Origin of the sequence: Bradyrhizobium sp. CCGUVB23 (assembly GCF_024199885.1) — a bacterium.
Taxonomy (GTDB): domain Bacteria; phylum Pseudomonadota; class Alphaproteobacteria; order Rhizobiales; family Xanthobacteraceae; genus Bradyrhizobium.
On sequence record NZ_JANADQ010000001.1, the window covers coordinates 5,420,045 to 5,625,000 of the forward strand.

136 protein-coding genes, 2 tRNA genes, 1 rRNA gene, 20 pseudogenes and 1 riboswitch (2 of these 160 running past the window's edge) are annotated in these 204,956 nt (G+C 62.0%); of the genes and pseudogenes, 96 read left to right on the forward strand and 63 right to left on the reverse strand.

All coding sequences use genetic code 11. From position 1 onward, the window contains the following. From NLN62_RS25100 to NLN62_RS25140, 9 genes are all read left to right on the forward strand, one after another. A protein-coding gene (locus tag NLN62_RS25100) for an S-(hydroxymethyl)glutathione dehydrogenase/class III alcohol dehydrogenase (RefSeq protein WP_254113674.1) crosses the window boundary here: on the forward strand, positions 1 to 769 show its 3' portion. Its footprint begins 344 nt before the window's first position; 769 of the gene's 1,113 nt are visible here — the last part of the coding sequence; its start codon lies off the left edge, out of view; its stop codon occupies positions 767 to 769. 32 nt (positions 770 to 801) lie between these two features. Continuing rightward, positions 802 to 1,374, forward strand: a complete 573-nt coding sequence (gfa, locus tag NLN62_RS25105) for an S-(hydroxymethyl)glutathione synthase (RefSeq protein WP_254110600.1) — start codon at positions 802 to 804, stop codon at positions 1,372 to 1,374. An 878-nt stretch (positions 1,375 to 2,252) separates the two neighbouring features. Next, positions 2,253 to 3,146 carry an amino acid ABC transporter substrate-binding protein gene (locus tag NLN62_RS25110; protein ID WP_254110601.1) on the forward strand — a complete coding sequence of 298 codons (894 nt, stop codon included), beginning with the start codon at positions 2,253 to 2,255 and terminating at the stop codon, positions 3,144 to 3,146. A 157-nt stretch (positions 3,147 to 3,303) separates the two neighbouring features. Continuing rightward, on the forward strand, positions 3,304 to 4,626 hold the full coding sequence (locus tag NLN62_RS25115) for an amidohydrolase family protein (protein WP_254110602.1): 1,323 nt from the start codon (positions 3,304 to 3,306) through the stop codon (positions 4,624 to 4,626). A gap of 1,616 nt (positions 4,627 to 6,242) precedes the next feature. Further along, entirely contained in the window at positions 6,243 to 6,419 is a 177-nt protein-coding gene (locus tag NLN62_RS25120) for a hypothetical protein (RefSeq protein WP_254110603.1), read from the forward strand. Between the two features lie 121 nt (positions 6,420 to 6,540). Then, complete coding sequence (locus NLN62_RS25125) at positions 6,541 to 7,407, forward strand: transporter substrate-binding domain-containing protein (RefSeq protein ID WP_254110604.1); 867 nt, start codon at positions 6,541 to 6,543, stop codon at positions 7,405 to 7,407. Positions 7,408 to 7,471: 64 nt separating this feature from the next. Continuing rightward, positions 7,472 to 8,128 (forward strand): amino acid ABC transporter permease, encoded by a 657-nt coding sequence (locus tag NLN62_RS25130; RefSeq protein WP_254110605.1) that lies wholly within the window; start codon positions 7,472 to 7,474, stop codon positions 8,126 to 8,128. Between the two features lie 9 nt (positions 8,129 to 8,137). Next, complete coding sequence (locus NLN62_RS25135; RefSeq protein WP_254110606.1) at positions 8,138 to 8,779, forward strand: amino acid ABC transporter permease; 642 nt, start codon at positions 8,138 to 8,140, stop codon at positions 8,777 to 8,779. 46 nt (positions 8,780 to 8,825) lie between these two features. Continuing rightward, entirely contained in the window at positions 8,826 to 9,596 is a 771-nt protein-coding gene (locus tag NLN62_RS25140) for an amino acid ABC transporter ATP-binding protein (RefSeq protein ID WP_254110607.1), read from the forward strand. Between the two features lie 37 nt (positions 9,597 to 9,633). On the opposite strand, the gene NLN62_RS25145 is transcribed toward NLN62_RS25140, so the two are convergent. Continuing rightward, on the reverse strand, positions 9,634 to 10,428 hold the full coding sequence (locus NLN62_RS25145) for an IclR family transcriptional regulator (protein ID WP_371933020.1): 795 nt from the start codon (positions 10,426 to 10,428) through the stop codon (positions 9,634 to 9,636). 338 nt (positions 10,429 to 10,766) lie between these two features. Here NLN62_RS25145 and NLN62_RS25150 point away from each other — a divergent pair, with 338 nt between their 5' ends. The 6 genes and pseudogenes from NLN62_RS25150 to NLN62_RS25175 form a co-directional block, all read left to right on the forward strand. Next, positions 10,767 to 12,017, forward strand: a complete 1,251-nt coding sequence (locus NLN62_RS25150) for a sarcosine oxidase subunit beta family protein (protein ID WP_254113679.1) — start codon at positions 10,767 to 10,769, stop codon at positions 12,015 to 12,017. Position 12,018: 1 nt separating this feature from the next. Further along, complete coding sequence (locus NLN62_RS25155; protein ID WP_254113682.1) at positions 12,019 to 12,306, forward strand: sarcosine oxidase subunit delta; 288 nt, start codon at positions 12,019 to 12,021, stop codon at positions 12,304 to 12,306. Further along, a complete protein-coding gene (locus tag NLN62_RS25160; protein WP_371933021.1) occupies positions 12,303 to 15,275 on the forward strand; it encodes a sarcosine oxidase subunit alpha family protein in 2,973 nt (990 codons plus the stop codon). The genes NLN62_RS25155 and NLN62_RS25160 overlap by 4 nt, the downstream gene beginning before the upstream one ends. After that, a complete protein-coding gene (locus NLN62_RS25165; protein WP_254110608.1) occupies positions 15,265 to 15,870 on the forward strand; it encodes a sarcosine oxidase subunit gamma in 606 nt (201 codons plus the stop codon). The genes NLN62_RS25160 and NLN62_RS25165 overlap by 11 nt, the downstream gene beginning before the upstream one ends. A gap of 648 nt (positions 15,871 to 16,518) precedes the next feature. Beyond that, a pseudogene (locus NLN62_RS25170) lies at positions 16,519 to 16,740 on the forward strand (transposase); the annotation flags it as partial. After that, positions 16,731 to 16,901, forward strand: a pseudogene (locus NLN62_RS25175) (ribonucleotide-diphosphate reductase subunit beta); the annotation flags it as partial. The pseudogenes NLN62_RS25170 and NLN62_RS25175, both read left to right, overlap by 10 nt. Here NLN62_RS25175 and NLN62_RS25180 read toward each other — a convergent pair. From NLN62_RS25180 to NLN62_RS25200, 5 genes are all read right to left on the reverse strand, one after another. After that, complete coding sequence (locus NLN62_RS25180; protein WP_254113688.1) at positions 16,861 to 17,070, reverse strand: hypothetical protein; 210 nt, start codon at positions 17,068 to 17,070, stop codon at positions 16,861 to 16,863. The pseudogene NLN62_RS25175 and the gene NLN62_RS25180 overlap by 41 nt on opposite strands. 7 nt (positions 17,071 to 17,077) lie before the next feature. Continuing rightward, positions 17,078 to 18,283 (reverse strand): zinc metallochaperone GTPase ZigA, encoded by a 1,206-nt coding sequence (zigA, locus tag NLN62_RS25185; protein ID WP_254110609.1) that lies wholly within the window; start codon positions 18,281 to 18,283, stop codon positions 17,078 to 17,080. A gap of 427 nt (positions 18,284 to 18,710) precedes the next feature. After that, positions 18,711 to 20,225 (reverse strand): ISNCY family transposase, encoded by a 1,515-nt coding sequence (locus NLN62_RS25190; protein WP_254106657.1) that lies wholly within the window; start codon positions 20,223 to 20,225, stop codon positions 18,711 to 18,713. A gap of 306 nt (positions 20,226 to 20,531) precedes the next feature. Continuing rightward, positions 20,532 to 26,909 (reverse strand): XopAD/skwp family type III secretion system effector, encoded by a 6,378-nt coding sequence (xopAD, locus tag NLN62_RS25195; protein WP_254110610.1) that lies wholly within the window; start codon positions 26,907 to 26,909, stop codon positions 20,532 to 20,534. 1,120 nt (positions 26,910 to 28,029) lie between these two features. Next, complete coding sequence (locus NLN62_RS25200; protein ID WP_063621803.1) at positions 28,030 to 28,560, reverse strand: inner membrane-spanning protein YciB; 531 nt, start codon at positions 28,558 to 28,560, stop codon at positions 28,030 to 28,032. Positions 28,561 to 29,039: 479 nt separating this feature from the next. On the opposite strand from NLN62_RS25200, the pseudogene NLN62_RS25205 reads away from it, so the two are divergent. Together NLN62_RS25205 and xopAD (NLN62_RS25210) are read left to right on the forward strand one after the other, a co-directional pair. Further along, positions 29,040 to 29,802, forward strand: a pseudogene (locus NLN62_RS25205) (IS5 family transposase). Positions 29,803 to 31,212: 1,410 nt separating this feature from the next. Next, complete coding sequence (xopAD, locus tag NLN62_RS25210; protein ID WP_254110611.1) at positions 31,213 to 37,179, forward strand: XopAD/skwp family type III secretion system effector; 5,967 nt, start codon at positions 31,213 to 31,215, stop codon at positions 37,177 to 37,179. Between the two features lie 351 nt (positions 37,180 to 37,530). On the opposite strand, the gene NLN62_RS25215 is transcribed toward xopAD (NLN62_RS25210), so the two are convergent. Next, positions 37,531 to 38,190 (reverse strand): hypothetical protein, encoded by a 660-nt coding sequence (locus NLN62_RS25215; protein WP_254113690.1) that lies wholly within the window; start codon positions 38,188 to 38,190, stop codon positions 37,531 to 37,533. 701 nt (positions 38,191 to 38,891) lie between these two features. Next, positions 38,892 to 39,811: pseudogene (locus NLN62_RS25220) on the reverse strand (IS110 family transposase). A gap of 281 nt (positions 39,812 to 40,092) precedes the next feature. On the opposite strand from NLN62_RS25220, the gene NLN62_RS53575 reads away from it, so the two are divergent. The 4 genes and pseudogenes from NLN62_RS53575 to NLN62_RS25230 all read left to right on the forward strand — a co-directional run bounded on the left by NLN62_RS53575 (position 40,093) and on the right by NLN62_RS25230 (position 75,379). After that, positions 40,093 to 40,512 carry a 4'-phosphopantetheinyl transferase gene (locus tag NLN62_RS53575; RefSeq protein WP_371933137.1) on the forward strand — a complete coding sequence of 140 codons (420 nt, stop codon included), beginning with the start codon at positions 40,093 to 40,095 and terminating at the stop codon, positions 40,510 to 40,512. 1,322 nt (positions 40,513 to 41,834) lie between these two features. Further along, a pseudogene (locus tag NLN62_RS53580) lies at positions 41,835 to 42,239 on the forward strand (formyltransferase family protein); the annotation flags it as partial. 1,116 nt (positions 42,240 to 43,355) lie between these two features. Next, positions 43,356 to 58,316, forward strand: a pseudogene (locus NLN62_RS25225) (amino acid adenylation domain-containing protein); the annotation flags it as partial. A gap of 143 nt (positions 58,317 to 58,459) precedes the next feature. Beyond that, positions 58,460 to 75,379 carry a non-ribosomal peptide synthetase gene (locus NLN62_RS25230; RefSeq protein WP_254110613.1) on the forward strand — a complete coding sequence of 5,640 codons (16,920 nt, stop codon included), beginning with the start codon at positions 58,460 to 58,462 and terminating at the stop codon, positions 75,377 to 75,379. Between the two features lie 28 nt (positions 75,380 to 75,407). Here NLN62_RS25230 and NLN62_RS25235 read toward each other — a convergent pair whose 3' ends face one another. After that, entirely contained in the window at positions 75,408 to 76,520 is a 1,113-nt protein-coding gene (locus NLN62_RS25235) for an IS630 family transposase (protein ID WP_254107580.1), read from the reverse strand. Positions 76,521 to 76,669: 149 nt separating this feature from the next. Between NLN62_RS25235 and NLN62_RS25240 the strand changes: the two genes are divergently transcribed. From NLN62_RS25240 to NLN62_RS25295, 12 genes and pseudogenes are all read left to right on the forward strand, one after another. Beyond that, entirely contained in the window at positions 76,670 to 78,226 is a 1,557-nt protein-coding gene (locus NLN62_RS25240; protein ID WP_254110614.1) for a hypothetical protein, read from the forward strand. A 257-nt stretch (positions 78,227 to 78,483) separates the two neighbouring features. Continuing rightward, positions 78,484 to 79,008 (forward strand): annotated as a pseudogene (locus tag NLN62_RS25245) (tyrosine-type recombinase/integrase); the annotation flags it as partial. Between the two features lie 81 nt (positions 79,009 to 79,089). Further along, positions 79,090 to 79,611: a transposase gene (locus tag NLN62_RS25250; RefSeq protein WP_254110615.1), complete on the forward strand. Its 522-nt coding sequence runs from the start codon at positions 79,090 to 79,092 to the stop codon at positions 79,609 to 79,611. A 674-nt stretch (positions 79,612 to 80,285) separates the two neighbouring features. After that, positions 80,286 to 81,824 (forward strand): IS21 family transposase, encoded by a 1,539-nt coding sequence (gene istA, locus NLN62_RS25255; RefSeq protein ID WP_254108352.1) that lies wholly within the window; start codon positions 80,286 to 80,288, stop codon positions 81,822 to 81,824. Continuing rightward, positions 81,814 to 82,593, forward strand: a complete 780-nt coding sequence (gene istB / locus NLN62_RS25260) for an IS21-like element helper ATPase IstB (protein WP_254108353.1) — start codon at positions 81,814 to 81,816, stop codon at positions 82,591 to 82,593. The genes istA and istB overlap by 11 nt, the downstream gene beginning before the upstream one ends. After that, complete coding sequence (locus NLN62_RS25265) at positions 82,590 to 82,811, forward strand: hypothetical protein (RefSeq protein WP_254108354.1); 222 nt, start codon at positions 82,590 to 82,592, stop codon at positions 82,809 to 82,811. Before istB ends, NLN62_RS25265 begins: the two co-directional genes overlap by 4 nt. A gap of 158 nt (positions 82,812 to 82,969) precedes the next feature. Beyond that, complete coding sequence (tnpB, locus tag NLN62_RS25270) at positions 82,970 to 83,323, forward strand: IS66 family insertion sequence element accessory protein TnpB (protein ID WP_254108309.1); 354 nt, start codon at positions 82,970 to 82,972, stop codon at positions 83,321 to 83,323. A 100-nt stretch (positions 83,324 to 83,423) separates the two neighbouring features. Continuing rightward, positions 83,424 to 85,022, forward strand: a complete 1,599-nt coding sequence (locus NLN62_RS25275; protein ID WP_371932934.1) for an IS66 family transposase — start codon at positions 83,424 to 83,426, stop codon at positions 85,020 to 85,022. A 107-nt stretch (positions 85,023 to 85,129) separates the two neighbouring features. After that, a pseudogene (locus NLN62_RS25280) lies at positions 85,130 to 85,471 on the forward strand (tyrosine-type recombinase/integrase); the annotation flags it as partial. 9 nt (positions 85,472 to 85,480) lie between these two features. After that, a pseudogene (locus tag NLN62_RS25285) lies at positions 85,481 to 85,675 on the forward strand (transposase zinc-binding domain-containing protein); the annotation flags it as partial. Between the two features lie 146 nt (positions 85,676 to 85,821). Continuing rightward, positions 85,822 to 87,054, forward strand: a complete 1,233-nt coding sequence (locus tag NLN62_RS25290) for a tyrosine-type recombinase/integrase (protein WP_254110616.1) — start codon at positions 85,822 to 85,824, stop codon at positions 87,052 to 87,054. Continuing rightward, positions 87,054 to 87,836, forward strand: coding sequence for a tyrosine-type recombinase/integrase (locus NLN62_RS25295; protein WP_254110617.1), 783 nt, complete (start codon positions 87,054 to 87,056; stop codon positions 87,834 to 87,836). The genes NLN62_RS25290 and NLN62_RS25295 overlap by 1 nt, the downstream gene beginning before the upstream one ends. 20 nt (positions 87,837 to 87,856) lie before the next feature. Here the strand turns inward: NLN62_RS25295 and NLN62_RS25300 are convergent, their stop codons facing one another. From NLN62_RS25300 to NLN62_RS25310, 3 genes are read right to left on the reverse strand one after another with little or no spacing between them, the layout of a single operon-like run. Beyond that, complete coding sequence (locus tag NLN62_RS25300; RefSeq protein WP_254108750.1) at positions 87,857 to 88,855, reverse strand: tyrosine-type recombinase/integrase; 999 nt, start codon at positions 88,853 to 88,855, stop codon at positions 87,857 to 87,859. Beyond that, positions 88,852 to 89,787 (reverse strand): tyrosine-type recombinase/integrase, encoded by a 936-nt coding sequence (locus NLN62_RS25305; protein WP_254108751.1) that lies wholly within the window; start codon positions 89,785 to 89,787, stop codon positions 88,852 to 88,854. Before NLN62_RS25305 ends, NLN62_RS25300 begins: the two co-directional genes overlap by 4 nt. Continuing rightward, positions 89,784 to 91,019, reverse strand: a complete 1,236-nt coding sequence (locus NLN62_RS25310) for a site-specific integrase (RefSeq protein WP_254108752.1) — start codon at positions 91,017 to 91,019, stop codon at positions 89,784 to 89,786. The genes NLN62_RS25305 and NLN62_RS25310 overlap by 4 nt, the downstream gene beginning before the upstream one ends. Before the next feature lie 244 nt (positions 91,020 to 91,263). Here NLN62_RS25310 and NLN62_RS53005 point away from each other — a divergent pair, with 244 nt between their 5' ends. From NLN62_RS53005 to NLN62_RS25325, 4 genes and pseudogenes are all read left to right on the forward strand, one after another. After that, complete coding sequence (locus NLN62_RS53005; RefSeq protein ID WP_256575959.1) at positions 91,264 to 91,398, forward strand: hypothetical protein; 135 nt, start codon at positions 91,264 to 91,266, stop codon at positions 91,396 to 91,398. Then, entirely contained in the window at positions 91,395 to 92,384 is a 990-nt protein-coding gene (locus tag NLN62_RS25315) for a tyrosine-type recombinase/integrase (RefSeq protein ID WP_254110618.1), read from the forward strand. The genes NLN62_RS53005 and NLN62_RS25315 overlap by 4 nt, the downstream gene beginning before the upstream one ends. Positions 92,385 to 92,488: 104 nt before the next feature. Next, positions 92,489 to 93,478 (forward strand): annotated as a pseudogene (locus NLN62_RS25320) (IS91 family transposase); the annotation flags it as partial. Positions 93,479 to 93,892: 414 nt separating this feature from the next. Next, a protein-coding gene (locus NLN62_RS25325) for an IS630 family transposase (protein ID WP_254110619.1) occupies positions 93,893 to 94,835 on the forward strand; the annotation gives its coding sequence in 2 pieces (ribosomal slippage) (positions 93,893 to 94,228 and positions 94,230 to 94,835; 942 coding nt in all). 42 nt (positions 94,836 to 94,877) lie between these two features. Here the strand turns inward: NLN62_RS25325 and NLN62_RS25330 are convergent. Continuing rightward, a complete protein-coding gene (locus NLN62_RS25330) occupies positions 94,878 to 96,305 on the reverse strand; it encodes an MATE family efflux transporter (RefSeq protein WP_254110620.1) in 1,428 nt (475 codons plus the stop codon). A gap of 780 nt (positions 96,306 to 97,085) precedes the next feature. On the opposite strand from NLN62_RS25330, the pseudogene NLN62_RS25335 reads away from it, so the two are divergent. Continuing rightward, a pseudogene (locus NLN62_RS25335) lies at positions 97,086 to 97,235 on the forward strand (IS5/IS1182 family transposase); the annotation flags it as partial. 263 nt (positions 97,236 to 97,498) lie between these two features. Here NLN62_RS25335 and NLN62_RS53585 read toward each other — a convergent pair. From NLN62_RS53585 to NLN62_RS25350, 3 genes are read right to left on the reverse strand one after another with little or no spacing between them, the layout of a single operon-like run. Then, complete coding sequence (locus NLN62_RS53585) at positions 97,499 to 98,038, reverse strand: tyrosine-protein phosphatase (protein ID WP_371933022.1); 540 nt, start codon at positions 98,036 to 98,038, stop codon at positions 97,499 to 97,501. Beyond that, entirely contained in the window at positions 97,948 to 98,451 is a 504-nt protein-coding gene (locus NLN62_RS25345) for a hypothetical protein (RefSeq protein WP_371933023.1), read from the reverse strand. The genes NLN62_RS53585 and NLN62_RS25345 overlap by 91 nt, the downstream gene beginning before the upstream one ends. Before the next feature lie 56 nt (positions 98,452 to 98,507). After that, the gene (locus NLN62_RS25350) at positions 98,508 to 100,253 is read right to left on the reverse strand and encodes a Ulp1 family isopeptidase (protein WP_254110623.1); all 1,746 of its coding nucleotides are present in this window, start codon (positions 100,251 to 100,253) and stop codon (positions 98,508 to 98,510) included. 771 nt (positions 100,254 to 101,024) lie between these two features. Here NLN62_RS25350 and NLN62_RS25355 point away from each other — a divergent pair. Then, on the forward strand, positions 101,025 to 101,264 hold the full coding sequence (locus tag NLN62_RS25355; RefSeq protein ID WP_254110624.1) for a hypothetical protein: 240 nt from the start codon (positions 101,025 to 101,027) through the stop codon (positions 101,262 to 101,264). Between the two features lie 286 nt (positions 101,265 to 101,550). Here the strand turns inward: NLN62_RS25355 and NLN62_RS25360 are convergent, their stop codons facing one another. Next, complete coding sequence (locus NLN62_RS25360) at positions 101,551 to 103,314, reverse strand: tetratricopeptide repeat protein (protein ID WP_254110625.1); 1,764 nt, start codon at positions 103,312 to 103,314, stop codon at positions 101,551 to 101,553. A gap of 85 nt (positions 103,315 to 103,399) precedes the next feature. Beyond that, positions 103,400 to 103,687 (reverse strand): hypothetical protein, encoded by a 288-nt coding sequence (locus NLN62_RS25365; protein ID WP_254110626.1) that lies wholly within the window; start codon positions 103,685 to 103,687, stop codon positions 103,400 to 103,402. 601 nt (positions 103,688 to 104,288) lie between these two features. Between NLN62_RS25365 and NLN62_RS25370 the strand changes: the two genes are divergently transcribed. Beyond that, a complete protein-coding gene (locus NLN62_RS25370) occupies positions 104,289 to 104,450 on the forward strand; it encodes a hypothetical protein (protein WP_254110627.1) in 162 nt (53 codons plus the stop codon). Between the two features lie 25 nt (positions 104,451 to 104,475). Then, on the forward strand, positions 104,476 to 105,990 hold the full coding sequence (locus tag NLN62_RS25375) for a trehalose-6-phosphate synthase (RefSeq protein WP_254110628.1): 1,515 nt from the start codon (positions 104,476 to 104,478) through the stop codon (positions 105,988 to 105,990). Between the two features lie 683 nt (positions 105,991 to 106,673). Here the strand turns inward: NLN62_RS25375 and NLN62_RS25380 are convergent. Then, complete coding sequence (locus NLN62_RS25380; protein WP_254110629.1) at positions 106,674 to 107,450, reverse strand: nodulate formation efficiency C protein; 777 nt, start codon at positions 107,448 to 107,450, stop codon at positions 106,674 to 106,676. Between the two features lie 1,007 nt (positions 107,451 to 108,457). Beyond that, the gene (locus NLN62_RS25385) at positions 108,458 to 109,183 is read right to left on the reverse strand and encodes a Ulp1 family isopeptidase (RefSeq protein ID WP_254110630.1); all 726 of its coding nucleotides are present in this window, start codon (positions 109,181 to 109,183) and stop codon (positions 108,458 to 108,460) included. Between the two features lie 2,591 nt (positions 109,184 to 111,774). Between NLN62_RS25385 and NLN62_RS25390 the strand changes: the two genes are divergently transcribed. Together NLN62_RS25390 and NLN62_RS25395 are read left to right on the forward strand one after the other, a co-directional pair. Continuing rightward, on the forward strand, positions 111,775 to 112,311 hold the full coding sequence (locus NLN62_RS25390; protein ID WP_371933138.1) for a hypothetical protein: 537 nt from the start codon (positions 111,775 to 111,777) through the stop codon (positions 112,309 to 112,311). 587 nt (positions 112,312 to 112,898) lie between these two features. Beyond that, entirely contained in the window at positions 112,899 to 113,513 is a 615-nt protein-coding gene (locus tag NLN62_RS25395; RefSeq protein WP_254110632.1) for a hypothetical protein, read from the forward strand. A gap of 2 nt (positions 113,514 to 113,515) precedes the next feature. On the opposite strand, the pseudogene NLN62_RS53590 reads toward NLN62_RS25395, so the two are convergent. Beyond that, positions 113,516 to 115,056, reverse strand: a pseudogene (locus NLN62_RS53590) (type IV secretory system conjugative DNA transfer family protein). A 341-nt stretch (positions 115,057 to 115,397) separates the two neighbouring features. On the opposite strand from NLN62_RS53590, the gene NLN62_RS25410 reads away from it, so the two are divergent. The 4 genes from NLN62_RS25410 (at position 115,398) to NLN62_RS25425 (ending at position 118,022) form a co-directional block, all read left to right on the forward strand. Further along, positions 115,398 to 115,604, forward strand: a complete 207-nt coding sequence (locus NLN62_RS25410) for a hypothetical protein (protein ID WP_254110634.1) — start codon at positions 115,398 to 115,400, stop codon at positions 115,602 to 115,604. 70 nt (positions 115,605 to 115,674) lie between these two features. Further along, positions 115,675 to 115,884 carry a hypothetical protein gene (locus NLN62_RS25415; protein WP_254110635.1) on the forward strand — a complete coding sequence of 70 codons (210 nt, stop codon included), beginning with the start codon at positions 115,675 to 115,677 and terminating at the stop codon, positions 115,882 to 115,884. After that, the gene (locus tag NLN62_RS25420) at positions 115,850 to 116,449 is read left to right on the forward strand and encodes a transposase DNA-binding-containing protein (protein WP_254110636.1); all 600 of its coding nucleotides are present in this window, start codon (positions 115,850 to 115,852) and stop codon (positions 116,447 to 116,449) included. Before NLN62_RS25415 ends, NLN62_RS25420 begins: the two co-directional genes overlap by 35 nt. 460 nt (positions 116,450 to 116,909) lie before the next feature. Continuing rightward, the gene (locus NLN62_RS25425) at positions 116,910 to 118,022 is read left to right on the forward strand and encodes an asparaginase (RefSeq protein WP_254110637.1); all 1,113 of its coding nucleotides are present in this window, start codon (positions 116,910 to 116,912) and stop codon (positions 118,020 to 118,022) included. Between the two features lie 657 nt (positions 118,023 to 118,679). On the opposite strand, the pseudogene NLN62_RS25430 reads toward NLN62_RS25425, so the two are convergent. Continuing rightward, positions 118,680 to 119,606 (reverse strand): annotated as a pseudogene (locus tag NLN62_RS25430) (IS701 family transposase); the annotation flags it as partial. Positions 119,607 to 119,928: 322 nt separating this feature from the next. Here NLN62_RS25430 and NLN62_RS25435 point away from each other — a divergent pair. Further along, on the forward strand, positions 119,929 to 120,213 hold the full coding sequence (locus NLN62_RS25435) for a DUF3892 domain-containing protein (protein WP_254110638.1): 285 nt from the start codon (positions 119,929 to 119,931) through the stop codon (positions 120,211 to 120,213). A gap of 75 nt (positions 120,214 to 120,288) precedes the next feature. Here the strand turns inward: NLN62_RS25435 and NLN62_RS25440 are convergent, their stop codons facing one another. Then, entirely contained in the window at positions 120,289 to 121,530 is a 1,242-nt protein-coding gene (locus tag NLN62_RS25440) for a Fic family protein (RefSeq protein ID WP_254110639.1), read from the reverse strand. A 186-nt stretch (positions 121,531 to 121,716) separates the two neighbouring features. Here NLN62_RS25440 and NLN62_RS25445 point away from each other — a divergent pair, with 186 nt between their 5' ends. Continuing rightward, positions 121,717 to 122,790 (forward strand): hypothetical protein, encoded by a 1,074-nt coding sequence (locus NLN62_RS25445; protein WP_254110640.1) that lies wholly within the window; start codon positions 121,717 to 121,719, stop codon positions 122,788 to 122,790. Between the two features lie 136 nt (positions 122,791 to 122,926). On the opposite strand, the gene NLN62_RS25450 is transcribed toward NLN62_RS25445, so the two are convergent. Both NLN62_RS25450 and NLN62_RS53010 read right to left on the reverse strand, forming a co-directional pair. Then, positions 122,927 to 123,193 (reverse strand): hypothetical protein, encoded by a 267-nt coding sequence (locus NLN62_RS25450; RefSeq protein WP_254110641.1) that lies wholly within the window; start codon positions 123,191 to 123,193, stop codon positions 122,927 to 122,929. Positions 123,194 to 123,403: 210 nt separating this feature from the next. Next, positions 123,404 to 123,532: a hypothetical protein gene (locus NLN62_RS53010; RefSeq protein ID WP_256575960.1), complete on the reverse strand. Its 129-nt coding sequence runs from the start codon at positions 123,530 to 123,532 to the stop codon at positions 123,404 to 123,406. A 310-nt stretch (positions 123,533 to 123,842) separates the two neighbouring features. Here NLN62_RS53010 and NLN62_RS25455 point away from each other — a divergent pair, with 310 nt between their 5' ends. The 3 genes and pseudogenes from NLN62_RS25455 to NLN62_RS25465 all read left to right on the forward strand — a co-directional run. After that, positions 123,843 to 124,373, forward strand: coding sequence for a DUF4365 domain-containing protein (locus tag NLN62_RS25455; protein WP_254110642.1), 531 nt, complete (start codon positions 123,843 to 123,845; stop codon positions 124,371 to 124,373). After that, the gene (locus NLN62_RS25460) at positions 124,346 to 125,074 is read left to right on the forward strand and encodes a hypothetical protein (RefSeq protein ID WP_156944761.1); all 729 of its coding nucleotides are present in this window, start codon (positions 124,346 to 124,348) and stop codon (positions 125,072 to 125,074) included. Before NLN62_RS25455 ends, NLN62_RS25460 begins: the two co-directional genes overlap by 28 nt. A gap of 29 nt (positions 125,075 to 125,103) precedes the next feature. Continuing rightward, a pseudogene (locus NLN62_RS25465) lies at positions 125,104 to 125,457 on the forward strand (transposase); the annotation flags it as partial. Here the strand turns inward: NLN62_RS25465 and NLN62_RS25470 are convergent. From NLN62_RS25470 to NLN62_RS25480, 3 genes and pseudogenes are all read right to left on the reverse strand, one after another. Beyond that, positions 125,438 to 125,791 carry a transposase gene (locus tag NLN62_RS25470; protein WP_371933024.1) on the reverse strand — a complete coding sequence of 118 codons (354 nt, stop codon included), beginning with the start codon at positions 125,789 to 125,791 and terminating at the stop codon, positions 125,438 to 125,440. The pseudogene NLN62_RS25465 and the gene NLN62_RS25470 sit on opposite strands and share 20 nt — an antisense overlap. A gap of 383 nt (positions 125,792 to 126,174) precedes the next feature. Next, positions 126,175 to 126,783, reverse strand: a complete 609-nt coding sequence (locus NLN62_RS25475) for a hypothetical protein (RefSeq protein ID WP_254110643.1) — start codon at positions 126,781 to 126,783, stop codon at positions 126,175 to 126,177. Between the two features lie 811 nt (positions 126,784 to 127,594). Continuing rightward, positions 127,595 to 128,035: pseudogene (locus NLN62_RS25480) on the reverse strand (diaminopimelate epimerase); the annotation flags it as partial. A 240-nt stretch (positions 128,036 to 128,275) separates the two neighbouring features. Between NLN62_RS25480 and NLN62_RS25485 the strand changes: the two are divergent. Then, positions 128,276 to 128,539: pseudogene (locus tag NLN62_RS25485) on the forward strand (transposase); the annotation flags it as partial. A 239-nt stretch (positions 128,540 to 128,778) separates the two neighbouring features. Here the strand turns inward: NLN62_RS25485 and NLN62_RS25490 are convergent. Beyond that, the gene (locus NLN62_RS25490; RefSeq protein ID WP_254110644.1) at positions 128,779 to 129,831 is read right to left on the reverse strand and encodes an IS110 family transposase; all 1,053 of its coding nucleotides are present in this window, start codon (positions 129,829 to 129,831) and stop codon (positions 128,779 to 128,781) included. 306 nt (positions 129,832 to 130,137) lie between these two features. Here NLN62_RS25490 and NLN62_RS25495 point away from each other — a divergent pair. The 6 genes and pseudogenes from NLN62_RS25495 to NLN62_RS25520 all read left to right on the forward strand — a co-directional run. Continuing rightward, a pseudogene (locus tag NLN62_RS25495) lies at positions 130,138 to 130,369 on the forward strand (recombinase family protein); the annotation flags it as partial. Between the two features lie 336 nt (positions 130,370 to 130,705). Then, positions 130,706 to 130,816: pseudogene (locus NLN62_RS25500) on the forward strand (type II toxin-antitoxin system Phd/YefM family antitoxin); the annotation flags it as partial. 87 nt (positions 130,817 to 130,903) lie between these two features. Further along, positions 130,904 to 132,046 (forward strand): IS630 family transposase, encoded by a 1,143-nt coding sequence (locus NLN62_RS25505; protein WP_371933025.1) that lies wholly within the window; start codon positions 130,904 to 130,906, stop codon positions 132,044 to 132,046. A gap of 176 nt (positions 132,047 to 132,222) precedes the next feature. Beyond that, positions 132,223 to 132,606, forward strand: a complete 384-nt coding sequence (locus NLN62_RS25510) for a type II toxin-antitoxin system VapC family toxin (protein WP_254110645.1) — start codon at positions 132,223 to 132,225, stop codon at positions 132,604 to 132,606. A gap of 121 nt (positions 132,607 to 132,727) precedes the next feature. Then, positions 132,728 to 135,439, forward strand: a complete 2,712-nt coding sequence (locus NLN62_RS25515; protein WP_254110646.1) for a DEAD/DEAH box helicase — start codon at positions 132,728 to 132,730, stop codon at positions 135,437 to 135,439. Between the two features lie 2 nt (positions 135,440 to 135,441). Next, positions 135,442 to 136,383, forward strand: coding sequence for an SWIM zinc finger family protein (locus tag NLN62_RS25520; RefSeq protein ID WP_254110647.1), 942 nt, complete (start codon positions 135,442 to 135,444; stop codon positions 136,381 to 136,383). Positions 136,384 to 136,725: 342 nt separating this feature from the next. On the opposite strand, the gene NLN62_RS25525 is transcribed toward NLN62_RS25520, so the two are convergent. Together NLN62_RS25525 and NLN62_RS25530 are read right to left on the reverse strand one after the other, a co-directional pair. Further along, positions 136,726 to 138,096 (reverse strand): integrase arm-type DNA-binding domain-containing protein, encoded by a 1,371-nt coding sequence (locus NLN62_RS25525; protein ID WP_254110649.1) that lies wholly within the window; start codon positions 138,094 to 138,096, stop codon positions 136,726 to 136,728. A 212-nt stretch (positions 138,097 to 138,308) separates the two neighbouring features. Continuing rightward, positions 138,309 to 138,393: transfer RNA gene (locus NLN62_RS25530), tRNA-Leu, on the reverse strand. A gap of 154 nt (positions 138,394 to 138,547) precedes the next feature. On the opposite strand from NLN62_RS25530, the gene NLN62_RS25535 reads away from it, so the two are divergent. Continuing rightward, positions 138,548 to 139,087, forward strand: a complete 540-nt coding sequence (locus NLN62_RS25535) for a disulfide bond formation protein B (RefSeq protein WP_254110650.1) — start codon at positions 138,548 to 138,550, stop codon at positions 139,085 to 139,087. A 44-nt stretch (positions 139,088 to 139,131) separates the two neighbouring features. Here NLN62_RS25535 and NLN62_RS25540 read toward each other — a convergent pair whose 3' ends face one another. After that, entirely contained in the window at positions 139,132 to 140,217 is a 1,086-nt protein-coding gene (locus NLN62_RS25540) for an AbrB family transcriptional regulator (protein WP_254110651.1), read from the reverse strand. 86 nt (positions 140,218 to 140,303) lie between these two features. Next, complete coding sequence (locus NLN62_RS25545) at positions 140,304 to 140,573, reverse strand: PsiF family protein (protein ID WP_027522116.1); 270 nt, start codon at positions 140,571 to 140,573, stop codon at positions 140,304 to 140,306. 197 nt (positions 140,574 to 140,770) lie between these two features. Between NLN62_RS25545 and NLN62_RS25550 the strand changes: the two genes are divergently transcribed. Next, the gene (locus tag NLN62_RS25550; protein ID WP_027522117.1) at positions 140,771 to 141,265 is read left to right on the forward strand and encodes a hypothetical protein; all 495 of its coding nucleotides are present in this window, start codon (positions 140,771 to 140,773) and stop codon (positions 141,263 to 141,265) included. A 42-nt stretch (positions 141,266 to 141,307) separates the two neighbouring features. Here the strand turns inward: NLN62_RS25550 and NLN62_RS25555 are convergent, their stop codons facing one another. After that, a complete protein-coding gene (locus tag NLN62_RS25555; protein ID WP_027522118.1) occupies positions 141,308 to 141,862 on the reverse strand; it encodes a TetR/AcrR family transcriptional regulator in 555 nt (184 codons plus the stop codon). A 98-nt stretch (positions 141,863 to 141,960) separates the two neighbouring features. On the opposite strand from NLN62_RS25555, the gene NLN62_RS25560 reads away from it, so the two are divergent. The 3 genes from NLN62_RS25560 (at position 141,961) to NLN62_RS25570 (ending at position 143,654) form a co-directional block, all read left to right on the forward strand. Beyond that, a complete protein-coding gene (locus NLN62_RS25560) occupies positions 141,961 to 142,386 on the forward strand; it encodes a thioesterase family protein (RefSeq protein WP_027522119.1) in 426 nt (141 codons plus the stop codon). 4 nt (positions 142,387 to 142,390) lie between these two features. Then, the gene (locus tag NLN62_RS25565) at positions 142,391 to 142,858 is read left to right on the forward strand and encodes a PaaI family thioesterase (protein ID WP_254110652.1); all 468 of its coding nucleotides are present in this window, start codon (positions 142,391 to 142,393) and stop codon (positions 142,856 to 142,858) included. A 133-nt stretch (positions 142,859 to 142,991) separates the two neighbouring features. Continuing rightward, entirely contained in the window at positions 142,992 to 143,654 is a 663-nt protein-coding gene (locus NLN62_RS25570) for a DsbA family protein (RefSeq protein ID WP_254110653.1), read from the forward strand. A 75-nt stretch (positions 143,655 to 143,729) separates the two neighbouring features. Here the strand turns inward: NLN62_RS25570 and NLN62_RS25575 are convergent, their stop codons facing one another. The 3 genes from NLN62_RS25575 to NLN62_RS25585 all read right to left on the reverse strand — a co-directional run bounded on the left by NLN62_RS25575 (position 143,730) and on the right by NLN62_RS25585 (position 146,092). Further along, a complete protein-coding gene (locus NLN62_RS25575) occupies positions 143,730 to 143,930 on the reverse strand; it encodes a hypothetical protein (protein WP_254110654.1) in 201 nt (66 codons plus the stop codon). An 82-nt stretch (positions 143,931 to 144,012) separates the two neighbouring features. Further along, positions 144,013 to 145,083 carry a phospholipase gene (locus NLN62_RS25580; protein ID WP_254110655.1) on the reverse strand — a complete coding sequence of 357 codons (1,071 nt, stop codon included), beginning with the start codon at positions 145,081 to 145,083 and terminating at the stop codon, positions 144,013 to 144,015. Between the two features lie 37 nt (positions 145,084 to 145,120). Continuing rightward, on the reverse strand, positions 145,121 to 146,092 hold the full coding sequence (locus tag NLN62_RS25585) for a S1C family serine protease (RefSeq protein ID WP_027522124.1): 972 nt from the start codon (positions 146,090 to 146,092) through the stop codon (positions 145,121 to 145,123). A gap of 270 nt (positions 146,093 to 146,362) precedes the next feature. On the opposite strand from NLN62_RS25585, the gene NLN62_RS25590 reads away from it, so the two are divergent. From NLN62_RS25590 to NLN62_RS25620, 7 genes are all read left to right on the forward strand, one after another. After that, on the forward strand, positions 146,363 to 147,781 hold the full coding sequence (locus NLN62_RS25590) for a M20 family metallopeptidase (RefSeq protein ID WP_254110656.1): 1,419 nt from the start codon (positions 146,363 to 146,365) through the stop codon (positions 147,779 to 147,781). Between the two features lie 261 nt (positions 147,782 to 148,042). Further along, positions 148,043 to 149,836 (forward strand): peptide ABC transporter substrate-binding protein, encoded by a 1,794-nt coding sequence (locus NLN62_RS25595; RefSeq protein ID WP_254110657.1) that lies wholly within the window; start codon positions 148,043 to 148,045, stop codon positions 149,834 to 149,836. 28 nt (positions 149,837 to 149,864) lie between these two features. Beyond that, complete coding sequence (locus NLN62_RS25600) at positions 149,865 to 150,824, forward strand: ABC transporter permease (RefSeq protein WP_027522127.1); 960 nt, start codon at positions 149,865 to 149,867, stop codon at positions 150,822 to 150,824. Further along, positions 150,790 to 151,719: an ABC transporter permease gene (locus NLN62_RS25605; protein ID WP_027522128.1), complete on the forward strand. Its 930-nt coding sequence runs from the start codon at positions 150,790 to 150,792 to the stop codon at positions 151,717 to 151,719. The genes NLN62_RS25600 and NLN62_RS25605 overlap by 35 nt, the downstream gene beginning before the upstream one ends. Beyond that, on the forward strand, positions 151,719 to 152,699 hold the full coding sequence (locus NLN62_RS25610; protein WP_254110658.1) for an ABC transporter ATP-binding protein: 981 nt from the start codon (positions 151,719 to 151,721) through the stop codon (positions 152,697 to 152,699). The genes NLN62_RS25605 and NLN62_RS25610 overlap by 1 nt, the downstream gene beginning before the upstream one ends. Further along, complete coding sequence (locus tag NLN62_RS25615) at positions 152,696 to 153,664, forward strand: ABC transporter ATP-binding protein (protein WP_027522130.1); 969 nt, start codon at positions 152,696 to 152,698, stop codon at positions 153,662 to 153,664. Before NLN62_RS25610 ends, NLN62_RS25615 begins: the two co-directional genes overlap by 4 nt. A gap of 66 nt (positions 153,665 to 153,730) precedes the next feature. Continuing rightward, complete coding sequence (locus NLN62_RS25620; protein ID WP_254110659.1) at positions 153,731 to 154,636, forward strand: type VI immunity family protein; 906 nt, start codon at positions 153,731 to 153,733, stop codon at positions 154,634 to 154,636. Positions 154,637 to 154,791: 155 nt separating this feature from the next. Here the strand turns inward: NLN62_RS25620 and NLN62_RS25625 are convergent. The 12 genes and pseudogenes from NLN62_RS25625 to NLN62_RS25680 all read right to left on the reverse strand — a co-directional run. Continuing rightward, a pseudogene (locus tag NLN62_RS25625) lies at positions 154,792 to 155,028 on the reverse strand (HAD-IA family hydrolase); the annotation flags it as partial. Then, a pseudogene (locus NLN62_RS25630) lies at positions 155,012 to 155,959 on the reverse strand (cache domain-containing protein); the annotation flags it as partial. The pseudogenes NLN62_RS25625 and NLN62_RS25630, both read right to left, overlap by 17 nt. A 181-nt stretch (positions 155,960 to 156,140) precedes the next feature. Beyond that, on the reverse strand, positions 156,141 to 156,362 hold the full coding sequence (locus NLN62_RS25635; protein ID WP_027522131.1) for a dodecin: 222 nt from the start codon (positions 156,360 to 156,362) through the stop codon (positions 156,141 to 156,143). Between the two features lie 130 nt (positions 156,363 to 156,492). After that, the gene (locus NLN62_RS25640) at positions 156,493 to 157,785 is read right to left on the reverse strand and encodes a glycosyltransferase family 87 protein (protein ID WP_254110660.1); all 1,293 of its coding nucleotides are present in this window, start codon (positions 157,783 to 157,785) and stop codon (positions 156,493 to 156,495) included. A gap of 89 nt (positions 157,786 to 157,874) precedes the next feature. Continuing rightward, positions 157,875 to 158,069, reverse strand: a complete 195-nt coding sequence (locus tag NLN62_RS25645; protein ID WP_027522132.1) for a hypothetical protein — start codon at positions 158,067 to 158,069, stop codon at positions 157,875 to 157,877. Positions 158,070 to 158,124: 55 nt separating this feature from the next. Further along, positions 158,125 to 158,679 (reverse strand): hypothetical protein, encoded by a 555-nt coding sequence (locus tag NLN62_RS25650; protein ID WP_254110661.1) that lies wholly within the window; start codon positions 158,677 to 158,679, stop codon positions 158,125 to 158,127. Between the two features lie 31 nt (positions 158,680 to 158,710). Beyond that, the gene (locus tag NLN62_RS25655) at positions 158,711 to 159,268 is read right to left on the reverse strand and encodes an HNH endonuclease (RefSeq protein WP_027522133.1); all 558 of its coding nucleotides are present in this window, start codon (positions 159,266 to 159,268) and stop codon (positions 158,711 to 158,713) included. 327 nt (positions 159,269 to 159,595) lie between these two features. Next, entirely contained in the window at positions 159,596 to 160,567 is a 972-nt protein-coding gene (locus tag NLN62_RS25660) for a peptidyl-alpha-hydroxyglycine alpha-amidating lyase family protein (protein WP_254110662.1), read from the reverse strand. Between the two features lie 143 nt (positions 160,568 to 160,710). Then, on the reverse strand, positions 160,711 to 162,498 hold the full coding sequence (locus NLN62_RS25665) for an NAD(P)/FAD-dependent oxidoreductase (protein ID WP_027522135.1): 1,788 nt from the start codon (positions 162,496 to 162,498) through the stop codon (positions 160,711 to 160,713). A gap of 78 nt (positions 162,499 to 162,576) precedes the next feature. Beyond that, a complete protein-coding gene (locus NLN62_RS25670) occupies positions 162,577 to 163,662 on the reverse strand; it encodes a DUF2855 family protein (protein ID WP_254110663.1) in 1,086 nt (361 codons plus the stop codon). Continuing rightward, a complete protein-coding gene (locus tag NLN62_RS25675; protein ID WP_027522137.1) occupies positions 163,659 to 164,399 on the reverse strand; it encodes a DNA-3-methyladenine glycosylase in 741 nt (246 codons plus the stop codon). Before NLN62_RS25675 ends, NLN62_RS25670 begins: the two co-directional genes overlap by 4 nt. A 72-nt stretch (positions 164,400 to 164,471) precedes the next feature. After that, positions 164,472 to 164,693, reverse strand: a complete 222-nt coding sequence (locus NLN62_RS25680; protein ID WP_254113886.1) for a hypothetical protein — start codon at positions 164,691 to 164,693, stop codon at positions 164,472 to 164,474. Between NLN62_RS25680 and NLN62_RS25685 the strand changes: the two genes are divergently transcribed. From NLN62_RS25685 to NLN62_RS25695, 3 genes are all read left to right on the forward strand, one after another. After that, a complete protein-coding gene (locus NLN62_RS25685; RefSeq protein WP_254113699.1) occupies positions 164,592 to 165,350 on the forward strand; it encodes a nucleotidyltransferase domain-containing protein in 759 nt (252 codons plus the stop codon). The two genes, NLN62_RS25680 and NLN62_RS25685, sit on opposite strands and share 102 nt — an antisense overlap. Beyond that, positions 165,350 to 166,219 carry a tRNA glutamyl-Q(34) synthetase GluQRS gene (gene gluQRS, locus NLN62_RS25690; protein ID WP_027522139.1) on the forward strand — a complete coding sequence of 290 codons (870 nt, stop codon included), beginning with the start codon at positions 165,350 to 165,352 and terminating at the stop codon, positions 166,217 to 166,219. The genes NLN62_RS25685 and gluQRS overlap by 1 nt, the downstream gene beginning before the upstream one ends. A gap of 87 nt (positions 166,220 to 166,306) precedes the next feature. After that, positions 166,307 to 167,620, forward strand: coding sequence for an ATP-binding protein (locus NLN62_RS25695; protein WP_027522140.1), 1,314 nt, complete (start codon positions 166,307 to 166,309; stop codon positions 167,618 to 167,620). On the opposite strand, the gene NLN62_RS25700 is transcribed toward NLN62_RS25695, so the two are convergent. Beyond that, positions 167,547 to 168,407 (reverse strand): YihY/virulence factor BrkB family protein, encoded by an 861-nt coding sequence (locus tag NLN62_RS25700; RefSeq protein WP_371260480.1) that lies wholly within the window; start codon positions 168,405 to 168,407, stop codon positions 167,547 to 167,549. The two genes, NLN62_RS25695 and NLN62_RS25700, sit on opposite strands and share 74 nt — an antisense overlap. Before the next feature lie 199 nt (positions 168,408 to 168,606). Between NLN62_RS25700 and NLN62_RS25705 the strand changes: the two genes are divergently transcribed. The 6 genes from NLN62_RS25705 to NLN62_RS25730 all read left to right on the forward strand — a co-directional run bounded on the left by NLN62_RS25705 (position 168,607) and on the right by NLN62_RS25730 (position 172,704). Next, entirely contained in the window at positions 168,607 to 168,801 is a 195-nt protein-coding gene (locus NLN62_RS25705) for a twin transmembrane helix small protein (protein ID WP_027522142.1), read from the forward strand. A gap of 81 nt (positions 168,802 to 168,882) precedes the next feature. Beyond that, complete coding sequence (locus NLN62_RS25710) at positions 168,883 to 169,455, forward strand: cob(I)yrinic acid a,c-diamide adenosyltransferase (protein ID WP_027522143.1); 573 nt, start codon at positions 168,883 to 168,885, stop codon at positions 169,453 to 169,455. A 128-nt stretch (positions 169,456 to 169,583) separates the two neighbouring features. Then, entirely contained in the window at positions 169,584 to 170,333 is a 750-nt protein-coding gene (locus NLN62_RS25715; protein ID WP_027522144.1) for an electron transfer flavoprotein subunit beta/FixA family protein, read from the forward strand. Next, a complete protein-coding gene (locus NLN62_RS25720) occupies positions 170,333 to 171,277 on the forward strand; it encodes an electron transfer flavoprotein subunit alpha/FixB family protein (protein WP_027522145.1) in 945 nt (314 codons plus the stop codon). The genes NLN62_RS25715 and NLN62_RS25720 overlap by 1 nt, the downstream gene beginning before the upstream one ends. A 190-nt stretch (positions 171,278 to 171,467) precedes the next feature. Beyond that, positions 171,468 to 172,349: a 3-hydroxybutyryl-CoA dehydrogenase gene (locus NLN62_RS25725; RefSeq protein ID WP_254113702.1), complete on the forward strand. Its 882-nt coding sequence runs from the start codon at positions 171,468 to 171,470 to the stop codon at positions 172,347 to 172,349. A gap of 160 nt (positions 172,350 to 172,509) precedes the next feature. Further along, on the forward strand, positions 172,510 to 172,704 hold the full coding sequence (locus NLN62_RS25730) for a hypothetical protein (RefSeq protein ID WP_254110664.1): 195 nt from the start codon (positions 172,510 to 172,512) through the stop codon (positions 172,702 to 172,704). Here the strand turns inward: NLN62_RS25730 and NLN62_RS25735 are convergent. Further along, on the reverse strand, positions 172,701 to 173,372 hold the full coding sequence (locus NLN62_RS25735; protein ID WP_254113705.1) for a TlpA disulfide reductase family protein: 672 nt from the start codon (positions 173,370 to 173,372) through the stop codon (positions 172,701 to 172,703). The genes NLN62_RS25730 and NLN62_RS25735 overlap by 4 nt on opposite strands. A gap of 136 nt (positions 173,373 to 173,508) precedes the next feature. On the opposite strand from NLN62_RS25735, the gene argH reads away from it, so the two are divergent. The 3 genes from argH (at position 173,509) to lysA (ending at position 176,582) form a co-directional block, all read left to right on the forward strand. After that, complete coding sequence (gene argH, locus NLN62_RS25740; protein ID WP_027522149.1) at positions 173,509 to 174,906, forward strand: argininosuccinate lyase; 1,398 nt, start codon at positions 173,509 to 173,511, stop codon at positions 174,904 to 174,906. Positions 174,907 to 174,999: 93 nt separating this feature from the next. Beyond that, positions 175,000 to 175,293: a lipoprotein gene (locus NLN62_RS25745; protein WP_027522150.1), complete on the forward strand. Its 294-nt coding sequence runs from the start codon at positions 175,000 to 175,002 to the stop codon at positions 175,291 to 175,293. Between the two features lie 23 nt (positions 175,294 to 175,316). Further along, positions 175,317 to 176,582, forward strand: a complete 1,266-nt coding sequence (gene lysA / locus NLN62_RS25750; RefSeq protein ID WP_027522151.1) for a diaminopimelate decarboxylase — start codon at positions 175,317 to 175,319, stop codon at positions 176,580 to 176,582. A gap of 135 nt (positions 176,583 to 176,717) precedes the next feature. Here the strand turns inward: lysA and NLN62_RS25755 are convergent, their stop codons facing one another. Both NLN62_RS25755 and NLN62_RS25760 read right to left on the reverse strand, forming a co-directional pair. Next, positions 176,718 to 177,608, reverse strand: coding sequence for an NAD(P)-dependent oxidoreductase (locus NLN62_RS25755; RefSeq protein WP_254110665.1), 891 nt, complete (start codon positions 177,606 to 177,608; stop codon positions 176,718 to 176,720). Between the two features lie 223 nt (positions 177,609 to 177,831). Beyond that, positions 177,832 to 178,215 carry a carboxymuconolactone decarboxylase family protein gene (locus NLN62_RS25760; RefSeq protein WP_008567285.1) on the reverse strand — a complete coding sequence of 128 codons (384 nt, stop codon included), beginning with the start codon at positions 178,213 to 178,215 and terminating at the stop codon, positions 177,832 to 177,834. A 169-nt stretch (positions 178,216 to 178,384) separates the two neighbouring features. Here NLN62_RS25760 and NLN62_RS25765 point away from each other — a divergent pair, with 169 nt between their 5' ends. After that, positions 178,385 to 181,009 carry a TIGR02302 family protein gene (locus NLN62_RS25765; protein ID WP_254110666.1) on the forward strand — a complete coding sequence of 875 codons (2,625 nt, stop codon included), beginning with the start codon at positions 178,385 to 178,387 and terminating at the stop codon, positions 181,007 to 181,009. Positions 181,010 to 181,254: 245 nt separating this feature from the next. Here the strand turns inward: NLN62_RS25765 and NLN62_RS25770 are convergent, their stop codons facing one another. Together NLN62_RS25770 and NLN62_RS25775 are read right to left on the reverse strand one after the other, a co-directional pair. Beyond that, positions 181,255 to 181,629 carry a response regulator gene (locus tag NLN62_RS25770; protein WP_027522154.1) on the reverse strand — a complete coding sequence of 125 codons (375 nt, stop codon included), beginning with the start codon at positions 181,627 to 181,629 and terminating at the stop codon, positions 181,255 to 181,257. A gap of 34 nt (positions 181,630 to 181,663) precedes the next feature. Then, positions 181,664 to 182,521, reverse strand: coding sequence for an MJ0042-type zinc finger domain-containing protein (locus NLN62_RS25775; RefSeq protein ID WP_254110667.1), 858 nt, complete (start codon positions 182,519 to 182,521; stop codon positions 181,664 to 181,666). 163 nt (positions 182,522 to 182,684) lie between these two features. Here NLN62_RS25775 and ftsE point away from each other — a divergent pair, with 163 nt between their 5' ends. The 4 genes from ftsE (at position 182,685) to NLN62_RS25795 (ending at position 185,869) form a co-directional block, all read left to right on the forward strand. Next, entirely contained in the window at positions 182,685 to 183,344 is a 660-nt protein-coding gene (ftsE, locus tag NLN62_RS25780) for a cell division ATP-binding protein FtsE (RefSeq protein WP_027522156.1), read from the forward strand. Then, positions 183,337 to 184,305 carry an ABC transporter permease gene (locus NLN62_RS25785; protein ID WP_254110668.1) on the forward strand — a complete coding sequence of 323 codons (969 nt, stop codon included), beginning with the start codon at positions 183,337 to 183,339 and terminating at the stop codon, positions 184,303 to 184,305. Before ftsE ends, NLN62_RS25785 begins: the two co-directional genes overlap by 8 nt. A gap of 77 nt (positions 184,306 to 184,382) precedes the next feature. Then, a complete protein-coding gene (locus NLN62_RS25790; RefSeq protein ID WP_254110669.1) occupies positions 184,383 to 185,087 on the forward strand; it encodes a YdcF family protein in 705 nt (234 codons plus the stop codon). Positions 185,088 to 185,095: 8 nt separating this feature from the next. Continuing rightward, positions 185,096 to 185,869 carry a 1-acyl-sn-glycerol-3-phosphate acyltransferase gene (locus tag NLN62_RS25795; RefSeq protein ID WP_254110670.1) on the forward strand — a complete coding sequence of 258 codons (774 nt, stop codon included), beginning with the start codon at positions 185,096 to 185,098 and terminating at the stop codon, positions 185,867 to 185,869. Here NLN62_RS25795 and NLN62_RS25800 read toward each other — a convergent pair. Then, positions 185,866 to 186,477 (reverse strand): gamma-glutamylcyclotransferase, encoded by a 612-nt coding sequence (locus NLN62_RS25800; RefSeq protein ID WP_254110671.1) that lies wholly within the window; start codon positions 186,475 to 186,477, stop codon positions 185,866 to 185,868. The two genes, NLN62_RS25795 and NLN62_RS25800, sit on opposite strands and share 4 nt — an antisense overlap. A 110-nt stretch (positions 186,478 to 186,587) precedes the next feature. Here NLN62_RS25800 and NLN62_RS25805 point away from each other — a divergent pair, with 110 nt between their 5' ends. Then, on the forward strand, positions 186,588 to 187,772 hold the full coding sequence (locus NLN62_RS25805) for a DUF2125 domain-containing protein (RefSeq protein ID WP_254110672.1): 1,185 nt from the start codon (positions 186,588 to 186,590) through the stop codon (positions 187,770 to 187,772). Between the two features lie 144 nt (positions 187,773 to 187,916). Here NLN62_RS25805 and NLN62_RS25810 read toward each other — a convergent pair whose 3' ends face one another. Genes NLN62_RS25810 through NLN62_RS25820 form a run of 3 tightly spaced genes read right to left on the reverse strand, consistent with a single transcriptional unit; the run spans position 187,917 to position 190,834 of the window. Continuing rightward, positions 187,917 to 188,852, reverse strand: a complete 936-nt coding sequence (locus NLN62_RS25810) for a prephenate/arogenate dehydrogenase family protein (RefSeq protein WP_027522162.1) — start codon at positions 188,850 to 188,852, stop codon at positions 187,917 to 187,919. Further along, a complete protein-coding gene (gene hisC / locus NLN62_RS25815; RefSeq protein ID WP_254110673.1) occupies positions 188,849 to 189,946 on the reverse strand; it encodes a histidinol-phosphate transaminase in 1,098 nt (365 codons plus the stop codon). The genes NLN62_RS25810 and hisC overlap by 4 nt, the downstream gene beginning before the upstream one ends. A 30-nt stretch (positions 189,947 to 189,976) precedes the next feature. Continuing rightward, positions 189,977 to 190,834, reverse strand: coding sequence for a chorismate mutase (locus NLN62_RS25820; RefSeq protein WP_027522164.1), 858 nt, complete (start codon positions 190,832 to 190,834; stop codon positions 189,977 to 189,979). Positions 190,835 to 191,025: 191 nt separating this feature from the next. Further along, positions 191,026 to 191,105, forward strand: a riboswitch (SAM riboswitch). A gap of 90 nt (positions 191,106 to 191,195) precedes the next feature. On the opposite strand from NLN62_RS25820, the gene NLN62_RS25825 reads away from it, so the two are divergent. Continuing rightward, the gene (locus tag NLN62_RS25825) at positions 191,196 to 192,395 is read left to right on the forward strand and encodes a homoserine O-acetyltransferase (RefSeq protein WP_254110674.1); all 1,200 of its coding nucleotides are present in this window, start codon (positions 191,196 to 191,198) and stop codon (positions 192,393 to 192,395) included. Between the two features lie 2 nt (positions 192,396 to 192,397). After that, on the forward strand, positions 192,398 to 193,060 hold the full coding sequence (gene metW / locus NLN62_RS25830) for a methionine biosynthesis protein MetW (RefSeq protein WP_254110675.1): 663 nt from the start codon (positions 192,398 to 192,400) through the stop codon (positions 193,058 to 193,060). A gap of 232 nt (positions 193,061 to 193,292) precedes the next feature. Here the strand turns inward: metW and NLN62_RS25835 are convergent, their stop codons facing one another. After that, complete coding sequence (locus tag NLN62_RS25835) at positions 193,293 to 194,159, reverse strand: alpha/beta fold hydrolase (protein WP_254110676.1); 867 nt, start codon at positions 194,157 to 194,159, stop codon at positions 193,293 to 193,295. 236 nt (positions 194,160 to 194,395) lie between these two features. Between NLN62_RS25835 and NLN62_RS25840 the strand changes: the two genes are divergently transcribed. Beyond that, on the forward strand, positions 194,396 to 195,040 hold the full coding sequence (locus NLN62_RS25840) for a TIGR02594 family protein (RefSeq protein ID WP_027522168.1): 645 nt from the start codon (positions 194,396 to 194,398) through the stop codon (positions 195,038 to 195,040). A gap of 106 nt (positions 195,041 to 195,146) precedes the next feature. After that, complete coding sequence (locus tag NLN62_RS25845) at positions 195,147 to 195,785, forward strand: hypothetical protein (protein WP_254110677.1); 639 nt, start codon at positions 195,147 to 195,149, stop codon at positions 195,783 to 195,785. A 169-nt stretch (positions 195,786 to 195,954) separates the two neighbouring features. On the opposite strand, the gene NLN62_RS25850 is transcribed toward NLN62_RS25845, so the two are convergent. Beyond that, positions 195,955 to 196,743 carry an MOSC domain-containing protein gene (locus NLN62_RS25850; RefSeq protein WP_254110678.1) on the reverse strand — a complete coding sequence of 263 codons (789 nt, stop codon included), beginning with the start codon at positions 196,741 to 196,743 and terminating at the stop codon, positions 195,955 to 195,957. A gap of 256 nt (positions 196,744 to 196,999) precedes the next feature. Here NLN62_RS25850 and clpB point away from each other — a divergent pair, with 256 nt between their 5' ends. Further along, on the forward strand, positions 197,000 to 199,639 hold the full coding sequence (clpB, locus tag NLN62_RS25855) for an ATP-dependent chaperone ClpB (protein ID WP_254110679.1): 2,640 nt from the start codon (positions 197,000 to 197,002) through the stop codon (positions 199,637 to 199,639). Positions 199,640 to 199,720: 81 nt separating this feature from the next. Here the strand turns inward: clpB and NLN62_RS25860 are convergent, their stop codons facing one another. Then, positions 199,721 to 199,987 (reverse strand): hypothetical protein, encoded by a 267-nt coding sequence (locus NLN62_RS25860; RefSeq protein ID WP_254110680.1) that lies wholly within the window; start codon positions 199,985 to 199,987, stop codon positions 199,721 to 199,723. Between the two features lie 157 nt (positions 199,988 to 200,144). Next, positions 200,145 to 202,208, reverse strand: a complete 2,064-nt coding sequence (locus NLN62_RS25865; protein ID WP_254110681.1) for a M23 family metallopeptidase — start codon at positions 202,206 to 202,208, stop codon at positions 200,145 to 200,147. 1,004 nt (positions 202,209 to 203,212) lie between these two features. On the opposite strand from NLN62_RS25865, the gene NLN62_RS25870 reads away from it, so the two are divergent. Continuing rightward, positions 203,213 to 204,701 (forward strand): 16S ribosomal RNA (locus NLN62_RS25870). Between the two features lie 222 nt (positions 204,702 to 204,923). After that, positions 204,924 to 204,956, forward strand: a tRNA-Ile gene (locus NLN62_RS25875); it runs 44 nt beyond the window's last position.

Here is a 204,956-nt window from a genome sequence, read left to right on the forward strand (position 1 = left end):
AGGTCTTATGCCTGACAAGACAACCCGCTTCTCCTGCGACGGAGGCGAAGTCTTCCACTACATGGGTTGCTCGACCTTCTCGAATTTCACGGTGTTGCCGGAAATCGCTTTGGCGAAAGTCCGCGAAGACGCTCCCTTTGACAAGATCTGCTACATCGGATGCGGTGTGACGACCGGAATCGGCGCGGTGATCTACACCGCGAAGGTGCGTCCGGGATCGAACGTCGTGGTCTTTGGCCTCGGCGGCATCGGTCTAAACGTCATTCAAGGAGCGCGAATGGTGGGCGCCGACAAGATCGTTGGCGTCGACATCAATCCGGCCAAGGTCGAGATGGCCAAGAAGTTCGGTATGACGGATTTCATCAATCCTGCCGAAGTCGGTAATGACAAGGTCGTGCAGGCGATCCTGGATCTGACGGAAGGGGGCGCCGACTATTCCTTCGATGCGACGGGTAACGTCAACGTCATGCGACAAGCGCTCGAATGTTGTCATCGTGGTTGGGGTGAATCGATCATCATCGGTGTCGCGGAGGCGGGCAGGGAAATAGCGACCAGACCGTTCCAGCTCGTCACCGGCCGTGTGTGGAAAGGCACCGCGTTCGGCGGTGCGCGCGGTCGCACGGATGTGCCGAGGATCGTGGACTGGTACATGGAAGGTAAGATCAAGATCGACGATCTGATCACCCACACGATGCCTCTCGACAAGATAAATACAGCCTTCGATCTCATGCATGAAGGCAAGTCTATCCGATCGGTAATTGTCTATTGATAGCGACCAACGCGCTTTACTAGGAGGAGAGTATGACGAAAAGACTGTTACATCCGACGATTCAAGACGCTGGCACTCGCTCAGGAAGCGCCTCATTCGCGGGAGGCATTCTTGCCTGCCATTGCAAAGAACGCCCCGTCAAGGTCAGAGTCGCAGGCGCGATTGCGCACAATCACGCCTGCGGCTGTACGAAGTGCTGGAAGCCGCACAATGCCGCCTTCTCCGTCGTTGCTGTTGCGCCAACCGAGCAGGTCTCGGTGATCGAGAACGGTGACAAGCTGGTCGTAGTTGACCCCAGCGCGCTGATCCGACGCCACGCCTGCAAAGAATGCGGAGTTCATATGCACGGTCCGGTCGAGCGCGATCACGCTTTCAAGGGCCTCTCATTCATCCACCCGGAATTGTTCGAGGATGATGTTTGGCCGCGGCCGACCTTCGCCGCATTTGTATCCTCGATCATTGAAGGTGGGGTAGACCCGTCTGAAATGGACGGGATTCGGTCCGATCTCCGGTCCGTCGATCTGGAGCCATACGACTGTTTGTCGCCGCCTTTGATGGACTATCTCGCGACATGGACGGCAAAGAAGAGCGGTGTTCTCCGCTAAGGTTGAGCTAGCAAGATCATCCTGATCCCGAGTGAATAGGGGTGCCTCGAATAGAATTTCGACACGACCTGCCCGCGTTACACACATCGTGAGATGCCTGGGCCAAGCTTGCTGATCAGCATTTGCAGTTCCTCCCTGACTTGGCCACCGCGCACGCGGTGGCCATTCTTTTTCGGACCGGCGAGAGTTAGAGTTTGGGCGCGCATTGACTTTGCGAAAGTCGACCGGTCGTGACGCCGGCACTACCTTGAGCTCGGACCGTTGTGCACTCAACAGACGCCTCGAAGCGCCGACAGCGCCATCAAAAGCTTCGCCAGCTCCACAATCGGCTCGACCCGGACGTGTTCCCACTCGATCTCAACCATGCCGCAAGCTTGGTTGGCGCCGGGGGCCTCTGCAAACGCCTCCTCTGTGCTCAAGAAGATGCTCGAAGAGAACGTAGCCCTCGAAGACGACGTGGATTTCGAAGTACGAAATCACCTATTTGGCGAAAATAGGAAACCCGGTCGCTCGGACTTCGGCGTTCCCGATCGCATATGATCGCGCCTCACGCGCGGAACTTTCGATCTGGAGTCGTCAACTCTGAAAAAGAATTATCAATTTTCGGAATATATATACTCGCAAACTGATATTTTTGTCGCCTTGAAGGCGTCGCATAGCCTATCATTTGGCCACGACTGAGTGCTGCCCGGTTCGTGTGCGGTGCCGAAAATGAGCGGATCTTATGCTTCCCAAGTTCGAGGACTAAGGGCAGGGCAGTCTGCCGATTGCTGGAAGTCTTCAACTCTAGCGGGGCCTGAGCGTACAAGGGTCGCGCGGCAAAGCACACGTCACCCCAAGACCCATAAGGCGCGTCTCACCTGAGCGAGAGGAATCCCATGGCTAGAATGTTTACACTGCTTTCTGCGACGGTGATCACCGTGTTTACGGCCTCCATGGCCCAGGCGGGTCCGACCCTCGACAACATCAAATCGAAACGGGCGATCACCATTGGCTATCGCGAAGCTTCGATTCCGTTTTCGTATCTTGGTGTCGACCAGAAGCCTGTTGGCTTTTCCTTGGACCTATGTGCCCACGTCGTTGATCGTCTGAAAGCCGATCTCGGCACTCCAGACCTTCAAATAAAGCTCACGCCGGTCAACTCGTCCAACCGTATCCCGCTAATCCAGAACGGCACGATCGATATCGAGTGCGGCGGCACCGCTAGCAGCAAGCAGCGTCTGGAGCAGGTCTCATTCAGCGTTTCAACTTTCGCCAGTCAAACGGCGTGGCTCGCAAAGGCGTCGAGCGGACTCAAGGCGCCGAACGACTTGAAAGGAAAGACTATTGTCGTCACACAAGGCTCCGACGCGCTCGATATTGCGAAAAGCATTTCGCAGAAGGAGGGTCTCAACCTTACGATCGCGCAAGCCAAAGACCATGCGGAATCGTTGCTGCTATTGACCACCGGCCGTGCAGCGGCCTGGGTGGAGGCCGACATTCTCTTGGCCGGCATGAAGGCGGAGTATTCGAATCCTGCGGATCTCGCTTTCCTAAAGGCGAACTATGGCACTATTTACTATTACGGTCTGATGTTCTCGAAGAACGATTCCGATTTCAAGAAGATAGTCGACGACGTTCTTTCTAGGCTCATGGCTTCCGGCGAGTTCACGAAGATCTACGACAAATGGTTTATGGCTGCGATCCCGCCAAAGAACACCAATCTCGACTTCCCAATGACAGACGCGCTTAGAGAGCGCGTTGCCCACCCTAGTGATGTCGTCGACTATTGATCTTGCCGGCGGCGCCGCGAGGGTATCGACTCGATAAGATCGCGAACGCCGAGTGTACGATGTGATCCAATGCTTGCTGCGAATGCGGACGCAAGCAACTGTCTTTGTCCAAAAGGAGTCGAATATGACAAGTAGAGCTGCGATTGTCTGGGAGGCAATGACCGACTCTGATCGACAAATCGCCCAATGGGTGGAGGAGACGCCGTTTGTAGACACCCATGAGCATCTCATTGAAGAAAGTCAGCGCCTTTCCGGGGCGATCCATCCCCGAACGATGCCGTGCGACGACTGGGCCTACCTATTCAGGTCTTATGTTGCCGAGGATCTGGTGGTTGCTGGGCTGCCAGCAAATGACCTACAAAGGTTTCTCGGGCCGGAAGCTACAAGCCAGGAAAAATATCGGCTGGTAGCTCCCTATTGGAAAAAAATTCGCCACACTGGTTACGCACAGGCGCTGCGCCATACGTTTCGCGGCGTTTACGGTGAGAACGACCTGACTGATGAGAGCTTTCCCCGCATTGCCGAGAAATACCGCGAAACCATTCAACCCGGCTTTTACGCACGCCTCCTGCGCCTGGCGAACATTGAGGGCTGTCATGTCAATTCGCTGCAGCGAATCTTCATGGAGACCGAGCAGCCAAGGCTACTCCATCACGACATAAGCATTCTTCAATTTTGCCGATGCAGCGTTGCTGACTTTGCGTGGGTGGAAGCGGAGACCGGCAAACGCCCAACTACGCTGGAAGAGTGGCTCGAAGTCATCGACTTCTATTTCGCGACATACGGCGCTAAAGCCGTGGCTGTAAAATCGCAAATTGCCTATTCGCGCGCTCTCAATTTCGAACCGGTCACCAAAGCGCATGCGTCAAGGCTCTTTCCCCATCATGCAGACAGAGCAGGCTTATTTCACCCGCTCGGACCTGAGGATCTGAAGTCGCTGCAAGATTATCTGTTCCGCTATTGCGTCGGCAAGGCCGGCGAATACGGCCTGCCGGTCAAACTGCACACTGGCGTGGTGGCCGGCTACGGCCTGATGCAGCTCGCTCGTGTCCAGAACAATGCTGCAGATGTCTGCCGCCTGTTGCAGGACTTTCCGGGCACTCGATTCGTCCTGATGCATATCGGCTACCCATATGAGCATGAGTTCATCGCGCTCGCCAAACATTATCCTAACGCAGCTATCGACATGTGTTGGGCATGGATTATCAATCCCGTGGCATGCGTTCGTTTTCTGAAGGAGTTTCTGATGGCGGTTCCGTCCAATAAGATCTTCACATTCGGCGGCGACTATGTCGCTGTCGAGCCCATTTATGGCCATGCGCTCATAGCGCGCCGCGGAATCGCGCAGGCACTCTCGCAATTGGTCGCCGAAGGCTGGATCGCGCTAGAGGACACTCGTGACCTGATTGACCGGATCATGCGCGGCAACGCACTTCAGTTCTTTCGGAAAGGGCGTCGAGAGGATGCGACGCATCCTTGAACGGGACATGGACGCCGCGGCATTTGATTCCAACACGCGTTTGTGCAGAGCGAGCGGGACAGAGCGCAGGACCTATATCAGCGGCGCTCCGTTTTTGTCATTGCCGTCGCCACGGACTGTTAGTCATCTGTTCGAGTGGCGCGGCCGGAGGCTCCTGAATCGTTGGGCGTCACCGACGCAGGACCCCGGTTTATTGCGGCGTCGGTTGAACCGGAGCCGAAGAGGACGGAAGAACGGGGCGCGACGATGCTCGCTGAAATCAAACTTCCGGACGAATGGAATTGGGCTCGTTGGCGGCGTGGGGGTGATCACGGCGTTGATGTCGACCCCGCCGCTTCGTCGGCGCAAGAAGTCTTGAAGCGCGATATCCTCTATGTGAGGACGCCATCCCTGCAACGCACGACTTCGCGGTAATTGAGTGCTTTGCCGCCCACATAATGTCTTGATCATTCTCTCCATGGGACGCGATACTCCTCGACTTGCGAAGAAGCGCCCGCCTACTAGGCCTGCGCGGCCCTGACCATTCATGTTGTCGGTAGCGTTCGCTAAGGCTCGGCCGTGCCGGTAAGGTCGAGCTGGCTAACCAAGTGGAATGTGACGTGTGTCAGCCCTTTCTTTTGTTGGTGATAAAAATCGTCCTCCTGATGTAGGTGTGTATGATCGAGTCAGGCTCGGGGACGCAGGCGTTGGGACGCGATCGAGGCTCTTGTCGAGCATCTATTTGACGTTCTCACCTGCGAGCCTGGATATCAGTCGCGCGCAGCTTGGCCACCTCGTGGCGGCCGTCGCCAGCGCGTCTTGAGCCGGATGATAGCCCTGTTAGGGACGCGGCCGATGCCCGATGATCCAATTGACCAGCAATGCAACGTCGGGCCGATCCACCTTGCCTCGCTGCGGATCTTTGCCGGCATTCACTTAGCGTCGGTGGCTGAAAGGTACGTGGGTTGATCGTGTGCTGCCCGTTGCTACTGCGGCTCGTGCGCGCGGTAATTCGCCCGCCACGAAGATTTCAACCGGTCGCGCACGGAACCCGTCTATCTCTCGGCCGGCGCAGCGAGAGGGTTCTGCGAGCCGGCATCGGCGTAATACCGCGTGGACCCGCGGCTCGCGCGGAAGCGATTCAGGTTTGCCGTATCAATTTCCTCGAACAACCGGCGTTGTGTGCGACCATGCTGATGCAGCACCCGTCCGCCCCGGAGCTTGGTGCGTCTCTCGGCGATCGCCCCGTTAAGTTCGGCCAGGCTGTAAGACTTTTGATTGCGCGTTCGCCCAACAGTCAGCGCTCGATGATTCCGACCCAGGCCTCCGTGCCAGGATGCCGCCCATGCCGTACCGCTGCACCATATCGCTGTAGCTGCGGTCGACCATACGGTCTTAGCTGCCGAGACAGGGTAATCAAGGCTCGCGGAAGCGCGCGCCAAAGCCGCATCGGCATTTCTGCTCGCATTCTCCATCGCGCCTCCTCCTGCAGCGTTTTACGCAACCACCCCCCAAGGCTAGGTCTGCACAAGGCCACACGCTGGAGCGGGGGGGGGGTAATTCCAGTTGACTCTAGATGACACTTGTCTGAGAATGGAAAAAATAATCTCGAAATATGAGAATTTGAGGAAGCGCTGATGGATTTGGTCTCCCAGAACACGTCGCGGGTTCATTCGAACTTCAGTGAAGCGGTCGTCGAGGCGAGCAGTCGCTGTGCGACGAACTTCGAGCAAGAGCCAAGAGCGGAGCGCGCCGTCGATCGACTGATGGGCGTCTTCGTGCGTGGTTTGGCGTCGTTTGCCGTCGTGACCTGAACTGCCATGCCGGCTGCGCTGCAGCCCGTCTAAGGATCCGTCCGCTACCACTGGGTGCTCATATAGATGCGGACGAATGCGGCGCACCTAATCGGAAGAGTAACCAAAATGGAGGATTTAGATGAAGACGTTAAGAACCCCGACGCCTCGCATGGGCAAGGCTTTGCTGGCTTTCGTGCTCTTGGCATTTGCAGTTCTCGCCAGCCTTCCAACTCCCCTGCAGGCGCAAGAATCTCGGCTCGAGGCGGTTGTGAAGCGCGGGACGCTCGTCGTCGCGACCAATAATACAAATCCCCCGCACTGCTTCACTAACGAAAAGGGCGAGCTTGTCGGCTTCGATATCGACATCGCGAGGATCATAGCTAAAGCGCTGCTCGGCGACGAGAAAAAGGTTGAGTTCGTCCCGGTCACGAGCGAGGGGCGGTGGCCGGCGGTTCTGTCGGGGAAAGCCGATTTCGGTATCGCCGACACGACGATCTATCCGGATCGCGCTCTTCGCGTTGCGTTCACGCGGCCGTACGAGGATTCGAGCATCTCCGTGCTTGTGCGGAAGGATGCCAACGTCAATACCGTCTCGGAGCTGAACAATGAAAAGTTCACTCTGGCCAATCTGAGCAATCCCCAGATGCATGACCGTGCGAAGCGCTACCTGCCGAAGCTGAAGATCCTGACCTTTGACACTCCAAGCGCGATGTACCTTGCTGTGCAATCGGGCCAAGCTACCGCTATGCAGATGGATACGCAGCTTGCAGATTGGTACGCTCTTCAGAACAATGACCTGAAAGTGCTGCCAGACTTGCTCACCAACGTGCAGAACAATGCCATCTTCATGAAGCCTGGTGACTTTACGTGGTGGCTCTATCTGGACACGATCGTAGGGGAGCTTCGGACGGGGTCGCTGTACGATCAATATGCCGCAACCTTCCGCAAATGGTTCGGCAAAGATCCGCCGCCGTCTCGCTTCTACACGCAAGCAACTAAGGGGTAATTGGCGAGGCTGGCGAATAACTCGCCAGCCTCAATCCGATTGGTGCATACGGCGGGGATCTGACGTGTTCTTCGATTTGCGATTGATCTGGCAAAACCTGCCGGTATTTTTCGACGGCGCCATCACGACGTCTGAGCTCTCACTATTGGCAATGGCGTTTGCGCTCGTGTGGGGACTTGCAATTGCCCTCGCTCGCATGGCTCATTTCAGACCATTGTCCGCGGCAGCAGGTGCCTACATTGAGGTGGTCCGCAATACGCCGGTGCTGGTGCAGATGTATTTTATCTACTTTGGCTCGGGCTTGGCGGGTTTCCCCCTCTCAGGTTTCGTTGCGGGATTGATCGCCTTATCGCTTCAGAATGGCGGCTATCTCGCCGAAATCTATCGGGCAGGCATCCAGTCTATCAGCCCGAAGCAGGTAGAAGGCGCCAAGGCCCTAGGGATGACCCAATTGCTTGTCCTGCGTGTCGTGATTCTACCGCAGGCAATGCGTCGCATCATTCCACCGATTTCAAATCAATTCGTCACAATCATAAAGGATACGTCTCTTGTCTCGGCGATATCCGTCGCGGAACTCATGCATGCGGCAACGCTCATCACGGATCGCACTGCCGCAGCCTATGAGACGTTTGCCACGCTCGCCATCTTCTACCTAGTAATGACCTCGATTGTTGCTGGGCTGCTTCGCATCACCGAGCGACGGCTCGCTATCCCTCAATAGGGCGCAAAAATGATTCTGGCATCAAATCTCTCCTATCTGCTAGAGGCCGCCGTTGTCACCCTCGCCCTGTCGATTGCAAGCGCTATTCTCGCCGCCATTATCGGCGTAGCCATCGCGCTGCTGCAGATATTCGGGAATGTCGCCGCGCGCTCGCTTGCGCGGCTTTATCTATACGTTGTGCGTGGTGTCCCTCTCCTGGTTCTCCTATTCGCGATGTACTACATACTGCCTTACGCGGGCATAAATCTGTCTCCGTTACTCGGAGGCATCTTCGTCATCGCCATCTACTATGCGGCATTCATGGCCGAGGTGATCCGCGCAGCTATTATTGCGGTGCCGAGAGGCCAATGGGACGCGGCTCGTGCCGTCGGCATGCGGCCCTCGTTGATGCTGTTGACCGTGATATTCCCGCAAGCGGTTCGGCTCGCCGGACCACCCCTGATCAATACCTGCATCATGCTCATCAAGGGTACGTCACTCGTCTCGGTCATCGGAATCTGGGAACTCACAATGGCCGGGCGCCAAGTGGTGGAGCGCACGGCTTCGGTCTTCCAAATCTTCGGCGGCGTTGCGGCGATTTATTTCTTCATCTGCTATGGCCTGTCCCTCTACGGGCGGCACCTGGAAAGGCGGCTTCGCTATGAACACTGACATCTCAAAGGAACTCGATCTCCGATCCGAAGCGACAGGTCGAAAAATGGTCGAAATCCGGAGTGTCAGCAAATCCTACGCCAACTTGGCGGTACTTCGCGACGTCTCGCTGGCGGTCGATCGAAACAACGCGGTCGCGCTGATCGGACCGTCCGGATCTGGAAAGACCACGCTACTTCGATGCATCAACCTCCTCGAGGAATTCCAGGCCGGAGAGATCTTGGTGGACGGCGAAGCCATTGGATACCGGGTCACCCAGGATGGGGGGCGAATGAGGCGCTCGGAACGCGAAATCGCAGCGAGCCGCTCGCATATCGGCATGGCATTTCAGAGCTTCAATTTGTTTCCTCATATGACCGCGCTCGAAAACGTCGCCATTGCGCCCATCCGCGTGAAGCACATTCCCCGCAGCGAGGCAGAAGCCAAGGCCCGAATTCTCCTCGATCGCGTTGGCCTTGGGCACAAGCTCGATGCCTATCCGGCCCGCCTCTCGGGTGGGCAGCAGCAGCGAGTAGCGATAGCACGAGCGCTCGCAATGGAGCCGAAAGTTATGCTCTTCGACGAAGTGACGTCGGCGCTTGACCCGGAGCTTGTGGGTGAGGTCCTTGCCGTCATGAAGCAACTCGTGGACGAGGGGATGACAATGATCATTGTGACCCACGAAATGCAGTTTGCGCGTGACGTCGCTCACCACGTCGTCTTCATGGACAGTGGATCGATTGTCGAACAGGGCCCTCCTGGAGAGATATTCGGTTCACCGAAATCAGAGCGGCTGCAAGCTTTCCTTCGGCGATATCGCGATGCCTATCTCCTGTGAGAAAGGGCCGGACAATGCGCTGCTAGTCCAGGAGACTTCAAACGTCCTCAGAAAGCTCGTCATCGATGATAGCCGCCGAAAGCTCCGACGACGCGTCCTTGAGTATGGAAATAATGTCGTCGAGATCTTCAAAGGTGATTCGTGCAACCGGTGCCGAGATCCCTACGCAGGCGAGTAACATTTGATCCGGTCCAAATATAGGTACAGCGCACCCCACGACACCCTTAACGAATTCTTCATTCGATTTGGCCCAACCGCGCTCTCTCGTGCGCTCAACTATCTCCAAGAGATCGTCAGGATCAGTAATCGTCCGTTCCGTATAGGCGTGTAGCGTTAGCGATCGAATGAGCGTTTCGCGAGCGCGGCGGGCGAGTTGGCTTAGGTAGATCTTTCCAGTCGAAGTGCAGTGAATCGGCACGCTAGCTCCGGGATCAAACTGCAGCCCTGTGGATGGTTTCTTCCTGACGCTGTCTACGTAGCTAACAAGATTGTCGCGGACCACGCCGATCTCGCACTGCTCACCAATTTTCTCGGACACCCGTTGCAGAATCGCATGTCGAGTGGCCGTGCGAAGCCCGGCGCCAACTGCACTCGCTCCAAGAAGTAGCATCTTGTTGCCGATGAGGAGCCTCTTCGAAGTGAGGGAGCGTTGGAGAAGGCCCTGACGCTCCAAATTGCTCGTTATTCGGTGGGTGGTTGCGATCGGCAGGTCAAGTGCGTCTGCGACCTCCGCTATCGTGACGGCTCGATGCCGACTTGCAATGAATTCAATAACCGCCAATGCGCGGCCAAGCGGACCTTCGAGGGAGTCAGTGAGCATCAGCCGTTCCAAGTGGGAATCCAGGGGTGCAAGCGGGAGCCTAACGCGGAATAGTCAGAACGCTAGCGAAATCTCAAAAAACGGAATGGGGCAATGCGACCGACGGCAAGGGCAAAACTCGACGCAAGCAAAGACGGAGTGAATCCAAAGGGTTTCTAGCGACTTCGCACCAAGATGGTGCGTTGCAAGATAGCTAAGTACACTCAGGGAGAGTTTAGTCAATTCCCATTTTTTGAAAAGAAAATATCCGATTGTTGCGATTTCAGATTGCGTCTGGTGTGGAGGGCTCCATAATGTTCGTGAGGTCGCCGGGTTCGGCCCGGCGCAGATGCCAAGGCAGTATCAACGAGATGCGATATTCAGCGTTAAGCCTCGTCACACAAGCGCTGCGGGGAAACAAGCATTGGGCTCCCGTCTGGCGGGAGCCGGCCCCGAAAGCGGAGTATGATGTTGTTATTGTCGGAGGCGGCGGGCATGGACTTTCGACGGCTTATTATCTCGCGAAAGAGCACGGAATCACGAACGTCGCCGTCTTGGAGCGAAACTACCTAGGGTCGGGTAATGTAGGCCGTAATACGACCACCATCCGTTCTAACTATTTGCTTCCGGGAAACATTCCGTTTTTCGAGTGGTCGCTGAAACTATGGGAAGGCCTCGAGCAAGACATTAACTACAACGCGATGGTAAGCCAGCGCGGGGCCCTCGACATCCATCATTCAGTCGCGCAGCGGAATGTGCACGCTAGGCGTGGCAACGCGATGCGAATTCACGGAGTAGACTCGGAATTGCTTGATCGCGATCAACTGCGCGAGATGATTCCGTTTCTGAACTTTGATGATGCGCGTTTTCCAATTTACGGCGCCCTTCTGCAGCGTCGCGGCGGGACCGTGCGCCATGATGCCGTTGCGTGGGGCTATGCCCGTGCCGCCGACACCCGCGGAGTCGATCTGCTTCAGAAATGTGAGGTGACAGGCATCAGAATCGAAGGCGGCAGAGTCCGCGGAGTAGAGACCACCCGCGGATTCATTCGCGCGAAGAAGGTCGCGTTGGCCGTTGCGGGTAACACTTCCCGTGTCGCGAGTCTGGCCGGTCTACGTCTGCCAATCGAAAGTCACGTCCTGCAAGCATTCATAACCGAAGGTTTGAAGCCATTAATCCATCAACGAATTGCGTTTGGCGCGGGGCATTTCTACATGAGCCAAAGCGATAAGGGAGGGCTTATCTTCGGAGGTGATCTTGATGGCTATAACTCATACGCTTGGCGCGGCAATCTACCAGTGATTGAAAATGTTATGGAGTGCGCCATGGCACTCATGCCGATGCTGGGCCGTGTGCGGGTGCTTCGCCACTGGGGTGGGTTGATGGATATGACGATGGACGGCTCTCCGATCATCGACAAAACCTCTGTTGCTGGTCTCTACCTCAATTGTGGATGGTGCTACGGAGGCTTCAAGGCGACACCAGCTTCCGGGTACTGCTTCTCACACCTAATTGCGCGAGACGAGCCACATCCGCTCGCTGCGGCGTATCGACTAGATCGATTTTCAACAGGCCACCTGATCGATGAAAACGGTCAGGGTGCCGTACCCAACCTGCACTGACATGAGAATAAATTGTCCACACTGCGGAACACGCAGCATCAAAGAATTCGTTTACCTCGGCGACGCAACGAAGACGAGACCGGACGGCCTGGATGCAAGCCCCGACAGCATGTTTGAGTACGTCTATATCAGGGACAACCCAGCGGGCCCTCACGACGAGTATTGGTATCATGACGCGGGCTGTCACGCTTGGCTTGTAGTGACGCGCAACACGCGCACACATGAGATCCTCAACGTTCAGACTGCGCAGGAAGTTGCGCATGCACGGAAGCTTGGAGTCGATAAGTGAGCAGCCAGCTACATCGCCTTAAGATGGGTGGTCTTGTCGCGCGCGAACGACAGCTCCGTTTTAGATTTGACGGGAGAGAACTTACGGGGCTCGCGGGCGATACGTTGGCATCGGCGTTACTCGCAAACGGTATCAAGCTGGTGGGACGCTCGTTTAAGTACCATCGGCCTCGTGGGATTCTTTCGGCGGGCTCGGAAGAGCCGAACGCACTCGTAGAGTTACGAGCTGGCGCCAGACGTGAGCCAAATACTCGCGCGACGGTCACTGAGCTCTTCGACGGACTGGATGCGTCGAGTCAAAATAGATGGCCGTCGCTCAACTTTGATTTGCTCTCTGCAACGGCCCCCCTTTCGCCGCTTTTGCGGGCGGGTTTCTATTACAAGACATTCATGTGGCCCGCAAAATTCTGGGAAGCGGTCTATGAGCCGATGATCCGGCGCGCGGCGGGCCTCGGCAAGGTATCTGGTCTCCCTGATCCTGATCACTACGAAAGGGCTTATGCATACTGTGATGTTCTCGTCGTCGGAGGTGGGCCAGCCGGGATTTCTGCAGCGCTTGCTGCGGGGAGAGCGGGTGCGCGAGTCATTCTCTGTGACGAAGACTTCCGACTTGGAGGTCGGCTCCTTTCAGAGAAACGCGAGATCGACGGAAAGCCCGCGCAAGATTGGCTAAACTCGGCTGAAGCAGAGCTTGAAAGTCTCAGCGAAGTCCGAGTAATGCGTCGCACCACTGTCTTCGGTCAATATGACCATGGGACTTTCGGCGCTGTCGAGTGCGTGAGCGATCACTTGCCCGAGCCGATTGCCCATCAGCCCCGTCAGCGAGTGTGGCGGATTGTCGCGCAACGTGCCATACTGGCAGCTGGAGCTATAGAGCGTCCAATGCTGTTCAGTGGAAACGACCTGCCCGGCGTAATGTTGGCAGGGGCAGCTCGCAGCTATGTCAACCGCTTCGCTGTGTCCCCCGGACAAAGAGCCGTAATCGTAACATCCTCGGATGACGGCTGGCGAAGCGTAGCCGACTTTGTCTCAGCCGGAATTCATGTTGAAGCGATCGTAGATACGCGAGAATCTAAGTCTGGCGTCGGACAGGTCAGTGATGGTGTGAGGGTCATCCAGGGCGCCTCGATTGTTGCAGCCAAGGGATCAAAATCCGTAAGCGCAATAGATGTGTTAGACCAGTCGGGACGAAAAGTTAGGCTGAGTTGTGATCTTCTGGCCATGTCAAACGGTTGGGATCCCACTCTTCACCTTTCTAGCCACCTTAGCGACAGGCCTGTATGGGACGAAGAGCGATCAATATTTTTGCCGAGTTCAGACTCGAAGATGCTTTCGGCGGCGGGGGCGGCTAACGGCCGTTTTCTTCTGGAAGAGGCCCTTCGGGAGGGGGCGCGCCAAGGCGCGATGGCGGCCGAAGCATGTGGCTTTCGTGCTCCAGCCGTTGAAGAACACAAGGCAGACCCTGAATCCGCGAAAACCTCTCCCGTGTGGCAGGTGCCAAAGGATCCTACAAAATGCTTCGTCGACTATCAAAATGACGTAACCGCGTCAGACATCGTGTTAGCTCATCAAGAGGGCTTTAAAGCGGTCGAACACCTCAAACGCTACACCACGCTCGGTATGGCGACGGACCAAGGAAAGACGGGTAACGTTGCGGCTCTAGCGATAATGGGCCAGCTTCGAAGTCTGACCGTTCCGCAAGTCGGAACGACGGTATTTCGTCCTCCGTACACCCCGGTAGCGATAGGTGCGCTGGCGGGACACTATCGCGACAAAAGCTTCAGGCCGACCAGATATCCGCCCGGTCACAAATGGGCGGGCGAACAAGGAGCGGTGTTTGTAGAAGCTGGCCCTTGGATGCGAGCTCACTACTTCCCTCGATCGCGGATGGAGGGAATCACACAAAGTGCCACGCGCGAAGCGCTTAATGTACGTGAGCGGGTAGGCGTAGCCAATAGCTCGCCTCTTGGCCAGATCGATATTCAAGGAGCTGACGCCTCGGAGTTCTTAGATCGCCTATACTGTAACGACCTGACTGAGGTAGGCATCGGTCGTGTCTGTATCGGGGTGCTAATCCGCGAGGACGGCTTCGTCCTGGATGAAGGCCCTATCGCGCGGCTCGGCACCGCTCACTACATTGTCGGCACGACGACTGCGAATGCCGCCCGGGTAATGCAGCATCTGGAGTTTTACCACCAGGCGGTTTGGCCTTGGCTGGACGTGCAGATTACTTCCGTTGCCGAGCAATGGGCACGTTTCGTTGTGGCTGGTCCGCGCGCACGTGAAGTGATGCTCAGTGTAGTGGACAGCGGGCAAGCAGGCTCGGTGCAGCGTCTACAACACCACGCTATTTGCGAACTGAGCGTAGGCGGTGGAATTTCTGCCCGCCTGTCACGTCACTCTTTCTCGGGAGAGCTCTCGTTCGAACTATCAGTTCCGGCATCGGTCGGCGAGACGGCAATCCGTAAGATTATGAATGCAGGTGAACGATTTGGAATTGCGCCGTACGGAACCGAAGCAGTGGACCTGATGCGAATTGAAAAGGGATACATAACAGCCAACGAGATGACGGGGCAGACCACGGCATCGGATTTGGGGTTAGAGGAGCTAATCGCTAACAATAAGGACTATGTTGGTAGATTGATGAGTCAGCGCCATGCGTTGCGCGATCCGACCAGGCAGCGTCTCGTTGGGTTAAAGGCTCTAAATACAGCCGATCGTCTCAACGCTGGCGCACATCTTGTGAAGAGCGGAAACGCCGCAATAGCCAAGAATGACGAGGGATATGTAACCTCTGCTGGCTTCTCTCCCACCCTCGGACATTGGATCGGGCTTGGCCTCCTTCGAGGAGGTCCGAGTCGACTGGGAGAGCATGTCCGAGCCTTTGATTTTGTTCGGAATCACGAAGTCGAACTCGAAGTCTGCAGTCCGGTCTTCATCGATCCCAAAGGAGAGAAGCTTGGTCGCTAACAATCTTCACGAATGGTCTCGCCAAAGCGGCTGGGAGGGCATTATCACGCCAGGGAAGTACGGCGCAGAATCATCGAAGGTCGGCGTCGTTGTAGAGCAATTGGACAATGTAGTGCTTGCCATCGTCACGGCGCGTACTGGAAAGGAGCACGCTGTCCGAACCATTCTCGCGGAATATCTCGGGCTTGCCGTGCCGGCTACGTCGAAGGTTGCTCGGGGTATGACGGGAAGCGTGATCGGTCTGAAGCCAGGTAGCTGGATGATCGTTCTTCCGAAGTTGAGGTTGGATCCTGTTCTCGAGGAGAAGTTCAGCGGGATAGCGGCCGTGACCGAGCAAAGCGATTCCCGGGTACTGCTTCGCGTGAGGGGAAGGTACGTACGCGACGCGCTCGCGAAAGGTGTCACAATCGACCTTCATCCTCGTGCCATGTGTGTCGGCGATGCAGCTGTAACTGCGGTCGCGCAGATAGTTGTTCATATCTGGATGACGGACGAGGAGCCCATCTACGAGCTCGCAATCCCCCGCAGCATGGCCCGTAGCTTTTGGGATTGGTTCGCATGCTCGTCCGCCGAGTACGGATACGCCTGCACCTGAACCGTAAAGCAGAATAGTTCTTGATCCAAATGCGATGATCGTCCCCAATTTTGTGGCTCTCCCACGTCTTGCATGGATGAGATAATAGGCCTATCGGATCGCGGCGGCCCGGAAGCGCCAACGTCGCCAAATCTGATCGCGGGCGGCCTTCTGACCGAGGCCCTTGTCGCCCAGGTCGGGGTGACAAAATATGATGTGGCGCCTTCTACCGGCAGGACGCGATCTACGCACGTTACGGGATCTCGATCACTCGCTTGCGCCGCTCCTGCATAGAGACGACCGCGGAAAGCACCATGAGCCCGGCGGTGGATCATTCTTTGACGATCGGGGTTGACACCGTACCTGCGATTAAAGAACGAACGACTATCACGCTCGCCTCAGGCGCGTTGAGCATGCCATGCCATGGAGCGAAATCGTAGGCTCGTCGGTCGCCTTTTTCGGAACGTCTCCGCGATCATGTCCAGTACGGAAGTCCAGACGTCGGGGGGCCTGACTCGGAATATCATGATAACTGGCCCAGTAGTTAACGTACTGCTCCTCGCTCATGGGGATTGCGTCGGTGGTGGTGATCTGAGGCCGGCAAACTGGACCATTTTTGGTTAGAGTTTTCGCTGCCGAATCCCCTCGGCTGGGAGGAGCGTAACGACGATGAAGGCCTCACAATCTTCGGACGTCCAGAAGGCGTTCATCCTGAAGCAGGGCCGTGACGGGGGTGCGGTGGCGGAGATCTGCCGCAAGGCCGGGATCAGCCAGGCGACCTATTTCAACTGGAAAAAGAAGTACGACGGGTTGCTGCCGACCGAGATGCGGCGGTTGAAACAGCTCGAGGATGAGAACGCCAAGCTGAAGAAGCTGGTGGCCACTTCATCGCCAACCGCCGCTGCGCCCAGAGCGGGTTCACGCCGGTCTTTGCGGAAGTCGAGAACCCGTTCCCGTGGATGTCGGAGGCGATGGACCTGAAAAAGGAGAAGAACTTCTTCGAGACCCGCGTCATCGAGTATCAGAACGGCCGTGCGCTGAACTGGGATTGAGCAGAGAGTTGCTCGCAATGTCGGTGGTCGTCTGTTCGGAACGACCACCGTCGGGTTTATCGGCTGCAATGGCCCGCGGGAATATGCTGTCGTAGATCGCGCGCGCCTCGCGGATGAGGCGCTCGCGTTCGAGCTCGGATTTCGAGACGAAGCGAACCACGTTGTCCATGTGGCGTCTAGGCCGCTTCATTCGCGCGCCGCCAGACTGGGAACGGGTCTGCTAGCTTGGCCCATTCCGCGACGTCCATGGCGGGCTTTCCCGGAACGAGGCAGGCGTCGAGGCGGGCACAGAGCGTGGGCTCGTCCATGCCGGCGCCGATAAAGACGATTTCCTGACGGCGATCGCCGTAGATGTCGTTCCAGTTCGCGCGCAGCCGTTTCCGCCAGAACGGATCATCCGGCCAACGCTCTTTGGGTACGCTCGCCCACCAGAAGCCGAGGGCCTGGGTGCGCGTGATCGAGCCGGCCTGGCTGAGTTCGCCAAGCCATTGCGGGCGGGTCGCGAGCCAGAAATGTCCCTTGGCGCGAATGACGCCGGGCCAGGATTCCTTGACGAACGTGTCGAACCTGACGGGGTCGAACGGCCGGCGCGCGCGATAGACGAAGTTCGTCACGCCGTATTCCTCGGTCTCTGGCACATGATCCGCAAAGCCGTAGAGCTCCCTAAACCAGAGCGGATGCGCTTGCGCCTTCTCGAAGTCGAACCGGCCGGTGTCGAGAATGCGGTCGAAGGCGACCTGGCTGTGGTTGGCTTCGATGAGATCCGCTTCCGGATTGAGCGCTCGGATGATCTGTCGCGCCGCCTCGCGCTGCGCGGGCAGGGCGTCATCGACCTTGTTGAGAACGATCACGTCGGCGAACTCGATCTGCTCGACAAGCAGATCGACCAGCGTGCGCTTGTCGTTCGCCAGTGCTTCGCCGCGCTGATCGAGAAAATCCGTCGATGAATAATCCTTCAGCAAGTTCACGGCGTCGACAACGGTGACCATGGTGTCGAGACGCGCGACGTCGGACAGGCGTTCGCCGTCTTCGGAGTGGAAATCGAAGGTCGCCGCGACCGGCAGCGGCTCGGAGATGCCGGTGGATTCGATCAGCAGATAATCGAAGCGGCCGTGCTCGGCGAGCGCGCGCACCTCCTTCAGGAGGTCGTCGCGCAGCGTGCAGCAGATGCAGCCGTTCGTCATCTCGACGAGCCTCTCGTCAGTCCGCGACAGGTTCGCACCGCCATCGCGGACCAGATCCGCATCGATGTTCACCTCGCTCATGTCGTTTACGATCACCGCCACCTTCAGACCGTGCCGGTTGTTCAGGACGTGGTTCAGCAAAGTTGTCTTTCCAGCCCCGAGGAAGCCGGACAAGACGGTGACGGGGAGTTTCTGCATGGAGATCGAACAGCCTTTTCAACGGGATAGGGCGAGAACGACGCGAGGGCATGTTGGGGCGAGTCAATGTAATGTTATAACGTTACATTGAGGGGCCTTGGTTGGCCTGTCAAGCCGCCGGCTAGGTCCGTGAGAGAGGGGGCAAAACACCTGCGAGGCGGTCATCCGCGTTCGCGAAATATTCCCATTCACCGACATGACGTCAACGAGGAGTGAGATGTCTCGATTGCACTGGGTTGAGAGCCAGCCGCAGGGCGATGCGGCGCGGCGATCAAAGTGAGAGTGCGTATTGCCTCACATATCGATGCTCCCGAGTGCGATCGGTTGCCTCATTTAATTTGCTCCCGGCCAGGGTTGAGGAGGAGGCCGGGTGCGGAGATGGCCGGGGTTTCGGAGCGCCCGGCCTCCTCCTCTGGCATCTGGCACATCATTGGGTTGTTGTGCCCTCGCGCCCCAGCAGCGTTTTCTCCGCAGGAACGAACAATAACGCGTTCGCTTGCTCGCTGCGCCAGGATTTAAGCCGACGTTGAAGCGTTCGAAGAAGCTTGTTCGGATAGGCTCCAGGATATTCCACCTGCAACCGGGAGAGCAGTTCGCTACCAGTCCGCCAGGGCTCGGCTTCAAACCATTTTCGCAAATCTAGCGTTGCCCCGATGAGCGGGTCGGGACGACGCCGGCCTCTTTTCGGTTTCACGATTGGCCGATCCGTCGGCCGCATAGCTCCGTCCTTCCAGGCGGTTCGTAGGCTTGCCAGGAAGAGATCGATCGATTGCGATGCCGCAGCAGGATGGGCGATTGGCTGGGTATCCGCGAGCGCCGCGAGGCGTTCCTGCGCGCCGCGGATGTCGCGCAACAACGCGACCGGGTCGAGAGTGGCATAGATTTCTTGGAGATGGTGGCGAACCGCGTCGGGCGTGCGGGCGTCGGCGGCCAAGCGCTGGTGTGGCGTTGCCGGCGCGCTGTATGTCTTGCGCACACGAGCACCGTCGCGCTGCTTGGCTATCAATTTGAACGAGGGTTGGAAGAAGTTCACGAACAGTCGCGCCGATCGATAGAGTTCAGCCAGCAGCTTGGCCGCTTCCAGGCCCTCGAACCGACGATAGCCGACCATCCTGCGCACGACGGCGCCGTTCTTCTGCTCGACGAACGCCTGGTCGTTCTTCCGGTAGGGCCGGCAACGCGTGAAGACGATGTTGGCCGCATCGCAGTAGGCTTTCAGCGTCTCGTTCATGAACACGGTGTCATTGTCCGTATCGAGGCCGACCAGCGCAAAGGGCAATTGTTTGCGCAATTCCGTCAACACCGTGCTCAACAGCGTTTGTTCGCGCACGATCAGAGGAGCGCACTCCGTCCAGCCGGTAGCAATGTCGGTGAGCACGAGGGTCTGGATGAAGCTGCCGCGCGCCGATGAACCGCTATGCGCTACAAGGTCAGCCTCGACAAACCCCGGCGCCGGATCATTCCAATCTGCCGACGTCCGAATTGGAATACTGCGACGCAACGAGTGCGTCGCGTGCCGTCGGCGCTTGCGACCTAATCCTTCTCGGACCCGCGCCAATGCGCGGTCGATCGTCGCAGCGCTCATTGCCAAAAGTTTGTCGCGGATCTCGGGGGCAAGGCCGAGATGGCCGTGCCGTTCCATCGCCGCAATCAGCGCAGGCATTAACGCCTTCAGTCGCTTCCCGCAGATCCGGTCTGACGCCTCCCAAAGGAGCACGAGCGCGTTGTGTTCTGCCTCATTATAGACCCGGCGTCGCGCCCGCCGGCCTGGGCGTGCGTCTTCCTGACCTCGAAGAAGCCGCATCGCATGCTTGCGATGGAAGCCGGTGATGTCGACGAACTCGTCCAATATCCGCGCCTTCTTCGCGCGATCCGACGTCCGATAGCGCCCGCCTGCCGCCGCCGTCAGCTCCTTCCGCGTCGCCATGCTTAGCCACCCCATCTTCGCCCCCGCTCGTTTCCGATCCAAGGGAGCAATTTACGTGAGGCAACGGCTCAGCATCCGGCAACAATTAAGGCGAGGCAATGCGCACTCTCACTTTGATTGCCGCGCCGCACAGCAGGCGCAGCGCAGAATATCGACGTTGAATCGGAGGAGGACGGCTCTTTGATGCCCGGGTCAGCGCTGCGGCGGATCGGGCGTACTGACGGGGCGAGCCCGCGGCAGCCGTTGGATCATATCCGGCGCACCCAGAGCAATCACAGCCAGAAGGCCCAGCAAAACTGCAGCCGCCGTCAAGTAGGCTTTTTAGTGCCGAGGCCACAACGGCTGGAAATGCCCCGGCGTGTGCAGAATGTGCACCAGTCGACCTTCTTGGCCCAGGACAGGATGCACGGTCAGCCTGCCACTCGCATTTGCCTCGATGGCTTGAATGCGCAGGCCAAAATGGTTGGCCAGCAAGACCCCGACACCTGCAGCGCTGTAAAGGTCGATGTAGCCATGCGGATCGACCGCGCGGACTTGAACCAGGTTGTTCCGCAACAGCTGAGCCTGTTGCTGAAGCTGCCGAGTCTGCCGCGTTTCGTAGTCCTGACGCCTCGTGTTGTGGGCAAATTGAAGAACCGTGTCTAGCAGGCAATTCAGTCCTTGGCCGCTGGCCTGCCCCACGTCGGCATCGACGAGCCCCAAAAGCGCTTCGAGCGTGTACCCCAACGGTCCAACAGGCAAGTCAGCCAGCGATGCCCCCGCGAGTGCCTGTGCCGGCGCCTGGTGATGTGCGGCGAACGGTACGCCGAATCCGGCGGCGCTGTGCTCGTCGTAGCCGGAAGTGCTGGCGTGCTGCCACGGATCGCTTTCGTCGAAATGACGCTCCCCATAACCGATGGGCATCTCTGATGGTCCCGTGCTTTCGGCATGGCTGGTGCCACCCCAGCCCTGCGCGCCAGTCGGTCGCATGTCGCCGGTTTGGTAACCAGGCGCGTTCCACGATTCAGCGCCGTGTGCGTAGCTATGCTCCTGCCAATCATCGATCTCGTCGCATCCAGGCGGTATCGAGATGTTGCGGAAGGCTAGCCAAGCCTCGTGCGTGACCTTGCGTCGTAGCGCGAGCGGTGCGCCCTGCAGGAGCATCTCCTGAGCGCGCTTGTAAACATCGTGATAGCGCTCCTTCAGCTCAAAGGTCTCGGCCGTGTGGAACTGGATCTCCCACGGTGCACAAGCCGGGCTGCGGAGGGTGACGCTCACCGCGCTGAACGCTTCGTTCCTCTTGTTGAAGTGGTTGGTTAGCGCCGTCCTGGCATGCCCCAGCTGGTCCAGCGTCGCGAGAATACGGCGGCACCCCTCGGTGAAGTCCTGCGGCGCAAGCACCACGCTGTAGCGCAGGGCATCGTTGACAGCAGCAACGGCCTCTTCGAGGGTCTTGTTCCTGGCTGCCATCAGCGAATCGAGTTTTGCGCGCAGCGAGCCCTTGGATTTCTGCCGGTGTTTCAGGCCGGCGAGATCAGCCCGAAAGGTGGACACGACCTGCTTCAGCATTGGCGTGATTTCGCGTTCCATCTGCTGCGCACGTTCGAACAAAGCTCCTGCGGCTTGCGCGACCTGTGCTCGAGATGTTTTGCCAAGCCGCTCAACAGGTGCTGGCGGCGGGGTCAGCATGCCTGCTTGCTCAAGCAATTGCACGGCGTTATGCATGACGCCTGCAGCCATGGTTGGCATGCGTTGCAACACAGACTTGGCCTGGTCGGGATCGAAGCGGTTGAGGCGCATCGCACGGGCCGTCTCCTTGCCGTGAGGCACATTGCGTACACGATCAGGGAACCTGGTTTCCTGGCGTTCGCATGCCTCGATCACCTTGGAGAATAACGCCGTGCCGGTATCGGACTTCAGCGCGTCGGTGCCGACCTTGATTGCGATGGTGAAGAGGTTGCGCATCGTCAGTTCCGGCTCACCGGGGACCAACCCGGGCTGCCCATCGGGGAACTGCTCGTGCGACAGCCGGCACACCGGGTAGTTGTCCAGGATGGCGTGGATGCGTGCCGGAGTGTCGATGGCCCCGACGTAGGCTTGTGCCAAGTCCGGGAATCGTTGGGCTAGCGCTGCGGAAACTTCGGCAGGCCCCGATGCCATGGGCTGCCCCGAGGCCTGGTAATGCCGCAAGACCTCCCCATACAGCAGCATGGCCGCCTCGCGCGCCTCGGGCATGTGCGCGCGGCCGATCGCCTGGTACGCCTGCATCGCCAATGGATGCAGCGCCTGCGGGTCGGGCTGCGCGCTCTCGAGAACGGAGGTCAGGCTGTTTCGCAGCGACCGTTCGACGCCATCGTACGTGCCGAACATCATACTGTGCGCCATCGCCTCGCGCAGGTCGCCGGGCTGCGACAGGAAGCGCGTTGCCAGAGTGCTGGCCGTGCCCATCAGCTTGCGTCCGCGCTGCTCGGCCAAGATCTCGGACGCACGCCCCGGCCGGTAGTGCCCACTGTCAGCGTCGAATGCTGGCGTGGCCGTCTTCGGCGGCTTGAAGGAACGGGGCTGGCCGCGCCGCGCGGCGCGCTCGTCCATCACGCGCTCGATCAGCGTCGCCAGCTTCGGGTAGCCCGCATACACGAAGGCATCATCGCCGTCACAATCCATGTTGCGCTTGCGCAGTTCATCGATCGGCAACGCTCCCAGCCGACCGGGCTGCACGATCTCCTTGACGCGCAGGCTGCCGGTGCTGAGCATGTCGCTCGCGGTGGCAGCGCGGTCGCGCCCGTCGGTCCAGCGCGACAAGGTCTTCAGGTCCTCCTTCGAGCACACCAGGTCCATGTTCTCGTGCGCGGGCGACCAGCACCCCTTGGGTGGGATGATGAGCATGCCCTTGCTGTGCAGCATCTCGGCATCCTCGCCCGAGTGGTCGTTGAAGCCGGTGTAGCTGTACTGGATGGCAAAGCACCTCGATAGGAAGTGAGCTGTTGCATCCCCCTGGGCTGTGGTGGCGACTCGGTGCTCGGGCACCGGCAGCAGGTTCTCCTTGTCGTACGGCGGCTTGCCGAGCAGCAGCGCGCCGCCTGCCCCGTCGAAGGCGGCGCTGCGCTGGCTCGGCAGATGCAAATTGTTGTCGGCGGACGGCACGGCACGTATCTTCTGACCAGCATAGCCGCCGCTGACGGTCAGGTCATAGAGCATTACCGAATCGATGCCGAGGCCCGCCTGTCCGGCAGCAGAAGTTCCTGGCTGCCGGGCCAGGTTGTGCAGGCGGTGCTGCATTGCTTGATGCGCTTCCGCGATAGCTTCCACGTCGTATGGGAAGTGCTGCAGTGCCTGCGGTGCCAGCCTCTTGAGCTCGCTCTCTTCGGCCACGAGCTTGCGTTGCTCTTCGTCGGCATTGCCTCTGCGCACTGCCACCCACGCCTCGTAGTGCTTGCGGACCGCGGGAATGCGCATGGCCACCTCGAACTTGAGGAAGCCGCAGCCGTCATTGGGGCACAGGGCGATGTACTGGCCGCCTGGTCCGGCCAGCTTGAACGGGTGCTGCGGCCCTGGCACATCGTCGATGAAGCCCATGCGCAGCGTGCCCTCGACCACGTGGTCGCTCGGCACCATCTCCAGTAGCGCACGTTGCATCCGCGACCAGTCCTCGCGCTGCGGTGCGAGTTTTGCGGCAAGCTGCATCAGAGCGCTGCCGGGGGCCGTGTCGGCATAGCGAACCGCCGGCAGCATCGACGCCGCCGCCCTGTCGCCGGACAGGATACCGGACGCCCGTTGCTGGCCGCCTCGGCTCAAACGGCTGCCGCCGAACAGATCGAAGCGCCACGGCTCGCCCAGGAAATCGAAGGTGCGCGCCAGCATGAACGCGGACAGCGAACCGGGCAGTTGCACCTCCACCAGGGGCAGACCGGTCAGGCGCGCAAACAGCGAGTACGGCTTGCTCTCGTCCTCCATGTTGCTTTTCAGCATCTTTCCCTGCATGTCCACCACGACGTGCCTGGTGTCCCCTGCGCCAGGGGCCGGCGCCTGGGGTCGCCCGGGCCGCGTTCGCATGCTTTGATGCACGTCCTGCACGCTGAACTCGGTGGGCTCATGGATTTGCCTGAGCTGCTCGAAGTGCGTGAGCATGTGCAGGTCCAGCGCATTCAGCACTTCATCGCCGGCTTCGATCTGCGCGATCAGGTTCCAGCTCATTTGCCCGAGGTCCGACTCGATGGCCTCGCGTGTGCGCTCGAGCGTCTCTGTGACCCAGGCGGTCAGCTCCTCACGGTGAGCTCGCACGGCCGAGCGTTGCCCCTCGACATTGCGCGGCTTCCACTGCCTGCTCACCACTGCATAGGTCTTGAGCACCTGATAGAAGGTCAGTGCCGGGCAGCGTGTGGAGTGCTGCTCGCCGTCGGGCGCAGCGCTCGCAACAGTGGCTGGGTCATCGGTTTGCTGTCCCTGCAGAAAACGATCGATCTTGCGCGCGACGATCGGCTGCATCTGATCGAAGACAGACAGTGCCAGGCGGTGATGGCGCGAGAGTTCCTGGCTGCGTGCCAGGGGCAACAGGCCCAGGCACAGGTTACCCACCGATTCAAGGTCCGTCTCGCGCAAGTCCGTTTCGCGGCACAGGTTTGCCACCCTGTTCAAAGCCGGCACGGCGAGCGGCCGCATGTCGCGTTGCAGTTGTTCAATGACCATCGCCTTGAAGATCATGGCGATGTCCTGGGCCTGCGCCGTCTCGAAGTGATCCCGATGCAGATCGAGGTGCGCGGCCAGCCCCTGAAGCTTCGCGCGCGCCAGCGCTTGAACCTCCGCCTCGTCGTCCGCATCCACTGCTGAGTGGGACAGCTGCGACAAGCCGTTGCTGACCTGCGCCAGCGCGGCCATGTTGAAATCGCGCCACGGAAGGTCAGTCCCACCCGCTCGATCAGCCAGAGCAATCGACGCCCAGCGCCAGTCCGGCGCGTGGGCCGACCCGCGCAGTGCGTTGAGCGACATGGCGACTTCTTGCGCGTTCATCCCCTGCAGCAACGTGTCCTCGCTCACGACCCGTTCGGCCAGGCGTCCGGTTGCATCCAGGCAGACTTCGTTGGCGGGCCACTTGCTCAGGGCGTTGAGCATGTTGGCGACATGTTGTGCGTCCGTATCATCGACCAAGGACGCCTCGCCTGCGATTCGCTTGGCCAGGCATTGGGCCGCGTCCCGGCAGATCCGGCTGTCGGGCCACTTGCTGAGCGCGTTGAGTGAGTGGGCGACATCTCGCGCGTTCATCTCCTGCAGCAACGCGTCGTCGCGCGTGATCCGTTCGGCCAGGCGCCTGCCTGCCTTCTTGCACGAACGGTTCTCGGGCAACTTGCTCAGGGCGTTGAGCAAGTTGGCAAGATGGCGTTCGTCCATGTCCTCGAGCAGGGGCGCATCATTGGCGATTCGCTCGGCCATGAAACTGGAAGTCAGCTGCAAGACGGGACTATCCCGCCACTTGCTCAGGGCGTTGAACGCGCTGGCAACCGCTTCGGCGTTCATCTCCTGCAGCAACGCATCGTCGCTCGCGATCCGTTCGCCCAAGCGCTCGCCGGCAATTCGGCAAGCGGGGCTGTCGGGCCACTTGCTCAGCGCGTTGAGCGAGTTGGTGACATTTTGTGCGTCCATGTCCCGCACCAGGCCCGCATCACTTGCGATTCGCTCAGCCAGACCTTCACAGGCGTTCTGACAGGCGGGACTGTCGGGCCACTTGCTCAGTGCGTTGAGCGAGTTGGCGAGCGCTTGCCCCCCCATCTCCCAGGTCAAGTCTGCATCGTGTGCGATTCGCTCGGCGAGATGTTCGACAGCGCGGTGGCAATCTGAATTGCCTGACCACTTGCTCATCGCGTTGAGCACGAGGCTGCCCCCTTGTGCCGTCAGGTCTCGGTCCAGCCGCTCACGCAGCAGCACGCGTGCCAGGCGAGCCACGGCCTGCTCGCAGCGATCGCTGCTGGTGTTCTTCGAGAAAGCGTTCGCAAGCAACGCCAGGTTCTTGCCACTCAACTCCGGCAGGCTGTCGTGTTCCAGCACCTCACCGGCGATCCAGGCTATGGCTTGCATGCACGTGGTTCTCCGCGGGTGCTTGCTAAGCTGGCTGCCTAGGCGCACGAGGTGTTGCAGCGGGGCATCTACGAACCAGTCGGTCTTGACCAAGTAGTGTGCGGCCAAATCCGTGCAGCGTTCCAGATCCCGTCGGTACTGATCGCTTTGTGGAGAAGCGGCGGAGCGGCTCAGCATCTGGAAGTACCTGTCAAGCCATCCCGCATTCTTCCCTGGCGTCGCACCGCCATCGAGAAATGGTAGAGCCGAGCCGTACCCATTGCGCTCTGCCAACACGTTATCGCGGGCCATCTCTATGCACGCTTGAGGATGCCGCACGTGATGTTCTTGCGGCAGGTCGGGTTGCGCAGCAAGGCGCAGCTGCTCCCGTTGATACCGACGCAGCTGACGGAGTTGCTCGATCTCATGACGGCGCAGACCTCGCTCGCATTCCGTCAGCTGTTCCGTCGTTGGCCCGGCGTCTGCTGGGGCTTTTCGCGCAACCTGCGACATGCGGGACGCGGTGCTGCCGTGATGGACGGGCTCATGCGTGGTGACCTCCCGCTCCGCCGCGGACGTGCGGCGCGTAGTTTCCCTGAAATCTTCAAGGCTCTCTTCCGCCTCACCACGGTTGCGCTTGACGAAATCGATGCGAATTTCCGAAGAGATCATATCGGACGCCGAGCCAGCGGACGACTCTCCGCGACGCCCCGACCCGAAAGCTTTGCCGAGCTTTGACTTAACACGCGAAAACAGTCCACGGCTTTTGTTATCCTTCGTCCGCGCCGCAGGGGGCGCTTCTGATGGCGCGGTGTAGCGCGCGCTGTCGAACAGCCCGCCGCGCAAATCAGACTGCGAGGGCCTGGCAGCCGAGCCACGGTGAGCCCGAGGAACATCTACGCTTAATCGCGGATCGCCGACCCAATTGTCCTGCAGGTTGGACCCTGGCGGCATCCGCATCGAGCCGCCGACGCCAGTGCGCCGGATACTCCGATGCCGCTCTGCGGGGGGCGCATCAGGCGAATTAGCCTCTGCGGGGGCAGCATCAGCGGAACTGACTCGCAACCCACTCAGCTGCTCTTCAAAGTTCGATTGTTCAGCATGCACGTTCGCGGGGCGCTCCGTTGCCAGCTGCTCCGTGTACCATCTGCTCCAATCTCCATGGTCTGGAAAGAAGCCACCTCTATTAGACTCCACGCTCCTCTCCTTCGCTTTGGAATAGGGTATGCAACCCGCACTTCACGCGTATTCCTGCCCCACTTAAGAGACACATAGAAGTTCACCATCCAGACCAAACAAGGAATATCACGCCGACGATTGCTTAAGATGGGCTCGGCTTGAACGAAATCGCTCTCGTTCTCCGCTGGGTGTGCGGCAAATTCCTCGTCGACGTCTGGAAGTCGTCTTCCATAACTCCGGATCCTTCGAACCAGCGCTTTGTCTCGGTGTAGCCGACTGCTTCATATCGATCAGAGGGACACGCTGCGAGTGCGTCATCATCGCCACTGTCGTCTCGTTCGATCTCGGGATCCTCGATAGCCGCACCGGCGCTACACTGGTCCATGTAGCTAGCAACACTGCCGCGAATTGCAAGCATTGACGGGCCTCATATCTGCGAATGGCCGTTCATCATGGACAACGCCGAAGGAACGCGCAGGGTGAGAACTTTGCCTGGAAGGAGATGTCGATGCTTGCGATTTTAAGGTCCGGCGCATCCCCTTGTTCGAACCAGATCCGATCAGCTCTGGATCATGCCGAAACGGGATGCCGCTCAATTGCAACGTTCGCCGCGTCAATCGTCTCTTATTCGACTGGCCCGCCCTCGACATCTATCCCGAACTCCGACTCGGGCAGGCGCTGGTGGACTTGGACAAAAGATGATTGGGCGGAACGCGACAGCCGCGGCATCGTAGCTCTTGGTCAGCGGCATCAGAGCGAAACCGAAGAGCAGGGGCAACATCGTCACGCCGAACGTCCTGAAGGCCACCCAGGCATCCGTGGTCTGGGTTCGCCAGATGACCTCGTTCAAGATCGTCATGCCTGCGAAGAAGATCACCCAGCGAAAGGTAAGGACACGCCAGCCCTGCGGGCTCAGATTGAGGATGCGATCCAATGTCACCACCATGAAGGAGCGGCCGAACAAAAGTCCGCCACCGAGAATCGTCGAAAGCAGTCCGCTGACGATGGTTGCCTCGACCTTGATGAACGTATCCTCATGCAAAGCCAACGTCAGCGTACCGAACGCCAGCACGCTGACGCTGGTGATCAGCATGCGGCCCTTCACCACGAGGGATGCGATCCCTGTCAAGACGGTCACGACCATGAATGTGGCGGTAGCAGCGAAAAGGCGGAATTTGCGTTCACAGCATAGAAGACGATCAGCGGGCCGGGTTCGGTGGCGAAGTTGAGCACCGTATGCGGTTGGTCTTCTCCATCGCCTGCGTTGACTACCATCCTCGACCCTTTTTACGTGCTCGGGAAACGCTAAGGCGCAGAATGTACAATTTGACGCTGCGTGAGCATCAAGCCCCTCGAAGGCTATCCTCTCATGGCATGCTTGCGGTAGCCGCAGCCTCGGTTCGGCACGCCGCTTGCTTCGTTCAAGGCGGCATCTCCAAGTCGCCCGATGATGTAGAGGTCTATTAATGCGCGTTTATTTACGTCAGCTTGTTGTCAGCTCGTTCTGGCTCGCTGCCAAAGATTCCTGACGGGCGCTCCCCGAAATTCCTCTAGGTGGTGTGGACTCTAAGGATTCCCTTTTGAGAGCAAATCAGATTCAAGGCTTCTTTTTGGGAGCCGGCCTTGGGTGTGATGGATCGTTTGGTGCTGAGCGACGCGGCCTGGGAGCGCATGGCACCGCTCATCATAGGTCGACCTGACCAGAAAGGTTCGACCGGACGCGACAACCGGATGTTCGTGGAAGGGTACTTTGGATCGTTCGTACGGGCTCTCCCTGGCGTGATCTTCCGGAGGCGTTCGGGGATTGGAACAGCGTGTTCCGGCGCTTCAGTCGCTGGAGCCGTAAGGGTGTCTGGTGGCGGATCTTCGAGGCGATGTCTGATGATCCGGACTTCGAATATCTGATCGTCGATTCCACCATCGTCCGGGCGCATCAGCACGCCGCCGGCGCGAAAAAAGGGGGTCTGAAGATCAAGCGATCGGGCGCTCGCGCGGTGGCTTAAGCACCAAGATACATATGGCCGTTCGAGGTTTGGGATGTCCCGTGCGGTTCACGCTTACCGCAGGCCAGAAGGGCGATGCACCGCAAGCCGCCACATTGATCGAGGGATTGCCCGCCGAGGTCGTCATGGCCGATACGGCCTATGACGCGGATCACTTGCGCCAGGCCATCGCAGCCAAGGGCGCGCTCGCCGTCATCCCAAACAACCCGTCACGTGCGCTCAAGCATCCGCTCGACAAGCATTTCTATGCCCAGCGCCATCTCGTCGAATGCTGCTTCAGCAAGCTCAAGCAGTTCCGCCGTGTCGCAACCCGCTTCGAAAAGACTGCCCGAAACTACCTTGCCATCGTCACCATCGCAGCCACCGTGCTTTGGCTGCGATAAGTGTCCACACGACCTAGCCTGGTTTCTGTCGCGAAACGCTCGGATTGAATGGTGGTGATCCAAATTATCTCTACAGAGCAGGCACAAAATGCCAGTAGAGGACGTCATCGGCAAGCCGCCGGGCCCGGAGAGCTTGCTTGCGTTTCATGAATCAGCAGCAACCAACGTCAACTTGCAATTCCGTCCGACCTTGCGGTTTTCAGCCCACCGGCCGATTCTATTCCAAGGCTCACCGGACCGAATTTTGCGCCGGAAAGTAGCTAAGCTAGGGATCTGGAACTTTCGTCTGCTGTGTGACCAGGGCTCTGACGGATCGAGCAGCCAAGCGTCTAGTCGAATGGATTGTCGTGAGCTGATGGACCAAAGATCGGAATCGACGGGCAGAAGGAGGGTAATGCTCGGCTCGGTGCTCCACGCGGCGCTCCCATTCGGTCAGCTCTACGTCAGACAAGACCGATATAGGTGGCCGAGCCGGCATGACTTTCGAAGTCGTGAGAGCAGGCAGCCCAGTCCCTCTAAATCGGGAGTTGGATTATGAGGGGCATTGACGAGCGCGGGAATCCGCTCAGCTCGGAACGCGCCAACGAAGGTGGGGGCGCCGACGGTTCTCGCGCAGGAGCCGCGCGTGCCCCCGGCGAAGAGACCCGATCATTCGATTCTGCTGTGGAGCGGATCCGCTCAGAGCTTCAGGATTCAGGCGCTTCCAGATCGCGTATCGCGCAACCCGCCAGCGGTGCGGACCGGTTTGCCGGTCCCCCGATCGGCGCGCATCGTATCCTTCGCGCTGCGCTGCAGGGCGCAATGGGTGGAAGCCGTCGTCGTTTCCGCTCCTTGCCGGAATCCAGTTCGTCGCGTTCTGATGAGGAGCTCTGGCGTGACGATCCGGCGGCCGGAAGCTCGCAAACAAGCGCGCGCCCGCAGCACACGCAATCCGTCTCCAATCGGCGTGGCGGACCAGAAGGAGGGCGCGTGCACGATCTGCCATCGCAGGTCGTCCAGGGTTCAGGCTCGCAGCGACCCTGTCGACCTGACAGTGGCGCACCACGTGGCGAGGCGGACTCCTTGCCCTCGGATGGCGAGCCGTGGCGCGCCGATCGAACGGCCGAAAGCTCGCAAAGAGCGGCGCTTCCGCCGGATACGCAATCCGTGCCCGAGCGAAGTGGCAGGCTAGGAAGGTGGCGCATGGGCGATGTGCCTGCGCAGCCAATCCCGCGTGACGGCTCGGAATCGCAACATGGATCTTACAGAGGCACGCCAAATCGGGAAGCAAGTCTGTCGCGTTCGGATGGCGGTCGGTGGCACGCCCATCGAGCGGTCGAAAGTTCGCAAAGAGTCGCGCTGCCGGCGCATCGCCAATCCGTCTCCGACCCAAGTGATGTACCAGAAAGGCCGCGTATCAACCATGCGACTGTGCAGAACGTCCAAGCCGCAATATCGGAAAGGCCTTTTAGACGTTCAGATAAACTGAATGCGGCGCTAAGAGAAATCGCCAGAGCTCGCAACATCGGTATTTTCTCACGTAAAGTGGTGCATCACAACAGGCGGCTGGAGGGGGAGGACCTTTCACAATTTCTGCAAAACGCAGCTGGCCATTTTGATGCTCGGTTTGTGGCGCAGTTGGAAGAAAATATCCGATCGTCATGGGGGTACGCCACGACTTGCAACGCGGTGAGCCGGGACGCGGGAGGTCAGGCCGGCATAAGAGCTTGTCGAGCCCTAGCGGCTCAGGTATCGCGGCTTGACAAGGCGCTCTTGACGCAGGTCGACCCTCGGGCCTTTTCCCTTTTCGCATCATCGTTTGGTCGGCATCCCCGGGCAACGGAATGCCGCGACGGAACGGTCAAAATCGCAGAATTTTGTCGCGATGAAAGCGGGATACTTCAGAAAGCCGAAAGTCAAGGTCTGGCATTACTGGCGAACGGCTTCAGCAAGTGGCCGGAAGAGGCGACCTGTCGCGACGCCACAATCGCAATCGCGGGTGCGATCCCTCGCCACGTCTCCGATTCTACACCGCAGCACCTGGCGAATTTTACACCGCAGCACCTGGCGAACCTGGTGAACGGTTTCAGCAAGTGGCCGCAAGCGGCGGACTGTGGCGATGCCACAGTTGCAATCGCTGGTGAGATCCGTCGCCGTCAGCTCTCCGATTTTACATCGCAGGACCTGGCGATCATGGTGAACGGTTTCAGCAAATGGCCGGAAGCGGCCGATTGTGGCGAGGCCATCGTCGCAATCGCGAGTGAGATCCGTCGCCGCGGGCTCCTCGATTTTACACCGCAGGACCTGGCGAACCTGGTGAACGGTTTCAGCAAATGGCCGGAAGCGGCGGATTGTGGCGAGGCCATCGTCGCAATCGCGAGTGAGATCCGTCGCCGCGGGCTCCTCGATTTTACACCGCAGCACCTGGCGAACCTGGTGAACGGCTTCAGCAAGTGGCCGGAAGCGGCGACCTGTCGCGAGGCCGCAATCGCCATCGCCGGTGAGGTACGTCGTCGCCCGCTCTCCGATTTTACTCCGCAGCACCTGGCAAGCCTGGTCAATGGTTTCAGCAAATGGCCGGAAGCGACGGACTGTCGCGAGGCCACCGTCGCCATCGCCGGTGAGATCAGTTGCCGCGACCTCTCCGATTTTACTCAGCAGCACCTGGCGAACCTGGTGAACGGTTTCAGCAAATGGTCGGACGAGGCGGCCTGCCGCGAGGCCGTCGTCGCCATCGCGGGTGCGGTGCCTCTCCACCAGCTCTCCGATTTCAATTCGCAGGAACTGACGAACCTGGTGAACGGCATTAGCAGGTGGCCGGACGAGGCGGCGTGCCACCAGGCAGTAGTAGACATCGCGCGCAATCTCGGTACGAGAGGCCGGCGCTTCGGTGTTTTCAAAACGCCTGAGCTCAGCATGATTGCCAATGCCCTCGGGCGAAGTGTCATGAGGGCGGAGGACACTGGACAGATCACACAGACCGCTCTGCTGAACGATCGGCTCCATCAGCTGGCGCACCACCTTCACTATGCGACGGATCGCCTGGAGCAGGCCAATGTTCTGAGCATCGCGACCATTTTCAAGGTGCTGGGTAAGGCCAGGCTATTCGACGAACTCGGTTCGCTCGCGCCCACAGGCCTGGGTCGGCTCGAGGAGTTGCGTCGTCACCCCGGTTTTGCCACCGAGAACAACCTCGAAACCGTAGGCAATCTGTGCGTAGCTCTGCTGCCGCTGGCCCGCAGCTCGCAGAAGCCGCTGCGCTGGCACCGCAGACAGGCTCTGGGCTTGCTGAACGATCTGCAATCAGTCGTGGAGCAGAAGATCGAGGCGCATCTGGCAGCAAGCGATGCGGAGCGGACCCGTGGACCACTGGCGACCCGCTGCCCCGCGCTGTCGATCTATCAGGTGCTCAAGGCGCGTGCGAGTCTGGAGACTCTGTACCGACGGCCGTATGTCGAGGGCAAGAGGTCCGATTTGTGGATGAGGCAGCAAGAGCTGCGGCGCGGGACCAGGCAGATCCTGGCCGGCGCGCGCGACCTCATCCAAAGCGATCTGTCCAATATGAGCTGGAATCTGATCGCGCAGATCGAGGCGGAAAGCCCGGTCGATGTGCTCGACGCGCTGATGGTGCAGGATGCGGAAAGGATCAAGGCGCAACATTCTGCGTCCATCTTCGACGTCCATCAGGTGTTGCGAACCATGGATCACGAGCCGAGGCCGCCGCAGGGGGAAGCGGGACTGATGCAGTTGCCGGTGGTGGACCTGCAGGGACGGCGAGTGGCCACGGAGCCCGAGACACGGTATTCGATTTTTCATCGCCTGACCTCGGGGGCGTTGCCGGTGGTCGCGGTGCAACTGCCGGCAAGGCCGAGCGCCTTCATGCTGGCGCGCACGGTCACCGTCGAGAGGGTGCCATACCGCATGGACCTGTTCGGCGGCAGCAAGTTGAAACCACCAAAACCGACCGTCTCGCAGATCGCCGCCCGCGCGCCAGGCGAGCAGCCCGCGGCGTCTTCCGGAGGGAAGCTGCTGGCCATTCCCTATGCCGACACCGCACCCGGCACGGCGTTCGAGCAGCTATCACGCGCCTGGGCGCCTTTCAAAGAGGCCTATTATTACACTCAGCGCAGGGGGTTTGCAGCGCCACCGGCGATCAAGGATCTCGGGCCTCACGACTACGCGCTGGAGGGCACCTTCAACCTGTTGCTGCTGCCGGACCGCCCTGCCACCGAGGAGCATCCCTTCCAGCTGACTGGGCCGCAAGGCCCGATTGCCCTGCGCCCCCATGACGGCTGTGGCTTCATCAAGGCCTCGCTGGCCGAGCGTATGCCAGCGGTTCGCCGGGCCGGCCACCGGGAAGGTTCCGATCGGATGCATGCCTTTGGGGAGGGAAGGCGATCGTCGCTGCCCGCCTCGGCGCTACAGCATTATCCGCGTAGCGCGCAGGTGGCGGATGAGGCGCGCGAGAAGGCCATGAATTGGCTTGAACACAGGCAAGAGGAAAAGCTGACGTCCGAAGAGCTGTTTCGCACCGTGACGGCCGGACATATCGATGGTCCCGGCGCAGTCGCCGTACCGTCCGATGATGGCTGCCTTCATGTGCCGACGCTCAAAAGCGACACCTTGACGGGAACGAGTGGCGTGCTGCTCGGGCGGTCCCCCTACGACAAGCCCAACTTGCGCCCGTTCGAAGCCGAGCGAGTGAGGTCGGCGGTTGATGGCGATTCGACTGCGGCGTTCCTGGATCAGTGCGTGGCCATGCAATACAGTTTTAACGTCGCCCCAAAGTCAGCCGAGCACTTGTCAGCCGACGATCCGACGTTTTTTGCCAAAGGCATTCTGATCGTGGTGCCGGACCAGATGTGGCCGGCCAACTACGCCGGCCAAGGGGTGGTCATGTCTGCCGAGGACGTCAAGTCCCATTCGAACTGGACCAAGCGCAAGGACCGCGTAACGGAGGACACGCCGGTCGACTGCGTCGGCATCCTCCAGGCGACCGAGCTGTTCGCCCCGGGCTCGTTGGTGGCCATTCCGATCGGTGAACAGAAGAAGCTTGACGGTGACTTCGACGGGGACACCGCCATTGTCATCGCCGACCGGCCGCAGCTTTATGAGCATGTCCGGCAGTTCGATCAGGCCGAGCAAGCGCGCGGACTTCGCTCGCTCAAGCCGCCAAAGTCGCATACCCCGGCAATTGAGGGCGAGAGCTACCACTTCAGTCGCGCCAGCCAGATCCTCGCTGCGACACAGGATGTCTTGGAAATCTATAGCTGCCTGCAGCGAGACTTTTTGGCCCAATCGCATGATGCCCGACACTGGTTTGCCGAACGTGCCGTGTTTGGGACTTTCGAGGGCATTCACGACGAGCTCAAGCGGGATATCTGGGCCCTGTTGAACCAGGACCAGGTGCGCGGCCAGGATATCCAGGACAAGCTCGAGCGGGCGAGGGACGAGATCGAGGCTGCAGACCATCCGGTCGCCGGCGAAGTCGCTGAGCTGCTCATTTCCGACCTCGAGGCGTGGGCCGCCAGCGCGGATAAGCAGGTCCTGTCCGAGGGCGTTGACAGCGGGAGCGACGCAATCCCAACGCTGAGCCCAGCGCTCTCCGAGCTTTTCCCGGAGCTGGCGGCGACCTATCCGGCAACGCCTGACCCACGCCACCGTGTCGAACTCTTGCTCGACCATTATCCTGCGCGCATCGATCCCCGCCCGGATGGTTACGACGCCGACGACCTCCTGCAAAGCGCAACCAACCTCCTGAGCCTCGGCATCAAAGTCGGGACCGACGCCTATAAATCCGACACGGGTGCTCGCCACTTCATGAAGAAGGGCGAAATGCTTCAGCGGCTCCTGCAACGGACGCCGGGTCTGCAGTCCGTGCCCTACAGCAAGGGACTGGCGGCGACCCTCAACCAGGGCCGGTTCGATGCCGATGCGACCTTGGAGGATCTGAAGGACAATCCCACGCTGGCGGCTTCAATCATGGAAGCCTCGATCAAGCTTGCGGTGGAGAAGCAGATTCTGCCCGCTCCTTCTGGCCGACAGCCTGCCGCCGAGGATTCCGCCGTGACCGTCACGTTGACCCGCGACGAGGCGGCAGAGCGCAGCAACACCGAAACTGCCCGCGCTAAGGTCGAAGAGCAGGAAATCACCAGAACGGCGACGTCGGTCGCCGAAACCCTCAGGCGGGCGGGCATTCCAATGACAATGCCCCATTTCGATCGCAGGTTGAGATCAGAAAGCTCCATCAGAGACCAGCTCACCGGCATGAGCGCCACATCCGGCGGCGCACAGCTGGTCAGCAACGCCGTTCGCCATGTCTTCGAAGTCCCTGACGTGGATTTCATCCGCGCCTTCAAGACGGCCATACTGGCGTTCGACGAATTGGGCTACACCGAGGTTAGCACGACCAACTGGTTCAGGATGCGCAATCCGACCTTCGTCGGCATCAAGACCGTGCTCGCCACCCCGGAGGATTACCGCTTCGAGGTGGAGTTCCACACGCCAGACAGCTACCAGGCCAAGATTGACAATCACGATACCTACAAGCAGCTGGATGAGCTTCGCAAGCAAGCGAGCGGCGATGCTCTGGAGCAAGGTAAGGCGGAGGAGCTCACTCAGAGCGTGCTTGCCGTCTGCAAGGAGGTCGCCATCCCCGATGGCGCCAGGAACATCCCCCATTGGGGCGGTGAAGCGGGTCTCAGAGGCGCCGCCAGCGCAGCCTTTGGACTGCGCGCTGCCGAAGAACAAAAAAGAAGGCCAGAGAGGTCGGGCATTGCAAAAGAGATTGTCGCTGCTCTCGGTGCGCGGCCCATCGTGCTCGTCGGCCTACCCGGCGCCGGCAAATCCACCATCGGCCGGTATCTCGCAAGACGACTGGGGCTGCCCTTCATCGATTCCGACAAACAGATCGAGCAGGCCACCGACATGTCGATATCGAAGATTTTCGATGCCAAAGGCCCGCAGTGGTTCAGGGACAGCGAGGCAAGCGCGATCGCGCAGTGCGTCGAGAAAGGGAACGTGGTCCTGGCAACCGGCGGCGGGGCGTTCGAGCGCGAGGAAACGCGGCGCCTCATCCAGGACAAGGCGGTGTCGATCTGGCTCGACACCAACCGGGATGAGATATGGAAGCGCCTTGCAAAGGACACCAGCCGTCCGTTGCTGCGCATCGACAAGGCGGAGGATAGCGACGTCGCCGAGAGCTCCAACACGTCGGCCATCAAGAAGCTGCGCTTCGAGGAACTCGTCGCGCAGCGCACGCCCCACTATCGCCAAGCCGATCTCACCGTCGTTCCGCGCGAGAAGCGGGACAACAAGAACGCAGATGCATGCGTGCAGGCGCTGCACACCTACCTTTGCGAGCAGGGCGCTCCGGACCAGAAACGCCCTGGAGATTAACTACAGGTATAGCGCGACGATCGAGGTAGGAAGCCCGTATTGCCCGCATGTAGCGATGTTCCCGATAGACGAGGTGGCCGAGTCAGAGGATCATTGACGCTCGCGGCGGTATGGCAGGCCGGAGATCTTCAACACCGACCAAGGCAGCCAATTCACCCGTGCGGCCTTCGCTACTGAATGATCCGAACTTCTCCAGAACGGGCGACAGGTGCTTTCGTTGACGTAACCGTCAGCGCGCAACCTGTCTCGAGCGCTACCACCGTCAAGAAAAAAAGGAGAGGCCAATTGACATCAATCTGCAATTAAAGGGTCGAATGACACATCCCGCTACCCCGTTGGATGCTTCCGATATCACAATGCATGTTGGACCCACACATTTGGCTCCACGTAAACTCCATAATTCTGCTCAACCGATACAAGTACCGGTACCAATGCGCCCTCGACCTCTGCCTGGCCTGAACGATTGAAGGCTGCCCCCGTCCATTGCGTCCACTCCGCGATGGTCCCAACGATGGTCATGGAGTAGGGAGCGATCTTCAATATTTTGCCTCCGACGCAAACGTGAGTTCGCAACCACGGGTCCGTTGGCAAACCGTCAGCACGTTGCAATGTGATATACTCACGCATTGCCATCCGCGAGCCGAGTTGCTTTTGGCTGGGCCGGACAGGGACAAACATTTCTGCAAAGCCCATTTTCTTCGCGCACGTCTTCAAGGCATCCAACATCGCCAGTGCATTGCCAATGCCCCTCGCCTTGGGGACAAGGGTGATTTCGAGCGCGCTTATCGTCGTCGGCCCACGCCCAACAAGCCTGTCTTCGTGAGCCCAGCGGATAACCTGGTCCCAGCCGCCGTCAGGCAATTCGGTGCGGCCCTCGATGTTGAAGGCAAATGGAACACCAAAGGCGCGCCCGACGATCTCGCCATCGAGAAGTGCTCCAAAAGCGTAGTCGAGATAGTCGAAAAATACAGATTGCCCAAAATAGAGCTTTGCCGTCGCGTCATGTCGCATGAACTCCGGCCACACCCCCTCCAAGTCATTCGAAAAGACCAACGGGATCAGATCTGGTCGTTCCCGCAATGAGAATATCTGTATCTTCATTCTTCGTAACACCACTGCAGCGAGCACGAGAGCTTTTCTTAAAGACTCTGCAACCAGATTTCTAGCAGCCCGACGAGCCGGGCGTGGCAACTGCGGTCTAAATCGACAGTCGAATGACGTCTCGTTCGATTTCAAAACAATCGATTTTCAGAAGTTGAGAGAATTCTTGTGCTTTGGCCACGAGAAGGAGCATTAGACCTCCGCCGACCGGCCGCAGCGATCCGGTCTAAATGTCTCTTGAATAGACGACTATTGGGCGACCGACCGCGACCGCTCCGTGATCCGACGGTACCGGCCCAAATTGCGATCGGAGAACATGAGCTCGTCACGGATGCTGTGCCTTGAGTTGGCTATGATGTCAGGCTACGGCGCCGGACGCCAGTATCGTCCACTCGCCGGGAACCTGCTTCTGTACGGGATTGGGGCGATGGCCGTCGCCTGGTGGGGTCCTAGAGAGGAGCACATCGGCCAATCTACGGAAGGCGTGATCAAATCGGGGATGTGTCGACAACCCGGATGACGGCCTGACCTGATCCCTCGTCCCGGCGAAGGGACGCCGCTTCGGGAAGGCTGGTGTCGTGACCCGCCCGAAACCCTTGTTCGTTCCTCTGTTAGGCTGCGGCGGCGGTTGCCTTGGCAGCCGGATTGAAGGGCACGTTGTCCTTGAGCATGCGGAGCATGATCACAGCGAGCTTGCGCGCCAGCGCCACCTTGGCCTTGTTCATGCCGGCGCGCCTGGCGATCCGCATGCCCAGCTCTTGAGCTGCGCACAACCCCTAACCGGCTTGGTCAGGATGACGTGGGGGCCTCATAGAGCGCCTCGCGCAAGGAAGCATCGCCGTTTTTGCTGATGCGGCCGGAGTAGTCGGTCTCGCCTGACTGGTGCTTCTTCGGCGTCAACCCGAACAGTGGCCCCGCCCGCTTCGAGGAGGTGAAGTGGGCGGGGTCATCGATAGCGCTGGCATAGGTCAGCGAGATGATCGGTCCCACGGCCGGCGTCGACATCAGCAGCCTGGCTTTGGCATCCAGGATGGACATCACCCGTACTTGCTTCTCAAAATTGTTGAACTCGCGCACCAGGGCCGCGTGAACCGCAAGCGTCGCCGCGGCGATCGCCTCAAGGGCCGGATGGCCGGCCACCAACTGGCTGATCCGCGTCGTAAAACCGCGCTTCGTCGTCTTGCCGACCTTCAGCCCGAAGCCGCGCAAGATCCCGCGCAAGCTGTTCTCGATGTCCTGAAGCTTGGCCTGGATCAGCTTGCGCGCCGTCAGAATTGCGCGAATCGCGTGGCGCGTCTCCAGAAGCTCGACCGCGAGGCCTGCCTGCTTCAATCGCGGCGTGACGCCACTGCGACAGCGGTTCTGCCTCCAGTCCGATCCTAACAAGACCGAACCTGAGTGAGCGGAACCACTCGATGAGCGCCTCCGGTTCGCTCGCCACCTTGGCCTCCCGAACGATCTTGCCGTTCGCATCGACAAAGCACACGCGGGAGCATTCCAATGACACGCCGATTCCGGCATAATGGTCCATGGTCGTCTCTCCTCGATGTTTGGAGCGAGGCTTAGGCCCCGACTCCGCGACACCATCAATGTGAGGGCAAACTGCTTGCCTCCCAACCAAGCCGCGCGACGCGCACCCAAACAGCGCCGTAGCGACGGCTTGGGGGAAAGCCCATGGAGCCCGTTACCCGATCTATGAAAGCGCTTGCGACGTTAGGGACTGCTATCGGCGCAGCTTTAGCGCATGACATCACCTTTTCGGGCGGTCCAATACGTGACCCCTTTCCCCTTCCGTTTCCCGCTGAGGCCGAAATGTTGGGCGGCGTCGTGCAGCGTCGTCGACGCGAGTTCGCTTGGGGACGGCATCACGCTCGTGAAGCGCTGGAGCGTCTGGGCTTCGCTCCTGTTCCGATTTTGTCGGGGGCAGATCGAGCTCCTATTTGGCCTTCCGGAGCCATGGGGAGTATTTCCCACTCTTCGTCTGATTGCGGAGCCGTTGCCGGACGCTCTAGCGACGTACTCGCTTTGGGATTGGACATTGAAGACGAGGAACCACTTGAAGGGGACCTTCTGCCGATCATATGCACCCCCGCCGAGATCGAGCTTAGCGAGTGGTCTAACAGTCGAGTCGGTCCGAAACTAATCTTCGCAATAAAGGAAGCCGTATACAAATCGTATGCGCCGGCAACTGGTGAATTTTTGGATTTTTCAAGATGTGAGCGTCAGGACTAACAGTCAGTGTAGCCTATTCGAGGCCCAAATCGTCAACTCGGACAAGCCCGCGAGCTTTGGAAGTCGAACTATTAACGGAATTTATCTGCCATTTGACGGGGGAATTCTCGCGCTAGCTGCGCGATTTCGAGACACGTAATGCCCTGGGATGGTATGCGGGCCGTTTCCCTTCGTAAGAGCTGGCATATCAGTAAGACGATCTCATCAAGGTCGGTCGCAACGAAGGAACATTGCGCGTGGCTATATGAACATTGATTGGATCGTCGGGCGATCAATCCATCGAGGGTGTATCTGTCCATCGAGCCAGCGGGTGTTTCGCGCTAACATAGACTGCCCAAACCAGGTCGTTCATCAAGCGCACGTGAGCTGAGCGGCCAGTAGAACGGTGGATCTCTCAATCGGCAATGCCGATCCGGATGCGCGTGCGTCGTCCAGCCGACCACCTCTACGAGTTTGGCTGCTGTATGAAAGCAGTCTCACGGTATACCCGCCTTCCGCTGTGGCGCGGTCGCGGGCAGGTCTCTATTCGTCACCCACAGTTTCTCTCGCCCCGGGACTGCACCATGGAGGGAGCCTGAGAATTGCCACGACATGCAGTTCGCTCGCGGTTGAATGGAATAAGCCTCAGCAAGAGCATCAAATGGCTTGATGCTCACGTTGGGTCAGGTTGTAGGCTTGGAAAAGTCCCGCCCAAGGCGACTCCACACACGCATCGATTTCGCATTGACGAGCTGGAGCATAGCGCAAAGTGACGTCAGATGCTCGCTTCAAGATGGTCTGGAGAATGATGAATGAACGTCAGAACTTCGCTTTTCTGAGTTGTTAGGCAAGCATTCGAAGGATCGGGAGTGTGGAGGTGGTCCAATCAAGTAGTTGCAGATCCGTTCGCAATAGGTTCGAGCTCGCGCCGAGGGACCGCCGCGACGTTTTGAGTCGCGCGCTCTTTCAGTAGCCTTGCCGAGGTGCGACCTTTTTAGAACGAGCAGATCCTAGCCAACGAGGGTCGAGAAAATATGACCAACACAAAAAATATGACCAACACGAGAAGAGTCGTGTTGGTGCGCGGCGGAAACAACTTGGGCGCTCAAATTGACTTGGTTGGCGGGCTCCCGCAGCGCGGAGTTACCACCCACGGCCGAGCCTCTTGTGCACGAAACGGTTAGCTGAGGTGTGAAATGGCGCATTCGTCTCCTCCGACGCTCGCAGGTAGTCGCGAAACGGCAGATCAGGATAGGCAACGGCTGGCAGTCCCGTCAATTTCCTCTGTGGTCTTTGTTGGTAGTGGTACGCTAGCTATCGGCTGCGCTCAGATAGCAATCGAGATGGGGTACGTCATCCGCGCGGTATTGTGTGCCGACCCTATATTCAGCGATTGGGCGGCGCGCACCAACGTCTTGTGCGTGGCGAGTGTTGAGGAGCTCTCCACGTTCCTGAATACGGAATCGGTGGAGTGGATATTTTCTGTTGCAAATCCATTCATATTGCCAGCGGAAGTGTTTGGGCGAGCGCGTCAAGGCGCTTTCAACTACCACGACGGTCCCTTGCCGCGATATGCGGGAGTTCATGCGACGTCTTGGGCGCTGTTGGCTCAAGAGACCGAATACGCCATCACGTGGCATCGCCTCGATGAGGGGGTTGATACGGGTGATCTGGTCGTTCAACGCCAGGTCTTGATTGCGCGCAGCGATACTGCCTTGACCCTGAATCTCAAATGTTATGAAGCCGCTGTCGAGGGCTTCCGGGAACTCTTGACTGGGTTAACGAACGGAGAGTTCAGCGCCCGTCCGCAGGTGCTAGTGGAGAGAACCTATTTTCATAGGAGTCGACGCCCGGATGCTGCGGGCTGTCTGCGATGGGATCGCTCCGCCCAAGATCTGTCAGCAGTAACACGCGCGCTAGACTTTGGGCCGTATCATGCAAATCCGTTGTGCCTGCCCAAGGCTCTGCTTGGCGATGACGTTGTCGTAGTCAAATGCTTGGAAGTGCTGGCTGGACGCTCGGGCTTTCCGGCGGGCTCCCTGGTTGAAATTCACTCCAGCCATTGGCGGGTGGCGACAGGTACAGAGGATGTTGAGGTTTGCTTTAGCAGCTCAGATGGTCAGGCTTTCGACGCGCGGGCACTCGCGAGGCACTCCAATCTGAACATAGGCGATTGCCTCCCGATTTTGAGCGATGGGCAGGCGCGGAGCATAACTGTCGCCCACGAAATGTTGGCGCCTTGGGAGAAGTTTTGGCAACGGCGACTTGAGCAGTTTGAGTTATTGGAGCTTCCTTATCTGTCGTCTTCAGAAGCTGAGGCTCATCCCAGACGGCAGACGACTTCATGGCTCATTCCAAGTGCGTTGACCGAGTTGTCGCCAGTGGAACGCACGGAACACCTATTGAGTGCGTGGCTCATCTATCTCGCTCGTATGATTGGCGAATCAGAGCTCCAATTGGGATGGACTCCTGCAGCGAATGGAGCGCGAGCCGGATTGAACGCGGAGGAGGCGCTTGTCGCTTCTGTCGTGCCGATGGAAATTACTATCGATTTTAGTCATGGTTTTGCAGAGGTGTGCAGGGCAGTTGCCGCCGAATGCGCTCAGCTGAAGAGGTGCGATAGCTTTGCGCGGGACCTTATCGCGCGCTGCCCGACATTGCGGAGTGCGGAGGCGCTACGATTGCGCCGCCCCTGGCCGATTGGCATTTCTGTCAGGACGAACAGCTGTTCTGCCGCTCATGATCGAGCTTCGAGGCTGAGTTCTGAGACAGATCCATCGGGTGAGTTTCTAACATTTGAGGTTTGCGCTCTGGATGGGCGCTTTCGATGGAACTTTGATGAAAGTCGTGTGGAGCCTGAGCAGGTTGATCGCATTACGCGGCATTTGCAAACGTTATTGCGTGCTGTCGTCGTGGATGCGCAGCAGCCGGTTGGGCAGATTGAGCTACTGTCAGCCGATGAGCGGGCGTACTTGCTGGAGGAGCTGAACCGGACGGCGGCGGCGTATCCTGCGGACACGTGCATCCACGAGCTGTTCGAGGCGCAGGTCGCCAAGGCGCCGGATGCGGTGGCGGTGGTCCATGAGGACGAGCGCGTAAGCTATGGCGAGCTCAATGCGCGGGCCAACCGCCTGGCGCATCATCTGATTGCGCGCGGGGTGAGACCGGATCAGCCGGTTGCGATCTGCCTGGAGCGCAGCGTGGCGATGGTGGTGGGGCTTTTGGCGATCCTCAAGGCGGGTGGTGCGTATCTGCCGCTGGACCCGACCTATCCGAGTGCGCGGCTCAAGCAGGTTCTTGAGGATGCGCAGCCGCAACTGTTGCTGGCCGATGCGGCGGGACGATCCGCGCTGGGCGCCGATGCGCTGGTCGATCTGACGGTTGTCGATCTCGAGGCGGCGACACCGGCCTGGGCGAAGCTGCCGGCCTCGGATCCGGACCCGCGCGCACTCGGCCTGAGCTCACGCCACCTCGCCTATGTAATCTACACCTCGGGATCAACAGGCTCGCCCAAGGGCGTCATGGTCGAGCATCGAGGGATGGTCAACTATTTGCAATGGTCAGATCACAGTTATTACAAGCGTGCTTTGAACGGATCGCCCCTGCTGCATTCGTTGAGCTTTGATGGAATCGTCACAACTCTATTTGGGCCTCTATTAGCAGGCGCTAAGCTTCATCTTGTAAAGCCGATTGCTCAGATAGAGTCGCTTGCTGCTGTCGAGGATGGTCGGATCTATGATTTGGTTAAGCTGACGCCGTCACATTTGAGCATGCTGAATAAGCGGCTTGATGGCTACGAAGGACCTGCTCCGACACGAGCACTGATGGTGGGGGGCGAGGCCTTAATCCCAGCAGATATACTGTTTTGGCAAAAGCGCTTTCCGAACGTGCGCCTGATCAATCATTTTGGTCCGACAGAAGCAACGGTTGGATGTACCACTTTTGAAATATCTCAAGCTGTTGAGAGACTGAACTCGATCCCAATCGGCCGGCCGATCGCGAACACGCAGGTGTATCTGCTTGATGGTCATGGAGCACCTGTTCCGTTCGGGGCGGTAGGCGAGCTCTACATTGGCGGGGCCGGTGTTGCGCGCGGCTACCTGAACCGTCCCGTGCTGACGGCGGAGCGGTTCATCGCCAGTCCGTTTGTGGAAGGCGACCGGCTGTACCGGACCGGCGACCTGGCGCGGTATCTGCCGGACGGCAATCTGGAGTTTTTGGGTCGCAGCGACGACCAGGTGAAGATCCGTGGCTTCCGGATCGAGCCGGGCGAGATTGCCGCGCGGCTGCTCGAGCACGCGTCGGTGCGCGAGGCGGCGGTGCTGGCGCGCGAGGATCGCTCTGGCGAGAAGCAGCTTGTCGCCTATGTGGTCTGTGCGCCCGAGACAGGATCGGAAGAGGAAGATGGAGGCGCGCTGTCCGGCGCATTGCGCACGCACTTGAGTGCGCGTCTGCCGGAGTACATGGTGCCGTCCGCGTTCGTGCGGCTTGCGGCGCTGCCGCTGACGGTGAACGGCAAGCTGGACCGCAAGATGCTGCCGGCTCCGGAAGATGATGCGTATGCGCGTCGCGCCTATGAAGCGCCAAAAGGGCCCATTGAGGAGAAGCTGGCGCAGATCTGGGCGGAGCTTCTGGGGCTGACGCGGGTCGGACGGCACGACAACTTCTTTGCGCTGGGCGGCCACTCGCTCCTGGCCGTGCAGCTGATGGAGCGTCTGCGGCGGCTGTCGCTTGGGATCGAGGTGCGGACCTTGTTTGCCAAACCGGTGCTTGCGGATCTGGCCGTGAGCCTCGGCAGCCATCACGAGGTGGCGGTCCCGGCCAACCTGATCACAGAACGAAGCACGGCGATCACGCCGCAGATGCTGCCGCTGATCGAGCTGACGCAGGGCGAGATCGACCGGATTGTCGCCACGGTGCCCGGTGGTCTCAGTAACGTCCAGGATATTTATGCTTTGTCCCCGCTGCAGGACGGCATCCTGTTCCATCATTTGTTGGCGGCAACGGGCGATCCGTACCTGCTCATCTCGCAGATGGCGTTTGCCGACCGGGCCCTGTTGGAGCGCTATGTTGCCGCGGTTCAGCAGGTGGTGGATCGGCACGACATTCTGCGCACGTCGTTTGTCTGGGAGGGGCTGTCGCGCCCGGCCCAGGTGGTGTGGCGGAACGCGCCGCTGGAGGTGACCGAGGTCGCGCTGGATGGGTCCGCTGGTCCTGGCTCCGAGCAGCTCCGGCAGCGGTTTGATCCGCGCCAGCACCGCATCGATCTGGGGCTGGCGCCCTTGTTGCGGTTTGTGATCGCGCGCGAGCCCGGCGGCGGGCGCTGGCTGCTGTTGCAGCTGCAGCACCATCTGATCGGGGATCACACCACGCTGGACGTGATGCATGCCGAGGTCCGGGCCGTGCTGGAGGGACGCGCCCATGAGCTTGCAGCCCCGCAGCCGTTCCGCAACCTGGTGGCGCAGGCGCGCCTGGGCGTTGACGCAGAAGCGCATGCAGAGTTCTTCCGCGCGTGGCTTGCCGACATCGACGAGCCGACCACGCCGTTTGGCTTGCGCGAGGTGCGCGGCGACGGCAGCGGGGCCCGTGAGGCGCGGCGGATGCTGCCGCAGGAGCTCAACGATCGGTTGCGGGCGCATGCGCGGCGGCTTGGTGTGAGCCTGGCGAGTCTCTGCCATCTGGCGTGGGGCCAGGTGGTGGCGCGCAGCAGTGGGCGCGAGCAGGTGGTGTTCGGCACGGTGCTGTTCGGCCGCATGCATGGGGGCGCCGGCGCCGACCGCGCCATGGGCCTGTTCATGAACACCCTGCCGCTGCGGCTAGATCTGGACGGCACTGGGGTCGAGGCGAGCGTCCGGACCACGCATCGCCGGCTGGCTGAACTATTGGCACACGAACATGCCTCGCTGGCGCTGGCACAGCGCTGCAGCGGGGTTGCGGCGCCGGCGCCGCTGTTCAGCGCGCTGTTGAACTACCGCCACAACACCCCGGCGGCAATGTCCGGCTCCGGACCGGACGATGTGCTCTCGGGCGTGGAATGGCTGAGTGGGGAGGAACGAACCAATTATCCGCTGACGTTGTCGGTGGAGGATTTTGGCGAAGCGCTGGGGCTGACGGCGGACGCGGCGGAGCCGGTATGTCCGGACCGGGTCTGCGACTACATGCAGCGCGCGCTTGCGCAACTGGCCGAAGCGCTGGAGCGGACGCCGAACATGCCGGTGCGGGAGCTGGACATTCTGCCGTCCGATGAGCGCGCGTACTTGCTGGAGGAGCTGAACCGAACGGTGGCGGCGTATCCTGCGGACATGTGCATCCACGAGCTGTTCGAGGCGCAGGTAACCAAGGCGCCGGATGCGGTGGCGGTGGTCTGTGAAGACGAACGCTTGAGCTATGGCGAGCTCAATGCGCGGGCGAACCGCCTGGCGCATCACCTGATCGGGCTCGGGGTGAAGCCGGACCAGCCGGTGGCGATCTGCCTTGAGCGCAGCGTGGCGATGGTGGTGGGGCTTTTGGCAATCCTCAAGGCGGGTGGTGCGTATCTGCCGCTGGATCCGGCCTATCCGTCCGGGCGGCTCACGCAGGTGCTCGCGGATGCGGCGCCGCGGCTGCTGCTGACCGATGCTTCGGGGCGTGCTGCGCTGGGCTCGGGTGCGCTGGCCGATGTGACGGTGATCGATCTCGACACGGCGAGCGCGGCCTGGGCGAACCTGCCGGCCTCGGATCCGGATCCGCGCGCACTCGGCCTGAGCTCACGCCATCTCGCCTATGTGATCTACACCTCAGGCTCAACCGGCACGCCAAAGGGCGTCATGATCGAGCATGCGAGCACCGTAAACCTGCTGCATTGGAGCCGCGGAGTGTTCGCCTCCTCAGAGCTCAGTCGCACGCTGTTCTCCACCTCGATCAGTTTTGACCTGTCTGTGTACGAATGCTTCGTTCCGCTTTCGCAAGGAGGCACGCTCTACCTGGTCGAGAATGCACTGGCGCTGGCCGAGAGGCCTTTGGATGTCTCCATGATCAACACAGTGCCCTCGGCGATCGCCTCTCTGGTCGACAAAAAAGCAGTACCGGCTTCGACAAGCGTGGTCAATTTGGCAGGCGAGCCGCTGACGGCGGGTCTGATCGAGAAGATCTTCGAGAGCAGTCGCGTCCAGAAGATTTGCAATCTGTATGCTCCTTCCGAGACGACGACGTACTCAACCTGGATCTGCATGCCAAGGGGCGACGCTGTCGTTGAGACGATCGGCCGTCCGATCGCGAACACGCAGGTGTATCTGCTTGATGGTTATGGTGAGCCTGTTCCGTTCGGGGCGGTGGGCGAGCTCTACATTGGCGGGGCGGGGGTCGCGCGCGGCTACCTGAATCGGCCCGAGCTGACGGCGGAGCGGTTCATTGATAGTCCGTTTGTGGAAGGCGACCGGCTATACCGGACTGGCGACCTTGCGCGGTACCTGCCGGACGGCAATCTGGAGTTTTTGGGCCGCAGCGACGACCAGGTGAAGATCCGCGGCTTCCGGATCGAGCCCGGCGAGATCGCGGCGCGGCTTTGCGAGCACGCGTCGGTGCGCGAGGCGGCGGTGGTGGCGCAACAGGATGGCACGGGCGAGAAGCGCCTGGTCGCCTATGTGGTGACGGCTAGCGAGTATGCCGGCGAAGCTGTGGGAGCCGAGCTCGCCGGCACCTTGCGCGCACATTTAAGTACGCGGTTGCCGGACTACATGGTGCCGAGTGCGTTTGTGCGGCTTGCGGCGCTGCCGCTGACGGTGAACGGCAAGCTGGATCGCAAGGCGCTGCCGGCTCCGGACGATGAGGCGCATCCGCGGGCAACGTATGAGGCACCGCAGGGCGAGATCGAGATCACCCTGGCGACGATCTGGGCGGAGCTTCTGGGGCTGGCGCGGGTCGGACGGCACGACAACTTCTTCGAACTCGGCGGCCACTCGCTCTTGGCAGTGCGGTTGTTGAGCCGGGTCTCGCAAGCTGTTGGCCTCGCCCTGCCGCTAACGACGCTGTTTGCCAAACCGGTGCTGTCGGATCTGGCCGAGAGCATCGTGGATGAGTTGAGCCGCTCCGGTCCACACGAGCTGCCGGCCATTGTGGCCGTGTCGCGCGAAGAGCCGCTTGTGCTGTCCTTTGCGCAGCAGCGGCTGTGGTTCTTGGCGCAGCTGGATGAGACCAGCACGCACTATCACGTTCCGCTGGCGTGGCGGCTGGAAGGTGTGCTCGACCGCAGCGCCTGGCAGCGCAGCCTTGACCGCTTGCTGGCGCGTCATGAGGCGCTGCGCAGTATTTTTGTCGCCCCAGAGGGCAGGCCCAGGGTTGAGGTTTTGCCGCCGGGTGCGGGGCTGCAAGTCGTGGAGCATGACCTGCGGGACAGGCCGGACGCCGAGGCTGCGCTGTCTGATCTGTGCCATGAAGAGGCGTGCACGCCGTTCGATCTGGCACGCGGCCCACTGATCCGCGGCCGGCTGATCCGGACCTCCGATGAGGAGCACGTCGTCCTGCTGACGCAGCATCATATTGTCTCGGACGGCTGGTCGCTGGGCGTGTTGGTGCGTGAGCTCAGTCAGCTGTACCGGGCGTTTGTGGCCGGAGAGGACGATCCGCTGCCGCCGCTTGCGATCCAGTATCCGGATTATGCCGCCTGGCAGCGGCAGTGGCTGTCGGGCGAGCGGCTCTCGAACCAGGCGCAGTATTGGCGCAATGCCCTGTCTGGCGCGCCGGCGCGTCTTGCGTTGCCGACGGACCGGCCGCGGCCGGCCGAGCAGTCGTTTGCCGGGGCCGGTGTCCCTGTCGTCATCGATGCGGATCTGACTCGGGGCTTGAGGCGGCTGAGCCAGCAACATGGCACGACGTCATTTATGACGGTGCTGGCGGCATGGGCCGCGGTGCTGTCGCGTCTGTCGGGGCAGGACGACATCGTCATTGGCGTGCCGACCGCCAATCGGGGCCGGGGCGAGATCGAAGAGTTGATCGGCTTCTTCGTCAACACCTTGGCGGTTCGCCTCGACCTGTCGGGGGAGCCGAGTGTGGCGGAGCTGCTCCAACGGACGCGGCGCAGGGCCTTGGGAGCGCAGGAGCATCAGGACCTGCCATTTGAGCAGGTGGTGGAGATCGTGCAGCCGCCACGTCGTCTGGATCACACACCATTGTTCCAGGTGATGCTGGCCTGGCAGAACACCGCCACTCAGCCCTTCGACCTTCCCGGGCTGCGGGTGGAGGCTGCGGGGGATGGGTTCGATCAGGTCAAGTTTGATCTGGAGCTGAGCTTAAGCGAGCAGGGCGAGGTGATCGCCGGGACGCTGGGTTATGCCACGGCGCTGTTCGATCAAGCGACGATCGAGCGGCAGCGTGGTTATCTGCTGGCACTGCTGCGGGCGATGGTTGCCGATGCCGGGCAAGCGGTGGGGCGGATTGAGCTGCTGTCGTCCGATGAGCGCGCGTACTTGCTGGAGGAGCTGAACCGAACGGTGGCGGCGTATCCTGCGGACACGTGCATCCACGAGCTGTTCGAGGCGCAGGTCGCCAAGACGCCGGACGCGGTGGCGGTGGTCTACGAGGATGAGCAGTTGAGCTATGGCGAGCTCAATGCGCGGGCGAACCGCCTGGCGCATCATCTGATCGCGCTCGGGGTGAAGCCGGACCAGCCGGTTGCGATCTGCCTTGCGCGCAGCGTGGCGATGGTGGTGGGGCTTTTGGCGATCCTCAAGGCGGGTGGTGCGTATCTGCCGTTGGATCCGACCTATCCGAGTGCGCGGCTCAAGCAGGTTCTCAACGATGCGGCGCCGCCGCTGCTGCTGCTGGCCGATGCGGCGGGGCGCGCCGCGCTGGGCGCCGAGGCGCTGGCCGATGTGAACGTGGTGGCTCTCGACACGGCAATGCCGGTGTGGGCAAACCTGCCGGCCTCGGATCCGGATCCGCGCACCCTCGGCCTGACCTCGCGCCATCTCGCCTATGTGATCTACACCTCGGGATCATCAGGCACGCCCAAGGGCGTCATGGTCGAGCATCGGGGAATGACCAATTACCTGCACTGGGCCTGCGACGCTTACGCGCCCAGATCATCCTCCGTGGTCTCCTCACCTGTCGCGTTCGATGCGACAATTAACAGCCTTTTTGCACCTCTCATTCACGGCGGCTATGCAGATCTTCTAACGGAGAGAGACGAGGTCGAGGGGCTAAAAGCAAAGATCAGCTCGGAGTGCGGGCTGATCAATATCACCCCGAACCATCTGGATGCTCTTGGGCAACAGATGCTGGCGGACACCGCGGCCAGTCAAGTTGGATCATTCATTATTGGCGGTGAAGCGCTGTCGCATTCGACAGTGGAGTTGTGGCGCAGCATCCAGCCCACCGCCAGGATGGTCAACGAATACGGCCCAACCGAGACAGTTGTGGGTTGTATCTTCTATGACATTCCGAGAGAGCCACCTCTATCCAATAGCATCCCGATTGGCCGGCCGATCGCGAACACGCAGGTGTATCTGCTTGATGGTCATGGAGCACCTGTTCCGTTCGGGACGGTAGGCGAGCTCTACATTGGCGGGGCCGGTGTTGCGCGCGGCTACCTGAACCGGCCCGAGCTGACGGCGGAGCGGTTCATCGCCAGTCCGTTTGTGGAAGGCGACCGACTATACCGGACCGGCGACCTGGCGCGGTATCTGCCGGACGGCAATCTGGAGTTTTTGGGCCGCAGCGACGACCAGGTGAAGATCCGTGGCTTCCGGATCGAGCCGGGCGAGATTGCCGCGCGGCTGCTCGAGCACGCGTCGGTGCGCGAGGCGGCGGTGCTGGCGCGCGAGGATCGCTCTGGCGAGAAGCAGCTTGTCGCCTATGTGGTCTGTGCGCCCGAGACAGGATCGGAAGAGGAAGATGGAGGCGCGCTGTCCGGCGCATTGCGCACGCACTTGAGTGCGCGTCTGCCGGAGTACATGGTGCCGTCCGCGTTCGTGCGGCTTGCGGCGCTGCCGCTGACGGTGAACGGCAAGCTGGACCGCAAGATGCTGCCGGCTCCGGAAGATGATGCGTATGCGCGTCGCGCCTATGAAGCGCCAAAAGGGCCCATTGAGGAGAAGCTGGCGCAGATCTGGGCGGAGCTTCTGGGGCTGACGCGGGTCGGACGGCACGACAACTTCTTTGCGCTGGGCGGCCACTCGCTCCTGGCCGTGCAGCTGATGGAGCGTCTGCGGCGGCTGTCGCTTGGGATCGAGGTGCGGACCTTGTTTGCCAAACCGGTGCTTGCGGATCTGGCCGTGAGCCTCGGCAGCCATCACGAGGTGGCGGTCCCGGCCAACCTGATCACAGAACGAAGCACGGCGATCACGCCGCAGATGCTGCCGCTGATCGAGCTGACGCAGGGCGAGATCGACCGGATTGTCGCCACGGTGCCCGGTGGTCTCAGTAACGTCCAGGATATTTATGCTTTGTCCCCGCTGCAGGACGGCATCCTGTTCCATCATCTGTTGGCCAGCCGCGGTGATCCGTACCTGCTGGTCTCGCTGATGGCGTTTGCCGACCGGGCCCTGCTCGACCGCTATCTGGCCGCGGTCCAGCAGGTGGTGGATCGGCACGACATTCTGCGCACATCGTTTGTGTGGGAGGGGCTGTCGAGCCCGGCCCAGGTGGTGTGGCGGAGAGCGCCGCTGGAGGTGACCGAGGTTGAGCTGGATGGGTCCGGTGGTCCTGGCCCCGAGCAGCTCAGGCTAAGGTTTGATCCACGCCAGCACCGGATCGATCTGGGGCTGGCGCCCTTGTTGCGGTTTGTGATCGCGCGCGAGCCCGGCGGCGGGCGCTGGCTGCTCTTGGAGCTGCAGCACCATCTGATCGGGGATCACACCACGCTGGACGTGATGCATGCCGAGGTCCGGGCCGTGCTGGAGGGACGCGAGCATGAGCTTGCAGCCCCGCAGCCGTTCCGCGACCTGGTGGCACAGGCGCGCCTGGGCGTCGGTAGAGAAGCGCATGCAGAGTTCTTCCGCGCGTGGCTTGCCGACATCGACGAGCCGACCACGCCGTTTGGACTGAGTGAGGTTCGCGGCGACGGCAGCGGAGTTCGTGAGGCACGGCGGATGCTACCGCAGGCGCTGCAGGATCGGCTGCGCGGCCAGGCGCGACGGCTTGGTGTGAGCCTGGCGAGCCTGTGCCATCTGGCCTGGGGACAGGTGGTGGCGCGCAGCAGTGGGCGCGAGCAGGTGGTGTTCGGCACGGTGCTGTTCGGCCGCATGCATGGGGGCGCCGGCGCCGACCGCGCGCTGGGTCTGTTCATGAACACCCTGCCGTTGCGGCTAGATCTGGACGGCACTGGGGTCGAGGCGAGCGTCCGGACCACGCATCGCCGGCTGGCTGAACTATTGGCACACGAACATGCCTCACTGGCCCTGGCGCAACGCTGCAGCGGTGTTGCGGCCCCGGCGCCGCTGTTCAGCGCGCTGTTGAACTACCGCCACAACACGCCGGCGGCGATCTCCGGCGCCGGACCCGACGATGGGCTGTCCGGCGTGGAATGCTTAAGCGGGGAGGAGCGCACCAATTATCCGCTGACGTTGTCAGTGGAGGATTTTGGCGAAGCGCTCGGTCTGACAGCGCAGGTGGCGGAGCCTGTCTCAGCGGATCGGGTCTGCGGCTACATGCAGCGCGCGCTCGAGCAGCTGGCTGAGGCGCTGGAGCGGGCGCCGAACACGCCGGTGCGAGAGCTGGACATCCTGCCGTCCGATGAGCGCGCGTACTTGCTGGAGGAGCTGAACCGAACGGTGGCGGCGTATCCTGCGGACATGTGCATCCACGAGCTGTTCGAGGCGCAGGTAACCAAGGCGCCGGATGCGGTGGCGGTGGTCTGTGAAGACGAACGCTTGAGCTATGGCGAGCTCAATGCGCGGGCGAACCGCCTGGCGCATCACCTGATCGGGCTCGGGGTGAAGCCGGACCAGCCGGTGGCGATCTGCCTTGAGCGCAGCGTGGCGATGGTGGTGGGGCTTTTGGCAATCCTCAAGGCGGGTGGTGCGTATCTGCCGCTGGATCCGGCCTATCCGTCCGGGCGGCTCACGCAGGTGCTCGCGGATGCGGCGCCGCGGCTGCTGCTGACCGATGCTTCGGGGCGTGCTGCGCTGGGCTCGGGTGCGCTGGCCGATGTGACGGTGATCGATCTCGACACGGCGAGCGCGGCCTGGGCGAACCTGCCGGCCTCGGATCCGGATCCGCGCGCACTCGGCCTGAGCTCACGCCATCTCGCCTATGTGATCTACACCTCAGGCTCAACCGGCACGCCAAAGGGCGTCATGATCGAGCATGCGAGCACCGTAAACCTGCTGCATTGGAGCCGCGGAGTGTTCGCCTCCTCAGAGCTCAGTCGCACGCTGTTCTCCACCTCGATCAGTTTTGACCTGTCTGTGTACGAATGCTTCGTTCCGCTTTCGCAAGGAGGCACGCTCTACCTGGTCGAGAATGCACTGGCGCTGGCCGAGAGGCCTTTGGATGTCTCCATGATCAACACAGTGCCCTCGGCGATCGCCTCTCTGGTCGACAAAAAAGCAGTACCGGCTTCGACAAGCGTGGTCAATTTGGCAGGCGAGCCGCTGACGGCGGGTCTGATCGAGAAGATCTTCGAGAGCAGTCGCGTCCAGAAGATTTGCAATCTGTATGCTCCTTCCGAGACGACGACGTACTCAACCTGGATCTGCATGCCAAGGGGCGACGCTGTCGTTGAGACGATCGGCCGTCCGATCGCGAACACGCAGGTGTATCTGCTTGATGGTTATGGTGAGCCTGTTCCGTTCGGGGCGGTGGGCGAGCTCTACATTGGCGGGGCGGGGGTCGCGCGCGGCTACCTGAATCGGCCCGAGCTGACGGCGGAGCGGTTCATTGATAGTCCGTTTGTGGAAGGCGACCGGCTATACCGGACTGGCGACCTTGCGCGGTACCTGCCGGACGGCAATCTGGAGTTTTTGGGCCGCAGCGACGACCAGGTGAAGATCCGTGGCTTCCGGATCGAGCCGGGCGAGATTGCCGCGCGGCTGCTCGAGCACGCGTCGGTGCGCGAGGCGGCGGTGCTGGCGCGCGAGGATCGCTCTGGCGAGAAGCATCTTGTCGGCTATGTGGTGTGTGAGCCCGAGACAGGATCGGACGAGGCAGATGGCGGCGCGCTGGCGGCCGCCTTGCGTGCGCACTTAAGTGCGCACTTAAGTGCGCACCTGCCGGACTACATGGTGCCGAGTGCGTTCGTGCGGCTTGCGGCGCTGCCCTTGACGGTGAACGGCAAGCTGGACCGCAGCGCGCTGCCGCCGCCTGCGGACGAGGCCTATGCGCGGGCGGCCTATGAGGCGCCGCAGGGCGAGATCGAGACGACGCTGGCGCAGATCTGGGCGGAGCTTCTGGGGCTGGAGCGGGTCGGGCGGCAGGATCACTTCTTCGCGCTGGGCGGCCACTCGCTCCTGGCGGTGCGGTTGTTGAGCCGGATCTCGCAGGCCCTGGGTGTACAGCTGCCGCTGAGGACGCTGTTTGCCAAGCCGGTGCTGGCCGATCTGGCGGCGAGCATCGTGGATGAGTTGAGCCGCTCTGGTCCACACAACCTGCCGGCCATTGTGCCGGTGTCGCGGGAAGAGCGGCTTGTGCTGTCGTTTGCGCAGCAGCGGCTGTGGTTCTTGGCGCAGCTGGATGAGACCGGCACACATTATCACGTTCCGCTGGCGTGGCGGCTGCAAGGCGTGCTCGACCGCAGCGCCTGGCAGCGCAGCCTTGACCGTGTGTTGGCGCGTCATGAGGCGCTGCGCAGCGTCTTTGTCGCGCCGGAGGGCAAGCCCCGGGTTGAGGTTCTGCCGCCGGATGCGGGGCTGCCGGTCATAGAGCACGATCTGCGGGACAGGGCGGATGCGGACGAGGCGCTCTTGGATCTGTGCAGGGAAGAGGCGCGCACGCCGTTCGATCTGGCGCGGGGACCGCTGATCCGCGGCCGGCTGATCCGGATGTCGGATGAGGAGCACGTGTTCCTGCTGACGCAGCACCATATTGTCTCGGATGGCTGGTCGCTGGGCGTGTTGGTGCGTGAGCTCAGTCGGCTGTATCGGGCGTTTGTGGCCGGAGAGGACGATCCGCTGCCGCCGCTTGCGATCCAGTATCCGGATTATGCCGCCTGGCAGCGGCAGTGGCTGTCGGGCGAGCGGCTCTCGAACCAGGCGCAGTATTGGCGCAATGCCCTGTCTGGCGCGCCGGCGCGTCTTGCGTTGCCGACGGACCGGCCGCGGCCGGCCGAGCAGTCGTTTGCCGGGGCCGGTGTCCCTGTCGTCATCGATGCGGATCTGACTCGGGGCTTGAGGCGGCTGAGCCAGCAACATGGCACGACGTCATTTATGACGGTGCTGGCGGCATGGGCCGCGGTGCTGTCGCGTCTGTCGGGGCAGGACGACATCGTCATTGGCGTGCCGACCGCCAATCGGGGCCGGGGCGAGATCGAAGAGTTGATCGGCTTCTTCGTCAACACCTTGGCGGTTCGCCTCGACCTGTCGGGCGAGCCGAGTGTGGCGGAGCTGCTCCAACGGACGCGGCGCATGGTCTTGGCGGCGCAGGAGCATCAGGACCTGCCGTTTGAGCAGGTGGTGGAGATCGTGCAGCCGCCGCGCTCGCTTGATCACACCCCGCTGTTCCAGGTGATGTTGGCCTGGCAGAACACCTCAGCTGAGCCATTTGATCTTCCCGGGCTGCAGGTGGAGGCTGCGGGGGATGGGTTCGATCAGGTCAAGTTTGATCTGGAGCTGAACTTAGGCGAGCAGGGCGAGGTGATCGCCGGGACGCTGGGTTATGCCACGGCGCTGTTCGATCAAGCGACGATTGAGCGGCAGCGGGATTATCTGCTGGCACTGCTGCGGGCGATGGTTGCTGATGCCGGGCAAGCGGTCGGGCGGGTTGATCTGCTGTCAGCCGATGAGCGGGCGTACTTGCTGGAGGAGCTGAACCGGACGGGGGCGGCGTATCCTTCGGACACGTGCATCCATGAGCTGTTCGAGGCGCAGGTCGCCAAGGCGCCGGACGCGGTTGCGGTGGTCTGTGCGGACGAGCGCGTAAGCTATGGCGAGCTCAATGCGCAGGCCAATCGCCTGGCGCATCATCTGATCGGGCTCGGAGTGAAGCCGGACCAACCGGTGGCGATCTGCCTTGAGCGCAGCGTGGCGCTGGTGGTGGGGCTTTTGGCGATCCTCAAGGCGGGTGGTGCGTATCTGCCGTTGGATCCGACCTATCCGAGTGCGCGGCTCAAGCAGGTTCTCAACGATGCGGCGCCGCCGCTGCTGCTGGCCGATGCGGCGGGGCGCGCCGCGCTGGGCGCCGAGGCGCTGGCCGACCTGACGGTGGTGGATCTGGCGGCGGCGGCGCCGGGGTGGGCAACCCTGCCGGCCACCGATCCGGACCCGCGCGCGCTCGGTCTCACCTCACGCCATCTCGCCTATGTGATCTACACCTCCGGCTCCACCGGTACGCCAAAGGGCGTCATGGTCGAGCATGCTCAGATAGTTCGTCTGTTCGAGACGACGCAGGATTGGTATGGCTTCACTGAACAGGACGTATGGTGCTTGTTCCATTCCTTCTCGTTCGACTTCTCAGTGTGGGAGTTGTGGGGCGCACTGCGTTATGGCGGTCGCTTGATTCTCGTGCCGAGCGATACCGCTCGCTCCACTCCTGACTTCAATGATCTCATCTGCAAGTCCGGCGTCACAGTTCTGAACCAAACCCCTTCGGCTTTCAAAGCTCTCGTTGATCTGGAGTGTCAGAGCAATGTTCGAAACGGCATTCGCTATGTGATTTTTGGCGGGGAGGCTCTGGAGCCATCGATTCTGAAGCCGTGGTATGCAAGGCATTCAGATCGTGCGCCACAACTGATCAACATGTATGGCATCACGGAAACCACCGTGCATGCCACCTATCGGCCTCTTGATCAGTCTGACACCACCGCCTCGGGCAGTCTGATCGGAAAGCGCATCCCTGATCTTCGAGTCTATCTGCTGGACGGTCATGAAGCACCTGTTCCGTTTGGGGCGGTAGGGGAGATCTATATCGGCGGGGCGGGTGTTGCGCGCGGCTATCTGAACCGTCCCGAGCTGACGGCGGAGCGATTCATCGCCAGTCCGTTTGTGGCAGGCGACCGGCTGTACCGGACCGGCGACCTTGCGCGGTACCTGCCGGACGGCAATCTGGAGTTTTTGGGCCGCAGCGACGACCAGGTGAAGATCCGTGGCTTCCGGATCGAGCCGGGCGAGATCGTGGCACGGCTTCTTGAGCACGCCTCGGTGCGCGAGGCGGCGGTGGTGGCGCAACAGGATGGCACGGGCGAGAAGCGCCTGGTCGCCTATGTGGTGACGGCTAGCGAGTATGCCGGCGAAGCTGAGGCGGCCGAGCTGGCCGGCGCATTGCGCACGCATCTCGGTGCGCGGTTGCCGGAGTACATGGTGCCGTCCGCGTTCGTGCGGCTTGCGGCGCTGCCGCTGACGGTGAACGGCAAGCTGGACCGCAAGGCGCTGCCGGCTCCGGAAGATGATGCGTATGCGCGGGCAGCCTATGAGGCGCCGCAGGGCGAGATCGAGATCGCGCTGGCGCAGATCTGGGCGGAGCTTCTGGGGCTCGAGCGGGTCGGACGGCACGACAACTTCTTCGAACTGGGCGGCCACTCGCTCTTGGCCGTGCGACTCTCGAACAGGGTATCGAAGGCTGTGAGTGTCGAACTGCCGTTGATAACGCTGTTCGCTAAACCAGTGCTGGCCGAGTTCGCTCGTGAGGCCTCTATTGCTTTGATCGAACAAAAATTCGATCGCGACGACCTTCAGAAGCTGCTCTCCCTGGGTGCCTAGAAATGACTGATTTAGTTAGGACCGAGTTGGAAAAACTCGATGCTGAAGGCCTAAGCAAGCTTCTTTTGCTCGCTAAAGAGGGAGACGGGAGCGAGAGCCGAACAGCTGCGCTGATACCAAAGGTTGGGCGCGAAGAGCCGCTTGTGCTGTCCTTTGCGCAGCAGCGGCTGTGGTTCTTGGCGCAGCTGGATGAGACCAGCACGCACTATCACGTTCCGCTGGCGTGGCGGCTGGAAGGTGTGCTCGACCGCAGCGCCTGGCAGCGCAGCCTTGACCGCTTGCTGGCGCGTCATGAGGCGCTGCGCAGTATTTTTGTCGCCCCAGAGGGCAGGCCCAGGGTTGAGGTTTTGCCGCCGGGTGCGGGGCTGCAAGTCGTGGAGCATGACCTGCGGGACAGGCCGGACGCCGAGGCTGCGCTGTCTGATCTGTGCCATGAAGAGGCGTGCACGCCGTTCGATCTGGCACGCGGCCCACTGATCCGCGGCCGGCTGATCCGGACCTCCGATGAGGAGCACGTCGTCCTGCTGACGCAGCATCATATTGTCTCGGACGGCTGGTCGCTGGGCGTGTTGGTGCGTGAGCTCAGTCAGCTGTACCGGGCGTTTGTGGCCGGAGAGGACGATCCGCTGCCGCCGCTTGCGATCCAGTATCCGGACTATGCCGCCTGGCAGCGGCAGTGGCTGTCGGGCGAGCGGCTCTCGGACCAGGCGCAGTATTGGCGCAATGCCCTGTCTGGCGCGCCGGCGCGTCTTGCGTTGCCGACGGACCGGCCGCGGCCGGCCGAGCAGTCGTTTGCCGGGGCCAGTGTCCCTGTCGTCATCGATGCGAATCTGGCTCGGGGCTTGAGGCGGCTGAGCCAGCAACATGGCACGACGTTATTTATGACGGTGCTGGCGGCGTGGGCCGCGGTGCTGTCGCGTCTGTCGGGGCAGGACGACATCGTCATTGGTGTGCCGAGCGCCAATCGGGGCCGGGGCGAGATCGAAGAGTTGATCGGCTTCTTCGTCAACACCTTGGCGGTTCGCCTCGACCTGTCGGGGGAGCCGAGTGTGGCGGAGCTGCTCCAACGGACGCGGCGCAGGGCCTTGGGAGCGCAGGAGCATCAGGACCTGCCATTTGAGCAGGTGGTGGAGATCGTGCAGCCGCCACGTCGTCTGGATCACACACCATTGTTCCAGGTGATGCTGGCCTGGCAGAACACCGCCACTCAGCCCTTCGACCTTCCCGGGCTGCGGGTGGAGGCTGCGGGGGATGGGTTCGATCAGGTCAAGTTTGATCTGGAGCTGAGCTTAAGCGAGCAGGGCGAGGTGATCGCCGGGACGCTGGGTTATGCCACGGCGCTGTTCGATCAAGCGACGATCGAGCGGCAGCGTGGTTATCTGCTGGCACTGCTGCGGGCGATGGTTGCCGATGCCGGGCAAGCGGTGGGGCGGATTGAGCTGCTGTCGTCCGATGAGCGCGCGTACTTGCTGGAGGAGCTGAACCGAACGGTGGCGGCGTATCCTGCGGACACGTGCATCCACGAGCTGTTCGAGGCGCAGGTCGCCAAGACGCCGGACGCGGTGGCGGTGGTCTACGAGGATGAGCAGTTGAGCTATGGCGAGCTCAATGCGCGGGCGAACCGCCTGGCGCATCATCTGATCGCGCTCGGGGTGAAGCCGGACCAGCCGGTTGCGATCTGCCTTGCGCGCAGCGTGGCGATGGTGGTGGGGCTTTTGGCGATCCTCAAGGCGGGTGGTGCGTATCTGCCGTTGGATCCGACCTATCCGAGTGCGCGGCTCAAGCAGGTTCTCAACGATGCGGCGCCGCCGCTGCTGCTGGCCGATGCGGCGGGGCGCGCCGCGCTGGGCGCCGAGGCGCTGACCGATGTGAATGTGGTGGCTCTCGACACGGCAACGCCGGCGTGGGCGCACCTGCCGGCCTCGGATCCGGATCCGCGCGCACTCGGCCTGAGCTCACGCCATCTCGCCTATGTGATCTACACCTCAGGCTCAACCGGCACGCCAAAGGGCGTCATGATCGAGCATGCGAGCACCGTAAACCTGCTGCATTGGAGCCGCGGAGTGTTCGCCTCCTCAGAGCTCAGTCGCACGCTGTTCTCCACCTCGATCAGTTTTGACCTGTCTGTGTACGAATGCTTCGTTCCGCTTTCGCAAGGAGGCACGCTCTACCTGGTCGAGAATGCACTGGCGCTGGCCGAGAGGCCTTTGGATGTCTCCATGATCAACACAGTGCCCTCGGCGATCGCCTCTCTGGTCGACAAAAAAGCAGTACCGGCTTCGACAAGCGTGGTCAATTTGGCAGGCGAGCCGCTGACGGCGGGTCTGATCGAGAAGATCTTCGAGAGCAGTCGCGTCCAGAAGATTTGCAATCTGTATGCTCCTTCCGAGACGACGACGTACTCAACCTGGATCTGCATGCCAAGGGGCGACGCTGTCGTTGAGACGATCGGCCGTCCGATCGCGAACACGCAGGTGTATCTGCTTGATGGTTATGGTGAGCCTGTTCCGTTCGGGGCGGTGGGCGAGCTCTACATTGGCGGGGCGGGGGTCGCGCGCGGCTACCTGAATCGGCCCGAGCTGACGGCGGAGCGGTTCATTGATAGTCCGTTTGTGGAAGGCGACCGGCTATACCGGACTGGCGACCTTGCGCGGTACCTGCCGGACGGCAATCTGGAGTTTTTGGGCCGCAGCGACGACCAGGTGAAGATCCGTGGCTTCCGGATCGAGCCGGGCGAGATTGCCGCGCGGCTGCTCGAGCACGCGTCGGTGCGCGAGGCGGCGGTGCTGGCGCGCGAGGATCGCTCTGGCGAGAAGCATCTTGTCGGCTATGTGGTGTGTGAGCCCGAGACAGGATCGGACGAGGCAGATGGCGGCGCGCTGGCGGCCGCCTTGCGTGCGCACTTAAGTGCGCACTTAAGTGCGCACCTGCCGGACTACATGGTGCCGAGTGCGTTCGTGCGGCTTGCGGCGCTGCCCTTGACGGTGAACGGCAAGCTGGACCGCAGCGCGCTGCCGCCGCCTGCGGACGAGGCCTATGCGCGGGCGGCCTATGAGGCGCCGCAGGGCGAGATCGAGACGACGCTGGCGCAGATCTGGGCGGAGCTTCTGGGGCTGGAGCGGGTCGGGCGGCAGGATCACTTCTTCGCGCTGGGCGGCCACTCGCTCCTGGCGGTGCGGTTGTTGAGCCGGATCTCGCAGGCCCTGGGTGTACAGCTGCCGCTGAGGACGCTGTTTGCCAAGCCGGTGCTGGCCGATCTGGCGGCGAGCATCGTGGATGAGTTGAGCCGCTCTGGTCCACACAACCTGCCGGCCATTGTGCCGGTGTCGCGGGAAGAGCGGCTTGTGCTGTCGTTTGCGCAGCAGCGGCTGTGGTTCTTGGCGCAGCTGGATGAGACCGGCACACATTATCACGTTCCGCTGGCGTGGCGGCTGCAAGGCGTGCTCGACCGCAGCGCCTGGCAGCGCAGCCTTGACCGTGTGTTGGCGCGTCATGAGGCGCTGCGCAGCGTCTTTGTCGCGCCGGAGGGCAAGCCCCGGGTTGAGGTTCTGCCGCCGGATGCGGGGCTGCCGGTCATAGAGCACGATCTGCGGGACAGGGCGGATGCGGACGAGGCGCTCTTGGATCTGTGCAGGGAAGAGGCGCGCACGCCGTTCGATCTGGCGCGGGGACCGCTGATCCGCGGCCGGCTGATCCGGATGTCGGATGAGGAGCACGTGTTCCTGCTGACGCAGCACCATATTGTCTCGGATGGCTGGTCGCTGGGCGTGTTGGTGCGTGAGCTCAGTCGGCTGTATCGGGCGTTTGTGGCCGGAGAGGACGATCCGCTGCCGCCGCTTGCGATCCAGTATCCGGATTATGCCGCCTGGCAGCGGCAGTGGCTGTCGGGCGAGCGGCTCTCGAACCAGGCGCAGTATTGGCGCAATGCCCTGTCTGGCGCGCCGGCGCGTCTTGCGTTGCCGACGGACCGGCCGCGGCCGGCCGAGCAGTCGTTTGCCGGGGCCGGTGTCCCTGTCGTCATCGATGCGGATCTGACTCGGGGCTTGAGGCGGCTGAGCCAGCAACATGGCACGACGTCATTTATGACGGTGCTGGCGGCATGGGCCGCGGTGCTGTCGCGTCTGTCGGGGCAGGACGACATCGTCATTGGCGTGCCGACCGCCAATCGGGGCCGGGGCGAGATCGAAGAGTTGATCGGCTTCTTCGTCAACACCTTGGCGGTTCGCCTCGACCTGTCGGGGGAGCCGAGTGTGGCGGAGCTGCTCCAACGGACGCGGCGCAGGGCCTTGGGAGCGCAGGAGCATCAGGACCTGCCATTTGAGCAGGTGGTGGAGATCGTGCAGCCGCCACGTCGTCTGGATCACACACCATTGTTCCAGGTGATGCTGGCCTGGCAGAACACCGCCACTCAGCCCTTCGACCTTCCCGGGCTGCGGGTGGAGGCTGCGGGGGATGGGTTCGATCAGGTCAAGTTTGATCTGGAGCTGAGCTTAAGCGAGCAGGGCGAGGTGATCGCCGGGACGCTGGGTTATGCCACGGCGCTGTTCGATCAAGCGACGATCGAGCGGCAGCGTGGTTATCTGCTGGCACTGCTGCGGGCGATGGTTGCCGATGCCGGGCAAGCGGTGGGGCGGATTGAGCTGCTGTCGTCCGATGAGCGCGCGTACTTGCTGGAGGAGCTGAACCGAACGGTGGCGGCGTATCCTGCGGACACGTGCATCCATGAGCTGTTCGAGGCGCAGGTCGCCAAGACGCCGGACGCGGTGGCGGTGGTCTACGAGGATGAGCAGTTGAGCTATGGCGAGCTCAATGCGCGGGCCAACCGTCTGGCGCATCATCTGATCGGGCTCGGGGTGAAGCCGGACCAGCCGGTGGCGATCTGCCTTGAGCGCAGCGTGGCGATGGTGGTGGGGCTTTTGGCGATCCTGAAGGCGGGGGGCGCGTATCTGCCGCTGGATCCGGCCTATCCGTCGGCGCGGCTAAAGCAGGTTCTCAACGATGCGGCGCCGCCTCTGCTGCTGGCCGATGCGGCGGGACGATCCGCGCTGGGCGCCGAGGCGCTGGCCGATGTGAACGTGGTGGCTCTCGACACGGCAACGCCGGCGTGGGCGCACCTGCCGGTCTCGGATCCGGACCCGCGCGCACTCGGCCTGACCGCGCGCCATCTCGCCTATGTGATCTACACCTCGGGATCAACAGGCTCGCCCAAGGGCGTCATGGTCGAGCATAAGAGCACCGCGAACCTGCTGCAGTGGAGCGGCGGAGTGTTCGCCCCCTCAGAGATCAGCCGCATGCTGTTCTCCACCTCGATCAGTTTTGATCTGTCTGTCTATGAATGCTTCGTTCCGCTTTCGCAAGGAAGCACACTGTATCTGGTCGAGAATGCACTGGCGCTGGCTGAGAGGCCTTTGGATGTCTCCATGATCAATACAGTGCCCTCGGCGATCGCCTCTCTGGTCGACAAAAAAGCAGTACCGGCTTCGACAAGCGTGGTTAATTTGGCCGGTGAGCCGCTGAAGGCTGGTCTGATCGAGAAGATCTTCGAGAGCAGCCGCGTCCAGAAGATTTGTAATCTGTATGCTCCTTCCGAGACGACGACGTACTCAACCTGGATCTGCATGCCAAGGGGGGACGCTGTCGTTGAGACGATTGGGCGTCCGATCGCGAACACGCAGGTGTATCTGCTTGACGGTCATGGAGCGCCTGTTCCGTTCGGGGCGGTCGGCGAGCTCTATATCGGCGGGGCGGGGGTCGCGCGCGGCTACCTGAATCGGCCCGAGCTGACGGCGGAGCGGTTCATTGATAGTCCGTTTGTGGAAGGCGACCGGCTATACCGGACTGGCGACCTTGCGCGGTACCTGCCGGACGGCAATCTGGAGTTTTTGGGCCGCAGCGACGACCAGGTGAAGATCCGCGGCTTCCGGATCGAGCCCGGCGAGATCGCGGCGCGGCTTTGCGAGCACGCGTCGGTGCGCGAGGCGGCGGTGGTGGCGCAACAGGATGGCACGGGCGAGAAGCGCCTGGTCGCCTATGTGGTGACGGCTAGCGAGTATGCCGGCGAAGCTGTGGGAGCCGAGCTCGCCGGCACCTTGCGCGCACATTTAAGTACGCGGTTGCCGGACTACATGGTGCCGAGTGCGTTTGTGCGGCTTGCGGCGCTGCCGCTGACGGTGAACGGCAAGCTGGATCGCAAGGCGCTGCCGGCTCCGGACGATGAGGCGCATCCGCGGGCAACGTATGAGGCACCGCAGGGCGAGATCGAGATCACCCTGGCGACGATCTGGGCGGAGCTTCTGGGGCTGGCGCGGGTCGGACGGCACGACAACTTCTTCGAACTCGGCGGCCACTCGCTCTTGGCAGTGCGGTTGTTGAGCCGGGTCTCGCAAGCTGTTGGCCTCGCCCTGCCGCTAACGACGCTGTTTGCCAAACCGGTGCTGTCGGATCTGGCCGAGAGCATCGTGGATGAGTTGAGCCGCTCCGGTCCACACGAGCTGCCGGCCATTGTGCCGGTGGGGCGTGATGAACCACTTGTGTTGTCCTTTGCGCAGCAGCGGCTATGGTTTTTGGCGCAGTTGAATGTGGGCGGCACGATCTACCACATGCCGCTGGCGTGGCGGTTGGAAGGTGTGTTCGACCACGCGGCTTGGCAGCGCAGCCTTGACTGTTTGCTGGCGCGTCACGAGGTGCTGCGCAGTGTCTTTGTTGCCTCAGAGGATGAGCCTTGGGTTGAGGTTCTGCCGCCGGATGCGCCGCTTCCGGTGCTGGAACACGATCTGCGCGACAGGGTAGATGCGGAAGCTGCGCTTGCGGATCTGTGCCATGAAGAGGCCCGCGCGCCGTTCGATCTGGCGCGCGGTCCACTGATCCGCAGCCGGCTGATCCGGATGTCGGAGCAGGAGCACGTCTTCCTGCTGACCCAGCATCATATTGTCTCGGATGGCTGGTCGCTGGGCGTGTTGGTGCGTGAGCTCAGTGCGTTGTACCGGGCGTTCCTGGCTGGGCAAGATGATCCGCTGCCACCGCTTGCGATCCAGTATCCGGATTATGCCGCCTGGCAACGGCAATGGCTATCGGGCGAGCGGCTCTCGAACCAGGTGGCGTACTGGCGCCACAACCTGTCTGGCGCTCCTGCTCGTCTGGCGCTGCCGACGGACCGGCCGCGGCCGGCATATCAGTCGTTTGCCGGGGCCAGTGTCCCTGTCGTCATCGATGCGGATCTGACTCGGGGCTTGAGGCGGCTGAGCCAGCAACATGGCACGACGTTATTTATGACGGTGCTGGCGGCGTGGGCCGCGGTGCTGTCGCGTCTGTCGGGGCAGGACGACCTTGTGATTGGTGTGCCGACAGCCAATCGTGGTCGCCGCGAGATCGAAGAGTTGATCGGCTTCTTCGTCAACACCCTGGCGGTTCGCCTCGACCTGTCGGGTGAGCCGAGCGTCTCAGAGCTTTTGGAGCGGACACGACGCACGGCCTTGGCTGCGCAGGACCATCAGGACCTCCCGTTTGAGCAGGTGGTGGAGATCGTGCAGCCGCCACGGTCGCTAGATCACCCAGCGTTGTTCCAGGTGGGGTTGGCCTGGCAGAACACCTCAGCTGAGCCATTTGATCTTCCCGGGCTGCGTGTGGAGGCTGCGGGCAATGAGTTCGATCAGGTCAAGTTTGATCTGGAACTGAACCTGGGTGAGCGTGGCGAGGTCATAACCGGCACGCTGGGCTATGCCACGGCGCTGTTCGATCAAGCGACGATTGAGCGGCAGCGTGGTTATCTGCTGGCGCAGCTAGGGGCGATGGTTGCCGATGCAGAACAGCCGGTCAGCCGGATTGAGCTGCTGTCGTCCGCAGAGCGGGCGTATCTCTTGGAGGAACTGAACCGGACGGTGGCGGCCTATCCTGAACAGCGCTGTATCCATGAGCTGTTCGAGGCGCAGGTCGCCAAGACGCCGGACGCGGTGGCGGTGGTCTACGAGGATGAGCAGTTGAGCTATGGCGAGCTCAATGCGCGGGCGAACCGTCTGGCGCATCATCTGATCGCACTGGGGGTGCGATCGGATCAGCCGGTTGCGATCTGCCTTGCGCGCAGCCCGGCGATGGTGGTGGGGCTGCTTGCGATCTTAAAGGCCGGTGGCGCGTATCTGCCGCTGGATCCGGCCTATCCGTCGGCGCGGCTGCGGCAGGTTCTAAATGATGCAGCACCGCGTCTGTTGCTGGCCGATGCGCTCGGACAATCCGCGCTCGGCTCCGCTGCGCTCTTGGATGTGAGGATAGTTGATCTCGACACGGCGACGCCGGTCTGGGCGAACCTGCCGGCCTCGGATCCGGATCCGCGCACGCTTGGCCTGACCTCGCGCCATCTCGCCTATGTGATCTACACCTCGGGATCATCAGGCACGCCCAAGGGCGTCATGGTCGAGCATCGGGGAATGACCAATTATCTGCACTGGGCCTGCGACACTTACGCGCCCAGATCATCTTCCGTGGTCTCCTCGCCTCTGGCGTTCGACGCGACAGTTAACAGCCTGTTTGCGCCTTTGATCTGTGGTGGTCATGCACAGCTCGTAGTGGAGGGAGATGAGGTTGCGGGGCTGAAGGCGAAGATCAGCTCGGAGTGCGGGCTGATCAACATCACCCCGAGCCATCTGGATGCTCTTGGGCGGCAGATGCTGGCGGACGCCGCCAGTCAAGTTGGAACATTTATCATCGGCGGTGAAGGGCTGTCGCATTCGACAGTGGAGTCGTGGCGCAGTATCCAGCCCACCGCCAGACTGGTGAATGAATATGGCCCCACCGAAACGGTTGTCGGCTGCATCTTTTATGACATTCCGACAGAACCAGCTGTAGCTGCGAACGTCCCGATCGGGCGTCCGATCGCGAACACGAAGGTTTACCTGCTGGACGGTCATGGCGCGCTTGTTCCGTTTGGGGCGGTGGGCGAGCTTTACATTGGCGGGGCCGGGGTTGCGCGTGGCTATCTGAACCGGCCCGAGCTGACGGCGGAGCGGTTCATAGATAGTCCCTTTGTGGAAGGCGACCGGCTGTACCGGACGGGCGATCTTGCGCGGTATCTGCCGGACGGCAATCTGGAGTTTTTGGGCCGCACCGACGACCAGGTGAAGATCCGCGGCTTCCGGATCGAGCCCGGCGAGATCGCGGCGCGGCTCGTTGAGCACGCACGAGTGCGCCATGCGGTGGTTGTGGCGCAGCAGGATCGCACCGGCGAGACGCGTCTGGTCGCCTATGTGGTTGCCGAGCATGCCGACGAAGCTGAGGGGGCTGAACTTGCCGGGACGTTGCGCATGCACTTAAGTGCGCGGTTGCCGGACTACATGGTGCCGTCCGCGTTTGTGCGGCTCGATGTGCTGCCGTTGACGCCGAACGGGAAGCTGGACCGCAAGGCTCTGCCGGCGCCGGACGGTGATGCGTATGCGCAGGCAGCCTATGAGGCGCCGCGGGGCGAGATCGAGACGACGCTGGCGCAGATCTGGGCGGAGCTTCTGGGGCTGGAGCGCGTCGGGCGGCACGACAACTTCTTCGCGCTTGGCGGCCACTCGCTGCTGACGGTTCAACTGATGGAGCGTCTGCGGCGGCTATCGCTTGGTATCGAGGTGCGGACCTTGTTTGCCAAACCGGTGCTTGCGGATCTTGCCGCGAGCCTGGGCAGTCATCATGAGGTGGCGGTCCCTGCCAACCTGATCACCGAACAGAGTACGGCGATTACGCCGCAGATGCTGCCGCTGATCGATCTTGCTCAGCCGGAGATCGATCGGATTGTCGCCACGGTGCCCGGTGGTCTCGGCAACATCCAGGATATCTATGCGTTGTCGCCGCTGCAGGATGGCATCCTATTCCATCATCTGTTGGCGAGTCAGGGTGATCCGTACCTGCTCGTCTCGCAGATGGCATTTGCCAACCGTGGTCTGTTGGAGCGCTATATTGCCGCGGTTCAGTGGATTGTGGACCGGCACGACATCCTAAGGACGTCGTTTGTCTGGGAGAGCCTGTCGAGCCCGGCCCAGGTGGTCTGGCGGAAAGCGCCACTCGATGTGACTGAGGTTGAGCTGGACGCGTCTGGTGGTCCTGGCCACGACCAGCTCAGGCTAAGGTTTGATCCGCGCCAGCACCGCATCGATCTTGGCCGGGCGCCATTGTTGCGGTTTGTGATTGCGCGCGAGCCCGGCAGCGCGCGATGGCTATTGCTTCAACTGCAGCATCATTTGATCGGGGATCACACGACCTCGGAAGCGATGCATGCCGAGGTGCAGGCCGCGCTTGGCGGGCGCGAACATGATCTGGCAGCCCCGCAGCCGTTCCGCAACCTGGTGGCACAGGCGCGCCTGGGCGTCGGTAGAGAAGCGCACGCAGAGTTCTTCCGCGCGTGGCTTGCCGACATCGACGAGCCGACCACGCCGTTTGGACTGAGTGAGGTTCGCGGCGACGGCAGCGGAGTTCGTGAGGCGCGGCGGATGCTACCGCAGGCGCTGCAGGATCGGCTGCGCGGCCAGGCGCGACGGCTTGGTGTGAGCCTGGCGAGCCTGTGCCATCTGGCGTGGGGCCAGGTGGTGGCGCGCAGCAGTGGGCGCGAGCAGGTGGTGTTCGGCACGGTGCTGTTCGGCCGCATGCATGGAGGCGCCGGTGCCGACCGCGCGCTGGGTCTGTTCATGAACACCCTGCCGCTGCGGCTTGATCTGGACGGCACCGGGGTCGAGGAGAGCGTCCGGACCACGCATCGCCGGCTGGCTGAACTATTGGCACACGAGCATGCCTCACTGGCGTTGGCGCAACGCTGCAGCGGCGTTGCGGCCCCGGCGCCGCTGTTCAGCGCGCTGTTGAACTATCGCCACAACACGCCGGCGGCAATGTCCGGCTCCGGACCGGATGATGTTTTGTCCGGCGCAGAATGGCTGGGCGCGGAGGAACGCACCAACTATCCGCTGACCTTGTCGGTGGAGGATTTTGGCGAGGCGCTGGGTCTGACGGCGGACGCGGCGGAGCCGGCATGTCCGGACCGGGTTTGCGGTTACATGCAGCGCGCGCTCGAGCAACTGGCCGAAGCGCTGGAGCAGGCGCCGAACACGCCAGTGCGCCACCTCGACATCTTGCCGGCTGATGAACGTGCGTATCTGTTGGAGGAGTTGAACCGGACGACGGCCTCTTATCCTTCGGAGAAGTGCATCCATAAGCTGTTCGAGGCGCAGGTCGCCAAGACGCCGGACGCGATGGCGGTGGTCTACGAGGATGGGCAGTTGAGCTATCGCGAGCTCAATGCGCGGGCGAACCGCCTGGCGCATCATCTGATCACACTGGGGGTGCGGCCGGATCAGCCTGTGGGGATCTGCTTGGCACGCAGCCCGGCGATGGTGGTGGGGGTGCTTGCGATCTTAAAGGCCGGTGGCGCGTATCTGCCGCTGGATCCGGCCCATCCGTCGGCGCGGCTGCGGCAGGTGCTAAATGATGCAGCACCACGGCTGCTGCTGGTCGATGCGCTCGGACGATCCGCGCTGGGCGCTGAGGCTCTGGCCGATGTGAGCGTAGTCGATCTGGAGGCGGCCACACCCGCCTGGGCGAAGCTGTCGGCCTCGGATCCGGAGCCGCGTGCGCTTGGCCTGACCTCACGCCATCTCGCCTATGTGATCTACACCTCGGGATCATCAGGCACCCCCAAGGGCGTCATGGTCGAGCATCGGGGGATGATCAATTATCTGCACTGGGCCTTCCATACTTACGCTCCCAGGTCATCCTCAGTGGTCTCCTCGCCACTGGCGTTCGATGCGACAATTAACAGCCTGTTTGCGCCTTTGATCTGTGGTGGCCACGCCCTCCTTGTCATGGAGGGAGATGAGGTCGAGGGGCTTAAAGCAAGGATCAGCTCGGAGTGCGGGGTAATCAACATCACCCCGAGCCATCTGGATGCGCTTGGTCAACAGATGCTGGCGGACACCGCCGCCAGCCAGGTTGGAACATTTATCATCGGCGGTGAAGCGCTGTCGCATTCGACAGTCGAGTTGTGGCGCAGGGTCCAGTACTCGGCCAGGATGGTGAATGAATATGGCCCAACGGAAGCAGTTGTCGGCTGCATCTTTTATGACATTCCGACAGAACCAGTTGTAGCTGCGAACGTCCCGATCGGGCGTCCGATAGCGAACACGCGAGCCTACCTGCTAGACGGTCATGGTGAGCCTGTTCCGTTTGGGGCGGTGGGCGAGCTCTACATTGGCGGGGCCGGGGTTGCGCGTGGGTATCTGAACCGGCCCGAGCTGACGGCGGAACGGTTTTTGGCCGATCCGTTCAGCGGTGAGGTTGGGGCGCGGATGTACCGGACCGGTGATCTTGCGCGCTATCTGCCGGACGGCAATCTGGAGTTTTTGGGCCGCACCGACGACCAGGTGAAGATCCGCGGCTTCCGGATCGAGCCTGGCGAGATCGCGGCACGGCTTCTTGAGCACGCACGGGTGCGCGATGCAGTGGTGGTGGCGTGCGAGGATCGCACGGGCGAGAAGCGTCTTGTCGCCTATGTGGTGTGTGCATCCGAGGCTGGTTCGGATGGGCTGGATGGCGGCGAGCTTGCCACCACCTTGCGCACGCATCTGGGTGCACTGTTGCCGGAGTACATGGTGCCGTCCGCGTTTGTGCGGCTCAATGTGCTGCCATTGACGCCGAACGGCAAGCTGGATCGCAAGGCGCTGCCCCCGCCTGAGGATGATGCGTATGCGCAGGCAGCCTATGAGGCGCCGCGGGGGGAGATCGAGACCGCGCTGGCCGAGATCTGGGCGGAGCTTCTCAGTGTAGCGCGGGTCGGCCGGCACGACCACTTCTTCGCGCTCGGCGGCCACTCGCTGCTGGCGGTTCAACTAATGGAGCGTCTGCGGCGGCTGTCGCTTGGGATCGAGGTGCGGACCTTGTTTGCCAAACCGGTGCTTGCGGATCTTGCCGCGACGCTTGGCAGCCATCAGGAGGTGGCGGTCCCTGCCAACCTGATCGCGGAGAGAAGCACAACGATCACGCCGCAGATGCTCCCGCTGATTGATCTTGGTCAGCCGGAGATCGATCGGATTGTTGCCCTGGTGCCCGGTGGCGTCGGCAACATCCAGGATATCTATGCCCTGTCCCCGCTGCAGGACGGCATCCTGTTCCACCATCTGTTGGCCAGCCGGGGCGATCCGTACCTGCAGCTCTCGCAGATGGCATTCGCCGATCGTGGCCTGTTGGAGCGCTATCTGGCTGCGATCCAGCGGGTTGTGGATCGGCACGACATTCTGCGTACCTCGTTTGTCTGGGAGGGCCTGTCGAGTCCGGCCCAGGTGGTTTGGCGGAAAGCGCCACTCGATGTGACCGAGGTTGAGCTGAAGGCGTCGTCGGGTGGTCCTGGCCACGAGCAGCTCAGGCTAAGGTTTGATCCACGCCAGCACCGCATCGATCTTGGCCGGGCGCCCTTGTTGCGGTTTGTGATCGCGCGCGAGCCCGGCGGCGGGCGCTGGCTGCTCTTGGAGCTGCAGCACCATCTGATCGGGGATCACACCACGCTGGACGTGATGCATGCCGAGGTCCGGGCCGTGCTGGAGGGACGCGCCCATGAGCTTGCAGCCCCGCAGCCGTTCCGCAACCTGGTGGCACAGGCGCGCCTGGGCGTCGGTAGAGAAGCGCATGCAGAGTTCTTCCGCGCGTGGCTTGCCGACATCGACGAGCCGACCACGCCGTTTGGACTGAGTGAGGTTCGCGGCGACGGCAGCGGAGTTCGTGAGGCACGGCGGATGCTACCGCAGGCGCTGCAGGATCGGCTGCGCGGCCAGGCGCGACGGCTTGGTGTGAGCCTGGCGAGCCTGTGCCATCTGGCCTGGGGACAGGTGGTGGCGCGCAGCAGTGGGCGCGAGCAGGTGGTGTTCGGCACGGTGCTGTTCGGCCGCATGCATGGGGGCGCCGGCGCCGACCGCGCGCTGGGTCTGTTCATGAACACCCTGCCGTTGCGGCTAGATCTGGACGGCACTGGGGTCGAGGCGAGCGTCCGGACCACGCATCGCCGGCTGGCTGAACTATTGGCACACGAACATGCCTCACTGGCCCTGGCGCAACGCTGCAGCGGTGTTGCGGCCCCGGCGCCGCTGTTCAGCGCGCTGTTGAACTACCGCCACAACACGCCGGCGGCGATCTCCGGCGCCGGACCCGACGATGGGCTGTCCGGCGTGGAATGCTTAAGCGGGGAGGAGCGCACCAATTATCCGCTGACGTTGTCAGTGGAGGATTTTGGCGAAGCGCTCGGTCTGACAGCGCAGGTGGCGGAGCCTGTCTCAGCGGATCGGGTCTGCGGCTACATGCAGCGCGCGCTCGAGCAGCTGGCTGAGGCGCTGGAGCGGGCGCCGCACACGCCGGTGCGAGACCTGGACATCCTGCCGGCTGATGAACGGGCGTACCTGTTGGAGGCGCTGAACCGGACGGGGGCGGCGTATCCTTCGGACGCGTGCATCCATGAGCTGTTCGAGGCGCAAGTAGCCAAGGCGCCGGACGCGGTTGCGGTGCTCCATGAGGACGAGCGCGTAAGCTATGGCGAGCTCAATGCGCGGGCGAACCGCCTGGCGCATCATCTGATCGCACTGGGGGTGCGGCCGGATCAGCCGGTTGCGATCTGCCTTGCGCGCAGCCCGGCGATGGTGGTGGGGCTTTTGGCGATCCTCAAGGCGGGTGGTGCGTATCTGCCGCTGGATCCGGCCTATCCGTCCGGGCGGCTCACGCAGGTGCTCGCGGATGCGGCGCCGCGGCTGCTGCTGACCGATGCTTCGGGGCGTGCTGCGCTGGGCGCCGAGGCACTGGCCGATGTGACGGTGATCGATCTCGACACGGCGAGCGCGGCCTGGGCGAACCTGCCGGCCTCGGATCCGGATCCGCGCACCCTCGGCCTGACCTCGTGCCATCTCGCCTATGTGATCTACACCTCAGGCTCAACCGGCACGCCAAAGGGCGTCATGATCGAGCATAAGAGCACCGCGAACCTGCTGCATTGGAGCGGCGGAGTGTTCGCCTCCTCAGAGCTCAGTCGCACGCTGTTCTCCACCTCGATCAGTTTTGACCTGTCTGTGTACGAATGCTTCGTTCCGCTTTCGCAAGGAAGCACGCTCTACCTTGTCGAGAATGCACTGGCGCTAGCGCAGACTTCCTTGGATGTCTCCCTGATCAACACAGTGCCCTCGGCGATTGCGTCTCTGGTCGACCAGAAAGCTCTGCCGGTTTCGGCAAGCGTCATCAATTCGTGCGGCGAGCGCCTAAAGGCGGACCTGATAGAGAAGGCCTTCGAGAGCAGTCGCGTGCAGAAGATTTGCAATTTGTACGCTCCTTCCGAGACCACGACGTACTCGACCTGGATTTGCATGCCCAGGGGAGAGGTTGTCGTTGAGACGATCGGCCGGCCGATCGCGAACACGCGAGCCTACTTGCTGGACGGTTATGGCGCGCCTGTTCCGTTTGGGACGGTGGGCGAACTCTATATCGGCGGGGCCGGGGTCGCGCGCGGCTATCTGAACCGGCCCGAGCTGACGGCGGAGCGGTTCATAGATAGTCCGTTTGTGGAAGGCGACCGGCTATACCGGACTGGCGACCTTGCGCGCTATCTGCCGGATGGCAATCTGGAGTTTTTGGGCCGCAACGACGAGCAGGTGAAGATCCGCGGCTTCCGGATCGAGCCGGGTGAGATCGCGGCGCGGCTTCTTGAGCACGCCTGGGTGCGCGAGGCGGTGGTGGTGGCACGCGAGAATCGCACGGGCGAGAAGCGCCTGGTCGGCTATGTGGTGTGTACATCGGAGGTTGGTTCGGATGGTGTGGAAGGAGCTGAGCTTGCCGGGGCCTTGCGCACGCACTTAAGTGCGCGGCTGCCGGAGTACATGGTGCCGGCTGCGTTCGTGCGGCTTGCGGCGCTGCCCCTGACGGTGAACGGCAAGCTGGATCGCAAGGCGCTGCCTGCGCCGGAGCATGATGCGTACGCGCAGCCAGCTTATGCGGCGCCGCAGGGGCCCATTGAGGAGAAGCTAGCGCAGATCTGGGCGGAGCTTCTGGGGCTGACGCGGGTCGGACGCCACGACAACTTCTTCGAACTCGGCGGCCACTCGCTCTTGGCCGTGCGGTTGCTGAGCCGAGCGCAAGATCTTGGTCTGCAGTTTAGCGCCGCTGATCTCTTCCAGGCTCCTGTTCTGAGGGAACTTGCAGCGAGGCTTGAGTTGGACCCCCACCGTAATCCAACCCGGCTGCTATCCGTTCGTGTGACGGGATCGCAATTGCCACTTTTCTTTGTTCCGACAGGTCTGGGAGATTGTTCATATGTCCTTAGCTTGGCACAAGAGATGGATATCGACTGTCCTGTTTATTCTCTGCCATGGCCCTCTTTCGACGAACTGTATCCACCACCACCAACTCTTGAAGCGATAGCCGCGCAAGTAATCTCGGTGATTAAAGAGGTTCAGCCGAAAGGCCCGTATCGCTTCGCCGGATATTCCTCGGGGGCAATCTTGGCCTACGCAATTGCACAGCGCTTGCTAAGCATCGATGAAACTGTCTCATTCATGGCTTTCATTGATGTTACGCTACCTGCAATTCCACCGAGGATGTCGCAAGCTCAAATAGTACTGGAGATGGCGTTAGACCCTCTCGAGTGCTTGGATGATGAGCGCTTCCAAGTCCTGGAGGAATTTGCGGGAGAAGGTTCAGTCGCTCAATTACTTGAAAAGGCGCAACAAGTTGGGGCGGTCCCTCCAAGCCGTGATTTCCATAGTGACTATCTCATGTATGAAAAAATTGCCCAATTCCAAAGGGCGCTGCAGTTGTATCAACTGCCAACGCTGTCAGTCAAAGTACATCAGTTTTATGCCACTGAGCCTCTCCTCAGCCGTCGGGCACGGCAAGCCGAGAGTTCAATGGACCGAGAGGCAAGTTCGCCCATGAGGGGCTGGGACCAAGTTTTAAATGCGGAGGCCATTCATGTCGTACCCATTCCAGGCAATCACATGACGATGATGAGTGTTCCGGAAAATCGCCGAGTTCTGGCACGATCCTTATCCACGGCCTTAAACGGCTCACCAACAACCTAGGTCAGCGTTTTCGTGGTTCGAATCATATTCAGGTGGCCTCGGCGAGCTTGTAGGACCAGGTGTGGACGACAGGATACCGATTGACGTCGTCGATGCCGGCCATGATGCGCTCCTTGAGTTCGTGTTTTGAGGTCACCCGGATATGGCGCAGGACGGAACGAGCGAATTTGGAGAAGAAGCCTTCAATGAGGTTGAGCCAGGAGCCGTGCTTGGGCGTGAACGTAAACTCGAAGCGGCCTGCCGCTCGTGTATCGAGCCAGGCTCTGGTTTCTTTCGAGATGTGTGCGGAGTGATTGTCGAGAATCAACTTGATCGCGGTACCGGCCGGATAGGCAGCATCGATAAGTTTGAGGAATTCGATGAACTCGCGGCTGCGGTGGCGGTCTTTGACGAGAGCGTGGACCTTCCCTGTCAGCAGATCAATTCCAGCCAACAAGCTGAGCGTGCCATGACGTCTATACTCAAAATCGCGCGCAAAGGCCGGATAGACGCCTGGCACGGGCGGCAAATCCGGAGCCGTCGTCGCGATCGCCTGGATTCCAGGCTTCTCATCGTAGGAGATGATTGCTACCCGCTTGCCCGATTTCTTCGACCTGGCGGCGCCCTTCTTCAGGACCTGGACCTCGCGATAGACACACAAGACCTCCGCCATTTTCTGCTCGAACTCGGCATCGCGACGTTCCAGATAGTAGCGTACCTTGTGCGGCTTAATTTCCTCTTGGCCGAGAATCTTGCACACCGTGCCCTGGACCAGGTTGGCAAGGCATTGGTGTCCCGCCGACGGGCCATGTTCACGCGCATGGCGTGCCAGCAGCCGCGTCGTCCACAGCTCATGCGCGTAGCCGTGCTCCTTGGCTTTGTCGCACGCCAAAGACACCAGCCAGGCCTTGGCCTCCGCCGTGATCACCGGCTCCTTGCCCGGTCGCGGTCGGTCGTCGAGTGCGGCCAGCGCACCATTGGCTACCGCCCGCTCGATGCAGCGCTGAACCGTCTGATGATGCACACCAAGTCTTCGTCCCACGGCAAAGAACGACGGGTTCTCGCGATAGGCCAGCAGCATTGCTGCCCGCGACACCCGGCTCGCCGACTCGGTTCGAGACCGCGAAAGAGCCGTCAACGTTTCAACTTCCTTCTCAGTCATCGCCAACTCGACTGCTTGCCGCCATGTTGCCATGATACCAACCCTCGTTCGGACAATCCCAAAACGAGGAATCCACGAACACACTTCCAGTTCCGTGCCGGTTTCATGGAATCGGTCGTCTAGCTCTGCAACAATTTGGATATGGAATCATGACGCGGCTCCTCTCTGCCAGCTCTTATCTTCCGCCAACCTACGAGTTGTTGACTGAGGGTGGCGATGAGCGCATCCAACTTGACCCGAAAGGAGTGGCCAACAAATACGGGCGCCAACCTAGCCCCGACAGCGGCCTGCTTGCATTTGGTTCTGCGACGGCGTCCACGATCTCTGAAGCTGGATATTTTGCGGCTGAGCAGATCCGAAGCAGGCTGTTGGCGACCTTGCATGGCGATAACGCAGCAGAAATCTATTTGGCGGAAATCTCCAGGGTACGCAACGAATTCCTTGATCTCTACGGCCTAAGACAAGTTTCCGGAGTTGAGGTCATTGTGTGTCGGTCTGGGACGGACGCTCACATGCTCGCCGCGAAACTAGTGGCCGGAAGCCCTGCGACAAAGATGTTGGCAATTATGGTGCAATCATCGGAGACCGGGAGCGGTGTCGCGGATGCTTTGACTGGAGCTATGCATCCTCGGTATGCAGCGCAGGTTGCTTCGGGTGCAACAAGTAACGTCCGCAACTCCATTGATGTTGAGACGATAGCGATTCGCACGAAAGACTGCAGGCTCCGATCAATTGCGGCCATTGATGATGAACTCGAAGCGACGGTATCAAGGGCTGTGACGCGATACGATCGTATTCTTGTCGCGCTGACAGACCTTTCGAAAACTGGAGTGTTGGCTCCGAGTCCCACTCGGGTGCTAGATCTAAAGCGTCGCTGGCCTCATGCCATCGAAATTCTTGTCGATGCAGCTCAGTTCCGCTTGGCCTCAAGCACGTTACAAAGCTATCTCACCGCGGATTGTCTAGTGGTCATCACTGGGTCCAAGTTTGTGGGCGGTCCCGCATTTTCTGGGATGTTACTGATTCCAGCGGCTGCTGCGTGCCGCTTGATGAAGCACCCCGTGAATTTCTCGCTCAGTGAGACTAGCGCACGTGCGGAATGGCCAGAACATTGGCATGGCGTCCACTCACTTGACCATGTCAGTAACTTTGGACTGCTTTTGCGCTGGGAGGCTGCCCTCGCGGAATTGCGTGCCTTCCGCGCTATCCCAGACCAGGATATCGGAAAGGTCGTCCAATCCTTTCGCGATGCGATGGTATCCTGGCTCAGCGAGGCCCGTTATATTGATCTGCTAGACCAGCCGGGCTTGCATCGCTTTCCCTCGGTGACAGGAGAGCCGTGGGATCGGATGCCGACGATCTTTCCTTTCCTTTTGTTTCGAAGCGATCGGGGAGGAGGACGAAAGCCGCTGCCTGCCGAAGAGGCCAACAAAATCTACATGCAGATGAGGGAAAACCTGGTCACAGCAGCGAGCTTGCAGGAGGAGCCCAAGGCAATAGCTTCACGCTGCGAGTTGGGACAACCGGTTCTCTGTGGCGAGTTGGAGGGAACGGCCGTGGCTGCTCCGCGTCTATGTCTTAGCGCGAGATTAATCGTGGAAGCGGTCGCTGCGCGAGATCGAGGTCTCAACTGCCTGATCGAACGAGCCCTCACTTTGCTTGAAAAGGCCGCTTTCCTCGCCAGCAACATGTCCAAGGTCTCGTAGCATTTGTGCCGGCGGGGCATCCACTTTTCCAAGAATGCGTTGACGGTGGCGTCGAGCGCCTTGACCTTCGGCCGCCGCGCCAGCCGGCGCACCTCAACCGCTGCAAATCCGTTCTAGAGGAGCATGTTGTTTTTTGCCGGAATCGGGATTGAACGAAGCCGCTGTCGCGGCATGTAGGGAGCCATAGCAAGGATTGCGTCCTGTCTGAGAGGATTGCGGGTTTTCGAAGCCCAACCCTTCAGACAGGAGGTTTTCCGATGGCTGAGATCAGCCCACTTCGCCGCCGCATGATCGAGGATATGACGGTCCGCAATCTGTCACCGGCGACGCAGCAATCCTACCTCAACGCCGTAGCGAAGTTGAGCCGGTATTTCGGTCGCTCTCCCGACCGCCTTGACCTGGAGGATATACGTGCCTTCCAGGTTCATCTGGTGGCGACGGGGATGTCCTGGCCGGCGCTGAACCAAATCGTCTGCGCGCTGCGGTTCTTCTACGGTGTGACGCTTGGTCATGACACCGTTCCGGAACGCATCGCCTATGCGCGCCAACCGCGCAAGTTGCCGGTCGTGCTGAGCGCCGACGAGGTGGTGAGCTTTCTGGAGGCGATCCCGAGCCTGAAGAGCCGTACCGCGCTGACCACGGTCTATGCCGCCGGACTGCGCGTATCGGAAGTGGTCCTCTTGAAGGTTGTCGACATCGACAGCCAACGGATGTTGATCCGGGTCGAGGGCGGCAAGGACCGTTACGTGATGCTCTCGCCGCAGCTTTTGAGGATTCTGCGTAAGCGCTTTTTTCTACGCACCTGTGCAATTGAGAGCCCGGATGGGATGAGGTGTCCACCATGAACAAGGTGGACACCATCGATGATCACTCCAGAAGCCCCTTTTAAGCTTGAGACGCTCGGCGTGTTGCGGAATGGCCGTCGTCGCTATGACCCAGCCAGCAAACAGCGGCTGGTCGAGGCCTGTCTGCAGCCTGGCGTGTCGCTGGCGGGGCTGGCGTTGCAACACGGCGTGAACGCGAACCTGCTGCGCAAGTGGGTGGCCAAGCGACAACTTCAGAACGGGAATGGCCAGCCGGAGGCGCGGGCGGCGATTGCGCCGGCGTTTATTCCGGTGAGCGCGCCGTCGCGGTCGCCAACCCGATCTGCCGGCGCGATCGCCCTTTGCGCTACGGAGCGATCCTCTGCTGGGCGGCTGACGGCATCGATGCCGAACGGCGTGACGCTTTCGCTGGAAGGCGGCGACGCGCAGTTGTCGTTGACTGTCGAAAACCGCGCAAGAATGACGACGAGGTCGACGGCGGTAGAGCGAAGGCGTCCGCACGCGCGCTCACCAATCGCGCCGAAGCGGGCGGACGCCTTTGCGGCGACGACCAGCGTCTGAGTTGAGGAATAAAAGACGCGGGGCACGTCTCCGGGCGCCCTGAGGCTCCTTTCGACGTACCCCGCTTTGCGCCTGCCTTATGGTAGATCTGCGGGTAATCAGCGCCGCAGAAACAAAGCCGGCGTAACACCGATCTCAACTGGCAAGTGGGGCTCGATGTCACGCCCCACGGACGGTGCGCGGCCTGCACTATCGCACTGTCAGCGCATTCCGTCGACCTTTTCCACCAACCTCCGGCGGCGCTCCGAAAGGACCGCCGCGGATGCTCACGGGCCGCTTCTTTCTGTGCGGCCGCTGCCGTTCGCAGGTAACGATCTGCCGCAACTGCGACCGGGGACAACGCTATTGCGGCCATGACTGCGCCCGTGCTGCCCGCCGCGAGAGCCTGCGCGAGGCGGGACGGCGTTATCAGCGCAGCCGCCGCGGACGCCTGGCGCATGCGACCCGCGCCCGACGATACCGGGCGCGGCACAATAACGTGACGCATCACTCTCCACCCGCATGGCCTGTCGGTTCACTACTGCGCCGGCCTGCGGACGATGTCGTTGTTGCACCTACTGACGTCGGCGAGCGAGCGACGACATCGATCATGCCCATGCCGAGCTGTCGGTTCTGCGGCTGTCGGTTGTCGCTGTTCCTTCGTACCGGCTTCGTGCGTCGCCGGGGGCCTCGTCATGCTCACCCCTATGGAGGCCGAGACCCGACCGATGACCGTTACCCCTGAATTGGAAGCGCAGATCCTGCGTCTGTATCACGTCGAGAAATGGCGCTGCGGCACCATTGCGAAGCAGTTGCACGTTCATCACACGACCGTGCATCGCGTCCTGACCCAGGCCGGACTGCCCAGGAATAGGCCGATATTGCGCCCCACGAAGATCGAGCCCTATCTGCCGATCGTCCTGAAGACGCTGGAGCAGTTCCCCGCACTCACGGCCAGCCGCCTGTATGCGATGATGCGTGAGCGCGGCTACCGCGGGTCGCCCAGCTACTTCCGGCACCTGATCGCTCTGCACCGTCCACGCAAGCCAGCCGAGGCGTTCCTGCGGCTGCGCACGTTGCCGTCTGAACAAGGGCAGGTGGATTGGGGGCACTTCGGTCACATCGAGATCGGTCGCGCCCGCCGTCCGCTGATGGCGTTCGTCATGGTGCTGTCGTACTCGCGCGACATCTACCTGCGCTTCTTCCTCGATGCGCGCATGGAAAACTTCCTGCGCGGCCACATCGGCGCGTTCAACACATGGTGTGGGCTGCCCCGGGTCCTGCTCTACGACAATCTTAAGAGCGCGGTGCTCGAGCGCCAGGGCGATGCGATCCGATTCCATCCCACGCTGCTTGCCTTCGCCGGCCATTATCGGTTCGAGCCGCGTCCTGTCGCGGTTGCCCGGGGCAACGAAAAAGGCCGTGTCGAGCGCGCTATACGGCATATCCGGGAGGCATTCTTCATCGCCCGCAAGTTCACCGATCTCGACGAGCTGAATGCCCAGGCCGAACAATGGTGCCGATCCGAAGCGGCGGACCGACCATGTCCGGAGGATCGCGAGATGACAGTACGCCAGGCGTTCGCAAAGGAGCAACCACTGCTTCTGCCGCTGCCCGCCAACCCGTATCCCGTTGAGGAGCAGGTCGCCGTGAAGGTCGGCAAAACGCCCTATGTGCGGTTCGACCTGAACGACTACACGGTTCCCCATACCCATGTTCGGCGCATGCTGAGCGTGCGGGCCGATCTCAGCCAGGTCCGGATCTTCGACGGCGCGCAAATGATCGCCAGTCACCGTCGCAGCTATGATCGTGGCCAAGAGATCGAAGACCGACGACACCTGAAGGATCTCGCCGAGATCAAGCGTGAGGCGCGCCAGCATCGCGGCCTCAACAGCCTCACCCGAACCGTGCCGGTCTGTCAGACCCTGATGATCAGGGCCGCCGAACGTGGCGCCAACATCGGTGCGCTCACGACCGCGCTGCTGCGGCTGCTCGATCGCTACGGCGCAACGGAATTGCAGGCCGCCGTCGAGGACGCTTTGCGTGCGGGCTCCGTCCATGCGGCGACGGTCCGCGCCGCACTCGAACGTCGGCGCCTTGAGCGTGGTGAACCGCCGCCCGTCGAAACCAGCCTGCCCGAACATGTGCGGCGCAAGGATACAACGGTCCGGCCGCACCGCCTCGACAGCTACGACCAACTGACCCCTTCTGGAGATAACGACGATGAGCACTGATGATGCCCTGCTGAACCGCGCCAAGGCGCTGCGCCTCAACGGCCTGGTCGAACACTGGGACGAAATCGCCGGCGCCCCATGGCTGGCCCCCATGCTGCAATGGGAGGAGGAGGAACGTGCCCGGCGCTCGCTGCAGCGACGCCTGCGCGACGCCAGGATCGGTCACTTCAAACCGATGGCCGATTACGACTGGCTCTGGCCCAGGCGCCTCGACCGCGCCGCAGTGGAGCAATTGATGTCGCTGTCCTTCATGAACGACGCAACCAACATCGTCTTCGTCGGACCAAACGGCGTCGGCAAATCGACCCTCGCGCAGAATATCGCCTACCAGGCGCTCATCGCCGGTCACTCGGTCTTGTTCCGATCGGCCAGCGAAATGCTCGGCGAGCTTGCCGCCCTCGACAGCGATACCGCTTTGCGCCGAAGGCTCCATCACTACGCCGCCGCCGACGTTCTGGCGATCGACGAGGTGGGATATCTATCCTACTCGAACCGTCACGCAGACCTGCTGTTCGAACTCGTCAGCCGGCGCTATCAGGCCCGCTCCACAATCGTGACCACCAACAAGCCCTTCGCCGCATGGACGGAGGTCTTCCCAAATGCCGCATGCGTCGTCAGCCTCGTCGACCGCCTCGTGCACCGATCCGAGGTGATCTCCATCGACGGCGAATCCTACCGCCTCAAGGAAGCTCTGGAACGCGCCGAGGCCCAGAGCACACAGCATCGAAGCCGGCCCGCCAGTACCAACGAGAAGGAGCACGTTGCATGACCAGAAACCACCATCAACCATCCGGCCTCAACTTCGGGATCAGCTTCCTCATCAATCCCGAATGGACCCCGGAGCAGGCGCTCGCTGTCCACGAGCTCCTCAAGGATCTATCCGACAGCATCTGGTCGCACTACTGCCTCAAGATCCAGGAACTCATCCAGGAGCAACAAGCGCCGGCCGATCACCGCGACGACGAAGAGCAACCACACTCCTTCTGAAACACACACCACTGCGACACTCGGCGGCGGCCTTTGCGGGCCGCCTTTTTAGTTCCCTCACCATCCTACCGCCCATTCTTGTCGTCATTTTTGTGCGGATTTAGAAAGTCACCAACAGCAGTTGCTGTCGGTGGTGATTGAAGCGCTGGGGCGTTGCGATGTTCCGGCTGGCGTCTGATCTTCGAGTCTACCTTCACCGCGCGCCGATTGACTTCCGGGCGGGGATCAACAGCCTGGCGATCGTGGTCGAGCAGTCGATGGGGCAGGATCCGTTCCAGCGCGCGGTGTTCGCGTTCTGCAATCGCCGCCGCGACCGGGTCAAGCTGCTGATTTATGATCGGTCGGGATTTTGGATGCTGTTGAAGCGGCTGGAGGCGGACCGATTCCATTGGCCCCGAAGCCAGGAGGCGGTGCTGACGCTGACGACGGAGGAACTGCACTGGCTGCTTGACGGCATCGACATCGCGGCGGTGCGGCGCCATCCGGTGCGGCAATATCACAGCGTGGGCTGACCGTGTTCGATGCGGGCGGCGTCATCACCGCTATCGGGTGACGCCGCCAACCGCATGGAACCCGGTTGACGCGGCGGCATGACTTCGATTCAAGACTACGATGAGTCGCAAGCCCACGACGCACGAGATGGAAGCCCTGATCGCGGCGCACGCGGCCGAGATCGCGGCGCTGAAGGCCGAGAACGAGAAACTCGCGCAACGTGTCCTGCATCTTGAGGAGCAGTTGCGCCTGGAGCGCTTGCACCGCTACGCGCCGAAGAGCGAAAAGCTCAAGGAGCGCATCTTCAACGAAGCCGAGCAGGCCGCCGCTGAAAGCCGGGACGACGGCGATGTCGAGGCGGTCGCCGTGCCGGACATGGGATTGCCGGAGGCTCCAAAGCCGGCGCCGAAGACACGCGGCCGCAAGCCGCTGCCTGACGATCTGCCGCGCCAGCGCGTCGAACATGATCTGGGTGAGGATCAAAAGGACTGTCCGTGCTGCCGCAATCGGATGCATCGGATGGGCGAGACCGTCACCGAGCAGTTGCACGTCGAGGTAAAGGCGTCGGTGCTGCAACATGTGCGGTTCAAATATGCGTGCCGTCACTGCGAGCGCACCGCGCTGAACACCCCGATCGTGACCGCGCCGATGCCGGCGCAGCCGTTGCCGGGCAGCGTCGCCACGCCATCGACGCTGGCGCTCGTGCTCGCCAACAAATACGTCGACGGCACGCCGCTGTATCGTGTGGCGGACGCGCTGGGGCGGGCCGAGATCAGCATCAGCCGCGGGACGCTGGGCAACTGGGTGATCCGGGCGAGCGAATTGCATCTGCATCGGGTCTATGACGCGCTACAGCAAAAGCTCAGGGCGCAGCCCCTGGTCCACGGTGACGAAACCTGGGTGCAGGTTCTGAAAGAGGAGGGCCGGGACGCGCAGGCCAAATCCTTCATGTGGGCCTACCGCAGCGGCCAGGACTGCGCGCAGCCGGTCGTGCTGTTCGATTACCAGCCCGGTCGCGGTCAGGAGTATCCGCAGGCGTTCCTGGCCGGCTATCGCGGCTTGTTGATGAGCGATGGCTATGACGCCTGGCGCACGCTGACAGGCGCGACCCATCTCGGCTGTATGGCGCATGCCCGCAGGAAATTTACCGACGCGCTCAAGGCCAGGAAGACGCCCGGCGGTTCACCATTGCAGGCGCTCAAGTTCTTCGAGGCGTTGTATGAGGTCGAGAGAGTGGCGCGCCAGACGCCGCCCGACGGCGAAACGCGCGCCGCATACACCGTGCGGCTGCGCCAGCAGCATAGCCTGCCGGTATTGGCCGCCTTCAAGACGTGGCTCGACGACCAGGCGCCGAAGGTCCTGCCCGAAAGCTTGACCGGCAAGGCGATCGCCTATGCGCGCAACCAATGGGACTATCTGACCCGCTACACCAGTGACGGTCTTGCGCCAATCGACAACAATGTTCTGGAGCGCGACATCAGGCCGTTTTGCACCGGAAGAAAAAGTTGGCTGTTCAGCGATACCGTTGCCGGCGCCAAGGCAAGCGCCGTGATCTACAGTTTGGTGCTGACATGCCGGGCATGCGACGTCGATCCCTATGCATGGTTACGTCACGCGCTCACTGAACTGCCTCAGCGTGCGCCCGACGCCGACATCGAAGATCTGTTGCCGTTCAACTGCACCGGTCAAACACACCTGCCAGCTGAGAACAGCGGCTGACGTTCGAACGCTCAGGTCAACCAAGCCGTTCCGATGATCCCGCTGGGGCCCGGCGTCACACCACGCCGCGGCCACCCGCGCGCGCAGCCTGTGCAGTAAAATGCGCGCTTACGATTCTGCGGACGTATTGGCGGCTCACTCGGCCAAAGCGATGGTTGTTTCCCGGCCGCGACGACGAACGTCCGCTCGTCCCGAACGTGCTGCACGCCGCTTGCCGTTCAGCCTGTGCGGCAGCCGGCTTGAGCAAATCGGTGACAGTGCACACGTTGCGGCACACATTCGCGACCCATCTGCTGGAGAACGGGGCCGACGTGCGCATCATCCAGGTGTTGCTCGGCCATGCCAGTCTGGCCAGCACGGCGCGCTATACTCAGGTCGCCACAAAGACCATCAGCAACACGCCAAGTCCGCTTGACCGGCTCCGCCTGGAGGTCGTGCCGCCCGGCTGAGCGGACCTGATGGCTCCGGTTCTGGAAGTGGCGGATATCTTCCGCCGCCACGGCGAAGCGTTTCGGCAAGCCCGTGCCGAGCATCTGGGCCGCGTCGAGCGGCGCGTCATGGGCGCGATCACGGCATGCCGGACGGCTGTGCTCGGCGGCCACGTCGAGCAGTGCGATGACTGCGGCGCCACACGCATCGCCTATAACTCCTGTCTTATGGGCAAAGCCGGTAATGTGGAGCTGCCGATCGCGATCACCGTATTTTCCTGTGTATTGCCGCTCTCGAGCTCTCCATTACAAGTCGCCCGTGCGGCCCCGTTGGGTCGGCCACTGATGGCCGGTCACATACGGAGACGGACATGTTGGAGACGTACTTCTCGGCAGCGAAGATGCTGGGGCATCTGCGCAGTGGGCCGAGCGGGCCTTACCTTGACGGGTTTGCAGCGGCGCTGGAGCGGCAGGGCTATGGCCCCGCGACAGCGGTACGCTATTTGCGAGCGGCGGCCCACATCGGCCATGTCATGGCCGAGCAAGGCGCGGGCCTGACGGACGTCGATCTCGCCGCGTTCGGCGAGCACCTGCGCACTTGCCGGTGTCCACGCGCCAAAGGCGGCCGGCGCAACCACCACACCATCTACGGTGCCAAGCTCTTTCGTCGGCACCTCGTCGAGCTCGGCCTTTGCCGGTCCGCGGCCGTGGGGGCAGCACCCACCGAGCCGCAGCTGGTCGCCGACTTCAAGACGTGGCTGCGCAAGCATCGCGGCGCATCCGATGCCACCGTCAGGCTCTACGCCCGCGACGCCGCGGGCCTGATGATGGAGCTTCGATCTGACCCGGACGGCTGGAGGCCGAACGATGTCCGCAGTTACTTCCTGGAGCGGGCGAGCAATAGCGGGAGTGGCACGATCGAGAAGATGACGACGAGCCTGCGGGCCTTCCTGCGGTATCTCGCAGTCGCAGGCCGTTGTCAGGCAGGTCTCGACGGCGCCGTTCCAGCCTACGCTCATTGGCAGCTTGCCGACATGCCCCGGTATCTGTCGACCGAGCAGGTCGACCGGCTGATCGCTGCCTGTGACGGCGACGTCGGTGGGCGCCGGCGTGATCGTGCGATCGTACTTTTGTTGGTGCGTCTCGGCCTGCGGGCCGGTGACGTGGCGCAACTGCGTCTCGCGGATATCGAGTGGCAAACGGGATCGCTACGGGTCTGCGGCAAGTCGCGCTACGAGGTCCGGCTGCCGCTACCGCAAGACGTCGGGGATGCGATCGCCGCCTACCTCGAATGCCGGCCGTCTACCCGCCGGAACGATCTCTTGTTCCTGCGCACGATCGCACCGTGCCGGCCATTCCGACGAGGCGACGGCATCTCGTCGGTGGTCAAGCGTATCATGAAGCGGGCCGACATCGTGGCGCCGGTCAAAGGGGCCCACGCTCTGCGGCACACCGCGGCGACCGAGATGCTGCGCCATGGCGTGCCGCTCGACAAGATCGGCCTCGTCCTTCGGCATCGCGGCATCGACACGACGGCCTATTACGCAAAGGCCGACGTCGCGCTGCTGAAGCAGGTTGCTCAGCCGTGGCCGGAGGCGCTCTGATGCTCGACGCCATCGAGACCTATCTCGCGCTCCGCCGCACCACGGGCTTCGCGATGTCGACCGCGGAGTACCTGCTGAAGAGCTTTGCCGCCTTCGCGGCCGAGCGCGGACAAACGTACGTCGAGACAAAAACAGCGATCGACTGGGCCGCGCTCGGACCATCCGTCGCGCAACGCGATGCAAGGCTCAGAGCCGTCTGTCGCTTCGTACGCCATGTCCGGGTGGAGGACGTCGGGCACGAGCTGCCGCCGGCAAATCACTTCGGCGCCCGCAAGAAGCGTCGCACGCCGCACATCTACACGACAGACGAGATCAGTCGGCTGGTCGAAGCTGCGCTGCGGCTTCGGCCAACGCGCGGCTTGCGCCCGCACACGCAAGCGACCTTGATCGCGCTGCTCTCATCCACCGGGCTCAGGACCTCCGAAGCCCTGAAGCTGACGATCGCGGATGTGACCCGCGACGGTCTGCTGATCCGCGAGACCAAGTTCCGCAAGACGCGACTGGTGCCGCTGCACGACACGGCGGTCGCCGGCTTGCAGCGATACCTGGCACGTCGCGGGCCCGGCTCAGACGATGATCCGGTCTTCATCGACAAGCGCGGTCGGCCGCTACGCTACATTGCCGTCAAGGAGACCTTCGACAGGCTGGTCGACAAGGCTGGCATCAGATCGACGTCGGCTCGCCGTCCTCGCCTGCACGATCTACGGCATAGTTCCGGCACCGCGATTATTCCGGCAACCGGCGGCGAGCTGCATTTTTCCGGGCGGATCACGCGAGGGTGAGCGCATCGTTGGCGGAATAATCAGAGAGCTTGCAGGAAGGCGAGGACGCGATCGCTCGGCCGATAGCGAGATGCGGGGATCCGTGTGGCTGTAGTCATCGCCAACGCCTTTTCCTTCAGCCGCATGTCAGCCTGCAGGTAAATGGAAGTCGTCTCCATATTTTCATGCCCTAACCAGAGGGCGATGACGGAGCGATCGACGCCGTGGCGAAGAAGGTTCATCGCCAGCGAATGTCTCAAGGAGTGGAACGTGACGCGTTTTTTGGTCAACGTGGGGCACTGACGACGAGCGACGGCAAGATGTTTTTTGAGCAAGTACTCCAGACCGTCGGAGCCCAAGGCCCGACCGCGGGTAGTTGGAAAGACCGGATCAGAGGGTTGACCACGCCGTTCTCGCAACCACGCGCGCAGAACCGTAACGGTCTCTCTGCGAAGCGGAGTACATCTTGTCTTCCGTCCTTTCCCCAAGCACTGCACGTGTGCGCCTGTACCCAGCACGATGTTCTCGCAGCGCAGGCCGGTCACCTCTGATACGCGCAATCCGGTCTGCACAGCGAGCAGCAACAGAGTTCGATCACGTCGTCCACTCCAAGTGTTGAGGTCTGGCGCGGCAAGCAGAAAATCAATTTCGACCGCGGTGAGAAAGCATATAGGTCGTCGCACGTAGCGTTTGCTGGGTATGGCAAGCACACGCTGCGCCAAAGCACTGTACTCGGGCGCATGCAATGCAACGTAGCGAAAGAACGAATGAAGAGCGGCCAAACGTACATTGCGACTACGGGCGCTGTTGTCGCGTGTTTTCTCAAGATGATCGAGGAACGTGCCGAGGAATGCCGTGTCCAAGTCCGGTAAAACCAACTGCGAAGGGGTTTTGCGGAGCCGTTGCTGTGCATATTGCATCAGCAAGCGAAAGGTGTCGCGGTAGCTTGCGATCGTGTGGGGACTTGCCTGCCGCTGTCGCATCAGGCGATCCATGAAGAATGACTCCAACAGAACGGGGAACTGGCTGGCACCTTTCATGGACGGGCCCTCCGCTCGGATCGTTCCACTCGTCTTAGCGCGTAGCGCAACAACTGCGGGGTCGCCGTCAAGTACCACTGGGTATCAGTGATATGTGCGTGCCCCAAGTACGTGGCAAGCGTGGGCAGACGGCGCTCGACATCGATCCCGCCGCGATACCATTTGAGAAGCGTATTGATGGCCAGCCGATGACGGAATCCATGCAGACGGGGGCCGTGCGAGTCGCCGGGAGCGCGCAGGCCGATCTCATGGGAGACTTTAACGAACGTCCATCGCAGCATGTCATACGTCACGCGGGTTCCGCGGTCGGAGAGGAAGAAGTGGGGACTGGCGGGCGTGCGGCACAAGCGATCCCGAAGCTTCGCGTAGCGCTCCAGAGCCCGCCGCGTGGATAAATGCACAGGCACGAATCTCGTCTTGCCAAACTTGGTATCCCGGATCGTCAGCACGCCGTTAGCGAGGTCCACGTCCTCACGACGCAGGCACAATGCTTCGTTGGCTCGCAGACCGGTGGCAACGTACAGCCCGAATAGCGTGGCATAGGTGTGCGGTCGCAAGCCGTTTGTGGACGGCAACCGTCGAGCCGCCTTCAATAGACGGATGATCTGCTCGTCGCTGTAGATATAGGGCGCGACCCGACGATACCGATGGGGAAGCAAGTCGGGAGGCGGCACCTTGGTCCGCGGATCGTTGCCGTAGCAATACCGGGCGAAACGGCGCACCATCCCCAAACGGTTGGCCCACTGAGAGGGCTGTGCGTGGGCCGGCTGGGTTGCCCACTTCAAAGCCAGTTCAGGCGTGATGTAATCGGCGTGCGCGTGTTCGGCAAAGTCAACAAATCGCCGCAACAGACGTCCTGTCAGAATGAGCTTGTGTCCCAAAGCGCGACGGGCGCCGAGATACTCATCGAGCGCGGTTCGCAACGAGTTCATGAAACACCTCCCATCCAGGGAAGGGCAATGCCGCGCAACGCCTTGATATCGACTTTGGCGTAGATTTGCGTGGTTGTCGGCTGCTTGTGACGGAGGAGTTGACCGATCTCGCCCAAGGATGCGCCTCTGCGCAACATCGTGGTCGCCAGGGAATGCCTCAACAGGTGCGCCCCTTTGAAATCCGGATCTAATCCAGCGCGTTTGAGGGCGCGGCGAACCACGCAGCAAATAGCGGTGAGGCGAAGGCCACGCAGCGGAGCCTTCAATCGGATAAAGACATTGCGCGACGAACACGCGGGACGGACGTGACGAAGATAGTGAACCAGGGCCGTCCCGACATCTCTGGGCAATGGCAATCGTTCCAACCGCTGACCCTTGCCGCGCACAATCATCTCGCCGTGCTCCCAGTCCAGGTCGTCCAAGGTCATCGCCAGGACTTCTCCACCGCGCAAGCCCAGTCGAGCCAGCAGCAGCAAGATAGCGTAGTCGCGTTGGCCGGACGGCGTGCAGCGATCACAGCTGCGGAGCAGTTGCTCGACTTGTCCCGGCGGTAGCGACTTGGGTATGTGAGACAATCGCCAGTGAGCTACCCCGGGCAGCGCGGCGGCCAAGTCAGTCTTGATGGCCCCACGTTGGCGCAGGAAACGCAGAAACGAGCGCAGCGCCGTGACTGTCATCCGGGCATGAATGCGACTGACGCGCCGTCCTTGACGAAGAATGAAGCGATTCAGGTCCGCTGGGCGCAGCTCCTCAAGGCGCAGCGACTTGGTCCCGAAGCGCTCGGTCAGAAGTCTCCTCACTATCGGCAGATAGCAAACCACCGTCGCACGTGCCAGGCCGCGCTCCGAACTCAGGAATCTGCAGTAGTCTCGAATGATCCGATCGAGAGCGGTTCGGTCCATCTTTTGTGGTAACGAAGAGATGACTCCGAGGCGGCGGCGTAAAAACTCCAGCAACTGATGGCCGGTAAACACATCGCCGCGCCGGAGCGAGCGGCGATCGTAGGCGTGAAACTGCTTGAGCCTCTGCTCATCAAGTCTTGCCAGCGGCAGTCCACGTCGTGCGAGCCAGCGGCTGAGATCCGCCACCAGAGCTCGCTTCACCTTTACCGTCCGCGAGGGGTAACCCTCACAAACCAGGAACTCCGCGAATCTATCGATGTAACAAGCCAGCGGCCCGACGCAGACGCGTTGACCTGACGCCGTTGCAGCACCGTTGTGAGTAATCGTCATCGTCCGTCTCCTCAAAACCGGGGAACGATCCCCAATGGGAGACGGCAGGTTGTCTGATTATCCCGCCAACGATGCGCTCACCCTCGCGTAATCCCCCGGAAAATGCGGGAGCTCGCCGCCGGTTGCCGGAATAATCGCGGTGCCGGAACTATGCCGGTAATTCCGCCAGCGGAATTACTGGCACACGTTTGCGGTGCGCGCGCTGCAAGGCAGCCCTACCGGCCGAGGCCGGTGCGGGGCGCACATGGCGGCACTCGCGACCTACATGGGTCACGTCAACATCTATGCGACCTACTGGTATCTCGAGGCCACGCCCGACCTCTTGCGCGATGTCGCCATGGCCGGCGAAGCGTTCATGTCCGAAGGGAGGTCAGCATGACGCCGATCGCTCCCCTCATCGAGACGTTCCTGCGCGACACCCTCGCTTGCCAGCGGGGCGCCAGCCGGCACACGAGGGACTCCTATGCCTCGAGCTTCCAGCTGCTGTTCGTGTTCGCCGCCGACCGGCTCAAGGTCAAACCTTCGGCGCTGACGCTCGAACAGATCGATGCCGGGCTCGTCAGCGCCTTCCTCGAGCATCTTGAGGACGAGCGCAAAAACGCGGCCGTGACGCGCAACGTTCGCCTGGCGGCGATCAAGTCGTTCTTCCGCTTCCTCGAGTACCGGCAGCCGGCGGCGCTCGAGCAGATCCGCCGTGTACTGGCGATCCCGTTCAAGAAAACTGACACGCGCCTGGTACCCTACCTTCTGCGCGAAGAGCTCCAAGCCGTGCTCGACGCTCCCGATCCAGCGACACGCGATGGCATCCGCGATCGCGCAATGCTGCACGTGGCCGTCTGCGCAGGGCTGCGCGTCTCCGAGTTGACGGGCCTCAAGGTCGATGACATCGACCTGCCTTCGATGTGCATCCGGGTGCTCGGCAAGGGACGCCGGGAGCGGACGCTGCCGTTGTGGAAGCCGGCGGCCGCTGCACTGCGTGCCTGGCTGGCCATCCGCGGGCGGGTCGCGACACCCGAGGTGTTCGTCAACGCCCGTGGTGAGCCGCTGAGCCGATGGGGCTTTGCCTATCTGCTCAGGCAGCACGCCGCGACTGCGGCTCGCAAGCAGCCCGGTCTCGCCAAGAAACGCGTCTCGCCCCACGTGCTCAGGCACACCTGCGCGATGGTCGTACTGCAAGCGACCGGGGACATCCGGAAGGTGTCGCTGTGGCTGGGCCACGCTACACTGACGACCACCGAGGTCTACACGCGCGGCGATCCAACCGAGAAGCTCGATGCGATGGAGGCGATCGTGCCGCCCCACCTGCGGCGCGGCGTCTTCCAGCCCACCGACCAGCTGATCGAACTCCTCAGGCGTACCTCGTAATGGAGAGCGGGGTTGGCGGTGATTGGTGCAGGAGCGCGATCAAATTGCCGCCAGCTCCCCATTACCGGCTTTGCCCATAAGGCAGGTAATGGGCGTCACCCATTACCTGCCGCAATCGGCATTGCCCGAAGTGCCAGGGCGCGGCGCGCGCGCAATGGCTCGCCGAACGGCAAGCTGAACTCCTTCCCGTACCGTATTTCCACGTCGTCTTCACCATGCCGGCCGCCGCCGGAGAGATCGCCTTCCAGAACAAGGCCGTCGTCTATGCCATCCTGTTCCGCTGCGCGGCCGAGACGCTCACCACCATCGCAGCCGACCCCAAGCATCTCGGCGCTCAGCTCGGCGTGACTGCCGTCCTCCATACCTGGGGCCAGACCCTGCAACACCATCCGCATATCCACTGCGTCGTGCCGGGCGGTGGACCCTCGCTCGACGGCGCACGCTGGGTCGCTTGCCGGTCCGGCTTCTTCCTGCCAGTGCGCGTCCTCTCCCGGCTGTTCCGCCGCCTGTTTCTGCAAGAGCTGCAAGCTGCCTTCGCGGCTGGCGAGCTGGGCTTCTTCGGCGCTCTCGCCCATCTCGCCGATCCCGCTGCATTCGCCGCGCGCCTTAATCAACTTCGACGGACCGACTGGGTCGTCTATGCCAAGCCGCCATTTGGCGGGCCCGAACAGGTGCTGGCTTATCTCGGCCGCTATACGCATCGCGTCGCCATCGCCAACAGTAGGCTGCTCTCGCTTGCCGACGGCAAGGTGAGCTTTTCCTGGAAGGACTATCGGCAAAATCGCAAAGCCAAGGTAATGACGCTTGATGCCGACGAGTTCATTCGCCGCTTTCTCCTGCACACCCTGCCGGACGGCTTCCACCGCATCCGGCACTACGGCTTCCTCGCCAACGGCGGGCGCAACGATAAGATCGCCCTCTGTCGTCAACTCCTTGCTGTCTGCAACGCGCCAACTGATCAAGAAGCCGCCCCCGATCCCCTCGCCACATGCGAGATCCCCGTCTGCCCACATTGCGGCGGCACCATGCGGCGCGTCGATGTCGTCCCGCGAGCGAGCGCGCCCGACCAACCGTTTCGTTGTGATACGTCATGACCAACACCCGCACCATCCAGCCCTTCCGTGGTCCGCTTCTCAGCGGTGACGTTCGATGTCGCCGTGGCCGCGTTCGTCACCAAACACCTCGCCAATCGTTCGGCCACGCGTTCCAGCGCAGCAAACCGCTCGCTGGATCGCGCCCTTGGCCCGATCAATTGGGCTCTTCACATCCGACGAATGTGTCGCCGACGCGCGGCGACCACAGGCGCGCCTTCCCAGCAGCCGCATCCGCGGCACTATTCCCATAGCGCCCACAACTCCGCAGCTTCGTTCAATCCGGCTTCTGTGAGGTCGCACGCACGATCGGGCGCGCGGCTCGCGCCTGCCACGCGACCTCACAGAACCCTCAAGATTCCCAGCGGGCGCGATTTCTGATTCAAACTCCATGCTGGGGAACGGGGGCCAGCATGGATGACGCGACCCTATTCGGAAGACATTCGCGAACGCGCCCTGGCCCGGGCTGACGCCGGCGAGACCGTCCGTTCGATTGCAGAAGCGCTTCAGATAAGCCCCTCCTGTGTGACGAAGTGGAAGAATCTGAGACGGGAGACTGGCGGCGTTTCGCCCGGCAAGATCGGCGGTCACAAGAAGCCGGTTTTGTCCGGCGCCAATGCCGACTGGCTGCGCAAGCGCATTCGCTCGAGGCCATTCACCTTGCGGAAGCTGACACAGGAGCTGGCGTCGCGCGGGATCAAGACAGACGTGCGGGCGGTGTGGACGTTTGTGCACGCCGAAGGGCTGAGCTTCAAAAAAAACGATGCTGCCGGCCGAACAAGATCGTCCCGACGTCGCCCGTAAACGGACGCGCTGGAAGACCCATCAGGGCAGGATCGACGCTTCGCGCCTGGTCTTTATCGACGAGACGTGGATCAAGACCAATATGGCACCGCTGCGCGGCTGGGGACCGAGTGGGCAGCGTCTCCAAGCATCTGCGCCCTTCGGACACTGGAAAACCATGACCTTCATCGCGGCATTGCGTCATGACCGGATCAGCGCGCCATGGGTGATCGACGGCCCCATCAATGGTGAGCTCTTCACCCTCTATGTCGAACAGGTGTTGGCGCCCACTCTGACAACGGGCGAGGTCGTGATCCTCGACAACCTCGGCAGTCACAAGGGAAAGCAGGCGCGCAACGCCGTCCGCGCCAAGGGAGCCCATCTGCTCTTCCTGCCGCCCTACAGCCCCGACCTCAATCCGATCGAGCAGGTCTTCGCCAAACTCAAACACCTGATCCGAGCCGCAGAGCCACGCGACGTCGAGGCAACCTGGCGAAAGGTCGGCGAACTCCTCGACCTCTTCTCCAACGAGGAGTGCGCCAATTACCTCAAAAACTCAGGCTATGTTTCCGTATAAACGCATCATGCTCTAACCGCAATCGGCCGCGATCGTACGCGCTCAAGCATCGCTTGTGAAAACGAGTCTGCTCGTCAGCCGCCACAAACGCATGACAAGGAGCGCGGCGCAGACGGCCGTCCCGATTGATAAGCCAATCCAAATACCGATTGCGCCGAGACCCATTTTCAAACCGAGCAGGTAGCTGAGGGAGAGGCCGACCAGCCAATAAGCGATGCCAGCGAACAGAAGCGGCACGCGCGTGTCCTTCAATCCGTGAAGGCCGCCCGCAGCGATGCTCTGCACGGCATCGGTAACAAAAAAGCTTGCGCCGACCAAAAGCAGCTCTGCAGCGAGTCCAATCGTCGCGCCGGCATTGATGGACGATCCGCCCAGAAATGACTCAGCGATCTCAAAACGCGCAGCGATCACCGCAAGGGTCAGAACTGCAGTGATTGCGACACCGAACAACATCGCGACCAGACCCGCGCGCTTAACGGCAGGGACGTCATTGCGGCCTGCAGCGTGCCCAACCCGCACGGTCGCCGCCATGCTGATGCCGAAGGGAATCATGAGCAAAATCGTAGAAACCTGGACGGCGATCTGGTGGGCTGCAAGCGCGGTGGTGCTGATCGCGGCTACCAGGAAGGCCGCAGCAGAAAAAAATCCAGACTCGGTCAGAATGGCCATGGAGATTGTCGTCCCGACCGCAATCAGCTGCCGCATCAAGGGCCAATCGAAGCGCCAGAGATCTGCAAGCACGTGGTAGTCATGGAAAGGTCGACGCTTTGCGACGAACCACAAAGCGGCCAAAAACGTCGCGCAGTTCACCATCGTCGTCGCAAGACCCGCTCCTAATAGTCCGAGCCGCGGCAGCCCGAGCTGGCCGCAGGCCAAGAGAAAGACCAACAGCGCATTGATGGGGACTGCCACCAGCGTGATCCACAAGGCTGGCTCAGGCCGATTAATCGCCGCCATGAAACTGCGGACGGCGGAGAACCACATTGCTGGCAGCGCGCCCCAGGCGAGCCCAAACAGATATTGCTGAGCAAGCCGAGCCGTTTCCGGAGGGGAGCTGAGCGCAAGCAGAAGTTCTTCGCCATACAGTGGAAAGGCCATCATTGGCATCCACAAAAGGAGCGCCGCCCAGAATCCCGTACGCAGGCAGCGTGCTACCAGAGCCGGATTGGCCGCGCCAAATGCCTGAGCCGAAAGCGGTGCCACTGCTGACACCACGCCTGAGGCGAAGGTGAGGCTGATGGTTAAGACTGTCCCCGCCAGCGCTGCCGCTGCCATCGCCTCGGCGCCGATCCGTCCAATGAACGCAAGATCGGTCGTCATCATCGCGATTTGCCCGAGCTGAGTCAGCGCCATTGGGAACGCGAGTCTCGCTGTTTCGCCGAGCTCGACAGCGAGGTGATGGCAAGCTATCCATCTTGGCAGTCCATACCGCAAACGTGACGTCGCATTTGTTTCGGGAATCTTTTCCATAGAGTTTCTGCTCGGTTGGCTTCTTGTAAAGCGAACCGCTTCATTGAGAGCATCCTCTTCCGCTCTGGTTCGCTGCGGCGCACAATGCGGACCCACTATCCAGCGTGGCAGCGAGGCGCACGCGAGCTCCTGTCCTCCATTGGCGCCGGTTTCTGGCGAATTTCGACAAACACCAGGGACTATGCCGGGCCGTATTGGTTCGACTGCAATCCTATTAAGTGGAGCGTTTGCCATTCGTGTTGCTCGTTGAAAGTTTCTGCGCCAGAGACATCGTCCCGATTTCGAGATCGTACAATTCAACGCTACGTGCGGTTCAAGCCCCTCAAGAGCCCCTTGTGTGCTTGGGTCGAAAACCCAAAAAGAGAGCGGACGTCCTCTATGTCCTCTTGGAGCTCCGGATCAGGGAACGCGGTTCGTCGGACGACATGTGATGCAGGCTGTTGCATTGCTGGTCACATCGTAAAAAGAGTTCGCGGCAGAGCCACTTGCGCCAAGTGTCATTTGTACTCGCTGAGGTGATGCTATTCTCGAAGCGTCTGAGGAAAGCCGGTTGAGGAAGGCGCTTACCGCCGTGGATGGCGAAACGTTTCGACGAGACGATGTTGGCATGTTGCTAAAGACTGGGCACTGGGCGTCTGGCTGACCAGGTTTCCCCAAGCGCGTTGGCTTAAATCCGCAGGGTCTCTCAGTTTGGCGGCGTCCCACATCGTCACCCATGCGGCGCACATGCATGGCAGAGAAGCGGGTACAACCCGCTCTCGCAAGGTCCCCATTCCGCACGACGAGACGATCTACAAGCTACGCAACCGTATCGAGCGCTGCTTCAACAAGCTCAAGCACTTCCGCCGCTTCGCCACTCGATATGACCGACGGGCAGTCTACGTCCTCGCCTTCGTCCAGCTCGCCGCAATCTGCATCTGGCTCCGCTGAATGTGGATTCGTCCTAGCCGAGCGATCGAACGATCCTCCGCGCGATCTCGCGGATCGGCAGTCTAGGCTCGACTTAAGTCTGATCACATTGCGCACAAGCAGCATAGCAAGCCGCTCTGTCGGCATGCAGGTCCAATCCTTGAAAAAGCTGGACCTCGGAGCCAAAGCGGGCTTCTCACCCCGGACGCGTCATTCCGAAAGAGTCAAGAATGATTCCGGAATAGTGGGAGCGGGATCCGGACATATTACTGCGCATGCGGAAATCAAAGGCTCGGCCTACCGCGAACCATTCTGTTCCTTAACAAATCGACAAATTCTGGTTGGCATCCTTGTGGGTGCGATTCGAGCAATAGCTGATGGGGAAGCGCACCTAAGAGCATGGACATGGTCCTGGCTTGGGTCTCAAATCTAATGGCAAACTCTTGCGCCGAAATGCCCCGCTTTTCCCAATGCATCCTAAACCGCTGGAGGTGAGGACGGAGTTGTCGAGCGGATAGCGCATAGTCTCTGGAGATATGGTGCACGTTGACGCCAATGATACGCAGCATCAAACCGACCACAATTCCGGTTCGATCTTTTCCGAAGCTGCAGGATATGATGGTCGCTCGCGGTTCAGCGGAAGAAATCAGTTCAGCCAGCGCCTCGACGATATCAATCGCCTGTCGGAGCAGAGCGCGGGATGAATCCAAATAGTGGTTGGGGATAGGTCTTGTTACGCGAGAAAGAAAGCTTGGGTCGTCCATCGGCATGCAAATTTCGGCGTGCGGCGATGCAGCAAGAGAGTGAGAAAGTCCCTGCCCCATCTCACCTCGATGCGGCCCCTTGCGGTAATCGAAGCGAAGTACAGGGTTAGGTTACCGGTCTGGAAACCGAGCCTCGTCCAGCCTAACTCTGCCCAATCGACGGTGGGAATTGGAAGCTCGGGGAACTCGATGAAGAGAGTTTCGATCTGAGCCGTGTCATAGGCGAAGCGCCGCCGTCCCTTCTTGCGCCACGCGATCAGCACATGTTTCGTCCCAGGCGCCAGCGCGAGCGCCGCGAGGGGATCGCTGACTTTCGTCGATCCGTCGTTTTTCCGGGCAAGATTGATGGCTGCGGCCGCAGCGGCGAACAGCTGCATCATTTCGTCACCGCCGGAGTTTGGGCCAGTGCCCCGCTTGAGGCCGCCTTGCTGAAGAAAGCAGATGGCCTGGTTGGTGATGACGTTCGGCCCCAACGGTGCGCCCGGCCGCACCGCATCGCGACCGTGGCGAGAGCCGCTCCGGCTGCCCGTCAACCCGGGCCGGGATAATCCCTGAGACGGATTTGTAAAGCCCGCCGATCGGGGACGACGTCGTCGAGATGTGCTATGTGTTGCCCGTTCGTCAGCACCAATCTTGCGACCAGGGCCCGGGTGCCGTCCACCACGAAGACGCCGCAATCAAAGTCATTCTCCTGCTGGCGTATGCTGGCGGGTTGCAGGGGGGCGCTTAGCCGCGCTGCGAGCATTGCAGCATGGCGGTCGTTGCCTCCCCATCGGGAGTCGTAGTGATAGGCAACCGGGCTTTGCCGGTTGCGACGATCAACGAGCAGCAGCGACCAATGGGTGCCGCGGAGTTCAGGATCCGAAACACTGGCATCGTTCACTGGCAGGAATAGGAAGTCGGCGGTATCGTTACCATTGAGATCAAGAACGATGCGCTGGAATTCGCCCTGCATTTCGCTCTCACAGCCCAAGCGTAGATGATAATGGGCCGTGAGGGGATTGACGATGCGCGTCCGGGCAGCGAGATTCGGATCAAGTTCCCGTAACTCCTCTCGCAGGAGCTCGTAGTCCCTTTGAATGTGCTGGTCGTTCAGCCTCTCCCTGGCGCCGAGCGTCCGCCCGCTGGGGTCGGAAGATGGGGGTTCCAACGCCCCGATCTGATCAGCGGAGGATGTACTCGGAAACGCCGGCGCAAAATGAGCATGATCTCGCAGTTGCTGCGGGGTGAATGGCATCGGATAGCCAGCGCCGGGGAAGAGATCTGACAACGTAGCTCCTGGAGGCAGAGCTGCCGGCTCAGGGAAATTGCGGTCCGACTGTGCGGACGGCAATGGCCACGCGGAGCTCCAGCCGGCAGGTACCTGTGCCGCGATCTGGTTCGCCTCGCGCCAAAGCTGCGACTGATCGCAACTTGCCAATTGCGGCTCGGTATAGTTTGGGAGCCGGCTTTCGCGGTGCTCCCATCCTCCGGGGGGCACGAGAGGCCCGATATCGGTGAGCGGCTGACGAGATGCTCCACCGGCCGAGGATCCGCCAGGATCGTGGACCGGCTGAATAATAACTTGTCTGCCTAGCGGATTGTTTACGGCCGGCTCCCACGCTCGGCTATCGAACGATGCCGTGTAGGGCCGAGTGTAACGAGACAAAGTCGTCGGCCACTGCGACGGCCTCGGTAGGAGCCCTGCTCTGTCCAGTGCTCCGATCAGGACGCCGGGGGCCGGTTGGGGGCAGAGATTGAATTGCGAGGGATCGAATTGCAGGGGAAGGAGATGTCCGAAATCACGCGGCGGCGGCCAAGCCGGTAGGGCGGCTGCCGGAGCGGATGATTGTTGCGACAGGCTTAAGGAAGACGGCATGCCTTCCCAAAAGTTCGCGAGGTCCCAACTGTCGGCGGGCAGCTGGCCAACTTGGTCCGCTTCCTGCCAGAGCTCCTCCGGATCGACATCTTGCAATGGCGAAAGGGCTGCCTGTTCTCCCATCTGCCAGGAGCCGACCGCGCCCGAAGCACCGTCCCCGAGGTTACTGTTGCCGGACTCACGCGTCATATCCAGGCCGATAGGCGGCGTAGTCGCTGTTCGCTGGTTGGAACGAGCTGCATCATCGATGATATGTCCGCCTTCTGCCGTGGAACCGTGATGTAGAGGCCCGCGATCAGCTAATGTGTTTGAGCCACGATACTTACGAAGCGCTTGCAAGGCGGCTCTCAGGTCGTAGGCACCCGGTGATACCCTGTCGGCGTGAGCGAGCAGCGAATCGTGATCGAGTGCAGTCATCGTTTGACCTGGCCCGAGAGATTTCGCCAACCTACGCAAAGCGCGATTATACCGTCGGGCAGTCTCGTCGCTCCACTCTTGGTGCCTAGCAGCTGCTTGGAGGGCCCGGTCGATGAGAATCTCGTCTGGACCATATGGCGTGTCAGGCTCGCGATGCCTCCGAAGGACCGGCAACGCGGAAGCCACATGCGGGTCTTTCCGAAAAAACGCTTCGGCGTGAGCGACCAAGGAAACATGATTGAGTGCATCAATGGTTTGGCCTCGCGCCCCGAGATGATTGCCCAATCGACGAAGAGCGCGAGTGTAAGCGCATGCTGTTCCTTCTGTTAGCTTCCCGCGCTTAACCTCAGCCTCGAGAGCCGACTTGATGAGGTTCCGGTCGTTGTCGGACAGATGAGGATGGTTAGAGGCTGGACGCGGCAGGAACCGTGCGATGGGAGCAGCACCCGCATCAATTGGTCCAAGCTCACGATATCTCCTAAGGGATGTCAACGCTGTGCCAACATGAGGGACATCCGAAAAAAACGCTTTGGCGTGAGCGACCAAGGAATCATGATCGAGTGCATCAATGGCTTGCCCTCCCGCCCCGAGATGATTGCCCAATCTACGAAGAACGCCAGCGTATTTGCGTGCTGTTCCTACTGTTAGCTTCCGGCGCACAACCCCGGCCGCGAGAGCCGAGCTGATGAGGTTCTGGTCGTTATCGGACAGATGAGGATAGTCAGGGTTTGAGCGCGGTGGGCGGCCCCCTTCGATGGGAGCAGCACCGCCTTGGCGCTCCTCGGCCAAGTGCTGCTCAGAGTCCTCGTGCGAGACCTGATCTACCGCTCCTGGCGCGGCCGGCTCTGCCTGTTGCTGCAACATGGCGTCGTACGCCTGCAGCCAACCTGGATCGACTGGATCGAATGGATCGAAATTGTCTGGGTCCACGCCAATCTCCCGCGTCCGAAGCTAGATCGTAGCAAGTTCTCAACCTCAGCGCCAAAAGCGGGAGGGGGTGAATTTGATTAGGATAGGGCGACAGACTCGCACGATCGCGGGCGATGACTTGGATCCCTGGCGGGCGCTTCAGCCAGCTGCACTGGGGTGGCTCCATTCACCGACAGGCCCACATTCGCACAGACCATAGAATTTCTGACCTACCAAAGCTGGGCGGCGGCGATCAGGGTGAGCACACTCCGTCTCGTCTTCTTCGTCATCATCCGCTCTATACTAGCTGTTAGCTGCTCTATGTAACGGGCCATCTCGCTTTGTCTTTGAATGGCCGCAGCCTTCCAGATGTTATCGAGCGAGCACGTTACCCCAATTCGCTCGTTGACGCGCGCAGCAGTGCCTCCAGTTTACGCCCACCTTGCTCGATCGCCTCAGACCAATAACCGAACCGTTCCTGCGCGACGACTTCGAACGACGGGTACCACAGTGGCTTTCCGCCAGCCTGGGCCCAATACCAGGGATAACCGCATGGCACGAAAACCACGCCGGGGACTCCGAGTGCTCCGGCGATATGGACGGCGAAGCTGTCGGGCCCAACCACGGCGTCGAGATTGGCGATCGCTGCGATCAATTCCGCAGGGCGCTCGATATGCACACCGGCATCGATCGGGTGACGCCATCGCTTCATGTCGTGGCGTTGCGCTCCACTCATCAAGCTGATCGGCGTGACGGAGTGTGGAATCACAGCGGCAACCTGCTCCATCGATAGGCCGAGAGCGCCGCTCTCCCATAAGATTCCTACCAACGGCCTTGCGAACACGGTCAAAGCATCGCGCCACTTGGCGAATAGCTCGGCATCGGGACGCAGGTACGGAACGCCATCTGCAATGGTGCCGGCGTCGATCGACAGAATGCGCAATAGCGATTGCAACGGCGTAGCTGAGAGTCCACGCCTCGGCTCGTCCATAATCACCGGCTCAGCGAGGCGGGCAAGAAGAGCCTGATAACGTGGCTCCGCGACCACATGCACATCTTGCTGGCTAGTCAGCCGGCGCAAGAGGCGAACGAGCGCCACGAACTCGAGTGCGCCGGTCGTCGGGGGGGCGAGTATCCGCGTCACAGGCTCTAAGGCGGTCGGGTCGGGTGACGGGAAGCGACCGAGCGTCAGTTCGAGCGTTTTCTGTAAAGACTTCGCTGCTTCATTCTCTGGCAGCGCCTGCGCGACGCGGTCGACAAGCTTGAGGGCTTCATCGAACCGGCCAACGAGTTGCAGGACACGCACCAGAGCAATCGCGGCGGAGTGGTCCGTTTTTTGAGCGCGAACGAATTCCGTCAGTTGCGCAATGCCTCGGTCCATTTCACCCTTGGCAATCGTAACGCGGGCCAAGATTTCGTGGGCGCCAACATGAGCCGGCGCATAGGCCAGTAACTTCTCGCAGGTCGTCTCCGCTTGCGACCAGCGCCCTGTTGCGGCGCGGCAATAAGCCAGATGTAACAGGCCGTCTGTATCGAGTGGGGCGCGCAGATGCGCGCGTTCGGCAAGGTTGAGCGCCTCGTCGAATCGGCTTCGTTCGAGCATAAGTGCCGACAAATGGCCCAGCGCATCAGGATCGTCTGGAGCAATCTCGAGCGCACGAAGCAGGACAGTCTCAGCCGACGAGCTGTGGCCCAAGGCGAACTCGATGGCTCCGAATTGAAGGAGAGCGCGCGTATTGCCTGGCTCGTTGTCGACAACCGTCTCCGTCATCGCGCGAGCATCCGTAACGTTGCCGCGGCTCAACAGGGCTCGAGCGAGCGCTAGCTTAATCGCTCCGTTGCGCGGGGCGAGAGCAACCGCGCGTTCGAGGCAGATCATCGCCTCCTCAGCGCGGCCGAGCAATTGGTGGGCGATACCGAGATTGGTGATGAGGCTCGCGTGTTCGGGGTAAATGGTCGCCGCTTCAGCCAGCATATCGAACGCAAACTCGGTCTGTCGCCGTGCAAGCGCCAATGTGGCCCTTGCATTGAGCGTGTCCGGATCGCTTGTGGCAGGGATCTCCTCCAGTAGCGCTTCCGCCTCCTCGATACGGCCGGCGGCAATAAACTCATGGGCTGTTTGAACCCGGTCTTGCCAGCTCGGAGTGGACATGCCAGCGGACGGCATCGGCTACGCAACCGTGACGCGTTTGTCGTCGAGACTGAGATCGTGATCGCCATTCTTGCTCTCTGGTCAGCTACAGGAAGATTGTCTGGTCCTTTTGTATGACTTCCTTCTTACCGGTGCGGGACATGTTCTCTGCTGCCTGGATAACAAGCTCGTGCTGCGCCGTGCTTAACTTGCCCTGCCTCACATCTCTTTCTGTAACGGACACGCTGGTCTTGCAGATCTTGCTGTCGCGGCCGACCACCTTCAGGTCTTCAACGGGCACGTATTTGAAACTGCTTGTCTTGAGAATTGTTTGACTACTATCTGCCGACTTGAAGTCGGGTCCAAAAACACACTTAGTCGACTTGCCGATCACTTGCTTGGCCGAGCAGAATGAAAGCGAAGCAAAGGCAGTTGCACTCTGTTCCGAGCAGGCGTCGGTAACCCGGTCGCCAGTATCGACTTCTACATAGGCGGACAGGAAGCGAAGCGCATCTTGGACCGAGGCGCGGGCCCGGCAGGCCTTCTTAGAAACCTTAGATGGTGGGCTGATCGTCTCCGAGTTCTCGTCATTTGGTCAAAAGACCCAACATGCGCGGCCTTATAACAACGCGCGTGAAACCTGCCGAGAAACGAATTTCGTTGCGCCAATATTTCTCAAGCGTGACGGACTTTCAGTCTCACTATGCGAACGCGTCTTTGTGTCACATACCAAGTTTGGTGGGCAGCAATTCAACTCAAACGTTTCGTAAATTGCTGCTCCTAACTGCAACGATTTGATCGTCGGGGCAGCCGCGTTGTATTCCAGCGGCACCTTCATTGGCTCGGAGGCCGCTCGAGCGACCGGATAGGAGACCGCTTGGGAGCTTGCGGCTACCGCCGAAAAGTACAAGCCATTCTGTCTTCCAAAAACCGGTGCTTCGTTGGCCTTGGAAGCTGCCCTCTCGAAACGAAGCTGTCGGTGCACCGAGCGGTGGATGAGCACATTTATCCTGCCGGTCAGGGCGGGCCTCGGTGGTTCGAGCCTGCACGCCGTGTTTGGTACCGCCCCGCGGCGCACGCGTGACACCGTCGAATCCAGTCGGGTGTCAGGCCGTACATCGGCGATCACCTTCAAGTTGATCGACGGCCCGGGGTAAACCGCAGATCAGACGGGGATGACTTGTGAATCTCGTTGTCGTGTCTAATCGGGTTGCCTCTGGCGACGTCAATGAACCCAAGACAGGAGGGCTTGAGACAGCGCTACTTCCCATGGTGCAACAATCCGGAGCAATTTGGGTAGGGCCCTCGCGCTTATCGGAGGTTGGCCGAAATAACAATCCGTCCGTCACGGCACTCGGCGAAGGTAGGCTCGTGAGGGTCGATCTGCCTGCTGAGGATTATCGACGCTATTATGAGGGCTTTGCCAACTCGGCACTATGGCCGGCATTGCATTCGCTGACAGACAAGATCTCCTTCTCGGATGACGATTATGTTAGCTATCGCAAAATTAACGCCTTCATGGCGGACGCGCTGTTCGACTACAGGGACCGCGACGCGTTCTGGGTGCATGATTATCATTTTCTCTCGCTTGGCGCTGAGCTGCGTGATCGGAGCGTCGACCGGCCAATCGGCTTCTTCCTGCACACGCCATGGCCGGCGCCCAACGTGCAGCTGGTGCCGCATCATCGCGAACTGACCGAGTTGATGCTTGCGTACGATGTGATCGGCTTCCAGACCGACGAGGACCGGCAGAATTTCCTTGCCTGTGTCCTTGCCGATCTCCAGCTCACGCCCAGCGAAGATGGCGTCGTAACCTCACCTGGTCGAGGCGTGACGAGGTGCCAAGTGTTCCCGATAGGCATAGATACAGACAAATTTGCACAGCACGCTGCAGACGCGGACGCGAATGCCGATGTCGCGTCGCTATTGGACGGTCTCGATCGCGAGAAGCTTGCCGTCGGTGTCGACCGGCTCGACTACACCAAGGGTCTCGACAATCGCGTACGGGCTTTCGGGTGCCTTTTAGGGAAAGAGCCGCGCAGTATCTCGCTGTTGCAGATCGCCACTTCCTCACGATCCAGCATCCAGAGCTACAGCGACTATCAGAACGATGTTATGTCTCTTGTCGAAGACGTCAATGCGCGCCATGGCGCGGACGGATGGAAACCGATCCGCTACGAGACGACGCCTGCCAGCCAGGCCGTACTCGCGGGTCTCTACCGCGCCTCACGTGTTGGGGTGGTGACGCCGCTGCGTGACGGGATGAATCTGGTGGCGAAAGAATATGTCGCCGCGCAGGATCCCCGAGATCCCGGCGTGCTGGTTCTGTCCAAATTTGCTGGCGCGGCCAAGGAACTCGATGCCGCACTGCTCGTCGATCCCAACGACGTCGAAGGTATGTCCGAGACGATTTCGAAGGCGATCAAGATGCCGCAGACCGACCGCATCTCGCGCTGGCAAGACATGATGGCGAAGCTTCGAGCCTATCCCATCACGCAATGGACCGCGGACTTCATTGCGGAGCTGGAGAAAATTCGGACCGAGAAGCTTGGGGGGACAGAGCCCGCGCGATGTGCGGCAGCTCAGCGGTTCGAAACGGAGGGCCGAATTTCAACTACGCGGCGGTGCGAGCCATTTGGACCCGCCGCATTTGTCACGTCCGGCGTTCGGTGTGCGCGCCAGGAGGCTAGATTATGACTTCACGCACATCGTCGGCTTGGGCTGGAATCACCGTCCTCAACCGGCTCCGGATGTCCTACTCGGCGCGCTGTATAGAGTGGACGCTTTCCCGACGCCGGTCCTGCCGACGACAAATTTTTACATCCACGGTCATCCCTACATGGCGCAGTTGGTTGGAGGGATGAGGGAGATGACCCCTAACAATCCGCGGGGTATCAACGTTATTCTCATACCTCGATTTAAGGGCGGCTGAACGGCGCCTGGACCGCAAACCGTCCCTAAGGGTTTAACGGCCGTAGCTTAAACACTCTGGCTGGTCGACGGGTAGGCCAAATCTCGAGCCGAAGGAATCGGTTGTGATTTCTTGCTGAGCATCTTCTTCGCGAGGACTCGTAAACTCCATTGGGGTGACGAGATAGCTGTCGCGCCCGCTGCAGCCAACGGCAACCGAAGGTCGCTCGGAAATAGTTCTTCATCGGCGCGACCCCAGGGGCGCGATGGACCGGCAGGCAGCCGGCAATCATCCGTTCGGGCTCGGCCGCGTCCCCGTGATCGGAGCTTGGATCAATGCTCTCGACGGACCAGCGAGGCACCACCAGGATAGGTTGCGATTTTAAATCAGCGCCCCCGCAAGGGCCCGCGCTGGCGAAGCTAGTCCGTGCGTTCATCTTGCAAGATATCCTTGGCCCCTTTAGCGCTTCCTAATCTTCCGGGTCCGCATGATCAAACCAAGAGCCTGGAGGATAGGCGGCGATCCGCTTGGCAAAAAACGACCGCGGCTCCCAGGTTTGTCCTTCGCTCTTCTCGAAAACGATGACTCCGCCACGGGTCAGATAGATAGGCCCTGGAATATCGCAGTTCACCATGATCAGAATGCGCCACAGATTGCTTTTTGCGGCATCTTTGTCATCGGTCTTTTGCAGGTAGTCGAGCCCGACCGGATCGCTGATAGTGCACCGGCCGTGCCGCAGAAGATCGCCCAACCTGCCTTGAGCGGTCATCACAAAGTTGAAGTTGACGGGATCATGCAGAAAGCGGAGGTTCACCGCGCGTTCGCCTTCTGCGACTTCGGTGGCGATCAGCGAGAGTGCGAATGCCTTCCAACCCAATTCTATCGGCTTTGCATAGGGCGATTCAACCTTGAGCGTTCCATCGGACGCAACTTTCCAGGTAATGGCATATTCGGCTGCCTTTTGGTTCCGATATTTGACCCACGAAAAGAACACATACTCGCTGCCGTCATTGGCTTGAGCGACTCCCCATCTCCTCGGAACGAAATGCGCCACCTTCGAGACATTGGCGATGATTTGCTCGACAGTCTCGCCGTCCTGCGCTCGCCAAGTTGACTTGACGTTGTCGATAAGTGCGATCGTGTCCGCACAGGCACTGCCGCTCGTGACGGCCAGTTCCCCCAGGTACGCCAGCACTAGACAGAGACAGAACCAAAGCACGCGCCTTTCAGTCTTTTTCTTCATCATCGCGCCTTGGCCCTAATCTTCGTCAGTTCGATGTCAAGCTCGTCTTCTGCTGAAGCTCGAACCCGCCAAACCGAATGCAGCGTAGTTTAGCCTGCGACCGGAGCGATTCCGGCCACCATTGGATCAATCTGTATTCCCGAAAAGATCCGCGATGCCACCTACCAGGAATGGTTGGGTGCCTATTCCGAATCCTTCAGTGCAGGCGAGTGCGAAGTTTTGGACGAAGAGGGAGATTCAGTCACCGGACTGATTTTGGCCTAATTGGGCTTTGATTAAGACTCGGTCACGAAGTACGTGAAGTGCAAAAGTATTTCGGATCGTTGCCACGTACTTTCGCCTCGCATCGCTCGCTCATTTGGGGATTAAGCCTGTTGTTATGCAATGCACAGCGCAACATATGATCGGCTACTTGGAAGATAGCGAAGTCGGACTCGAAGCTAGGGCCATTCTCGCAGACACAGGCAATGTTCTCAGAAGCCGCGGTTGTTCTGAGATAGCTCGCTCGATCTTTGAAACATTAGTTGATCATCAAGGGGAGAACCAAGCGTCGTTTGAGGGAGGTGCGCCGTCCGCGACTTCACACATCCCAGCTGAACGTAAGGCGGTTGAGTGTCTATGTCGCGATATCTTGCAGGATACCAACGAGAAGGCAGTAGAGCTATCGAACCGACCGACCGATGTCGATCTCTTGCTCAAGCTGTTTGGGTCGCGAGGGTTGGAGCCGCCTCGAGCGTGAGAATGTTTAGCGCCGTTCGAGCGCCCCCTTCACGGCAGGCATCGTCCTGTTCGACGACAAGGTGGTCGAGAGAGCGCCGATTCTGGGTCGCATGCGCGGCTGGTCGCGGGATCGGGTCCGCGCCGAGCGCATGGGGTGAACGGTGTCGGTGGTGCGTCAGATGCAGCGCGAGGACGTGACCGCGCCGTAGATTATGCCTGGCATAGTCCAACGCGAGGAGAGCTTTGAGGTGCTGCATCGCGACCGTGGCGAGAGCCGCTCCGGCTGCCCATCAACCCGGGCCGTGATAATTCCTGAGACGGATTTGTAAAGCCCGCCGATCGGGGACGACGTCGTCGAGATGTGCTATGTGTTGCCCGTTCGTCTGCACCAATCTTGCGACCAGGGCCCGGGTGCCGTCCACCACGAAGACGCCGCAATCAAAGTCGTTCTCCTGCTGGCGTATGCTGGCGGGTTGCAGGGGGGCGCTTAGCCGCGCTGCGAGCATTGCAGCATGGCGGTCGTTGCCTCCCCATCGGGAGTCGTAGTGATAGGCAACCGGGCTTTGCCGGTTGCGACGGTCAACGAGCAGCAGCGACCAGTGGGTGCCGCGGCGAGCAGGATCCGAAGCACTGGCGTCGCTCACTGGCATGAACAGGAAGTCGGCTGTATCGTTACCATCCACATTTACAATGCGCTGGAAGGCGGCGAGCATCACGCTCGCCGACCCCAGGCGCAGTTGATAATGGGCGATGAGGGGATCGACGAGCCGCGTCCGGGCGGCGAGGTCCGGATTGTTCTGCTGCAAGTCCTGCATCAGCAGTTCGTAATCCCGCTGGATATGCTGGTCACCCAGCCATTCCCTAGCCCGGAGCACCCGCCCGCTGCGATCGGGGGACGGCGCTTCCAACGCATCGGAGGATGTACTCGGAAACGCCGGCGCAAAATGAGCATGATCTCGCAGTTGCTGCGGGGTGAATGGCATCGGATAACCAGCGCCGGGGAAGAGATCTGACAACGTAGCTCCTGAGGGCAGAGCTGCCGGCTCAGGGAAATTGCGGTCCGACTGCGCGGACGGCAATGGCCACGCGGAGCTCCAGCCGGCAGGTACCGGTGCCGCGATCTGGTTCGCCTCGCGCCAAAGCTGCAACTGATCGCAACTTGCCACTTGCGGCTCGGCATAGTTTGGGAGCCCGCTTTCGCGGTGCTCGCATCCTCCGGGGGGCACGAGAGGCCCGATATCGGTGAGCGGCTGACGAGATGCTCCACCGGCCGAGGATCCGCCAGGATCGTGGACCGGCTGAATAATAACTTGTCTGCCTAGCGGATTGTTTACGGCCGGCTCCCACGCTCGGCTATCGAACGATGCCGTGTAGGGCCGAGTGTGAGGATAGAAATTCATCGACCACTGCAACGGCCTCGGTAGGAGCCCTGCTCTGTCCGGTGCTCCGTTCAGGACGCCGGGGGCCGGTTGGGGGCCGAGATTGAATTGCCAGGGATTGAATTGCAGGGGAAGTAGATGTCCGAAATCACGCGGCAGCGGCCAAGCCGGTAGGGCGGCTGCCGGAGCGGATGATTGTTGCGACAGGCCCAAGGAAGACGGCATGCCTTCCCAAAAGTTCGCGAGGTCCCAACCGTCGGCGGGCGGCTGGCCAGCTTGGTCCACTTCCTGCCAGAGCTCCTCCGGATCGACAGCTTGCAATGGCGAATGGGCTGCCTGTTCCCCCATCTGCCAGGAGCCGACTGCGCCCGAAACACCGTCCCCGAGGCTATTGTTGCCGGACTCACGTATCAGGCCGATAGGCGGCGTAGTCGCTGTTCGCTGGTTGGAACGAGCTGCATCATCGATGATATGTCCGCGTTCTGCCGTGGAACTGTGATGTGGAGGCCCGCGATCAGCTAATGTGTTTGAGCCGCGATACTCACGAAGCGCTTGCAAGGCGGCTCTCAGCTCAGTTGACCTCTTAGCGTGAGCGATCAGGGATTCGTGATCGAGTGCAGTGATCGTTTGACCTGGCCCGAGAGATTTCGCCAAATTGCGCAAAACCCGATAATACCGCCGGGCAGTGTCCCTGGTCCACCCTCGGCGCCTAGCAGCTGCTGCCCGGATGGCCCGGTCGATGAGAATCTCGTCTTCCACAGAGACAACTGGACCATATGGCGTGTCAGGCTCGCGATACCTCCGAAGGACCGTCAACCCGGGAACCACATACCGGTTATCCCGAAAAAACTCTTTTGCGTAGGCGACCAAGGAATTGTGATCGAGTGCATCAATAGTTTGCCCTCGCTTCCCGAGATGATTGCCCAATTGACGAAGAGCGTTAGCGTAAGTGCGTGCTGTTCCTTCTGTTAGACGCTCGCACGCATTCTCGACAGCCGAGCTGATGAGGTTCCGGTCGTTGTCGGACAGATGAGGATGGTTAGGGGCTGGACGAGCAGGGACTCCAGCGACGGAAGCAGCCCCCACAGGAAAATCAATTCGTCGACGTTTGTTATGTGGGGTGTCAGGCTCGCGATACCTCCGAAGGACCGTCAACGCGGAAGCAACATTCTGGACATCCCTAAAAGACGCTTTGGCGTGAGCGAGCAGGGAATCATGATCGAATGCACCAATCGTTTGGCCCCGCTCGCCGAGGTGATTCCCCAATCTACGAAGAGCGTTAGCGTAAACGTATTTTGTTCCTTCTGTCAGCTTCCTGTGCCCAACCTCGGCCTCGAGAGCCGAGCTGATGAGGTTCTCGTCGTTATCGGACAGATGAGGATAGTTGGGGTTTGAACGCGGTGGGCGGCCCCCTGCGATGGGAGCAGCATCGCCTTGGCGCTCCTCGGCCAAGTGCTGCTCAGAGTCCTCGCGCGCGACCTGATCTACCGCCCCTGGCGCGGCCGGCTCTGCCTGTTGTTGCAACATGGCGTCGTACGCCTGCAGCCAACCTGGATCGAATGGATCGAAATTGTCTGGGTCCACGCCAATCTCCCGCGTCCGAACTCAGATCGTAGCAAGTTCTCAACCTCAGCGCCAAAAGCGGGAGGGGGTTGAATTTGATCAGGATAGGGCGACAGTCCCGCACGATCGCGGGCGACGACTTGGATCCCTGGCCGGCGCTTCAGCCAGCTGGGCTGGCTCCATTCACCGACAGGCCCACATTCGCACAGACCGTAGAATTGCGGACCTACCAAAGCTGGGTGGCGGCGATCAGGCTAAGCACACGCCGTCTCGTCTTTTTCGTCATCATCCGCTCCATCTAGCTGTTAGCTGCTCTATGTGATGGACGGGGCCCGTTGATCACTTCCCAGTTACTATCCAGCATAGTACCCGCCAAATAGAAACGCCCAGCAAAATGCCGAGCGTGTCTACTAGCGGTTGTTCAGCAGAGCGTGTCACCGGGCTTTCTTTTGGACCGTCTCATGGCCTTCATTCCGATCCAGGAAACTCGAAGCTGATCTGCTGTTTTTCCGTCCCGCCAGCAGGATGCAAGCTAGACATGTTGTGGCCGCCTACAAGTTCTTGTAGTTGACCAATGCGCCGTTGTTCGGGCCGGATCGCTCTCACGATGGCGCCCCCGAGGGGCATCAAGCGCAATCAGACCGTCAAGAAGGAGAGCCAACGTGATGTCGCCAATAGAAGCAATCGCTAGTTGGCTGGAAGCGCAAGATCTGGACCTGCAACTCGATGTCGCGTCATTCGCCTCATTCGTGATCTTCGAGGACGGCGACGTTTCCTCGCTTGGCATGCCGGACCAGCTCGAAGCGCTTCGTCAATGGTTGAACGGACCCGTATTGGAATCGCACGCCGCCGCAAGCCGTGCTCTGACCTTCCGTATCACTATGGATTTCTTCGTCGAGGGCAGAACGACGGGCTGCGGATGGAAACAAACCGAAGCGAAGCTGCGCAAATCCCTGGACGAGGCTAAGCGCGTCGGGAGATTCCCGACTGCACGCAAGGCGCAAAGGCTGCTTGAGTGTTTGCCCACACGACAAGAGAGATGGCATGAGGTGGCGCGATCCTGGAGTGAACTGGCTTCGACTCGCCTGACACTTGAGGCTCTCACTGACTGGAGCGATAAGCCCCCGGCCAGAAAAGTTATTTCAAGTGCCGTTGACTTTGGCCAATTTTTGAACTTGTTCATCTTGTGCGTGGAACCCTGAACATCGGATCGTTCTTTCTGTACTTTCCATCGCCACGTCACCAACCGAGTGGTGTGGTCGTCGCGGGCCGCGGCAGGCCACCTGCTGCTCCTGCTGATCCAGGTCTTCGTGCCGGCCGGCGAGGCGGCGATCGCCAGGTCGCCCAACGCGTTTCCAATCAAAAGTCCCATGACCACTGGAGATAGCTCTGCCGGCGCGACGATCATCGAGAATCCTGCGAAAGGCGTATAGATGGCTGGGGCGATCCATTTCCTGTTCCTGACTGAGCGCCTGCCCGCGACGCGAATGGCGTCGCGGGCTCCGGAAGGAGCTTCGATACCGGATGGCACGTTTTCATCAGATGCAACCCTCGATGATGCCGCCGTTCGAACTGCGCCGCTTTTGTTCGCCTTTCTCTGCGCTATGCAGGATAATCGTAGTGGCAAGGCTGTCCGATTAGTTGAGGGCTATTGCGGACAGCGAATTTGGGACGATGAGCCGGGTCCGCTGGACCGTAAGGGATTGTTTGGTAAGGGCCCGAGTCGGCGTTCGTCCGCGTCCGCCTGGTGAGTTACAGTCAGCGGGAAGAGACAAACCCGAGGTGACCGATGCGCCCCCAGGTTGATCCAGAACCGGCATATGAGCTCGAGCCGCTGGATGTCGCCGAGCTCATGGACCGTCTGGCGACGCCTTCGGCGCTGCCTGACGCGCTGAATGGCTATGTCAGAATCTTGACCGAACGCGGCGGGTTTCTTTTCAACTACCGCGATCAGCTCAGGAATCCCGGTTTGGATAGTCTGCGCGTTGTCGCTTGGGTGGTGGGGACAGGTGCTACCGGATGGTGGCTCTTCTTCGAGAGCTCGGTGCCGTGGCTGTGGTGCATTGCCGGTCTAGTCATCGCCGGCGTTGTCATTTGGCTACTGGCCTTCTGGAAGATTTCGATCCGGCACAGCATAGAAATCCACCCCGACGGCATGATCGTCGATGGTCGTTTCTTCTCGGCCGACCTGATCGGCGACAACTGGCCTCAGTTTCAGATGAAGGGCGACGATCCCAACCGCCTGGTGCTGTGCGGCATCTACGGCACGCGGTTCATCGAATACGCGGCGGCGAACCGTATTGGTAAAAACGACCGTATGCCCGAGACCCTGGCGAAAGATCTCGAGATCGCGATGGACCAATTGTGGGGCCGCCGCGATGCGATCTTCGCAGCGGAAAATTGAGATCAGGGTGCTCGAACATCCACGCGAGCGCAGATGCGCTCCGCGTTCTCGCGGATGCGTGCGACTTCGTCATGCGACAGCCGCATCGCGGCCGCTGGCGCCTGGCCCTTCATCAGAAGCAACTGTCCCTGGTGCTCGCGCGCAAACGCCCTTTCAAGCTCCCAGGGGGTTATCAGCTTGTCGAGCCGCTTGGCGGCGTAGTCAATCGTTTCACCGTCGCCATTGGCGAAGAGTTGAACAAGCCCGGCGTTGCCTAGAAATGACGACCAGCCCTTGTAGTTGATCTGCAGCTGTTTGACGTCCTGCGCGATGTAATGGGGCATAATCCCGAACGACGGGAAATAAGCCGCCGCCTGCTCGGCAATCTTGAACGTTCCCAATATCGGAAATTCCTCAAGATAAAGATGATCGGGAGCCAATCGCGGGGATAGTTGCCCATGCCTTCGAGAACCGTACAGGCGAGTTGAACGATGAGCCTGAAGGCCCGAAAGTGACGTTCCATTCTGCCGACCGGAAGGCACAGGAAGATCGTGGTAGGCCGCTCCGCGCGGAGCATCGAAAGACGAAAATCCGAGTGCCGCAATGTCTTGCGCAGCAATAGGCTGTCGAGAAAATCCGTGTGAACCGATGCGGTCGATAGCGTGCTCCCCAATTCGCCCGGAGGAGTCTCCAGAAAGCGCCGCCCTTTTTCCGAAACCACGCCACCAAACCTGTCTCCTACCATCAACATTTTCTTGAACAAGAGCTCGACCGCGTCCGAATGTGCACGGAAGTGGTTCTTTCGCTCTTCGTCAGTGGCGCCGGCCAGCCTTCGCTGGCGGGCTATCCCAGCCGCTTCAACCAAAGGCGGGTAGGTAAGGCTGAGCAACTGGCGGACGGTGATGAGGTTTCGTTCGCTCTTTGAAAAGGTGAGGGCAAGCAGGATCAGCCCCTGCAGCAGCGCCCGAGCGTTATCGTTGAAGTGTTTGGCATTGCCATCGCCGCCCTCCGGCACGAGCGCATTGGTGATCGACATTACGTCGTCGATGACGGCAGGATCCTCGGGATCAAGCTCGTCCAACGGATTAAAGGACGCGCTCTTCTCGCCCGTCTGGCCAAACGGGTCCCACACAAAGACATTATGTCCCATTGCGCGCCGATACTGCGCCGCCCGCGAGAGCTCGCCCTTCGGATCGAGGATCAGCATCGAGCCCGAGTAAAGATAGAGATTGGGCTCGAGCACCGTCGAGGTTTTTCCTGCACGCGTGCCCGCCAGCGTGACAATGGGACGATCGTCAAGGTGGCCGAGGAAAGTGTCGCCGACCTTGCCGATCACCAGCTTTCCAAATTCCCAGCGATAGCCCATGAGCTCGCCTGGCGACATCCAATAGTTGATGCGCTCACGATCCTCTTGAAGCCGCGCGATCGGAACGCCTCGCGGCAAGCGCTTCTCGAACAGCGCACGCGACGTCTCGTCAAATCGCGGCAGTCCTGGATAAGCCCGCAAGGCCTCGTGGTCCGTCGGTACGCCCCACCTTCTGAATTCGCTCGTGAACAACACCATCGCAGTCCTCCGCACCGGATCAGTTTGGATAGCGTGTCCGTCGTCCGAGGTCTGCCGAAACCTTTGGGAATCCTTGAAGGCTCACCTGGTTGGCGGTTCTTCATGGCCGTTTCCTTACGTGAAGTCCCGCGGGGCTTGATGATTGCAGTTCTAGGGCCGCCGCCGGCGCGAAGAGGCGTCAAGCGCTTTTCCCCATAGCGAAGACGCGGTTGCGCTGAAGAACGCGCAGACCGCGTTTCGTTCCGGGTCCCGTCCAAAGCGCTTGACGCGCGCCGGTCGCCGTCCCTGGACGAACCGCATCAAGCCCCATGTCGGGGCTTACTAACAGAAAGGATAATCCCATGAGCAACAGGCAACCAACCTTCATCGCATTCAGCGTCAAGGAACGCGAAGGCAAGCCAACGATCTGGACCAAAATCGGAGCCGCATTCCCGCACGACAAGGGCGCAGGTTTCACGATTCAGCTCGACGCTCTCCCGGTCGGCGATCGCATCGTCCTGCGCGAGCCGCCGAAAGACGACAAAACCAAGGATGAAGAAGCAGCATAGCCGAGGTCGGCAACGGGGGCGCTCATTGAGCGCCCCTTACTGCAACACGTTACCAAAGGTGTTTTCTATTATGACGAAAGAAAAGCCCATCTGCTCCCACTGCGGCTCGGACGATGTGCAGGCGGACGCCTTCGCCGCCTGGAGCGTCGAGACGCAGGAATGGTTCCTGACCACTACCTTCGACAAGAACAGCGTGTGCGAGGACTGCGGCGGCGAATGCGCCCTCAAATGGGTCGAGGTGAAGGATGCTGACGCAAAAACCGACGGAGGGACGCCTTGAACCTGAAAACTTCCGCTCAACGCGCAAGCTTCTTGACAATGGCCGCCGGCAGGCGGCCATTAAGCGAACCTCCGCCCCAATCGACTTCATGCCAATTGTACTGCTTCCAGGGCGCGTTGCCATTGGCGCCCGCTGGCGCATTCGTGATTCGCTTCCAGCTAATGATTTTGACATGCAGCTCAGGAAAGGGCGCAGGATGACGGGAGGGGGGCGTCACCGCGCAAGTGGGCGCTTGCAACAAAAGATCATTGTTTCGCGGGCAGTCGAAGGACTCCAAAAAACTATTGGCCTCAATCAGCGTGTCCAGAACTTGATTGCCGTCAGTCCGATCGGTAGCCCCTCGGTCATTGCGGGATGCGAGTTTAAGGATGAGCGGCTTGGCCGCCGGTTCGGCAAACTGCCCGCACAAATCGGGAGCGACATGGGTCAGAGCATCCCGCTGGTTTGTCATGATTGGGCCAACACCCAGGCCGCCTATCGCTTCTTGTCCAATGAGCGGGTCAACGAGGCGGATATTCTTAGCGGTCATTTCGAGGCGACGCGGACGACAATGCAGTCCTGGTGATCGACGAGACCGGCTTTCTCAAGTAGGGCAAGGCCTCGTGCGGCGGCAATACGCTGGTTCTGCCGGCAAGATCACCAACTCCATGCCGTCCAGTCGCGCTGGCGACGCCACGCCTGGAAGTCCGCCTCCGTGCGCGTGGCTGCCAACTCCTGCCAAGCGGTCTCGAAACCTGAGCGGGCTTCTTCGAATGTCCCGGCGATCCGCCCCACATCTGTCACCCTCCCTCACAAGGGAGCCAGAAACTTCCGGCAAGGGGCGTCGGTACCGCGCTGATGCGCAAGGCCTCGACATTGGTGGCACTCCCCTTCGATCTAGCGGCATCATCATGCACACGAACGGCCGCTTCCCAAGCTACAGGAAGTGGTGGGTCGAACAGCCTTGACGCGCGGAGCTTGAAACACCCATGATCAGCGCTGGCGGGACCATTCAGGCATCGAAGCCTTGACGGGAGATCATTTCAATGACGAACGACGCCCTGATATCGGCAAGCCGCCGGCAAAGCCTTATCGCGATGCTCTCCATTCCCGTGATCGCGCTGGCAGCCTCATCATTCACGATCAATACGGCGGCACACGCCGCCGATCTGCCGCGCGTTCTCGTGCTTGCGACCGGCGGGACCATCGCGGGTCAAGCCGATCCACGGGCTGCCGGCGCCTACAAATCTGGCCAGATCACCGGTGAGCAACTGGTGGCCTCGGTCCCGGGCCTCGACAAGCTCGCGAGAGTGAACGCCGAACAGATTTCGTCGATCGGGTCGCAGGACATGAACGACAAGGTCTGGTTTGCGCTGACCCGTCGCATCCAGCAGGCGTTTGACAAGAACGAGGCCGATGCGGTCATCATCATCCACGGCACGGATACGCTGGAGGAGACCGCGTTCTTCCTCGACAACGTGGTCAAGAGCGACAAGCCGGTTGTCATCGTGGGCTCGATGCGTCCGGCCACGGCAGTCAGCACGGATGGCCCCGGCAATCTCTATGAAGCCTTCCAGGTCGCCGCCGATCCGCGCTCGCGCGGGCGCGGCGTCATGGCCGTGCTGAACGACAAGATCCAAAGCGCCCGCTCGGTGACCAAGACCGACACCACGAGCATCGAGACGTTCATGTCGCCCAACGGCGGGCCGATCGGCTATGTCGACACCGCCGGTGGCGTTCGCTTCCTGGCGCAGGCGCCGAGTGCGAAGCGTACGACCTATGCGCTGCCGACAAGCGATCCATTGCCCCGCGTCGACATCGTCTACTCCCATGCCAACATGGATGCCATTCCGATCGCGGATGCGATTTCGCACGGCGCTAAGGGCATCGTGCTCGCAGGCGTCGGCGACGGCAACACCTCGAAGTCCGCGCTCGACGCGCTCGAGGCGGCTGCGAAGAAGGGCATCATCATCGTTCGCGCCGCGCGCGTCCGCTCTGGCTTCGTCACGCGCAATGTCGAGGTGGATGACGACAAGAACGGCTTCGTCGTCTCTGAGGACCTGAACCCGCAGAAGGCGCGCGTCCTCACCCAGCTCCTGATCGCAAGAGGCGTCACGGCCCCGGCCGAGCTTCAGAAGGCCTTCACCGCGACCTGGTAGTTTTTGGTACTGGCGCGGTTCCAACGACGTGCAAGTCGACGGCTTTGCCGCCTGGAGCGTAGAGGAACAGGAGTGAGTCCTGACCTCTACCTACGACAAGGACAGTGTGTGCGAGGACTCTGGCGGCGAATGCACCCTTAAATGGGTCGAGGTGAAGGACGACCAAGCCCCCCAAACATAGACGGAGGCAACGCAATGAAGCTGCTGACTTCGCCTAACGCGCGAAACTTCTCGACAATGGGCAGCGGATTTCCGTGCTGTGCGCTAGAGCGGCTCGAATTCAAGTCGAAGTTTAACGCGCAAGAGACCATCGTGGGCCTTAGTCCATGTACGCATGAATAGTCATTGGGAAATAGTCATCGGGAATTATTATTGTTACTGCCGGTCAAAGCTCCGCGGCGACGCAACCGCAACTTTCTCGTCAGCAGTGAGCGATGCTCGCCGGTGACGAAACTTAAAAGAACTTAGCCGTCGCTTGAGAAGTACAGCTCAAGACAGGGCGCAGGACGACGGGCGGGGGTCCGGCACCGCGCAAGTGGGCGGTTTTCGCGGGCACTCGAAGGATTCCAAAAACCGTTGGCCTCAATCAGCCCCGAGCATTCTTGTGCCGCACGGCGCAGGAATGCCAATGTCTGAAAGCTCCGACGCTGCCTAGTCTTACTGCGTCACAAGCGGCGGTCTGTGGGGTGGGCGAACTTGATCGCACAACAAGGACATCTCGAGAACGTTCTGACGAGCCCTTGTTCGAGTCGCCGTCGCATCGTCGCGATCGAATCTGGAATGTGACGTTGGGTCCGTAGCGGCAGAACCGCGGGGTTTGTAATCTGCGGGAACGCGAGCGAGCGGGATCGGCCGGGCGCGCCGAGCGCCTGAGGGGGGAATCGTCTCCCGCTCGGAGATCAGGAATCCGAAGGCTGCAATGCACATCGTTGCGTGATGATGAAAGCCGCGCCAGCCGCGTCCCTCGAAGTGGCCAAGCCCGACCTCCTGCTTGAGATCCTGATAGTCGCGTTCGATGCGCCAGCGCAATTTAGCCGTCTCTACGAGAGTCCGGAATGCCACATCCTCCGGCAATGTCGAGAGCCAGTATTTGGTAGGCTGGTCCTCGCCTTTCGGCCATTCACTCAAAAACCATTCTTCCAACCGCTTGGTGGTTTGCCAATAATCACGGTGTGCGGCACGGACCCGCACGCGGGCAAAGCGCGAGCTCAGCTTTTCGTTCGTTCCTTGCCGCCACGTGATGGTGCGCCAAGCTTTGGCCGGCAGGCCGATCGCGAGCGCTTTGACGGCGGCCGGCCGATGCTGACGGTTGCGGCGCATCAGTTTCGGGGGACGGCCGCGGCCCGACCATGGCTTCGGCGGCAAGGGACCGGTGCCGGGTGCCCATACCGTTGTGCTCGACAGAACACCCGCCACATAGGTCAATCCCAGCGCCGTGATCTCCGTGCGCAGATCGCTGTTGTTGCCGTAGCCCGCGTCCATCAGCACGACACCGCGCGGAAGGCCGGTCGCACAGGCCCACTGCAACTGCTCCAGCGCGATCTCAGGCTTGGTCCGGAAGCCGACTTCGGCAGGAATGGAAGATCAAACATGCGAAAAGCCGACGCTGTCCCTACCGCGCCCGCGCTGCCAGTGAAGTTAGCAGCGATGACCCGGCGCTCGCGTTGGACCCTGAAAGCGATGTCCCTACCGCACGCCGCAAACTTCGGCGGCGAGCCTTCGCCCTTGGATTAACGAGACTGACCACCTTGCCCCCGAGAGGCTCAATTCTCAAGGGTGCGAGCAAGGAGTATCGCGGAGAAGGACTGCACCGCACCTACCTAGATTGGTGGCAGCCGAATCCAACCATTGGTCTATGCTGGTCCTTCAGGACTTACAGATTTAGGAGAGATTAGGAGAGACGAGAATGGCTAAACGCGCACGCATTCGCTACGTCAACAAGACGGACAGAAGGAACCCTCACGAAAGAATCACACATGTTGGGGGAGCTAACCCCGACGGGACGCCGTGGAAGCTATCCATCGATCAGGCTATCAAAGATATCGAGAGCGACGAATGGGAGTTCTATGTCGAAGAAAACGGCCGCAGGGTTGATGTGGTGTGGGCCACGCACGATGGGCACAAGTACATCAAGACGGCGGCGGACGACATTCAACCCAACAATCTTCTTCTGCTCGCTAACTGTCCGTGATTTTCGGTAACAGAGGCATGTACAGCGAGCTATGCTTTGCGCGCCTCCGTATCCATAGACGAGCCGATGCCCTGCTCAGTCATTCGTCGTGTGCTCCGGAAAGAGTCCTGGCATCCAACGCGAGGCAAGGGCGGCAGGGAAAGCTAGTCGCAATGGATCACGGGGGCCTGCTGAGGTCAGGACGCCGCGGCTGAGGAGTTCCGACACGATGCGCCGTGCATGACGTGGCGTGAGATCGAGAAGACTGGCGACATCGCCACGCGGAAGCTCGCCTCGATAGAGGATAGCTTCGACCACGGCGCCCGCTTTGGGAGGAAGTTTGCTGAGGCGGGTTTCTTCCTCGGCCCACAGTAATATGCGCATGCGCAGCCGATCTGGCTGCATCAGCGACTCCATGAAGTTGACCTGGTCAATGCAGGTCTCAAGGAAGAAATGGGTAAACGCTGCGAGCGCTTCCTCGCTGAGGTTGCCGCGACCGTCCAGGTCATTGCGTCGCGGAAGATCACATTGGGTGAGGTGCTGCTTATATGTGCCGTCACTTCGGGCGAGCCCGCGAGCCACCGACCAAACAGCCCCGGTATCGAGCGCTTCCAAAAGCATGGCGTGCGACATCAGCCGCGTGACTCGGCCATTGCCATCGAGAAACGGGTGAATCCACAAAAGACGATGATGCGCCGCCGCGGCAGCTAAAATAGCGTCGGCTTTTCCAACACCGCTGTACGCCTTCTCGAAATAAGCAAGAAAGCGTGGAACGGCGCCGGGGCTGACGGCGATATGACGTCCCACTTTGACGTCGCGAAGCCGCAATTCACCAGGCACAACGCGAATTCGTTCTTTCGTGTCGGGCTCCTCGATCCATAACATCGCGTCAGGGAGGTGCTCGCAGAAACGACGGTGGATATCGCAGATGCCGTTGACGGTCGCGGTGCGACCACGCAAATGGCCTTCGTCGATCCACTGTTGCACAGCGATATGCGCCTTGGCCTCAAGCTGAAGATCGCGCTTTTGGGGATCGGCGCTATAGTCGTTTTTCAGGGCACGTTCGATATCGACCGGGTGCGTATCATGCCCCTCGATGAGGTTGCTGTAATAGCAGTTCATGGCTCGGACGAGATCAGCCAAGGAGCCCAGCAGGCTTTGCGGTAGGCTTCTCTTGAAACCTGCCGACTTGCCGACGAGATCAACTGCCAAATCGGTCAGCTCCCCCCGGTGGCGGGAATCCTCCCTAATAAGGAGCGGTTCCATGGAAAAAACCGGCTCGTCGCGATCAAGAGCCGCAGAAATGTCCTCTTTTTTGTCCTCTAAGCGTTTGACCATAAGTATAGGTATATCAGCTAGATATGAAGGTTTCATCTAAGAAATTGAGCGGATCAAAGTCCGCATAAATGTCCGTTTTCTCGGCTGGTTGAAGAGCTGCGATCTTCGCCAATACATTGAAATTGTTCTCAAAATGTTCTTTGAGTCTCACTTAGCTTCCAGATAGTGAGTCGAAACAATCGGTCCATGTCTGACGAACAACTTCATCCACCAGCCAGCTGGGATAAATTCGAAGAGATCTGCGCCGATCTCTTTTCGCGCATCTGGAACGACCCAGAACTCGTCCGCTACGGCCGAAGCGGCCAGCGGCAGAATGGCGTCGACATTTACGGAAAGCAAAATGGCGCCGATTCCGGTGTTCAGTGCAAAGGAAAGCGCATTTGGCCACCGACCAAGTTGACGATTAAGGAGATCGATGCGGAGATCGAGGAAGCGAAGAAATTCCGTCCTGTCCTCAAGACCTACATTATTGCGACCACCGCGGACAACGACGTCGCCGTCACGGACCACGTCAATGCCATTTCCGAGAAACATGCCGCAGAAGGGCTTTTTCGCGTAACTGTTTTTGGCTGGCGTGAGCTCACGCGCCGCATTGATGATTTTCCTGAATTAAAAGAAAAGCATTTTGATATTATCGCGCTTCGGCAAATGAAGCGCACAATGCCAGGAGAAATTGCCGAGCGCGTTGTCGAAGAACTGAAAAATTCGAATATCGTCATTCCGGCAAGCGCGGATCATACGACCCGACCCAATTCCAATATTCTTGACCAGGGCCTCGCTGAGGCGATCGAACGTGATGTCGCGCATCGTTATGAGCGTGCCCTTCAGCGTTCTGTATTCCCTGAGTTAAGCAAAAAGGATGAATTGGCGCAGCTTGCAGTCGAGATCATCAATGCCAAGGGCGCAGCCCCTTCATCCGGCCTCCGGAGAACCATCCTGCTGCGAGCCGCAAGGTCCGCCGCCGCTCGCGGTGATCTGGCGAATGCGCGCAATTTTTTGGCCGTTGGCCAATCCTTGTCAGGTACCGATTCCGACGCGCCAGCCCGCGCACGCGTGGCAGTTGCCGAAGGCAATGTTAATGAAGCGATTCAGATATTGCGGGACCTCTCCGATGCGGATTCACGCTCGGTTCTTCTAAGCATTCTGGCGAAGGAGCGAGGTGAAGACGCGGCTCTTGCGTGGATCTCCGCCATGGTTGATTTGACTACGCCCGGCGGAGAAAGCCGACGAGCAGCATCGTTTGGCGCATCGAAAAGATGAAGGCACGGTTGCTCCGTCAGTCCTAGCGGGGAGCGTGTCGGTGCAAGACGACGGCATGTTCGATGTCGACGACCCAATTCCGGATTGAATCCGCCGTCTGCTGGATGAAGGCTTTGGAGAACACTTCCCGCGGCCGTCACTCGTCGACGGCGCCGTTGCGATGGACGCAATCGTGCCGCAGCAGCACCGGGTCGAACGTGGAGTTCCTGTCCGTCGCGAGGTCCAGTATCCCGATGCCCAGGGAGATCTTGTATAGAGCGTCGACCTTCGCGAGATTGGATAGATCACTCGGCGAAGATGGTCGCGGACCTTCTTCTGCACGAATCCCGAATCCTTGAAGACTTCGAGGAGCATGACCTTTCTCCTTCTTCAGGTCTTCGTCCGCCTCGAGCAACCGCTGCATCGCGGTCAGGTCGCGCAGGACCTCGTTCTTGAGCGTCCCGCGGAGGTATGCCTACAGGGCCGTGACCTGCTGGGAGAAGACGAGCCTGTTGACCAGGCGATTGCCGGCATCTGAGCCGCTTCGCGCGAGAAGATTGGTGCTCTCCCGGTACGACTTTTGGAATTGTTCGAACGGATTGTCGGGCGGAGGGAGCTCCAGCCACTCGTCGTCCTACTCGGGACGGCCGTGCTCGAGTCCGTGGTCGAAATCTTCGACCACGTGGTGGGAGCCGGTGTTGGTCTCCTGATGGTTCTCGACGCCCTCCAGATACTCCCAAAGACCCCAAGAAAGTTTTCCCAATTCCGGATGCTCGATAACGGCTTATGGCGGAGCTCCGGTCCCATCTGCCGCTCGTCGCTGCAGGCGACGTACCAGTCCAGCAGGTCCGAAACGACTTCGTGTACCTCGCCCGAACTTCGATGTCCGATACGGGCGGTCCCATTGCAGTAAACGTACATCGCCAGCGAATTCCCGACTCTTCCCGATGGCATTATACCATCGAAGCGCGCTCGCGGTCGAAGCGGATTGTCGATCGCCGACAGCCGACGAAGGAGTGCACGACCGGCGTCGAGTAATGGACAGGAATCGGATCCCGCGCCAGCATAAGGCCATGAAGAAGATCCGATGTCATCGGGCAGCAGGGAATGTCCCTCATCGAGGGAATCGTTCTCTCGATGGGGTTCATGTTCTATCCGACCGGCGGCGTCGAAGCGGGATCGACGGCTTCATCGAGTTGCGTGACGACGGGACGGGCGAGGTCGGCAACCCGCTCCAGCAGGTCCAGGACAAGGCCACCGAGCGCGAACGCCTGCAGATGGAGACCGAGAAAACGTTCGAATTCGCGTGCGCCGACGCTGACATCGAATACTGGACCAAAGGCAAGGCCCCTGTCCTGCTGATCGTCGTGGCTCTGAAGACGCGGAAGGCCTACTGGAAATCGCTCAAGGAGTGGTTTGCGGATCCGCGCAGTGTCGTCTTCGAGGAGGCGAACCTACCAACACTAAGAGGTCTCCCGATGGGGCGATCTGAGTACAATAGAAACGGTGCTTGGTGGCAGGGTGGCAGGATGAAGCCGCCACAAAGACCGCACATGCCCAGAGGCGAGGACTACACATGCGTCAGAATTATCTTTTCGGAATGAGGCAAGCCGCGAGGCAAGCAAAGGCACTCCAAATTCCCGAAATCGCCGCTATCGAGTTTGGCGTCGCTGGCGGTAAGGGACTGCTGCTGATGGAACAAGTCGCCGAGAGTCTTGAGGCTGAAACGGGAGTTCGCTTCCGACTCTACGGCTTCGATCTGGAAACTGGCTTGCCACCCTCTGACGATTACCGAGATCTGCCATACGTCTGGCGCGCCGGTTTTTACAAAATGGATAGGGCTAAATTGGAGCCTCAATTAAAACGCGCTACCCTTATAATCGGCAACGTCGGCGAGACGGTTCTGACGTTTATCGAACGCTATTCGCCACCTGTTATCGGCTTTGTATCTTTCGACCTCGACCTCTATACAAGTACTAAACTGGCACTAAACCTTTTCAACTCGGCTGCATCCCACTTTCTACCACGGACGTTCTGCCACTTTGACGATATCGCCAGTGGTCTTGATGAAATACACTGCGAATGGGTTGGGGAACTTCTGGCAATCCGGGAGTTTAACGATGCTCACGCAGCGCGGAAAATCGCAAAGATAAACGGTCTGTCTTGGAATTTTGGCGCACCAGAGCAGTGGCAGGACCATACTTTTGTGTTCCACCTCTTCGATCACCCCACCTACAAGCAATACATCGATGAGCGGACGGACCGGCAACTGCCCCTACCAGATCGGCTTGAGTACCGGGCGTGAGCGAGACTACGGATTAGCTTCAGACCGATATCGAGGCGCTGCAGGCGCTGGTTGCGGCGGCACGCGCGGAGCGCGACGCGGCGATCGCAAAGTGCGACGCTGCGATCGTCGAACGCGACCAGGCGCTGTCGCAAATGGATCGCCTTCAGAATCTCTTGCGCCAGCTGCAACGCGCGCAGTTCGGTCGCCGCTCGGAGAAGCTCGATCCTGAGCAGCTGCAGCTGGCGATCGAAGACATCGAGCAGGCCATTGCCAGCGACGAGGCGGCTCAGGACCGGAAGGACACGGCAGGCGCACGCCAGCGCGCTGAACGGCATCGGGCCAGCCGTGGTGCGCTTCGGGCCCGTCTGCCGCATATCGACGTCACGATTGCCCCGGATGACCTTGCCCCCAAGTTTTATCGATGATCCAAGCTTCGATCTCTCCGTGGCGTTCGATGCTCGGTAGCACTAACTCACAGACCTTGGCCAACACTTGCTGGTCCGACCAGTCGCCTTGACCGACAAAATGCAACAACGACTGGTGCTGCGCTGCTGTCCGCTCAGGAGCCGTGATGGCCGCCATCGGCTCGACACTCTTGCGATCGCAAGGCATCATCAGACCGGTGCAGTAATCGCGAAGCGGTTTGGCTCGGCCTGCGTGCCCGATCACGCTCGTAAGACCATCAACATACGCCGAACACCGCGACGCGACGTCCCCCGATTTTGCCAGACCCATCTCAGCCTCACCGCATGCTGAAAAGATGAGTCTTCTCAAATATATGAGTCTTCTCGGTAAAGGCCGCGATACTCTGACTCAGTTAGACTAGGTCCAAGGATATCCGCTCGGCCATCGAACGCGCTGAAACCGAGATACTTGGGCGCGCGCAGCCGGGCGCGTCAGGATGATCGCACCCGGCTGTCGACGGCTACGCAATCCGATGAGTTCGCTGCGGCTCTAGGTTTTCGCCCGGCTGCGCCATTGTCGATGAGGCCTCGTTTTAGACATTCTTCAATCACGCGATCCAGAGCGGTGCTTGCGCGCGCGTATTTGACGCGCACCGACATGACAGCGTCGCGCTCGGTCTTTGATACCGCGCCGTCGGAAAACGTCTCGCCGTACTATTGGCGACCGTCGTCCGCGATCAGCACCCATGGACGACAACCGCTGGCAAGAAGCGTTTCGGTGTATTCGACCGGGTCGAAGGCTGCATTGCCTTCGACTTCGTTCTCCCAGCCGGCCGACGGTGCGATCACGTCGCCCAGAGAGGACTTTGCAACACCGACGACGCGGCCCATCAGCTTTCGCTTGAGATGCTCAGGCATATACGGTCCATCGCTTATGCCGGCAAAGACAGGAGCGCCAGTCTCGGATCGGGACATTTGCCTAAAGCCTGCGAGGTCGCCGACCCAGTAGACAAGCGTATCGTCAGCTCCTGGTCCGGTAATGTTAACGTAACTTGATGTGACGTGAGCGACGTGTCGCCGCCGCTCCCCGCTATCGTATTGAATGACGAAAAGCTCATCGTGAACAGGATTGCAGTCGTTGGTATAGACCACCGCGTACTCACCGAATCGGATCTGGGGCTCCGATCCAGTATCATCGACGCGGAACGTCTTGAGGCGCTGTGTGAGGTGATGAAAAAGAGGAAGCGCCCTTGACGTTTGTGGGGGACGAGTGGTGTTGAACGACGATGTCGTTGCAGTGGGAAGCTTCACAACTTTGCGCATAGCAGCTCTTCAAACTGATAGCTCGGGCGGGATGCACGAGCGATCGCTCAACGTCGGAGTTCGAATGGGGTTTTACGCTTTGATGCCTGTCGCCCGGTTTTCCACAGATGTTTGCAGTGGGCGGCGCGCTACCAGCTTCGCCGTTGATCCGCGATCAGCTGCATCCAACGCTCGGAGCGCATTTTGGGCCGAAGCGATCAGATCAGACCGCGCCCTCATGATTCCCGGGGCGCGGATGAGAGCAGTGCCACAAGCAACGCCGGCAGAAAGGACCGAGATAAGTGACCTTACCTCCCAATCAGAAATACTATCGTGGCCATTAACATTGTGACCCCGATACCAGGGGCAACGAGCCAGAAGGTCTCATTCTTCGTTTCGAAACATTGACGGGCGATATGCCATTTCGACAGCAGCACGACCGAGCATCGAGACATTTGCTTGTGATGGCGATCCAGCCGCGCCCGCAGCATCTCCATGCCGTTCGAGGAGACAGACACAACCCAGGCGAATTTCCGCACCGCGCGCTCGCCGAATGTCTGCATTGGCTCACGAACGGCAATGCTCTGAGCGAACGGAGGATTTCTGCTTGGCCACGATAACGACATGTGTGCCTCTAACGCCCTAGAAGCCCCGCCCCACAAGGCTGGGAGCCACGCTACCGCGAACAGCGCGCCACTACGCAACATGCGTTTTCCGCCGGTTCTTATAAATTCGGCGGGGCGGTCAAAGCTCACGGGGCTGGAATCCATTGTCCCTCGGCGACCTTCACGACGTTGCGTAAGACAATTTCAAAGCGCTTGACCACGAGCTGTTGCAATTCGATGTGGCGGGTGTCGCGAAACTCTTCCGCCAGCGGAATGTCCTGCCAGCCGAATTTTGGCGTACCCATGTCGACGGTGTAGAGATCCGTTGCCGGGCCCTGCCAGCAATAGAGGAGGCCGGCGCGCGTCTCGAACGTCGCCGCGGTCTGGCCGGTCTCCTCGAAGATGCGCCGCACCACGCAACGCATGCCGTTGCCGCAAGCGCCGGCTTCAGAGCCGTCATTATTGTAGATGCGGACGAAGGCTTCGGTGCCCGCCAACCGCGGTTTGTGAAGCACCATCAGCTGGTCGTGGGGAACGCCGCACGCAGACGCCACCAGGCACACATCGTCGGACGTCAGCGGGGCAGCGGAATCGCGCATGTCGACGACAACAATCTCGTTGCCGATGCCGTTCATCTTGGCAAATGCGCGATTGGCGAGCGTGCTCATAGCAGTACCCTTTTTCCCACCTGCCATGGAGAGCTCCCTATTGGCCGCGCTTTCACCGGCTGATCCTGGTTAGCAGGTTCTTCCGAAGTAAAATGCTCATTTGCGTGGGTGAGCGAGAGGGAAATCTGCGATATCTAGGTGAAATTGTAGCGTAGTGATCAGATCAAGGGCGGTATTGACCTTGCCCCACGGGCTTAATCCAGTTTGAAGTTCGTTCTGGCCCCACGCGAGGACCAGAGCATGAAGCGCAGCCGCTTTTCGGAAGAGCAGATCATCGGGATTTTGAAGGAGCACGAGGCTGGCGTTTCAGTTGCCGATCTGTGCCGGAAGCACGGTGTCAGTGACGCCAGTATCTACAAATGGAAAGCCAAGTTTGGCGGGATGGAGGTCTCGGAGGCCAAGCGGCTGAAGACGCTGGAGGATGAGAACACGCGGCTGAAGCGGCTGCTGGCCGACGCCATGCTAGACAACGCGGCGCTGAAGGACCTGTTGGGAAAGAATGTATGGTCCGCCCCGTCCGTGCAAGGGTTCGTAACAGCAAAAATGACGCTTCCAGTTGCATAAATGTATCCGGCCTCTCGCGAGTGGACTGCTGTTGCAGCCAGGCCATGATGAGATCCGCGCACGCCGTTCCCAATAAATGGTTCGGGCACGAAGCCCGCTTTTTTGCACAGGGCTTACGGCGTGTTGATCCACTGTTTCGTCATCACTGTTCCCGAGCCTTGCAATCGAAGCCAGAAGCGTCAGGTGAAGGCAGGATCTCTGCGTTCGTAGAGTGCTCCGGGCTTATTCAAAACCACCCAGACAATGCGGGCCATCTTGGCGGCTAGAGCGACAACGGCCTTGTTCGGATGCATCCGAGCCTGGAGCCCGTCGAGCCAGCTTCCCAAGCGATCGCATGTCCGGTCCAGGTGCCGGAAGCAGGATCGCGCGCCATGCACTAAAAGCTTTCTCACATAGCGATTGCCGCGTTTGCTGATGCCAAGCAACGTCTGTTTTCCGCCGGTCGAGTGTTGTCTGGGCACTAATCCCAGCCAGGCAGCAAGGTCGCGGGCCTTGCGAAACTGCAGCCCATCACCGATCGCGGCAAGTACGGCGGTCGCACCCAATGCGCCGATACCAGGGATTGTCATCAGCCGGCGTGTGACGTCCTCTCGATCGGCGACCGCTTCGATCTCCTGTGTCACTTCGCGGATCCGTTCTTCGAGGCGGCGGAGATCGGCGAAGAGATCGCCCACCAGGCGACGCATCACTGGTGACAAATCGGTTTCTTCGTCATTCAAAGCGCGCGGCAACTCGAGTTTGAATATTCCAGCACCCTGACGCAACGGTACCCCGTACTCGAGGCAGAAAGCTCGCATCTGATTGATCAGGCGTGTCCTCGAGCTGACCATCTGGTCACGGATTCGATGCAGCGCTTGAAGATCGACCTGGCCCTCCTCCTTCACGGCGACGAAGCGCATTGTCGGTCGCGTCGCGGCCTCAGCGATCGCCTCGGCGTCGATGATATCGTTCTTGTTTGACTTCACGTAGGGCTTCACAAATTGCGCAGGGATCAGGCGCACCTTGTGACCAAGTGCCTGTATCTTCCGGGCGAGCCACTGCGAACCGGCGCAGGACTCCATGCCAACTATGCTTGGTTGTGCGCGAGCAAAGAACTGAAGAAGGGTGTCCCGTCGAAAGCGAACTTTCTGAACAGGTGTGCCGTCGCAGCTCAGGCCAACGACGTGGAACAGGTTCTTGCCAATGTCGATTCCATAGACAGCCGCAGGCCGCGGCAAATTGCGATGGGTCATAGTACTCTCCTCTATTGATCTTACCTCCCCCATGATGAGGGAGGAGGACGGGGCGGACCATCCCATTAGTGGTGACGCCCGCGGCCAAGCGGAAAGCTGTCGCGCATCTCACCGCTTCAGGAGTCCGGGGTTTTCCTTGTAGAATCTGATAAGCTCGATGAGGTTTTCGATTCTGAACGTGCCCGGCCAGCCAAGACCATCCCGATCCGTTGCTGGCGATCTCGGACCATTGTCCTTCGATGGCGACCCTTCGCCAGTGATCCTCCCACCCGTTACGTCCAACCTCTCCACATCCCGCTTTCATTCGCCCGCAATCTTGAAGATCTCCACCGGCTGGTCAGGACGCTTACCGGCAAGGGCGTCCACGATTAGTTTATTAAGGAAAGCCTCGTATCCCCCGCGGGGGCCTCGCCGATGTCGCAGCTCTTGCTTAATGTCATGGGGCTCGTTTGCGGAGTTTGAGCGTGCGCTTATCCGCGAGGGCATCGCCGTTGCGAAGACCAAAGATGTCTACAAGGGACGCAAGCTTTCGACTTCGCCGGCCAGCCGATCACCAACCCCGCGACAGCCAACTGGACGGTCAACCAGGGACCGCACTCGCAAGCTCCGAACAACAACCAGATCTCGTGGTGGACTACCAGTTCTATTGTTTCTGATACTGGCAGCTCCACCTGTTCTCGGATGATCTGGAGTGCTAAGCACGAGTACTCTTTCGCGCCGCCGAAGTTGGTACATTGATCAGAACGTCGCCCGCGGTCACGCTCGTTCAAATGAGCCGCAATTCGAGCAAAGAGTTATCAGAGCTCCTCTTGATTTGGACTATTGAATGGTCCATATTTCAAAGACGAGCTAAATCATTCGAACCGGTACGCAAATGCGCATTTCCGTCACCGAAGCCAAAGGCCAATTGACCGACCTGGTACGCCGGGCAGAAGCGGGCGATGAAATCATTCTGACACGGCATGGTCAGTCGGCTGTGCAACTAGACGATCGATTCCAAGAAGCCTGCGCTGGAACTGATTGAGTGTTGGCGGATTCCTCGGTTGCGGTTGGCGCAACGAGGAGCGGTTTCATGGCAGGATGGCGGCAAGCGATCGAATTGGCGATGACCGACGATGAGATTGAAGCGCTGGCAGCTCTTTCGCGATCGAGAACCGAGCCATCGAGCCGGGTCTCGCGGGCGGAGATGCTGCTGGCCTACCGGGACAATCCGTCGTTCTGTGCTGTGGGGCGCAGACTTGGGGTCCATCACCAGACCGTCGAGCGCTGCGTCGAACGGGCGCTGGCCCACGGGGTGCTGGCAGCCCTCGACGATCGGCCGCGGCCGGGCAAGGAGCCCACGATCACGCCGGAGGCCAAGGCCTGGCTGGTGTCGCTGGCGTGCGACAAGGCCAAGGATCACGGCTATCCCCATGAATTGTGGACGACGCGATTGCTGGCACGCCATGCGCGCGAGCACGGACCGGCGGCCGGGCACAAGTGTCTGGCCAATTTGGTTCAGGGCACGGTGTGCAAGATTCTCGGCAAAGAGGAAATCAAGCCGCACAAGGTGCGCTACTATCTGGAGAACCGCGACGCCGAATTCGAACAGAAGATGGCCGAGGTTCTGTGTGTCTATCGTGAAGTCGAGGTTCTGAAAAAAGCCGCTGCCAGATCGAAGAGGGGCAAGCCGGTGGCAATCGTCTCCTGTGATGAAAAGCCGGGAATCCAGGCTATCGCAACGACGGCGCCTGATTTGCCGCCCGAGCCTGGCGTCCACGCCACCTTTGCGCGGGATCATGAGTACAAACGTCATGGCACGCTCAGTCTGCTGGCCGGGATCGATCTGCTGACCGGCAAGGTCCATGCGCTCGTGAGAGATCGCCATCGCAGCCGAGAGTTCATCGAACTCCTCAAGCTGCTCGATGCCGCTTATCCGAGGGGCACCGCAATCAAGCTGATCCTCGACAATCATTCCGCGCACATATCGAGAGAAACCACAGACTGGCTCAACGCCCGACCCGTCGGACGCTTCGAGCTCACCTTCACCCCCAAGCACGGCTCTTGGCTCAACCTGATCGAGGGCTTCTTCTCCAAGTTTGCTCGCTCGGTGTTGCGCCACATCCGGGTGACATCAAAACACGAGCTGAAGCAGCGCATCATGGCCGGCATCGACGACGTGAACCGCCATCCGGTCATCCACACCTGGTCCTATAAACTCGCCGAGGCCGCCTGATATGATTCGAACCAAGGAAACGCTCGACTAGTTCCCGTCAAGAGCGCGCGTCTGGATGCCCGTGGACGCAAGGAACTGCTTGAGGCAATCCGCGATTCTGGCGCCGCCAAGGCTAGCCCGGGACCAAACGCGGCAGGTAGCCAGGATTTTCTTTACGACAGAAACGGTCTGCCCAAATGATAGCCGTCGATACGTCGGCGCTTATGGCGATTGTTTTGGGAGAGCCGAGCGCCGATGCATGCATCGGAGTGCTGGAAGCCGAGACCGAAGTGCTGATATCTGCCGGTACCGTGGCGGAAGCTCTCATTGTCGCCGGTCGGCGGAACGTCGATGGCGAGATGGTACGTCTCATCGAGGGCCTTGGTCTGGAAATTATCACGGTCACACCGGCCAGTGCGCGGCGCATTGCAAAAGCTTATGAGCGTTGGGGCAGGGGCTTGCACGCTGCTGGTTTGAATTTTGGCGACTGCTTTGCATATGAGGTCGCAACGGAGCATTCCTGTCGTTTGCCCTTCGTCGGCGACGATTTTTCGAAGACGGATGTGGGCAGTGTGCTGTAGCCGCGTCGCAAGACCGGCACGCAAGCCCGAGGAACGTCTGCGTCGATGGGATGCAGCGGTCGTGTTCGATTTAGCTTAGAATTTTGCGAGTTGATTCGAAACCTGACACGCCCTGTTCGCCATGTCCGCATTGGCTCCCGCTCTCAGCCCTCACGGCGTGCTCAGCCTCAAGCCATCGAATGACGCGACGGCATGGGACCCGGCCCGCAGCACACGCGTTGTGAGGGCGTTCGAGCGCGGCGCGGGTCATGGCCTTCTGTGCCTGGGTGTGGACGAGGTCGGAACGAACCTTCCTGCAGCACTGGCATATTGGCGCGAGTTTGGCGTTCGCTACGTCACCGCGCTATGTGCCCTGCCGGATGTGAGCGAAGCGTCGACCAAGCCGGCTGTCCCTTCTCCCAACAAAGAGTACTTGGAAAGGCTCGCCGCTGCGGCCCCGCCCATGACTGGTGCGGAGTACCTGACGGCCTCGATTCTCGCCGATCTCTGGCGAAGCCTGGATGCCGCATGCGACGCCGAACTTGCCGAATCCAAAGGCAATGTTCAGGAATTCCTCAAGTCTCGGCATGCCGCCTGGAATCTGGTCGGTCGCGTGCACTTCAATCTCGCGGAAAACCGCAAGGACGAGGCGGCGCCATTCGCATTTCTGGCGACCTATACAACGCGGCTGTCGGCGCAGGCAAAAGCGCAGCATCTGCCGCTCGGCAAAGCGTTGCAGGAATACGCGGGCGCCAAGAACCGCGAACGCCTGCTGTCGCTGCTGATGCCGGTCCAGCGCGCCGCCGAACAATGCGCCTGGCTGAAGACCATGGTCGATTCCGGCGAAATCTTTCATCCATTGCGCTGGAGCCCGCAACACGCGCTGCGGTTCCTGAAGGACGCCTCGGCACTGGAAAGCGCCGGCGTCGTTGTGCGGATGCCGGCAAATTGGCGCATGAACCAGCCCGCGCGTCCACAGGTCAAGGCCACAATCGGCGGCAATGCGCCCGCGCAGCTTGGGGTCAACGCGTTGCTCGACTTCCACATGGAGGTGACGCTCGACGGAGAGACGCTGTCGGCCGCCGAAATCAAGCATCTGCTCGCGCAATCTGAAGGATTGGCGTTCATCCGCGGCAGGTGGGTCGAGATCGATCGGGAACGATTGAACCGGATGCTCGAGCAATTCAAGGCGATCGAGCGACGGGCGGCTGACGATGGCCTCTCCTTCGGCGAGGCCATGCGATTGTTGGCGGGGGCCCATATTGCCGGCGATCCGGCCACCAGTGTTCCGATCGAGGCCGACTGGAGCCAGGTCGCTGCCGGCTCCTGGCTTGCGCAGACGTTAGCGGAGTTGCGCCAACCAGACGGCTCGTTGCGCGTCAATCCGGCCCGATCGCTCCAGGGCACGCTGCGGCCGTACCAACAGACAGGTGTGCAATGGCTCCATCTGCTCGCAAGGCTTGGACTCGGCGCGTGTCTTGCGGATGACATGGGTCTCGGCAAGACGATCCAGGTGTTATCCCTGCTGCTGTTGCAGAAAGAGCGGACGGTCGGCGAACGCAAGCCATCGCTGTTGGTGGCACCCGCTTCACTGCTTGCCAATTGGGCGGCGGAAATTAGCCGTTTTGGGCCAACCCTGAAGGCCCTCGTCGCTCATCCGTCAACCATGCCGGCCGAAGAGCTGAAGCATTTCGACCGGACGACCGCACTGGGCGGCACTGATCTGATCATCACCAGTTACGGATTTCTGAACCGGGTCCCGTGGCTGCTGGCGACACCATGGCAACTGGTGATTCTCGACGAAGCCCAGGCCATCAAGAATCCGGGTTCCAAGCAAACCCGCGCGGTCAAGCAATTGCGCGCCGACGCGCGTATCGCGCTGACGGGGACGCCGATCGAGAACCGGCTCGGCGACCTCTGGTCGATCTTCGATTTCCTCAATCCGGGACTGCTCGGATCGGTCAAGCAGTTTTCCTCCTACGTCAAGCAGCTCGGCGAGGGCGGCGCGTCCAACTCGTACGGCCCATTGCGCGAGCTTGTCCGGCCCTACGTCTTGCGTCGCATGAAGACCGACAGGAGCATCATCGCCGACTTGCCTGACAAGACCGAGGTAAAGGCGTTCTGCTCACTCAGCCGAAGGCAGGCCGCGCTTTACCAGCAGGCCGTGGGCGATTTTGCCAGTCAGCTGCAAGATGCCGACGGCATCGAGCGAAGGGGCTTGGTCCTCGCCCTCCTGATGCGGCTGAAGCAGATTTGCAACCATCCCTCGCAATGGCTCGGCGACAACGCATGGGAAGAGGAGGATAGTGGCAAGTTCGCCCGTCTGCGCGATATCACGGAGGAGATCGCATCACGCCAGGAGAAGGCGTTGATCTTCACTCAGTTCAGGGAGACGACGGCGCCATTGGCGGCGTTCCTGGGCTCCGTGTTTGGCAGGGATGGCCTCGTTCTCCATGGCGAGACTGCGGTCGGAAAGCGCAAGGACCTGGTGCGCCGGTTCCAGGAGGACGAGGACGTGCCGTTCTTCGTGCTGTCAGTCAAGGCCGGTGGCGCCGGCCTCAACTTGACTGCGGCGTCGCACGTGATTCACTTTGATCGGTGGTGGAATCCGGCTGTTGAAAACCAGGCGACAGACCGTGCATTTCGCATCGGGCAGACCAAGAATGTGCTGGTGCACAAGTTCGTCTGCCGCGGCACCGTCGAGGATAAGATCGACGGGATGATCGAGGCCAAGCGGCAGCTTGCAGGTGATTTCCTTGGTGGCGGTGCCGAGGCCGCGCTGACCGAGATGAAGGATGACGAATTGCTGAAGCTCGTGAAGCTCGACTTGGCAACCGCGATGAGGGAGGAGTAGCGATGAGCTATTTCGAGGACAGCTGGGGGCCCTATGTCTCGGTCGCCGAGAAACGTCGGCAAGCCCAGCGCGAGATCTCCGAGCTCAAGAAAAAGGGACGCCCGATCGCACCCGTGACGATCGAAGGTCGCACGATCGCCAGGAATTTCTGGGGGAAGGCGTGGTGCAGTAATCTCGAACGCTACAGCGATTTTGCCAGCCGCCTGCCGCGCGGCCGAAGCTATGTTCGAAACGGGTGCGTCGTCGATTTGCAGATCACCGCCGGCAAGATCGCGGCGAAGGTCAGCGGTCAGGAGCTCTACGACGTCGCGATCGCCATTGCTCCCGTCGCCGCGAAGCGCTGGCGGGCTGTCTGTCGCGACTGTTCGGGCACGATCGATTCACTGGTGGAGTTGTTGCAGGGCCGCCTGGCCAAGAGTGTCATGGATCGGGTCTGCCGGGAGGGCGATGGCCTGTTTCCTGCGCCCGCTGAAATCAAGCTGTCCTGTAGTTGTCCGGATTGGGCCGACATGTGCAAGCATGTGGCGGCAACGCTTTATGGCGTGGGCGCCCGTCTCGACGACGCGCCCCGACTGCTGTTCGTGCTGCGCGGTGTCGACGAGGGCGAACTGCTTGCCGGTACAGGGCAGGAGATGACACATTCGAAATCCGCGCCCGACGCAAGCGCCGTGCTGAATGACGGAGATGTGGCTGCGCTGTTCGGGATCGAAATGGCCGACGTCACCGGACCGGAGGTTTCCGGTTCCGCGGCGTCAAAGCAGAAGCGAGATCCGAACCCGAAGCGACGTATCAAACACACCAAGGGAGCCAAGATCGCCGCTGCGACGAAGACACCCGCCTCGCGAAACGACAAGGTCGCGTCGGCGCGAAGCGTCAATGCCCGCGGCGGCCAGAAACACTCAATAGGCCGACGGACGCGTTCGTCGCGCCGTTCACCAATTTAACGGTCGCCCGCGCCGTGCGAGAGCGATACGCGGTCCGACTAGATGCCAAGGTCCCCGCGGGGGGACAAACGTCCTGACCACTCGGATGAGCAGTGCAACGAAGCACTTTGATCGTGCGACGAATGCCCACTTTCGGTCGGAAAAGCCCAGTGGTGCGACCAGTAAGTCATTGATTGTTCTCAACCCGGGGCTGTCTCTTAATTAGCGTCCCGGTCGGACGCCGCTCATGCAGCAAGCTTAGGAATCTCCTGTTCAATCAATCGCAACAATCGGGTGTTGCGCCTCCCCGCAACCACCGATTTTAGCGGCGCAGGCGACCTGGATCGAGCGCCTTTAAGTGACTCAAGCAAGCGCGCCTCCCTTGATCGACGTCACCTTCTTGGGATCGAGCCAGTGGTCGATCCGATCAGCCCAGTGCTGCATCAGCTTCGTGCGCGAGCCGATCAGCGCGAGCGGTCCGTGCTTCTTGTAGAGACCTTCCACAGTAGAGTTATCGAGATGCGCAAGCTGCAGCTCAACGACATCGCCATCCCATGCTTTGGCGTCCTTGATCTCTTCGTGGTGAGACAGGGTCGAGAAAGTGGTCCGGAATCCGTGGGCACAGTGATCGGTCTTGGTGTCAATGCCAAGCAGCCGCAAGCGCTTGTTGAGCGTATTGTTTGATAGTGGCGTGTCCTTTGAGCAGGAAAACGCATACCGGCGATGGCCGGTCAGCTTCTGAACGCTGCGCAGGATTGCGAGTGCCTGCCGTGACAAAGGCACGACATGGTCCCAACCCGTCTTCATCTTGGCGGCTGGAATAGTCCAGCGTTCGGCATCCCAATCGACCTCGCTCCACTCCATTTCATTGACCATGCCCGGGCGGGGAATGGTCAACGCATCAAAGCGCAAGGCAAGGCCAACAACGTCACCAAACCTCGCTCTCGTCCACGGTGCGGTAATGAGCCTAAAGACGCGCGTCACGTCACGTGGTTCAGTGACGCCGGGACGCGGCGTCGAAATATTGGCAATCATCTGCCCATTCAGGTTGCGGAATGGATTGTAGCTATCGCCTTCGACATCGGCATAGTCGCAGATTTGCTCACCGATGCTGCGCACGCGATCGCGCGTTTCCAGCTTTCCCTCGGCTTCGTATGAACGCATGAAAGCGAGCACGTCTGGACGCTTGATGTCTTGCCTACACAACTTGCCGAAGCGAGCCTTGACGTAGCCGACGCGCAGCTCGAGCACCTCGATCGTCTTGGGGTCGCGCACCGCGACAATTCTGCCGCGTTTGACTTTCTCCACCTTCTTCTTCGCGAGCCACTCGTCGGCCCATTGCCCGAAGGACCGGGCGGCCGACTGCCTATGCTTGTCGAGCTGCTTTTCGGTGCTTGGGTCTTTGCCTTCCTTGAGCAGGACTTTGGCTTTGTCACGTTCGCGACGCGCGTCGGCGAGTGAGAACGTGCCGCCCTTGCCGTTGCCGTAAGGGCCGATGGAGTACGTTTTCTGCCGACCATGGAAGCGGTAGCCCATTCGCCAGAGCTTGGAGGCAGCGTTGCCGGGATTGTTCTCGTCCGGCGTGACGAAGAGATAGAGACCACCACCGGTCGCGTCAGAAATCTTGGCGGGACTCCACGCGCCTTTGTCGAATTTGGGTCGGGCGGCTCGACAGTCGACGTCGGTCTTGATCTGTTTCGGGGTGGCGCTCGTGCCATCGTTCTTGCCGCCCATCTGCTCAGTCCTTTCGTTCGGAAATAGCGAAAGTCACCGTGAACGTTTGTTCTCCCGATACCAACAAAAATACCAACAAATCGGGCGGCTGGGATCGGATGAGAACAAACGGTGGCGAACACCGATGTACGCGGAAATGCCTGTTTTTCAAGGGTTTCCGAGCACTGCGCGGACGGTTGCGGACGCTTTAGAACTGGCTTGAACAGCCTAGTTGGTGCCCCTGGCCGGAATCGAACCAGCACTCCTTGCGGAACTCGATTTTGAGTCGAGCGCGTCTACCAGTTCCGCCACAGGGGCCCTCGGTCGGCCCGTGGCTGGGCGTCGCGAAGCCGGCGGACTATAGCCATGGAAAAGACGGGGTCAACCCGCGCCAAAGTGATCCCGCGTGTTCTCGACAGGGGCTTCGACGGAGGCTAGAGGCTAGGTCGATTCTAGACGCCCAGAGGCTGCCGTGACGACGAAAAGTGCTGCAATACCAGCGTTCAGCTCGGCTGCCGCAAGTCCCGCGCTGACGGCTTCGGCGGCCGTCACCCTGATTGCGGCCGCTACCATCGCGGGCGCCTGGTTCTTCCAGCTCGTGCTGGAGATCCTGCCCTGCCCGCTGTGCCTGGAGCAGCGCTACGCCTACTATCTGGCGATCCCGCTCGGCGCGCTCACGGCGCTTGCCGCAAGAGGCGGCGCGCCGCGGCCGCTGCTCCTGGCCGGGCTCGCCGTGCTTGCGCTGGCGAGCTTGGCCAATGCCGGCCTCGGCACCTATCACGCCGGCGTCGAATGGGGGTTTTGGAAGGGCCCGACCGATTGCTCCGGTCCCGTTGTCAACCTCGGCTCGGCCTCCGATCTGCTGTCACGGCTCGACACGGTGAAGGTGATTCGCTGCGACGAGGTGCAGTGGCGTTTTCTTGGCCTCTCGCTGGCCGGCTACAACGTGCTCATCTCGCTTGCGATGGCGGCGATCGCGGCGTGGGGATTTGTCAAAACCGCGAAAAGCTAATCCCTCATGGTTCGAGACGTGCGCCTCAGGATGAGGATTGGCAGCTAATCATCCACGTCGTCCTGCGTGCGTCCGAACAGATGCACGATGCCGGGGGTTGCGATGGTCACGAACACGAAGCGTGACAGATGATGCGCGCCGACGAAGATCGGGTCGATGTGCAGGGTCAGCGCCAGCGCCAGCATCGCGTCCATCGCACCCGGCGCGAATGCGACGATGACGTCGGAAGATTTCACGTGGGTCGTCAGCGCCACGATCGCGACGAAGATACCGGAGACCGCGATCGCGATCGCGAACGAGCCGAGCGCCGCGTTGATGTGGCCGGCAAGGGTCTTGATCTTCATCCGCGCAAAACGGCTGCCGATCAGCGCGCCGATGCCGACCAGCGCCACGCCGCGTACCCAGTTCGGCAGGCCGCCTTCGATCCATCCCGCTCCGTGCAGCACGCTGGAGGCGATCATCGCACCGAACATCCAGCTCGCGGGAAATTTCGCGAGCCGCAACAAAAGCGATAGCGCGAGCGACGCGACGACGAGGATCAGGAGCTCGAACGGCGAGGCGATCGTGGTCGTGAGCGACGGCGCTGCCGAGGGCGCGACACCGCCGATCGCCAGCACCATCGGCAGTGCCGCGGTGAGGATGATCACGCGCATAGTCTGCACCACCGCGATCCCCGGCAGATCGGCGCCGCGTTCGACCGCCAGGATCGTGATCTGCGACAGCGCGCCTGGGCTTCCGGCGAGAAAAGCCGAGGTGCGGTCCCAGCCATGGATGCGTTGCAGGTAGTAGCTCGAGCCGAACGTCGAGCAGAAGGTCGCCAGCGCGAGCAGCCCGATCGTCAGCGGATAGGCGCTGACCTGCTGAATCAGATGACGTGAAACGACGGACCCCAGGGAGATGCCGAGCAGCACCAGCACGGTCTGCGTCAGGATCGGCGGTACCGCGAGCGGGCGGCCGGCGATCGCGGCGATCCCGACCGCGATCATGGCGCCGGATATCAATCCCCCCGGCAGGTTCGCGAACTGGAAGACCAGTCCGCCGACCCCGCCGATGACGAGCGTCTCGACCGCGCTTCTGATCTTGGCGCGGGACGGCGGCTCAATGGGCAGGGAGGCGGTGATCTGTTTCACACCGCCTTATGGCAAATCGGAAAGACGCGCACAATTGCGGCCATGTCATGCCGCAATGCGCGCTTCCAGGGGCGAATGTGACGGAATTACTTCGCGGCGGGGGCGGCGGTGCCGGCCTTCGCTTCCTTCATGCATTCGGAGCGGAATTTCTTGCGCTCCTTGCCGTGCAGGCCCTTCGCATCCGCCTGCTTGGAACATTCGAGCGATTCGGCCGAGTGCTGCTTCGGTGCCTTCTTGTCGGTCGTGGTGGCTGCAGTATCGCTCTTTGCGGCGGGCGCCGCGGTCTGCGCGAAGGCGGTGCCGGTGGCGAACAGGGAGGCGAGGGCGACGACGGCGAGGCGCGAGGCGAGGGTCATGTGTTGCACTCTTGGTTGCAAATTGAGAAGGCGGAGAACGTCGGCCCGCATTGCTGAACGCCACATGAATGGAGGGCGCACGGCGATCACTTAATTTTGGCCGCGAAAAGCATCGCTTCCTTGTCCAGTGCCGCCGACACGCTAGGATAGTGATCCCAATTTGCTTCCCCCGGGGCAGATCTAAGGAGGAGACGAGGATGACCAATCAGGCAAAATTGTTCTGCGCAATTGCGGCATCGAGCGTTGCGGCGTTGCTCGCGACCGCGCCGGCCCAGGCGCTGACCACGCAGGAATGCAGCGCCAAGTATCAGGCGGCCAAGAAGGACGGCACGCTTGGTAGCATGAAGTGGAATGATTTCCGGAAAGCCCAGTGCGGTGCGGATGCAAGCCCCGCCGCAGCTCCCGCTGCCGCCGCACCGGCGGCCCCGGCAGTAACTCCCGAACCTAAGCAGGCGAAGAAGGAAGCCGCTCCGCCCGCAACTGCGGCGCCGGCTGCCACTGGCCCCGCGATCTTCCCGAACGCGGTCGATCCGAAATACAGCAAGGAGACCGCCGGCAAGGCCCGCATGCATACGTGCGTCGACCAGTACAACGCCAACAAGGCGACCAACGGCAATGGCGGCCTGAAGTGGATCCAGAAAGGCGGTGGCTATTACAGCGAATGCACCAAGCGCCTGAAGGGCGCAGCCTAAGCTTTGAAGTAAGATGAGCGGCCGGGGCTATCCTCCGGCCGCTCAGTCGTTCGCCAGCAGCTTCTCGGCCGACTTTGCAATCATCTGTGCCCGCTTGCGCGGGCCACGCTCGACGAAGAGCATGCTCTGGCCGAACACGAAGCAGTAGAACAGGAAGGCCTGCGCATCGGCCTCATCGGCCCCGCGGCCCGCCTTGCGATAGAGTTCCGCGACATGTTTGAGGCGCGCCGCGTCGACGCTCGCCACCGCTGATGCCGCAGTCTCGTCGGCTCTCGCCCATTGCCGGATCGCAAGCTCGATCGCCATCGCGGCCGGGTTCATGCGTTCGGAATAAAGCTGGATCACCGCCTTCAGCCGCTCGCGCGGGCTTTGTCCGCCGAGGCTCGTCTGCTGCGCGATCGCTTCCGTGCGCCCCTCGCGCCAGCGTTCCAGCATTGCGCCAAGCAGCGCGGCGCGGTCGGCGAAGCGGCGGTAGAAGCCGCCTTTGGTGACGCCGAGATTTTTCGCGAGCACCTCGACCCGCACGCCCTCGACCCCAGTGCGGGCAAGCTCCGCGAAGGCCGCCTCGACCCAGACATCGCCTTTGGCATCACTCATGAATTCGCCTCTCACCGAGGTTTGATACGGTGCCGTATTGCTAACCCGCCATGGCCCTGATACGCTACCGTATCAAAAATCAAAAGGCGGGAACGGCGATGCAGGAGGCGACCTATCGCGGCACGGTCTATCCGTGGCAATGCGACCATGTCGGCCACATGAACATCATGTGGTATGTCGGCAAGTTCGACGAGGCCAACTGGAATCTGTTCGCGCGCCTCGGGTTGACGCCGAGCTATCTGCGCACCTCCGGCCGCGGCATGGCCGCAGTGCAGCAGAACATCACCTACAAGCGCGAGCTGCTCGCCGGCGACATCATCGAGGTCCGCAGCATCCTGCTCGAGGTCCGCGAGAAATTGATCCGCTTCCGGCACGACATGACCAACGCCGAGACCGGCGAGATATCAGCAACCTGCGAGATCACCGGCGTGCACATGGACCGCGAGGCCCGCAAGTCGACGCCATTCGACGCCGTGATCCGCGAGACTGCGATGAGGCATCTCGCCGAGCCGGTCATGGCGTGACGCGATGGCCACTTTCGAGCCGAAGAATCCGGATTTTCGCGCGGCCGCAGCCCGCCTGTTCGACGGACAGCCGGCGATGCGGACGCTCGGCATGTCGCTCGCGCACCTTGCGCCGGGCGAGGCGGCGCTGGCGATGGATTATGCAGCCGGCTTCACCCAGCAGAACGGCTTTGTCCATGCTGGCATCATCACCGCAGGCCTCGACAATGCCTGCGGCGTGGCCGCCTTCACGCTGATGCCGGGTGAGGCCGACATCCTCACCGTCGAGTTCAAGACGAACCTGCTCGCGCCGGCGCGGGGCGAGGGCTTCATCTTCAGGGCCGAGGTGGTCAAGCCTGGCCGCACGCTCACTTTCTGCGAGGCCAAGGCCTTCGCGCCGCAGGACGGTACGACGAGGCTGGTTGCGACCATGACCGCCACGCTGATGACGCTGATCCGCGGCGACGCCGCGCAGGCCGGCTCGCCCGCCTGAGCCAGAAGCAGGCGGGATGCCTGCAGTCGGTTTTTTCGGCTGTCATTGCCAGCGGGGCATTCTATATGCTTGTCCGTAACGTTTCTGCGCCTCTGGCCGTAGAAGTACCGACGGGCCGAATTGGGACGGGTTTATGACTGGACTTAAAGATAAACGGACGCGTCGCGAGGCGCTTGCGCTGATCGGAGCCGCTGCGGTGCTCGCAGGCGGTCTCCGGGTTGGCCGCGCCGCGACGGCCGATGACGATACGATCCTGACTGAAGCCGCCGTGCTGCGCGATCCCGACGTGCCCGTGATCGGCAATCGCGACGGCGACATCACCATCGTCGAGTGGTCCGACTATCAATGTCCCTATTGCCGACGCGTCGAGCCGGAGCTGCGCCAAATCGTCCAGGACGACGGCAAGGTCCGGCTGGTGCTGAAGGACTGGCCGATCCTCGGACCCGTCTCGGTGACTGCGGCGCGGCTGGCGCTCGCGGCCAAATTCCAGGACAAGTACGACCAGGCGCATGATGCGATGATGGGCGTGAACTCTCGCCTGACCGAGCCGCGCATCAACGAGCTGCTGGTGGGCGCCGGGGTCGACATGGATCGCCTCAAGCGTGATCTCACCGGCCGCGCCAAGGACATCGACGCGATCCTGAAACGCAACCACGATCAGGCCGTGGCCTTCGGCTTCAACGGCACGCCGTCCTTCATCGTCGGCAAATTCCGTGTGCCCGGCGTGCTCACCATGGCCGAGTTCGAGCAGGTGATCGCGGACGCGCGCAAGGCCAAGGCGGGCAAAGGCGACTGAGCGCCGCGCAGCAAGACAAGGGCGCCGTCGCGGATGGCGACGGCGCCCTGTCGATGGCTTGCTGAGTGCAAGCCGTTACTTCGACGAAATTCTCACCCAGTCCTTGTGCGCGCGATCAACGAGCGCGTCCCAATCGGCCTTCGCGACGTCCCAGTTGACGATGGTGCGACTGGTTGCAGCGACCTCGCTGTTGGCAGACGGCTGCATCGAATCGTGAATGTAGACGCCGATGCCGAGCAGCAGCGCGCCCAGGATCATTCCGAACAAAACTCTCATAGCGAACCTCCGGTGACCGGCAATAACGTTCAGTGCCGGACAAGAGTTCCCGGTCAGTGCGGCGAGGATAAGGACGACCTGTTCACGCGCCATTCAGCCATTGCAGCAGCTCCGCGTTGATCTCGCGCGGATAGCAATGGCTGAGATCGTCGATCTCGCGATAGGTGACGTCTGCGCCGGCGGCTGACAAGGCAGACTGGGTTTGCCGCGCGACCTGGACTGGAAACATCCAGTCGAGCTTGCCGTGAGTGATGAAAGTCGGCAGGCCCTGCAGGCGCGCGGCGTCCGCCATCTCCGCCATCAGCGGATGGAAGGTCGCCGAGACCGGCGCAAGATGCGTGAAGGGCGAGGCGGCCTCGAGGCCGCTGACATAGCAGAACGTGCCGCCGTCACTCATGCCGGTCAAAAGCAGGCGCGATGGATCGACATTCCACAGGCTGCGGACGGTTTCGAGGATGCGCGCGAGATTCGGCGTATCGGCGTCGTCGCCCATCAGCGCCCAGGTCGGCCCCGTCGCGGTCGGCGCGATCAGGATCGCACCGATGCTGCGCGCATCGCGCAGCCAGCTCCACAGGAAGCCGCGGCCATTGCCGCTGCCGCCATGCAGCGCCATCACCAGCGGCCAGGACCGCTCGGGCGTGTAATATTCCGGCACGTAGAGCGAGTAGCCGCCGCGGCTGCCGGGTTCGTTGTTACGATGGAAGATGCCGGTCTGCCCGGTGGGAGCCGCGGCCAGCCGGCCCAGGAGATTCTCGTCCGCGCGCATCTCGGCGTTGAGAAAGAAGCTGCTCACCGGCGGAAATTTTTGAGCAAGCGGATAGAGCGCTTCCTGCGCACGCGGCACGTGCCGCAGCGCGCGGAAGACGGCGACGAGATCACCATTGCCGGTTTGAACCGTCCGCAGGCCAACGAATGCGCCGAGCGTTTCCTCGCATGCGCGATCAAGCGAGCTTCGCATGTCGGCAAAGGCGTCTGGCCATTCGGAAAGCTGCGACCGCGCGGCCTGCAACGTCTCGTCCGGCGTGCCGATCGCAGACATGACGGAGTCGAAGGCTGGCGGGTGCAAATGCCGCGCGACGAAGCCGAGCGCGTTCAACGCATCGAGCAGCGGCGGCAGCACGGCCACGATGTCATCGACCACGGCCTCGCTCATCGGCTCGCGTTCCTGTCCGGCTTTGGCGCAGCCTTAATCAGTGCAGCCTCGGTGCCTTCAACAGCTTCATGCGGTCGGTCGAGGTCACCGTCACGTCGAAGGTGACGCCTTCGTGGTGCACCGTCAGCGGCACATCGACGCCCGCCGTGCCGAGCGACCACAGTTTGCGATAGAAGCCCGTCTGGCTGGTCACCTTCTCGCCATCGACGGCCAGGATGACGTCGCCGGTCTTGAGCTCGGCGCGCGCCGCTGGCCCGTTCGAGGAGATGCCGATGATCACCACGCGGCGATCGATCTCGGTCGAAAACAACCCGAGCCACGGCCGTGCCGGCTTGTTGACGCGGCCGAATTTACGCAAATCGTCCAGGATCGGCGTGAGCAGATCGATCGGCACGACCATGTTGACGTGCTCGGCCTTGCCATCGCGTTCGCGCTCGAGTTGCAGCGAGCCGATCCCGATCAGCTCGCCGCGATCGTTGAACAGCCCCGTGCCACCCCAGTTCGGATGGGCAGGATAGGTGAAGATCGCTTCATCCAGGAGATATTCCCAGTAGCCGGCGAATTCCTGTTTGGCCACGATCTGGCTCGCGACCGATCGCGTGCGCCCGCCGGCACCGCCGACCACGACGCGGTCGCCGGTTCTGGTCGCGGCCGACGAGCCGAGCGGAACTGGCGCGAGGTCGAGCTTGCCGAGCGCCTGCACCAGGCCGAAGCCGGTGACCTGGTCGAAACCCAGCACATGGCCTTCCATCACGCGTCCGTCGCCGAGATGCAGCCATACGGCTTCCGCCTCGGTAATGAGGTAGCCGATGGTCAGCACCAGTCCGTCATCGATCACGATGCCATTGCCGGCGCGCTCGGTGCCGAGCGTCTCGGCGCTGAAGGCATCCGCCGGGATGATGGAATGCAGGCCGACGACGGAGGAGAGCACACGGTCGAGATCGAATCCGTAGTCACCGGCACGCGGCTGATGTGCCGGCGGCACTCTCCATTCGGTCAGAGCGGGCATGGAGTTCTCTCCTTGCGAGTCTCTTGGCCTGGGCGTTCCAGCATTTGCGGCAACGAGCAAGGCGCGAAGTACGGTCACAATGTAAGCCTCGAAGGGCTGTCTTGAAAGACCGTCGGAACAGACGGCCAACGCGAATTGATGAAATTGGTGTCACAACTCGCGTGCCGCTTCGGCCGCATGGCAGGTGTCCCGGCCGGTGCTAGGCGGGCTGAAGCGAAGCTGCTAACCATTGCCGCTTCTCGTTTTGACCAAGGGATCACGGACCGAAGCATGGACAACCGCAGCGATATCTGGCGTGGCATTGATACGATCAAGGCGCGTTTCATCGACTTGAGCGACAAGGTCTGGGGAACGCCGGAGGTGTGCTACACCGAGGCGCGCTCCGCCGCCGAGCATCTTGCCGAGCTGCGGCATCAGGGCTTCCGCATCACCGAGAATGTCGCTGATATTCCGACCGCGCTGATAGGCGAGTGGGGCGAGGGCGGTCCGGTCATCGCTTTCATGGGCGAATATGACGCGTTGCCGGGTCTTAGCCAGGAGGCGGGCGTCGCGGAGCACCGTCCGGTCGAGACCGGCGGCCATGGTCACGGTTGCGGTCACAATCTGCTCGGCTCTGCCGCGCTGCTAGCGGCGACGGCGGTGAAGGACTGGCTCGCCGAGCACAAGGTACCCGGCCGCGTGCGTTATTACGGCTGCCCGGCAGAAGAAGGCGGCGCGGCCAAGGCCTTCATGGTGCGCTCCGGCGCATTCGAGGACGCCGACATCGCGATCACCTGGCATCCGCACAGCTTCTGGGAAGTCGCGGTGACGCCGTCGCTCGCCAACACGCGTGCCGATTTCATCTTCACCGGCCGCACCTCGCATGCGGCGGCTTCGCCGCATCTGGGCCGCTCCGCACTCGACGCGGTTGAGTTGATGAACGTCGGCGTCAACTACATGCGCGAGCACATGCCGAGCGACGCGCGCGTGCACTACGCGCTGCTCGATACCGGCGGCATCGCGCCGAACGTGGTGCAGGCCCATGCCCGCGTGCGCTACTCCATTCGTGCGCGCGATCTGCCCGGCATGAATGAACTCGTCGAGCGCGTGAGCAAGATCGCGCAGGGCGCAGCTCTGATGACCGAGACCAAGGTGGAGATGAAGATCATTTCCGCCGTCTCCAACATCCTGCCCAATGCGCCGCTGGAGCAGGCGCTGCACCGGGTCATGGAAGAGCTCGGACCGCCGCATTTCGACGATGCCGACAAGAATTTCGCCGGCCAGATTCGCGCAACGCTGAGCGACAAGGATATCGCGTCGGTCTATTACGCGATCGGCATGGAGCCGACGGAGCGGCCGCTCGCCGACTTCCTGGTGCCGCTCGATGCCAAGCGTAATCCGCTGGTCGGCTCGACCGACGTGGGTGACGTGAGCTGGGTGGTGCCGACGGTGCAGGTCCACGCACCGACGGTTGCAATCGGCACGCCCTTCCACACCTGGCAGGTGGTGGCGCAGGGCAAGAGCCCGCACGCCCACAAGGCAATGGTGCAGGCCGCCAAGGCGATGGCCGGCCTCGGCATCAAGGCGCTTACGGAGCCCGAACTGGTCAAGGCCGCGAAAGCGGATCTGACGAAGCGGACCGCCAAGACACCTTATGTTTGCCCACTGCCAGACCATATCGCGCCGCCGCTGGATATGTCCGTCGCGTAGAATTTCGTCTCGATACTTCGTCTGATCTGCCGAACAAATTTTCCGCAGTGCAGCGCTGATTAGCGGGCGTTTTACTGCCGAATTGCCGAACGGTTGGGCGACGAAGCGGAATTTTGCCCAAGCGGCAACCAGAAGACCGTTTGTATACGTACGGTCGCAGTTGACGCGCCCCCCATTCGGTGTGCCATCTACCGCCAGCCAACTAGGCGGCCGCACCTTGCGGCCGCCTGCATCCATATTGGAACTAGACGGGGGACCGCCATGCTGGACAAGAAACTGCGCGCAATGATCGACAAGGTGGCGGACGGCCGGATGGATCGCCGCGCCTTCATTCAGCGCATGGCCGCAGTAGGCCTTGCGGCGCCGCTGGCCAATCAGATCCTCGCACTCGGCGGCGTCGCCATGGCCGAGGGCCCCTCGACTTACAAGCCCACCAAGCGTGGCGGCGGCGGAGCGCTGAAGCTGCTGTGGTGGCAGGGCCCGACCCTCCTCAACCCGCATTTCGCCACCGGCACCAAGGACCAGGACGGCTCGCGCCTGTTCTACGAGCCGCTCGCCTGCTGGGATCCGGACGGCAACATGAAGCTGGTGCTCGCCGCCGAAATCCCCTCGATCCAGAACGGCGGGCTCGCTGCCGACGGCAAGTCGGTCACCTGGAAGCTCAAGCCCGGTGTCAAATGGCACGACGGCAAGCCCTTCACCGCCGACGACGTCGTGTTCAACTGGGAATATGCCAAGGATCCCGCGACGGCGGCGACCAGCATTGCCGTCTATCGCGATATCACGGTGGAGAAGGTCGACGATCTCACGGTCCGTATCCTGTTTCCCAAGCCGACCCCGTTCTGGGCCGACGCCTTCGTCGGCGCTGCGGTCGGACCGATCATCCCCAAGCATTTGTTTGAGGCGTACAAGGGCGCCAAATCCCGTGAAGCGCCGAACAACCTCTCGCCGGTTGGCACCGGCCCGTACAAGTTCATCGAGTTCAAGCCGGGCGATCTCGTGCGCGGCGAGCTCAATCCCGACTATCACATGCCGAACCGTCCCTATTTCGACACGCTCGAGATGAAGGGCGGCGGCGATGCCGTCTCGGCGGCGCGTGCCGTCATCCAGACCGGCGAATATGATTTCGGTTACAACATCCAGGTCGAAGACGACGTGCTGCTTCGCCTGGAGAAGGGCGGCAAGGGCAAGGCGGTCTACGCTGTCGGCGGCGATACCGAGTTCATCGTGCTGAACTCCACCGATCCCAACACCGAGGTGGACGGCGAGCGCTCCTCGATGAAGACCAAGCATCCGCTGTTCTCGGATCCCGCGGTGCGCAAGGCACTGACGATGCTGGTCGACCGCGAGGCGGTCAAAAAGGCGATCTACGGCCGCGCCGGACGGACCACCGCGAACTTCCTCAACGGTCCCGAAAAGTTCGTGTCGAAGAACAACACCTGGGAATTCAATATCGAGAAGGCGGCGAAGGTCCTCGACGACGCCGGCTGGAAGCCCGGTGCGGACGGCATTCGCGAGAAGGACGGCAAGAAGCTGAAGTTCCTCTACCAGACTTCGATCAACGGCCCGCGCCAGAAGACCCAGGCCATCGTCAAGCAGGCCTGCCAGAAGGCCGGTATCGACGTCGAGCTGAAATCGGTCGTCGCCTCCGTGTTCTTCTCCTCCGACGTCGGCAATCCCGACACCTATCCGAAGTTCTATGCGGATATGGAGATGTTCCAGATCCCGATGAGCCAGCCCGACCCGGCCCAACACATGCGCCGCTACATCTCGAGCAACGTCGCCACCAAGGAGAACAAGTGGCAGGGTCCCAACTTCACGCGCTGGGCCAACAAGGACTACGACGCGATCATCGAAGCCGCGGAAGGCGAGATGGATCCGATCAAGCGCGCGGAGCTCTACATCAAGGCCAATGATCTCCTGATCAAGGAGGTCGTCTTCATCCCGGTGCAGCATCGCCTCAAGGTGGAAGCCGCCGCCAATAACCTCGTGTGTATCGTCAGCGGCTGGGCCAACGAAACCGACAACCTGTTCGACTGGTACCGGGAGGTATGAGCGCGGGGCGTAGACGGGGTCTTTCCCTATGAGTCAGTATGTCCTGCGTCGCGTCTTGATCGCCATTCCGAGCCTGCTCGGCATCTCGCTCGTGTTGTTCGTGGTGCTGGCGCTTGCTCCGGGCGATCCGTTCTCGGAGCTGGCGACCAATCCGAACGTGCCGGCCGAAGTCGCAGCCTCCCTTCGGGCGAAGTTCGGCCTCGATGATCCGATCTATCTTCGCTACCTGCACTGGATCTCGGCCATGGCGCATGGCGACTGGGGCTTCTCCTTCGTCAGCCGGATGAACGTCGACCAGCTCATCCTCCAGCGCCTGCCGGCGACGCTCTACGTGGTCGGCTCGGCGCAGATCCTGGCGCTCCTGATCGCCATACCCGTCGGCGTCTACGCGGCGACCAAGCCATATTCGCTGTTCGACCAGATCGCCAACACGCTCGCCTTCGTCGGCTTCTCGCTGCCGACCTTCTTTACCGGCATCCTGTTCATCCTGATCTTCTCGGTCACGCTGGACTGGCTGCCCCTGGTCTACACCACCGATGTCAAGGGGACCGGGATCCACTGGGTGCTCGAGATGATCCGGCAGGCGATTATGCCTGTGGCGGTGCTCGGCCTGTTCCAGGCGGCTTCCATGACGCGCTTCGTGCGCTCGGCGATGCTCGATGTGATCCGGCTCGATTACGTCACCACCGCCCGCGCCAAGGGGCTCGGACAGGCCAAGGTGATCGTCAAGCACGTGATGCGCAACGCGATGATCCCGGTCGTCACGCTCATTGCGTTGCAGATGCCGGCCGTGTTCGGCGGCGCCATCGTCACCGAGCAGATCTTCCGCATCCCCGGCATCGGCTCGCTGCTCATTTCCTCCATCCTCGCCAACGACACGCCGGTGGTGATGGCCGTCACCTTCGTCTTCGCGTGCCTCGTTGTGCTGTTCAATCTCATCGCGGACGTCCTGTATGGCTGGCTTGACCCTCGCATCTCCCTCCGCTGAGACGGCCACCGAGCGGGCCGCCTACTCGCCCTGGCGCGAGACGTGGCGGCGTTTTCGCCGCCATCGGCTCGCCGTGCTCAGCGCGTTCCTGCTGCTGCTCCTGATCCTTGCGGTGCTGGTCGGCCCGTTGCTCTGGCGGGTCAAGATCAACGATATCGACATCGTGGCTGGGCTCCAGGGACCCTCGCTCGCCCACCCCTTCGGCACCGACGATCTCGGCCAGGACCTGCTGGCGCGCATGATCTACGGCGGCCGCATCTCGCTTGCGGTGGGCCTTGCCGCGATGCTGGTCTCGGTATTCGTCGGCACGCTGATCGGCGCGCTCGCCGGCATGTCGCGCGGTGCGCTCGGACATGGCCTGATGTGGCTCACCGATCTCTTCCTGTCGCTGCCGCCATTGCCGCTCTTGCTCCTGCTCATCTATCTCTTCCGCGACGGGCTGAAGGCGATGTTCGGCCCCGAAGGCGGCATCTTCATCCTGATCGTGCTCGTGATCGGCGGCCTGCGCTGGATGCCGGTCGCCCGTCTCGTGCGCGCGCAGTTCCTGTCGATCCGCGAGAAGGAATTTGTCGAGGCGGCACGCGCGCTCGGGGCGAGCCCGGTGCGGCAGGTGGTGCGCCACATCCTGCCCAATGCCGTGGGGCCGGTAATCATTGCTGGCACCATCGACGTCGCGGCCGCGATCATCGCGGAATCGACGCTGTCCTTCCTCGGCCTCGGCTTTCCGCCGGATACCCCGACCTGGGGACGGCTGCTCTATGATGCCAAGGATTTTCTCGACATCGGCCCGCACTGGGCGCTCTTTCCGGGCAGCGCGATCTTCATCGCGGTGGTCGCCATCAACTTTATCGGCGACGGCCTGCGTGACGCGCTCGATGCGCGACGGGTGATCTGATGGCGCCGCTGCTCGAAATCAAAGGGCTCAAGACCCACTTTTCGACCGACGACGGCATTTTGCAGGCCGTCGACGGCGTCGACATCTCCATCAACAGGGGCGAGACGCTCTGCGTCGTCGGCGAATCCGGCTGCGGCAAGACCGTGACTGCGATGTCGATCCTGAAGCTGATCGCGATGCCTCCCGGCCGCATCGCGGCCGGCGAGATCATCTTCGAAGGCCGCGATCTCGTGCCGCTGACGAGCCAGCAACTCGACGAGGTCCGCGCCAAGGAGATCGGCTTCATCTTCCAGGAGCCGATGACCTCGCTCAATCCGGTGCTGACGGTGGGCGAGCAGATCGCCGAGAGCCTGCGCCGCCACGAGGCAGTGACCAGGAAGCAGGCGCTCGATCGCACCATCGAAATGCTGAAGCTGGTGCAGATCCCGAATGCCGAAGGCCGCGTGCACAATTATCCGCATCAGTTCTCCGGCGGCATGCGCCAGCGCGTGATGATCGCGATGGCGCTCGCCTGCAAGCCCAAGCTCGTTATCGCCGATGAACCCACCACCGCGCTTGACGTCACCATCCAGGCGCAGATCCTCGATCTGCTCCAGGACATGAAGGAGCGTTTTGGCATGGCTGTGATGCTGATCACCCATGCCATGGGCGTCGTCGCCGAGACCGCACAGCGCGTCGTCGTGATGTATGCCGGCAAGGTGGTCGAGGAGGCGCTCGTCGACGACCTGTTCGGCGATCCCCGACATCCCTATACGCAAGGCCTGATCCGTTCGATCCCGCGCATCGATCTCGACAGCGAGCACAAGACGCGCCTCGAGGCGATCGGCGGCTCGGTGCCGATCCTGATCAATCCGCCGGTCGGTTGCCGCTTCGCGCCGCGCTGCCGCCACGCCATGAGCATCTGCACCGAGAAGGAGCCGCGTTTGCGCGAAATCGCCCCCGGCCACCGCATGGCCTGTCATCTGGGAGACGCGTCATGAGCGAACCCTTGCTGCGGGTCTCGGGCCTCAAGAAGCATTTTCCTGTGCTCGGCGGCCTGTTGTCACGCCAGGTCGGCAGCGTCTATGCGGTCGACGGCGTGTCGTTCTCGGTCAATCGCGGCGAGACGCTTGGTCTCGTCGGCGAATCCGGCTGCGGCAAGTCCACGACGGGACGCTGCGTGCTGCGCCTGATCGAGCCGACCGACGGCGAGGTGGTGTTCGACGGCCAGGACGTGCGCAAGCTCGGCGGCAATGATCTGCGCGCGATGCGGCGGAACATGCAGCTCGTGTTCCAGGACCCGTTCGCCTCGCTCAATCCGCGCATGACCGTGGGCGCGATCCTCGGCGAGGCCTTCACCATCCATAACCTTGCGTCATCGGCCAAGGAGCGCGAGGAGCGCGTAGCAGGCCTCCTGGTGAAGGTCGGGTTGAAGGCCGAGCACATGCGGCGCTACCCGCACGAATTCTCCGGCGGCCAGCGCCAGCGCATCGTGATTGCACGCGCGCTCGCGGTCGAGCCGAAACTGATCGTCTGCGACGAGCCGGTCTCCGCGCTCGACGTCTCGATCCAGGCGCAGGTGATCAACCTCTTGGAGGATCTCCAGGCCGAGCTGAACCTCACTTATCTCTTCGTCGCGCACGACCTCTCGGTGGTCGAGCACATCTCCGACCGCGTGGCCGTGATGTATCTCGGCCGCATCGTCGAACTCGCGAAAGCGAGCGATCTCTACCGCAACCCGCAGCATCCCTATACCAAGGCGCTGCTCTCGGCCGTGCCGGTGCCCGATCCCAAGCTCAAGCGCAACCGCATCCGCCTCAAGGGCGACGTACCGAGCCCGATGAATCCGCCAAAGGGCTGTCACTTCCACACCCGCTGCCCGATTGCCCAGCCGCGCTGCTCAGAGAGCGCGCCGGAGCTGAAGGAAGGGGCGGGCGGTCACGCCGTGGCGTGTCATCTGGTCTGACGGATGCGCTGAGTCACAGCGGTCCAACGCAAATGCAATGCGTGCACCGGCACGGGATTTCAGCGAATGAATGCGTTCGAGTTAGGCACTTCGATCGATTCTCTACCATTCGTCGACGGAAAGCCAACGCTGTGCGCGGCCTTTTATGTGACCCTTTATTTTGAAGACGGGCACCTCGAAGAAAAGCGCCAAGCCTGTATCGACTTGTTCGAGGATTACTCCAAAATGGGTGGAGAGGCGTTCAAGTGGCGTTGGTGTACTGATCCCAAGAGCCACAGATGGAGGCGTTTTGCACCAGACTATCACCCCCGCTGCTGGCACTTGGAGCTACAGGGAAACGTCTGGCAGTACTGCTATCACTCTGGCGAGACCTACGACAACTGTACGCCTTGGCGAATCTGCGCATTCGGCTATCCATTGTCGGCTCCGGGACACAAGTTGAGTTACTTCAATGCTGCCTGGCCGGTCAGCTGGCTTACAGACTTCTCTTCTTCCAAGGTAGCTACGTTCGTTGAAAATTGGTGCGCGCGTCTTCAGCCGTTGCATGGTAGCGGCGGCATTTGTGTCTTGTCCCCGCTTGACACAACGAGGGAGGCGCAGATGGCACCGCATGTGCGCGGTTTAGCGGAGCGATTTCCAGGTGTGGAGGTCGATTATCCAGCTAGCCATGCGCTTTACCTCCAAGACGGCATCAAGGGCGTCAATTGGCTAACTTGTCTTGGAGAACGCTGGATCGCGAAATTGGGAGGGGTGTCCAATTTCAAGAGCGCTCTAAGTGAGGAGCTGACCCTTCATGAGTATGCAGGCGGCGTGCTAATTCAGGCTGGTGCAATGCCTCAGATCGGGGACGCCTGCCTTCCGCAATACCGGCGGATGTCTCGTCTCCTGAAGCCGGTTCGTGTCCAGGATCATGGTTCCTTTCCCGGATTTGACAAAGAGGCTACCCGAGCGTGGTTCAATCGCTTCGACTAGGTGATACATCGCCCTGAAAATCCTTGGCGGCGTGTCAACTGGCTTGACGAAGCAGCACGCCGGTGAAGGCCTAGAGAAGGTCGTAGTCCGAAAGTGCCTGCCTGAAGGCCTTCGCAGAGGTGTGTCAGAGCTGCGTGCCGTCGCGATTGGCGCGCTTACCGCTTGTCGCGCAGGCCGTAATCCGCAAGTGCCTGCCGGAAAGCCGCTGTCGACGTGTGGTGATGAGCGAACAGGCCTGCTTCCCGCGCGCCGGCGACATTCTCCGCGAGGTCGTCGACGAAAAGAACCGCCTCACGCCTCGCCCGCAGCTCCGACAGGCAAAGGCGGTAGCATCGCGGGTCCGGCTTCGCCGCCTTGAACTGGGCGGAGGTGTAGGAGCTGGCGAACCAGGGAGAAGCCGATCACAGCGATCAGCAGGACGAGGCCAACGACGTAGGTCATTCGCACGGCGGCCGCCCGGCGCCAGGGGGCTAGCACGTCATCCTGCGACTTGCTCGCGAGCACCATCAGGGGGTGTTGGTCGCTTCGTTGATAGTAACTCAAGCGCTGCACGCCATCGAGCGGCGACTTGAAATAGTAGACAGAGGCGGCGGGCCGGCTGCTCCACTGTTTGAACAACGGTGCATTGGACAAGTCACGTCCGACATAGCTTGCGCTCTCGTCGTGGCTGCGCGCCAGCATGATGCCGTCATTGTTGAGCAGCGACGCCGAGCCGTTCGCTCCGACGTCGAATCGCTCATAGAACTTGACGAAATAGGCCACGTCGATCGTGATCAGGGCGACGCCGGCAAAACTGCCGTCAGGATGGTTGAAGCGCCGCGATGCCGTGACGATCCACTGGCCGCCGGAACGGCTCCTGATCGGCCGGCCGATCAGGGTGCTGCGGTCCGTCGAGGCACGATGACGCTGAAAATATTCCCGGTCGCTGTTGTTGAACTTGGAGAAGTCGATCTGCTCGGTCGTGGCGAGCCATCGGCCGGTTTCGTCATAGACGAAGATGCCGCGGATGCGATCCGATGATTTGCGGGTGGGCAGATAGGCCTGGAGCTTTGAAATCGTGTCGGGTCCCGTTCCATCGAGCTCGAGCCGATGGACGAGGCCGACCAGGAGCGTATCGGCAAGCTCGAATGTGTCGTCCGCATGCTGCACTAGCGAGTGGGCGAGATTGGCCACGTCCACTTCGGCATTCCTGAGCTCGGCGTTCCGCGTCTCCCATTCGCGCCAGCCGCTCAAGGCCAGAATGGCGATGCAGATCAGCACCACGAATCCCGCCGCCCAGAACGGCAGGCGGGTTTTGCCGAGTTCGCCACGGCTTGTGGGCATCCGGTTTGCTCCGATTCGGCGCAAACCTCTCACTGTCGCCTTAACGGCTTGTTGCATCATCCGCGCTGATTGCACGGAGTCCGTACTCGAGCGGACGATTCCCCGATGTTTCGACGGATTATCGTGGGGCGACGTTAACCGTGCCGCGGCTCGCGCAGCGGTCGCGCTTTTTGTGCCAGGCTCACGCTTCCAGCGTGAAGCCGACGCGCAGCGTGACCTGGTAGTGTCGGACGGTGCCGTTCTCGATATGGCCGCGCGTCTGCACGACCTCGAACCATTTCATCTCACGGATGGTTTTTGCAGCGCGGCTGATCGCGTTCTGGATCGCGTCCTCGATCGACTTTTCCGACGATCCGACCAGTTCCAGGATCTTGTAGACGTGATCCTTGTCTTGAGCGGGCATGACGAACCTCCATGAGTGGCGGCAGGGCGCAAGTCAGGATTTCCGTCTGTAGAGACTAAACTGCGCCTGAACGAAGTCCAAGGGTGAACTCGGGTGAACTCGGGTGAACGCGCAGCCTGCACGCGGGTTTCTAGTCGGGCACATGGAGGGCATCGCCGAGGGCACTGCGCGGCAGGTGACCCGCGCTGCCGTCATGAACGGCTGCCTCATCGCGCAACAGCCATCGCAGCTGCAGCGCGAGCACGGCCATCAAGGCAAAGCCGGCCATGGCGGGCGCGGCTTGCTGACCCGACGCCTGCGTCGACAGCACGAGCCCATAGGCGCCGGCGAGCAGGATCAGCCCGAACAGGGTGCTGCGTTCGCGCGGCGTCGCGATGCGGGCAAGATCGGGCAGGGCGAGCGCAAGGCCGATCCCCAGTATCGGCAGGTCGTAGTCGTAGGCGTAGGGGCTGATCATCACCGAGGCCATCGCGGTGACGCCGAGCGCGAAGGCGGGGGAGATCGCGCGATAAGCGCCGAGCACGACTGCTAGCAGCGCAAGGGCCGCGACGCCGACCTGTGCCCAGAAGTCACCCGCAGCCGGAATGCCTGCCGTATGCAGTGCCGCAAAGGCCGAAATCATCCGGAAGAGCTGATAGTGACCTTGATCGAGATAGCTCGCCGATTCCTTCACTGAGCCGATCAGCGCGCTCCAGATTTGCGGTCCGAAGATGAGCGTGCAAACAAGCGAGCTCACCAGGACCACTGTTACGGCAGCGGTAATCGCAGTCCAGCGGCGCGTCGCCAGCAGATAGACGGCGGCGGCAATCGCAAGGTGCGGCTTGATCACCATCGCGCCGAGCGCAAGGCCTGCAAGCACCGGGCGCTTCTGCAAGGTGAGGCAGAACAGGCCGATCAGCGCACCGGTAAGAAAGCCGTTCTGGCCGCAGCCGATCGTGACCGCGAGCGCGGGAAACGAGATGATCAGGACTTGCACGAGATTCTCGCGAGCGATCGCGCGCAGCGTGACGAGATAGAGCGCGAGCGTTACCGCGGTGAACAACAGATACGCTGCGCCGACCGGCAGCAAAGCGAGCGGCGCAAGCAGCAGGTCGAATTGCGGCGGATAGGTCCAGGGCATCACCCCGGTCGTGCCGCCAGCCGCCTCCCCCTGCATCCTGCCGAAGGTCGCGAGCCGATAGACCTCGCCGACATCGCCGAGCCAGACCCGCTGCGCCACGATGTGAAACGCGTCGAAATCGGCGAGCTCGCGCAAGTGCCAGGGACCGACCCGCGCGAACCAGAACATCTTGACGGCAACGAGCGCCGCCAGCGCTGCGAGGATAACGCGCACATAGATCGTCCGCCGCGACGGCGAGGACTGAATCTGCTCCAGCGCTTCGGCAAGCATGACGATCTCGGGCCCGGCGGCGGCGTGCAGCACCCTGCATCGCCCATCAGGCCCAAGATTGCCGTGCGAGGCTTAAAGGACGGTAACGAACCTGAAAGGATTTTGCGACCGCGAGGCGCGGCCTATCGGCCTTGCGATCGGGCCTCGCGCGCCAGCCGTTCCGCCCTCAGCCGCTCCATGTTGGAATAGAGCGCCTTCTGCGCAGCCTCATGCTCACGCATGGCCTGCTCCGCGTCAGCCCGTCGTGCCTCATCGCGCGCCCTGCGCTCGTCAGGCGTGAGAATGCGGGGCGGTCGTACCGAATGATCAACTGTCATGGGAACATAACGCACGGCAGGCCGGCGGGTTCCCATTGCCCACCATGCGCTTAAACTAGCGCCAGCGCCCGAAGTCACCGGTCGGATCCTCAGGTTCGCGCTTCTCCGGCCAGAAATCGCCGGTTGGGCCGGCCGGCCCGCGCTCGCGCATCTGCTCCGCTACCTTGCACACCTTTGTCAGCATCGTCTCGGTATTCTTGTGGCCGCTCTTGAGCTGGTCGGTAATCCCCGTCGGAATCCCGCATGTCGTCGCATGCGAATCCACAAATTTGATGAGACCGCTCTCGGCCTGGCTGAAATCCCCGATCAGCTTGCAGGCTTCATCCGGCGGCGCATGCCGATCGCTGGCGGACTTGATCAGCTTGCCTCGCCTTTCGGCCTCTTCGCGCAGGGGAAGAAATTCTTTCCTGCATTCGTCAGCGATCGATGGTGGCTTGATGCCGGACAGTGGCGCGGTTGCGGCTCCAGTGCCGCTCGTGGCCGTGCCGTCCGGCCCGTTCGTCTGCCCGGGTAACGGCGCTGGAAACGGATCCTGCGCCTGTACGCCAGCCGCGGTAATGGCCAGGATCGCGGAAACTGCAAACGAGTTTATGAGGCTGCGTGAGGTCAACGCCGGTTCTCCGCCAGATGACGCGCGGATCCTATGGATCCAACTCCGTATCCCAGTAGAGATAGTCGAGCCAGCTATCGTGCAGATAGTTCGGCGGGAAGAGGCGGCCGTTGCGGTGGAGCTGGTGGACGGTCGGCGCGAACGCCGTCTGCCTCGGAAACATCTTTGCCTGCGCCGGCGTGAGATTGCCCTTGCGCAAATTGCAGGGCGAGCAGGCCGCGACCACGTTCTCCCAGGTGGTCTGGCCGCCTTTGCTGCGCGGGATGATGTGATCGAAGGTGAGGTCCTCGGGCGAGCCGCAATATTGGCAATTGAAGCGGTCGCGAAGGAAGACGTTGAAACGGGTAAAGGCAGGATGGGTGGTCGGCTTGACGAAGGATTTGAGCGAGACGACGCTCGGCAGCTGCATCTCCAGCGTCGGACTTCGTACCGCCTGGTCGTAATGCGCGACGATGTTGACGCGATCGAGAAACACCGCCTTGATCGCGTCCTGCCACGACCAGAGAGACAGTGGGTAGTAGCTCAGCGGCCGGAAGTCCGCATTCAGCACCAAGACCGGCCAACTGCCTTGCGAGACATGTGCGTTCAAGTAACGCTCCTGGCCTCCAATCGCTGCGAAGCAGCATGTGTTGACATACTACATGCAGCGTGACGGGATTGTGAAGCCCGCTGAGCGACTTATTCAGGCCCGCCGCGCGCCGGAACGCGCTGCAAAAAAGCCGCTTTTCGGGGAAGCGCCACCGCCGCGCGCGTCGTCCGCCCGATCTGCCGTTCCCCGCCGGCGTGCCGCCGATGGCGCTGTTCCCGGACGAGTCGCCGGCGCGCCGCTCCGGGACAACAAGTCGTGATCAGGAAGGTCTGCGGCACCGCAGCCCGGGGGACGATGACCTGCCGCTGCGTTCCCAATGACGCGTGGTCAGCGCACCCGCTCCAGCTTCTGTAGGCACCGCGTGGCGCGCACCACCGCCGGCATCTCATCGTTCGGAAAGCTGGTCTTCCAGTCGGTGACGCCGACCTCGCCGACATAGATGTCGCCTTTCGAGTCCAGTGCGATGCCGTGCGGTGCCAAGAACTTGCCGCTCGCGATTCCCGGGCCGTCCTCGCCACCGAGCCGCGCGATGCGCTTTCCCTTGGCATCGACGATCGACAGCCGCGGCCCGAGATTGGGCACCTTGCGGTTGACGGCCATACCGGGCCCGAGTTCGCCGATCACGAAGGTTGGCTGCTTGCCGCCGCAGCAGCACAGCGCACAAGGCCGGTGCAGGTTGTTCCACTGCGTCTCGTATCGTCCGTTGCCGTCGAACACCTGCACGCGGTGGTTCTCGCGGTCGGCGACGTAGACATAACCGTCGGCATCGGCGGCGATGTTGTGAACGATGTTGAACTGCCGGGGATCGGTGCCGGGCTCGCCCCAGCTCATCATCAGCTTGCCGTCTGGCGTGAACTTGTGGACGCGCGCGTTGCCGTAGCCGTCGGAGACGTAGATCTCGCCGTTCGGCGACAGCGCGGTGTGGGTGCAGCGGTGAAACGGATCGCCGCTCATGAACGGCGCAGGCTTCTCGGGGATGCCGATCGTCAGCAGCACCTTGCCGTCGGTCGTGCATTTGCGCACGGTGTGGTCGCCATCATCGGTGCAATAGAGATTGTCGTCGGCGTCGATATGCAGACCGTGCGCGCGGGCAAACAGTCCTTCGCCCCAGCTGCGCAGGAAATTGCCCTCGCGGTCGAGCACCACCATCGGATGGGCGCCGCGGTTGAAGACGTAGATGCGGTCCTTGCTGTCGACCGCGACGGAAGCGACATCCGTGAGCTGCCAGCCATCCGGCAGCTTCGCCCAGTTCTCGACGACACGGTAACGATGCTCGCCCGAGCCGAGTATGGCCGGCATTGGTGTCCTCCCTCTTTTTGTCGCCGTAGCGCTTCCGTTGTACCCATATCGTCATTGCGAGCGAAGCGAAGCAATCCAGTCTGTCTCTGCGAAACGATTCTGGATTGCTTCGTCGCAAGTGCTCCTCGCAATGACGATGGGGCTCAGGTCGTGCGCGCGGGCGTCGCCATGTCCCGCCCCAACATCCCTTGTTCGATCGCCTTGATCTGGAGCGCCAGGAACCTCGAATTGATGCGGCATTGCGCGAGGCTGCCGGCGATGAACCACAGGCCGGGCTGCTTCGTGCGCGCATACATGTTACGCAGCTCAAAACCGTCGCCAAAGCCCCAGATCGGGCCGACGCGATCGGCAACGGCATCGCCGAACAGCTTTCGCACCAGATAGGCTTGCGGCTTGTAGCCGGTCGAGAGCACGATGAGGTCGGCCGGGATGATCCCGCCGTCCTTCGTCCGCGCGCCCTCGGCGACGAAGCTTTCGATGTCCTCGAATTGCCTGAGCCCGACCTCGCCCTTCACGATGAGATCGGAGCAGCCGACGTTGAAATAATAGCCGCCGCCGCGAGTGAGGTATTTGAACTGCCAGCCGGTTCCGCCTTCGCCGAAATCGAGCTTGAAGCCGACGCGAGTGAGACCGTCGAGCAGCTCCTTGTCGAGCGCTTTCGACTGCTCCGTCAGCATCACGTGGGTCTTCTTCGTGAGCGGCGTCGGCATCGAGGTCGCGATCAGGTCGTTGTCCTCGAGCGTGCCCTCGTTGTAGGTCGCGTAGGCGAGCTGTGCCGAGGGTTCGATATTGGTGACCAGCGTCGGCGAGCGCTGCACCAGCGTCACCTCCGCACCGCTGGAGTAGAGATCCTGCGCAATGTCGTGGCCGCTGTTGCCGGTGCCGATGACGATCGCGCGCTTGCCGGTCCAGCTCTCGCCGTCCTCATAGCGGCTGGAATGCACGAGTGGGCCGTTGAAATTTTTCAGGCTCGGAATATCGGGCATGCTCGGGATGCCGCTGACGCCGGTTGCCATCACGACATGGCGCGGATGCATGGTGCGCGTGGTGCCGTCGGCACGGCGTAGCGTGACCGTCCAGCATCCCTTCGCATCGTCGTAGGTGCCGCCCTCGAACTCGGTGCCGGTCCAGTAGTTCAGCTCCATCGCCTCGACGTAAGCCTCGAACCAGTTCGCGAGCTTGTCCTTGGGGATATAGACCGGCCAGTTCGGCGGGAACGGCATGTAGGGCAGGTGATTGACCTGCACCTGGTTGTGCAGCGTGAGCGCGTGATAGCGTTTGCGCCAATTGTCGCCGATGCGTGGCCAGCGGTCGACGATCAGCGTGTCGACGTTCAACTGCTTCAGCCGCGCCGCGATCGCCAGCCCCGCCTGGCCGCCGCCGATCACCAGCACGGCCGGATCGCGATCGGCATAGTCGCCGGACGCTGTGCGCAGATCGAGCCAGTTCGGTCCGCGGAAGTCGCGCGAATAGGCCTGGCCGCGCGGCCGCGTCCGGTTGAGCTGCTCCTCAAATCCCTTCAGCTCCTCAAGCGCGGTGAGCAGCGTCCACGCCTTCAGGCGGTCGCCGTCATCGGCGTCCGGCAGTAGCCGCACGATGCCGCTGCCGCGGCCGACGGCCGTTTCGAACGAGAAGATTGCTTCGATCGTCTTGGTGCCGGCGCGAGTCACCCAGCGTGGCGGCGCGCGGGTCGATGCGATTTCGAAAGAACTCGGCGCAGCTTCGGATGCGAGCGCGCTCAATTCCCGCACGGTCGCATCGCGACCGGCGATCGTTTGCAGGTTCCAGCTGAGCGCGAGCACGTCGCGCCAGTAGCTGTCGGCCAGGAAGAGCTTATGCAGCGCGCCGTGACCCGGGTCGCCAAGCGCCTGCTCGAACTGGTCGAGCCAGGTTTGCGCGGACACAAGAATGTCCTTCGTCCTGTCCAGCATGCGCGACCTCGTGGCCGTCTTCGCGGCGCTTCCTCTCGGGCACGAGGCTATACCGGTTCGGTCCGTACAAAAAGGCAACTATCCGAGCAGCGAGAGCATATGCCCCTGCTCAGGCGGAATACGGCCCTTGAGGGTATCGAGATAAACCCGCCGCACCGCGTCGGCTCCGCGGCTCTCGACCACGGCGATGCACTTTTCGAGCATCGGCGCAAAGCCCGACCACGCCACGCCAAAGCGCTGATCGATTCCGCCCGGGCCCCAGTCCTTCGCACGCTTGCGCAGATGATCCGGCGCGAAGAACCAGCGCGGCTTTGCGCCGGGCAGGGCGCCTTCGTCGGCATCGGTGGCGCGATGCGTCAGGCCGACGCGCACCGAGCACGCCATCCGGTTGCCGAAATGGTGGTGCAGCTCGGCCCGCAACGCGCTGCTGCCGGCCATGTCGACGAAGGCGACCGGCTTATCCGTCGGCAGCGAGCTGAAGCGGTCATAAGTGACGACCTCGTCGTAGCAGGGTAGCGAGCCGACGAAGCCGGCGTTGCCGGCCGAGGTCAGCCCGATCACCCTGCGGCCGCGGCTGTGCAGGAGATGCGCGAGCCCGAACGCGGTCTTGCTGGAGGCGCTCGAGAGCAGCACGCTATGCGCGCCAAAGTCGTCGTTCTCGGCGAGGAAATCGTCGACCAGGAACGACAGCATGAACAGCGGCCGCAGCAGCGCCTGAAGATCGCCCTGATGCCCCGCAAAGTTGGGATCACCGGTGACACGGGAATAGACGTTATAGACCGGCGACACCTGCTTGCGATGCTCTGCGCCGTCGCGAAGAGCGCGCTTGCTGACGTCCGTGGCTTCGATGACGAGATGCGTCGCCATCGGGAAATAGCCGAACAGTCGCTCGCCGACAGCGACGCCAGGGTGTTTCGAGGCGATGACCTCGCCAAAACCCCACACCGGGATGTTGCCGAAGCCGTGCGGCGCCGGAAAGATTTGCCAGTATTTCAGCTCGTCGCCCATCACGGCATAGGTGATGTTGTTGGCGGTGAACGCGAAGCGTTCGACCTTCACCAAAAGCGCATCCGCCGGTAGCGTGGCTGGATCGGGAATTGCGGTCTCGGTCAGCTTGCACTGCTCGAGGTCGTTGCGCGCAACGATGAAGTCGGTCGATGTCATGGTGAAGGTCCCGGCTTTTTCCGTGCCGGCATCTTTTCTTTCACCCGTGAGCGCTTTGCAACAGCAACATTGTTTAAAACGGCGTTCGCCTCGCCGGCGATGACGCCTTCGCGTTTCTTGACCGCGCGATAGTAGCTCCACCACAGATGCGCGGCCGCGCCGCGCAGGGGCCGCCAGGGCTCGGCGAGCGGGGCCATCTGCTTCTCGGTGGGGCGCGTCTTCAGGCCCAGCCCGAGGCGGATGCCTTCTTGGACTGCGAGATCGCCGGCCGGCCAGGCATCGCCATGGCCGAGGCAAAACAGCAGGTAGACGTCGGCGGTCCACGGTCCGATGCCCGGCAGCGCGATCAGCGTGTGATGCGCGGCGTCGGCATCCTCTTCGGCGAGGACGTCGAGATTCAGCCGTTCGGCCGCGAGCTCGCGTGCCAGATGTTTCAGCGTCTTGATCTTGGCTGCCGAAAGGCCGAGCCGTCCCAGCCGGTCGGCGCGTGCGCGGCGCACGGCATCATGGTCGAACGGATCGAAGGCGGCGTTTAGCCGCCCCCAGATCGCGCCGGCGCTCGCGGTCGAGAGCTGCTGGCCGCAGACGATATGGGCAAGCCCGACAAAGCCAGGCTCACGCCGCCGCAGGCTCGGCATGCCCGCGATCTCCAGCACCGGCTTCAGCCGGGTATCGCGCTTCACCAGCGCCTCAACGGCCTCTTCGAGATCGGACTGGGTTTCGAGGTGGATGGTCATGAAGACACCGGATCGCAGCGATGCGGACTAAGCGTCCTGTGGACGGTTCGGAACGATGAGACTAAGACCATATCACCTTGATTTCGGACGCGCCGGATGAGTTTGAGAAACATTCCTGCCGAGATGATCGGCGAGAAAGTCGCCTTGATCGATGCCATGCTCGGTCGCATCGTCGACGAACATCGCGTTTTCTTGCCCCTCGCCATCGAAAGCGGTAGCCGGGCATGGGGCTTTTCGTCTCCTGACAGCGACTACGACTGTCGCTTCGTCTTCGTGCGTCGCGCCGTCGATCATGTTACGCCATGGACCTCGCGTGACGTCATTGAGCTCTCGCTTGAAGGAGACCTCGATGCCAATGGGTGGGACTTGCGCAAGGCGCTTCAGCTCTTGCTGAAGGGCAATGCGGTGATTGTCGAGTGGCTGCGCTCGCCGGTCATTTACTGCGGGCAGGCCTGGTTTCGCGATGATTTTCTGGAGTTTGCTCGCCAGGCGGCGAGCCGGGAGGCGATTGGCCGTCACTATCTTCATCTTGGCGAGCGTCAGCGACGCGTATACTTCGGCGATGGAACGAGCGTTGCGCAAAAGAAGATCTTCTATGCACTTCGGCCCGCGGCCGCCTTGCGATGGTTGCGCATGCATCCGACCGAGGCTGTCGCGCCAATGCATTTTCCGACGCTCATGGCAGAGTGTGAGCCGCCGAGCGATTTGAGGGCGGAGGTCGTCGATCTGATGGATCGCAAGGCGGTCACGCGCGAGCTCGGCGTAGCGCCTCTGTCACGCGTGGTAGCTGGCTTCATCGATTCAGAGTTCGAGCTTGCCCGTGGTGTATTCGAGGGCGGCGGGGTCGGTGCATCGGAACAAATGATCCTTAGGGCGGAGCAGTTCTATCGCGGTGTGGTCGAGCGACTCGAGCGGGAGAGCGGCACGATTGATCCGTTTCGGCCCGCCTGATGCCACCCGTTTTCCGATTCGCCCCGAGCCCAAATGGCTATCTCCATCTCGGCCACGCCCTTTCCGCCCTGCTCAATTTCGATCGCGCGCGCGAGACGGGCGGGCGCTTCCTGCTGCGCATCGAGGACATCGACAGGGCGCGCTGCCGGGTAGAGTTCGAGGCGGCGATCTACGAAGACCTCGCCTGGCTCGGGATCGCCTGGGAGATGCCGGTGCGGCGGCAGTCTGATCATTTTGAGGCCTACCGCGTGGCGCTGGACCAGCTCACCGCGCTTGGCCTCGTCTATCCCGCCTTCGAAAGCCGCGCTGAGATCGCAAGGCTGGTGACGCAGCGCGAGGCCGATCAGCCGTGGCCGCGCGATCCGGATGGCGCGCCGCTTTATCCGGGCACTGCGAAATCGCTCTCCGCCGCCGAGCGTGCGCGGCTGATCTCGTCCGGCGCGCCCTATGCGCTGCGGCTCGACATGGCCGCCGCTTGCCGCCGCGTAACGGACCTCATGTGGCATGAGGACGGCGAGGGGCCCGCGGGCGAGCAGGGCAGCATTCCTGCCCAACCGCAGGCCTGGGGCGACGTCATCCTCGCACGCAAGGAGACGCCGACCAGCTATCACATCTCGGTCGTCGTCGACGATGCGTTGCAAGAGGTGAGCGAGGTGGTGCGCGGTCAGGACCTGTTTCATGCCACCTCGGTCCACCGCCTGCTCCAGCAACTGCTCGGCCTGCCCGCGCCCGCCTACCGCCACCACCGGCTGATACGCGACGAGGGCGGGCAAAAGCTTTCCAAATCGACCCGCGCCACCGGTTTGCGCGACTTGCGCGCGGCGGGAGCGCTGCCTGCCGACATTCGCGCTTTGGTGGGATTACGTTAAGTTTCTCTGGGGTTTAGCAAAACGCCTCAGTGACTCCCTGGGCCCCGCCGTGCCATGCTGACTGCGAGCCGGGGTTCAAGGGGAAACATGGCGGCGAAAACGCGCATCGCGCGCACCACGCGGTCGTCAAAGCGGCGGTTGCCCAAGACGGGCGCCAAGACGCCGGTTAAGACGCGCGTTAAGCCGCATGCCGCACGAAAGCGCAGCCCAAAGACGAGTGCAAAACCTGTCGCGGCGGACATGGTTCAGGCGGCGCTTGCCGCCTTTGCCCATGAGGTTCGCACCCCCCTGACCGGAATCCTTGCGATCAGCGATCTCCTGGCGACCTCCGACCTCGGCGAGCGCGAGCGTCGCTGGGCCGATACCATCAAGGCCGGCGCGGAGCATCTGGCGAGCCTTGCCACGTTGTTCGTAGATGCCGCCAAGACAGGGAAAAATGGTGGCGGTGGGCTCGGTCAGGATCTGTTCGACCTGCGAGCGCTGGCGCGCGCCGCCGGCGACTCGCTCGCCGGCCGGGCGGCCGCCAAGGGGTTGCAGGCCCGGGTCGATATCTCGCCAAAGCTCCCCGCGCTGGTGGTTGGTGATCCCGTCCGCCTGCGCGCGGCGCTGGAGAATCTGATCGACAATGCCGTGAAGTTCACCGAGCAGGGCGGGATCGCTCTCTCCGTCGCGCCATGGCCGATCGCCAAGGACAGGATCAAGGGGAAAGCCAAAGACAAGGCCAGGACCGGCGTCGCCTTCGCGGTGTCCGACAGCGGCATCGGGCTGACCATGGCCGAGATCAAGCGCCTGTTCCGTCCGTTCTCGCAGGCCAATGTCACCATCGCCTCGCGCTTCGGCGGCGCCGGGCTCGGGCTGTCATCGGTGAAGCAGCTTGCGCGCGCGATGGGCGGCGACATCACGGTCGCGCCGCGGCGCGGCGGCGGCGCCACCTTCACATTGACGGTGTCCCTGACCTCGGCCGAGGCGGAGAAATCCACCAAGTCAGGGGCGCACGACGGTCGCGGGGAGAATGCGCCGGCGGGCTTGCGCGTGCTCAGCGTCGAGGACAATCCGTTCGGCCGCGTCGTGCTCAACACCATACTGACCGAACTCGGCCATCATGCCGAGTTCATCGGCCGTGGCGAGGACGCGGAAAACCGCCTGGCGCAAGGCGGCTTCGACGCGGTGCTAATGGACATGGTGCTGCCGGGCATCGACGGCATCGAGGCGATCAAGCGCATCCGCACGATGTGTCCGCCGCTCGGTCAGATCCCGATCATCGGCATTTCCGGCCGCGGCGAGGACGAGACGGCCTCGCGCGAGGCCGGTGCCGACGCCTTCCTGGTCAAGCCCGTGTCTCCGCGTGCGCTAGCGACTGCGCTGCTTGAAGCGACACGCCGTGAGGAAGCCGCGACTTGATGATCGCGGCGTTGAGCTCGCCGCCATAGACGAAGATCGCGGCGATGAAATACAGAAACACCAGCGCGATGATCACGGAGGCGAGCCCCGCATACATCGTCACGTAGTTGTTGGCGAAGCGCGCCAGATATTGCCCGAACACGATGCCTGAGACGACCGACCCCACGATGGTGAAGACGATGCCGGGCAGGATCTGGAGAAACTTCCGCCGTCCCGCCGGCACCCAGGCATGCAGGATCAATAGCGCCACGATCAGCGCGCCGATGGTGATGCCATAACGCACCCAGGTCAGGATGCTTTCGTTGGACTCGACGAACAGCGGGATGTGGCGCCGCGCCGCCTCGATGATCAGAGGGCCGAGCACGATCAGGAAGGCCATGGCGAGCGCGGCGAAGGCCGCGACCAGCGTGTAGGCGATCGATTCCAGCCGCAGCCAGTACCAGCGCCGCATCTCGACCACCGCGTAGGCGCGGTTGAGCGCGACCCGTAAGGCCTCGACGCCGTTCGAGGCGAAATAGACCGACAGCACCGCGCCGATCGTCAGCACGTCGGTGCGGGTCGTGGTCAGAACGTCGTGGATCTCGCCGGACAATGTGTCGGCAACCTGCTTGGGCCAGACCTGGAGCATCAGCCCGGCGGCCTGGTCGGCGAGCTCCTTGGAGCCGAAGAAGCCCGCCAGCGAGGTCAGCACGATCAGGAACGGGAACAGCGCCATCAGGCTGGACAGTGCGATATGGCTCGCGATCGCCCAGCCGTCGTCGGCGAGGAACGTGTAGAACGCGTCCATCACGACGAGGTAGAGGTAGCGGATCTGCCTCACGGCGTACCCCGGCGCTGCTCTGCTCTCTCTTCCCGCAAGCGGCGAGAGGCGAAGTCTGCGGGCTGGCTCAAATCGATAATCATCCGCTTAGCTTCTGATATTATTGGCCTAAAAGCCAGATCGCGCCGCGATGGCGCAGCCGCAAACACAATGTTATCTACCCCTAATGGCATCCTTCCTGAGTTCTTTCATCCTGCCGGTGGCTGTCGGCGCCGTGGCGCTAGTGCTGCTGCTCGGTCTCGTCAACATGATGCGCGGCGGCTCGCCGAACACCTCGCAGAGGCTGATGCGGCTGCGCGTACTGTTTCAGTTCGTGGCGATCGTCATCGCCATGCTCGCGGTCTGGGCGATGGGCCGCTAGAGCATGATCCGGAAAAGTGTGCAGCGGTTTTCCGATAAGATCATGCTCAAACATTGAGAGCCGGCGGCTGGAGAGGCAAACATGGTCGTTCTCAACCGTATCTACACCCGTACCGGTGACGACGGCACGACCGCGCTCGGCTCCGGCGAGCGCCGTCCGAAATATGATCTGCGGATCGAGGCCTATGGCACCGTCGACGAGACCAATGCCGCGATCGGCGTTGTGCGATTGCACGTCAAGGACTGGCCGGAGCTCGATGCGATGCTCGGCCGGATCCAGAACGACCTGTTCGATCTCGGCGCCGATCTCGCGGTGCCCGAGCGTGAAGGCAAAGCCGAACGGTTGCGGGTGGTGGCAAGTCAGGTCGAGCGGCTCGAGCGCGACATCGACGCGCTGAACGACAAGCTCGCCCCGCTCACCTCCTTCGTGCTGCCGGGCGGAACCCCGGCGGCCGCCCATCTCCATGTCGCGCGCACGATATGCCGCAGGGCGGAACGCGTGATGGTGGAACTCGCTGCAAAGCCGGACGAGCCGGTCGGAGCGGCTGGCATCCAATATATGAACCGGCTATCGGATTTCCTGTTTGTCGCGAGCCGCGCGGCCAATCATAATGGCGCCGGCGACGTGCTCTGGGTGCCGGGCCAGAACCGCTAAGCAAACCGCCAAGATTGGCTCGCAAAGCCAACTTTTGGGCCTCCGCGCGCGTTGACCGGACTGGGCCGGGCCATTAGGTTCCGCGCCAGTTGATAACCCCCCTCAAGAATTCAAGTGAAAGAGGATCGATGAAGGTCTTAGTGCCGGTAAAGCGGGTGGTCGATTACAACGTCAAGGTCCGCGTCAAGGGCGATGGATCGGGCGTTGAACTCGCCAACGTCAAGATGTCGATGAACCCATTCGACGAAATCGCGGTCGAGGAAGCGCTGCGCCTGAAGGAAGGCGGCAAGGCCACCGAGGTCGTGGTGGTGTCCATTGGACCGGCGCAGGCGTCGGAGACGATCCGCACCGGTCTTGCCATGGGCGCCGACCGCGGCATCCTGGTGAAGGCGGACGGCAATGTGGAGCCGTTGGCGGTCGCCAAGATCCTGAAGAAGGTCGCCGAGGAAGAGCAGCCGGGCTTGATCATTCTGGGCAAGCAGGCGATCGACGACGACAGCAACCAGACCGGCCAGATGCTGGCCGCTCTGCTTGGCTGGTCGCAGGCGACCTTTGCCTCCAAGCTCGAGGTCGAAGGCAGCGACTTCAAGGTCACCCGCGAGGTCGATGGCGGCCTGCAGACGGTGAAGCTGAAGGGACCGGCGATCGTCACCACCGATCTCCGTCTCAACGAGCCGCGTTATGCCTCGCTGCCCAACATCATGAAGGCGAAGAAGAAGCCGATCGCGGAGAAGACCGTCGCCGATTACGGCGTCGATGTCACCGCGCGCCTTGAAGTTCTCAAGACGACGGAGCCACCGGGCCGCAAGGCCGGCGTCAAGGTCAAGGACGTCGCCGAGCTGGTGTCGAAACTCAAGAACGAAGCCGGGGTGCTCTGATGACGACGCTTCTGATTGCTGAACACGACAATGCGTCGCTGAAGGACGCTACCAACAAGGCCCTGACGGCGGCCGCCGCCCTCGGCGCCGACGTCGACGTGCTGGTGGCCGGCCAGAACGCCAAGGGCGCGGCGGACGCCGCCGCGAAGCTCGCAGGCGTGAAGAAGGTGCTGCTCGCCGACGGCGAGGCTTACGCGCACGATCTCGCCGAGCCGCTGGCCGCGCTGATCGTCTCGCTGGCATCCGGCTATGACGCGATCGTCGCGCCCGCGACCTCGCGCTTCAAGAACGTGATGCCGCGCGTCGCGGCGCTGCTCGACGTCATGCAGGTCTCGGAGATCATCAAGGTTGTCGCGCCCGACACCTTCGAGCGTCCGATCTATGCCGGCAACGCCATCCAGACGGTGAAGTCGAAGGACGCCAAGAAGGTCATCACGGTGCGCACCTCGACCTTCGCCGCCGCACCGGCCGGTGGCAGCGCGAGCGTCGAGAGCATCGCGGCGGCGGCCGATCCGGCCCTGTCGTCCTTCGTCGGCGAGGAAGTCGCCAAGAGCGACCGTCCCGAGCTGACCTCGGCGAAAATCATCGTGTCCGGTGGCCGCGCCATGCAAAGCCGGGAAAACTTCGCAAAATACATCGAGCCGCTCGCCGACAAGCTGGGCGCCGGTGTCGGTGCCTCGCGCGCGGCGGTCGACGCGGGCTATGCGCCGAACGACTGGCAGGTCGGCCAGACCGGCAAGGTCGTGGCCCCCGAGCTCTACGTCGCCGTCGGCATTTCCGGCGCGATCCAGCATCTCGCCGGCATGAAGGACTCCAAGGTGATCGTCGCGATCAACAAGGACGAGGACGCGCCGATCTTCCAGGTCGCCGACTACGGCCTGGTTGCCGACCTCTACCAGGCGGTTCCTGAGCTCACGGCCGAACTCGGCAAGCTCGGCAAGTAAAACACCGTAAAAACACCGGCCGGATGTCCCAACTCCGGCCGGTGTTTCATTTCTGAGGCGGTTTCTTTCGCGGGGGCACGCGGAAGGGCGCGATCCAATCTAGGTTTCGAGCCCGGGTTCTGATTAAATCGGACCCTCGGCTCACGGGGGATAGGCAGGGCGCGGCATCCGCGCCGTTCCGGTGGATGACATTATGGCAGAGATCAAGAAGGTCGGCGTGATCGGCGCGGGGCAGATGGGCAATGGCATTGCCCATGTCGCGGCGCTGGCCGGTTTCGACGTGGTGCTCAACGACATCTCGGCCGACCGTTTGAAGTCGGGTATGGCCACCATCAACGGCAATCTGTCGCGCCAGGTCTCCAAGAAGGCCGTCAGCGAGGACGACAAGGCCAAGGCGCTGTCGCGCATCACCCTCGCCGAGAAGCTCGATGACCTCGCCGACTGCGACCTCGTGATCGAGACCGCGGTCGAGAAGGAGGAGGTCAAGCGCAAGATTTTCCACGAGCTTTGCGCCGTTCTGAAGCCCGAAGCGATCGTCGCCTCCGACACCTCCTCGATCTCGATCACCCGTCTGGCCGCGGCCACCGACCGCCCCGAGCGCTTCATCGGCATTCATTTCATGAATCCGGTGCCTTTGATGGAGCTGGTCGAACTGATCCGCGGCATCGCCACCGATGATTCCACCTTCGAGGCCTCCAAGGCATTCGTCGCCAAGCTCGGCAAGCAGGTCGCGGTCTCCGAGGATTTCCCGGCCTTCATCGTCAACCGCATTCTGCTGCCGATGATCAACGAGGCGATCTACACGCTCTATGAAGGTGTCGGAAACGTCGAGGCGATCGACGCGGCGATGAAGCTGGGCGCGCATCACCCGATGGGCCCGCTGGAGCTGGCCGATTTCATCGGCCTCGATACTTGCCTCTCAATCATGCAGGTGCTGCATGAGGGGCTGGCCGACTCAAAATACCGCCCGTGCCCGCTGCTGGTGAAATACGTCGAAGCCGGCTGGCTCGGCCGCAAGACGCAGCGCGGCTTCTACGACTACCGCGGCGCCAAGCCGGTCCCGACGCGGTAACAGATCCCGTGCCCCGGAGCCGCGAGCACGCCGAGACATGGGTCCCGGCTCTGCGTCGCGTCATTTCATGCCGCGCCGCGTCCGCGACACGAGACCGTCCAAAGTCTCCACCTCTCGTTAACCCCTCGCGCCTAGGCTGCCGCCGTACGAGGGTCTACGTATGGACATGATCGCCATGGTCAGCAGCATGCTGACCGCTCAGCAAGGCGCGTTGCAGTCGAACATCGCGGCGACCGTGACGAAGCAGAACATGGATGCGGAGAAATCCGCCGTCCTGACCCTGCTCGGCGCCGGCCAGCCCTCGCTCGCCAATGTCGGCGCGGGCATCGGCAGCAATCTCAACGTCACAGCTTAAAGCGACGCGGCGACCGGCTTCATTGCCGCCTGGATCAGCCTCAGCGCGTCGTCGCTGGACCATTCTGCGGGGCCGGCGATCGTGGCGATCTCGCAGCCTTGCGGGTCGACCAGCACCGAGGTCGGCATGCCCAGTGCCCGGCCTATGGCTTTAAGATCCTGAAAAACCTTGGCTTTCTGGTCATTGAAATAGCCGAGGCGGGTGATGCCGGCCTCTTTCAGGAAGTTTTTGGGCTTCTCGGGGTCGCGGGTGTCGATATTGATTGCCACCACCTGGAAATTCTCGCTGCCCAGCGTGACCTGGAGCCCTTCCAGCGCCGGCATCTCCTTGCGGCAGGGCACGCACCAGGTCGCCCAGAGGTTCACCAGCACCGTCTTGCCGCGGAAATCGGACAGCTTTTTCGGCTTGCCCTCGGCGTCCTCGAAGGCGAGGTCCGGCAGCTTCAACGGCGCGGTCGCCATGGTCAGCGCGGCCACCTCGCCGTGGGCGAGCGGCGCGATCCTATTGGCGGTCTGGACCGCGGCGCGGCAGACCGGATCGCCCGCCGGCCCCCGCTTCAGGCCCAACCCGTACAGCGCGGCAAAGCCGACCAGGCCCCCGACCGCCACAGTGGCGATCACGAGGGGGATCCGGCGCGTGGCAGAGCGCGCTTTCCGCTGGTCGAGCATATCGTTGGGGTCGAGCATATCGTTTGTCATCCGGTCGCAGATATGGCTATCAGGGGCCTCTTAATACGGCTGGCAGCAGTCAGCAAACGTGCGGCACGGCCGCAGCAAGCGAGAAGCAAGGCGTGAGCAGGGGATCATGAGCAACAAGATGTGGGGCGGCCGGTTCTCGGAACGTCCCGATGAGATCATGGAGGAAATCAACGTCTCCATCGACGTCGATCGTCACCTCTTCGCCCAGGACATTGCCGCGTCCAAGGCCCATGCCGCGATGCTCGCTACGCAGGGCATCATCACGGCCTCTGATGCGAAAAATATCGGCAAGGGTCTAGACACGATTTTGTCAGAGATCGGCAAGGGAGGCTTCGAGTTCAAGCGCGCGCTCGAGGACATCCATATGAATGTCGAGAGCCGTCTGTCCGAGCTGATCGGCCCCGCCGCCGGCCGCCTGCACACCGCGCGCTCGCGCAACGACCAGGTCGCGACCGACTTCCGCCTGTTCGTTCGCGACATCATCGACGAGACGGATGCCGCACTCGCCGCGTTCCAAGAGGCGCTGGTGGAACGCGCGATGGAACATGCCGGGACCGTGATGCCTGGCTTCACGCATTTGCAGACCGCGCAGCCCGTCACCTTCGGCCACCACCTGCTCGCCTATGTCGAGATGGCCGCGCGCGATCGCGGCCGCTTCCAGGATGCCCGCAAGCGGCTGAATGAATCTCCGCTGGGTGCCGCAGCGCTCGCCGGTACCTCGTTCCCGATCGACCGCCACGCCACTGCAAAAGCGCTTGCCTTCGACCGGCCGATGGCGAATTCGCTCGATGCGGTCTCCGACCGCGACTTCGTGCTGGAGACGCTGTCGGCGGCCTCGATCTGCGCCGTGCACATGTCGCGCTTTGCGGAAGAAATCGTGATCTGGACCTCGCCGCTCGTGGGCCTCATCCGCCTCAGCGACAAGTTCACCACCGGCTCGTCGATCATGCCGCAGAAGCGCAATCCTGACGCCGCCGAGCTCGTGCGCGCCAAGACGGGGCGCGTCATCGGTGCGCTCAATGGCCTCCTGATCGTGATGAAGGGCCTGCCGCTCGCCTATCAAAAGGACATGCAGGAGGACAAGCAGGGCGCGATGGAAGGCTTTGCCGCGCTGTCGCTCGCGATCCGCGCCATGACCGGCATGGTCCGCGACCTCGTGCCGGATGAAGCGAAGATGAAGGCGGCCGCGGGCGAAGGCTATGCCACCGCGACTGATCTTGCCGACTGGCTGGTGCGGACGCTGAAGATGCCGTTCCGCGAGGCCCATCACGTCACCGGCCGGATCGTGGCAAAGGCCGCGAGCGACGGCGTCGCGCTCCACGAGCTCCCGCTCAAGGAGATGCAGGCGATCGAGCCAAAAATCACCAAGGATGTGCTCGGCGTGCTCTCGGTCGAATCGTCGGTGAAGAGCCGCACCAGCTTTGGCGGCACGGCGCCGAAGAACGTGACGGCGCAGGCCAAGGCCTGGGCGAAGCGCTTGGAAAAAGAGCGAAAATCTGGCTGAGAGCAAAATTTCGCTTGTTTTTCATGGTCATCCGGCTCTCGCCAGAGCGAGCCAATCTCTGTATGGTGCGGCCCGCGTAGTGGGGATCTCGTCGTGACGTCAAAGTTTCGCCCGACCGGCTCGGGGTGGGTCATCATTGTCTTGAGCCTGAGCGCGTTGGCGCTGGCCGGCTGCGGCCGCAAGGGTCCGCTGGACCTGCCGCCGACCGCGTCCAGTGCGTCCACGGCGAATGTCGCCCCGGCGCCCACCGATACTGAGACCGAGGCCCAGAAGACGCCGAGCGTGTTCAATCCCACCTACGGCGCGGATGCCGCGCCCGCCGCTGCCAAGGGCAAGAAGAAATCGTTTGTCCTCGATCCGCTGCTGGACGAAAAGCCCGGCAGATGAGCCGGGATGACTGAGCGAACGCCATGAACCATTTCGACTACCGCAACGGCGTCCTGCACGCCGAAGCGGTGAATCTTTCCGATCTCGCCGCGAGCGTCGGCACGCCCTTCTATTGCTACTCGACCGCGACGCTCGAGCGGCACTATCGCGTCTTCGCCGATGCCTTCGCCGGCGAGAAGGTGCTGGTCTGCTACGCCATGAAGGCGAACTCCAACCAGTCGGTGCTGCGCACGCTGGCCAAGCTGGGGGCGGGTGCCGACGTGGTCTCGGGCGGCGAGTTGAAGCGTGCGCTTGCTGCCGGCATCCCCCCAAGCAAGATCCTGTTCTCCGGCGTCGGCAAGACCGAGACCGAGCTGCGCGCCGCGCTTGCCGCCGACATCCTCTGCATCAATGTCGAATCCGAGCCTGAGCTCGAGCTGTTGTCTCGCCTTGCGAGCGAGATGGGCAGGACCGCACGCATCTCCGTGCGCGTCAATCCGGATGTCGATGCCGGCACGCACGCAAAAATCTCCACCGGCAAGTCCGAGAACAAGTTCGGCATCCCGATCGTCCACGCCCGACAGGTGTATGCACGGGCAGCGAAGCTGCCCGGCATCGAGGTGACCGGCACCGACGTGCATATCGGCAGCCAGATCACCGATCTGTCCAAGATGGAGATCGCGTTCCGCATCCTCGCCGAATTCGTTCAGACGCTGCGCGCCGATGGCCACAACATCTCGCATGTCGATTTCGGCGGTGGCCTCGGCATTCCCTATTACATGGACCGCGAGGCGCCGCCCGCGCCCGACGCCTATGCCGCGATGGTCAGGCGCATCACGCACAATCTCGGCTGCACGCTGATGTTCGAGCCGGGCCGCATGATCGTCGGCAATGCCGGCATCCTGGTCACCAAGGTGATCTACGTGAAGCACGGCGACGGCAAGAATTTCGTCATCATCGACGCCGCGATGAACGACCTGATCCGTCCGACGCTCTATGAGGCCCATCACGACATCCTGCCGGTTGCGCAGCCCGCCGCCGGCGCGCCGACGATTCTGGCCGACGTCGTGGGGCCCGTCTGCGAGACCGGCGATTACCTCGCGCTCGATCGCACGCTGCCGACACCGAAGCCGGGCGATCTCCTCGCCATCATGACCTCAGGCGCCTACGGCGCCGTGCAGGCCGGCACCTACAACACGCGGCCGCTGGTGCCGGAGGTGCTGGTCAAGGGCGACCAATATGCGGTGGTGCGTCCCCGCATCGATGTCGAGCAGCTCATCGCCATGGACACGCCCGCGCCGTGGCTGTGAGGCTCTCGTAGCGAAAACCCTCAAAACACCCCCATGCAAAGTAGCCTGGGGGTTTCCAGTCTTACGCACGGTCACAGTGCGGAACCATTTGGCGCGTCGGGCAAATCTGCGGCGATTGCGCGATCGCCGCGAAGGCTATGTCTTCCCGCCGACCACCACCCCGGCCCTCTTCTCGATCGGCTTGATCGCCGCGGTGAAATCCGAACCCGCGCCTTCCTCGCTGATGACGGTCTCCCAGAGACGCCCGACCGCGTCCGCGACCTCCATCGACAGGCCGAGCTGCTTCATCTCCTCGAGCGCCAGGCGCACGTCCTTCACCATCAGCCCGGTGGCGAAGCCGAAGTCGAAGCTGCGCGGCAGCACCGAGCGCGGAAACTTGTCGCGGCTTGCGGTGTTCATGCCCGAGCCCGCATTGATGACGTCGATCATCACGGCGGGATCGAGCCCGGCCTTCACGCCCATCACCACCGCTTCCGATGTCGCCACGATCGCGGTCGCCGAAAGGAAATTGTTGGCGAGCTTCATGGTCTGAGCCGCGCCCGGCTTCTCGCCGATGAAAAACACCTTTCCGATCACGCCGAGCGCGGCCTTGATGGTCTCGAAGTCGCTCCTGGGACCTGAGACCATCACAGCCAGCGTGCCTTTCTCGGCACCGGCGACGCCGCCCGAAACGGGGCTGTCGATCTGCACGATGTTGCGCGTCGCCAGCAGGCCGTGAATCCTGACCGCCATCTGCGAGCCGACGGTCGACAGATCGACGAAGCGTTTGACGCGCTTGCCGTCGATCACGCCGTTGGCACCGGTTGCGACGTCGAGCGAAGCCTGCAGCGACGGCAGGCTCGCCAGCACGGTCTCGACCCGGTCGGCAACGTCCTTCGGCGACGTTGCCGCCATTGCGCCGCGCGCCACCAGCGTGTCGAGGACCTCTTTCCGCGTATCGAACGCAACGAGCCGATGCCCCGCCTCGATCAGCCGCCGCGCCATCGGAAAGCCCATGTTTCCGAGGCCGATGAATCCGATGTCCATGGTGTTTCCTTGTGTTTGTTGTTGTGGGTGATGGACGGAATCGGCGCGCCACATTCTCCGCAGTCGTCCTGGCGAAAGCCAGGACCCATTACCCCAGGGAGAAGTTGTGGCGCGAGACGGTAACTCCGAGTCCCCGTAACCACATCCACCGGTGGTTATGGGTCCTGGCTTTCGCCAGGACGACGTTGGGGAGGGACGCCGCGTCCCTCACGCAAGACGCCCCTCACGCCTTGCCATCGATCTCCGCAAACACCTCGCGCGCGATGCGAAAACTGTCGACCGCGGCCGGCATGCCGCCGTAGATTGCGACCTGCATCAGGATCTCGCGGATTTCGTCGCGGGTGACGCCATTGGTCAGCGCGCCCTTCAGGTGCGCGCGGAACTCGTGCTGGCGGTTGAGGATCGCGATCATGGCGATGTTGAGCATGCTGCGGGTTTTGCGCGGCAGCTCCTCACGGCCCCACACCGTGCCCCAGCAATATTCGTTGAGCATCTCCTGGAACGGCCGGTTGAAGTCGTCGACGTTCTTCAGGGCATTGTTGACATAGGCCTCGCCCAGCACTGCTTTGCGAACTTCCAGCCCTTTGTCGTGCATCTTCTTGTCCATGGCGTTCCTTTTATCTTGCCTGACGGATGGTGGCCGAACCTACGGTGCCGAACACAACCAGTCACTCCTTCGTGTTATGCACCGCTCGGGTGCGGGGTCCCGTAGAGGAACGGGTGCCTCACTGCTGCCGTTGTGGTAGGGTGTTGTTCCGGGCAACCTGGAGAGCTGATTGAACGGCGTCACCCCCGACCCATCAGACCCGATCCGCGATGGCAACGCTTTATCGCGGCTGAAGCTGGCGCAGGCCCTCAAGCGGGCCACATATGCGATCGCCTGGGAGCGCGCCTGGCCGCATCTGGCGCGGTTCTTGACCGTTGTCGGACTGTTTCTGGTGGTATCCTGGGCTGGCCTCTGGCTGGCGCTGCCCTTCATCGCCCGCGCGATCGGACTTGGCCTGTTTGCCGTCGCGGCGCTCGCCGCCCTGTTCCCGTTGATTCGCTTCCGCTGGCCAAGTCGCGAGCAGGGGCTGAGCCGGCTGGACAACGGCTCCGGCATCCGCCACCGCCCGGCGACGACGCTCACCGACACCTTGAGCACGCAGGATCCGGTCTCGCAGGCGCTGTGGCAGGCGCAGCGCGAGCGCACGCTGGCCTCGCTCAAGCGCATCCGCGCCGGATTGCCGCATCCGCGGCTCGCCATCCACGACCCCTGGGCGTTGCGCGCGCTGGTCGTGGTGATGCTGGTTGCGACCTTCTTCGCCGCCGGCGACGAGCGCGCCATGCGTATGGGCGCCGCGTTCGACTGGAACGGCGTGCTGGCGCCGACTAATATCCGCGTCGACGCCTGGGTCACCCCGCCGGTCTACACCTCCAAGCCGCCGATCATCCTGTCGGCCGCCAACAAGGAGGCCGCGGCGCTTCCCGCGAGCGGTCCGCTCGCCGTTCCGGCCGGCTCGACGCTGATCGTGCGCTCCTCCGGCGGCAGCCTCGATGTCGTGGTCTCCGGCGGCCTCAAGGAAGTTGCGCCGAACGAACAGGCTCCGAAGGGCACCAACGAGAAGCATTTTGCCATCGCGAGCGACGGCACGGCGCATGTCCGCGCGCCCTCCGGCCAGCCGCAATGGAAGTTCGCGGCGACGCCCGACCGGCCGCCGACGATTTCGCTGGCCAAGGATCCCGAACGTCAGGCCAGAGGCGCGCTGCAGCTCTCCTACAAGATCGAGGATGATTACGGCGTCACCGGCGCCGAGGCGCAATTCGCCGTGCGTCCGTCCGAGGCGCAGAAGCCCGACGAGCAGAAGGCCGCGCCCCGGCCGCTGTTCCAGCCGCCGCAATTCGCACTCGTGCTGCCGAACGCGCGCACCCGCAACGGCCTCGGCCAGACCGTCAAGGACCTCAGCGAGGATCCCTATGCCGGCGCCGACGTCACGCTGACATTGACCGCCAAGGACGAGGCGGGCAATGAGGCGAAGAGCGACCCCTTCAACATGCGCCTGCCCGAGCGTCTCTTCACCAAGCCGCTGGCGCGCGCGCTGATCGAGCAGCGCCGCATCCTGGCGCTCGATGCCAACAAGAACTCCGACGTGTATGTCGCGCTCGATGCGCTGATGATTGCGCCGGAATTGTTCACGCCCGAAACCGGGCAATATCTCGGGCTCTACACCGTCGCGAGGCAGCTCGAGGCTGCCCGCACCGACGACTCGCTGCGCGAGGTCGTTGCGAGCCTCTGGGCGCTCGCGGTGACGATCGAGGACGGCAACATCACCGATGTCGACAAGGCGCTGCGGGCGGCGCAGGACGCGCTCAAGCAGGCGCTGGAGCGCGGCGCGAGCGACGAGGAGATCAAGAAGCTCACCCAGGATCTGCGTCAGGCGCTGGACAATTTCATGCGCCAGCTCGCCGAGCAGTTCCGCAACAATCCGCAGCAGCTCGCCCGTCCGCTTGATCCCAACACGAAGATCATGCGCCAGCAGGATCTCAACAACATGATCGACCGCATGGAGCGCCTGTCGCGTTCCGGCGACAAGGATGCGGCCAAGCAGTTGCTCGACCAGCTCCAGCAGATGCTGGAGGGCTTGCAGATGGCGCAGCCGGGCCAGAGCGGCGAGAGCGACATGGAGCAGGCGCTCAACGAGCTCGGCGACATGATCCGCAAGCAGCAGCAATTGCGCGACAAGACCTTCAAGCAGGGCCAGGATTCCCGGCGCGACCGCATGCGCGGCAAGCAGGGTCAGCAGGGCGATCAGTCGATGTCCGACCTGCAGCAGGACCAGCAGGCGCTGCGCGACCGCTTGAGGAAGCTCCAGGATGAGCTTCAGAAGCGCGGCCTCGCGCAGAACGGCCAAAAGGGTCAGAAGGGCCAGAAAGGCCAAAAGGGTCAGCAAGGCGAGCAGGGACAACCGGGCCAGCAGGGCCAGGGCGGCGATGAGGATGCCGACCAGGGCGATGATGACGGCGGTCTCGATGCTGCCGACAACGCCATGGGCGATGCCGGCTCCAAGCTTGGCGAAGGCAATGCCGATGGTGCCGTGGACTCGCAAGGCAAGGCGCTCGATGCGATGCGCAAGGGTGCGCAGAAGATGGCCGAGGCCATGCAGCAGGGCGACGGCGATGGCCAGGGCGATGGCCCCGGCAATCGCGCCGGCCGCCAGCAGAGCGGTGGTAACCAGACCGACCCGCTCGGCCGGCCCTTGCACGGCCGCGAGTTCAGCGACGACTACACGGTGAAGATCCCCGGCGAGATCGACGTCCAGCGCGCCCGCCGCATCCTCGAAGAGCTCCGCCGCCGCCTGGGCGACCCCTCGCGCCCGCAGATCGAGCTCGACTATCTCGAGCGGCTGCTGAAGGATTTTTGAGAGGATCAGTTTTCGCCGGTCGCGCTACGTATATTGACGCACGATGTCTTCCCCAAGGTCGTCCTGGCGAAAGCCAGGACCCATCACCCCAGGGAGTAGTTTGGCGAAGACTCGTCGTCCGGTACTGCTATCGATCCCACGGAGAGATCACGCAGTATGGGTCCTGGCCTTCGCCAGGACGACACCGTGCATGTGGGACCGGACTCGTGTCACTGCGGCAGGAACGCTGCGGGTGAGCAGCGCCGCTACCCCTTCTTCGCCGCGAGCGCGTCGGCGACTGCGGTGCGAATATCCGCCACCGAAAATGGCTTCGTCACCACGTCGTGCACCAGCGCATCCAGGTTCGACGCGCGCTCGCGCTGATCGGCGAAACCCGTCATCAGCAAGATCGTCAGGTCCGGAAAATCGCGCGCGGCCGAGAGTGCGAGCGCGATGCCGTCCATCACGGGCATCTGGATGTCGGTGAGCAGAAGGTCGAACGCGCCGTCCTCGCGCGTCAGGATCTCCAGCGCTTCGGCGCCGTCCTGTGCGGTGACGGTCTGGTGGCCGTCCATGGCGATGGCACGCGCCACCAGCGTGCGCATGGACTCCTCGTCATCGGCGATCAGCACCTTTGGCATCGGGCCAAACCTTTGCGGAAACGGGCAGCGCCGGTTACGCGCTGCCGCCGGCGATGTCACGCCGGTTGAAGAAACGAATATCGATATTGCGGCCTTCAGGTGGCGGCGAGGCGAGGCGCGACTTGAAGAGGGCGCGCTCGCCGGGATGCAGCACGGTCTGCTCCAGCACCGCGTTCCAGGCGTAGATCTCGGCGCCTTGCGCGTCGCGCACGGCGAAGCGCAGGCGGGGTATGTCGACCGCCTTACGGGTCTCGCCGACGATCGCGCCCTCGATCACCAGCACCTGCTTGCCGTCCACGGTCTCCGAAGTCACCTTGACGTCCCTGAAGGCGAGGCCGCGCAGGTTCACCTCGATGCCGATCATCTTGTAGAACGCCGCGGTCTGCGGCAGCAGCCGGGCCATGTCGGCGCGCCAGACCAAAAGCGCTACGGCCAGCGCGCCCATGGCAGCGCAGGTCGGCAGGCCGAAAGAGGATCTTCGCGGCTGCCGGCTCACCGGACGAGCGACCCGGGCCCGGCGACGGAACAACCCGCGGAACCAGGACTGATGCGGCTCTCCGGCCAATTCGTCGTCGGAGGCCTCGGCCTCCGACCAGTCGTCGTCCTTGGTCTCCTCGGTAGGCCAGTCACTGGCGATCGAAGGGCTGTCGACCACCGGCGTGTCGGCGGCCTCCTCGCGGGCGTCGGTGTTCCACTGCTCCGCGAGATCGGACCGGTCCTCGGGGTGGCTCGCCGCGGCCATGGCCGCCACCTGCATTTCCTCGACGGCGTCCTCGGGCCGTGCCACCCAGGTCTCCCTGCAGCGGGAGCAGCGCACGGTGCGCCCATTCGCCCCAAGGCTTGCGAGCTTGATGGCGTAGGATGTCGTACAATGGGGGCATACGATGTGCATGGACCAGCCTCGGCGATGGCCCAGCCGTAGCGGAACCGGGCTCTTTCAATGCTACAAGGCGACTGTTAACGAATCGGAAACCATAACGGCCGCACAAGGCTTTCATCGCATGCGGCAGAGTTTTGCGGCGTGCGCCGCGCCCCACCTCGAACGGAGCTGAGCCTTGGTTCGGTTCGAAAATGTCGGATTGCGTTACGGTCTGGGGCCGGAGATTCTGCGCGACCTGAGCTTCCAGATCCCGGCGCACTCCTTCCAGTTCCTCACCGGGCCCTCCGGCGCCGGCAAGACCTCGCTGCTGCGCCTCTTGTTCCTGTCGCTGCGGCCGACCCGCGGCCTCGTCAACCTGTTCGGCCACGACATCTCGCTGCTCGGCAAAGACGAGATCGCCGACTTGCGCAAGCGCATCGGCATCGTGCTGCAGGATTTTCGCCTGCTCGACCACATGACGACGTATGAGAACGTCGCGCTGCCGTTCCGCGTGATGGGCCGCAGCGAATCCAGCTACCGCAAGGAGGTCATCGATCTGCTCCGCTGGGTCGGTCTCGGCGAGCGCATGGACGCGCTGCCGCCGATCCTGTCGGGCGGCGAGAAGCAGCGCGCGGCGATCGCGCGCGCGGTGATCTCGCGGCCGCAGCTCCTGCTCGCGGACGAGCCGACCGGCAGCGTCGATCCGACGCTTGGTCGGCGCCTGCTGCGGCTCTTCATCGAATTGAACAAGTCCGGTACCGCCGTCATCATCGCGACCCACGATATCGGGTTGATGGACCAGTACGAGGCGCGCCGGCTCGTGCTGCACCAGGGACGGTTGCACGTCTATGAATAGGACCGACGAGCGCGGCGTCTTCGTCGACCTCGGACAGGAGCGTCCGCAGGTCCCGCCGAAAGCGCGCAACATGTCGCCGATCGTGCCGCGCGCCTCGATCCATGGCCGCGCGCTGGTTGCGGTCGTCGCGATCATGACCTTCCTTGCCTCGATGACCACGGGCATGGTGCTCTTGGTGAGCGCGTCGGCGGCCGAATGGCAGTCAAATGTCGCGAGCGAAATCACCATCCAGGTCCGCCCCCAGGCCGGGCGCGACATCGAGCGTGACACCACTGCCGTGACGGAAGCGATGCGCGCGCAGGCTGGCATCGTCGAGGTCAAGCCGTTCAGCAAGGACGAATCCGGCAAGCTGCTCGAGCCCTGGCTCGGCACCGGCCTATCGATGGACGACCTTCCGGTGCCGCGCATGATCATCGCCCGCGTGCAGCCGGGCACAACCCTCGATCTCGCCGCCTTGCGCAGCCGCGTGGCGCAGATCGCCCCAAGCGCGAGCGTCGACGATCACCGCGCCTGGATCGAGCGCATGCGCTCGATGACCAATGCCACCGTGCTCGCCGGCCTCGGCATCCTCGCGCTCGTCATCGTCGCGACCATCATCTCGGTGTCGTTCGCAACGCGCGGGGCGATGGCCGCCAACCGCCCGATCGTCGAGGTCCTGCATTTCGTCGGCGCCGGCGACCGCTACATCGCCAACCGCTTCCTGCGGCATTTCCTCCGCCTCGGCCTCGAAGGTGGCGTGATCGGCGGCGGCATCGCCATGCTGGTGTTCGGCTTCTCCGAGTCGATCGCCGGCTGGTTCTCCGGCACGCCGGTCGGCGACCAATTTGCCGCCCTGCTCGGCACCTTCTCGTTGCGGCCGTCGGGTTACGTCGTGCTCGCGGTGCAGGCGGTCCTGATCGGCGCGATCACGGCGGCGGCGTCGCGCCAGACGCTGTTCGCGACGCTGAACGATGTCGAATAGGGTGCGGCGCGTCAAACCGGACTCCACTTCATCCAAAAACGTTCTAAAATTGCCAGGGGAAGGGACTGCCACATCATATGACCTCGCCGACCGACGATCGATCGCCGAAGTTGCCGCGCGGCTGGCTGCGCGCGACCGTCGTGTCGGCGCTCGCGATCGCCTTCGTCGGCGCCGCGGCGGGTTTCGTCGCGTTCCTGTCCCAGATGCGCGGCGCCGAGCTGGCGCCGGACCGCAAGGCGGACGGCATCGTGGTCCTGACCGGCGGATCGTCGCGGGTGTCGGATGCGATGGAGCTGCTCGCTGCGGGCTACGGCCGGAGGCTCCTGATCTCGGGCGTGCACCCGACCTCTACGGTCAGCGATATCTCGCGTACGCTGCCGGAGAACCAATCCTACATGCGCTGCTGCGTCGATCTCGACCGCTATGCGGTCTCGACCCGCGGCAATGCGGCTGAGGCGCGGCGCTGGGCGCATGAGCGCGGCTTCAAGTCGTTGATCGTGGTGACCTCGAACTATCACATGCCGCGCGCGCTGGTGGAATTCTCGCACGCGATGCCGGAGATCGCGCTGATTCCGTTTGCGGTGGTCGGCGACAAGTGGCGCGATGAGCCGTGGTGGACCTCGTCCTCGACGCTGCGGCTGCTGTTATCGGAATATGTCAAATACATCGCCGCCGAGCTGCGCGTGCGGCTCGAGGATTTCGGGATTGACGTTTCGCCTGAAGTGTCGGAGCAGCCTCCTGGCGTGCAGCCGAAACGGCCCGCCACCGCACAGGCCAATTAGGATCGTTGATGTTCTTGCTCTTCCTGCGTTCGCTCGTCTTCAACGTGCTGTTCTACGCCGTCCTGGTGTTCTGGGCGATCATCGCGCTGCCGACCTTCCTGATGTCGCCGCGCGCGATGCTGACGGTCGCCGAATGGTGGGCGAACTCGACGCTGTTTCTGATGCGGGTGATCTGCAACATCAAGGTGGAATTCAGGGGCGTGGAGAAGATCCCGGCGGGGCCGCTGGTGATCGCGTCAAAGCACCAGTCGTTCTGGGAGACGTTCGGGCTGCTGCACTTCTTCGATCGGCCGATCTTCATCCTCAAGCGCCAGCTCATGCACATTCCGGTGTTCGGTCAGTTCCTGGGCAAGACCGGCATGATCGCGATCGATCGCAGCGCCGGCGTCAAGGCGCTCCTGGACATGACGCGGCGGGCGCGCGATGCGGTGCGCTCCGGCCGCCAGCTCGTGATCTTCCCGGAAGGCACCCGCCGCGCGCCCGGCGCGCCGCCGGACTACAAGACGGGCTTTGCCCAGATCTATTCGGCCTGCGGCGTGCCGTGCCTGCCGATCGCGCTCAACTCCGGGCTGTTCTGGCCGCGCCGCACCTTCATGCGCTATCCCGGCACGCTGGTGGTGGAATTCCTGGATCCGCTGCCGCCGGGCCTGCCGAAGGACGAGTACATCGCGCGCGTGCGCGGCGCGATCGAGGAGGCCACGGCGCGCATCGTCGAAGCCGGACGGAAGGAGCAGGAGCAGCTCATCGGCAGTGCGCCGAGCTACGTGGCTTCTCGCAGCTAGCGCTCGTCGCGCTCGTTGGTGGGAGCCGGATCATGCAGGGAATGCGCATCGTTGTGCAGGAGAGTCGCAAGCTGATGCAGCTGCGTATCGCGAAAACCTTCGGCTTCGATCGCCTTCACCGTCGCGGTGACGTAGTCGCGATTGGCGCCGGATTGGCCGTGACCCTGCAGCACGTGGCGGTGCTGCAGGGCAAGCGACAGGCGTCCCGCATATTGCACATGGCCGCGATCGACAACGTAGGCGAGCGCACTGACACGCTGCCGCGCGTCATTCTCCAGCCACACCGAGCGCATGACCTCGCGATAGACCGAGGTAACCTGCTCGCGCTCGCGCAAGTAAGCGACCACATCGGCACGGCTCTTCGCAGCGACGCGGAAGGCGATGCCGCGGCAGGCGCCGCCGCGGTCGAGCCCGAGCACGAGGCCCGGCTTCTCCGGCGTGCCGCGATGGACGAAGGAATAGACGCAGAGCGCGCGATGCTCGCCGACCAGGCGCGCGGGCACGCGTTCCTCGAATTCGAAGCCCGGGCGCCACATCAGCGAGCCATAGCCGAACACCCAGAGGTCGCCGGTGGTCGTCGTGACGGAGGGGAGGGTATTTTCGGACATGTTTGGCACCGCTACCAGACCCCGCCATCCCGGCGAAGCGAATTCTCCACCTTTTGCAGCAAGCTAACCTCGCTTACATTTGCCATCATCTGGGGTCAAAGGGTCGCCGCATGTCCGATATGACCGTTGCCGCCAGGCGGCGCCCCCGCTGGGGCCTTTTCATCGCGCCCGTCCTCCTCTTGATTCTCGCCGTCGCCTGGAGCGGCTTCTGGTTCTATGCCGCTTCCCAGGCCGAAGTGGCTGCCGACGCGTGGCGCGCCCAGGAGGCCAAGTCAGGCCGTATCTATGATTGCGCCAAGCGCTCGATCGCCGGCTTCCCGTTCCGCTTCGAGGTGCAATGTTCCGGTGCCAGCGTCTCGCTGGTCTCGCAGACCGCGAGCAAGACGCCGTTCACGGCCAAGCTCGACAACATCCTGGTCGTTGCCCAGGTCTATGATCCCAAGCTCGTGATCGCCGAATTCACCGCACCGGCGACGCTGACCGACGGCGTTACGCAGACTTCCTTCGTGGTGAACTGGAGCAAGGGCCGCAGCAGCGTGGTGGGCCTGCCGGCCGTGCCGGATCACGCCTCGATCGTGTTCGACGATCCCGCCATCAATCGCGTCGACGGCTCGGTGCAGGTACCGGTTGCCAAGGCCAGGCAGGTGGAGCTGCACGGACGTCTCGCCGAGGGATCCTCGCGCGACAATCCCATCATCGAAACCGTGCTCCAGATCGCGCAAGGCAGCATCCAGGGGGTGCATCCGCTGCTCGCCGAGCCGTTCGAAGCGGACGTGCGCTCGAAGATCACGGGGCTGAAAGATTTTGCGCCAAAGCCGTGGCCGCAGCGTTTCCGCGAGCTGCAGGCCGCCGGCGGCCATATCGAGATCGTACAGTCGCGCATTCAGCAGGGCGAGATGATCGCGGTCGCCGCCGGCACGCTCGGCATCTCGGCCAACGGCCGCCTCGACGGCGAATTGCAGATGACGGTGACGGGCCTCGAGCGCGTGATCCCCGCACTTGGCATCGACAAGATGCTGGAAGAGGGCGTGCCGCAGGCAACCCTTGACCGCGTCGCCCCGGGCGTGAAGTCGCAGGACCTCAACAACCTCTTCGGCGCCCTCGACCGCGCCATTCCCGGTCTCGGCAAGGTCGTGAAGCAGAACGCCAATGTCGGCGTTGCCGCGGGCATCAACGCGCTCGGCACCGAAAGCATGCTGGAAGGCAAGAAGGCGCGCAGCTTCCCGCTTCGCTTCGCCGATGGCGCCGTGATGCTCGGCGCGCTGAAGGTCGCGCAGCTCCCGCCGCTGTATTGATTTCCCGTCATTGCGAGCCACCGGGTCCGCGCGTAGCGCGGCCCGATGACAGGCTCCGCGAAGCAATCCAGAAAGCCTCCGCGGAGGTAGTCTGGATTGCCTCGTCGCTTCGCTCCTCGCAATGACGGAGGAGAGATTTGTGACCTACTGCTTCGTCAGCGGCGGATGCGGACGGCCGAAATCCGGCGCCGCCGAATCCTGGCCGATCTCGACGATGCCGCGGCGGATGGCGCGGGTGCGGGTGAAGTGGTCGAACAATGCCTCGCCGTCACCGCGACGGATCGCGCGCGTGAGTTTTGCGAGGTCCTCGTTGAAGGTGCCGAGCATCTCCAGCACGGCCTCCTTGTTGGCGAGGAAGACGTCGCGCCACATCGTCGGATCGGACGCCGCGATGCGCGTGAAGTCGCGAAAGCCGCCGGCGGAGAACTTGATCACCTCGGACTCCGTCACCTGTTGCAGCTCGTCGGCGGTGCCGACGATGGTGTAGGCGATCAGATGGGGCAGATGGCTGGTGATCGCGAGCACGAGATCGTGATGATCTGGTGTCATGATCTCGACCTTGGCGCCGAGCGCGGCCCAGAACGCGCGCAATCGATCGACGGCGGCTGCGTCGACGCCCTCGGGTGGCGTGAGGATGCACCAGCGATTGATGAACAACTCGGCGAAGCCGGAATCCGGGCCCGAATGCTCGGTGCCCGCGACAGGATGCGCGGGGACAAAATGAATGCCCTGCGGGAGGTGCGGCGCCATGTCCCTGACGATCGCGCCCTTGACCGAGCCGACGTCGGAGATGATCGCGCCCGGCTTCAGATGCGCAGCGATCTCCTGCGCCACGGGGCCGCAGGCGCCGACGGGAATGCAGAGGATGACGAGGTCGGCGTCCTTCACTGCCTCGATATTGGTTGCGACCACGTGATCGACGATGCCGAGCTCGGCGACGCGCGCCCGCGTCCCCTCCGAGCGCGCCGTGGTGACGATCTCATTGGCAAGGCCCTGGAGCTTCGCGGCTCGCGCGATCGAGCCGCCGATCAGGCCGAAGCCGATCAGTGCGACGCGCTGGAAGTGCGGGGCGACGCTCATTTGCCCCCCATGAAGTCGCGCAGGCCTTCGACCACGAGGCGATTGGCTTCCTCGGTGCCGATCGTCATGCGCAGTGAATGGGGCAGGCCGTAGTTCTTCAGTGCGCGCAGCACCAGTCCCCGTTTGGTCAGGAAGGCGTCGGCTTCATCCGAGGTCCTGCCCTTGTCGGCCGGGAAATGGATCAGCACGAAGTTGGCTACGCTCGGCGTCACCTTCAGCCCGAGCTTGCCGATCTCCTCGGTCAGCCAGTTGCGCCAGGTCTCGGTGAATTGCTTCGACATCTGCTGATGCGCGGCGTCCTCGATCGCGGCGACCGCGGCATACATCGCCGGCGTCGAGACATTGAACGGACCGCGGATGCGGTTCACCGCATCGATGATGTGCGCAGGACCGAACATCCAGCCGACGCGCAGCGCGGCGAGGCCGTGGATCTTGGAGAAGGTGTGCGTCACGACCGTGTTCTCGGTGGTCGCGACCAACTCGATCCCCATCTCGTAGTCGTTGCGAGACACGTAGTCGCAATAGGCGGCGTCGAGCACGAGCAGCACGTGCGACGGCAGGCCGGCCCGCAGGCGCTTGACCTCGTCGAACGGCAGATAGGTGCCGGTCGGATTGTTGGGGTTGGCGAGCCAGACGAGCTTGGTGCGCGGCGTCACCGCTTTCAGGATGGCGTCGACGTCGGCGGTGAAGTTCGCCTCCGCCGCCACGATGTTCCTGGCACCGTTCGCCATGGTCGCGATCGGGTAGACCAGGAAGCCGTGGGTGGTGGAGATCGCTTCATCGCCCCGGCTGAGATAGGTGTGGGCGAGCAGATTGAGGATCTCGTCCGAGCCGGCGCCGCAGATGATGCGGTCGGGATCGAGACCATAGATGCGGCCGATCGCTTCGCGCAGCACGCGCGAGGTGCCTTCCGGATAGTCCTCCAGATGCGTCGCCACATGCGTGAACGCCTCGATCGCCTTGAGCGAGGGCCCGAACGGCGTCTCGTTCGCCGACAGCTTGAACACCTTGCGGCCCGGCTCCGGCACCGGGCTCTTGCCGGGCGTATAGGGCGCAATATCGAGAATGCCGGGATTCGGCACGGGGCGGGACATCGTCTACTCCGGAAAGGATGCGGGGCGGCCTCAAGCCACGTCAGATCTGGCCGTCCCGGTCGGGGGCACCGTATAGCGCGTTGCGTGGCCGCCGACGAGAGCCGACGAGCGGACCGAGGCGCCGGCGCGGATCAGGGCCATTTTGATCTTCTCGAAGCCGATGCCAGTCTCCGACACCAGCAGCGCAGCGCCGTCGAAGGCGGTATCGGGCACCGCGACGATGTCGGCGAGCGGCGCCAGCGCCCTCGCCGTGTCGGCGTTCCAGCCGGACACGCGCACGCTCCAGGTCTGGACCTCCGTGACCATGGCGTCGTCGGCGACACGCGAGATCACGAAGACGGGCAGCGCGGCCGGATGGTCGGCGCGCTCGAGGAAGGGCAGCCGCGCGATGATTTTCGGCGCGCCCTCGGCCTCGAGCTCGCTCCACCATGGCGTGCGGCTCGAGATCGCCGAGACCAGAGCCAAATCACCCTTCGATTTCGCCAACGCCTCGACGGCGGCCTGTGCGCTGAAATGCGGCACATAGGGCGTCGTGAAGCCGAAATGGAATCGCGCCGAATCTCGCATCGCGGACTCACCGACCGAGACGTCGGCATGCACCGAGAACGGCGCCTGCACATAAGTGAAGGTCGAGATGATGACGCGCCAGATGCTCTCGATGGTGTCGAGCGGCAGGATGCCGCGATGGCGCTCGACGAGGCGGCGCATCATGCTGGCCTCGCGCGCCGGCCGGAAAGCCGAGCCGACCTCCTGCGTCTGCTTCGCCTGGATCAGGCGATCGATGATGTCGCCGCGCTGCATCAGCAGGCGATGCACTTCCTCGTCGATCGCATCGATCTCCTTGCGCAATTCCTGGAGCGATGGTGGCGCGGGCGGACGCTGGGACATATCTGTCGGTCTGTCAGGGGCTCGTGAAAGGCGGATCGGCTGGGCCGGATCCGCCGGCGCTATGGGTCTTGATTAGGCAGGATGGACGCCGAAAGCAAAGAGAAATGGCGGCCATTTCGCCTGACATGGCAGGGCCTCATTTGGTTAATCGGCGCCTCGGCTTGACGAATAGCGCGCCAGCAACTAGTTTTTGCCTGTTCCGTGGTCATTTGAGCCGGCCGGCTTGCAGCCACGTTAAAAAACTCGCTAAACAGGCCGGGGACGCATCCGATCCCGGCCGAACCTATCGTTCAGGCCGGGTTTTTCATGGCCTGATGTCAGCGGCGGCTTGAGGGCCGTCGCCAACGAGGTCGATGGTCAGATGGTTGGCGTCACGACGGTACCGAGCCCAGCGATCGCCGAGGAGCGCTCGCACGAGGCGGATCATCCGAGCTCGCAGGTTGCGCATTTCGGCGCGGACCAGCCGTTGTCGCTCGATTGCGGGATCGACCTCAGCCCGTTCCAGATCGCCTACCAGACCTATGGCGAGCTCAACACCGAGCGCTCCAACGCCGTGCTGATCTGCCATGCGCTGACCGGCGACCAGCATGTCGCAAATGTGCACCCCGTCACCGGCAAGCCCGGATGGTGGGAGACCCTGGTCGGGCCCGGCCGTCCTCTTGATCCTCAACGCTACTTCATCATCTGCGCCAACGTCATCGGCGGCTGCATGGGGTCGACGGGACCTGCCTCGCTCAATCCGGCGACGGGCAAGGTGTGGGGCCTGGATTTTCCCATCATCACCATCCCCGACATGGTACGCGCGCAGGCGATGCTGATCGATCGCCTCGGCATCGAGACGCTGTTTGCGGTGGTCGGCGGCTCGATGGGCGGCATGCAGGTGCTGCAATGGACCGCGGCCTATCCTGAGCGCGTGTTCTCCGCGCTCGCGATCGCCTGCTCGACGCGGCACTCCGCGCAGAACATCGCCTTCCACGAGCTCGGCCGCCAGGCCGTGATGGCCGATCCCGACTGGCACAATGGCCGCTATGCCGATCACGGCATCCATCCGCATCGCGGGCTCGCGGTGGCACGGATGGCTGCGCACATCACCTACCTCTCGGATGCGGCGCTACACCGCAAGTTCGGCCGGCGCATGCAGGACCGCGAGCTGCCGACGTTCTCGTTCGATGCGGATTTCCAGGTCGAGAGCTATCTGCGCTATCAGGGCTCGTCCTTCGTCGAGCGTTTCGATGCCAACAGCTATCTCTATCTGACACGGGCGATGGACTATTTCGACATCGCCGGCGACCATGATGGCGTGCTGGCGAAGGCGTTTGCCGGCGTCAAGACGCGCTTCTGCGTGGTGTCCTTCACCAGCGACTGGCTGTTCCCGACCTCGGAATCGCGCGCGCTGGTGCACGCGCTCAACGCGTCGAGCGCGCGGGTGTCGTTCGCCGAGATCGAGACCGATCGCGGCCACGACGCCTTCCTGCTCGACGTCCCCGAATTCTTCGATATCTCCCGTGCGTTCCTACAATCGGCGGGCAAGGCGCGCGGCCTCAACGGCAAGGGCAGCTGACGATGTCTGTGCAAGAAGTGCTGCCGCTCGACGGCCTTGCGGCTGAACAGGAAGGTCACTACCGCGCCGATCATCTGCTGGTTGCGGAGATGGTCAGGCGCGGCTCGAAGGTGCTCGACGTCGGCTGTGGCGACGGCGATCTGCTGCAGCTCCTGGAGAACCGCGGCATCGATGGCCGCGGCATCGAGCTGTCGCGCGAGGGCGTCAACCGCTGCGTCGCCAAGGGGCTCGCGGTGGTGCAGGGCGACGCCGACACCGACCTCGTCAACTATCCCGACGACGCCTTCGACTACGTCATCCTATCGCAGACGCTCCAGGCGACGCGGCAGCCGAGGGTGGTGCTGGAAAATCTTTTGCGCATCGGCCATCGCGCGATCGTGTCGTTCCCGAACTTCGGCTACTGGAAGATGCGGCTGCAGCTCCTGATCGGCGGCCACATGCCGCGCACGGACAATCTGCCAGCGACCTGGTACGACACCGCCAACATCCATTTCTGCACCATCAAGGATTTCGTCCAGCTCTGCGACGAGATCGGCGTGAAGATGGAGCGCGCGGAAGCGCTCGATCTCTACGGGCGCCCGTTGCGGCTCAGATTGCCGTGGTGGGTGTGGAATCTGTTCGGCGAACAGGGCGTGTTTCTGCTGAGCCGCGGCGGCGGGAAGTAAAATCAGCTGACCCTCACCCTGAGGAGCGCGCTCTTGGCGCGCGTCTCGAAGGGCGAGGCCACTGGCGGGGCCTTCATCCTTCGAGACGCGCGTTCCGCGCTCCTCAGGATGAGGGGCTGATGCTTACACCTCGTCATTGCGAGCGCAGCGAAGCAATCCAGAGTCTTTCCGCGGAGGGATTCTGGATTGCTTCGCTGCGCTCGCAATGACGGAATATAGGATGATGCCTTCGCTAATTCGCAGCCACTGACCTCGGATCGCGCACCGGCCAGCGCCCCGCTTCCACCAGCGTGACGAACCGCTCCACCGTTTCGTTGAACAGCGCGGGCTCCTCGAGATTGAGGACATGGCCTGACTTCGGAAACATCGCGAGCCCTGCGGCCAGCAGATGCTTCTTCAGGAACAGGCTCGGCCCGACGCAGGGGTCATCCTCGTCGCCGCAGATGATCAGCGCCGGCGTCGCCACGCGCCCGATCGCTTCCGTCATCATGTAGATCGAGGGGCGGCCGCCCTGGAAGCCGCGCATGGTGTTGGCCGAGCCTCTGGAATCGTGCCGTGCCAGCGCGGCATAGGAATCAGCGTGGCCGCGCGGATCCTTCACCAGAAACGGAATCCGGCTCGGCGCCTCGCGCGTGACTTTGGCAACTTCCGCGGAGCCCAGTGTCTCGAATTGCTCGGCATTGGCGCGGCACTGCTTGCGCCAGGCTTCGAGATTGTCGAGCTCCGAACCGGAGCCGACGCCCGCGAGCGTCATCGACAGCGCGCGCCCCGGCGCGTTGAGGCCGATCTGCAGCGAGGAATATGCGCCCATCGAGAGACCGACGAGATGTGCGCGATCGATCGAGAGATGGTCGAGCACCGCGAGTGCATCGGTGTAAAAGTGCTTGTAGGTGTAGACCTCGGCCGATGCCGGCACGTCCGACGGCGCATAGCCGCGCGCGGAATAGGTGATGCAGCGGTGGCCGCGCGAGAAGTAGCGCATCTGCGGCTCCCAATTGGAGTAGTCGGCCGCGAACTCGTGCAGGAAGATGATCGGCGTGCCGTGGCCCGCTTCCTCGAAATAGATGCGGACATCATCCCTGGTCGTGGCGTGGGGCATTAACCGTTTCCCTCTTTCTGGGCCGTCGCGTTAAGCATCGCAGTTAATGCTGTGGGCAGCAATGCGGCAGCATCAGACCAGCATCGACACAGGGTCATCGCGGAAATTCCCTGAAGCGAATTTCTGCAATGCCGCATTGTGCCTTGCTCTTGCCACATCTGGACTTTCATACGACGCGCGGATGTCGGCCACCGCACGGGCCGATGGGAATTGGGGGTGTCAACGAAGGATGAAGAATGTTTGAGTTGTTTGCGTTCGGCCGGCTGCGTCACGTCATCGCGCTGGCTCTCTTCTCCGCGGCGTTCGCCGCATCTATCTCTCCAGCATCGGCACGGTCTCATCGTCACAGCGCAGAGCGGCACGCTTACGTGCATCACGCCGCGCACCATGCCGGCAGGTATCATCACTATCGCCACGCGCGCTCATCGCGCTTCGAGCGCGGCGCCGCGCAGTTGGAGGCGAGCGGCTTCGCCAACACCCAGGCCAGCTATGACCCGAGCGCCAACACCGGCGGCATGGCGGGCGACTTCGGCGGTGGCTCGGGCCTCGTCTCCGAGGCGCGCCGCTATCTCGGCGGCAATCCGACCGGCCGCGGCAGTCTGTGGTGCGCGCGCTTCATGAACATGGTGCTCGAGCACACCGGCCATAAGGGCTCCGGCTCCGACATGGCGAGCTCGTTCGCGCATTACGGAACGCGTGTCTCCGGTCCGCAGGTCGGCGCGATTGCGGTAATGTCGCGCGGCCGCGGCGGCCATGTCGGCATCATCACCGGCATCGACGCCAAGGGCAATCCGATCATGATCTCCGGCAATAACGGCAATCGCGTCCGCGAGGCACCGATCTCGCGCGGCCGGATCTATGCCTATGTGATGCCGAACTGATCGATCGTCCCGGCACATTTTCGAACCTGCCGTCGAGCTCGCGCGACCCTAAGGAGGCGCGGGCTCGGCGGTTACCTCCGTCCGCCCTGCGGATCACGGGGTGTACATGGTGTTCGAGAAAGTGACGCGGGCCGTCTTCGACGAGCTTCTGGCGAACGATGGATCGGCAAGGTTTCGGCGGGAGCTTGCCCGTTACGATCTGGGGTCCGACCCACCTGCGCGGGATGATTGTGCCGTGCTTCGCGGGCCGCTCGCAGCATCCGACTTCGTCGACGTGCCGGCCTTCAACACGCTGGTGATGGGCGATCTGACCGTCGACGGCCTGGTCGATCTGGGGAACGCAGGCGCGTTTGATGAAGGCGGGCTGTTCGTCGTGCTCGGCAATGTCGCCTGCACGGTGTTCTCGACGGGCTTTGCCAAGGGGACGTTCATTGACGGCAATCTCGAAGCCGACTCGTTGATCCTGAACGCCTTCGATGACTCCGCGTTGGTGGTGATGGGAAACCTGCGGACCTATTTCTTCTACGGCCGGGACATCTGGGCGGAGGTCGGCGGCAAGGCCGAGATGCACTACGGCGACGGTTATTGCCTGCCGATCGGCTATACCAGTGCCGGTGCCGAGGCGATCGAACCGTTGCATGATCGTGCGACGTCGCTACGCCGGCTCAATCTCGACAATACGGACTATATCGAGCCTCACCGCTTCCTGGACCTGATCAGTAGCGGGCGACCAGTTTTCAAGTGAGGCAAGCAGAACTAACGTTCGTCATTGCGTGGAGCGTAGTTGTAGGGTGAGCGAAGCCACTTGTCCGCCGTAGCTCGTAGAGCGAAGGCGGAAACGTGCCCATCACTTCTGCCTGCGTGGAGTGATGGTGGGCACGGCGCGAGAGCGCCTTTGCCCACCGTACGGCAGCTCACACCAGCTTCGGCTCTTCCATCGCGAGCCGATCGCCGATGGCGATCTCGCCATCTGCGATGACCTCGGCATAGATGCCGCAATCCATGTGGCCGAGATGGCGCGACAGCGTCGGCGGGATTTCGAGATCGCGTTCCGCGGTCACAGGATCGACATTCGTCGCCGAGCAGCGCTTGATGCGCTTGACCACCTTCAGCCGCGCATTGCCGATCGCCAGCGTGTGGCCGAGGAGGTCGAGCTCGGACCAGGCCGGCCAGCCCTGAACGTAGAGGTTGCCGCGGAAGCGCAGGGGATGGACGGCAACGCCGCCCAGCATCTTCTCGATTGCATGGACACTGCCGAGATTGATGATGGAGACGACTTTGCTAGCGACATCCGAAAAGTTGTGGTCGCGGCCGGACAGCACTTTTGGCGGCCCGCGCAGCTCGCTCTGGAAATTGCCGGTGAAGTAGGTCTCGATCGCAGCGCGCCCGCTTGCCGTTTCCAGGTCGCCGCTGGCGACGACCTGGCCGTCCTTGCGGATGGTCAAAAGATTGGTCGCGTCCTCAAAGCGGCTGTTGAGGCCGGCCAGGCGCTCATTGCGCATCAGCATCAGGAACTGGGTCTTGGGCATCCATTGCGGCGCCTCCGGATCGAAGCCGCTCGGGCCGTTCTCGATGGCATAGCGGCGGTCGGCGGGCAGGGTCTGGCCGACCCGCAAGGCGACGCGGGACAGGGGCTCGGGCGTGAGGCCTTTGACCGGATAGCGGTAAAGGCCCGTGATCGCGGCAGTCGGGCTGGTCATCATGGCGACTAGTTAACGGATTCCATCTGCTGGCGCCAAGCGGGGCATTTGGCTCACAAATTCGTCGTGCACGAATTTGTGAAGAAGCCTCTTCCGTTCCCGTGACTTGGTTCCCACATCTGCGTCAGGCCGGCGCCAGCGTCGGCTGCTAACGACCGCTTGCTGCTTGAGAAACGTCAATGTGGCCAGCGGAAACCCAATGAAGATGCCATCTGGAGTGCCTTAGAGGGCTCCGGGGGCAGGCCGAGGGAAAGACAAAATGAACATTGAAAAGTACACCGAACGCTCCAGGGGCTTCATCCAGTCCGCGCAATCGCTCGCGATGCGCGAGGGGCACCAGCAGTTTTCGACTCTCCACCTCCTGAAGGTCCTCCTCGACGACAATGAGGGCCTGGCTGCCGGCCTGATCGACCGTGCCGGCGGCAATTCCCGGGCGATTTTGAAGGCGACCGAGGAGGCCCTGAACAAGGTGCCGAAGGTCAGTGGCGGCGGCGCCGGGCAGATCTATCTGGCGCCCGAGCTCGCCCGCACGTTTGATGCTGCCGAAAAGGCCGGCGAAAAGGCCGGCGACAGCTTCGTCACGGTCGAGCGCCTGCTGCTCGGGCTCGCGCTCGAAAAGAGCAGCGACGCCGGCACGATCCTCAACAAGGGCGGCGTGACCCCGCAAAACCTCAACGCCGCGATCGAGGCACTGCGCAAGGGCCGCACCGCCGACAGCGCGACCGCCGAGAACGCCTATGACGCGCTGAAGAAATACGCCCGCGATCTCACGCAGGCCGCGCGCGACGGCAAGCTCGACCCGGTGATCGGGCGCGACGAGGAGATCCGCCGCACCATCCAGGTGCTGTCCCGCCGCACCAAGAACAACCCTGTGCTGATCGGCGAGCCCGGCGTCGGCAAGACCGCCATCGTCGAGGGCTTGGCGCTGCGCATCGTCAACGGCGACGTGCCGGAAAGCCTCAAGGACAAGAAGCTGCTCTCGCTCGACCTCGGCGCGCTGATTGCCGGCGCAAAATACCGCGGCGAGTTCGAGGAGCGGCTGAAGGCCGTGCTCCAGGAGGTGACCGCGACCGAAGGCACCTTCATCCTGTTCATCGACGAGATGCACACGCTGATCGGCGCCGGCAAGGCCGACGGCGCGATGGATGCGTCCAACCTGCTCAAGCCGGCGCTTGCCCGCGGCGAGCTGCACTGCATCGGCGCGACCACGCTCGATGAGTACCAGAAGCACGTCGAGAAGGATGCGGCGCTGGCGCGGCGATTCCAGCCGATCTTCGTCAGCGAGCCCTCGGTCGAGGATACCATCTCGATCCTGCGCGGGCTGAAGGACAAGTACGAGCAGCACCACGGCGTGCGGATCACCGATTCCGCGCTGGTGGCGGCGACGACGCTGTCCAACCGCTACATCACCGATCGCTTCCTGCCGGACAAGGCGATCGACCTCATGGACGAGGCCGCCGCGCGGCTGAAGATGCAGGTCGATTCCAAGCCCGAGGAACTGGATTCGCTGGATCGCGAGATCATCCGGCTCAAGATCGAGCAGGAAGCGCTGAAGAAGGAAAGCGATATCGGCTCCAAGAGCCGCCTCCAGGCGCTGGAGAAGGAGCTCGCCGATCTGGAGGAAAAATCGGCGGCGCTGACGGCGCGCTGGAGCGCGGAGAAGAACAAGCTCTCCAACGCCCAGAAGCTCAAGGCCGAGCTCGATGCCCTGCGCGTCGAGCTTGCCAATGCGCAGCGGCGCGGCGAATTCCAGCGCGCCGGTGAGCTGGCCTATGGCCGGATCCCGGAGCTGGAGAAGAAGCTCGCCGATATCGAGGCGCGCGAGGGCTCAGGCGAGATGATGGAGGAGGCGGTCACCGCCAACCACATCGCGCAGGTGGTCTCGCGCTGGACCGGCGTACCCGTCGACAAGATGCTGGAGGGCGAGAAGGAAAAGCTCCTCAAGATGGAGGAGGCGCTCGGCCAGCGTGTCGTCGGCCAGAGCGAGGCCGTGCATGCGGTCGCAACCGCCGTTCGCCGCTCGCGTGCGGGCTTGCAGGATCCGAACCGGCCGATCGGCTCGTTCATGTTCTTAGGCCCCACCGGCGTCGGCAAGACCGAGCTGACCAAGGCGCTCGCCGAGTATCTGTTCAACGACGAGACCGCGATGGTCCGCCTCGACATGTCCGAATACATGGAGAAGCACTCGGTCTCGCGGCTGATCGGCGCGCCTCCGGGCTATGTCGGCTACGACGAGGGCGGCGCGCTCACCGAAGCGGTGCGGCGCCGGCCTTACCAGGTGGTGCTGTTCGACGAGATCGAGAAGGCGCATCCTGATGTGTTCAACGTCCTGTTGCAGGTGCTCGACGATGGCCGCCTCACCGACGGCCAGGGCCGTACCGTCGATTTCCGCAACACGCTGATCATCATGACCTCGAACCTCGGTTCGGAATTCCTGGTGAATCAACCAGAGGGCGAAGACACCTCTGCCGTGCGTGAGCACGTGATGGGAACGGTTCGGGCGCATTTCAGGCCGGAGTTCCTCAACCGCGTCGACGAGATCATCCTGTTCCATCGCCTGCAGAAGAGCGAGATGGGCCGGATCGTCGAGATCCAGTTCGCCCGACTGCAGAAGCTGCTCACCGATCGCAAGATCGCGCTGACGCTGGATGGCGCAGGCCGCGACTGGCTCTCTGCCAAGGGCTGGGATCCGGCCTACGGCGCGCGGCCGCTGAAGCGGGTGATCCAGCGTTACCTCCAGGATCCGCTCGCCGAGATGATCCTGGCCGGTGACGTGAAGGACGGCGACACTGTTGCGATCTCCACCGAGGGCAACGTGCTGACCTTCAACGGCAAGGCGCAGCAGACGGCCGAGATCGCCCAGTTCGAGGCGCCGGTGCCGAAGAGGAAGTTGAACTGATCGTCCTGTTGCCTCAAACAACAAACCGCCCCGGAGAGGTCGTCCTCTCCGGGGCGAATTTGTTTTGTCAGATCCGACTGGCTAGCTGGCTGCAGACACGGCGTCCGGATTGGCCGGGCCTTGCTCGTCGTCGTCCTGTTCGAGTTCCGACAGGATATCCACCAGCTCGCGCACGCGGCCCTGTGCCAGAGGTCGCAGGTCGTTGATCATGGGCTCGTCATTGGCGAGCCAGGCCTGGGCTTCGGCGAGTTCTTCGATGGTCGCCCCGGTTCCGATGATCTGGGCGATGGTGACGTCATCAGCCCCGCTGACGGCCTTGGTGACGTCTTCGCGTGAGAGGCGCCGCATGGTTGGTCCTCCTCTGGCTCAACGGCTCAAACAGGTCGCGCGGGTCAATCGAGACGCCGCCGATCAGTTCCACAACTGGGGAGGTAGGACGGAACCCGGCCGTGAAAAGGCCGGGTCTCGAGAAAAATTACCGGTTGGTGACTTCGCGATTAGTGACTTAGCGGTTAGTGACCTGGAGCGGGCCGCCGGTCGCATCCGAGATGCGGGCGATGCCGCTCGAGCGGTTGCTCATCATCGCCTCGATGCGGTCGCGCTCCTTTTCGAAGCCCGCCATGATCGGCCCTTCGAGCGAGCGACCGCGCGGCAGCTTGACGCGCATCGGGTCGACGAAGCGGCCGTTGACCAGGATTTCGTAGTGAACGTGGGGTCCGGTCGACTGGCCGGTCGAGCCGACGAAGCCGATCACCTGGCCTTGCCGCACCTGCTTGCCGGGCTCCATGCCCTTCGCGAACGCCGACATGTGGCCGTAGGCGGTCTCGTAGCCGTTGTTGTGCTTGATGCGGACGTACTTGCCGTAGCCGCCTTCGAGCTGGGCCTTCTCGATCACGCCGTTGCCGGCGGCGAAGATTGGTGTGCCGTAGGCGGTGGCCCAGTCGACGCCGGTGTGCATCTTTACGTAGCCGAGGATCGGGTGGCGGCGGCCGCCGAAGCCGGAGCGCATGATGGCGCTGTTGACGGGCTTGCGGACCAGGAACTTCTTCGCGCTCTTGCCGGTCTCGTCGTAGTAGTCGACGACGCCGTCGTCGGGGCTCTGGAAGCGGTAGTATTTCTTGGTCTCGCCGCCGACCGTGAGGGAAGCGAACAGCACCTCGCTCTTGTCGGCCGCCGCCGTGCCCTCGTCCTCGCCGGCGTAGAAGACGTCGAAGGAATCGCCCGGCTGCACCTTGCGCTGGAAATCGACGTCGTAGGAGTAGATCTTGATCATGTCGTCGATGACCGGCATCGGCACTTTGTTGCGCATCGCGGTCTCGTAGATGCTCTGGTAGAGCCGGACGCCGGTGCCGTCGTCGTCGTCATCGTCGTCGCTGTTGGCATTCGCGGCCGCGTCGGCGACGGTGTTCATGCTTGAGACGTCGACCGCGACGTATTTGCCGAGATCCGACAGCGCTGCGATCGCCTCGACCATGGTGTCGTTGGCGACGACGACGCGGAATGGCTGGAGTCGGGCACCGGCGCTTGCGGGCGCCATCAGGATGCGAAGCTTCTCGCCTTCCTTCAGGCCGCCGTCGCGGCCGCGCGGGCCGAGCGTCGCGGATATCGCCTTGATTTCCTCTTGTGTCGCGCCGAGATCGCGCAGCACGGAGGCGACCGAGTCGCCCTTCTTGACGAGGTGCACGCGCTCGCCGTTGGGATTGCCGCCGGTGATCTGTTCCTTGGTCTTCGGCAGCAGCGTGACGTTTTCCGGCACCACGCGCGTCTCGAAGCCGGCATAGGGGTCCGCCGAGGGCGCCTCGGTGGCGTAGGCCATCTTCATGTCGGACGGGCCGGTCGCGCCTGAGACGTCGGCGGTGGCGTTGGCGAGCGCGGCATAACGGACGCCGCCGTTGCCACGCCAGTTGGCGGCATCGCGAACCCGCATCAGGATGTCGTCGAGCGCCACCACCGCGGAAATCTTGGCTTTGGGCAGCACCGGCGACAGGTCCTTGGTGACAAAGGACACTTCGGCGTCGGGCTCGACCGCCTCGGGATTGTTGGGATCGTCGGATGCGGTCTTCGGGTCGGCGCCGACATCGGTCAGAAGGCGCTGGGCATTGAACGGCGGGATCTTGGCCGAAAGATCGCTCGCCGTCATCGAGAGGTTGCCGGCGATGCGGACGAAGGGCCGCACCCGCATCACGTCGCGGTTGCCGACGCGGGCCACCGTCGAGACGCGCACCACGTTGCGCGAGGCCGTGGATTCACTGGGCGGCGGCAGGCGGTCGCTCTTGTGCACGGTGGCGGCGCGATCATTGGCGCCGAATGCGCCGCGCAGCACGCCTTCGACACGCTCCGGCACCTTGGCGAAGGTCAACTCGCCGTCGAGCGAAGCGAAAACGGCGCCGCCGATCAAGGCCGCGCCGCAGAGTCCGGTCAGAATCGTGCCGCTGAACCACTGTACGGAGACGCGGCGGCGATCGATCACGGCAGCTTCGGAACCATCGACGGAAAGCGGCGGCTCGTGGCCGAGATCGATGATCCCGGTCTCACGCCCATAACCCCCGCGTGGCGCCCTATGGTTCAACCCAAGTCCCCCAATATCACCGACATGCGCGAAGCCTGTTCCCGCGCCTTGCCGTCGTCGCCCTCTTCAAGGGGGATCTTCGGAAAAGGCGCGCCGCTTGAAGACGCTCGTCAGCCAAAAGGCCCTCGAGAGGCCGGCCGAACTCACGAACAGCGAAGCGGATGAAGGTCTCTCGATGTCTCTCGAATGTCCCGGGAAGGCAGCTGCATCTTTCAGATCGCCTCCCCTTGACCAGTGTAAATCGCCGGCAGCCCCCACAGGCACCCAGCGATTCAAGCTTGTGTCATACCAGAACGCCCCGGGATTGTGGCTCTAGTACGGCGCCAAATCCTGAAAAAGTTTGACGATTGAGCCGGGCGCGAGCTGCCCGCCGGGCGCGCTCCTTGGAGCCCCTTCGGAACTCAAATTTTTTCTCTCGCAGGCCAAACTTTTTTTCCCGATTTTCTCCGAACGCGTCGCCCGAGGCCGACGCGCCCGTCGCGTAAGCCTCGGAAATCACCGCACTTTTTCCGCAGTGCACACAGGCTTTGGCCGTGCGACGATTTGTTGACAATACCCGTTGACAGCGCCGAGGGGAGGGGCCTATAAGCACGACCACTGAGCGCGGCGCCGCCGGGTCACTGACCAAGGCGAGCGAACGCGCCACTGATGCTCCTCACCTTGTTGAGTGCACAACAGCCGACACAAATCGGTTGGAGTCATTCATCGTCGGTAAGGGTGTCGGAACCCTTCCTCCCAGGAAGGTTGGGACCTCTCCGGTCCCGGGCTGTTTGACAAGTGAAGATGAAGAAAGAGAAACGTGGACGGCGGAGTCCTTGCGGGTCTCGCTTCTGAAAAGCTTCGGCTTTTCTGATCGAGACCGGACGAAAGACTTCGGCGGTACACGTTTCAAAGGTAACACCATGGCCTCTTCATTGAGGTCAGTTCGCAAGCGATGTGAATCGCTTCGCGAGTATGGTGGGACCTCGTCAAACGTTGTGATCAGCCGGTTCAAAGTTCAAGTCCAACTTGAGAGTTTGATCCTGGCTCAGAGCGAACGCTGGCGGCAGGCTTAACACATGCAAGTCGAGCGGGTGTAGCAATACATCAGCGGCAGACGGGTGAGTAACGCGTGGGAACGTACCTTTTGGTTCGGAACAACACAGGGAAACTTGTGCTAATACCGGATAAGCCCTTACGGGGAAAGATTTATCGCCGAAAGATCGGCCCGCGTCTGATTAGCTAGTTGGTGAGGTAACGGCTCACCAAGGCGACGATCAGTAGCTGGTCTGAGAGGATGATCAGCCACATTGGGACTGAGACACGGCCCAAACTCCTACGGGAGGCAGCAGTGGGGAATATTGGACAATGGGGGCAACCCTGATCCAGCCATGCCGCGTGAGTGATGAAGGCCCTAGGGTTGTAAAGCTCTTTTGTGCGGGAAGATAATGACGGTACCGCAAGAATAAGCCCCGGCTAACTTCGTGCCAGCAGCCGCGGTAATACGAAGGGGGCTAGCGTTGCTCGGAATCACTGGGCGTAAAGGGTGCGTAGGCGGGTCTTTAAGTCAGGGGTGAAATCCTGGAGCTCAACTCCAGAACTGCCTTTGATACTGAAGATCTTGAGTTCGGGAGAGGTGAGTGGAACTGCGAGTGTAGAGGTGAAATTCGTAGATATTCGCAAGAACACCAGTGGCGAAGGCGGCTCACTGGCCCGATACTGACGCTGAGGCACGAAAGCGTGGGGAGCAAACAGGATTAGATACCCTGGTAGTCCACGCCGTAAACGATGAATGCCAGCCGTTAGTGGGTTTACTCACTAGTGGCGCAGCTAACGCTTTAAGCATTCCGCCTGGGGAGTACGGTCGCAAGATTAAAACTCAAAGGAATTGACGGGGGCCCGCACAAGCGGTGGAGCATGTGGTTTAATTCGACGCAACGCGCAGAACCTTACCAGCCCTTGACATGTCCAGGACCGGTCGCAGAGACGTGACCTTCTCTTCGGAGCCTGGAACACAGGTGCTGCATGGCTGTCGTCAGCTCGTGTCGTGAGATGTTGGGTTAAGTCCCGCAACGAGCGCAACCCCCGTCCTTAGTTGCTACCATTTAGTTGAGCACTCTAAGGAGACTGCCGGTGATAAGCCGCGAGGAAGGTGGGGATGACGTCAAGTCCTCATGGCCCTTACGGGCTGGGCTACACACGTGCTACAATGGCGGTGACAATGGGAAGCGAAGACGCAAGTCCTAGCAAATCTCAAAAAGCCGTCTCAGTTCGGATTGGGCTCTGCAACTCGAGCCCATGAAGTTGGAATCGCTAGTAATCGTGGATCAGCACGCCACGGTGAATACGTTCCCGGGCCTTGTACACACCGCCCGTCACACCATGGGAGTTGGCTTTACCTGAAGACGGTGCGCTAACCAGCAATGGAGGCAGCCGGCCACGGTAGGGTCAGCGACTGGGGTGAAGTCGTAACAAGGTAGCCGTAGGGGAACCTGCGGCTGGATCACCTCCTTTCTAAGGATGGTCCTTCAGAGAGCTCACGCTCACTATCGGACCGTTTTAGAAACATCAGGGGCCAACAGATCGCCAGATCGTTGAGCTCCATTGGCGGGATTTCGCCGTCTTCGTTTCTCTTTCTTCGCGGACGAACACGCGCCAGGGGCTGCGCTGTACGATTGGCGCTTGCCGCCGGTCGCACGCGAGCAAGACCCTAATCCTCGTTAGGATATGCGTTAGGGGCTTGTAGCTCAGTTGGTTAGAGCGCGCGCT

Coding starts and splice junctions, on each gene's coding strand:
- NLN62_RS25575 (WP_254110654.1), bottom strand. CDS start 143,930: ATGAGAGTTTTGTTCGGAATGATCCTGGGCGCGCTGCTGCTCGGCATC.
- NLN62_RS25600 (WP_027522127.1), top strand. CDS start 149,865: ATGAGTCAGTATGTCCTGCGTCGCGTCTTGATCGCCATTCCGAGCCTG.
- NLN62_RS25125 (WP_254110604.1), top strand. CDS start 6,541: ATGAAGACGTTAAGAACCCCGACGCCTCGCATGGGCAAGGCTTTGCTG.
- NLN62_RS25520 (WP_254110647.1), top strand. CDS start 135,442: ATGAGCTATTTCGAGGACAGCTGGGGGCCCTATGTCTCGGTCGCCGAG.
- NLN62_RS25675 (WP_027522137.1), bottom strand. CDS start 164,399: ATGACCATCCACCTCGAAACCCAGTCCGATCTCGAAGAGGCCGTTGAG.
- NLN62_RS25545 (WP_027522116.1), bottom strand. CDS start 140,573: ATGACCCTCGCCTCGCGCCTCGCCGTCGTCGCCCTCGCCTCCCTGTTC.
- NLN62_RS25610 (WP_254110658.1), top strand. CDS start 151,719: ATGGCGCCGCTGCTCGAAATCAAAGGGCTCAAGACCCACTTTTCGACC.
- NLN62_RS25305 (WP_254108751.1), bottom strand. CDS start 89,787: ATGAACTCGTTGCGAACCGCGCTCGATGAGTATCTCGGCGCCCGTCGC.
- NLN62_RS25310 (WP_254108752.1), bottom strand. CDS start 91,019: ATGACGATTACTCACAACGGTGCTGCAACGGCGTCAGGTCAACGCGTC.
- NLN62_RS25805 (WP_254110672.1), top strand. CDS start 186,588: ATGTCCGATATGACCGTTGCCGCCAGGCGGCGCCCCCGCTGGGGCCTT.
- NLN62_RS25580 (WP_254110655.1), bottom strand. CDS start 145,083: ATGAGCGAGGCCGTGGTCGATGACATCGTGGCCGTGCTGCCGCCGCTG.
- NLN62_RS25735 (WP_254113705.1), bottom strand. CDS start 173,372: ATGCTCGACCAGCGGAAAGCGCGCTCTGCCACGCGCCGGATCCCCCTC.
- NLN62_RS25490 (WP_254110644.1), bottom strand. CDS start 129,831: ATGACCCATCGCAATTTGCCGCGGCCTGCGGCTGTCTATGGAATCGAC.
- zigA (WP_254110609.1), bottom strand. CDS start 18,283: ATGCAGAAACTCCCCGTCACCGTCTTGTCCGGCTTCCTCGGGGCTGGA.
- NLN62_RS25570 (WP_254110653.1), top strand. CDS start 142,992: ATGACTGGACTTAAAGATAAACGGACGCGTCGCGAGGCGCTTGCGCTG.
- NLN62_RS53005 (WP_256575959.1), top strand. CDS start 91,264: ATGGCGGCACTCGCGACCTACATGGGTCACGTCAACATCTATGCGACC.
- NLN62_RS25525 (WP_254110649.1), bottom strand. CDS start 138,096: ATGGGCGGCAAGAACGATGGCACGAGCGCCACCCCGAAACAGATCAAG.
- NLN62_RS25680 (WP_254113886.1), bottom strand. CDS start 164,693: ATGATCGACGGCGCGACGCACGAAGACGAAGCGACAGTCGTAGTCGCT.
- NLN62_RS25700 (WP_371260480.1), bottom strand. CDS start 168,407: ATGGACGCGTTCTACACGTTCCTCGCCGACGACGGCTGGGCGATCGCG.
- NLN62_RS25435 (WP_254110638.1), top strand. CDS start 119,929: ATGGCTAAACGCGCACGCATTCGCTACGTCAACAAGACGGACAGAAGG.
- NLN62_RS25420 (WP_254110636.1), top strand. CDS start 115,850: ATGCTGACGCAAAAACCGACGGAGGGACGCCTTGAACCTGAAAACTTC.
- NLN62_RS25150 (WP_254113679.1), top strand. CDS start 10,767: ATGCGATATTCAGCGTTAAGCCTCGTCACACAAGCGCTGCGGGGAAAC.
- gluQRS (WP_027522139.1), top strand. CDS start 165,350: ATGCCACCCGTTTTCCGATTCGCCCCGAGCCCAAATGGCTATCTCCAT.
- NLN62_RS53575 (WP_371933137.1), top strand. CDS start 40,093: ATGTTGGGCGGCGTCGTGCAGCGTCGTCGACGCGAGTTCGCTTGGGGA.
- clpB (WP_254110679.1), top strand. CDS start 197,000: ATGAACATTGAAAAGTACACCGAACGCTCCAGGGGCTTCATCCAGTCC.
- NLN62_RS25645 (WP_027522132.1), bottom strand. CDS start 158,069: ATGACAGTTGATCATTCGGTACGACCGCCCCGCATTCTCACGCCTGAC.
- NLN62_RS25560 (WP_027522119.1), top strand. CDS start 141,961: ATGCAGGAGGCGACCTATCGCGGCACGGTCTATCCGTGGCAATGCGAC.
- NLN62_RS25695 (WP_027522140.1), top strand. CDS start 166,307: ATGGCGGCGAAAACGCGCATCGCGCGCACCACGCGGTCGTCAAAGCGG.
- hisC (WP_254110673.1), bottom strand. CDS start 189,946: ATGTCCCGCCCCGTGCCGAATCCCGGCATTCTCGATATTGCGCCCTAT.
- NLN62_RS25275 (WP_371932934.1), top strand. CDS start 83,424: ATGAGTCGCAAGCCCACGACGCACGAGATGGAAGCCCTGATCGCGGCG.
- NLN62_RS25720 (WP_027522145.1), top strand. CDS start 170,333: ATGACGACGCTTCTGATTGCTGAACACGACAATGCGTCGCTGAAGGAC.
- NLN62_RS25785 (WP_254110668.1), top strand. CDS start 183,337: ATGAATAGGACCGACGAGCGCGGCGTCTTCGTCGACCTCGGACAGGAG.
- NLN62_RS25180 (WP_254113688.1), bottom strand. CDS start 17,070: ATGGACAACGTGGTTCGCTTCGTCTCGAAATCCGAGCTCGAACGCGAG.
- NLN62_RS25110 (WP_254110601.1), top strand. CDS start 2,253: ATGGCTAGAATGTTTACACTGCTTTCTGCGACGGTGATCACCGTGTTT.
- gfa (WP_254110600.1), top strand. CDS start 802: ATGACGAAAAGACTGTTACATCCGACGATTCAAGACGCTGGCACTCGC.
- NLN62_RS25755 (WP_254110665.1), bottom strand. CDS start 177,608: ATGGACATCGGATTCATCGGCCTCGGAAACATGGGCTTTCCGATGGCG.
- NLN62_RS25505 (WP_371933025.1), top strand. CDS start 130,904: ATGGCAGGATGGCGGCAAGCGATCGAATTGGCGATGACCGACGATGAG.
- NLN62_RS25215 (WP_254113690.1), bottom strand. CDS start 38,190: ATGCGACATGACGCGACGGCAAAGCTCTATTTTGGGCAATCTGTATTT.
- tnpB (WP_254108309.1), top strand. CDS start 82,970: ATGTTCCGGCTGGCGTCTGATCTTCGAGTCTACCTTCACCGCGCGCCG.
- NLN62_RS25475 (WP_254110643.1), bottom strand. CDS start 126,783: ATGCGCAAAGTTGTGAAGCTTCCCACTGCAACGACATCGTCGTTCAAC.
- NLN62_RS25820 (WP_027522164.1), bottom strand. CDS start 190,834: ATGTCCCAGCGTCCGCCCGCGCCACCATCGCTCCAGGAATTGCGCAAG.
- NLN62_RS25425 (WP_254110637.1), top strand. CDS start 116,910: ATGACGAACGACGCCCTGATATCGGCAAGCCGCCGGCAAAGCCTTATC.
- NLN62_RS25370 (WP_254110627.1), top strand. CDS start 104,289: ATGAGCACATTTATCCTGCCGGTCAGGGCGGGCCTCGGTGGTTCGAGC.
- NLN62_RS25850 (WP_254110678.1), bottom strand. CDS start 196,743: ATGATGACCAGCCCGACTGCCGCGATCACGGGCCTTTACCGCTATCCG.
- NLN62_RS25265 (WP_254108354.1), top strand. CDS start 82,590: ATGACCAGAAACCACCATCAACCATCCGGCCTCAACTTCGGGATCAGC.
- NLN62_RS25140 (WP_254110607.1), top strand. CDS start 8,826: ATGGTCGAAATCCGGAGTGTCAGCAAATCCTACGCCAACTTGGCGGTA.
- NLN62_RS25290 (WP_254110616.1), top strand. CDS start 85,822: ATGTTGGAGACGTACTTCTCGGCAGCGAAGATGCTGGGGCATCTGCGC.
- NLN62_RS25860 (WP_254110680.1), bottom strand. CDS start 199,987: ATGCGGCGCCTCTCACGCGAAGACGTCACCAAGGCCGTCAGCGGGGCT.
- NLN62_RS25120 (WP_254110603.1), top strand. CDS start 6,243: ATGGATTTGGTCTCCCAGAACACGTCGCGGGTTCATTCGAACTTCAGT.
- NLN62_RS25705 (WP_027522142.1), top strand. CDS start 168,607: ATGGCATCCTTCCTGAGTTCTTTCATCCTGCCGGTGGCTGTCGGCGCC.
- NLN62_RS25300 (WP_254108750.1), bottom strand. CDS start 88,855: ATGAAAGGTGCCAGCCAGTTCCCCGTTCTGTTGGAGTCATTCTTCATG.
- NLN62_RS25380 (WP_254110629.1), bottom strand. CDS start 107,450: ATGATGAAGAAAAAGACTGAAAGGCGCGTGCTTTGGTTCTGTCTCTGT.
- NLN62_RS53585 (WP_371933022.1), bottom strand. CDS start 98,038: ATGGGGCAGGGACTTTCTCACTCTCTTGCTGCATCGCCGCACGCCGAA.
- NLN62_RS25840 (WP_027522168.1), top strand. CDS start 194,396: ATGTTTGAGTTGTTTGCGTTCGGCCGGCTGCGTCACGTCATCGCGCTG.
- NLN62_RS25440 (WP_254110639.1), bottom strand. CDS start 121,530: ATGGTCAAACGCTTAGAGGACAAAAAAGAGGACATTTCTGCGGCTCTT.
- NLN62_RS25395 (WP_254110632.1), top strand. CDS start 112,899: ATGCGCCCCCAGGTTGATCCAGAACCGGCATATGAGCTCGAGCCGCTG.
- NLN62_RS25665 (WP_027522135.1), bottom strand. CDS start 162,498: ATGCTGGACAGGACGAAGGACATTCTTGTGTCCGCGCAAACCTGGCTC.
- istA (WP_254108352.1), top strand. CDS start 80,286: ATGCTCACCCCTATGGAGGCCGAGACCCGACCGATGACCGTTACCCCT.
- NLN62_RS25360 (WP_254110625.1), bottom strand. CDS start 103,314: ATGTCCACTCCGAGCTGGCAAGACCGGGTTCAAACAGCCCATGAGTTT.
- NLN62_RS25660 (WP_254110662.1), bottom strand. CDS start 160,567: ATGCCGGCCATACTCGGCTCGGGCGAGCATCGTTACCGTGTCGTCGAG.
- NLN62_RS25415 (WP_254110635.1), top strand. CDS start 115,675: ATGACGAAAGAAAAGCCCATCTGCTCCCACTGCGGCTCGGACGATGTG.
- NLN62_RS25455 (WP_254110642.1), top strand. CDS start 123,843: ATGAAGAAGATCCGATGTCATCGGGCAGCAGGGAATGTCCCTCATCGA.
- NLN62_RS25240 (WP_254110614.1), top strand. CDS start 76,670: ATGACGCGGCTCCTCTCTGCCAGCTCTTATCTTCCGCCAACCTACGAG.
- NLN62_RS25330 (WP_254110620.1), bottom strand. CDS start 96,305: ATGGAAAAGATTCCCGAAACAAATGCGACGTCACGTTTGCGGTATGGA.
- NLN62_RS25595 (WP_254110657.1), top strand. CDS start 148,043: ATGCTGGACAAGAAACTGCGCGCAATGATCGACAAGGTGGCGGACGGC.
- NLN62_RS25350 (WP_254110623.1), bottom strand. CDS start 100,253: ATGACTGCACTCGATCACGATTCGCTGCTCGCTCACGCCGACAGGGTA.
- NLN62_RS25825 (WP_254110674.1), top strand. CDS start 191,196: ATGGTTGGCGTCACGACGGTACCGAGCCCAGCGATCGCCGAGGAGCGC.
- NLN62_RS25775 (WP_254110667.1), bottom strand. CDS start 182,521: ATGCACATCGTATGCCCCCATTGTACGACATCCTACGCCATCAAGCTC.
- NLN62_RS25585 (WP_027522124.1), bottom strand. CDS start 146,092: ATGCCCGCTCTGACCGAATGGAGAGTGCCGCCGGCACATCAGCCGCGT.
- NLN62_RS25200 (WP_063621803.1), bottom strand. CDS start 28,560: ATGGTCGTGACCGTCTTGACAGGGATCGCATCCCTCGTGGTGAAGGGC.
- NLN62_RS25460 (WP_156944761.1), top strand. CDS start 124,346: ATGCGTCAGAATTATCTTTTCGGAATGAGGCAAGCCGCGAGGCAAGCA.
- NLN62_RS25770 (WP_027522154.1), bottom strand. CDS start 181,629: ATGCCAAAGGTGCTGATCGCCGATGACGAGGAGTCCATGCGCACGCTG.
- istB (WP_254108353.1), top strand. CDS start 81,814: ATGAGCACTGATGATGCCCTGCTGAACCGCGCCAAGGCGCTGCGCCTC.
- NLN62_RS25730 (WP_254110664.1), top strand. CDS start 172,510: ATGGACATGATCGCCATGGTCAGCAGCATGCTGACCGCTCAGCAAGGC.
- NLN62_RS25590 (WP_254110656.1), top strand. CDS start 146,363: ATGGACAACCGCAGCGATATCTGGCGTGGCATTGATACGATCAAGGCG.
- NLN62_RS25250 (WP_254110615.1), top strand. CDS start 79,090: ATGATCACTCCAGAAGCCCCTTTTAAGCTTGAGACGCTCGGCGTGTTG.
- NLN62_RS25710 (WP_027522143.1), top strand. CDS start 168,883: ATGGTCGTTCTCAACCGTATCTACACCCGTACCGGTGACGACGGCACG.
- NLN62_RS25470 (WP_371933024.1), bottom strand. CDS start 125,791: ATGGGTCTGGCAAAATCGGGGGACGTCGCGTCGCGGTGTTCGGCGTAT.
- NLN62_RS25510 (WP_254110645.1), top strand. CDS start 132,223: ATGATAGCCGTCGATACGTCGGCGCTTATGGCGATTGTTTTGGGAGAG.
- NLN62_RS25555 (WP_027522118.1), bottom strand. CDS start 141,862: ATGAGTGATGCCAAAGGCGATGTCTGGGTCGAGGCGGCCTTCGCGGAG.
- NLN62_RS25605 (WP_027522128.1), top strand. CDS start 150,790: ATGGCTGGCTTGACCCTCGCATCTCCCTCCGCTGAGACGGCCACCGAG.
- NLN62_RS25670 (WP_254110663.1), bottom strand. CDS start 163,662: ATGACATCGACCGACTTCATCGTTGCGCGCAACGACCTCGAGCAGTGC.
- NLN62_RS25550 (WP_027522117.1), top strand. CDS start 140,771: ATGACCAATCAGGCAAAATTGTTCTGCGCAATTGCGGCATCGAGCGTT.
- NLN62_RS25835 (WP_254110676.1), bottom strand. CDS start 194,159: ATGCCCCACGCCACGACCAGGGATGATGTCCGCATCTATTTCGAGGAA.
- NLN62_RS25190 (WP_254106657.1), bottom strand. CDS start 20,225: ATGGGGTGGCTAAGCATGGCGACGCGGAAGGAGCTGACGGCGGCGGCA.
- NLN62_RS25410 (WP_254110634.1), top strand. CDS start 115,398: ATGAGCAACAGGCAACCAACCTTCATCGCATTCAGCGTCAAGGAACGC.
- NLN62_RS25565 (WP_254110652.1), top strand. CDS start 142,391: ATGGCCACTTTCGAGCCGAAGAATCCGGATTTTCGCGCGGCCGCAGCC.
- NLN62_RS25450 (WP_254110641.1), bottom strand. CDS start 123,193: ATGCAGCGGTTGCTCGAGGCGGACGAAGACCTGAAGAAGGAGAAAGGT.
- NLN62_RS25715 (WP_027522144.1), top strand. CDS start 169,584: ATGAAGGTCTTAGTGCCGGTAAAGCGGGTGGTCGATTACAACGTCAAG.
- NLN62_RS25615 (WP_027522130.1), top strand. CDS start 152,696: ATGAGCGAACCCTTGCTGCGGGTCTCGGGCCTCAAGAAGCATTTTCCT.
- NLN62_RS25445 (WP_254110640.1), top strand. CDS start 121,717: ATGTCTGACGAACAACTTCATCCACCAGCCAGCTGGGATAAATTCGAA.
- lysA (WP_027522151.1), top strand. CDS start 175,317: ATGAACCATTTCGACTACCGCAACGGCGTCCTGCACGCCGAAGCGGTG.
- NLN62_RS25800 (WP_254110671.1), bottom strand. CDS start 186,477: ATGTCCGAAAATACCCTCCCCTCCGTCACGACGACCACCGGCGACCTC.
- NLN62_RS25155 (WP_254113682.1), top strand. CDS start 12,019: ATGAGAATAAATTGTCCACACTGCGGAACACGCAGCATCAAAGAATTC.
- NLN62_RS25635 (WP_027522131.1), bottom strand. CDS start 156,362: ATGCCCGCTCAAGACAAGGATCACGTCTACAAGATCCTGGAACTGGTC.
- NLN62_RS25790 (WP_254110669.1), top strand. CDS start 184,383: ATGACCTCGCCGACCGACGATCGATCGCCGAAGTTGCCGCGCGGCTGG.
- NLN62_RS25295 (WP_254110617.1), top strand. CDS start 87,054: ATGCTCGACGCCATCGAGACCTATCTCGCGCTCCGCCGCACCACGGGC.
- xopAD (WP_254110610.1), bottom strand. CDS start 26,909: ATGATCTCTTCGGAAATTCGCATCGATTTCGTCAAGCGCAACCGTGGT.
- NLN62_RS25760 (WP_008567285.1), bottom strand. CDS start 178,215: ATGGACAAGAAGATGCACGACAAAGGGCTGGAAGTTCGCAAAGCAGTG.
- NLN62_RS25390 (WP_371933138.1), top strand. CDS start 111,775: ATGTCGCCAATAGAAGCAATCGCTAGTTGGCTGGAAGCGCAAGATCTG.
- NLN62_RS25810 (WP_027522162.1), bottom strand. CDS start 188,852: ATGAGCGTCGCCCCGCACTTCCAGCGCGTCGCACTGATCGGCTTCGGC.
- argH (WP_027522149.1), top strand. CDS start 173,509: ATGAGCAACAAGATGTGGGGCGGCCGGTTCTCGGAACGTCCCGATGAG.
- NLN62_RS25315 (WP_254110618.1), top strand. CDS start 91,395: ATGACGCCGATCGCTCCCCTCATCGAGACGTTCCTGCGCGACACCCTC.
- NLN62_RS25235 (WP_254107580.1), bottom strand. CDS start 76,520: ATGACTGAGAAGGAAGTTGAAACGTTGACGGCTCTTTCGCGGTCTCGA.
- NLN62_RS25845 (WP_254110677.1), top strand. CDS start 195,147: ATGGTGTTCGAGAAAGTGACGCGGGCCGTCTTCGACGAGCTTCTGGCG.
- metW (WP_254110675.1), top strand. CDS start 192,398: ATGTCTGTGCAAGAAGTGCTGCCGCTCGACGGCCTTGCGGCTGAACAG.
- NLN62_RS25515 (WP_254110646.1), top strand. CDS start 132,728: ATGTCCGCATTGGCTCCCGCTCTCAGCCCTCACGGCGTGCTCAGCCTC.
- NLN62_RS25115 (WP_254110602.1), top strand. CDS start 3,304: ATGACCGACTCTGATCGACAAATCGCCCAATGGGTGGAGGAGACGCCG.
- NLN62_RS25620 (WP_254110659.1), top strand. CDS start 153,731: ATGAATGCGTTCGAGTTAGGCACTTCGATCGATTCTCTACCATTCGTC.
- NLN62_RS25795 (WP_254110670.1), top strand. CDS start 185,096: ATGTTCTTGCTCTTCCTGCGTTCGCTCGTCTTCAACGTGCTGTTCTAC.
- NLN62_RS25135 (WP_254110606.1), top strand. CDS start 8,138: ATGATTCTGGCATCAAATCTCTCCTATCTGCTAGAGGCCGCCGTTGTC.